Raw genomic sequence first — 229,283 nt, forward strand, 5'->3', positions numbered from 1 at the left:
CGTCAGGGACAAGCGCCCCGCCGTCATAGCGGCCCTTGTGGCAGCCGAGTTGCTGCAAGCATTTTCCGCTGCCGAAACCCGTCGCACCGAAAATCAGCGCGGCCATCCTCAAGACCAAGATCACGCCTGATCCCGTCGGGCAGGCTTTCATCTACCAGATTGTCCGGTCGAAGGCTTTCAAGGAAAAACCGTTCCGCGGTCCGCAGACCCGCGCGCAGGCGGGACCACGCGCGCAAGAGTGCTGTGCGCATGTTCGTCTCCATTTAAAAAATGTCAGAAGCTCAGTTGATGAATTGAGCTAAAAATGCTCTGTTTTCCGGATAAAAACCAATGAAACCTTTGGCAGTTGGCATAAAGAGAACTTATCCATGAAAATGTCCCGCCAGTTCCCCCTGAACGCCCTGCGCGTGTTCGAAGCCGCCGCCCGGCATCTCAGCTTCACCAAGGCCGGTGAGGAACTGGGTATGACGCAGACGGCGGTCAGCTATCAGGTGAAACTGCTGGAAGAGAATGTTGGCGAGCCGCTTTTCATCAGAAAGGCGCGGCAGGTTGTGCTGACCGAGGCCGGGCAGAAACTGGCGCCGAAAGTTGCGGAAGCCTTCAACACTTTACGGGAGGCCGTCGACAATGTCCGTGACACCTCTGACTCCACCCTGACCATTCACTCCACCGCGACTTTCGCATCGCGCTGGCTTTCGCGGCATCTGGGAGCTTTCCAGCTTGAACATCCCTCGATCGCCGTACGGCTCGACACATCAAGCGCATTGATCGATTTTACGCAGTCCGATTGCGATGTCGCCATCCGCTGGAGCAGCGACGATGGCAAAGGACTGATCTATCATCAGTTGCTGCGGGGCGTTTACACGCCGATGCTGCATCCGAACCTTGCCGAAAGCATCGGCGGATTGAAAAAGCCGGAGGATCTTCTGCGCCTGCGCATCATCGATCCGGGTGACATCTGGTGGAGCCAATGGTTCCGGGAAGTCGGCATCGAAAATCCGGGCCTCGACCGTTATCCGCGCAGCCGCCTCAGCGTGCAGGCTTTCGAAGCCGCAGCGGCAATTGCCAGCCAGGGGGTAGCCATGCTCACCCCTGAACTTTATGCGGACGAGATTGCCCTCGGCCGCCTTTATCAGCCCTTCGAGCACCTCAGCAACGAAGGTAAGAACTACTGGCTCGTCTACCCTGAAAACCGCAGGAACATTCGCAAGATAAGGCTGTTTCGCGACTGGATACTGAAGCGGATCGACGAAAACCGGCCGCAAACATCTCAATACCCCATATCAGGCGCATAAAAGCAGCGCGGCGTGTCCTCGTCCGGGAACAGACAGAGATGATATTCTCCATCCTCGGATCGTCTTGCCTCACGCTGCGACCAGCTGAAGACATGGCGCCGCGTTACCAGACGATGATCGCCGGGCGCAAGCGAGACCTCGTAACCATCCTGCGTGACACGAACACTTCGCGTAGGGATCATCTGGCAATCGCCGGTTTCGGCGTCGCCATTGCAGCAGTAGCTTTCATATTTGAACCCCTTGTGGGATTCATGCGCAAGCGCCGTGGCGTTGAACGCCATCAGCAGGAAAAGAACTGTCAGAACAAGGCGCATCGGCACGGTCTCCGTTGAAAACAACGGCGGCTGCCGGAAGGTCATTGCGTCACTTCATTCAAAATCCAAGCATCAACGCATACCCGGACGCAACGGCACCGGGAACTGCAACACCTGCCCCTGATCTGCCCCCGCCCCCAGGGTTCGCAGCACCCGCTTTCGGAATGAACCGCCAGCGAAAACATGTCATTGAAGCCCTGCGCCTCTGACCGAAAACCGGAAAGAACATGCGCAACATAAATGTGTCAGAGTGCCCTTCGAAGCGTCCTTTCGGACGCAGGTCGCTCCAAGGCCCCGCAGCCCAATAGTTTTGCACATCAGCAGACTGCTCAACGGATAATAGCTGAGTCGCGTTAGCCAGCTAAGCACAAACTCAGCGGCAGGACGGCTCCTTTACGATTGGGCGGGGCCGGAAGCGGGGCGTCGCCGCGCCTGCGCCAAAGTTGTGGACACGAGCGTACGGGATTGTGAACAATCATCGTGCGGTGTTTGCTTTTCCCTTTCCTAACGGTCAAATTTCTCGCAAGGTGCGCTGCACAAGGATCAGGGGAACCGAATGTACGAATATGCCATTGCGTGGGAATGGATGGCCTTTGCCGTCCGCTGGCTCCACGTCATCACCGCCATCGCCTGGATCGGCTCGTCCTTCTATTTCATCGCGCTCGATCTTGGGCTGGTCAAACGGCCGCATCTGCCGCCGGGGGCCTATGGCGAGGAGTGGCAGGTGCATGGCGGCGGCTTTTACCACATCCAGAAATATCTGGTCGCCCCGGCCCAGATGCCCGAACACCTGACATGGTTCAAATGGGAAAGCTACGTCACCTGGCTGTCCGGCTTTGCCATGCTGTGCATCGTTTATTACGGCGGCGCCGACCTTTTCCTCATCGACCATTCGGTGCTGGCGCTCACCCAGTTCCAGGCCATCTGTCTGTCGCTGGCATCGCTTGCTGTCGGCTGGCTGTTTTACGATTTCCTCTGCAAATCGCCGCTTGGCAACAACACCTGGGGCCTGATGGTGGTGCTTTACGTCGCGCTGGTGGCGATGGCGTGGGGCTATACGCAGGTCTTCACCGGCCGCGCCGCCTTCCTGCATCTCGGCGCTTTTACCGCCACCATCATGTCGGCGAATGTGTTCTTCATCATCATTCCCAATCAGAAGATCGTCGTTGCCGACCTGATCGCCGGGCGCACGCCGGACCCGAAATATGGCCGCATCGCCAAACAGCGCTCGTTGCACAACAACTACCTGACGCTGCCCGTCATCTTCTTCATGCTGTCGAACCACTATCCGCTGGCCTTTGCGACCGAGTTCAACTGGATCATCGCAGCACTCGTCTTCCTGATGGGCGTCACCATCCGCCACTGGTTCAACACCACCCATGCCCGCAAGGGCAAGCCGACATGGACCTGGCTGCTGACCGCGCTCATCTTCATCGTCATCATGTGGCTTTCCACCGTGCCGAAGGTGCTGACCGGCGAAGAAGAACAGAAGGCGGCAACGCTTTCGCCGATGCAGCAGCAATTCGTCAGCGACGCCCATTTCGCGAGCGCCCGCGATGTCGTTCAAGGTCGCTGTTCCATGTGCCACGCCGCCGAGCCGGTGTGGGAAGGCGTGCCCTTCACACCGAAATCTGTGAAGCTCGAAACCGACGCGCAGATCGCCGCACACGCCCGCGAAATCTATTTGCAAGCCGGCCGCAGCCATGCCATGCCTCCCGGCAACATCACCGCCATCACCCCGCAGGAGCGCAAAGTGCTGACCGCATGGTACGAAAGCGCCGTTTCCTCGGGCAAAGACGCCAAGGAAAAAACCGAATGAGCATGGTTCTGCTGCGTGGCCGCCTGTTAAGCTTCCGCCGCGCGCCGCTCGCAATCGACGATACGCAAAGCTATCTCCACATCGAGGATGGCGGCCTGCTTATCGAAAACGGCAAGATCGCCGCCATTGGCGACTATGCCGATATTCGCAAGCAGGCACCTGATGACATTGAGGAGAAGGACCACCGCCCTCATCTCATCGTGCCGGGCTTGATCGACATGCACCTGCATTTCCCGCAGATGCAGGTCATCGGCTCCTATGCCGCCAACCTTCTGGAATGGCTGAATACCTATACTTTCCCGGAAGAATGCCGTTTCGTCGAAAGCGCGCATGCCCAGCGCATCGCCACACATTTTTACGATGAGCTTCTGCGCCACGGCACCACCACGGCTGTCGCCTATTGCTCCGTGCACAAGACCTCAGCCGATGCGTTTTTCACTGAGGCCCTGAAGCGCGGCATGCTGATGGTGGGCGGCAAGGTGATGATGGACCGCAACGCCCCGCAGGGCCTGCTGGACACGCCGGAAACCTCCTATGACGAGACCCGGGCCGTCATCGCCGACTGGCACGGCAAGGGCCGCAACCACGTCGCCATCACGCCCCGCTTCGCCATCACCTCTACGCCGAAACAGATGGAAGCAGCCCAGGCGCTGGCGCAGGAATTTCCCGATCTCTTCATCCAGACGCATCTTTCCGAAAATCTGGACGAGATCAAATATACCTGCGAGCTTTACCCGGAAGCGACCGATTACACCGACATCTATGTGCGTTACGGCCTGATGGGCAACAAGACCCTGCTCGGCCACGCCATCCACCTCTCGGAACGTGAGGCGGACGTGCTGTCGGAAACCGGTGCAGTCGCCGTGCATTGCCCCACATCGAACCTCTTCATCGGCTCCGGCCTCTTCCCGATGAAAAAGCTGCAACGGCGCGAAAAGCCGGTGCGCATCGCAGTCGCGACCGATATCGGCGGCGGATCGAGCTATTCCATGCTGCGCACCATGGATGAGGCCTACAAGATCCAGCAATTGCTGGGCGAACGACTGAACCCGCTGGAAAGCTGGTATCTGATGACGCGCGGCAACGCCGAAGCGCTTTCCATGGTCGACCGCATCGGCACGCTGGACGTCGGCACGGATGCCGACATCACGGTTCTCAACGCCTCTTCCACGCCCGCCATGGCGCTGAAGATGGAAGTGGTGAAAAGCCTGACCGAAGAACTGTTCCTGATGCTGACCATGGGCGACGACCGCACAGTCGTCGAGACCTACGTCGCCGGCAAGGCGATGAAAAGCGCGCTTGCATAGTTCGGTTTAGGCCGAAACATCAGGTCGTGGCCTCATCTATATCAGTACATATTGAAACGAGCGGGCGTCGCCTGTTTTTCTCTCCCCGCCGGGGAGAAGAAACAGGCCGCACTCGCCCGTTTCATATGATTGCCTGACAGCCCAAGTCAGCCGAAATGCGAATGACCTCTGGAGTGCGCCGTGCCGGATTTTGAGACAACCACAACGCTCTTGATTGTCGCCACATTCATCGTCGCGGGCGTCGTCAAGGGCGTCACCGGCATGGGCCTGCCTACCGTTGCCATGGGCGTTCTCGGCCTTTTCATGCCGCCGGTCGTTGCAGCTGGCCTGCTCATTCTGCCCTCCTTCATCACCAATATCTGGCAATTGCTGGCCGGACCCGATTTCAAGGCGATTGTCTCGCGACTATGGCCGATGATGATCGCCATTGCCGTCGGCACGCTTCTTGGCATCCGGCTGATGACATCAGGCACCGGCGTCTGGACCACCTCGGCGCTCGGATTGTGCCTCGCGGCCTACGCAGCCTACAGCCTTCTTGCAAAGCCCTTCGCCGTTCCCGCAAGGCTGGAACCGAAACTCTCCCCGGCCGTCGGGCTGGCGACCGGCCTTCTGACCGGCGGCACCGGAATTTTCGTGGTCCCCGCCGTGCCCTATATCCAGTCGCTTGGCTTCAGCCGCGACGATCTCGTGCAGGCGCTTGGCCTGTCCTTCACCGTTTCCACCGTTGCGCTTGCTGCCGGCCTTGCCTCTCAGGACGCCTTCCGCGTCGAGCACATGTCGCTTTCCGCACTCGCCGTCCTGCCAGCGCTTCTCGGCATGTGGCTTGGTCAGAATATCCGCCGCATCGTCACTCCCGCGACATTCAGGCGCTGGTTCCTAATCTGCCTGCTTATGCTAGGTGGTGAATTGTTCCTGCGGGCTTTCTGGAGTTGATTCAAGCGCAGTCGAACCGTCACCGCTTCAGAGGCGCAATCAGATTATAGGCGACAATTTCTTCGTCTTCCGTCCCCTCATTGTAAATCTTCGCCACCGTGGCGCGCAGATCCGGCGAATAAACCGCTGTCCATCGTTCTTCCTCTTTGCCGTTTTTACGAATGTCGTAGGTCACATAAAACACCTCATAATTGCAGAATTTAATCGGAAAGGCGCGCCGCTTCGTAACTGCAAGGGTCAGTGACCACTTATCCTCGATTTTGATAGTTTCGAGCGGCAGAAATTCAAAAGTGCGTCGAGCGCCAACTTTCAGAGGCCAGAATGCTTCCAGATTTGACGTAAAGTGCTGGCTGTAATTGCCGTCATCGCCCGAACGCGCCAGCTCGATTAACCCCCGAAAGAGAAAAAGCCTCTGTTTGCCTGCGCCTTGAAAATCATTCTCCACCAAGACGATCGGTCCGGATCGCCTGAATTCGCTGCGCACCTGACCGTGGGCAAGAACAAACTCATCTCCATCATTTTTACCGGAGGGGCACTCGGCGGCGAAAACAATCGCGGGCGAAATAAGAACTGCGATAAGTAATCTGAGCAAATAATTTAACATATTAAAATACGCTATTATTTGAGAAACCATCTGAATTATTATCGAAATACAGTATATTTCAAGCATAATTCCTAGCCATTTGCGAGTGCAAAAAGCACTGCTGCAAAGACGATTGCCATCGCGTAAACGCGATTACCATGTTATGTGAAGCCATCATTCAAATGTGAAGGCTTTATCCATGGGCAAAATCCTCACCATAGCGGACCTGAAGAAACAGGCTCAGCGCCGTGTGCCGAAGATGTTTTTCGACTATGCCGATAGCGGCGCCTGGACGGAAGGCACCTACCGCGCCAATGAGGAGGATTTTTCCAAGATAAAGCTACGCCAGCGTGTGCTGGTGGATATGACCGACCGGTCGCTCGCCACCGAAATGATCGGCCAGAAGGTTTCGATGCCGGTGGCGCTCTCCCCCACTGGACTAACCGGCATGCAGCATGCCGATGGCGAGATGCTGGCGGCAAAAGCGGCGGAAGAATTCGGCGTCCCTTTCACGCTTTCCACCATGAGCATCTGCTCCATCGAGGATGTCGCCTCCGTCACCTCCAAACCTTTCTGGTTCCAGCTTTACGTGATGAAGGACCGCGACTTCGTCAATAATCTCATCGATCGCGCCAAAGCCGCCGGATGCTCGGCGCTGGTGCTGACGCTCGACCTGCAAATTCTCGGCCAGCGCCACAAGGACCTGCGCAACGGCCTCTCCGCCCCGCCGAAATTCACCCCGAAACACATCTGGCAGATGGCGACACGGCCAAGATGGTGCCTCGACATGCTGCGCACGCAACGCCGCAGCTTCGGCAATATCGTCGGCCACGCCAAGAACGTCTCCGACCTCTCGTCGCTCTCCTCCTGGACGGCCGAGCAATTCGATCCGCGCCTGTCGTGGAAGGATGTCGAATGGATCAAGGAGCGTTGGGGCGGCAAGCTCATACTCAAGGGCATCCTTGACGAGGAAGATGCGCGCGCCTCGCTCGATACCGGCGCGGACGCCATCATCGTCTCCAACCACGGCGGTCGCCAGCTCGACGGCGCGCATTCCTCGATCGCCATGCTGCCGAGGATCGTCGATGCCGTTGGCGACAGGGTGGAGGTACATATGGACGGCGGCATTCGCTCCGGCCAGGACGTGCTGAAGGCGGTAGCACTTGGCGCCAAGGGCACCTACATCGGCCGCCCGTTCCTCTACGGCCTCGGCGCGGATGGCAAGCAGGGCGTGACGACGGCGCTCGAGATCATCCGCAAGGAAATGGATATCAGCATGGCGCTTTGCGGGAAGCGGCTGATTACGGACGTCGACCGCAGCATTCTGGCGTGATGGTGACGACACGGCATACAACGTAAAGATCGAAGCCGATGCTTCGGTAAGAATATCGCCTTTACGTCGCCTCCCTCAATTTCTGTGCTTGTCACAGGGATCCAGCGAGCCCAAGCCCTTGGGCTGAAAGGACTATTCTCGTCGCGCAGACGCGCGCCGGCTGGATTCCTGTGACAAGAACAGGAATGAGGTGGAGAAGTCCGCTCAATGCCCAATCGTCTTCGAAAACACATTGACGATCACCACCCCGGTCACGATGAACCCAAGACCAACCACCGCAGCAATATCGAGCGTCTGGCGGAACACGAAATAGCCAATGCCGGAAATGAGTACGATGCCAAGCCCGCTCCAGATCGCATAGGCAACGCCGACCGGCAGCGCCCGGAGCGTGAACGACAGGAGATAAAAGGCCGCACCGTAAAACAGAGCCATCAGCACCGTCGGCAACAGCTTGGTGAATTGCTGCGATTGCTGCAGAAAGGAAGTTGCGATGACCTCGCAGACGATAGCCGCGACAAGCGCCCCATAAGTCAAAACAGCCGCGTTCATCGTTCCACTTCCTTTTTCGTCTGGGCGATCATCCGGGCCCTCAGAGCCGCCCTGTCGCCACCCGCTTTACCGTCGTCGGCCAGTAGATCGGCAAACCAGATGCCGTCAGCCGCAAGCCGCACCATCTCCAGGACCACCCCATCATCCGTTTCTTTATGACGGGCAAGGCGCCCCTCAATCCAGCTGTTCCACATGCGCCGAAGCGACGGTTCACCGACCATGGAAACCGAGATCGCTGCCCATTGCCTGCCCGAATCCCTGCCCCGATCCGAGAAAACCGCGTTCACATATGCCCTTGTGAAGCTCCCAAAAGCTTCACAATCATGTGAGATGAGGTCGTCGATCTCAGTGTCCAGAGCCGCCAGAAGGTCAGTCATCACCGCTTCCAGCAGCACCTGCTTGGAGGGAAAATGATGAAACAACCCACCCTTCGTCACCCCGGCGGCATCGGCCACTGCCTGCACGGAAAGCGCCGCAACCCCCTGCTCGGCAGCGAGTTTCGCCGCGCAATCGAGAAGATTCCGGCGCACGATCTCAGGCTGCTTTTTGCGTTCATGTGCATTTGTCATGGTCTAAAACATACCGGATGGTTGGTTTCTTTGCAAGGAAATTGTGAGGGCGACGGCCGACTTGAATTTCATACTTAATTAAGCATGAAAGCGATCTCTAAAGTTTTAGCGGTTTTGTTGCCGGAAAGTGTCAGTAAAACTTCGCCCATCGCGGCGATCGAACATAAAGGGGTGGACCATGTCGGGAACGATCAAACGGGGAATGGCGGGCGCATGGGTATTCGCACTCGCCTTCTTTTGCGCGATCCTCTCATTGCAGGCATCGCCTGCGCAGGCCGGTTATGCCCATTTCATCATGGATGCCAATACCGGCAAGGTCCTCGCCGCGCAGAACGCCGATGTGCTGAACCACCCGGCATCGCTGACCAAGATGATGACGCTCTACATGACCTTCGAGGCGTTGCACGCCGGCCGAATTCGCTGGGACCAGAAGATAAGGATGTCCAGGAACGGCGCAGCCGTCATCCCCTCGAAGCTTTATGTGCGTGAGGGCCAGACGTTTACGGTGCGCGAAGCCGTCTACGGCATGATCGTCAAATCCGCCAATGACATGGCGGAAGGCATGGGTGACCATCTCGGTGGGTCCGAGGCACAATTTGCGCAGATGATGACCCGTAAGGCCCGCCAGCTTGGCATGACCAAGACGGTTTTCCGCAACGCCTCCGGCCTGCCCAGCAAATCGCAGGTGACGACGGCGCGCGACATGGCAAAACTCGGCCTTGCGCTGCAGCGCGACTTTCCGAAAGAATACGGCCTCTTTGCCATGGAATCCTTCAGCTTCCGGGGCAAGCGCATCCGTGGCCACAATAATCTGATGTATCGCTATCAGGGCATGGACGGCATCAAGACCGGTTACACCAATGCGTCGGGCTTCAACCTCGTCAGCGCCATCAATCACAATGGCCGCCGTGTCGTTGGCGTCGTGCTGGGGGGCAAGACCGCGCGCAGCCGCGATGCGCAGATGGCTGCTCTGCTGGACAAGGCGATGCCGCAGGCCTCGAGAAGCCGTAATACCGAACAGCTCGTGGCAAGCGCCAATGTCAGCCGCACCTTCGATGTGCCGCCCGCAGCCGTCCCTCCGGCAACCGTACCATTGCCGATGTTTGCCGAGCGTCGCGCCGATCCGATCGCCATGCAGATCGCCACGGCGAACAGCCAGATGGCGGATATGATCCAGGTCTCTGCCATTCCGAAACCCGCACCCGCTGCACAAATGACCGGCCAACGCAGCCGCTGGGAAGTGCAGATCGCCGCCACCGACAGCGAAGCTGCCGCCCGCTCGCTGCTCGCCAATGCGCGCTCCAACATCGCCGGCAGCTACTCCGGCATCGCGCCCTATACCGAAGCGGTGCAAAGCGGATCGGCAACGCTCTACCGCGCCCGCTTTACCGGCTTTGAAGACCAGTCCTCGGCGGTTTCCGCCTGTAAGGAGTTGAAGGCGCAGTCTTATGCCTGCGTTGTCATGAACAGCGAAGGGTGAGTTCTACCGCTTGAGCCAACCGTTTTCCAACGCATCGGCCAGATACGGAATGCCGTTGACCTTCGCCATCTCGGCCATGGCAAGATTATCGTAGCGTATCTGCCGGAAATAGACCTGCCAGCCGCGTGCGGTTTCTTCGAGCACGGCATAGCTGGCAAGCGGATGACCGACTTCGACATGATGGTCGAACGGCGTGCCATCCTTCCAGCCGGGGCAGCCGACGCTGCCAGGATTGACGATCAGGCGGCCATCGGAGAGCTGCACGGTGCGGGCGATATGTGTGTGGCCGCACAACATCAGCGGTTGGGTGATGCCATCAGCCATGGCCTCGATTTCGGAAAGCGGTCGCAATTTCAGCACCCCTTCCGTCGAAAGCGTTTCCAGCCAGTATTCCAGATCACCGCGCGGCGAGCCGTGGCAGCAATAGGCGACGTCCTTGAAAACCATGCTGAACGGCAGGGTGTGCAGCCAGTCCAGATGCGCGGCGGTCAGCTGCGCATGCGCCGGCCTCTCCCAGCTGCCCATCTCCTCCGGCGCGCGCTCGATCAATTCGCGATCATGATTGCCGAGAACGCTGGGTATCCAGTTGCCAACCAGCACATCGCCGGTAAAACCCGCTTCCAGCGGACCACTGAAGCAATCACCGAGATTGACGATGTCCTTGATGCCAAGCCTCGCGATATCCTCAAGCACGGCCTCCAGTGCGGCGCAGTTTCCATGAATATCGGCAATGGCGGCAAAGATCATGGCGGTCAGCTTCCTCGATAGGTAGAGTAACTATAGGGCGAAAGCAGAAGCGGCACATGGTAATGGCCGCTCTCGTCGGCAATGCCGAAACGGATGGGGATGATGTCGAGAAACGCGGGTTCCGCCAGGGTGACGCCCTTGCCACGCAGATAATCGCCCGCATGGAAAACCAGCTCGTATTCCCCTGCCTTGAAACTGTCGCCCACAAGTAGCGGCCCGCCATCAACGCGGCCATCGCTATTGGTCTTAACCGTCTTAATCTTCTCGCGACGATCACCCGAGAGCCGGTAAAGCTCGATCGTCAGCCCCTCGGCGGGCGTGCCATGGGCGGCATCGAGGACGTGAGTGGTCAAACCGGTCATAGGCTGGGCTCCGCGATCATGTAGGGCGCATCGAAAAAATGCTCTTCCAGATTGTTGCCCGGCCCCTCGCGATCGGCAACCAGAAAATCCGAAATCGCCTGCAACGGCATCAACGGGTAATGCCATACGTTGCGGCGGTAATTCACGCCCTGATCCCCGCGCGCCAGAAAAGCCTGCGGCCGACCAGGCTTGCCGCCCTCGTCCTCGGCAACGACGACAAGGAAAGGCCTGCCGGACAGCGGCGAGAAACTCTGGCTGCCGAACGGATGCCGCTCCATCATCTCGATTGTATGGGGAAAGGTACGCGGCTGTCCGCGGAAAATATTGAGGATGATGCGCGCACCCTCGCCCGCTGCCTCGGGTACCGCAAGCGCATGATGCCGCTCGGTCTGGCCGCCATTGATGTGGCGCATGGAAGAGGGTGTAATTTCGATCACATCACCGAAGGATGCGAACGCCTCTTTGGTGAGAGGCTTGATCTCGAGAAAATCAGTCAAATGTCATTCACCTTGGGCATGCCAGTTTCGGAGGAGTGAGAGACGCGCCTGCAAATCCGGAATGCTCTGCGTTATCGTTTTCCAGACCACCGAGAGTTCCGCCCGGAAATAATCATGCACGATCAGATTGCGCATACCCTTCATCTTTATCCAGGGGATTTCCGGGTGCTGCTGTAAAAACGCGGGGTAATACTTGTCCAGTTTTGCGACCGCCTCGCCAATCAGGGCAAGGCACATCATCACCGCCATCTGGGTTCGCGTATCGGAAGAAAAAGTGGCCTCATCCATATCCTGAATGAAATCCCGTATTCGGGAGGCGGCAACATCCATCTCCTTCAGGTAGAGCAGAAGTCGATCCGTACTCATACTGCCTTGGCTTCCATCAGAACACGCGCCCGGATATCCGAGTGCAGGCCGCCTGAGGTGACGACGTCAACCTCGACACCGAGGATAGTCTTCAGTTCCTCCAGCAATCCGCCAAGATCGAACAGAGTGGTCCCCGGCAACGCATCCACCAGAATATCCAGATCGCTGTCCGGCCTGTCTTCGCCACGGGCGACGGAACCGAACACGCGCGGGTTTGCCGCGTTGAAGCGCTTCGTCGCTTCGCGGATCGCTTCCCTGTTCTTTTCCAGCACCTCGGAGGGTCTCATGGCCTCAATCTCCAGATAGCACGAGTATAGCGGAACGACCGCCGCTCGCCAATTCAGCCCTCGGGCAGCATCGAGGAAAGGCGCAGCCAGGCGATCTTTTCCACCTGCGCCGTCGCCGTCGCAAATTCTGTCGCCGCATCATTGCCGATACGCGTCTCGAAGGCGGAGAGAATATCGTGCCTGTTCAGCCCCTTGACCGCAATGATGAACGGAAAGCCGAATTTTTGCGTATAGGCGGAGTTCAGCTCGGAAAAGCGCGCATGCTCCTCGGGCGAAAGCCGGTCAAGCCCTGCGCCCGCCTGTTCATTGCGGCTATCGGCGGTCAACTCACCTGCTATTGCGAGCTTGCCGGCAAGATCAGGATGCGCGCGCAAAACACCCAGCCGTTCCGCTTCGGAGGCGGCACGAAACTGCGCGCATAATGCGCCATGAACCGCCTTCGCCGTTAACTCCAGACCTGCGCCTCCGACATCATAGGCCCGTTCGGCGATAAAAGGCGAATGTTCGAACACACCGCCGAAACGGCTGACAAATTCATCCCGCGTCAGCATCAGAGCGTTCCCGGCTTGTGGTTTTCATGCCAGTGACGAGCGATCTCGATACGCTGCGGGATCCACACCTTTTCATGGCCCAGCACATATTCGATGAAACGGCGAAGGGCTGCGGCGCGGCCGGGACGGCCGACGAGACGGCAATGCAGGCCGACGCTCATCATCTTCGGCGCGCCTTCAAGCCCTTCCTGATAAAGAACGTCGAAAGCGTCTTTCAGATAGGCGAAGAACTGGTCGCCGGAATTGAAACCCTGCGGCGTGGCGAAACGCATATCATTGGTGTCGAGCGTGTAGGGAATGATCAGGAACGGTTCATCCTGCAATCCCTTCACCCAATAGGGCAGATCGTCGGCATAGGAATCGGACGAATAGAGAAAACCACCCTCTTCCATGACGAGACGCAACGTATTGTCGGAAGGCTTGCCCTGATACATGCCAAAGGGGCGCTCGCCCGTCAGCTCCGTATGCAGGCGCACGGCTTCGGCAATATGCTTTCGCTCTTCCTCCTCGGAAAAATCCTTGTATTCCAGCCAGCGATAACCGTGGCTGGCGATTTCCCAACCCGCTTCCTTCATTGCCGCAACGGCTTGCGGGTTGCGCGCCATGGCAGCGGTCACGCCATAAACAGTTGTGGTGACGCCGAGATCGGTGAACATGCGCCACAGCCGCCAGAAACCGGCGCGTGAGCCATATTCGTAGATCGATTCCATGTTCAGGTTGCGCTGGCCGGGCCAGGGCTGCGCGCCGACGATTTCCGACAGCAGCGATTCCGACGCCTTGTCGTTGTCGAGAATGCAGCTTTCGCCGCCCTCTTCGTAATTGATGACGAATTGCACGGCGATGCGTGCGCCGCCCGGCCATTTCGGATCGGGACTATTGCGGCCGTAGCCCACCAGATTGCGGGAGTAATTCTCGGAAATCATTCAGCCACCCAAAACACCTCTCCCGACGCGGAACCCGCTTCTGGAAGACATGAGCAAAACAACCATCCGAAGGTGTCTGCCCGACACGGGTAAACACGACACGCTTCAGACATGCGATGCACGGACGGTAGCATCCGCATTCGGAATGTCGAGAGCAATTTTGCCGACATTCCGATGCTTTTTTGTGTACGATTTCTGTGGGGCGCTTCTCAGGCGATCTTTCGGGCGGAAACACGACCCATGGGGTGCAGCGAGTGCACCCGGAAAGGCGCACCGGGTTCATCCTCGATGAAAAGCGCAAGGCTGGAAAATGACAGAGGCCGAGTGAGCAGCGGCTCGAAAACCTTGCGCACGGCACGCTCGATCCTCTGGCTGCTGGAAGGCTCGACACCGCCCGTCAGCGACATCTGAAAACGGAACTCGTCCATCACATGCGGACTGCCCCAGCGATGCAGATTGGTCAGCTGCGAAGCCGAAAGCCGGTCGGGATCCGCCCGCTCGATTTCCGCCTCGGAGAGCGGCGCGCGGTAGCGGTCGAATTCCTGCACCACACGGGCTGCGAAAAAATTCAGCACTTCGCAGGGGCGCTCGGGAACGAGGCTGAAGACATTGTCATGCCGCGCCACTATAAGTTGTGGCAGCATGAAGGGGTCCTGCCTGCCGGAAAAATACATCAGGTCGCGCAACAACGCGGCCTCGGAATGACCTTCGGCAAGACGGAACGGGGCTTTTATGGTGCCGTGGAAACCATAACGGCGCGGCAGGGCAGTATGGTAGGAAATCTCCTGCATGCCGAGATCGATCGTGCCCGGCGGCTCCACCGCATGGCCTGAATAGGCATCGCGTCCCAGCCACGCGGCAGCCGCCTGCGTCAGCGGGTCGTTGGGGGAAGGCGTGAAATGGATGGCGTATCGCATGCGCTATCACCTCGCCGCAAATGCGGCCAAACGGGGCTCTTTGCAGGCCAGCAAGTAAGCGATTTGCGTGACAGATTAACGACGTGGACCAAACTAATCAGAAGTTTCTAAAGTCCGGACGGCAATACTCACGTGTTCTTGAAGGCGAAAACCGGAAGGCACGTCCGGCGTGTGGCCACACACGGCCTGCAACGCAGCATCTGCAAGATAGTGGGCAAGGCCGAAGCTGACCTTGAAGCCGCCCGATAACGCCACGAGCCGCGGATATTCGGAAAGTGTACCCACCATCGGGTCCCGTCCAACCGCCTTCGGCCGCAACCCGGCCCAGCGTTCGATCACCGGCGCACGGCCAAGCGACGGCACCACGGCGCATGCATCCGCGAGCAATTTTTCCAGCTTTTCGTCGGTGCTGAATGGATCGGAAAAACAATCTTCGCTGGTACTGCCGATGGCGACGGTGCCATCCTCATGCGGCACGATGTAGAGGCCGTTCAGAAAAACGACCGGCATGGCCGGATCGGCCGCAGCATCCAGAAGGGCGGCCTGCCCCTTCACCGCCTGTCCAAGCACAATGCCGGGTTCCAGACCTATGGCATCGCGGATCAGCGTGAAGGAACCATGGCCGTTGGCGACGATGACATGATCGAAGGCGACCTCGTCGCCCGACGACAGCACCGCCCGCCCTTTATCCGGATCGAGCGAGACGACGCGGCACTGTTCCGCCACCCGCACATGCCGGGCGTTGCGGAGGAAAGCCGACAGAAGGGCGATCATCGCCCGGGGAGAAACCCTTGCAGCCAGCGTATCCAGCACGAAGCCCGCTTGTCCCGCCGCATCGTCCACCCATCCGGCAACGGAAGGGCTGTCACCGACATGCCAGTGGAACCGGCGCCCGTCTGAAACCCAGTTTTCCCCGGCATCCCGCTCGTGCCGTGCGGCAATGCTGCGCAAATGTGGTTTCGGCAGGGGAATGATCCGGCCGCAGCGCCGGTAACCGGCGGAAAGCCCGGTCTCGGCTTCCAACTCGGCGATCTGTTTTTCCAGCGCAACGAGAGCGTCGAACTGGAATTGCTTCTTGTCCGACCAGCGGTCCGGCATATGCGGCATCAGTGCGCCCAACAGCCCGCCGCTTGCACCATCTCCAAGACGGCCCGCTTCCAGCAGCAGGGCGTTTATGCCCATCCTCTCTGCCTTGACGGCAGCCCACAGCCCCATAATGCCGCCACCGACGATGAGGAGCGGCACCGAGCCAGGCAATCTTGGCGCTCGCAATCTTGGTGATTGACCAGATTCGAAAGCGGGACTATCGGCATTAGTCATGACACATTCCAAGGAAAACACCGCAGATATCGGTTCGGCAGCCGACAATCCGCCCGCCGCGCTCGACTGGCGTGAGGGGGATATGCCCTATTCGCTAGCCTTTGACGATCATTTTTATTGCCAGACGGATGGCAGGCTGGAATGCGGCCATGTCTTTCTGTCCGGAAACGGCCTGCCGCAGCGCTGGCTTGAGCGAGAGAGCATCTTCCGCATCGGCGAACTTGGCTTCGGCACCGGTCTCAATCTCTGCGAGACCTGGCGTCAATGGAAAGAGGTGCGCAACGGTCACTCCAAGCTGCATTTCATGTCCTTCGAACTCTACCCGATGAAGGCGGACGAGATCGACCGGGCGCTTTCCCGCTGGCCGGAAGTTGATACCGAACGCAAGGCACTGGTCGCCCGCTGGCCGGCGGACCCGAAAGGCGAGGTCGATATCGAACTGGACGACCAGACGCGCCTGACAGTGGTGTGCGGCGAAGCGCTCACCGGCATTTCCGGCAGAAGCGAAGGCTTCGACGCCTGGTTTCTGGACGGTTTCGCCCCTGCCCGCAATCCCGACATGTGGTCGCTGGAAATCATGCAGACGCTGTTCGGCAAAACGGTACCGGGGGGCACATTCGCCACCTATGCCGCCGCTGGCTTCGTCCGCCGCAACCTCATCGCCGCCGGTTTTGAACTGGAGCGCCGCAAAGGGTTTGCCGGAAAGCGTGAGATGCTGTGCGGCACCAAGCCATCCCACTGAGACGGCTCCCACAGCAGCAACCGGCCTTAACTGTCAGGCGGTCGGCACGTCGCGGCGTGGCATCGCTTCTCCCAGCCATTGCGCGATCTTGTCCTCGAGAATTTCGGGGCTGATGGGCTTCGACAGATAATCATCCATGCCTGCTGCGATGCAGAGCTCGCGGTCCGCGTCCTGTGTATGCGCGGTAACGCCGATGATCGGAACATGCCGGCCGTCGGCAGCCGCCTGTTCGGCGGCGCGGATTGCCAGTGTCGCCTGATGCCCGTTCATCACCGGCATCGACACATCCATAAGGATGACGGCGGGATTGTGCTCCTCCCACGCCTGAACGGCCTTCTTGCCATTGCCGACGATCAGGAACCGTAAACCCGCCTGCTGCAATATCTGGGTAAAGACGATCTGGTTGACGTCGTTGTCCTCGGCCACCAGCACATCCACACAAGGCAGGGTCGGCGCCGGTCTGGAACCGTCGTCGGAGGTGACACAACCCGCCGCTTCTTGTCCGTCGGGCCATTGTCCGGCCGCACCGGCGCATCGCTGCCGCCTGACCCCAGCCCCTGCGGATCCTGCCGGGCGCGTTTCTGCCGCACATCCCGCACCACATCGAACAGGGTGGAACGCAACAGACGCGCCCGCGCTGGCTTCATCAGATGCGCCTGCACGCTGAGATCGGTGAACAGGCTCTCGTCACCCACGACATCCATAGACGTCAGGAACACGATTGCGATATCGTCGAAACGACTATCCGCCCTGATCCGCTCGACCACATCCAGCCCGTTCATAACAGGCATGTGATAATCGAGAATGATGGCGTCGATGGCAAAACCGAGGGACGCAGCCTCCTGCAGCACGGCAATGCCCGATGGCCCGTCCTGCACAGCATGGCCGTCGATTCCCCAAGTCTTCAACTGCTCCGTCAATATGCGGCGATTGACGTCGTTATCGTCGATGACGAGTACGCGTATATCCTCGATCGCCATGGCAAGAAGCGGAGCGTCGCGCCGCTTTTCCGTAACGTGAAACGGAATATTGACCTCGAAGGTCGATCCCTTGCCGACTTCGCTCACCACATTGATCGTACCGTCGAAAAGACCGACAAGACCGACCGTGATCGCCAGTCCCAATCCCGTTCCCTCGTGCCGCCGTGTCGCTGAGCCGTCGACCTGGCTGAATTTGTCGAAGATGGTTTCGAGCTTGTCTGCGGGAATGCCAATGCCGCTATCTTCGACGCGCAGCGACAGAATGGTCTCCGACGCTTCCGCCGACTGCGCCGAAAGTTCGATCAGCACATGCCCCATTTCCGTGAACTTGACGGCGTTTCCAACAAGATTGGTGACGACCTGGCGGAACCGCCCGGCGTCCCCCATGACCTTGCCGAAAACCGACGGATCGATCCGGACGACCAGTTCTATGTTCTTTTCCAGCGCCGCTGAGGACAGGAGGGAAACCACATCCTCCACCGCTTCCGCCGGATCGAAAGGCACGCTGCGCAGCTTCATCTGCCCGGCCTCGATCTTGGAGAAGTCGAGAATGTCGTTGATGATCGTCAGGAGCGCATTGCCGGATTTGACGATGATATCGGTGAAGGTTTTCTGCCGCGTATCCAGATTGGATTTGGCCAGAAGTTCCGCCATGCCGAGCACGCCATTCATCGGCGTGCGGATTTCATGGCTCATATTGGCAAGGAATTCAGATTTGGCGCGATCTGCCGCTTCCGCGCGGGAAAGCAGCCGCTGCAACTCCTCCTCGCGCATCTTCATCTCGGTGACGTCGGTGACGATGATGAGCCAGTAATTGCCGGAACTGTTGGTCGCTTCCAGATTGAGCCACGTCTTTCCGGCAATATGGATCAGCCAGGAGAACGGCCTGTTGGCGGCTATGTGCTCTCTCCAGGCGGTCAGCGTCGCGGCCGCCTCCTCTTTGGTGCCAAAATCTCCGCGCCCGGCGCAATGGGCAAAGAACCCCGACCAGTTGCAGCCCTTTTCCAGCAGCTGCGGCGGCACATCGAACATTCGCGCCACAGCCTCGTTGGACATGATGATGGTTCCCTGCTCGACCAGCACCAGCCCCTGCGCCATGGCGCGCGTGGCGCCCTGCATATATTCGCCGACACGCTCAAGTTCGGCCTTTGCCTCACTGATCTCGGCGTCGCGCATGCGCACGTCGGTCACATCGGCATAGGTACTGAGGATTTTTCCGCCGTCGAGGCGGGTCTTGGAAATGACGGTGACCTTGCCGCTTTTGCTGCGCACCTCGCGCGGCGTGAAGACCTTGTCGTTGAGCAGCCGTTCTGCGCGCTGGGTGTAGAGCTCCTCGAAGGGTATATCGCCATAATCATAAAGGCCGCTTTCGAAATTCGCCTCCATGAATTCGCGATAGCTTTTACCGACAAGCGACTTCTCGCCGCCGATTTCGCCCCATAACGTGTCGAAGCACGGATTGACATATTCGATGACGAGATCCGCGTTGAGGAGTAGTACGCCAACCGGCAGGGCATGAAGAACCGTTTCGAACTGGCGATGCAGCGCTTCGGCCTGCGCCTGCGCCGCGATCAGCGCATTTTCCCGCTCCTTCAGCAGGCTGACATCGGTGACTGAACCCACCAGATAATATTCGTCATCGGGCGTCGTGACCCGGCCGAGCCGGGTTATGACCGGAACGGCGCCGCCATCCGAAAGCGGAATGGTTCCCGTCTTTTCAATCGCCTCTCCGGTTTGCAGGATATGCTCGTTTTCCCGCTGGAACTCTGCGCCCTCCTCCGGAAACATCTCGCATTCGGTCTTGCCCAAATAGTCGGCGAGGCTGCCGCCCCGGAATTTCTCAAAGGCCGCATTGGCAAAGGTCAGCCGCCTGTCCTGGTCCCGCAGGAACACGCCCACGGGCAATTGCTCAAGCGCGGCGCGCAGCAGCCAGGTCTCGCGGATTTGCTTGCTAAGCAGGGTCTCATGCGCCTTGAACTCCGTCACATCGACGCGAAGCCCCACCAGCATGCCGTTTTCCAGCCGCTTGTTGACCATACGCACCCAGCGGCCATCGGCAAACTGCTCCACCCTTTCGAGATAGGGCAGGGAAAAATCCCGCAACTGCTTCTGCAGCCATGCCTGGTAATCCGGATCGTCCGGTTTCACGCTGCGGTAGCCGCTCGAGAAATAGACCGCCTCCATCAGCGTCTCAAGCCGGGTGCCGGGCTTTAGCTGGAGGTTGAAATCACTGTAGAATTCCACGAAACGCGCATTGCAATAGACGAGCCGGTTTTCACGGTCATAAATCACGATGCCAGCATCGATGAGGTCGATAACGCCGCTGTCGAACAGCAGGTCGGCGCTGCCGCCGTCCGAAACACCCTTCACGACGACAGAGGGCGCCTCTTCGAACACCTCAAACAGGAACAGACTGCCGTCATCGCCGGTGAAACGTTCGCAACGCAGCTTGTAAGGCCCTGAAGACGCCGCACCATGGCATGAAACCACTTCGTCCGTGGCAAAGACCAGCGAGCGGCGCTCCCTGTCCTCGCGCTCGGCATCGCGAATATCCGCGGAAAGGGCAAGGCTGGTGTGGCCCGTGAACGCGGCGGGCGGACGCCCCATGACCCGGCCATAGGCTGCATTGACCATGAGGTAGCGAAGCTCGCTGTCCTTGATGCACGCGGGCAAATCCAGGGCGGCGATGGCCCCGTAAGCTTTTTCCAGCAACCCGCAGCCTTGGGTCAAGCGATACTCCACACCGTGCAGTTCCATCCTTGTCGAATCAAATATTTCCAGACGTCGTTGCAAAAACGTTATGTGAGAAAACCGCTATTTGCTATGTGCGGAATGGTCGCTTTACCCTTTTTTAACCATAATTATTCGCAAGCCTCCGCGCCTCGCCGGCAATCGCTAGCCTGCCTTCTGCATGGCAGCCATGCGCCGCGGGACGGCAGCGTTACAAAACTATTGCTTGACTTTACGCCATAAAACGCCCACATGCCGGTCAAGCTTTCACCTTCGGCAGCCGCGTGAGCTGCAGCACATGACCAAGATGACTTGGCCCGCATGAAGGAAAAGCGCAACGAATACAGAAGACGGCGTTTTGCCGCACTGATGCGCAGAAAGTTATTCCAACCCACAAGTTCCCAATTCACGCGGGGTTCTTGACGCCGAAACCGCCGGACAGCAGCAACTGCTCCGGACGATTGGTTTTTGGCGCCCCGAAAGGCATTACTATTGACCAGTTTTAGCGAACTCGGCCTCTCTGAAAAGATTGTGGCCAGCGTTACCCAGCTCGGCTACACAACCCCCACCCCCATTCAGGCAAAGGCCATTCCGCTGCTGCTTGAAGGCCGTGATCTCATCGGCCTCGCACAGACCGGCACGGGCAAGACGGCAGCATTCGGCCTGCCCATCATCGAAATGCTGATGAAGCAAGCCGACCGCCCGGCAAACCGCACCACCCGCACCCTTATCCTTGCACCGACCCGCGAACTGGTGAACCAGATCGGCGAAAACCTGCGCTCCTTCGTGAAGAAGACGCCGCTGCGCATCAACCAGGTTGTCGGCGGCGCGTCGATCAACAAGCAGCAGCTTCAGCTCGAAAAAGGCACGGACGTCCTGGTGGCGACACCCGGCCGCCTGCTGGACCTCATCGCCCGCAACGCGATCTCGCTTTCCAAGGTCACCTATCTGGTGCTTGATGAAGCCGACCAGATGCTCGATCTGGGCTTCATTCACGATCTGCGCAAGATTTCCAAGATGGTTCCGGCCAAGCGCCAGACCCTGCTGTTTTCGGCAACGATGCCGAAGGCGATTTCCGAGCTTGCCAGCAACTTCCTGACGGACCCGATCAAGGTCGAGGTAACACCTCCGGGCAAGGCCGCCGACAAGGTCGAGCAGTACGTGCATTTCGTCGCCGGCAAGAACGACAAGACCGACCTTCTGAAGAAGTCGCTCAACGAAAACCCGGATGGCCGCTCGATCGTTTTCCTGCGCACCAAGCACGGCGCGGAAAAGCTCTACAAGCACCTGGAACATATCGGCTTCAAGGTCGCTTCCATCCACGGCAACAAGAGCCAGGGCCAGCGCGAGCGGGCACTGAAGGGCTTCAAGGACGGTGAGATCAAGGTTCTGGTCGCAACCGACGTCGCTGCCCGCGGCATCGATATTCCGGCCGTGACGCACGTCTTCAACTATGACCTGCCGGAAGTGCCCGACGCCTATGTCCACCGCATCGGCCGTACCGCCCGTGCCGGCCGCGACGGCATTGCCATCGCGTTCTGCGCACCGGACGAAACACGTCTGCTGCACGATATCGAAAAGCTGATGAAGATCGATATCCCGGTTGCATCCGGTGAACGTCCGGCCGGTCTTGCCAGCCCGACGCGCCCGAACAACAACAACCGTGGTCGCAACAACAATGGCGGCCAGCCGCGTGGACCCCGCGAAGGCGGACGCCACAATGGCGAGCCCCGTCCCTCGCGTCACCACGCCCCGCGTGATGCGGACAATGATCTGGAAGTCACGTCAGACTTCAAGCGCGTGAAGACGGCGGAAGGTGACGCAGGTCGCCCGGCCGGCCCTCGCAAGCAGCGCCGCCCTGCCCGCAAGCCCGGCGGCAGCGGTGGCAACCGTCACGCTCCTGCTGGCGGCAACGGTCAGGAAAAGCGCGCTTCCGGCAACGGAAACGGCAATCGCGGTCGTAACCGCTAAGTAACTCTGCGCGAGCCGATTCCCCGGTATCGCGTGTCTACCTTCAAACCCCGCAAGCGCAGGCTTGCGGGGTTTTCTTTTTGCTCTCAACCGCCCTGCGCCAACGACCGGCGCCGCGACGGCAGGGTCATGGCCAGCACACCGGCAATCACGCAGACAAGACCCACCCACATTGCAGGCGTCGGCACTTCTCCAAGAAACACCATGCCAATGGCGACACCGATCGGAACCCGCAGATACGCCTGCGACGTGGTACCGACCGAACCGAGCGTCTGCATCAGCCGGAAATAGACCATGAAGGCGAGCGCGGTTGAAAAGACGCTGAGGCACACAAGTGCGGTGAGCGACGCCGGAGATGGCGACAATGTCCAGGGCCGGTCAACGATCACGCTCACCGGCAACAGAAGCACGGCGCCGCAGATCAGCGAGCCGGCGGCAGGCATAACGGGATCGAGACCCCTGAAGTTTTTGCTGAAGATGGCGGCACAGGCGTAGGAAAAGGCTGCAGTCAGCACGGCAATCTGGCTCCCCAGCGCCTCACCAGCCCCGTTTAACGCATCCAGACCGATGATGAGACAGACACCTGTCATGCCCGCAATGGTGCCGAACAGCTTGCGCCCGCTGACCTGTTCATGCCGGATGATCAGCGCGGTGAGAAGAAAGGTGAAGATCGGCGTCGTCGCATTGAGGATGACGGCGAGACCGGCATCGATGCTCTGCTCCGCCCACGCGATCAGCGTGAAAGGCAATACGCTGTTGATGCAGGCCTGAACGAAGAAGAGCCGCCATGTGGCGAAATCCCGCGGCAACCGCAGCCCGCGCAGGCGAATGACCGCCAGCAGCAACAGACCGGCAATAAGGGTTCTTGCGGCAATGAAGGTCAGCGGTGGTATGGTCTCCACCCCGATCTTGATGAAAGTGTAGGATGCTGCCCACAGAGTGGACAACAGGGCAAGCAGCAGCAATTCGCGGGCGATAGGGTTTTGACTGGTCACGGATCAATTTTCCAACTGCGTTCAGGATGAACCGTTCCTAACCCGAAAACAAGCATCTATGCTTCGGTGACGGCCGAAGTTTCCAACGCTTCAAAAGCATGAAGCCCCGCATGGTACCAGCCATGCGGGGCTTCAATGACAGACCGGTGATTGCAGCGGCCGATCAGGCCCGGCGTTCATCCACCGAGAAAGCGCCCGGACCGGCAAACACGAGGTAAAGGAAGATGAAGCAGAACAGGATCGCGGCGTCGCCCCCATTGAGAGCGGGGAAGAAGCTCTTAGGCCCGTGCGCAATGAAATAGGCAACAGCCATCTGGCCAGACAGGATGAAGGCAACCGGACGCGTGAAAAGGCCGACCAGCACGAGAATGCCGCCAACGGCTTCCAGAAGCGCCGCCACCAGCAGCATCGTCGGCAGGGAGCCGTCCATCTGTGATGCCGGGAAACCGAACAGCTTCTGCGTTCCATGAGAAATGAAAAGCAGCGCCGTCATGATGCGCAGCGCCCCGAGTGCCTGCGGGCGATAGCGGGAGAGATTGTCTAAAATTGCCATGTTCATGTGTCCCCGTTGAAGTGGTGCGACGCTCGATACAGCGCAATCATGCCTTTATGGATACACGTCTCGAACACCGAAAATCACATTTCCGATATAGCAGAACTCCCTTAAATACATAAAGGGAGTCATTCTACACATGGTTGATTTTCCACCATAAAACTGCGCTCATGTGGAAAAAATCAACCCAAGGATACAGGCATTTTTCGAGGGGCAAAGGCGGAAAAATCCGCCTCTACGTCAGGCCTGCAGCACCACGACCCTGGAGCCGACCGGCACGCGGCTGTAAAGATCGATGATGTCGTGGTTCAGCATCCGGATACAGCCGCTTGACATGGCGTGGCCGATGGATTGCGGCTGGTTGGTGCCGTGCAGACGGAACATGGTGTCGTTGCCGCCGCGATAGAGGTAGAGCGCCCGTGCGCCGAGCGGGTTGTTCGGCCCCCCCTCCATGCCGCCGGCGTATTTCAGATTGCGCGGATCACGGCGCATCATGTTCGCGGTCGGCGTCCAGGAAGGCCATTCCGACTTCCGGCCGATATAGGCGTCGCCCTTCAGCGCAAGCCCCTGGCGACCGACGCCGACGCCGTAACGCATTGCCCGTCCATCGCCCAGTACGTAGTAAAGACGCCGCGCGGGCGTATCCACAATCACCGTTCCGGCCGGATGCGCGGTATCGTATGCCACTTCCTGCCGGCGCAGCTCGGGCTTCACCTTGTCGAGATGCATTTCCGGAAGCGGAAACTTCTCGTCCGGCTTCGCCGCATAATTAAGCCTTTGCTGCCCGATGCCGGAACTTGCGCAGCCGGCCAGCAACAGCGGCAATCCGAACAGAACACCACGACGTGAAATAGACATGTAACCCCCGCCAAATCTCTAGATTAACGAGAGGTATAATTTTATGGTTAACAAATCTCTAATATGAGGTTGTAGGAATTAACGTGCCTCAACCGTCGCTGCGGGCCGGCGGTTGGCCAGATACACACCCGTTACCGCCAGGACCGTGCCGGCAATCATGGCCGGCGTCAGCGTTTCCCCGAAAAGCAGGGCCGCTTCCACGGCGGCAAGCGGCGGCACGAGATAGATCAGCGAGGCAGCGCGCGAGACCTGCCCGCGCCGGATAAGATAGAGCAGCAGGGCCACCGCACCGATGGAGATCGCGCCTACCGACCAGACGAGCGTGGCGGCAAGCCCGAGGCTCCAGTCCACATGACCATCCTCCAGCAACAGCGCGAAGGGAACGGTGACGATGAGGGCGCCGACATATTGCAGCGTGGCTACCGCCATGATGTTTCCGCCATGGACGTATTTCTTCTGGTAGAGGGTGCCATAGGTCACGGACGTCATGCCCAGCACATTCACCGCCACGGCATAAAGCGGCACGGAAAGGCCGAGCGCGCCCGACGCCATGACCTTCGGCAGCACGGCGATGGCAATGCCGACAAAGCCGAGAAGCAAGCCGGCACGCTGCACCGGAGAGATCTTTTCGCCGATCATGTAACGGGCGGCAACCGCCGTCATCAACGGCTGCAAACCGGCAATAATGCCGCCGATCGCCGCCGGCACGCCCTGCCCTATCGCCCACCAGATCATGCCAAGGTAAAGGCCGTGCAGGAACACGCCGGACAAGATTGCCCGGAAAACATCGATGCGCCGTTCAGGCCATTGAATGGAGGAAAACCGGCAGATCGCCCACAATATGGCACCCCGCCAACAGGTAACGCAGACAGAGGAAGGTCAGCGGACCGGTATAATAAACGGCATATTTCGCGGTGACCCAGCCGGTCGACCAGAGAAAGACGAAGATGGCCGGAGCCAGACGGTCGAGCGACATGGGAACTTCCCCTGTGCCGCGTGATGCCCCGCAACCGGACATAGGCCCGGGACATAAGGCATGCGGCGAATTGACATTTTTACGACTTGAAGCAACCGGTCAATAACCCGGCCGAATCTCGGCGCGCTCCCCTTGGCGAAACACAGCCGTCCAAGCTAGCCGGTATCCCCATCCCCGCAAAAGGTCAAAAGTGTTTTGGTGATCGCATCTTTCAGATTTTCTGATGCCACACCCAAAACCCATCAACCGAAAGCGAACGAACAAAATTTGTGCATTCGCCCACGGCGCACACAGTGCCACCACCCCGTTCCGCCCCACCTTGCCCTGCAACCAATTTGCCAATGCCGCATTTATAGGCTGAAAGCGAAAAAACGCTTCTTTTTTAAAACTCTAGGGCGGTAAAAAATCTTCACGGAGGCCTCCGCATAGTTCTTGCATTGCATTTGTCGTTGTATTCATATGGCAAAAAAGGGGACATCGAAGTTGGCATTTGACGAAATGATAAATGCGGACAACGCGCCGCGAAGCCCATATGAAAACTATAACGAGTGGTACAGCCGGCAGGACAGGGCACACCTGATCCAGAAGTCTAAAGACGCGGAAAACATCTTTCGAAAAACCGGCATTACTTTCGCAGTCTACGGCCACGCCGACAGTTCAGAAAAACTGATCCCCTTCGATATCATTCCGCGCATCATTTCCGGGCGCGAGTGGCGCAAACTGGCCCAGGGTATCGAACAGCGCGTTCTCGCTCTCAACGCTTTCCTCGACGATATCTACCACAAGCAGGAAATCATTCGCGCCGGGCGCATTCCCCGCGAAATCATTGAGAAGAACGTCGCATTCCTCCCGGAAATGATCGGTTTCACGCCACCCGGCGGCGTTTATACCCACATTGTCGGCACGGATATCGTCCGCACCGGCGAAGACCAGTTCTATGTTCTGGAAGACAACGCCCGCACGCCTTCAGGTGTCAGCTACATGCTGGAAAACCGTGAAACGATGATGCAGATGTTCCCGGAACTCTTCCATGAAAACCGGGTACAGCGGGTGGAGGACTACCCCTATCAGCTGCGCCAATCGCTCGCCTCGCTTGCACCCCCCGGCTGCACCGGCAAGCCGCGCGTCGCGGTGCTGACCCCCGGCATCTACAATTCCGCCTATTACGAACATTCCTTCCTGGCCGACATGATGGGCGTGGAGCTGGTGGAAGGGTCCGACCTGCGCGTCATGGACGGCAAGGTCAAGATGCGCACTACCCGTGGCTACGAGGCCATCGACGTGCTTTACCGCCGCGTCGACGACGACTTCCTTGATCCGCTCACCTTCCGGCCGGATTCGGCGCTCGGCGTACCCGGCATCATGGATGTCTACCGCGCCGGCAACATCACCATCGCCAATGCGCCGGGCACCGGCATTTCCGACGACAAGGCAATCTATTCCTACATGCCTGAGATCGTCGAGTTCTACACCGGCCGCAAGCCGCTTCTGGAAAACGTGCCGACATGGCGCTGTTCGGAGCCGGACAGTCTGAAATACGTTCTCGACAACCTTGCCGAACTGGTTGTCAAGGAAGTTCATGGTTCGGGCGGTTACGGCATGCTGGTCGGCCCCACCGCGTCGAAAAAGGAACGGGCGCTTTTTGCCGAAAAGCTGAAAGCCCGCCCCTCCAATTACATCGCGCAGCCCACGCTGTCGCTTTCCACCGTGCCGATCATGGTGAAAAACGGCATCGCGCCGCGCCATGTCGATCTGCGTCCTTATGTGCTGGTTTCAGACAAGGTGAAGATCATTCCCGGCGGACTGACCCGTGTTGCCCTCAAGCAGGGCTCGCTGGTGGTCAATTCCAGCCAGGGCGGCGGCACCAAGGATACATGGGTACTGGAGGACTAAGCCATGCTGGGCAGAACGGCAAACGGGCTCTACTGGATGTTCCGGTATATTGAGCGCGCTGAAAACATCGCCCGGCTTATCGATGCTGGCCTGCGCGTTTCCCTGACGCGCAGCGGCAGCGGCGATGAGGACTGGGACGGCGTGTTGCAGAGTGCCGGCGTGCACGAAGCCTTTCTCGAAACGCGCGAGAAGGTGACGGCGGCCAATGCGATCGATTATCTCCTGCGGGACAAGGCAAACCCTTCGAGCGTCATGTCCTGCATCGAGGCAGGCCGCAACAATGCCCGCATGGTGCGCACCGCGCTGACGCGCGAGACATGGGAAGCTACCAACGAATTCTGGATCGAGCTGAAGAACATCCTCGGCCGCAAGCTCAGCCATGCCGAACTGCCGCAGACCATCGATGTCATCAAGCATCGCGCCGGTCTGGTGCGCGGCGCCTTCCACGGCTCGATGCTGCGCAACGATCTCTATAATTTCTCCCGCATCGGCACCTTCATCGAGCGCGCCGACAACACCGCCCGCATTCTCGACGTAAAATATTACGTGCTGCTGCCGGCCGTGGCGCATGTCGGCTCCTCGCTGGACAATGCCCAATGGGAATCCATCCTGCGCTCGGTCTCGGCGCACCGCTCCTATGGCTGGGTCTATGATGCGGAATACAAGCCCGCCAACATTGCCGACTTCCTCATTCTCAACGGCCGCATGCCGCGCTCCCTCGCCTATTGCTACGAGAAGATAACCAGCAACCTCAATTACATAGCTGAGGATTACGGTGAAAAGCACAAGGCGCATGAAACGGCGGAAAGCATTCGCGACAGTCTGCGCAAGACGACGATCGATCGCGTCATGGATGAAGGCCTGCACGAGTTTCTGGAGAGATTTGTCAACCGGAACGGGCAGTTGGGGCAGGAAATCATGGAAGGCTACCGCTTTTATCTGTAAGCGCGTGGACGGGGACAGCTTATGCGTCTGAAAATCACCCATACGACCGAATATGTCTATGACGAGCCGATGCCTTATGCATTGCAGCGGCTGCGCCTGACGCCACAGACCGGCCCGTGCCAGACGGTGGAGGACTGGGATGTATCGGTCGACGGCGCCACCGTCGAAGTGAGCTACGACGACCATTTCAGCAACCGTGTCGCATTGGTCGAGACCGAAGGCCCGCAACGCAGGGTCAAGGTCGTGGCTGGTGGCCTCGTCATAACCGAAGACAGGGCCGGCATGGTCGGCCCCCATACCGGCAGTGCGCCGCTATGGCTGTTCCTGCGCGAGACGCCGCTGACGAAGCCCGGCAAACTCGTGCGCGAACTGGCGAAGGCCAGCACCGGCAACAGCGAGCTCGAGCGCCTGCACGACCTGATGGAGAAGATCAACAGCAAGGTGGAATATGTGCCGGGTTCGACCGACACCGAAACCACCGCCGAACTGGCACTCGAAGCCGGCAAGGGCGTCTGCCAGGACCATGCCCATATCCTCATTTCCGCCGCCCGGCTGATGGGCCTGCCCGCCCGCTATGTTTCCGGTTATCTGATGATGGAAGACGTGGCGGAGCAGACGGCAACCCATGCCTGGGCCGAGGTGCATCTGCAGGGGCTCGGCTGGGTTGGCTTTGACGCCGCCAATAATATCTGCCCTGACGATCGCTACGTGCGCATTGCCCTTGGCCTCTGCTACCGCGACTGCGCGCCGATATCGGGCATGCGGATCGGCCCAGCCGGCGAAACACTGAACGTTTCGGTGACCGTGCAGCAATCGCAGAGCCAATCGCAAAGCTGAGACAATGGCCGGCAGAGACGACGAAACGATCGGCTTTTATACGGATAATGCCGAAGTCTATACGTCGAGAGGGCAGACGGCGGACCTTCCCCATCTGGAAAAATTCATGTCGCGCCTGCCCAAAGGCGCGACCATCCTCGAACTGGGGTGCGGTGGCGGGCAGGACAGTGAATTCATGCTCGCTGCAGGCTTCGACGTGCGCCCGACGGACGGCACACCCGAAATCGCCAAGGCGGCCGAAACGCGGCTCGGCATTCCCGTCGCAACATTGCTTTTCGAAGATATCGGCGACGTGGAGACTTATGACGGCGTGTGGGCCAATGCCTGCCTGTTGCATGTCCCCCGCCCCGCTCTTTCCGGCATCATCCGCCGCATCCATACGGCGCTGAAACAGGGCGGTGTTTTTTACGCCAGCTTCAAGGCCGGGGAAGCGGAAGGCCGCGACACGTTCGGCCGCTATTACAACTATCCTTCGAAAACCTGGCTTGAGGACCTGTACGGGCATTTCGCCTGGGCAGGCGTGGAGATAGAAGCACGGCACGGCAGCGGTTACGACAAGCTGCCGACCGACTGGCTGCATGTGACGGCAACGAAACCCTGATCCGCTTTCAACAACCTGTGGGTTGCGAAAGCCCGCCGTGACCGGTTAAATCGCCGCAGCAACCGATCAGGGAGAGGGCTTTTTGTACAGTATTTCCGACTATCGCGACTGCCAGTCCCATGGACCCATCATTGCGGAACGGGTCTGGACGGCATGGTGGCAGGATAGTGGCCTCCAGGTCGGCGATGTGGCTGAACATCTGAAGGATATGGTGAACCCCCATGCCCTGCCAACCGGCTTCGTCGCCCATGACGACAAGGGTTACGTCGGCTCCGCCTTCCTTATCCACTGCGATCTGGAGGAGCGGCCACAATATCTGCCATGGGTTGCCGCACTCTGGGTGGAGGAAAACAGCAGACGCTCAGGTGTCGCCCGGGCGCTCATGCAGGCCGCAACACAACGGGCCGCCGAACTTGGTCACGACACCAGCTACCTGTGCTGCCGGCGCCGTCTCGAAACCTATTATACGAACTGCGGCTGGACCGTTCTGGAACGTGGTGTTGGCAAGCACGACCTGACGGTGCTGACCTACAGCACGAAAACATAGACTGTCCGCTATATCCGTTGCCGGACATCGGGGAGGAACCATGAAACCGCCAGCCGCCCTTATGGAAACGGCGATCTACGCCGACGATCTCGACGCCGCCGAGGCCTTTTATCGCGATGTCTTCGGGCTGGAGGTGGTGCGCAGGCTGCCGGGCCAGTTCGTGTTCTTCAAATGTGGCCGGCAGATGCTGCTGGTCTTCGATCCGCAACAATCGCGCACGGCCACCCCCGACAATCCGATCCCGCGCCACGGCGCCACCGGACAAGGCCATTTCTGTTTTTATGCGAAAGACAAGTCGGAAGTGGACGACTGGAAAGCACGCTTCGAGGAGCTTGGAATTCCCATCGAACACTATCACCGCTGGCCGAATGACAGCTATTCCGTCTACATCCGCGACCCGGCCGGCAATTCCGTGGAGGTGGGCGAAGGCAGGCTGTGGGGGTTCGAGTAAGCCCCAGCTACCCGGAAGAACACTATGAAGAACATTTTTGTCGTCACGCACACCCAGTCCGTCCATCATGTCGAGAACAAGGTTGGTGGCTGGTATGATACCGAACTGACACCCAAGGGAAGAGCCGATGCGCAGGCGACGGCCGAGAAACTTGTGGCCTTGATCGGCAACGCATCAGTCGAAATCTTCAGTTCCGATCTTCTGCGGGCCTCCCAGACTGCGGCAATCATTGCTGAACACCTCAAGTCCCCTTTTGAAACCACGGATGGCCTGCGGGAAATCAGCTACGGTTCGGCGGGTGGTATGCCGCAGGAATGGCTCGACGCCCGTCAGATACCGGCCCCCCATCACGACCGGATGGATCATCGTGGCGGAATTGCTGATGGCGAAACGAGACGAGAGTTGGCCGAAAGAGTGTACCGCGCCTTGGACACGATTATATCGCGTCCTTGCCCCACGCAGATCATCGTTACCCATGGCTTCGCTCTTACCTTCGTCATCGCGGCATGGATCAAAATGCCGATCGACAGCGTCGGTTATGTCAGCTTTCCGGCGTCTTCCGGCAGCATTACGCACCTAAGACAAGACGATTACTGGCAAAACCGCGGCGTTATCGCTTTGGCGGATGTGTCCCACCTGAAGACAAACCCGGGGATGACGTCGAGAGGGGGGACACTGAGCGACCCCCTCCCTCAACCGTTTAACGTGCAGCCCAGGTAGATCAGATCTGCCGAACCGTGATTTCTTCTTCCGCATTAACCGCAAGCGGGTTCCTCAGCGGCAGGCCGAAACCAGCGGCCTCGATCTCGAACACGTCACCCGCTTCCGGCTTGATGCCCTCCGCGAAAGAGAGCGTCGCGGTACCGAACATGTGCACATGGACGTCACCAGGTGCGCGGAACAGGCCGTATTTGAAGTGGTGATATTCGAGGTTCGCGAAGGTGTGGGACATGTTGTCCTCACCCGAAACAAACGGCTTTTCGAAAATGACCTTGTCGCCACGACGGATGCGCGAGGTGCCGCGAATATCCGACGGTGCAACGCCGACGCGGATTTCCGGGCCGAAGCTTGCCGGGCGCAACTTCGAATGGGCGAGGTAGAGATAGTTGATCCGCTCGGTGACGTGATCGGAAAATTCGTTCGACACGGCAAAGCCGATGCGCACGGGTTCGCCCTTGTCGGAGATCACGTAGATGCCGGCCATTTCCGGCTCTTCGCCGCCATCAAGCGCGAAGGACGGAGAGGTGAGAGCAGCACCGGGTGCCGCTGCGACATAGCCGTTGCCCTTGTAGAACCACTCGGGTTGAACGCCCTTTTCGCCAGCCTTCGGCTTGCCATTTTCCAGACCCATGCGGAACATCTTCATGGAATCCGTCAGGCTTTCCTCGGCGGCTTCCGTGGTCTTCTTGTGCATGCTGTCGCGGGTAGCAGCAGAGCCGAGATGGGTCAGGCCCGTGCCTGTCAGATGCAGATGCGCCGGATCGGGATGGGTGATCGGCGGCAGAAAGCGACCTTCAGCGTAAGCCTTTTCAAGATCGACGGCATCGCCGAGACCATGGGCGGACACAACATCGGCAAGGCTCTTGCCACTATTGGCAGCTTCCATGGCCAGCGCGTAAACCGATTGAGCGCCGTTGACGGCGTGCGCCTGTCCGCCTTCTTCGCGAACGGCGACGGTGATTTTGCCACTGGCATCCTTGATCTGTGAAATGAGCACGGGATTTCCTTCCTGCGGCGCAACGCGCCTTATCTTCTTCGGCGCGTTGCGCCTTCACCTTATGAAAGTGGCCGGAAACCGGCCACTTTTTTGACTTGCTATATTGGCTGGGCAATCAGCCCTTGTTCTTGTTGTAGACGTCGAAGAACACGGCAGCGAGCAGCACGAGGCCCTTGACCATTTGCTGGAAGTCGATGCCGAGGCCGACGATCGACATGCCGTTGTTCATGACGCCCATGATGAAGGCACCGATAACAGCACCGGTGATCTTGCCAACGCCGCCGGAGGCCGAAGCACCGCCAATGAAGCAGGCCGCGATCACATCAAGCTCGAAGCCAACGCCTGCCTTCGGCGTTGCCGAGTTGAGGCGTGTCGCGATGATCATGCCGGCCAGACCGGCCAGTACACCCATGTTGACGAAGGTTAGGAAGCTCAGGCGTTCGGTGTTGATACCGGAAAGCTTGGTCGCCTTCTCGTTGCCGCCCATGGCGTAAACGCGGCGGCCAATGGTCGTGCGGCGCGTCACGAAGCTGTAAAGCGCAATCAGAACCAGCATCACGATCAGGACGTTCGGCAGGCCACGATAGGTGGACAGCTGGTAGCCAAGGAACAGAATAGCGCCTGAGATGAGCAGGTTCTGCACAATGAAGAAACCGAACGGCTCCACGTCAATGCCGTGCTTCACGTTCACCACGCGACGGCGCCACGCCAGATAGAACAGCACGACCGTAATCACCAATGTCAGGATCATCGACGTCGTGTTCAGACCTTCGATGCCACCGATATCAGGCAGGAAGCCGGTGCTGATGATCTGGAAATCCGTCGGGAACGGGCCGATGTTCTTGCCGCCGAGCACAAAAAGCGTGAGGCCGCGGAACACAAGCATGCCCGCCAGCGTCACGATGAACGACGGGATGCGATGATAGGCGATCCAGTAACCCTGGGCAGCACCGATGATGCCGCCGATGACAAGACAAATCAGCGCCGCGAGAAACGGGTTCATGCCCCACTGCACGGTCAATATGGCCGCAATCGCGCCGACGAAGGCGACGATGGAACCGACCGAAAGGTCGATATGTCCGGCCACGATGACCAGCAGCATGCCAAGCGCCATGATGACGATGAACGAGTTCTGCAGGATGAGGTTGGTCAGGTTAACGGGCCGGAACAGAATGCCGCCGGTGTAGAACTGGAAGAAAACCATGATAGCGACGAGCGCGATCAGCATGCCGTATTCGCGGATATTGGAGCGAATATACGACCCGACCGAGATGACGTTGCTTTCTTCGTTTGTGGTGTTTGCCGAACTCATGAGTTCTTCTCCCCTGAGCGCATGATAGCGCGCATGATGCTTTCCTGGCTCGCCTCTCCCTTCGGCAATTCAGCGACGATGCGGCCTTCGTTCATGACGTAGATGCGGTCGCAATTGCCGAGCAATTCAGGCATTTCCGATGAGATCATCAGAACGCCTTTGCCGTCGGCAGCGAGCTGGTTGATGATGGTGTAGATTTCGTATTTCGCGCCAACGTCGATACCGCGTGTCGGCTCGTCGAGGATCAGGACATCAGGATTGGAGAAGAGCCACTTGGAGAGCACGACCTTCTGCTGGTTGCCGCCCGAAAGATTGACCGTTTCCTGAAAGATGCCCGAAGAGCGGATGCGAAGGCGTGTGCGGAAATCGCTCGCCACCTTCATTTCCTTGATGTCGTCGATGACGCTGGCCTTCGACACGCCGGCCAGATTGGCAAGCGTGGTGTTGTGCAGAATGTTGTCGTTGAGCACCAGACCGAGATGTTTGCGGTCTTCGGTCACATAGGCGAGACCGGCATCGATTGCCTTGCGCACGGTGCTGACATCCACGGGCTTGCCGTCGATCAGAACGTCGCCGGTGATCTTGTGACCGTAGGACTTGCCGAACACGCTCATGGCGAATTCCGTGCGCCCTGCCCCCATCAGCCCGGCAATGCCGACGACTTCGCCCTTGCGCACGGTGACGTTGATGTCGTGCAGGACCTTCCGGTCGCGGTGCTGCTGGTGATAGGCGTTCCAGTTCTTCACTTCGAGAATGGTCTCGCCGATCGGCACGTCGCGCGGCGGATAACGATCTTCGAGATCGCGTCCCACCATGTTGCGGATGATGACGTCCTCGCTGATTTCTTCCTGATGACAGTCGAGCGTCTTCACCGTCATGCCGTCGCGCAGCACGGTGATCTGGTCGGCCACCTTGCGCACTTCGTTGAGCTTGTGGGTGATGATGATCGACGTCATGCCCTGCTTGCGGAACTCGATCAAAAGGTTGAGCAGAGCCTCGGAATCGCTCTCGTTGAGCGAGGCGGTCGGCTCATCAAGGATGAGAAGCTTCACGCTCTTCGACAACGCCTTGGCGATTTCGACCAGCTGCTGCTTGCCGACGCCGATATCCGTAATCAGCGTCTCCGGCGATTCCTTCAGGCCCACCTTCTTCAGAAGTTCGCGGGTACGGTTGAAGGTCTGCTGCCAGTTGATGACGCCGCCCGAAGCGACCTCGTTGCCAAGGAAAATATTTTCGGCAATCGACAGGAGCGGCACAAGCGCAAGCTCCTGGTGAATGATGATGATACCAATATCTTCGCTGTCGTTGATGGCGCGAAAATTTCGCACAGCACCTTCATAGTGGATCTCGCCCTCATAGGTGCCAGCGGGATAAACACCGGAAAGGACCTTCATCAAGGTCGACTTTCCAGCGCCGTTCTCGCCAACGAGCGCGTGGATCTCACCTTCCTTTACCTTAAGGTTGACGTTCTCAAGCGCTTTTACGCCCGGAAACGTCTTGGTGATGTTCCGCATTTCGAGAATGGTATTGGCCATATCGCAATCCAGCGCCCGATTAATTCAGGCGTTTTTATTTTTATGGAAAAACGGGGACGGCGCCAAGCCATCCCCGCATGTGTTGCAGGCTTATTTCAGCTGGTCTGCGGTGTAGTAACCACCGTCGACGAGAACCTGCTTGTAGTTGTCCTTGGTCACGGCAACCGGCTTGAGCAGGTAGGACGGAACAACCTTGACGCCATTTTCATAGGTCTTGGTGTCGTTCACCTCAGGCTCTTTGCCCTGCAGAACGGCGTTGACCATGCCAACAGTAACCTTCGCGAGTTCGCGAGTGTCCTTGAAGATGGTCGAATACTGTTCGCCAGCAATGATCGACTTGACCGACGGAACTTCAGCGTCCTGACCGGAAACGACCGGCAGCGGCTGGTCCTTCGTGCCATAACCAACGCCCTTCAGCGAGGAGATGATGCCGATGGACAGACCGTCATAGGGCGACAGAACAGCGTCAACCTTCGCGTCCGTGTAATAAGCCGACAGGAGGTTATCCATGCGAGCCTGGGCCGTTGCCGGATCCCAACGCAGCGTACCGACCTTGTCCATTCCCATCTGGCCCGACTTTACGACCAGCTTGCCGCTGTCGATGTAAGGCTTCAGAACCGACATCGCGCCATCGTAGAAGAAGAAGGCGTTGTTGTCGTCAGGAGAACCGCCGAACAGCTCGATGTTAAACGGACCCTTGCCGTCCTTCAGGCCAAGCTTGTCGACGATCGAAGTTGCCTGCAGAACGCCAACCTGGAAGTTGTCGAAAGTGGCGTAGTAGCTGACGTCGCCGCTGTTGCGGATGAGACGGTCATAAGCGATGACCTTGATGCCCTGCTGACCAGCCTGCTTCAGAACGTCCGACAGGGTCGTGCCGTCGATCGAAGCAATCACGAGAACCTTAACGCCCTTGGTGACCATGTTTTCGATCTGGGAAAGCTGATTCGGAATATCGTCGTCGGCGTATTGCAGATCGGTCGTGTAACCGGCTTCCTGCAGCTGCTTGACGATATTGTTGCCGTCATCGATCCAGCGCGCGGAAGACTTTGTCGGCATGGCGATACCGACAGAACCCTTGTCCTGCGCAAAAGCCGGCGCTGCAAAGGAAGCAGCACCGATGGCACAAGCCGCCATCAGCGAAATAATGGACTTCATTAACTCTCTCCCTTGAACCCTCTTTGGTACCCGCTTGTTGCGTTGCACCATAAAATTCATGCCATCAGAGGAAGAAGCCGCATTGCGCCCGTTCCGATCTCGCAACTGCGAAATGGAACAGATGCCGCTCCTCCCCGGCATTCCGCAAATTGTTCTGAATCCATATAACTGTCAAATAGAATAAATCAGTTTACGTATATCAATTATGATATATTAAATCGATACAATAACCATTGAGGGGTATAAACCGGCGAATGAGCAACCAAAAAGTGTATGAGCAGACGCAAACAGCGGATGCGCTCTTCGTCTTCGAAGACAACCCTTTGCTGCGCGCCGGCTTGAAGATGAGCCACCTGCGCATGCTGGTCATGATCGAGGAGCACGGGCAGGTCAGCGCTGCCGCCGCCGCCATGAACATGACGCAGCCGGCGGCATCGCGCATGCTCTCGGAAATGGAAGCAATCGTCAAAAGCCCGCTCTGTCAGAGAGCGTCGCGTGGTGTGGTGCTGACCAAGTTCGGCGAGGCGCTGGCGCGGCGCGCCCGCACCATATTGCTGGAGCTGCGTGAGGCGAGCCGCGAACTCAACCAGATGAAATCCGGCAGCGGCGGATCGGTTTATATCGGCGCCGTCACCGCGCCGGCCATCAGCCTGGTCGTGCCCGCCATAAGACGGGCGATGGACACCTATCCCGGTATCGAGATCAACGTGCAGGTGGAAAGTAGCAACGTGCTGGCGCGGGAACTTCTGGCCGCACGTCACGATTTCATCATCGGCCGCATCCCCGATGATTTCGACCCCGGCCTGTTCTCCATCCATGAAATTGGCATCGAGCGCGCCTGCCTGGTGGTTCGCGAGGGCCATCCCCTGCTCCACGGCGAGCCCGTGACATTGCAGGATCTGTCCGGTTACGACTGGGTCTTCCAGCCGCCCGGCGCGCTTTTGCGCAGAACGATGGAAGACGTATTCCTTACTCACGGCGTCGCCATGCCGCGCAACGTCATCAACACGCCATCCGTGGTGCTGACGCTTGCCCTTATCTGCAACACGGATGCAATTGCGCCAATCGCGCAGGACATGGCCGAGTTCGTGGCCGGTCAGCAGGCCGATATCGGCCGCACCCGCATCCTGCCGACGGATTTCGAGCTTGTCGTCAAGCCCTACAGCATCATCACCACCAAAGGCCGCGTTTTGCCGCCCAGCGCCCGGCTGCTCTACGATCTGGTTCTGGATGAAAGCCGCAAACTGACGGGCTTTTGAGGAAGGCAAGCCAGACGCCAACTTCATTGTATATAGAGGCCGGATTTATCGGGACTTGCCCAGGGAATAGCCGCATGCTTTTCGGACAATCCGTCTTCGAGTCGGTCGTTGAAAGACTGAGACAGGAAAAAGAAGACGAGAGCGCGGAGCCGACGCCGCCCACCGGTCATCGTATTGTGGGTTTCAGCTCTGGCTTCGTCGTGGATACCTATCCGGATGCACCGCAACCGGGAAACGCCAGTCTCGACGCCTATCTGGCCTTTCTGCCGGAGCCCGTTGCGCTTGCCGAGCCCCAGCCGGAACCCCAACCCGAACCTATGCCGGCCCATCTCGAAAAGACCTCGCTCGCGGATGTTTCAGCAGAGCTGGCCATCCATGAAACCGACACCGCCGTAACGCTTGCGGAAAAGCGCCGCGCCTTCGCAAGGCTCAATCATCCCGACGGAGTGAGACCGGAATTCCGGCACAATGCGACGCTGCGCATGACAGCGGCAAATCTCCTGATTGACCAGGCGATCCGGATGCTGCGAACCCGCGAACATTTCCAATAGAGGCAGGTAGCGGTTTTACGCCCGGAAAGCTCGCCTCAGCCGGCGTCGTTTCTATCCGTGGGTGCGCTTTCCACTGGCTCGTCTGAATCGTCCCTGGCCGCGTCAGCCTTGCCTCCAGCGTTCTCCTCGCTGGCGGGCTTGAACTTCAGCAACAACTCATAGGCCGCATAGACCGCCACGCCGCCGACAACCGTTCCCCAGAAAAATTCGCGATTGACGAATTCGATGACGGACCAGGCGGCGCAAAAGCCGACGATGAGCAATCTGACCCACAAGCGGCGATAAAGCGGATGGCTCGTATCGATAATCAGCATGGCGTTCCCGTTTCGGGTCTTTCCAGAACATTGCGCAGTTGCGGCATGACGAGCGCCAAAGGCGTACGCACGTCCAAGGCGTCTTGGCCGTTTCGCAGGAAAATTGCAACGCAAATCGACCCGCTACCAATCAGACCCTCGTGAAAGGGAGAGGCAGGGGGATTGCCGACCGGCTTGGCCGATACCGCTACCGCTCAGTCCCGCAGGCGTCCAAGCAGGGCCAGCAGCTGGTCACGGGCTTTTTTGCCGCCGATCCGGTCGATCAGCTTTTCCTCGCGGTCACGCCATGCATCGGAAAGGCGCTCAAGAAGGCTGCTGCCCTCATCCGTCATGTCGAGGAAATGAACGCGCCTGTCCTCTTCCGACCTGCGGCGGACAAGCAATCCCTTGCTTTCCATGCTATCGACGATCGCGACGAAATTGGCACGCTGTATGCCAAGTGCCTCGGCCACATCGCTCTGCTTGAGGCCCGGATTGCCGCCGACTATGACGAGAACGGAAAAATCGGCCGGCCGCAATCCCATCTCCGCCAGCACGTCGGAAAAGCCGTTTGCCACGGCAAGTTGCGAGTGCCTCAAATGATAACCGATCGCGGTCGTCAACAATCCATAGTCGATAGCGTTTAAATGTTCCGCCTGCGTGCCGCCGCTTTCGGCCTTTTCCGCCCGTGGCCCGTTGCTATGTGCCAATTGCAAAGCCATCCGATCCCCCGCCTGATTCGTTCCTTAACCCTGCCGGAATGATAACCGACAACAGGACTAAACTGTATCCCAAATAAATGTAGATGATACTAATATTGTATAATAATTTGACAGTTAATACCCATTGCGACAACCCCTGTCTCGTAATCACCATCGGGCGCAAAAGAAAAGTATGATTATTTACCCGCCGATTTTTAGGGTCAAAAACCATCTCCCCCGCCTTGTTTGAAAGGCGATACGACAATCAACCCGCCTGTGTACAAAAGTGCCAGGACAGCCGCTGGATGCGGACGTAAAATACTACTTAAAAGGGAAACGCCTTATCAGGAAGAAACGCAATACCGCAAACAACATACCGCCCTGCTATCGCAAACATGCAGACAGCAGCCCTCGCAGCAACCCAGGCTCTCCCCCACACCGGAAAACAGGCCCCATTTCGTAAATCTTTGATTTTTAGACATTGATGCGGAAAGAAAGCTGGGGTATGAACCAACCGCTGCACGCGATTCAAGCGTGACCGCTGCACCCGTAGCTCAGCTGGATAGAGTGTTGGATTCCGATTCCAAAGGTCACAGGTTCGAATCCTGTCGGGTGCGCCATTTTATTTTAGAGTAGCCCATATGTCCGGATTAGTTACGCTAAGTCCGGACGCTACACAGCACAAGAGCGGACTGCGATCTGATTTAGGCAGACAAATCAGGATACCTTGGATCTCCGTCGGCCGAAATTCTACGTCGCCACATAAACGCGGGCTGGCTACCACATAACGCGAACTGTGACATGGGAAACGCGGATTTGCCCTTAGAAGAGTCCACTCTGGGTAGTTACAATCCGCCAGGTGACAACCTTCAGCAAAACTTTCCACTTCCCGCCTCGCACTCGCGGCGCACCTCCCGATGACTGTATGGGTCACTTTGATCGCCCCACCGCGCCCAGGATCGCGTCTTCTGAAGTTCTGGGAACCTCGGATGCTACGCGTTTCGACTCCACACGCCCTTCCCAATGCGGCTGCAAATGTTGACAATACGCGAAAACTGCAAAATCGGTCAAAAATCGCTTAGCGCGCGACTTCTCGACTTTATGGTTAATTTTTGGAAACCGCCTATTTTCCCTGAAAGCCGACATCGAGTGAGAAAGAAAATCACCCCGACAATACTTTTAAACCGGATTTCCAGTCCAAACCAGCATATCAAGCACAAGCTTCTTCAAACTTTATTGAAGTAATTCATAGATTATTTCGCGTTAGTAGTAACTGTACTGTCGGTATCGAGTTGGCGCTCAGGATTCACCATTGAGTTCTATAATAGTTGACAATTTTGAGCGGTGATCTACCAGAAAACGAATCCTACGCCCATAGGATACGTGACCTGCGTTGACTTGCTGGATCGCTGCTCGTCCCACATGCTGTCGTCGAGAGGCAGGGCGTGAAGGAAGAGTAGCTCGGGAGTACTTGTTGAAGTATGTGTCGGAGCGTCCATGTCTCCATTATTCGTATGACAAGCGACTTCGACAACAAAGTCCGGCATGTTCGCACCGACATCTTCTTCCTTGTCGGACTCGACGAAGATGACGCGGTCAGGATGCAGGGCGACCTGAGTCAGCGCCGGGAAGAATAGATCCGGCCTCATCAGACACCATATGATCGATACCTTAGTCCGAGCGGCGATCCCAGGCGCGAACAACGCGGCCGCCGCGCCGTCGACAGTCCCTTCCGCCACTCCGTTCCTTCCATAAGAGCAGAGTCAAGCGGGTGAAAATAGGAATACAATCTCACAATTTTAGCGCATCCAGAGATTTTCGTTGTGAATCCGATCTCTTGGGACATCGGATAAGTCACCGGCTTTATTGAAAAAAATATGGTTGGTGTTAGGAAGTGAGGCTATCAGGACCTTGAACCAGTCTATTGTCAGGATATTGTGCGCCCCAAGAACGGGCGGACGTCCGCCCCATAACCCTATCCCGGGCGGTGCAGCATGTTTCCTACCCTTCGGCGTATCGCCTCGCTCTTCAGAAAGGAGCCGACCCTTGCCGAGGCTCTCAGGAAGGCGGGTTTTCAGCCAGCCAATATTGCCGGCCGGCGTGTTGCCGAACGGCGTAATCGAGAGCAGTTGCTTCGAAGTCGGAAATGACGAGGTTTACCAGAGCCGGAAATCTTCTTCACTCGACCTGACGGCTACGCTGCGTCAGGTGCGCGATTCAGTCATCAAAGTCGGAATGCCGGGCGTGCGGCCGCGGTGGATCGCTTGACCGGGCCGCAGTTGTGAAGAAGCACGGCGCCGCTATCACGTTCGCGAGGCTGCGCCGGATCGCCGCGATGGGGTTCGATCGAATGGTCAGCGAGGACGGGGATCGATGCGGGACGCGGTTCCCTTGTCTCGACTAAGGGGCACATTGGTAAACGTCTCGCCGTATGCTCATAATCGAGGCGGGTTTCAACACGGATGGCATGGGGGTGTCAGCAATGTTCAGAATAGGATGGCTGACTCTCCCGGCCGCAATGCTTCTCTGTGGCGTTGAACCTGCGAGCGCGGCTGAAATCGAGAAGTTCGATCTACCGGGCATCGCGGTTCCATTCGTCAGCATACGAGGTCCGATAGAAGCAGGTGACGGGGAGAAGTTCGAGACAGTCGTCCGTGGGGTGAACAGGGCATCTGTCATTCTCCAAAGCCCAGGCGGCCTCGTTAAGGAGGCACTACACATTGGCGCGACGATACGGATCGAGGGTTTTGCGACGATGGTGCCTGCGGATAAGGAATGCTTCTCTGCATGCGGGCTCATCTGGGTGTCAGGTGTCCGGCGGTATATGTCAGATACCTCTCAGATCGGATTTCATGCCGCCTATCGGGAAGAGAATGGTGAGTATCGTGAGAGCGGCATCGCCAATGCGGAGATCGGCTCTTATCTGACCCACCTTGGTCTGCGGATAGAAGCCATCCGATACTTCACTGCGGCCGGACCGAACGATTTTCTACTACTCACGCCGGGTCGAGCGCGCATGCTTGGCATCGAGACATACAAGATCGACGGGGCCAACATCACTACCCCGTCGGCAGCCCCCACCGTGGACGTCTATGCGGACAGGTTTGTCTCGCTCTCCCTGCTTCAATCCAGGTGCGCACCATTTCTTCAGCCCGACACCGCAGCGGTCAAACGCTCTCAGGAGGAGATCTTTGCCGAGGGCAACAAGCTCGTCGGCTCCGACAAGTGGATCGACTTGTGGACCCGGCGCCTTGAAGACGTGAAGTCCGGTCTGAATAACAAGGGCGCGCTTCTGGTCTGCATCGAGACAGAGGCCAGCCTTCGCGGGCAAGGGCAGGAGACGGGCATTCATGGGCCGAGCTTTTCGTGCGCCTCCGCCACGACACCTACCGAAATGTCGTTGTGCCGCCAGCCGGAATTATGGGCCAAGGATCGGGCCATGAATTCCATCTACATGTGGGTTCGCAACAACGTGGAGAAATCCGTTCGTAAGCGTCTCCTTGAGGTTCAGCGCAGTTGGCTAAAGGACCGCAATGATTGCGGCGGTGACGCGAGATGCCTCAATACGGTCTACGATCAGCGGCTCATTGAACTACGTGCCATTGATCTGCCGGGCTGAGAGACGACGGCCGATAGCATTTAGGCCAGTCGTCGTCACCGCCATGAAGTTTTGATCTTTCCTCGCGGCCCTATCTTCGTCATCATTGCAAATGCATCACCACGGCTGACGACTATGGCTTCCGAAGAAGCCGCCTGTAGGGCCATCGTTTCCGATCAAGGCCATCCTGATCGCTGTCAAAGCCCCCTCTTCAGGCGAAATAAACCCGGTGTTCTTGTTGAGATCCGTCCGCACATGGCCAGGTTCGACGACGTTGACCTTTATGCCGAATGGCGCGAGTTCCTTCGCGAACGAAACCGTAACCGCGCTGAGAGCAACTTTGGAGGCGGTATAGTCGAGCAAATTGACGCTCGAATAAAGCGACGTCGGATCGGTTATCAGGGTCAGTGAACCCACACCACTTCCCATCATGACGATACGCGCCTCGTCGGCGGCCTTAAGGAGAGGCACGAAGGACTGGGTCACGCGAATGGGGCCGAAGAGATTTACTTCGAAGGTCGATTTAATAGCCTCCATCGTGATCTGGCTTGGGGGCGTGGTGACATCGACTAAGATCCCGGCATTGTTGACAAGGACGTGGAGGGCGTCGATTTCCTCGGAGAGCCGAGTGGCTGCTTGTCTCACACTTGTGTCGTCGGCGACATCGATAACGAGTAGCCTGACATCCAGACCATCGTCTCGTAACAGTGCAACCGCCTTCTCTCCACGCTCGGGATCCCGGGCACCCATCCACACAGTCATGCCCTGTTCGGCCAATCCTTTGGCGATGGCAAATCCAATGCCCTTGTTCGCGCCTGTTACGAGCGCTTGCTTCTTCCCAGTCATGTTTGCAACCTCAATTCTCAGAGCTGGCGGCAGGCTTGGCGACATGGTGGCCGAGCTCACCAATAAGTCGCGGCTGCACGGAACGTGATGCGAAGCGCCACTCGCCATCGACGAACTCGAACGTATCGAGATATCGGCCTGTGACGATCGGCTGAAGCGGCAGGCCTGGAAGCTCCTGATGGACGGTGAAATAGCTCACCGCCTTCGCGCTCGTTGCAGAGTCCACATCAATGATGACATTCGAGACTGCATGCCAGGTTTTCGGCGTTCCATCTTCGTGATGCTGGACATTGTTCTTGAAGAACAGCGCGACCTCGTCTCGGCCGTGAACAACGGTCTCGCCGACCGTGAACCGGGCGTTAGCGAGCAGCTCGGCATTCTCTGCGATCTTGCCGTCATCGACGTTGTGGACGTAGTTGGAGATGAGGCGGCTGATTTCGCTCTCGGCGTTCAGGCGGTCGATAACGTCGACCTTTGATGGGTTCTGGACCATGAGAATTTCCTTTCTTTAATGGAAGCGGGCGTGTGCGGTCACCAGGGCTGGGTGCCATCGTGTCCGAAGAAGCCGCCCGTCGGACCGTCGGGGCCGATAGTTGCTAGCCGGATCGCACTGACGGCCCCCTCTTCCGGGGTCAGGGCGCCGTTGTTGCCGTTGAGGTCGGTGGCGACGCTGCCAGGCTCGACCGCGTTGACCTTGATGCCGAACGGCGCGAGCTCCTTGGCGAAGGCAACGCTCACCGCATTCAACGCCGTCTTCGACGAATTGTAGGCGAGCAGGTTGGCCGTCGAGTAGATGGACGTGGGATCAGTCACGAGACCGAGCGACCCGAGACCGCTGCTCATCATCACAATGCGCGCGCCCTCCGCCTTCTTGAGAAGCGGCAGAAATGCCTGGGTTACTCGGACCGGCCCGAAGACGTTGACCTCGTAGACCGCCTTGAGTTCGTCCATCGACTGTTCGCTCGGTGGTTCCGAAAAACCCAAGGCAATCCCGGCATTGTTGACCAACACGTCGAGAGCATCGATCTGCCTGTTCAGAAACGACGAGGCCGCTTCCACGCTTCCGGGATCCGCTACATCGAGCAGAAGCACGCGCGCGTCAATTCCCGCTTGCTCTAGTTCAGCGACGGCAATACGGCCTCGCTCCGCATCGCGGGACCCGATCCAGACCTGATATCCAAGCTGGCCCAGGCCCTTTGCGATCGAGAGCCCGATGCCCTTGTTGGCACCGGTAATTAGCGCTCTTGGTTGATTGGTCATAGCTGCCCCGTCACGCCTTCGACTTGTCGATCGGCTGGCCGACGTGATTATGTAGATCACCAAAGTGGCGTGGCTTCAGAAGGCGGTATACGAAACGCCATTCGCCATCGTGCTTCTCAAACGTATCGACATAACGACCGGTGCAGATTGGCTGCAGCGGGAAACCTTCCAGCTCCTGATGGACGGTGAAGTAACAGACGGAGGTCGCCTTCTCGCCCGAGGTTTCGACGTCGATGATGATGTTGGAAATCTGATGCCAAGTCCGCGGCGTTCCGTCCCCATGGCGCTGGACCCCGGCTGCGAGGTACTTTTCGATGCCGTCGCGGGTGCTGGCGGTTTCGCCGAGAATATCCATGGTCGCGTGCTGAAGCAGCTCGGCGACCTTGTCGAACTTGCCGTCGTCAAGGAGATGCGTGTAGGTCGAGAGCAGCCGCGTGATTGCGCTTTCGGCGTCGAGGCGTGCGATGATGTCGGTTGTATTGGTCATGTCAGTTCCTTTGTGATTGACGGGTCCAAGGGCTCCGTTTGGTTTAGAAGTGAACGGCTTGGGGTTTTGGGATCTCAGTGCCGGTTGAAGGCCGCTTGCGGCGGACCGTCCGGATGGCGATGAGGGTGGCCAGAAGCGAGACCGCCGCGGCCACGGCGAAGGCAGTTCCGAGGCCGATCGTGAACTGACCTGGCATTGCGTTGCCGGCATAAACGGCCGCGATGATTGCAAGGCCAAGCGCACCACCGACCTGCTGGTCCATCTGGAGCAGTCCGGACGCTGCCCCGGCGTGCTCATGGGGGACGCCTTCCATGATGGCGACGGTGCCCGGCGCGAAGATCAGGGCAACGCCAACGGCATGCCCGACCAGCGGAACAAGCACATTAGGGAAGTAGGTGCTGTCAGCGTCGAGCATCGCAAAGCCAACAAAGCTTGCGGCAACCAGCACGCCGCCGATGGCGAGTAGCGGCCGCGGCCCGAACCTGACGATGAAGCGTGGCATGGCGGGAGAAATCGTGAATATGGTGACGGACAGGGGCAAGTAGGCGAGCCCAGCCGCAAGGGGCGCGAAGCCGAGGACCTTCTGCAGGTACTGCACGATCAGGAACAGCATCGAGAAGTGCATACCGACGATGATCGCCATCACGGCCAGTCCGCCGAGGCGTGGTCTGCTCTGCAGGAGCGAGAGATCGAGCAAAGGTTCGGCGGCCCATGTCTCGATCCGGAAGAACGAGACGAGAAGACCGACAGAGATGGCAAAGGACACGACAGTCGACGCCGCCGTCCAACCATGCTCGGCCGCGCTGATGAAGGCGTAGACGAGTGCGACGGATCCGAGTGTCGCCGTCAGCGCGCCCGCGATGTCGAGCCGCGCCGGCTTCGGCTCCGTTTCCTTGGCCAGTCGCCCGATGAGAACGAGGACGACCGCTCCGATCGGAACATTGATGAGCAGCGACCAGCGCCACGACAGCAGGTCGGTCAGGGCTCCTCCGAGGATAAGACCGACGGACGCTCCGACCGACGATATTGAGATGAACAGGGAGAGGCCACGGTTCCGCTCGGTTTCATCCCGCGCCATCGTCGTGATCAGCGCGAGAACGCTTGGCCCCGCGAGGGCGGCCCCTATGCCCTGAAGGACACGGGCGGCAATGAGGAGAAGTGGTGTTCCTGCCACCCCGCCGAGAAGCGATGCTGCGACGAAGATGGCGATGCCGATCTTGAAGGCCTTCACCTGCCCGTAGATGTCACCGAGACGACCACCGAGAAGGAGCAGGCCGCCGAACGCCAAGGCGAAGGCGTTCGGCACCCACGAAAGCCCGGCCGGGGTAAAACCGAGCTCTGTCTGGATCTTGGGTAGCGCGACCAGAACGATCAGAAAATCCATCGTCAGCATGAGCTGCGCTGTCAGGATCGTCGCCAGCGCCAGCGCTGGTCGACGTCGTGCGGAATTCGAGGACACGGGTCCTCCTTCGCTGGTCGCCATGTCGCGCCACCTTTTTCTTGAAGTCACGGTTTTGGAAGGTTGTGCTGAGCCAGGCTCGGCCCGTGGGCGTCAGACCTGGGACGCGCCGCCGTCGACTATCAGCTCGACGCCGTTGATGTAGCCGGCATCCTCGCTCGCAAGAAACGCAACGGCTTTCGCAATGTCTTCCGGCTGCCCCAGACGGCCAACAGTGCTCCTGGTCTCGAGGTAAGCCATAATCTCGTCCCGCTTGTCATCCGGGAAATAGTCATGAAGAGACTGGGTCTTGATCGGTCCTGGGCTCACGACGTTGATGCGGATACCAGTGCCTCTGATGTCTTCGATCCAGGATCTGGCCAGATTGCGCAGGCCTGCTTTGGTTGCGCCGTAGACGCTCATGGAGCCGCCTGGCTGGATGGAGGCCGTCGATCCGATAAGCACCACCGCGGAGCCAGATGTCATTAGCGACAAGGCTTTCTGCACGGTGAAGATGACACCCTTCAGATTGGTGTCGAAGACGCTGTCGTACTGTTCCTCGGTAATTGCACCCAATGGCGCCAGGATGCCGAAGCCCGCATTGGCGACGAGGATGTCGAGCGTCGCATACTCGGACTTGATGTCTGCATACAGCCTGTCGAGATCCTCAAGATCCGAAACGTCCGCTTTGATGCCCTTCGTGGCGCCGCCGATCTCCTTCACCGCCGCATCCAGCTTCGCATCCTGGCGGCCGGTGATGATGACTTTCGCGCCGAGCGAAGCCAGTTCCTTTGCGATCCCGAGACCGATCCCCGACGACCCGCCCGTGACCAGCGCGACTTTTCCTTCATATGACATCGATGTTTCCTTTATGGATATGGGCAACCTATTTAGTGGTCACTATATATACAGCTACATCTGATTTACGGACGGCGCAACCACTATTTAGCAGTCGCTATATATTTTCCAATCGTGCTTGTCGTCGCAGTTAGCGTTCGCTATAAAGAAAGGCTGAACAGGGTGGCCCATGGAATCAAAGGCTCGCAAAAGACGTCCAGCGTTTGACCGGGAAGAGGGAGTGGCAATCGCTCAAGGCCTCTTCCACGAACGCGGCTATGATGCCGTAGGCGTGGCGGAGCTATGCGATGCTCTCGGCATTGTTGCTCCGAGCCTCTACGCAGCGTATGGCAGCAAGGCTGAACTGTTCAATCGGGCGATGAAGCGCTACGTCGAGATAGATTTCCTGCCGTTGGACGATATCCTCACGTCCGATAGCAAGCCTGTGGAAGCCTTGACGGAACTCTTCGTCAGGGCGACGGAACACTATACCCGCCACGACAAGTGGAAGGGATGCATGGTTACCGAAGGCATGCGCGCTGACGACGAAACGGCGAGAAGCATGGCTGCCGAGCTTGCCAAGGGCGGCAGCGACATCATTGCCAACTACATCCGAGAACATCAGGCGAAGGATCCGGAGCGGGTGACCGACTACGTGCTGATGACCCTTCGCGGCCTGTCCTCCTATGCCTGTCTCGGATATTCGACGGAACGTCTGACCCATTGTGCGGAGATGGCTGGCCGCGCGCTGGAAGGCGATTTCGACACACGCGCCGCCTGATCCATTCTGTCTCGGCACTTATTCGAGATCCGCGTCGATCCGTTCGATCAGCCCGGCTGAATTTGCCGCAATTTTGAGGGTGCCGATCTCGTGGCCGAAGTCACCTGTGAAATCCAGGCGAACGACCGCACTGAAGTCGTCGAGTTTTTCCAGCGACAGAAGCTTGCTGCGGGTGTTGTAACCGACGAAAAACCGCTCGATGTAACGTTGCACACCTTCAGTTCCGACGAAGGAATCGCCGACAGACACGTCATCGATGACAGCATCTGCTGCGAACAGGGCTAGTGCACCATCGACGTCGAAATCGTTGGTGGTCCGGATAAAATTTTCGACGAGCTCCTGCATGGGTTGCTGGCTCCCTCAGAGATCGGTGATTGTGGTGTCGGCGATGGTTTCGGCAAACCCGTTGCCAAACAGTCCGGCAGGCGTCTGAAAACCCACCCTTACCTCGCCCCTTAGAACTCGGCGTCCTGCCTCAGCCGCGGCCACTGCCGTAAAGCTGTAGCCGTTGACCGTGTCGAGGAGCGAGCGGAAAACCTTCCCCTGGGCATCGCTCACTTCGACGATTGCCTGATATCGGTTGGCCAGTCGCTCGTCTTCCGTCGGCCCATCGGGCAGCAAGGATAAGTCGCCCGTAGGAAACCCGTTTCCCGTCACGTGGACGAAGGTCTCGATGTCAGGAACGCCGGTGGCCCGCCAGATGGTGATGAGATCGGGAAGTGTCACCTGGAAACTGTCGACAGCGCCCTGCCCGAAGTCGAACTTCCGGATGCTGTTGGCGACCGTCACCAGCTCTCCATCCACGCGCGCGAGCGTCTCAGCCGTGATGTTCTCGGCCGCGCTGATGGCGGATCCCCGGGACATCCCACCGGACACATGCATCGCAATCCCGATCTTGCGGGGATTCTGCACCCTTGCGACAGCATGTCCGGCGAGGCTTCCGAGCATGGCAACACTGCCACCACCGCCCGGCATCAGCATGACACCTGCGGCCTTCGCCTCGCCGTCGAGGCGTTCAGCAAGACGATAGCTGTCGAGTTCGGCCGCGGTGTCGAGATAGTGCATGCCGTTGCGGATGGAAGCCTCCATCAACGGTTTCGCGGTCCGCATGAAGGGACCGGCGCAGTTCAACAGGACTGATATATCCAAAAGGTTCTGGTCGATCGCTTCGGCATCATCGAGCGCGAAAACCCGGTACTCGACACCGTGTTCGGCCGCGAGCTTGGCCAGGGCTCCTTCGCTGCGTCCTGCCAGCACGACCTGAGTGCCGGCAGACTTGGCATATTCTGCCACCATGCGCCCCGTGTATCCGGTCGCGCCGTAAATCATCATTTTCTTCATGTCAGTGTTGCCATTCCTTGTAGACAAATTCGAGTGAGTACCCGTCGGGATCGCTGACCTGTGCCGCGTAGTAGCGAGGGTCGTAGTGAAGCTGCGGTCCGGGCGGGTGGATCGTCGAGGCCCCCGCGCCCATGGCTGCGGCATAGGCGGAATCGACCTGTAACTTGCCGTTGGCGATGAACCCGACATGCGCGGCGCGCCCTTCGACGACGCCCATGCGGAGCCAGAAGAACACCCGGCCGTTCGCCCCAAAACCTTTGAGATCGGGATGGCCGGGAGGGCCGTCCTTTCCGTCGTAGTCGATGGCGTGGGCGATCCCGAGAGGTGCGAGCGCCGCCTCATAGAAAGCGATGGAGCGGTCGATGTCGCTGACCGACAGAAAGACATGGTCGAGCATGGGGCTCTCCTTTGGATCAGATGATGTAGCCGCCGGCGACTTCGATATTCTGGGCGTTGATCCAACGGTTGTCCTCAGACAGCAGGCTGGCAATCACGCCGCCGATCTCTTCCGGCTCACCCACACGACCGAGAGCAGTCTGTCCCGCCAGCATCGCTTCGAACTCATCGTTCAGACCGCCACCCAGTTCGGTGCGGATAGCCCCAGGAGCGATGGAGTTCGCCCGGATGCGGCGCTCGCCCAGTTCCTTGGCCATATAGCGCGTCAGAACTTCCAGGCCGCCTTTGAACGATGCGTATGGGGCAACGCCCGCGGTTGCAACGCGGCTTGTGGCGCTTGTCATGTTGACGATATGACCGCCGTCCTCCATCAGCGGAAGCAGGACCTGAGTCAGGAAGAACGGCCCTTTGAGATGGACGTTGAACAGGCCGTCGAACTGGTCTTCCGACACATCGGTGATCGGAGCGTAAAGACCGTATCCGGCATTGTTGACGAGGTAGTCGAAGGTCTGACGGCCCCAGACCGACTGCAGTTGGGCTTTGACCTCATCGCGGAATTGCGGGAATGATCGGCTGTACCCCACGTCAAGTTTCAGAGCTACGGCCTTGCCACCCATACTCGTGATCTCGCTGACAACCTCATCGGCTTTGGCGCGATTGCTGTTGTAGGTGACGATAACGCCCATGCCGCGCTTTGCGCAGTGGATCGCGGTGCTGGCTCCAAGGCCTCGGCTACTGCCGGTAATGATGACGATTTTCATGTCTCTTTGCTCCGTGTCTGTGTTGACCTGAAGCTACGTCGGCGCCGCGTCGTTCGCTCACCCATTTCTCTCTGAAGCTTGCCTATTTCTGCTTTCGTCTTGCGCGCTCATCGAAGCTCTGCAAAGGTCTGAAACATGGAAAAGCAATTGACCGAACTGCGTGCACTGGCGTCGAAGGCCGAGAACAGGCGCACCGAGACTGGCATTCCGCGCGTGGCGATGGTGCAGGGTGAAATCCCGGAACACCAGCTCGCCGCCGTCTACGATCCGATGATCAACCTAATTTTGACAGGCTCAAAGACTATGACGGTGGGTGAGCGGACTTTCCACTACGATCCTGCAACCTACTTCGTGATGTCGGTCGATCTCCCGGCGGTCGGGGCCGTTCATCCGGCGGCGTATGGAGAACCGTACCTTGCCGTCAGCCTGACGTTGGATCCGGTGATCGTCGCCGGACTTATCCGCGATCTTCCGGTGCAGGTGTGCAGCACGCTGTTCGGGTCGGGGTTTTCGGTGGCCCCGGTCGGCGAGGATCTCCTCGACGCCTGGATCAGAATGCTGCGGCTCATGGATCGTCCGGACGAGATCGCGGTGCTTTCTCCAGTTTACGAGCGGGAGATCCTATTCCGTGTCCTCCAGGGGCCGCTGGGGTGGATGCTGCGGGACATCGCTTTGCCAGATACGGCGCTCTCCCGCATCAACGTTGCGATCAACTGGATCCGGCAGAACTTCGCCCAGACGATCAGGGTAGAGGAAATGGCGGAGATGGCAGCTTTGAGCGTCTCGGCCTTCCACCGTCATTTCAAGGCGGTCACGGCACTCAGCCCTCTGCAATACCAGAAGCGCGTCCGCCTTCTTCACGCACGGGCACTGCTCATTGCGGGTCAGGGAAACGCCACATCGATCTCGTTTGGCGTGGGCTATGAAAGCCCAAACCAGTTCAGCCGGGAATACGCCCGCCTGTTTGGAATGCCTCCTTCGAAGGATCTGGCCAAGGCGACGGAGGCCTCGCGAGCCGCATAGCATGCCTTGGCCAAATCAACGGGGGCAGATTATTGCGTCGCTTGAGCGTGGTTGCGGGAAATACTGACTAGCCTTGGCTCAAGAATTACCCGCTCAGTCTGTTGTGGCGATCCCGGCCTTGAGCATGCTCGCCTTCGCCAACATAATTCAGCGCGTCCAGCACCTCCTGCCCTGACAGTTCGAGTCCGGCCACAAGAGCATCCACCAGCCTCTCGCACGCCGGACGATGCCGCTCCAGGATTTCCGTCGCGCGCTCAAGCTGCTCCCGCAGGATTTTGTCTGCCCTGACGAGGACACTGCGATCCATCCGGCTGATGTCGATTAGAGGTGCTTCCGCGATGTCTCCGAGTGATGCCAACCCGTCGCCCATCCCGAACGACCTGTCCAACAGGATTGCGGTGCGGGTCGCGTCGTACAGATCCGATCCACGGCCTCCCGCCACGCCATCATCGTGACACCCCAGCAGCAACTGCTCCGCCGCCATGCCTCCGAGGCCCATGGCGATGGCATCAAGATAATGCGCCTTCGTCCGACGCGCCCAGGAACGGCGTCCGAATGTCGCCTTGCCGACGGGCTGGTTCTGCGTTGTCAGAAGGATCCGTGATGAAATCTCGACGCTGACGAGATCCATCCCGAGAACGGCACCGACCACGGCGTGACCGATCTCGTGAACGGAATTGACTCTCATCGTCTCCGGAGGGATCGGCGCCGGGATCGGAAGGTGCAGGAGGACGTCCGCCACCGTGACGGGCCTTCGAAGCCCCCTTGCCCGGCGGCGGGCGTTACGGACGATCTTCTGGATGTCGGCACCGGAGGCTCCCTCCGATAGCTCTGCAAAGGACTCGCAGCGGCCTTCTTCGAACGCGCCCCGTAGGTGCATTTTGAAGATGGCGGCGCGAGCGCGAAGATCCGGAAGCGGAATCCTCACGTGCCGATCAAGGCGGCCTGAACGAAGGATCGCCTCATCGATATTGTCCGGATGGTTGGAAGCGGCCACGACGATGACCCCTTCACGCCCTTCGAGGCCATCCAGCGACTCCAGCAGTCCACCAATCGCCTTCATATCGTAGGACGCGTTGCTGCTGTTGGTGCGCTCCCGTGATCCGAAGGCATCGATCTCGTCAAGGAACAGGATTGAGGGAGCCGAATTCTTCGCGTCGCGGAAGCTTTTGTGCATAGCTTTCAGGAAGTCGTTGAGATTACCCTTGGCCTGCCATCTGGCATAGGAGGTGGCGAAAAGTGTCGCGTTACAGGAGGCTGCCAAGGCCTTCGCGAAGATCGTTTTTCCCGTGCCGGGTGGCCCCGAAAGAAGCACTCCGCGGTCGACGTCGTCCCAGGTGATCTTTCCGGCTCGCCAGTCTTCGAGATCGCGAGCGAGCTCGAGGCCCCAGACCTTGGCATCGCCGTAGCCTTCCATATCTTCGAGCCTGATATCGGCAAGAACCTCGCCAGACCGAGTTGGTGCGGTTGGTACACTTGGTGCGCCTACCCGCACCATCTTTTCAACGATGCCAAGAACGCGCGGCATTGGTCGGCCCCACGTCATCGCAAGCTTGAGCCGCCGCCAGTCGCAGTTGATCAAGGCATCTGCTTGGTCGTCGGTGACCGTGGTCTTGTAGCCCCACCTGACCACCCCACGCACTTGGCGGATGTCGGGCGGCTCGACCTTGACCACAATGTCGAGAGCGAAGCGGAGATCCTCCGGGATGGCATCCTCGGATCGGAAGAAGATGATCGTCTGCTTGTGCTGCAGCAAGTCCATCACTGCTTCGATGTGATCGTTCGACCGTGTCTCGTCGAAGATCTTGACGTGTTCCTGGTAGCGGTAGTCCGACTTCCTGTCGATGAACATGACCGCCGCCTGCACGTAGCTGGTCTTGCGTTCCCAGTTCTCGAGAACGACGCCGATGGCGAAATGCGGGACGCGTCTGTATGGCCGCATGGCTCGACTGATGCTTGCATAGGCGAGGAATTCCGGCAGCGAGAAGCCCGCCCGGTCGCGAAGTACGTTTTTCATTGTGTGATCCCAGATTGAAGATGATGCGGTCGGCGCTCATGAGCGCGTTGCGTCATCCTCGTATGCGGCGAACCTGGCTCTCCGGGCTCAGCAGGTCGTCATCGAGATCGACCTCCAGGAATCCTTGAAGGATCAGCGACGCCAGTGTCGGCATCGGTCGTCCTTCCTGGATCGCCGACAGGCATTCCGCGATGGTGAGCGACCCCATTTCCTCCAGGCCCGCCAGCAGCCGAATCCTATCGCCGAGCGGCGGCCGATAGAACCCGTATCGGAGAAGATCCTTCGCGTTCCGTAGGCGGACGCTGTCGGCGAAGTCGATCATCGCCACAGATCGGTATCGATGGCCCATGGATTCGATCTCGGCTGACAGCCAGGTTGGCGGCATCGGCTCCTCCTGACCGACGTCGATCAGGAAGGATCCGCCCTCTGTGAGGACGACGAAATCGACTTGGTACTCGTCGTCGCCGTTCTGGAGCAGCGGCGGTGCTGTACTCCATCTAGCGACGTTGGGGTCGAGATCGAGCAGGCATGCGAAGTCTCTCGCCTGCTGGGATCGGAATTGTGCACGGCCATCGCACTTGATGGTCGCCATCGGTGTGTAAATCGGTGAAAGCGTGACCTTGTGCGGGACGGCATCGTCCCTTCGGTCATCTGAGACTACCTTCATGGCATCCCTCGAAAACGAAACGCAGAACAGGGCGGCACCGGACTAGCCGGAGTGCGTCAGCGTATTCGTAGCAAGGTGCGAGCGAAGGGGTTCATGGGCGGGAACGAATACAGAACATGCGGGATGGCGTCAACGGTGATTTTGCACGGCTAGGCCGAAATAATACGCGCTGCCAGCACCTATTCGTGGAAGAATAACCGTCAGCTCAAAATGGGGGAGTATATATGGGCAAGTCGACGAACAAGCGAACTGAGAGCAAAAAGCTCGCTGCGGCGCCCGACTTCGAGGTATCGAGCTTCGGGATCAGCGAGGAAGACCATCCAGAGTTCAAGGATGCTATGACCGCTGCAGCCAAGGCGAGCGTTGCAGAACTTCCGGAGACAATCAAGCTTCTGAAGCAGCGGTTTCGATCGCACAACCCGCTCGATATCCTTGCCACCTTCACGGCCTACGGCCTAACCACGTTTGTCACCAAAAAAGGAGTCGCGGACCGTAACGCCCTGAAAGAGATCCTTCCTCATCACGCGGAACTGCTCCAAGCGTTTCTGCTTACCATACCGGCGAATGAGTGGGGACATCATCCTCTTACTCCCGATGTCATGCAAACCGTCTTCGACGCTGTCCCTAAGGTGGGGCATGCCTTCTTCTTCCAGAGAATCCTTGAAGGTCGACAGGTAGCAGATCCTCAGAAAATGGCGGTGCTGTCGTTGCAGCAACGGATAAGGATGCACACGAACGGCATTCGCAACTGGGGTTACATGAGTGACGTGCAACAGATTACGCTCGATCTATATGGCGCCCTAGATGCTCAGTTCTCGGCCTATCACGGCTTCTCCTGCACGGAGTTAATCAGCTCGATGGCCGCAGTGCTGGGAGAACTCGAACGGCGGTACAGTGAGCACACAAATGTCCTCGCAAAGGTGCTGAAAGGAAAGAAGCCGCAGGAGGTCTTCGACCTGTACTACAAACATGTCCCAGGACTCGTGGGCTCCTCGAAAGACCTTGCGGAGGGCTTGCCTGGGATTCATCTCGAAGGTGCCAAGGCTGCCGTCATGGCTCACTTTGATCTTCGCCATCAAAACAATGCAACGTTCACTCCGCAAGAGGTATCGCTAATAAGCGGTAAACCAGCAGAGATCTGCGCATCCATGTTGAAGTCAATCGCTCTTTCTCCTGGTGCACTTACAGGAACCAAGGAGGAGTACCTCTATCTCGGAAACCCGGTATGGCACGCGCCCGTCATTGATCTCGGCGATGAGTTCTTCATCCCCATGCCTCAGGCGTTTTTCAGCCATATCCATAGAATTATGGAGAGGCTCGCCACGGAGGCGGGTTTGAAAGAAGCTCTGGAGAAAGCCCGAAACGTCTACCTCGAGGGAAAACTCGAATCCTGCCTGCGAATTGCGCTTCCCTCGTCGAAAGTTACCCCCGGCGTGAAGTGGAAGATCGGCTCTGAACAGTTTGAGACTGATGCCCTCGTGGTTCTGGACAGAACTGTCCTTATCGCCGAGGCGAAGGCGAATCGGCTGACCCCGGAGGGACTTCGTGGAGCCCCCGACCGGGTAAAAAAGCATGTGCGAGAAATGATCCTTGAACCGTCAGTTCAGTCTGAAAGACTGAACTGCCTTATCGGTGACGCCCGGTCCGGCAATGCCGTCTCCCTTGCGACAGTGCAGAAGCTGGGCATCGATCCTAGTAATGTCGACCAGGTTATAAGAATCTCCGTAACGCTGGATGACTTCTCTGTTCTGAGCTCGTCGGTCGGAGAACTCAAGGAAGTCGACTGGGTTCCAAAAGATCATCAGCTCGCTCCAACGATCTCACTGGCGGACCTGTTGTGCGTAATCGACATTCTCGACAACCCTCTCCTTCTTCTTCACTACCTCAGTGAAAGAATGCATTTCCAGGACTCGTACCAGCTCATGGGCGATGAACTGGACTTCCTTGGGCTTTACCTCGTCACAGGATTCAACATCGGAAAGCCAGACAAGGAGAACGTGTTCGCTCCGTCGGGGATGTCGGCTCCTATCGACAAATACTACAACAGCCGCGACGCCCAAATTCATATCCCAAAGCCGAGAGCATCTCTGTTTCCACATTTTCGGCAGATCGTTGCTCGTCTATGCGAACGCCAGCCGCATGGTTGGACCACTGCTGGTCTACATTTGCTGAGTTCAGCAAGCCCGTCTGAGCAGCGGGAGATCGAGCGGCACCTTGTTAAACTGCGGAAGGCTGTCCGGAAAACCTTTAAGGATCCGAAACACATCAACACCCTTTTCATCGCGCCGCCGTTGGCAAGGAAAGCGAGATTAGGCTTCTATCTCTTCCCAGAAGAACTCCGCTCCAAGCACCGCGAGATCATGGAAATTCTGGCTGACGGCGAACTGGGTCAGGAAGGAGCGGAAACAATTGTGCTTTTCGGGAGGTCGACAGAAAACTGGGGCGTTCCGTACGAAGCTGTTCTAATTTCCAAGCAGAAAGATAAACTCCAGCCGTAGCTCTGTGCAGATATCGCGAGGATCACATGAAGATCGCATGCCTAGGGTGGGGATCGCTGGTGTGGGATACTCGCGATCTACCGCTCCGCTCGCAGTGGCATCCCGACGGCCCGAGGATCCGAGTGGAATTCGTGCGACAGTCGGGCGGAGAGAACGGGCGCATTACGCTGGTCATCCTCCCATCCGCAGAACAGGTGACGTCGTTGTGGGCGGAAATGGAATGCGCCGATCCTGCCGCTGCCAAGGAGGCTCTTCGTCTTCGGGAGGGAAAACCGCATCGGCACCACATTGGGCTGTGGGAGTGCGGCCATCCTGATCCCGGCTCGCTGCCCGGACTGACTGAATGGGCGGTTTCGCGCGAGATTGATGCCGTGGTCTGGACCGATCTTCCTCCGAAGTTTCAAGGACAGGACGGACGGGTTCCAACCCACGAGGAGGTCGTGGCATATCTTCAAGCTCTGCCGGACGAGCCTAAGGCGGTGGCGATCGAGTACATACAGAGGGCACCGAAGCAGATCGATACGGTCTATCGGCGCGAAATCGCAAGAGTGATGCCCGAGACCGTTGCTGGGTGACGGTTGCGCTCGGCCACCTCCATTGGATTCGCAAGTCTTGACCGGGGCGGGGGCGACGTCCGCCTTTCGAAAGGGCATTTCCAAGCTAAGGGAGGGAGGGCGGCTGAGCAAAAAGCAGGAGCTCGCCGTGAAGTACCTCGGCAATACGTGGATTTGGCAGCCCGCGTACAATGACGTCTCCGTCTTCGACGAACTTGTGCGGCTCCTGAAGGATCGCCAATACCTTGAGCATCAGGACATCGTCGGTTTCGAAGCCGCGAGACCATTTCTGACCAAACACATCGTTGCGCTGCTTCATGGCGTAAGGATCGTGATGAAGGACGGCACCGAGGGTGAATTGGTGGCGAAGCGTTCGCGAGCCGAGCGACTCCTTGGAGTGAAGATGTTGATGCCGGTGCACGATGTTGCGAAGCCTATCTCTCAGGATGTCTTTCTCTTCCATACATCGCTGGTAGCGGACGACCACTGCGACCCGGCGCTGCTTGCCATGGAGAGCTTGAAGCAGATACATCTCGATGTCCGGCAAGATGGATTACTCAGTGCCCTCGTATGATGACACATCTTCGAAGCGGTCGCGCCCAGGAGATGGGTCTCGACCGCCGTTGGCGCCGACGTTGCGAAGCCCCCCTTGCCGCCATATCGGCCATCCCGTTTCCCTCAACCCCGGAATGCCCCTTCCAAAATTGAATCCTGATCCGCAGGTTCCGTTGCAGCAGTGCATCGAGTTCCTGCCAGAGCCGCACGTACGGGATCGCTAGACGCCTCCAGGTTCAGCCGTCGAACAAGCGACACTGCACCGATAACGCGGGTAGTGATCTGAAAGGCCTGAATCCGGTGTTCTTCGCGCCGAATCCTTGTCGGCCTGCCCCTGTGGGATGACATCCGTCTCAGACATCCATAGATTGCGCCATCAATCCTGTGAGAGAATCGATGCGCCGCCGTACCCTGTTCAACAGAGCGAACCATCTGCTGGCCGTCCTCAACGTCGAGATACAGCAATCGACGTCCGTGGGCCTTACCGACCTCAACGTTCACGCGGAGACGTTCTATCGCGACCTCCTGAACGAGGTTTACGGCCACGGGCTTGAAAACATGAACCTTTACGCGAAGAACTTTCCTGCCATCGACCTTGCGAGCGATGCAAACCGCATCTGCTTCCAAGTCACATCGCAGGAGGGCGCGAAGAAGGTAAGGGACACGATCCTGGCCTTTGAGGCACACGGCCTCGCCGCCCGCTTTGACAGGCTTGTGATCGTCGTCCTGTCTGGAAGGGCAACCGGCCGCAAAGCAAAGTATCCGCCGACTGCCCTGTCCTTTGACCCCGCGAAGGACATCTGGGATACGCGTACACTGGCGAAGGCCTTCGAAGGGTTGCAGCCCAAGGAACTGGAGTCGCTGGTCAGGCTGCTCGAGGAAAACATTCAGGAGACCTCCGAAGCTTCTCTTCCCCGGGAATTGAGGACGCTGGTCACGATGCTTGAGTTTCTTTCCTCCGCCGCGGTGACAGACGTGCAGGAATTCCTGAGCGAACCGGACCCGGAGGGCAAGGTCTACAAGCGCTTCACCGAGCATTCTGCCTATCTGCTGGGCCGCTTCACCGATCTACACCCCGACTACGGCGAGCTTCTGCAGGATGTCCGGAAGTCGCAGGGATTGTCCGGTACGGACTACCGACGCATGAGCAACTATCTCCGAGGCAAGAGCGACCGCGTCCTCACTGCAAGGGGTGGCGATCCTGTGCTTGCCTTAGAGGACATGGTGGCCGAGTTCCGCGCTTTACTTGCCGCCGCCGGTGTGGACTATGATATAGGCGCGATCGAGTTCTTCCTCATTGATGAACTGATCCGTTGCAACGTCTTCCCGAACCGCAGGCCTGCCCATGCCTAGTCTCTTCCAGACCGAGGAGCAACTCGAAGCCTCCGCCCCTGTGCTGGGCTACCGGATACTGAAGCTGCTGAGGCATCGGAAGGTGTCTCGCATCAGTCTGTTCGACATCAGCGACCAGTTCGTCGAGGAAAAATGGTTTGACGCAAGACATCTCTACTTCGCGCTCCTTTTCCTGTTTTCCGTCGGCTTGATCGACCTAGTTGGATCGTACGTGGTCTTGCATGCTCAAGATTGACCGCCTCTACTCGGAGCCGCCTGTGTTCAAGCCGATCTCCTTTGGGAGCGGGCTGAATCTCATCCTTGGCGAGCGCGACGAATCCAGTTCGAAGAACAACGGCGTCGGCAAGTCGATCTGCATAGAGTTCCTAAACTTCGCTCTGCTGAAGAAGCGCTCGGAAAGCCGCGTTGCGCGAATCCCTGGCACTGTGCTCGATCCCTCAGTTAGCATCTGCGTGGATTTCACAGTCGCGGGTAGGAAATACACGCTCAAGCGCTCCCTTTACGAATCGGAGACGCCGGAGCTTGTCAGCCCTGACGGCGTAATCAAGTTCGCAAAGCTGGATGATGCCACCGCTCACATGGGGACAATCCTGTTTGCGGATGCTCCCGAGCAACACCCGACGTTCCGGGAGATCCTTGCGCCGCTCCTCCGTGACGAGCGCTCCGAGTTCAAGTCCATAGTCGGAAGCTTCGACACATCTTTGAGCCTTCCCGAGAACTACCGTCCTCATCTCTATTTCTTCGGGATCGACTTCTCGGCCTACGATGAGATCAAGAAGATCAACGCGAAGTCGACTGAGATCACGAAGGCGCGGAAGAACGTGCAGGAAGGCATGAACCTCAGCGAACGGAAACTCTCCGACGTTCGCTCCGACATCAATGCCCTGGAGGGCGACGTGCGTCGCATTGGCAAGGAAATTGAAGACCTCGAATCCAAGGCCGGCTTCGAAATCGTTCGGGACGAAATGCTCGAACTGGAGCACAGGATCGAAGAACTGCGTCGCCGCCGGGCAATCGTGAGCGCGACCATTCGCAAGATGCAGCCGATAACCGAACGCATCGAACTGGACGAAGAGGATATCCGCGACTTCTATGACAACTTGAAGCAAGGATTGGGCGAGTTCGTCTCCCGCGAGCTCTCCCAGGTGATTGAGTTTAAGGAGAAGATCGAGCGTTTCCAGAGGCATGTGCTGGAGGATCGGGCGCAGACGTTGCGCAAGGAGCGGGATGAGTTAGGTAAAGAGCTGGACGTGATGGATCGACGATACAAGGAGCTCCTCTCCGTTCTCGATCAGCAGGGAAACCTGAAGAACCTCCGACAGAGCTACGCGGCATTCAAGCTGAAGCGGGACGAACTTGGAACGCTGCAGTCCCTGGTCGAGCGCTACGACGTGCTGACACGCCAATTGCAGGATCTGAAGCGCGACCGCGAGAAGAAGCTCTCCGAACTCCAGCAGGCCATTCTTGACCAGGCGGATGTCATCCGTTCGTTCGAGGCAACAATTCTCGACATGCACGATTACGTACAAGGCAATCTCCGGGCTTCGTTCAACATCGAGGTCACGCCGAAGAAGCCGATAATCAACATCGACATGCGTATCGCCGAAGATGGCAGCCACAGCATCGACCGCGAGAAGGTGTTCATCTACGACTTCGGGCTCCTGACGAACGGAGAGACCTCCGAACGGCATCCGGGCCTCCTCGTCCATGATGGGATCTTCGAGGTGGACCAGGACACCCTTCGGAAAAACCTCCGTCACATCGAAGGCGAGCTGCGCAATGATGCGAGTCGGCAATACATCCTGACCCTCAATTCGGACCGGCTCGACGGCGAGACCGAGTTGGCGGAGCGCCTATCCAGCTTCGTTCGTGCCCGCTTCACAAAGGCTGAACGCTTTCTACAGGCGTCCTACCAGGAGAAGCGGTAGTCCAGCGGAAGCGCCCGCCGCGGATACCCTGCCGATCCCGTCGTCGCTCAGAGCTTGATGGCGATTGGAGAGGAGGAGAAGGAGTCCATTGGCGTGTTGGTGGTCGTCGATGTCACCACGAGACTTCTGTCGCAACATGTGGCTGGCCAGCCAATGTTGCTCGGTCAGAATGATCCTGGTCTGATGTCCACCGACGACAACGACGATCCTGGTTTTAATCACTGAAAAATGAATTAGGAAGCTTCGCTTGGTACTGCAGCAGCAGTGGTTTTAGGCTGGGACCGTAACGACGCGAGCTTCGTATCTTCTATGCAAGCGCGGGGTGGCTCCGATTGACCAAGGCCGCCCTCGCCGCCTCATCGGCCATCTCGTTTCCCGCGATCCCCGAGTGCCCCTTGCATAAATGAATCCTGACCTGTGGATTCCGCTCCAGAAATCTATCGAGTTCTCGCCAGAGCTCCACATCCGGGATCTGCCGACGTCTTTCATGTGAATTCGCCCTCACCCGCTTCCAGCCGTTGCCGCGCCAGATGTGCCGCCATCTGCTGCAGCCTTCGACCACGTGCGCGGAGTCTATCCAGATCACAGCGGCCGCCGTTGGCGCCTCGCGCTCGAGCCAGGATGCCGCCTGAACGACAGACAGGACTTCGAACGTGTTGTTGGAGGGGCCGGGCATCGTGCCAGAGGCCGTGTGGATCTGGCGGTCGTATTCAATGACCACGAAGGCCCAGCCTCCCGAGTGAGTGGCGGCATCGAAGGAGCCATCGACGTAGATGTGAAAGGTGCCGGTCATCGGAGGCAGGCTATCATCCGAATGGTGCTTCGCTCCACCCTTGATGCCGGCTGGTTCTTAAAAGCAAATGGGCGAAATCGTGAAGATGGGATTCGCCCGGGAGGAAGCATGGGATCTGATATGCAGCTTCTAGCGTGGCCTCTGGTTGGGGTTCGGTCCGCCTCTTGAGAAAAGGGACCACGGCCTCGCGAGAACTGGGAGCGTGCCAGGGCTGGGCCACGCTATGAGCATCAGGAATGGTCGCGACAGATGCCATTCGAGCTAGTGGTCAATTCGAAGGATCCTTCGGCGTCAACTGAGAGGGTTGGGCTTCAGTCTCATTGCGCCGATGGTAGGTCTCGGTCACAAAGTCGATAAAGGCGGCGGCAGCTCCGACTGCTAATCGCGCATGACGTGCCTCAAGACCTCGGTGGCGGCCGTCTCTTCCGTGGCCGGAACCGTAAAGTCCACGCAGCTCCGCCAAGTTCTGCGTCATCGCAGAGAGATTCTGGAGTATCAACCGGATTGCATTGGCTCCTTTGGCCTCGTCCGAAATGCCTTCGGGCACCAGCCTCAACTCCTTGGCAACCGCCTTCGTCAGCTTCGGGAGATCATCGGCTCGGGTAACGCTCACGCCGCGCTTCCCGAGAATGGTCTTGCAGCAGGTCTCGACAAGCTCCTTTGCCGTACCGATAGCGAGCGCGGGATCACGCTCAACGGCATTCTCCAGCCTTTCAATCTCCTTTTGCATCCATCCAGCGTCCAGCGCATCGGCAGCCGATCGCGCTCTAGTCACCGAACGATGACTCGAATTGTGGACCCGCCGACCTACGAACCTCGGCCGCCCCGCGATCTTCTCGTCTTCCACGAGATGCCATCCCTCCAGCCTGAGCTGGTCGTTCAGATGCTGGACAATCTTGAGGGCCTCGTTCCGGTCAGGCCGCACGACGGGATGCACCATCTCGGCGACGAACCGCAGAAACTGTTCTGCTGGGCACCCCAGCAGGTTGAAGCGGGCGTCGCTGTAAATCCAGTCGTCATCCCAGTCGTCAGGATTATTGACCCGGTGCTGCCATATGTCCCCTGCTGCGTCGCTGAAGCGATTGTCGCCAGATGGCAGCGACTTTAGCTCGAACAGCCTCTCGAGAAACTCGACCTCATCGAGCCTGCCGCTCCAGACGACCTTGTCGATCCTGAACCCGTCGAAGATGTTCTGTCGCGTTCTGCGTGAAAGACCTTCTCCCGAAACTCTCCACTCTGGCCGAGGCTTCACTTCGGGTACGATCTTGACGCTGTGCCATTCGTCCGTGAACTGCTCCAGCACTGCCTTCAGACGGTTTCCGATCTGCTCCTCAAGGCTTTCCCGGCTTGTTCCAAGCCCTGCATACGCTGCGGCATCCAGGCTCAGAAACACGGTCCATATTCGGGTGCCACCATTCCAGTTGTCATACCCTGTTTCCTCTATTCTCGGCGTTGAGGAACGCAAAACCGCGGCGGCTTCTTCCATTCCTTCCGTGCTCAGCAGAACGGCCGTCGTCGCTAGGTATTCGTCGAAACCTTGAGATGTATCTGTCATGTCACCGGAATCACGCTGGAAGGATGATCTGACTCTAGCGGATTATGAAAGCCTGCGCATCGCCATGCGCCATCGATGCGCGAGGCGGCCGAGCGGCTCCATTGCCCCAGCAGGTTGCGCCGACCAAGTATCCGTTCGATCATGGGCATGAACGGAGTTGCACGGTGATGAGATTTGAGAAACTTAGTCAGGACCGCCAAAATAAGATCGCCATGGACCTCGCCCTTAGCGCTGTAAGAACTGGGAGCCTGCCTGGGCTACGCAACGCTATCGGAATAAGCAAAGGTCTCGACAAATCGTATTCAACCGAGTGGGCGCAAATGGTACAGACCGAACGCGATTGGACATTGATCGAGGCAGAGCATGGGACTGGCGCAATGCTGAACTTGTCCCACCCGCTCATCGGAAGGATGACCGATCAGTCACGACGCTTCCGACTACCGGCGACTTCGGTCGAGCATGCCGAGCGGTACGCCCGAAATGAAGCTGATCCTCAAGGTCCGGGTTCTGCAGCAGATGCTGCAGCAAAGATGTCATCAATCGAGGAATACTGCTCGTAAATGTCGCCCAGAGTGAATGCCGCTGAGATCTCGTCGTATTCCCGGAATTCGACGTCCACTCTTGCGAGCTGTTCTTCCTGTTCAACCTGTTCGGCGGATAGGACTCGATCCATAAAAGCTTGAAGCGCCAATTCGGCCTTTGCCTCTGCATCTTCCGCGGTGAGCTTGGCAGATTCCAGGTAGAGATCCGTGAGTTCATCAATCTCCCGAATTTTATCCTCTAGCGCCTCCTTCGATTGTCGTTCCGCGAGAGCGCTCAGCTCCACGTTAAGTTGATGACGAAGGCCGCGGAGCGCAGCAACAAGCCCCTCGTATCCCTCGCCACCGACATGCTGTCCCCACGAAAGCTGAACCTCATAGCGAGTGGTTCGTCTCCACGCGTCGCTGGGAAGCGAAGGATCAATTGTAACGAGATGAGAAATACCGAGGTTGGACATGTGTCGACCTTGTTGGAGGAGATCCCCGACGTTCTACCGTCGAATTGTAAAGGTATTACTCACGGTCGATAGCAAGTGATTGGAACCTCCTCCGTGGTGTCGTGTAATCTGATATATACATGCAGAGGTACGCGCACGGAGACCACGGATGCCGCTATTCGATGAAAAAGAACGGACACGGTTGGCACCGATGCAGCCCGGAGAGAGAAACTTCGACTTCTACGATACTTCCGCGAGGCCACCATTTGTCGCCTATCGCGGCCTGCTGAATTCATGGATACAAAAATTTCCCGATGACGAGCGGCAGGAGCTTGTCACCAGGATGAGGATCGGCACCGATGTCCAGTACGAGCAGGCGTTAGCGGAAGTCATTGTCTTTACCGCACTGAACGCCCTCGGCTACTCCATTGAAGTTCACCCTCCGTGCCCGCACCCGACACGCAGACCGGACTTCCTCGCTAGAAATGAAGCTGGCGAACACATCGCTTATGTCGAAGTCACGTCGTTCGGTCCTGACGTAAAGACCGTGGCCGCAGATCAGCGAGAAGCCGTCATTTATAACGGTCTGGAGACCGTGGCTCTTCCACCTGGCTGGCTCCTTGGTTACAGCCTCGAGCAGCGTGGGGTTACAAGTCCAAGCGTTGCAAGCTTGAAAAAGGATGTCGAGGTTTGGGCGAAGGCAGTCTGTGGTGACGATCCCACCGAAGCCCCGCAGCGCGTGTTCGACGCACTCGACTGGAAGATCGAGCTCACACTTCACGGCGGTTTCAACAAGGAGAAGGTCTACGACCGCAAGATCGGTGCGGCGATGGTCGGAACGCGGGAAGTGGCTCCGGCCGACGATCTTAGGACTGCGCTAAATAGCAAGGCCAAGAGATACGGGATACAAGATACGCCGTTCGTCATCGTCGTTACGGACTGCAAAGGGTCCATAGTTTCCGGAGAGGACACGGAGGACACGCTCCTCGATGCCATGTTCGGCACACCGCGCGTTCTTGTCAGGCGATATTCCGACGGCAGCGAGGAAACAATTTACGAGCGAGCTCCCGACGGATTCTGGGGCACCTTAGAAAAACCGATGAACACCAACCTCAGCGCCGTCGTCGTATTTCCCGACCCAGGATTGTGGCGGCTCAGGGATCAGAGGTGGCAGCCTCAGATCATCTATAACCCATTTGCTCGTAATCCGATATCTACGAGCTTCCTGCCTCTGCCAGGCATCGAATTGAATCTCGATACTGGCGACCTTCGCAGGACGGACGAGGCTCTCCTTGCGGACGTACTCGATCTACCCGCGGAATGGCCGCCCGAGGACTGAGAACCTGCCTCATCCCCCAGCGGATGTCTCCGGCTACCTGCCCCGGCCTTTCATATAGTAAAACTTGGAATCGACTTCGCGGGATCCTGTCGCGATCATTTCAGGCATCAACCTTGCCCAGCCTCGTGTATGCTGCAAGTACGTCGGAATTCTTCATCGACAGCGACCAGAGGTGGTGCTGCTGACAACAGATCCTCCCAGGTGATCCCTCTCCGGTTCCGACGGGCGGTCTTGCGGGCATCCTTCGCGAGCTGGCCGAGAGGCTTCATTCCACAGTGGCGTTGAAAAGGTTCACATATCGGTTGTCCACGCGTCTCGCGGTATCATCCGCAAATTTTCTGGAAGCGGATCTACCTGCGGCATGGCACCTACCGCTTCCCCTTGAACTCAAGCACTTTCCCGCCCTCGGACAGATAGGCATCCCTGTTCTCCGGCCGGACGACCTTCGGCGGGATCCAGCGCGTCACCATCGGCCTCCCCGCCGCACCCTCGTCATCCACGATCCATCGTCCTGGGAACAGGGTCGTATTCGACCAGTCGATGTTCCAGTCGACCTCGTCGCACCCACATTCGTAGATTTCGGTGCGTTTCGTTCCGGACGTCTCCACTCGAAAGGTAGACATCGTACCCTGAATGTCTGGTCGCGACCGCGATAGATAAAGCATCGCGTTGGTCGCCAACCGGGCCAGATGCCAGAGGCTGGCCTTCTTCGCGAGCGCCTTGTCGCCGATGATGTTGAGCGTCTTGTAGTTCAGTGTCGCGATATCGGCATCCTCGGGTATCGTGAATGCGATGAAGCGGTTGAAGTTTGCCAGCGTGTGCGAGGGCATGTGGTGTTCGCGCTGATCCCACTCGGGATAGTTCGTTACGAAGGTCAGCATCCAACCGCGAACCGGGCTGTCGGTGTGGGTGATATAGAAGCCTTCGATCAGGGATGCCGGGTTTCCCCGGTCGTATTCGAGGGTCTCGCCGACATGGACGTAGATGCCTGTTCTGAATGGGAAAACGTTCTTGAGGCTGATGCCGTCTGACCAGGTCGCCTCCAGATGTGGCCCGAGGGTCGCCATATCAAAGATGATGCCGCCGTTCTCGAGGTGATGGCGCCTTATTTGGCTGAGGTGAAATCGGGCTCTCTCACCGTCCTTGCGACGGTCCGCATATTCGAGCTTCCTATATAGCTCCTCAACGGAAGCGTCGCTCACATCCAAACCAGCCGTTACCTGCTCTGCTCGTATCCGCTGCCGGAGATTGGTCCGCTGGACCTCGCTCAAACCGAACCAGGCATCGTATCGAAGCGGGTGATACCAAACTGGAAGCCCATCTATCTCGTACCCCTTTGCACCTATGCCATCGCCGTCTGTCACGGGTTGTCGCCTCGCTGAATCACTCTAGGTGAAGCTATCCCGGAAGATGAAGGGCGCCAATGGACCGGCATCATTAATACCGGTCTCCCCTTGACAAATCGAACAAACCAGGAACATATGCATCCGCGCCCGAGAGGCGGCACCGATCCATGATGGAGGCGGATATGATGATGCGAATACGAATAGGTCGCCGCTGACGGCGTGTTGAATCCTGTCGCAGGGCGCGGTTTCCACTGCGCTGCGCCGTCCCTCGCAAGCCCCCTTTCGAATCCTTCCAGAGCACGTTTCGAGCCATCGGCGCTCGCTATCGCACGGCTGCAAGTAAAGTCGGCTTTTGCTTGGGTCGAAGGATTCGAATTTCTGGAAGATTCTTCAAGGTTACTTCCGGCAAGGATTTTCCGATGGATTCGTTCCGGAGTCCTTGGGGCTAGAAACGCGTCATCTGCGACGACCGAAATCGAATAGCCCAGCGATATCAGAAAGTTCTCAAGGATTCGGCATCTGGGAGGGGGCTTCACTATTCCTCTTTCTTGTGGTCCGCTGTGTCCGTCGAATGGCTGCGGCCACTAGACAGAGCAGGCATCCAGATCAACCCATTCAACACGCTGCCGGAAACGATACGGGGCGTGAACGGAGAAGCTTTGCCATGCGGAACAAGAAACAGAAGAGACAGCATATCCACGAAGAGATGACGATGGCCGAACTCGAAGAGTGGTTTCTCGTCGAGTTCGAGAAGGTGCGGAAGCAACAATCCCGCGGTGTAGAGGCCGCGGCCGTCCCTGAACCGAAGTCATCCTTCACCATAATACCTACCGACGACATCTAGCTCGCGGCGCCTGCGCCGCACCCAACACCCCCACAATTCCAAACTCAGAAACGCGCCAACCGATGAGCGCGAATGGAGACACTATGCCTACGACACAGATGAAATCTCGTGAAAATGCGATCGACGACATGTGGCGCACGATTTTCGGACCAAAGCATGAACCTAAGCGCGAGTTCAAGAAGAGGGCTCGGCATACGACGATCGTCGTCAACCATCCGACCCCTAAGGCCGCCAGAAAAGGCATGATCCGAGCACGCCTGCCGCTCATGGCGGATGGACTGACTCATATCGACGTAACACCCGAGATCATCCGCGTCGCCGAGTATCCACTGGAGGTGACGTACGAGTTCAGACGAAGCAACGGGCAACTGGCAACCCGCACTCATGTCCCTGATCTGGCTCTTGTCGACATCAGCGGACGGGTGATCGTGATCGACTATGAGCCTATCAACATCCAGAAACGCCGACGTAAGCCTGTTCTCAAGCGGCGCAAAGAAGCGATCGCGGCGGCACTTCTCGAGCTGGATGCCACGTATGTCTGGCACGACGAGTCCTCAATCCATCTGCAACCCCGGTGGCACAACGTCTGCGAGATCTGGAAACACATGCAGCAGAAGGGGCAGCATCCTGGCATCGTGGAGATCCGGAAGCTGATCCTTTTGGGGAACCTTCCGGCTTCGATCGGTCAGCTCATGCGCCGCTTGCCACAGAACGCAATGGCCTCCCGCTTTCCTGACGAGCCACCCCAAGCGGCGAAGATCATGCGTGACGTGAATCCCGTCTACACAGCCGTCCTTCAGCTAGCCGCTGTGGGGAAAGTCCGCCTCGACCATTCCCTCCCCCTCTCGATCAACTCGATCGTAACCAGAAAGGCTTGAGCCATGTCTAATGAAATCGAAATTCCGATGGGTCTACGTGAAATCCAGACGATCGACGAACTCGATATCCACCAGATCCCGGAAGGATCTGGATCCGCTACCGAACAGACCTTCGACATCAGGGATCGAACGCGCATCATGATCCTGGACGAGGACAAAAGAAAGTTCGGTCTTTTTCTCACGAACGGCTACGTTCCGACCACAACCTCATCGAAGAAGATGCTGCATCTTGTCCACACGGGGTCCAGTCAATCGCTCCTGCTTTCGGACTGGAAGATCGCCCACCTGCAATCCGAGCGTCGTATCAGGCCGCTGACGGAAGACCCGACGAAGAACTTGCCCGGCGCCTCTCTGAGCTATTCCGACGACGACATCGCGTTTTCCAATTGGAAGACGCGGATGATCGACGCAATTCTCGAGGAGGAGGTTCGACGAGGTCGGAGGCTCAAATGGCCACAGATGCAGGTATTGATGGAAAATATCTCGGCTGAAATTGGACGGCCGCCTCTCGGACGCTCGCAGACCTTTGAACGGTTGAAGGCTGATCGGGAAGGTAGCCAGTTCGATCGGCTGCTGAACCAGATGCCAAAGAAGAGGGTCGGCAACCGCACAAAGCGCTTTCATGCCGAACTCTACGATCTCGTCCGGGAAGCGGTGTTCACAACCATCGCCGCGCTCGGAACCTGGAAGATGGTGAGGTCCGAGATCAAACGTCTCGTAAAGACCGGAGAGAAGTACCAACACCTCAGGAAGTTCGTCGTCGATGTCGACGGTCACTTCCTGCTTAAGCAGGGCTTCCTGTCACGGACCATCAAGGGATGCAATCACTACATCAAAGACCTCCTCGTCTATGGCCCAGATTATGCCCAGAGGGTTCATGCTGACTACCTGCGGCAGATCCGGGCGACGGCCCCTTTGGAACGGGTGGATGTCGATTTTGCTCAGGCCCCGATCATCATCATCGATGACGAACTCGACATCGCTTTCGGCAAGCCATGGCTCTGCCTTCTGCGCGACCGCTTCACAGGCATCCCGCTGGGGTGGTCGGTCGGTTTCGGGAATCCTTCATTCACCCTATTCCTTGAAGCCCTGCAGCACGCGATCTTCGAGAAAACCGATCTGCCGGACGGCATGGAGTATGAATTCGGAGGTTTCCCGTTCGCGCTCGGCGTGGATAACGAGCAGCCCCTTATCCAGAAGGATGCCGAGAACGCGGCCCGTCAGATCGGTTACAAGCTTGTCGAGTACCGCCCGGGTTCGCCATGGATGAAGGGCGCGTTGGAACGATTGTTCCGGATCCTCGGAGACAACTTCGTGCATTCGCTATCGGGGGCTACGACCTCCTCGCCTGCGGAGCGGAAGAAGTACGACAAGGAAAAGGAAAAGGCGATGCCTATCTTGAAGTTCAGCGAGTTCCGCGGCTTCCTGGCTCACTACTTCTGCAACATCCACGTCTTCGAACCCAGGGTGGGACTCGGCGAAACCAACGCTGTCGAGGCCGTTCCGGCAGACCTTTGGCGTGAGGGAATTCGGAAGGCGCCGCGGCGACCACTGATCGACAGGGATATCTTCGCTCGCCTCGCCGGTCTCTCGACCATGGTGACTATCCAGTTGGACGGTGTTCGGAAGGACTTCATCCACTACTCCAGCCCCGAACTGATGCTGGTCAGAACGAACCCGAAGCATTTCAAGGGCAAGAAGTATCGGCTGGTCCGTAACCCTAATGACGTCGGCCATGTCTGGCTCGAGGATCCGTACAGGAACAAGATGATCGAGCTCGTCGCTCAGGGCGCTGGCGCTAAGTACGCGCCTGGACTGCGCTTGTTCCAACATCGGCGGATCATGGACTTCCGTCGCGAGCAGAACAAGAAGCTGAAAAGCGCTCTCGACCTCATCGAGGCCCAGGATGCTCTTGCGCAGGAAATCCTCGATCTCAAGCGTAGCCGCCGGAAGTACGAGATTGCGCGCAAGCTGGCCCAATTCTTCGAAAGCCAGGTCGGCAAGTTCGGTGCATCACGGATCATCGACATGTCCACTCTCACCAGCGGCGCTGATCTCATGGATCTTGCGAATCCGGAAACAGTCCGGCCGAAGCCTCTGAAATCCTCACGTGCAAAAGCGATCCTTCCGGCGGCTATGGGGATTCCGGCTAACGCAGCAGTTCCGGCGGATGTCGTGGTCACCGACCATGATGATGACGCCGATGGCTATGACGTGTGAGGGAGGCCGAGATGAACTTTGACATTCCTCAGTTCCATAAGACCGCGTTCGAAACCGCGGAGGCTCGCCGGGAGGCGAGCCTCCTTCCCGACATCGAACGGGAAGACATGGTTCGGCATCTTCTAGTTCCGTTTGCTCCATACGAAGAGGCTGTTGCATTCATCGGCAAGCGACATCGCCCGAACCCTAGAGGCGGCCATTCCCGCGGCCGGGTTATTGGGATGCTGGGCGAGATCAGGGCGGGCAAGAGCTACGCCTGCCAGTCCTATACATCCCTCTATCCAGTGGAGATCACAGAGACGGGCAAGCGGTTCCCGGTGGTCTACGTTCCGGTGGGTGCAAAACCGACCATTAAGTCCGTGACGAATACTCTCCAGCGTGCCGCCGGAGCAGTTTCCGTGAGTTATCACAACATGGACGATGCCAAGGATGCATCGATCGACAGGCTGGTGCGCGGTGAAACGGAGCTTGTGATCTTCGATGATGCACAGTTCATGCTTTACCACCGTCTCGCAAATGATTTCTTCGACTTCATCAAGCGTATCATTGACACCGGAAGAATGAACGTCGTCCTCAGCGGCGAGAAATCAATTCACGAATACATGCAGCAGAATGGACATCTCTTACGCCGAGGCGCGTTCCCCAAGCACCTCGTGAAGCCGATCCAGAGCAATGGCAAATCGTTCTGGAACATGATGAATTCGATTGATAAACGCCTGCCCTTCCGACGTCCGTCCGTCCTGACAGCCGAATGCGTAGTCGCGGATTTCTGGAGGATCTCCAACGGGGTCATCGGCTTAGTCATGAACATCGTGGTCGATGCGGCAATCATGGCGATCGCGGATGGGTCAGACACGATCGAGCTCAGGCACCTCAGGGCCGAGGCGGAGGACCGCTTTCAGGAGGACACCTACAGGTATTTCACCAAGCTGGCTCCTGAAGGAAAGGAGGGCGCATCATGCACGACCGCATGAGAGATCCATTCAGCTTCTATTCGGAACCCCGTGATGCAGAGCCTGCGCATGGCTATGTCCTCCGCCGCATTGGGGAGGAGTTCCATAAGTCGGCCAACGTCTACCTCGACAGGGTGATGGACGAGCGGACTGGATCCATCTACTCGAGATCGGCGAAGCTCGTCCGGAACATGCCAATGCCCGAGGAAGCGAGAACTCGAATTCTTCGCTGCACGCCTGTAAGGTCGCGCGACTTCGTGATGCTGAGTGGACAGCGTCTGATGCACCATAATCTCAGCATCACGTTTAGGAGGTTTTGCCCGGCCTGCATCGAAGAGTCTCCACATCATCGCATGTGGTGGGACCTCGCCTGTTTCCAGCACTGTCCGCTTCACCGCTCTGGTCTCGTCAGGAAGAACTCACGCGGTCGGCATCACGTATGGTCTTGGCCACTTCTCGCGGTGGATCGATATGGAGTCGAGTGCGGACAGTTCAGCAAGCGGAACGTCGACACGGAATCCTTTGAATACTACATCATGCAGCGACTGGGCTGGGCAGCCGAACTTGCCCGACCACTGCTCGATGACATTCCGCTGGACCGGGTAATCGACCACTCCGCAATCCTCGGACGTGTCGTTTCCAACAGTTACTCATTGACGGCGCCGCGCGCGCGGGACCGTGATTGGAGTTCCGGATTCGACCTACTCAAAGGGGAGATGTCTGAATTGCAGCTAGGTCTCGAGACGTGGTTGTTGAAGAATACCGATCAGGCGCTTCGAAACCAAGGCGCCGTCGCCTTCGGTTGGATCGGGCGTGGCGGCCGAAACCGTGAGATTGGCCAATTGATTGACCGCGCCATGAAAACCGTCTTGGTAGGAAACGGCCGGTTGAAGCGTTCAGCCACCCGCGGCCTCGAAGCGAAGCGCCGAGAGCAGAGCTTGGTAGAGCTCTGTGAGCGTCACGAGCTTCCAAAGCTTGCTATGAAGCACATCCTCAGGTCTATCGATATGCCGTTGGCGCGTGGTCGCATTAGCTACTTCGATATGGATCAGGTCGCTGAAATCGACAGCTTCGTGAAGGACCTGATCTCGCCGCAAGTAGTTGCAAAAATTCTTGGTTGCACCCGGCGTGTAGTCAGCGGGCTGATCGAGAACGGCCGGCTTCGAGGATATGCCCTCACCGGACACGGCCAGGGGACGAAAGGACTTGTTCCGAAGGCCGATGTCGACGCACTTCTGAGAAGTTTTGAATCCCTGCCCATGAGTGGCGAAACCCATTCGGTTTATACTGTCGGAACGTTTTCGCAGAGGGAAGGAAGCGAGACCCACGATGTCGTCGAACGAGTGCTCAGCGGTGCTCTCACGCTGGCAAACATTGTACCCGGACGGATTGGAGTTGCGGGATGGCGACTTCATATCCGGGATCTCGCGAAGCCGCAGCGCCGTCGACCGCGATGGCACAAGCCGCCGCCCGACTGCATGACTGTGACAGAAGCCGCCGTGACGACCTCCATCCATCCGACTACGCTCTCATACGTGACCAAGCTGGGCTTCATCCGCCACTCGCGACAAAATCCTCCTTGGCTCGATCGCGAGTCCGTGGAAATCTTCCACCGCAAGCACGCGAAGCTGTCGCTGTTCCACCGCGAACTCGGAACGTCCGTGCGAAATGTCAAGCCGATCGCGAGAGACCTTGGTGTACCGCTGCTTTTCGATACGCAGGGATCGCGGTATGAACCGATCGTCGCTCGCGCCGATATCGAACGCCTCGTTGGCAAGCACATTCCGGCATCTCCGGCTGCCCAGGATGTCTGGACAAGGTTCAAGCTTGCGTATGAGCAAGGCTACAGTGCCTTCCATATGCCCATGGAGATCGCTACTTGGCCCCAACAAATCTACCTTGCGAGCAGAAGGGCCTCCTTTTCCTTCGTTGCCGATGAAGATCGCGTCTTGGTGACGAAGACGTTCTCTCCAAACAGTCGGCGGGAGTGGCCGGCATTTGACGGCAATCGCGAACTTTTTGTCCATGCACTGAAAGGCTTCACATGGTCCATGGATGGGGTGACAGAAATTGCTTCGTTCAGCATGCAAACTGATGACGACATAAAGGTCGTTCGTTTCGCACTTGATGCCGTTCACTGGCATATCCGGAAGCTCATTCCGATACAGGAGGGACGCTGGTTGAAAAGAGACATCAAGCGTTGCAAATCCTAGATATCCAGTCTCGTGCAAGGGGCCGCCGTGATGATTACGGCGGCCCCTTTTTCATGCGTGAGATTCTGGCTGACGGCCGTGTGGAGAAGAATCCGGGTTCATGGTGTTTGCGCTTGATCTCGTCCGGGCTCATGGTGCAGCCGTCCGGGGATTTGGTGGCAGCGCATACCGATTATGCAGTGTTTTCAAAGAGAGAGAATCCGGACATATGTGTCGCTCTAAATTTATGTAACGCTTGGCATCAGCGTGCACTAGCTTGCCAACAGCGTACACCGGCTTCCAGAAAACTGAATGAAAGCAATGAACGCGCGGCCTAAAGGCGCGCGGCGTTCGGCGTTTTCCGCAATGACGTTATTCCAGGTGAAATTGAACTGGAGAGTAGTCGCCCGCCTGTTTGCGCCTCCTATCCTGCCCAACTTTCCCTCGCGACCTTTTGGCGTGATGAAAGGACTGAGTCCTGAAAGTAGCAGTCATCACACTTTGGACCATTGAAAATTTTCTTAAGAAAATTTTCGCGTCGCCGAGAGAAGATTCGCGGATCCGCAAGGTATCATTACTTTCTTTCCAATGAAGTATATTCAAATGTAATTTAATTCGACGGCGCTGCGACTCAGATTATCGAACGAATAATTTCGTATATCATCGGCTGTGACAAGAAGATCTTTTTGCGATGCTGGTGGCTCGTGGATTCGGCTTCAATCCCTATGGAGCCTAGGCTGTCTTGACAAGAATTCCGGGCTCGGAAAAGCACACAGCCGTCGGTCTGTTCGGTAAGTCGGGCGACGGTTAATCATGGAATTCGAAGCCGAATCCATCGAAGGCGCGGTCAGCGAATCCTGCATCATTCGCCGCCCCGCCGTTCGACGCGGTTTACTCAAAACCGCGGCTTCCGCGCCTGCTTCCGTGCCAGATTGGCTTCGAAGGCAGGCATTCCGGACCGCGACCTCGATGGCCTGCGCAGCTCGATCCTTGCCAGCCCTCGAATGGATGCCCCTGTGAGGTAGTGGTCGACAACACTTTGTCTGAGCACGGGCGTCGCCACCGCGCCCATCTTGGGAACGCACCCTAGCCACCATAGAAGGCCAGTCGCGGGAAGCCATCGCGGTGGAAACTCGACGTCTCCGAAATCGAGGAACACCGGGCATCGACTATCCGCCCATCGGTCGACGATCGCACACACCCCCAGCGGAATGATCCAAGCCCTTAATTTCGTTTCGGCGGAGCGGGCATAGGTCAGCGCATCGCAGAAGGCGGATAGGTCTCTTTTCAGCCGGGTGCCGTCCGCCACCCATGCCATCGGACGATAGAACGCTTCTCTGGACATCCTCTCCTCTCGCGAGATTGGAGAGTGCTGGAACTCCAGCACCGCGCCTGTGGCGGTCTTCACGTCCGCGATGTGGATGACGCCATCAGATGCTCGATGCCAAATCTCCTGCCACTCGAGAGGAAAGAGGTTTTTCCAGGCGCGATGCCATTCGGTCTCCGGCTCGCGCCATGGATCGCACAACACGGTGCTCCGGTGCGCCCAGTGATGGAGCCGTATCTCTCCGCATTTCGGCATCACGGGTGCTTCGCATCCAGGGCAGGTTCCGATGAGACCCGGCGCTGCTTCCCGGCGGACTCCATCTACGACGGCGAACTTCATTGTAATCTCCAATAGCCATAGCTTCACCGATCACGGCGCGTGCTCGTTTCACAAGGGAAAGTGGCGGGCGGCTTGGATACCGCTTGGAGCTTCTTCAGGCAGTTTCGGCTGCCTCATCTTCTTATCCGTCGGATCCGCCTGACGAATAATCGAACCGTAACCGGGCGATACAACGAGATCAATGCTGATGCATAGCCTCTCAACAGAATTCCAATTGCGAGAGATCCTGACGGCAGGATCCATCATTCTGGGTGACGGGCACCTTGCTGGGAGGTAGTCTTGCGCGATGATCGTTCCGGACCTGCACCCTGATCTAAAATTCCGGAGCCTCGAGCCAACCGCCGAGGAAACCGAGTTTGCATTCCAGGCGAAAAAGCAGGCGCTAGGCCCTCACATCATACACCGGTGGGGTTGGGATGATGAGTTCCAGCGCGGTGTCCACGCCCGGCGACTGCGTGAAAAGCCGTTCTGTCAGATCGAGCTGAATGGGCGGCCGATCGGCACGCTTTCGCTTCAGTTGCTTCCGGAATTCATCCGCTTCGGCGAATTCTACCTGATCGACTCATTTCGAGGCATTGGCATTGGTTCGAGGGTTCTTGCCCACTGCCTCCAACTTGCAGACGAGAAAGGCCTTCCGGTTCGATTGGAAGCTCTTTTGTGGAACCCAGTCGCCAGTCTCTACCGACGACATGGTTTCGTGGAAGTTGGACGTACTCCTACTCACTTCGTCATGGAGAGGCCCGTCCAAGGCATCTTGAAGATATCCTCGAAACCTTCTTCATGAACCTTTGCCATGGCGGCTGACGGGCCAGCGCCCGCGTAGCCACTCTGATCGCTCAAGCCTCCTCGCTGTGTTGAGGCAGGTGGCGATGCTGCTTGATTTCCCAGGTTTCGATCAGGAATAGCGCGATCGAACTCGCAGAATTGAGGCCCAGACGAGCGATGCGAGGATCAATCCGGCGGAATCCCTTCTCACGCCCGTGAGCGTCGCCGCCATGGGTGCGGAGGGCGCCGATACCCTTGGTGACAGACGTAAGGCCGCCGAGCACCTGACGAACATCTAGCTCGATCTCGGCGGGCAGATCCGTGCGGCCCGGCGAGAGGCCCAATGGCTCTTGCACGGCTTTGAGCAATCCGTCGATGTCGCGCTTTGGCGGGAGCGGCAATCCGAGTTCAATCAAGATCGAGCGACATACCGCTTCAATAAGCGAGCATGCTGCTGTGACCGCATCTTCCGGGTCGGCGCTGATACTTGGCAGCGCTCGAGCGATTTCGATCTGCACGGTGTCAAAATCCAACTTCTCGACCTTGCTGATGAAAGGCTCTACGATGAGACCAGCGGCGGTGCGCTCCACCAAATGCGCAGTCCCACTGACAATGGTAACGGCCAGACCATCGGCCTCCAGCGCGGCGTTCACATGTTGTCGGACAGCAACGGCCTTGTCGGGCGCGGAGAGATACTCCCGAGAATCGCACACACGCAGGATGACCCGCTTCATTGCGTCATCGTCGTCCCATCGGTTGGCGAGGTCACGCAGGAATTGCGTCGTGGCAGGAACCCGCGAACTATTCCCAATGCGCATGTCCAGACCGCAGTCGAGAAACAGTGCCTCTATCTTAGGGCCGCTCCGGTAGATCCCGATCGGCTCGGTGACATCGGGTCCCTGGCCAGCGCCACCCGTTATGACGTCCGTCAGCGCCTTTATCACAAAAGGAGAAAATCGCCCGCTCATGCTGCCGAAGCCACTCGTCGATCAAGATCGAGACCGCCAATCCATTCGGCCCAGGATTTCACGAAGTGCAAGAAGGCTTCCTCGGTCGTGATCACAACCCTGTAGGTTTCAGCCTGTTCGCGTTGTTCCGGGGTCTCCTCGTAACGCGAGAGGAAGGCCATATACACCATCTGATTTCCGGCGATCTCTTGGCCATCCTTGTCGAGATAGATGATGTTGCCATGCGCTAGGGCGTTGCGGAGCACACGTAACACCTCGCTGGCTTTACGTGTCTGGATTGTATTGGCCTCCTCCCAACGGGGATCGCGGCCGTCCTGATCCATCCAATTATGTACCTTCTCGACGGTGTTCACGATGCGGGACTGTCGCCATTTGCCGCCGTCCGGCGGCTTTTGCCAAAATGGCGCTTTCAAAAACTCGGCCTTCTCGAGCGCCTTTAGATTTTTCACCAGGTCTCCATCGCGCTTGTCATCGTGCAGGAAATGACCTGTGCGCATACGCTCGAATGGGATCGTCAGGACCGCAGACGCTGCCAAAAGGCCAAATGAACCCAGCAGGCTCTTCTCCCGCGCGGATGCCTCGAGCATTTCGATGAGCTCGAGCGCTCGGCGCGGATATTCGATAGCAAATCGATCTGGCACTCCCATGCCGCCCTCCAGGTGGATCATCACCGCCGGAATATTCTCGTTGGTGAGCGGTTTGGCAATGGATATCCACCCGGACGGACGAAGACATCCATTTGCTGCTGCCCGAGAGCCGGAAAAACTTGCCGGAGCCCCATTGACGATCGAACAAAAAGGGAACATAAGCGTTAGCGCGATAATCTCCATCCGGCGGTGCATGAAGTCACCGCTGCACGCCTCTGCGGATTCCATGAAGGGAACGTGGCCATGCATTCGGTGCGAATACGAATAGCAATCCTTCCGCGAGCTTGACGCCGCGCTTTCGCACGCCACGCAAAGACTCCTGAACAGCAGATCTGTCCGACTGATACCCTTGGCACGCCTCCGCAGGCCATAGGTGGTTTGGCCGTTGTACATTTGGCGCCAGTTCCAATCCTCATTTGAGCTTGGATCTACTTTCTGCAGCGCCTCTGTCGGTCAACGGCAAAGGATTCGCGTCTGGAGAAATACTTGCACGAAAACGTTCGATGGCGGGTCCTTTAGCTCAATAATTACAAGTAGTTAAGCGAATCGCTGGCTTGCGATGGGGCTCGGCTTGTGGGACCCTCCCGCCTGCGTCCGGTGGTGTCCACATCGCTTGACCGATTTCAACAGATAGTTCGTCGACGTCGCTTCCGAACAGCGGGAGCGCGAACGGAGAGGTGTTGCCGATGATCAGCCATGCCAAAAGTCTTCGCGTCCGAAACATGAAGCTGAGACCTCAGGATTTCGAATCCTGCGGGATCACTAAAAGTCTGCTGGACCGACTGCGGCCGTTGATCACTCCGTCGCCCGGCACCCGGGCGAACAGCGTCGAGCTGTCTTTCTTCCATGTAAAGAAAGGGAGCATGCGAAATGAAAGGCATTCACACTAAGCGGCCCTCGGGCAGGAAGCCCTACCGGGTCGCGAAGCCACTGCCATCGGATGACAAGAAGCGATCAACGGAGGACGACTACAAGGTACTCCTGCAGTGCCTTCCGCACGCGACCGTCTGGTATCGGGAGCACCTCCGGCGCACCTTCGATCACATCTTCTCGCAGCACCACGAGCCTCGCGTGACGTTTCCGCCCCGTGTGAGAGGTCACGGCCGATCCAAGTTCACCACAGGGAAGTATCGAACTGGGAACTCGATCGTCACCAGAAACGAATGGATGTTCCACGGTCTCGCGCTCATGGACGGGGATCCAGACGTAGTTGCGATCTCGCCATATCCGCTGACGATCCGCTACCTCGGCCGCAATCCCGAAGCCACGGTCGAATGGAAGGATCACATTCCGGATATTGCCACTCTTCGCCGGGACGGCAGCGTCTGCTTCATCGATTTCATGCACGACCTTGATCCCAGACGCGACAACGACCGCCACCGCGAGCTTATGATTTCGCTCAAGGAGGACTGTAGTGCTTCCTACGAGATGATGTGGGCGACGCAGATCCTGAAGCAGCCACGGTTCTTCAACCGCAATCTCCTCCACGCGAATCGGCCGAGCCGCGGCGAAGTCGATCTCACGATCATCGAACGGAGCATCCTCGAACAGCCGCTTCCGATCACCATCGAGGAGCTGTCGAATATGTTGCCATTGAACGTTCTCGTCGAGCGATGGGGCGACGACGCTCGTTCTTCCGCGGAACCTGTAGCTGGCGTCGACGTCGTCTTCAGCGCATGTCTGAGGCTCTGCTACCTCGGCAAAATCGACCTCGACATGTCAAAGCCGCTATCGACGTCCTCGACTGTCTCGCGGAGGATTTGATCATGTCTTTTGCGAGCAGGCACTTCGAGTTCATGCAGCCTGTGCTGACAGCACATGACCTTGGCCTTCCCCAGGTAAAGCCCGGGGAAGTTGATGGACAACTTTTCGAGTTTCGGCCCGGGAACACAGTGCTGATCTTCAACGAGGATCGGACAAGCTACACCGAAGCGCGCTTCAAAGAGTGGATCCAGCTCACTTTGGAGTCGCGCAAACTGGCCGTGTTCGTTCGGCTCGAAAGCAACGAGCAGATCACACTAAGCAATGCGGGGATGAGGTGGCTGGAAAAATACGGCCGGATCATCCCGGTTGGAACGAACGGAACGCAGATCCTACCAGGATCCTCCCATCGACTATCCGACTGCGATCGACGCGATGCTGAGAAAGCAATGTTCATCGTTGATCGGTACTACGCATGGCTTGAGTCCATCGGGTACGAGACCTACGGCCTCAAGCGGAGAACCAAGGAGTACCTAGCGGCAATCGCAGCCGAACGCGGCGAAGCTCCGATGAGCTATGAGTGGCTGCGGAAGATGGTTCGAAATGACGAAGCCGGGACTCGCTTCGACCGTCTCATGAATTTCGCGCGCGCGCCGAGGCGCGGTAACGAGGCACCGCGTTTTCCTTCTCTGATCTACGAGGCACTTGAGTTCGCCGCTCATTTCGCGTGGTCGCAGCCAAAGGGCGACTACAAGACCATGATGGACGAATTCATCCGTCTGCTAGACGAGGAAGATCGGTTCGCGCCTGTACGGCACGTCGGTCTGACAAAGGAAGGCGCAATCAAGCTCCACAAGAGCACGTTCGACTTCCATCTCGCCGCCGTCGACAACGTACACAAGATCCCTTTTGCGGCACGGCGCCGATATCGCCGAGGCGAGAAACCGCCAGTACATCCGCGTCCACCGTCCGCAGAGCCTGCTGGACATCGTCGATGTCGACCATCTGAATCCCGACATCGTCGCCTACCTCGACAAGAATCCGTTGGCCTTCGGGCGCTTGGATCTCGTGATCTTCCGGGAGCGATTGACGGGAGCCATCATTGCGTATGCGGCCGGGTTCGGGGATCCATCCTACGCCACCTTCCTGCGAGGACTTGAAGCCGCGATTTTTGGGATGGAACGGCTTGCCGAGGGGGTATCGTGGCCTTGGTTCGGCTTGTTCAACAAGCTGGCTGTGGACAACGCCCTGCACCTGATCGGCCACTCCATCGACGAAGCCGCCCGCGCGATCGGATTCGACATCGTCGAGCACCGTCCGGCTGCCCCGGGCGACAAGGGAGCGTTGGAACGCGCGCTGGGTACCCTAGCACGAGACGTGTTCCAGAACCTGCCCGGCACCACGATGGAGTCACCCGAGATCCGGAAGCTGTTCGGCGAGGATCGCGACATGGCTGTGCCAGTCCTTGCGCTGTCCGAAGTGGAGGCGGTCATCCAGCACTGGATCGCGAACGTCCATCACCAGACCCCGCGACAGGGCCTCGGGGGTGACCTTCTCACCGAGGCGGGCGTTCCCGCCGAACTTTGGAAAAAACACGAGGCCTCAATGCCGCGCCGCCCCCTACTCGACCGTTCTATCTTCTCCAGACTGGCTGGCGAGACGCGATGGGTCACTGTCCAAAGCGACGGCGTACGCTCGGACGGCATCCATTGGAATGCTCCCGGCCTGCTGGCGCTTTCTGTTCATCCGAAGACGAAGCGGGCCAAGCCTGGGCATGCGTCGACGAAGTTTCGCATGACGATCAACATCAATGACATCGGCCAAGCGTGGGTCCACGACCCATATCGTGATGAAATCATCGAGGTGCGAGCTGTCGGACCCGATGCGGAATACTGCTCTGGAATGACCATGGAAATCCACAGGATGATCCAGGATTTCCGTCGCAAGGAGGAGAAGGAGGGCCGGGTCAAACCCCATCTGCTACGGGCGCGTCGGGAGCTCCACTCGAAGCTCATGGAGCTGATCGACCAGAACCGCAAGAGATATGCTCCTCGAAAGAAGCTTGCCAAGTTCGTCCAAGGACACTTCGTGGCCGCCCGCCGCCGCAAGGTTCTCGAGATGGCGAGAATGGAAGACGACGGAACCCTCGATCTGAGCAATGGCGTCGAAGTGACAACCAAGCTCCGTACGGTCCCAGCTCCCGCAACGGAGGTCCCGCAAACCCATTTGTCTGAGCCTGCGGCTGAACAACAGCGCGAGCCCAAATCTGCCACGACACCAAAGCTGGCCTCCAAGAACACGACTCCAGCGATGGACGATGACGACGACATCGCAAGCCTGCTCGCTCGGAATCCCGATTGGAAGAAGAAACCATGATCACCGATTTCCATACCGCCACATTCGAGACACCGGGGCAGCGCGAGGCTGTGAGCCAGTTGCCCAACATCGAACGGCAGAGCCTTATCGAGCGTCTGCTGGTGACCTATCCGCAGTTCGACAAGATCGTCGAGTTCATTAGCAACTACCACTACCCAGTAGTCGGCGGTAGCCACGGCCGTGGTTCCGTAGGAGGCCTGATCGGGAAAACCCGCGCGGGGAAAACGGACGTCATCAAGTTCTACTGCAACCGATGGCCCGCGTACGATGCGGAAGACGGTACCGTGATCCCGGTCGTGTACATCCCTGTCCCACCGGACATTGTAGCTCAGCGGTTTGCCGAGATTGTCTACGGAGTGACAGGACCCGGATCCGCCCCCAAGATCAAGCTTCCGTCCCTTATGGCTCGGTCGGTCGACAGGATCGTTGGGGTGCGGGCCCAGTTGGTCGTATTCGATGACTCTCAGTTCTTGTTCCAGGCGCCGAAGAACCACTTGCGAGAGTTCTATGGGTTCCTGAAGCAGCTCGCCGACACGGAGAGCTGCAACATCCTTTTTGTCGGCGAGGAGAGCGTGATTACAAGCGTGCTTGCGCTTGGCCCTCTTGCAGAACGCGGGGGATTTCCGAAGGAAGTACTGAAGCCGTTCGACCGCGACACGGAGTTCGATCAGTTCCGTCTGATGCTGCATGAGATTGATCTGCGGCTGCCGTTCGCCGAACTTTCGGGTCTCGGGAAAAGATATTTCGCTACGGAACTCCACGATTTCACCGGTGGCGCGATGGGGAAGGTCATGAAGAACTTGGTCCGCCCGGCTGCGTTCCGCGCGCTGAACGACGGTTCTCCACGGATCCTTCGTCATCATTTCTATGAGGAAGCAGCACTCCGACAAAGGCCGGGCGATACCAGGGAATACTTCGGTAGGGACGCAGCATGATGGAGATGCTTCGCTCCCGCCTCCCCTTCACGAGCTGGCGATCGAAGCCGGGAGTCGGGGATCCGGCGCACGGCTACTTCGCGCGGCTCGTTGCGGAGGGTCAACATGTCAGCGCTCGTGTCTACGCGAACGAGCTGGACATCAACGGCCGCAACATCGTCATGCAGGAAATGCTCGATGAGTTGCTGAAGCTTCCGCTCGCAGAAGAGTACAAGCAATCCTTGATCCGATGGACTCCCGTCTGGCGCGATGGCTACCATCGACTGGCAGGCCAAACCCTCCGCAAGAGACAGATGTCTTTCTACAATCGGCGCTTCTGTCGCGCTTGCCTTGCCGAGGCCCCGCACCACCGCGTCTGGTGGGACATCGTCGACTTCCATGTCTGCCCGTTTCATTGCGAGTCCATTGAGGATAGATCAGCCGCCGGGGATCTGATCAAGTGGTGGTTTCCATCGTTCGAGATGGATCCCGACGGCGAACCTCTAGGGCGGTCGGCTTCACGTCTTTTGGAACCGGACAATTTCGAGTGGTATATCCTCAGCCGGTTCGGATGCGTCGAGTGCTCCGAACGCCCTCTCCTCGATCCCGCTCCCTTGCACGAAGTGATCGACATGTGCGGAGCCGTCGGTCGCATACTAACGAATCCATGGGTCAGGTCTGCACCCAAGGTTGGACGCGACGACTGCCGGATTGGATACTGTGCCCTCTCAGGGTCACCGGACGATCTCGAGAATGCCTTCGTGACCTGGCTTGAGACGAACGTCCCTGTGGAGGATCGTAACCGGGGCATCCAGCACGGCTACGGATGGTTCCAGCGCCGTGGCGACCGAAACTTCATGGACGCAGCGTTATGGCCCGAAGTTAATTCTGCGATGAGGCGAGCGTTTGCGAGAACGGGACGCATGGGGCGACAGAGTGCCGGCGTCAGCGAACTGCCGCACAAGGAGTTCACGATAAAGGAAGCAGCCGTAGCGATCGGCATGGACGTACGCGGCTTGCGGAACATCGCCCAGCAGGCAGGCATCGCGATCAGGAGTTCGGATCCTGCGATGAGGACATTTCTCACCGAGGAACAGGTGGCGACGCTCCACGCCACTGCGAAGGACTTGATCAACGTTAAGGAGGCAGCGCGTCGTCTAGGCTGCGCTCAAGACTGTGTTCGCGACCTTATGGCCAAAGGACTGCTGAAAGGCTTCCTTCATACCCGCATGTTCGGCCACGAGGGGCACGGACTTTCGCACCTCGGATCCGAGGTCGATGCCGTCCTCCAGCGCATCCTGGCTGTGCCAACGACGGGCGGACGAGGACAACAGCACGGCATTCTCTATCTGGCGAAGGCCGTGGGAAAGAGTGTCGCGGAAATCGTCGGCTCCGTTCTGGCTGGCGAGATGACTGTCGCCAACCTTGACCGTCGCCGGACGGGGATCGGTCGCTGGCGCTTCGAGGCAGTCGCCCACAAGAAGGCGTTTCGTCAGCGGGTGCGTGACGGGGAAGTCCGTGTAATCGAAGCGGGGGCCATCATGCGAATGGGTACAGACGTCGTCAACCTATTTGTCCGCGGGGGTGTGATCAAAAGCCGGGTGTGGGCGAGGACGGTCAGACCTATCTCGACAGGAAGTCGTTCGATGCCTTCAGCTCAAGGTATGTGAATGCTAAGGCATTTCTGGATCGTCTCGAATGCACCGAGCCCTACCTTTCTCGCAGGCTTCAGCAGCTAGGCATCCGGCGCTGCCATTCCGGGATCCGCGGCCGCCACGAAATCTATCTGGTGGAGCGGAAAGATCTGGAGAATGCTATCGGCAATTTCGAGGGAGATGCAGATCCCGCGCTGTGGATAGAGTTCCGAAGCGAGATGGCGAGGATCTGTGCGTCCTTCGTCATCCCACCAGCAATGGGAGGCCAGGTAGTGAAGGCCTATACGGCGACGAGGTCAACGTTCGTGGAGCTGCACTCCGAAGGCGGAGTGCTGAAGATCCGGAAGACTTTCCAGAACCGCACGGCCCGAAGAGAGTGGAAGGTGTTCGTAGCCAACCAGGCGCAGATCAGGCTGGAATGGAAGGCATTCCGGTGGTCGAAGCTCAACGCGCGCGGAGACGTGACGGCCGAGTTCATGATCCGAAGCGACGAGGACATTCCTGTAGCCGGTGAGGCTCTGCGCTGCCTCTATCTCCATTTCCGGAACCCGCGGAAATTGCCTCGGGGATGACCATTGCAATCTCCTCCGAGCGACTGCAAACATGCGCCCGGAGGACTTGTCATGAGATCACTGCTCGCCTGCCTGCTCAGCCTAGCCGCAACCACCGCGCTCGCCGCGGACTACCCCACGACTGGCATGCTCTATAACCAGCAGGAAGATTCCTCGCTGACGTATAACTGCAGGCTTCAGGGGAGCCAGCAACGCCTCCGGTGCGAATTCATTCAGACAGCCGTCCGCAAGAAAGCGAAGCCAGCCGACCTGGAAAAGAAACTCGCTGAAGCCCGCAAGAACTACCCGGGGGCTGTGAAGGAATTCTCCGATCCCAGGGAATGCAACATGGTGGGGGCGTGGCTTGGCATGGCCACGGGTCAGATTTCCATTGATGCCGCCCTCGCCCGCAATCCCGGAATCGCCACGGATGCTGCGAAGTTCAAGGAAGGCATGATCCGTCTGCAGGAGGAGGCCAAGGCGAACCCCAGCGTGCTCGACACGTTCCGCGCTCTCGCAGGCATGTGCGATCATCCGACCGAGGAGAATTTCCTAAAGATCACAAAGGCCGACCACGACAAGAATCTTCGAACTTGCCAGGTCAGTTCGAATCCATTCGCGCAGGAATTCGTCTGGGTCTCCGACTTCGGCAATGGCGGCGCGTGGGTGGTGTCATCGCAGCCCGAAGGTCCATGCGGCGTCGTCCAGCTTTCTCGGTTCGAGAAGGACCAGTCCGACACCTCCGGTCTGTTCTGGCGGTACATTGCGAGGAAAGCCGCCACCAATCCGTCGGGCACTGTGTTGCCGGGACTGACCTGCTCGGCAGTCGATCAGGGCGAATACGTCTACGACTGGAAGAAGACCAGATCTGACCATCTGCAGTGCGAGTTCATCGAGTTCAGTCCACTCTGACCCTGTCACCTCGAAAACAAAAAAGGCCGGGGCGAAACCGCACCGACCTTCCTCATCATCGCCTTCTTACCAGTGCCAGTACATCCGTGATCAAAGCGTTCTAGCGATGCGGCGTTGCGAGCAGCGAATTTCAGCGCTCATCAGCAATGCCGATGAAAGTGTTCTACCTGGGAAATGTATTCGCAACAAGCCGCAGCTAGAATCAGGCACCGGGCCAATCGTTGGCGGGTTCCTCGACCGCGCTCGGATCGTCTGCCGGACCCGGATCCCGGTCATGGGCCGCCTTCATTTCAGCCAGCTCTTTCTCGAGCGCGGCTATGACATCCGGAGCCTTCGCCCCTGAAGTGACGAACTCATCGACGAGCTGCTCGAGTCGAAGGCGGAGCTGGCCGGAGATGTCGGTCATCAGCCTGGCCTCAGTGTTTCGAGGTGCGATGGTCGCCTTTGTCGGTCCTTGGCCACCGTCTTCTCATCAAGCAGAAGCCCGCATACTGGTACCCGGATAAGCGATCCGATCCAGACCAGCCTTCTGAAGCTGATCGATAAAAAGAAGAAAGCACTCAAGCCGAAGAAGGCCGCTGAGGCGAAGACTACTCCGAAGAACAACGTCGTCAACAACATGGATGCCTCGAGGAAATCTGTTACTGCTGAGTTGAAGAGCAAGAATGCAGTTTGACATGCATCTTGCTGGTACGGCGTAAGCACGGGATGATCGCCGTTGTGACGACGGAGATGCCATGACTGTTCCCGGTAGTCGGCGGCTTCGATCTCCGGGGATTCGAAACAACTTGCGCGTTATTTCGATCATAGGCATATTTCAGATCGATTGGCTGGAGGTGCCTGATGGCGTTGACTCGGCGTGCGATCCTTACGGCGATTGCGGCGGCTCCGCTGGCTGCAGTTGGAACGTCCATCTCGCCGGCTCGCGCCGAGGTGGCGACTTTCACCATCCTCGTCACGGCAATCGGGATTTTCCAGAAGCTCCTTGAACTGCAGCGTGGGCCAGACGGCTCAGGTGCTCTACTAGCCGCTATTAATGGAAAGCTTGATATCGCTATCGAGCAACTGGCAAGCATCCAGTTGGCGCTGGCAAGCATGTCCGTTCAGATTCAGGAACTGAAGGAAGATGTTCTGAACGCCATCGGCCAGCAGTACGCCGTTGAACTCTTCAACAACACCAAGGCCGCCCTCCAGCGAATCACTGACGTGCAACGCGCGGCAGACAACAACGGTATCAAGCTAGACAAAAATCTGGCGCCCGACGACAAAATGATGGTCGAATTGCGCGGAGCCTACGAGGAGTTTGATCAATGTCGGCGGCGTCTCAGGGAGTACCCTCAAGGCAACGGTGTCATCTCTGCAGCATTGCTTGAGCCATGCGTTCTCGCCGATCATGCGGCTTTTGCAGCGGGCTTTATTGACGATACACTCTTCTCGATCAGGCTGGAACATCACCTTGCTTGGATTGATCGTATATCCGATCCGAAGGCAGAGTATTCCGCAGCAGCAGTCCTCGATCGAGCGGCTGAGCAAGAAAAAGCCTTACGGGACAACATCGCCGCGGCGGCTAAGGGAAACGACCCTTCGAGCGAGGTAGCGAACCGGATGCTCGCAGAAAGGAGCACGACCATCTGCGTGATCCACAAGATGGATGTCGAATACTGGACCGAATGGCCCAATAGGGATTGGCGGATGCTCAAGGGCAACGAATATATGATTGTCCCGACCTACAAAGGTCAACTCGTCGACGTTCACGGCGCGCAGATATATGTCGATACCAAGTATGATGCCGGTCAATATCCTTTGGAACTTCGGCTAGGCGACGGTGTCGTGACGACCTCTGTAAATCGCGCCAACGAGGTGGATAGATCCAAATGCAAGCGCTTCGAGAACCCGCCTGGTCGTATTGAGCCGGACACTATGTTTAAGTTGGCACTATTGAACGAGGCACCTGATTCCTCGAGGTTCCGCAAGGGAATAGGCGGAACGATCATGGGGATCTTCATTCGTTCGAGCACCTATGCAAGAACTCTAACGACCAATGCTCTGAAGACCGAGAAGGACGCTCAGGCAAAACTGGACGCAATCAACGATCAGATCCTCACGCAACGGCTCGCGAAGCTTGCATTATTGACGGCCGCAGAGGATCGGAAGTTTACGAGCGACATATATCGCGAATTGCCACAGATTCCGCACTAGGGAGTTCCCAGATGCGCTTCGGTAACACGATCCTCTACGCCATCGCCTTCTGTCTGTCCGTTGAGCCTTGCATCGCTCAAAATAAGGCGGGTACCGAGAAGATCGCCAGACACAAGGATATTGCCAAGCTAATGTCGTCACTTCACAACTGGGGTGTCGACCGAGAAGTTACGCGCCAGATTGACGCCCTTCAGCCGAAAATTATCCAGGATCTCGAGTTCGCGGGGACAGGCGGCGTCTTGGTGGTGGCTAGGTTTGAAAAAGTGCAAACAGACTCCGGCACTTACCGCCGACTAATATCCAACAAACTCGATTACGTGGGAATTGGTGCTACCGACGTCGATGCTGAAATCGCGGGAAGCGCAAACAGCGGTCGAAACAACATTCCCTACCAAATTGCCGACGGGTTCAAGTTGGATATGAAGGAGAGTAACGCCTACTGGTTCAGTAAAGACAGTAGCGGTGAACTAACGATGCGCGAAAAACCACTCGAACTGCTGCGGAACGAGGTCATTAATGAAATGGTACAGCGCAAACGCCAGAAGTTTGATTGGAATACTGCGCGTTCTGCCGAACTCACTCGACTGAGCAAAATTATGAGCGACAAAGTCGGAAGAGACAAAGTGGACAGCACGACCTCAACGCTGCTCGACTCGAGAGAAATGGCGCTTGCGAATAAGAACGCGATAGACACAGATCTGAAAACGCAACTAATGCGTGCCAGGAAAGCGGCCGACCTTGAGACGACAATAAACGCACTTGGGTTCATCGGAAATTCAATGTCGGCCGTCTACGATCTTGCTGAAGATCCCTCGCCAGCGGGTGGTGGGAACATGACCAAAGAAGAAGCTTTGTCACGCTTGAGGGAAGTCCAACAGAATGCTAACACTCGCGCAGCAACGCTCCAGAAAAAGTTGGATTCTGCAAGCAGTCAAATCCGTGCGTTAGACACTAGACTTGAGCTTTTCCTTAAGTCCATGCAGGTGCCGACCAATAACCTGCCAAGCGACACGGAGATACCACACCCCTAGGCATATTCCGGCGAATCCATAACTCGCACCCGGTCGATATTCTCGGCATTAGGTTGCAACCCACCAAAATCCGCTCAGGAATGTGCGGACGTCCTGACCTTGATGCTCGCATCCAGTTGAACGAGCAGCACGTCGGAGTCGAGGCAGTCGCAGCAGATGCCGAAGCAATCCTCGTCGAAATTGTCCGCGCTTCTTGCCCGTCGACAGCAATCGCAGACGATGGTGCTACAACAGGCGGGCTTTGGAGCCAGTATTTCAAGCAGCACTTCTTCTACGGCGTGCGCGGCAGGTCCGGGCATCGCAACCTCCCTGAGTTCGTGATCCAAAGGAGATGGGAGCGGGGTCGAGGTTTTTCCAGATTTCGATGTGGTCGGCCAACCGACCGTTTTTCGGAGCCTCGATCCCGATCTTGGATCGCTGGCGCCGGCTATCCTGACCATCGCGACAACTTCCCCTGATCTTGAGAATCCAGCGCATCCCGCACCACCTCTCCTGACAGCTCCAGTCGAGAGGCGAGCTCGTCGGCAAGCACCGTGCACGCTTCCCGGTGCCGCAAGAGGATGTTTTTCGCCCGGTCGAACTGCTCCTGCAGAATGCTGTCGGCTCGCGCCAGCAGCGCCGGGTCAACTTGAGCGAGGCCCTCGATGTGTCGACGGCGCAGGTCGCCGTAGGAGGCAAGCTTTTCGCCCATGCCGTACGATCGTTCCAAGGCAATCGCGGTCTTCGTGGCCTCAAAGAGATCGGATCCCTCGGCGCCTGCGACACCATCATCGTGACTGCCAAGGAAGACCTCCTCCGCAGCCATGCCAGCCATCGTCATGGCGATCAGGTCGAGATAGTGCTCCTTCGTTCTCCGAACCCAGGTGCCGCGTCTGAAACGCGCCTGACCTAGTGATTGCACGCTGTCATCGACCCTGATCCGGCCGACGATAGCAACTCTCACGAGATCCATTCCGAGCACTGCGCCGACGACGGCATGGCCGATCTCATGGACGGCATTCGCCCTCATGATGTTCGGCGGGATGTCCGCCATCAAAGGAAGATGAAGGACTACGTCCCCCTTTGTGATCGGTCCACGTCGACGACGTGCCGACCTACGGGCGCTGCGGACAATCTTCTCGATCTCGGCTCCGGAAAGCCCTTTGGTCGCCTCGGCGAATTCTCGATGGTCGTCGCTGGAAAGGCAGTCATTCAGGTGCATTTTGAAGATGGCCTCGCGGGTGTGCTCGTCCGGGAGGAAAATCATCACGTGCCGATCAAGCCGTCCCGCTCTGAGGATTGCGGCATCGACCATGTTGGGATGATTGCAAGCGCCGACAACGATTACGCCCTCTCTCCCTTCGATGCCGTCGAGCTCTTCCAAGAGGCCATTGATTGCCTTGATGTCGTAGGACGCATTGCTCCCGGCTGCTCCGTCGCGTGAACCGAAAGCATCCAGCTCATCGATTAACAGGATGGTTGGAGCGGCATCCTTCGCCTCCTTGAACGACTTCTGCATGGCCTTCAGGAAGTCATTCAGATACCCTTTCGCCTGCCACTTGGCATACGAGGTGGCGAGCAGCGTGACCTGGCATGAGGCGGCAAGCGCGCGGGCGAACATGGTCTTGCCCGTTCCCGGCGGGCCGGAGAGAAGCACTCCCTTGTCGACGTCCTCCCATGAAATCGTCCCGGCGCGCCAGTCGGCCAAGTCACGCACCAGTTCGAGGCCCCAATCCTTCGCCTCTCCGTATCCTGCGAGGTCTTCAAGACGGATTTCTGACACCGCCCTGGAGTCCTTCGGCCGTGGCTTCGCAGGCTCTGTCTTCGCCATCTTCTCGAGGATCGAGAAGATTCGGGTGATCGGCCGGCCACGGGTCATCGCGAGCTTCAGGCGCTTCCAGTTGCTGTTCGCGAGGGTGGCCGCTTGCTGCTGGCTGACGCTGATGCCGTACGCCCATTGGACCACGCCACGAACAAGGCGGCTGCTGGGAGGTGGAACCTGCACAACCGCGTCGAGGGCATATCTGAGGTCAGGCGGAACGGCATCCTCCGACTTGAAGAGGATGATAGTCTTCTTGTTCTGCATCATGTCCATCACGGCCTCGAGCGAAGGCTCGGACTTCTCGACATCGAATGCCCTGACCTGATCCCGGAAGCGGAAGTCTAGTTCCCGGTCGAGCACTACTAGCGCAGCCCGGATATACGTGACCCTGCGATCCCAGTCGGGAACGACGAGGCCGATGGAATAGCGGTTTGCGCGCGTGAATGGACGCATGGCCCCGCTGATGGATGCATACGCCAGGAATTCAGGCAACGAGAAGCCGTCCTGGTCGCGAGAGATGTTTTTCATTGTGTGACCCCGGATTGAAGAAGGTGACTGCCACGGCGCGATTGCGCGTCACGTCATCCTCGTATCCGGCGAACCTGCGTTTCCGGACTAATCAGGGCATCGTCGAGATCGATCTCCAGGAATCCTTGGAGAATGAGCGAAGCCAGCGTGGGCATTGGCCGCCCTTCCCTGACCGCGGACATGCATTCGGCGACCGTGAGCGATCCCATGTCGTCCAATGCCGCCAGAAGGCGAATCCTGTCGCCGAGCGGTGGTCGATAGAAGCCATATCGCAAGAGGTCCTTCGCGTTCCTCAGACGGAAGCTGCCTTCGAGTTCGGCCATGGCGACGGGCCGATACTGATGTCCCATGGATTCAGCGAGCGGTGTCACCCATCGCGGCGGTCGCGGCTCGTCGTGCCCGACATCGATCAGAAAGGATCCGCTGTCGGTGATGACAACAAAGTCGAGCTGATACTCGTCGTCGCCATCGCGAAGCAAGGGCGGGGCCGAATTCCATTGGACGACCTCAGGGTCGAGATCGAGTAGGCAAGCGAAATCTCTCGCGTGCTCGGAACGAAATAGAGCGAGGCCGATGCATTTAATCGTGGCTTCGGTCTGGGAAATGGGCGGCAATGTGACCGGGCGTGGAGCAACATCGCTCCTGCGGCCCTCATGGATACTCTTCATGGCATCCTCGGGTTCGAAAACGCAGAACTGGGCGGCACCGGACAGATCCGGAGTGCGTCAGCGTATTCGAAGCGAGGTGCGCGCGAAGGTGTTCATGGGCGGGAACAAATAAAGAACATATCGCATGGCGTCAAGCAACTTTCGCGTCCGCGGTGCAGGTTCACCTCGAAGGCGGCCGCTTGGGTATCGGCCGGCGGCAATTTCTCGCAACATCATTATGTTGAGAATTCGCGCATTTCAACTTGCGGAACGATTTCAACTCAAGGTAACCATTGTTGTATCAGGGTCTGATGCAACGGAGGGGGAAAGTTGCGTCTGAAAGAACTATCCGATCAAGATCTGCGGGCCGAGTTTAATCGAAGTCGCGACAACTTGGCGCGACTTGAGGAAATCAGCGGAGTTCTTAAGCCCAGAAGCTCTGATGAAGCTATAGAACTTCACATGGAAGTTGTTGGCCTGCTTAGGCGGCTGAGGAAGGCGCCTGGCTCCACTGCTCCACAAGCACAAAATAGACATTGGAATGTCGCGTTTCTCCTCAAACGCAACTTGAATGCTCCCGATGGAAGGCCACTCCATCAGTACCGGATGACCGATCAGGAATACGCCGACCTCCGGGAGCGTTTGCGTTTGTCGACGGCCCGGCTGTTGCAGGAGGACGGCACGGCGGCAAGCATGTTCGTCGCATTCTGCGCAGAGTGGTTCCGACGTGAGGCGACGACTCTCTTTCTCAAATGGGATTCGGTCGCTGCGGAAGTTCTTCAAGACCTGCCAGACCACACGAAAAGGAATCTTACCAGAATCGGCATTGGATACTGGAAGCGGCATCTGATCAGATCGGAAACCAGTCGCGAATTCCTCCTTACGATTGCGCTGGAGGGCGGTATCTCTGCGCATCTGCTGGCCGACAGTGGATCGATATGGCTATCCGACTACCTTCGAACCGTGATGCGGTTTGCGCTCACAGGCACCGATCGTGAGCATATCCGCGGCTTCGCGCATGACATGTCGTGGCGGATGCCGGTGTCGTACAGACAAGATGGATTCGTGGATCTCTGTTGCGAACTCATCATCGAGCTCGTGAAGTGGCGAAAGGTGCTTGACCAAGGGCCTTCGAACATAGATCCGGTTCGATACCTGGACGCTCATAGTCCGGACTGGAAAGAGAGCCTTCCGATATACATGTCCACCGAGCATGACCAGATCGCGCGCAAGCTGCTGGGCGGCCTGCTGAACGAGAAGGTGGGCTTGGTTACCAGCAGCGGGATCGGTGCCGAACGATATCTGTGTTTCGATGGAGAGAGATGGCAGCCGGCGCTGCTTTTGAATGCCGAAGGAGAAATTCCGGCAGGACGTCTCCATGGGGTTCCTCCCGCCGGAAGATGGAAGGCGAGTCCTTCCGGAACCCTGGCGAATTTCCTTCCGAGTCAGATCGCCCTATTCGAGCCTCCAGTTGAAGGGGCACACGCGTGGAGGGTTCGTCCGCTTGTATCGCTTGGGAGATTGATCCTTGGCTTCCAACTCAATGAAAGCGTGACAGCGAACCTGACATGTGGATCCGAGGCGGTATCCATGGTCTGGCCGAGTGGCACACCCGTCACCTCCCCGATCGCGACGTTTATTCCAGACGGGGGAGCGGATCCATCAAAACCTGGCAAGCTGAGACTTGCAAAGACCGGTTCCGCTAGTTTGCCACCACCCCTGCTCTACACTCTGGTGCCAAAGGACTGGGAGGCAATCGCTGCAGAAGGAACAACTCTCGGCCAAACGTGGAGCGTTGGCGATGGACATGCTCTTCATGCCGTAACCGGAACTGTCTATTTTTCAAAGCCCGGCGCATCGACGGGTGAGCGATACCGAGTTGAGGCTGGGAAGGACGAGCGCCAGGAGAGCCTCGAACTATCGTCGGCTATGTCGACTCCGCTCCACACAGACGATGAACTCGAACTCTACGAGGGATCGGTGACGGTCAGGATCGGATCGAACGGGGGACCCCGCCAACCGAAAAAAGGTGAACTCCTATATCGTCGCCCGGGGGAAGTATGGAGATCTCTCCCCGATGGGAAGGTAGTGGATCATGGTCTCTTCGAGATCTCGTGGAGAGACCCTCTTGCGGATATCCAACTGGAACGGCGGCGCATCGCGCTTCTACCCAATAGAGCCAGGATCCATGGGCGCATGACGAGCGCGACAGAAGGCATCGTCTCCTATGAATCGCTCCCAGGTTGGAGCGTTGACCTGCCCGAGGACGTAAGGGTAATCGAACGCGGGGATCAGCAGCACCGTTTCTCCTTCAATGGAAGGCCAAGCTACAAGTTGGTCGTGCGGCTGCGTACGCCGAGCGGGCAATCGTTCAACGTGACTATTACACTGAGGAGCCGCGACGCGGCGATCATCCTTGGCGGCGGCAGAGTTGCCGTGGCTGGGCAAGAGATCGACGTTACTGCGCTACGTGGCGCGATCGCTGTCTCGCCGCATAACACGACACTGACGCTCATGCCCCGAACTTCGAGATCGAATTCTCTGCAGTTCAAGTTTTCCGGCGAATTTCCGTTGTCTGCCCTGAAGAGGGTCGTCGAAGAATTCATGGCTCCGATAGCGGATCAAGATGCGGTTCTGGAACTTGACTTCGTTGGCGATACCAGGAAGCCGATCTGCCTGAAGCAGTACCGATACGCGCGGCCAAAGCGGGTTGATGGTGCGATAGTGTTCGGGTCTGAATTCACGGAGCAACCAGTCGCGCGAATGATTATGAACCCGGAGAAGGAGCATCTGCTCCGGGCAGCGGTCGGGGGGACGTACGAGATCCCGGATAGCTGCGGCGGCCCCACTCTGATTTATCTGCGAGACGGGCCGGACGTCGTGTCACGCCCGCTTCTTGTTCACCTGCCACTGAGCCAGTTTCCGAGAACACCGCTCCAGTCGGCTCTCGCGCAGCAAGACTTCTCATCCCTTCAGGAAGAACTCAGGATCGCTGTGGATCTTCTGGCGTCGGGCAAGCTTCCCACCGAAGACATCCGGTTCCTGATCACCCTCGTCAACTCATTGAATGGACTTCCGGCATCAGCGTTCGAAGTTTTGAAGGAAGTTGCGCGACAGCCTAAAGCAATACTGCGCCTCCTTCTGTCGGCGGCCACAGATGCCGAACGCCAAGCGATCTGGAACCTACAGGAGCAACTGCCATTTCTATGGCTCACTATTCCGTCGAGCATATGGGAAGCAGCGTTCGGTGCCGAACGAGATGCCCTCGAGGCAGGGCTTTCAACTCTGCCTGAAGAAATGCGGCATCAACTCGTCATCGCGCACTTCAAAGGGATGCAGGAGAGTATCCTCACCTTGGAACCAGGCCTGGATCGGATGTTCGTGAAATCTGGATTTCCGGCAACTGCGATGCCAACGCTTGACCAGGTACTGCAGAGTTTCGTGCAGGAACAACGCATGTTCGATGACGACACTCCCGCGCATGCGCTCCGCAGGGACCCAATCCTGGAGCAGCTCGTATCAGCAGGTATAAAGCTACCGACAGAATTTCAGAGATTTAGCGTCGCGGATTTCGAGGGAATGGTGGCCCCGGTTGCCTTGGCCGCCGCAGCCAGAGGAATGCTTAACATTAGTCCATCCAGCGAGATCTTGCTGCGAAAGGCTCTTCGCGAGCACAGCCGGTACGTTTCATTTGCATACGCACACATCGTGCGCCATTTCGAGGTCATACATTGAAGCCGTTCGCTACCCTCTCCGAAATACGCCGCCGATCTGCCGAAGCAATCATTTCCCAGTCTGGTATTCGAGATCGGCATCTTGTCGACCATCTCCGTAGCGTCTTCAATGCCGAAACTGCGACTTCCGGCGGCCTGCTCCAGCAACCAATCGTTGAGGGTGCGCACCCATTCGTTCCAGCCTCGGTCAACATGGCCGGAGTTCCGCCGAAGGTTCTCCATCCCCGCTTCGTCGAGGCCATCAATGCGTTGCCAGAAGGCAGTGACTACAGGTTCCCCAAATCGAGACGTCCCTTTCGGCACCAACTGGAAGCCTGGGAGCATCTTTCAAAGCCGGGTAACCCCCAGTCTGTCCTTGTCACTTCGGGAACAGGATCCGGAAAGACGGAATGCTTCCTGTTTCCCATCCTGAGTGATCTCGTCACTCAGGCGACGGGCAGCAGTGCACGGCTGGAAGGCGTGCAGGCCATCATGCTTTATCCGCTCAACGCGTTGATTGAGAGTCAGAGAGAGCGCCTGTCGGCCTGGGCGCGCCCCTTTGGCGGGGGTATTCGCTACTGCCTGTACAATGGGGACCTGCCGAATTCGCAACCAGACAGCTTGCGGCGCGTCACGCCGGAACAGCAAATCGATCGGGAGCAACTCCGGTCAAGCCCGCCGCCGGTTCTCGTAACAAACGTGACTATGCTCGAGTACATGCTGGCAAGGGCTGAAGACCAGCAGATCATCGAGAAATCGAAGGGGAAGCTCAAATGGATCGTCCTCGATGAAGCCCACTCACTTGTCGGGGCGGCCGCTGCGGAAATCGCGCTTCTTCTCAGGCGAGTCCTTCTGGCATTCGATTGCAAGCCGGAAGAGGTCCACTTCGTCGCCACGTCAGCGACCATTGGATCTGGAGACGACATCCAAAGCCAGTTGAGGCACTTCCTTGCGGATGTAGCCGGGATCTCGGATGCGAATGTCCATGTTGTTGAAGGAGCAAGGCAGCTCCCTTCAAGGCCTTCGACAAGGGGGAAGCTTCCTCCACGGAATCGGCTCGAGCAGTTGAATGGCGACGAGCTTTTCAACACACTCGCTGCCGACGATGTGGCGTGGGACTTTGTTGCAACAAAGCTGTTTGATCGCCCTCAAACGCTGTCCGAGATGGATAGAATTGCGAAGGCGATTGGACTTGATGCCGAAAGCTTCATGACCTTTTTGGCTAATGCCAAGCGAACCAATCCGGAAACGAACGAACCCGAGAATCTCGCACCAATGAGGATCCATGGATTCGAACGCGCCGTTCCGGGAATCTGGAGTTGCGTAAACCCTGGCTGCAAGAACTCTCCTGTCGGTTGGGGTTTCGGAGAGATCTTTATCGATCCCCGAGATGAGTGCCCGACATGCACCGCGCCAGTCCTTGAGATCATAAGTTGCCACGAATGCGGTGAAGTTGTCCTTGAGGCGCAGGACGACGCTACGAACGACAGGATTCGTTCGACCCGTCGAGGTGCTGACTCAGATGAGTTTGAATTCGAAGCGTTGCGCGATCAGGATGATCCGGAAGCGGACGACGATGCCGACGATGAGGAGGAGGCAATCGAGCTAGAGTTTCCTGAGCTTCGCAGAACCATACTGCTTCGGCCGGAAGGTTCGGTAGGCTTTCGACCTCTGCACCTGTCGACTGAGGACTGGCGAACGCACCCAGCAAAGGCGGCGGACACAATCACCGTCGGTTATGACGAAAAGGCCGATTTTTGTCCTTGCTGTGGTAAAACATCAAGCCGCGGCGTCGACAGCCTGCTCAGGCCAGTTCGGTTTGGCGCACCATTCATGATTGCCAACGCGGCCCCGATACTCCTGGAGGGCGTGGATCCCAGTCGAGCCGACAACTCGGCTCCGTCGCAAGGGCGCCGGCTTCTGTCATTCACTGACAGCCGACAGGGCACGGCTCGAATGTCGGCAAAAATGCAGGCGGAGGCAGAACGAAACTTCGTCCGTTCCTTCGTATACCATAGTGTCCAGCATTCGATATCAACTGCCACGCAGGTTGATACGTCCGCCCTTGAGGAAGAGATTGTGGGATTGGAAGCCGCTGTGGCTGCAACACCGATCCCAGCAGTTCAGAATATCCTTGCAAGCAAGCGGCTAGAGCTAGCCGCCGCGGGAGCAGATCGTCTCGAGGGAATACCATGGAAGGAAATGGTGGACCGACTGGGCGAAAGGGAGGAAGTCAAAAAATGGGTGAAGGAGGTTTGGGCACCCCGAGACCCGAAGCTCTTCAGCGACAGCGTCGAACTTGCGGAATTCCTGCTTCTTCGCGAACTTGCTAGGCGGCCCCGAAAGGCTCTCTCGCTCGAGACGCTTGGAATGGCGCGCCTACGCTTTCCGGCGATCGATAGCCAGCAGTCTCTGCCAGCGCCGTTTGCCCGCCGTGGAAAGACAATCGATGACTGGCGATCATTCCTCTACGCGATCACCACATTTTTCATGCGAGGCAATGCAGCGGTTGCGGTTCATTCAGACCTTATGCACTGGATAACACCTCGGGCAAAGACGAAAGGGTTGCTACGTCCAGGGGCGAAAACACTTGGTGATCGGCGTAAGCTCGCCTGGCCAGGAACACCCAGAAACCTTGCTGTTCTCTCAGCGCCACAGGCTCTGTTGTTGCACGGGCTAGGTTTGGATATCTCGATATCGGAACACGGAGCAGACATCGAGGAGTGCTTCGACCGCGCCTGGCAGAACCTGCAGCCTCTTCTAAGTTCCGATCCGGACAAACCTGCGCTTGATTTAAGAAAAGCCTATATCGCTCCCGTGGTCGAAGGGTTCCTCTGCTCGACGACACGTAGGATCCTTGACACTGCCCCATTTGGCACAAGTCCATTTGCCCAAGGAACGCAGCGATCGAAGCCCAGCCCTTCCGATAGGGTCGAGCTACCCCGGCATCCAAAGCCGTTGCTTGGCGAGGTAGACCCGGTCGTGGCCCGGGGCGCGATCGGCGGATGGCTTGAAGATGCCGAAGAGGTCAAGAACCTTCGAGCGTTGGGAGCATGGAACAACATCTCGGACCGTGTTGCTCTTTTTGCGGAATATGCCCGATCTGCTGAACATTCCGCCCAACAGGAAAGTGCGCTGCTACGCACTTACGAACAGAAGTTCAAAGACGGCGAGATCAACATCCTGAATTGCTCCACGACGATGGAGATGGGCGTCGATATCGGCTCCGTATCAACCGTCATGATGACCAACGTTCCTCCGTCGGTCGCGAGCTATAAACAACGCGTCGGTCGTGCTGGTCGACGCGGTCAGTCATTCTCCCTCGCCTTCACATTCTGCCGTGATCGACCGCTTGACCGAGAAGCATTCGTCTCGCCAATCAGTTATCTTGACCGGAAGCTGGCAGCGCCGCGCGTTGCCCTGAGTAGTCGTCCGATCGTCCAGCGACATGTCAATGCCTTCCTTCTTCGTCGGTTCATGGTTGGACGGGGTGGAGACCCGATCCGCATGACCATTGGTGCGTTCCTCGGAACGCCGGCTGGAGTCGGCGAACGGAGGCATCTCGCGGACCAGCGCCCCGTCGAGCAGTTCAAGGATTGGCTCCAAGCACCGACGACAGCCGAACTTGTTGGCGGAGACCTGGAGCGACTCGTGAGGCATTCTGTCTTAGAGGGGGAAAGGGTGATGATCGACACCTGCCTTCAGACCATCACTGATCTTGAGGACACATTCCAGAACGAATGGGACGGCCTCCAGGCTCTTGCCAGGGATGAGGGGGTGAAGGGAGCTGGCAGAAGCAGAATGGGAATGGAGCTTCAGAGGCTCTGTGATGAATTCCTCTTGAGCGCACTTGCCGATCGTGGGTTCTTGCCCGGACACGGGTTCCCCACCGGAGTTGTGACGTTCCTGCCGCATCGATCAAAGTTGGATCAGCCGATCGATGGGCGACGTACGACGAGGTTGTCTGGCCCGCAGAGATCGCTTGACCTCGCCATCAGGGATTACGCGCCAGGCTCCGAGATCGTGCTCGACGGCTTGGTGCACAAGTCAGCGGGCGTCCTGCTGAACTGGAAACGACCTGCAACGGAAGAGAACATTCGAGATGTCCAAAGCCTGAAATTTCATTGGAATTGCAAGCGCTGCGGGTCAAGCGATTCCAGCCGGACCAAGATTGTCTCATGCCCTGCATGCGCCGGGCCGCTGACGAGCACTCCGTATCTCCGTCCCGCGGGCTTCTCCGTGGACGTCAGGGACAAGGTCCATGCCGAAACCGACTTGATATCTTACGTTGCTCCCGAGGAGCCGAGCGTTTCGGTACGAGCTGCTCCGTGGGTATCGCTGCCGATTCCAGACCTCGGACGGCTGCGCAGCACGCGCGAAGGCGCCGTCTATTACAGTAATCGCGGGCCGACCAAGAATGGATATGCGCTCTGCCTTCACTGCGGAAGAGCCGCGCCAGACCATCCAGTATTGGACACCGGGGATGTCGACCAGACCACTCCATCGCCTCTTGCTGGGCACGCTCCTCTCCGCTGGAAGAAGGACGAAAACGCGCTCGTTTGCGAAGGCAACAACAACGCTTGGGCCGTCCGTCGGAACATGGAACTAGGCTACGAGATCACTACTGACGTGTTCGAACTGCAGCCTTCGAATCCTCTCAGCAAGGCCGCCGCCACCGCACTGGCGATAGCAATTCGCGAAGGTACCGCGAGGATTCTGGGGATAGAGGCGGACGAGATGGGCTTTGCCACAAAGATCTCCGACGGCTTCCTTGGCGGCAGAGCAGCTTCGATGCTGGTGTTTGACCGGGCGGCAGGTGGGGCAGGATTCGCTGCCTCGATCCCAGGAAATCTTTCGAAGGTCTTATATGAAGCAACCGAAGTTCTCGATTGCTCGAACTCTGGCTGCACGAGTGGATGCGCAGCTTGCGTGCTGGTTCGCGACGCGCCATTCGAATCCGGCTCCCTCGATAGGATCGGCGCCCTCCGATTCCTAAGAAATCACCTCTCGTTCGATCAGGCGCTCGACGACGGGGATCGGTACTCCAAGGACTCACTTGCTTCGACTTCCGTTCTCGATGAAGTCGAGCGAGCGCTCAGAGACGGGCAGAAGCCGAGTTTGCAGATATTCCTGCCTGCGGAAACCGATGCAGGAGAGATGGCGGCGTGGCCACTCATTTCCGTTCTTGATAGATGGCGAGTCCATGGCCACAAAATCGGCTTTGTGGTGCCGGACGAGCTTATTAAGAACTGCGACACCGCGGGTCGACTTGCTCTGTATGATCTTGGCAAGAGGTTCGCCACGGGCGCCAGACCCTTCCCTATCTGTATCGGCACAATGCCTATCACGGGCAATGGGAGCAAGATTGGCGTTGCTGTAAGCAGCACTGGAAGCCGAACGGTGTGGGCCTCGCAGGAGGAAAAGCCATGGCTTCCAGGAGAGACCTGGGGTGCCCCGGTGGAACGGCCGATCGTAAGAGGCTCGGTCGACTTCCAAAGCGAGACTAAACCGTTGGACGAAACGACACTCCTTCCGTCGCCGGATTCGAAGTACGAAACCATTACTAACGAACTCGACCGCCCCGCATCCTTGTTTGGAGCAGCGATGGCAAATCGTATCCGGGGGCTGCTTGCTCCACTCGGTATCGCGAAGGAACAGAAGGTGACGTCAATCAGGTACAGTGATCAATATGTCCGATCGCCACTGGTTGCGAAGCTATTCATCGATACCGTGGTCGCGCTGGTGAAGGGATCACCTCACACTGTCGAACTCCTTACTTCGCCTCCTGCCCCTCGTAATGGAGCGCAGTATCGGGTGTTCGATGACTGGCGCGACGGTCCAGAAGCGGAGCAGTCTATTCGAGCCTATGCACACGAGAAGGGAGTTAGCCTGAATGTTCAGTTCGGGCAGGTTCCGCATGCAAGGTATATGAACATCACGTTCGAGGGCGGGATCACGGTTACACTCGCCTTCGATCAGGGCTTTGGCGCATGGCGCGCGACCGGGAGCGGGACGAACGTTCGCCACGATTTCTCGGCCCCACTTTCCCGCCAAGCGAATGCACTTGCCCGCCTCTTAATTCCGGTGGCTCGCAATGGATATGGGCAGACGTACATCGTGGCATCGCGGATGAAGTGAGGTGAAGGCACGTAAACGAGGGTCCACTTCCTTCGGGTAACTCGTCGGCGCGCAGATGTGTGCGCCGACGAGTAGGCGGATCAGGGTCGAAGGCTCACGTACGGCTCCGCAGGCATTTCCAGGAACATCTGCTTGACAAGGATGCCGTTCGCTTCCGCGTGGCTCCTTGCGATGCTCGGCAACTCCTTCTTGGCCCGTCGCACGTCGTCGAGACCCATGTGTTCCTCCCGCTCATCTAGGTCGACGCGAAGGACGTTGGGCTTCCCCGCGAGGAGATATGCCTGGCCAAGCGCATTCTTGTTCTGCGCCCTTGCGGAGAGCCGGAATAGAAGCGGCACCGTCGAAGACACGCCCCATGCGAGCTTGCCGCCCTCCAGGTGACGCTTGGCAAGGGTAACTGTCTCCTCACCGGTGCCGATGGAAAGGATTCGGATGTTCTCTCGGGGAACATCGTAGCAGGCGAGCGCATCGACCAGAGCGTTCATAATCGGGTTATTCGCCCAGATGCCGCCGTCCAGCATGAGGTGGCCATGACTATCGACTGCGGACAGATACGACGGCGCGGCCGAGGTATGAAGAGCGATGTCAACCAGAGCCTTGTGCCGATCCTTCTTGTAATCTGGATGGTGCGGCGTCTTGTAGATGAACGGTTCACCGTAAGTGCCTTCGAAGCAGGGCACGACCGCCCGACACGTGGCAGAATCCAAGACCTCGTGCCCAAACACCCGGAGCAGCTCGTCACGAAGGTTGGAGCTGCGATGCTTGGGACGGAAGAAGGATCTCACACGGTGCCAGAGACCCGTTCCGAACTTCGGTTTAGGGAAGATGAATTCCCCTCGTTCGGTGTAAATCTTCGAGATCTCGGCCGCCGACTTTCCGGTGGCGAGACCAAGCGCGATGATGCCGCCCGTGGACGTGCCCGCGACCATATCGAAATACTTGGCAATGGATTCGCCACCCAGATACTTGCGTTCGATTTCTGCGAGATAGGCCGCTCCGAAGAGTCCACGGATACCGCCACCGTCGAGCGAAAGGATTCGGAACGGGCGGTCTTTAGGCCACGGTTGCTTCACCCGGGTATGCTCGGCGGTGCCATCGGAGCGCCGGGGAGGAATGTAATTCATCGGTGGTTCTCCACGTTGTGGCGGTTTCCTGTTGAGGGGGGATGCCGTCCGCCGCCTTCCCAGACACCAGTCATGAGCCAGAATTCGTAGCAGGCGAGCCAGTCGATCGTCCAAGGTATGGTCGTTTCTGATACGAGATCCCATCCGCTCCATTCATCCTGTGCAGGATCGAAGAGGCACAGAAAGGGATCTCGGTCGCGATTGTAGACATGCGGCAGCGATCCTTCGGAGTTGTCGGGGAGCCGTGTAAGAGTCGGACTGATAACCCTCACCCGCGGCCCTGAGATCACCCAATCGGTGCAATATTCGACTTTGATTTCGTAAGGCCGCATGAGCGGCTTCAGAGTGCCTCTCCAAATGACGGCGTCGTTGCCAAAGGTTCGATGGGAAAAGGCTGGCCAGGTCGCGCGCATAGCTGCGACCTGCTCCTTCATGGCGTACGGGAGAAGCGCCATTAGACGGGATCTCCGAAGAAGGTGTGACGGCTGCCGGAAACCGGGGCTGCCGCGGCCTTAGGTGCGGCGAGCGCCGGCGATGCGGCCGCGGCTGCGGGGACGAGAATGCCCCCTGCCCGTGTGTAACCCTGCGTTCCGCGCTGCACGGTTCCGCCAAGTTCCTGCGCCGCCTTCCTGATGGCTTCATTCACTACGAAGTCGCCGAAGAGTTCGCGAAGCGCGCCGGGTACATCAGTGGGATTCAGCTTCCCATCCTTGAGAAGGCTGACTGCGTTAACCAGGCGAACGAGATCGTCGGCAAACACGTTCTGCTGCTCGATGGATTCAGGCCAGCGATCGGTGAACTCGTCCTGATCCCATGTGGGGTTGAAGACGTTGAGCGTGTGCCCCAGCGACGACGCGCGGCGAATGTCGGCGATCAGAAGGCTGCAGAGAGAAATCAGTGCATCGCTCAATGTTCGACCGGGCTGCGACGACCGTGCAGCGTAATGCGCGAGCAGGATCGACGGCGCCATGCGTCCGGAGCGGCCCTTGCGGTCGTGGGTGATGTTCCGGTACCGCTTTACGAGCTGCAAGGCCAGCGTGGTCATGTTCTTCACGACAAACGGTGTCTGGTTCGGAACGTCGTCGACTTCGGCATCAGCGCGAAGCCGGTCGTGATCATTCCACCTGCGACGGAAGGCTTCGGAGACGGCAAGCTCGACCGGAGTTCGGGCCTTATAGTGCTCCGCGAAGCCATAGGCATTGGTCGGGACCTCGCAATCGTCGGATCCGCGGTTCGGCCCCTTCGCGTGCATGATGTGGCTGCGACGCTCCTGGGTGCCGTGCTGACGGAATGCGGTGCTGACGTCCAAACGCATCTTGTCGCTGTAGACGAGCGTGACACAGCGGGTCTGACGGATCACCTTTTCCACCGGATAGTCTGAAAGCGCTCCTTCAAGAGCCTTCAGAACGCCGAGCGGACCCAGACGGCGGTACTTAGCGTCGAGCTGCGCGATGATGTCAATGTCGTATTCGTCGTCCGTCCCGCGCGTGGAGATCGTGGCGTCGATCGCCATGGAGCCCTGTGGATAGAAGTGCTCGATGCCGTCGGCAAAAAAGGTTGTGGCTTCAAGATGGCGACGGACGGCTTCGTAGCGACTGACCGCCTTCGCATGAAGGGACGGAGGAAGCTGGATGTTGAATGCGATCTGCGCGAGGATCGCGTCAGCCCAATCGTGGAACGGGTCAATCCCGGTTACTGCTCTCATATTCATTCTCGGTTCCCTTCGGGGGTTTGTGTGTCTTCATTGCCGTTTTGATACGCATGTTTTGCTCCCTCCTTGGTTCGCTATAATTTGTCTAAAAATATAGCTACTCCGAACAAGATGGGGGTGTTGCCTTCCAGAGTCAAGGGCCATATTGTACTCCTACACCGAACAACAAAAACGACAGAACGGTATGACCATGGCAAAGCAAACATTTGGCACTAGAATCAAAGAGTTACGGACGCAGAAGGGCTTGACGCTCGACCAGCTTGCGACCGCCACTGGTTCGTCCAAGAGCTACATCTGGGAACTGGAGAACAAGGATCCTCCGCGTCCGTCTGCTGAAAAGTTGGCGACGATTGCCGTCGCTCTTGGCGTCACGACGGACTACCTGATCGGCCGCGAGGAAGTCACGCTCGCGGATGCCGAGGACAAGGCCTTCTTCCGGGAATACAGTCAGATGGATCCCGATACCCGCGGGAAGATCCGAGCGATGGCTAAAGTCCTTGGAGGCAAGAAAGAGTGAAACCGAAGTCGCCGAGGGCCGCCGCCAACAACATTTCGATCGTGTTGAATACAATGTTTGGTAATGACAGGTTCGAACGAGGGCCTGTGAACGTGGACGAAGTCGCTCTCGAATTCACGAAGCAGATCTCGCCGGCAAGTCACATCGAGCAGATCGTCGGAGATGATTTGCCAGGTTGCGAAGGCGCTCTTGTGCCAGGAGACACCACGCCGCGGCGTTGGGCGATCATGTACGACAAGAAGCAGAGCGCGGGTCGCCGTGCCTATACGGTCGCGCACGAGCTCGGCCATTTCATGCTCCATCGCGATCTCGTCGACAAGGATCCTGATTTTGACGGCGGCTTCTACTGCTCGAAGGAAGCCGTCGAGCATGGCGCCGGGAGAGACATCGAGAAGGAAGCGAACGAGTTTGCGGCCACCCTTCTCATGCCTCTCGACGACTACAGGCGCTTCATCCCTTCGGATCAGCCTGCTGATTTTTCGCGCTTAGGCGAAGCAGCGCAACGGTATGGCGTATCCCTGACCGCAGCAACACTTAGGTGGCTTGAATACACGACATCGCGGGCCATGGTCGTCGCGTCCGTGGATGGCTTCGCGCTCTGGGCGAAATCTAGCGATGCGGCCTTTAAGTCAGGTCGCTTTCTCCGGACTAAAAGCGACCTGTTTGAACTGCCTGCCGCTTCGCTTGCTGTCAGCAAGCTGTCGCGAGACGAATCCTTGGAGGGCATTCAGCAGAAGGCAGGCGTATGGTTTCCGGAGCCCGCTTTCGAAATGTGCATGCGGACCGATCGATATGACTTCGAGCTGACGCTTCTACATTTTGAAGGCAAGGCGCCAGCCTATCAGGCCGAGGATGACTTACAGGACTCGTATACGCAATTTTTCCGACTGGGGACGCGAGCGTAGATCACGCTCGCTACGCGGCCTCCAACTAAGCGGTTCCGCGGACAGAGATGTGTTCTTGGTCGTTGAGCGCTTCATGCCGGCTTTTTCACGATCCCCATTTTTGGGGTGACCTCGCACAATTTGTGTGCGACCCGAAGACGATCACGGCCAAGGGAGGGTTCGAGACGGTTATGGCGATTTTACCCGAGAGCTTTAAAGCCTTCCAATATCAGACGGGCATAGACCGCATCTGTGATGCATATCAGGCATCGTCCGATACGATGACTAAGGCACGTCGTGAAGCTTCCCAGGCGTATGCCCAGTACATGAACGATGGCGTCGACGACCGAGAATATGACGACGACGGCATTTTGATAGCTTCCACCGAGCATTCGCTCGCCCAGGCAGAGATGGAAGCCATGCTGGCGGTCAGCGTCGTTCGTGAGGCCTTTGTTACCAGCGCCTTTCACTATTGGGAGCGGTCCGCGAGAACATGGACGGGCCTTCATGGCCGATATGACGGGTTCAAAAGACTGCGTGATGAGTGCGCCAAACGATATTCCGTTAGTCCGCAGCTCGATAATCTGAACCTCCTCAACAATCTACTGAAGCACAATAGCGGGAGCGTAGATGCAGACGACGCTCTCCTTGCTGAACGACCCGATTACTTCTTTCAGCTTTTCCCTTCGCCCACCAAAACCTCTCCAGCAAGATTTCGGCTCCGGCTCAGCCACGAGCACGTCGAGGAAGTATTCGATATCGTGAGAGCCTCTGGACCGACATATTAGCGCCCCGACGTGGTTCTGGGGCGGCGAGCCACTCGCAATGTTAGGTTAGGCCGAGAGCAGGATCGGCCACGACGTCGGCCAGTCCGCACGATCACATGGGGCGCAGGATCCGTGTCAACGCCGTCTTCGCTGCCCTATCAGCGTGCTCGTTACCCGAAATTCCCGAATGACTCTTGCACAACTGAATCGTGACATGCCGATTGCGCTCCACAAGGCCGTCGAGTGAGGCGGCGTCGAAGGAGCCGTCGGCGTGGATGTGCAGCGGAGGTGTCGTCGGCCACAAGGTATCGTCGAAATCGTATGCTGCTCCACCCTTGATGCCGGCTGAGATCGGATCGACCCTGAATGCAGAGCAGGAGTGCAACGATGACTACGAAATACCCACGCGACCCCGATTCAACGATCCGGATCCTGAAGGCGTTCTACAAGATGGGCGATCTCGGTGCCATGTATCACTATATTGATCTGTGGGATCTTGCGGCCGCCGAAAAGACCGATGAACAAGAGGTCGAGACCCGGCAGCTTGAAGGACTCATCGCAGACATGAAAGCTTTCGAGGAGAGTCATGGGCGTGGGAGCTGCCTTCAGCTCAAGCATTCGTCGGTGATTGAGCTGGTCTCGAGAGGCCATTATCCCGACGATGTCATAAGCAATGCCAAGGAATCCGAATGGACACCCGTGGACTACCCGGGGTGGGAATATCCAGGGGTACTGACAAGAAATACAGACACGTCCTCGAAGGCATCGTAGGTCGGTGAATCTGTCGCGACATCGCGATAGGCGACTTTGAATTTGTTGCCCTCACCCGTGAGATTTACCTCGACTTCAAGGGCATCGAGTCCTGTCTTGCTGAGTTCAGTTAATGCGAAATGCAGTGCCGCTGCTTCTTCCTTATCCAGGGTGCCAAGAATGCGAAGTACCTGGTCGAGTCCGTCACGGTCGATGCCGACCAGGACTCTGCCACTAGACGTCTTTGCCCAGTAGAGGACTCCCTTTGCTCCTATGGCCGTCATCTCGATGCGAGATCCGTCCCGCTGCCATATTGTAAGTTTGACAAAGCTTTTGCTGAAATCGGTGAGGATCATATGCATCGAGTTCTCCTTGGTGAAGGCTTCTTTTCACGGTCGGGTTAAGAAACGATCTCACGCGATGCCTAAGATCGTGGCCCTTGAGAGCCGTTCGCCAGCCACGCGCAACCCCTGCCCTGCATCATCCCTCCTGAAAGCGATTCCGCCTGTCATCAGCATCAGAACGCCCGGTGCACGCTGTTGCCAAGCCCGGTGTATGTTTCCGAGAGAAGCCGATCCGGAAAGCGCAATGAATTCTATGGGCGCCGGTTTACGCTGATGCCAAGCGCCACATTTTATTGCAGAGTACGGAATAAAGAACGACCTCGAAAACACTGAGCCGAATATAACGGACGCTCAGCGTTAGAAAATGTTGAGTTCGTAAGCATGTAATTGGGAAGCTCGGCCCATCGTAACGACTTCAACCTGTTACGTGTAAAACTCTCCCGTTCGCGTCGAAATTCACCCAATGCTTCCAATAGTACTGTAGAACTTTGGCGGCCCCAAAAACGGGGCGTAACACCATGTTGAATCTCTTATATAACTAGAACATTTAAAGAACAAACGAGAGTGCACGAGATATGTCAGACGCTGAAAAGATTATTGTAGTGCAGTTCAAAAAGGGACGCGGGGGCATTGTGCCGGGCGAAATGCGGCAGGCTTCCAATGCGGCGTCCGCCGAAAAGATAGCGAGCGCCATGGCATCGCGCCACATCGGCGTTGCGGCTTATGCTGTTACCGTCGACGAGGAAAGCGGCAGCATGACAAACCCGCGCCTGCTGGTCTCACATGGGCAGATTTCCGATTTGATGCCAGACTGATTTACCGACGCGGCGGCACGCGCCTCCTTCAGCCATGCCGCGCAAGCAATCGGACCCTGCGCGGCATGTTTTTAAATCACGGCCCGGATGTCAGGCCCGCAAGCCTTGCGTCATCTCCGGGCGTGGATCGGCATGATGCCAATCGTATGGCGATCAAAACTCCTGCCAGTCGTCCTTTGACGTATCGACAGCAGCGTTACCAGAGAATGCGGATGCAATCTTGCGGCCAAGCGCGCGTACGGGGGGTGCCACGTATCTGTCGTTGCCGCCGGCATTGCGAACCGGAGCGGGCTGGCTCTTCTGCTGATAGGCGGTATCGGCGAGCTTGAACTGCGCGAGAAGCTGGTTGAGCGAAGCTACCTCCTTGGCCAGATTGTGGCTGGCGGCGTTGGTCTCTTCCACCATGGCAGCATTTTTCTGCGTGTCCTGGTCCATCTGGTTGACCGCGGTATTGATCTGCTGGAGGCCGGAGGATTGCTCCTGCGCGGATTCCACGATGGAGACGACGTGCCGGTTGATTTCCTGCACTTCCGATACGATCGTCGCCAGTGCCTTGCCGGTGTCGCCCACCAGCTGAACGCCCTGCTGCACCTGATCGTTCGAGGTGGTGATCAGCGCCTTGATTTCCTTGGCCGCATTGGCGGAGCGTTGCGCCAGTTCGCGCACTTCCTGCGCGACAACGGCAAAGCCCTTGCCCGCCTCGCCCGCACGCGCAGCTTCCACGCCGGCATTAAGCGCCAGAAGGTTGGTCTGGAAGGCGATTTCGTCGATCACGCCGATGATGTTGCTGATCTCGTTGGCGGATTTGGAGATCTGCTCCATGGCGACCACGGCGCGGCGTACCACTTCGCCGGATTGTTCGGCACCTGCCTTGGCGCGGCTGACGATCAGGCCGGCCTCCTGCGCGCGCTTGGTGGAATCCTTCACTGTCGTGGTGATCTCTTCCAGAGCGGCAGCGGTTTCTTCCACGGCTGCTGCCTGCTGTTCGGTACGCTTGGCCAGATCGTCGGCGGCCGATTTGATCTCGTTTGCGCCCGCGCCGATGCCACCGGCATTCTGCGCAACCCGGGTCAATGCCGATTGCAGCTTTTCGGCGGACATGTTGAAGTCGTTACGAACACCGTCGAGTGTCGCCGTGAACGGCTGGCCGATGCGGTAGGACACATCGCCATCCGAAAGCTTCGAAAGACCGGTTGCAAGATTGTCGACGGCAAATTTGACGTCGGCAGCTTCCTTGGCCTTCTGCTGCTCGCGCGCGATGCGTTCCTTTTCCGAAAGGCTGCGATTGGCTTCGGTTTCCTGTTCAAGGCGGATGCGCTCTATCGCACTTTCGCGGAACACCTGAACGGCAACCGCCATCTGGCCGACTTCGTCCTTGCGGTCCATGCCATCGATCTCGGCTGCCGTATCGCCGCCTGCCAGCGACACCATACGCTCCCGCAGGCGGGCAATCGGCGTTGTGATGCCACGCGAGGCTACGAAAAGTGCGAGAATGATGCCGGCTGCAAAGCTGATGCCAACCACAACAAGCGAGGTCAGGATCGTGGAATTCGTCTGATCCGTCAGATCGTCGCTGCCTGTCGCAACACCCTTGGCAAGCTTGTCCAGCAATGCCGTTATGATGGCTGACGTTCGTTGGATGGAGACGTCTGCGTGGGCGAGTTGCACGGCGGATTCCGCATTTCTGTTCGCCATTCCAAACTCGACAGCCTTGTCGGTAATTTGCGCGATGGACTGGGATTGCGCGATCAAGGTATCGACAGCAGCGCTCTCTTCCGGAAACACTGTCTTGACATTGCCCAGCCGCTCCAGAAGCTCGCGTTTGCTGTCAATATAAGCCTGCTTGGCAACGTTGATTTCCGCAGCATTCGCATCGTAAGCCATGACCTGATAGGCGCCATATGCCAGGGCGACGAGATTACGGTTTGCCCGCGCAAGCTCCACCAGCGCAGCATTATCGCTGGCGATGAATTCGGAATAAAGCGTGTCGGCTTCCTTGTAACGCGTTGCCATGAACGCGGTGGCCCCGAGACCGACGATGCAGAGTGGCAAAATGAGTGACAGGATTTTGGTGCGGATACGGGCATTTTGAAGAAAGGACACGGGAAGCTCCTGAAATGGATGCCGCTCCTTTCCCGTGCCGGAGGTGTTCGGCAAAAATGACATTGCACGTCTAAAGCCTTGATCATCAAGGCCCCATCAGCCGGATCATCGGCCCTTGTCGCAAACTGCATCATGCATCTGGCCCGCAGGGGGATGCCTGCCCTGAAATTTATGCAAGCACCTGTTCCGGGAATCCGGCGGCTACGCGACAGACGGAAAAGACTGGCCGCAACAGGAAGAAGATCAAGGGACAGTACTTTATAATATTCTTTTATTTACTTACAAATACAACAATTATACTTTAAAACTTTAAAATTCCTTTATGCCGCATGATCTGCTTCGAATTTGCACGGGACAAAAAAACGGCAGGCCTTTCAGCCTGCCGCATGCATTCCCGATAGTGGCGTTGGGAGCGCTCGCGGTAGCGTCAGGCGGCCGCGCGCCGCAATGCCGTTGCAACCGTGTGGATATGGGCCGCGCCAATGCCGCAGCAGCCGCCGATCATGGTTGCGCCGGCATCCGCCCAGGAGCAGGCGAACCGCGAATAGACATCGTCGGTCAGGTCGGTGCGCGTGCCGTGCAGACCTTCATTGGCGGCGGAATCGCCCTGTTCACCTTCGAAGGCATTGGCATAAACGCCGATCTCAAGCGAAACGCCCTTTTCCGCAAAGACAGCGGATGCCGTTTCCACGGCGGCTTTCATGATTTCCGGCTTGCTGCAATTGAACAGAAGGGCGGCAGCACCAGATTGCGCCGCCCATTCGGCCGCCGCCTTTACCGTTTCACCAGAGCGCAGCGCAGGCTCGCCACCGCCTGTCGCAGCCGCATCGTCGTTCAACGTGAAGGAAATCCAGAACGGTTTGCCGGTTGCGGCCACGGCTTCCCGCACCGCTTCGCCTTCGGCGATCAGGCTCAGCGTCTCACCCAGCCAGACATCGACGAAGGGCGCGAGATTGTCGACCAGCACCTTCAGATAGTCCTGCACCCTCGTGGCATCGAAATTCTGCGGCTCATAGGAGCCGAAGATCGGCGGCAGCGAACCGGCCACCAGCACGTCGCGGCCGGAGGCATCCGCAGCCTCACGTGCCAGCCTGCCGGAAAGGGCGATCAGCGATGCGCCATCCTTCTGGAAACGCTCCTCGCCGATATGGAACGGCACCAGCGCATAGGAATTGGTGGTGACGACATCGGCACCGGCCTCGATGAATTCCTGATGCACCTGCCGCACGATATCAGGTGAATTGATGAGCGCCAGCGCCGACCATTCCGGCTGTTTCAGCTCGGCGCCGAGCCGTTGCAATTCGCGGCTCATGCCGCCGTCGAGAATACGGATAGTGCCCATGTTCATGCTCCTTGAACGGTTTACCGCCGGACCGGCACCTGCTGTTCGATGAGACCGAAACAGCGGGCGATGATCGCGGTGAGAATGAGATAGAAGACGGTGACGACGATCAGCGGCTCATAGACGAGCAGCGTGTCCTGCCGCACCTTGTAGGCGACGGCGTAGAGGTCCATCACCGTCACGGTAAAGGCAAGCGGCGTGGCTTTGAGCTGCATCACCACCTCGCCCGCAATTGTCGGCAGCGCGATGCGGATGGCGCGCGGCAGCCAGATGCGGCGAATAAGGGTGAAACGGCCCATGCCGAAAGCCCGGCCGGCCTCCAGCTCACCCTTTGGCACAGCCAGCAACGCGCCGCGCAGAACCTCGGCCTCATAGGCCGCGTAATTCAGTGTGAAGCTGACGGCGGCGAAAAAGAAGCCCTCGCGCAGCACCGGCCACATGAAACTCTGACGTAAGCCGGGGATCATCGGCAGAAACGAGCCGACGCCATAATAGAGCAGCCAGAGCTGGATCAGAAGCGGTGTGCCGCGAAAGAAGGTGCAATAGGCGCGCGCCAGAATTTTTGTCACACGCCCGCCGCTGACCTGCGCGAAGGCAAGCCCGATAGCGAGAAGAAAACCAATGCTGACGGAGATCACGAGCAGCGCCAGCGTTTGCCAGGCACCGGACAGAAGCAGCGACCAATATTTGGCGATCCATGAAAAATCCATGCCGCTTCCCCTTTATGCCAACGCCGGCTGGCCGCGCCGCACACGGCGCTCCAGCAGCGAAAAGACGAGGTTGGAAACCAGCGTAATGGCAAGGTAAAGCAGGGCTGCGGCAAGAAAGAACAGGAAATATTGCTTGGTGCTGGCGCCCGCCAGCCGTGTCGCAAGCGCCAGCTCCTGATAACCGACAACCGCCACCAGCGCGCTATCCTTCGTTACCGCAAGCCAGAGATTGGCAAGGCCCGGCAGGGCGTTCGGCAACAGTGCAGGCAAGACCACACGGCGGAAACGCAAGGCCGGCGACATGCCGAAGGCGCGCGCCGCCTCGATCTGCCCGTTCGGAATGGCAAGGATCGCACCGCGCAGCACCTCGGTCATATAGGCACCCTGCACGAAACCCAGAACCGCAACAGCGGCAACGAAACCGTTGACTTCCAGAGGCGGCAGGCCTGCCAGTTGTAGCAGCCGGTTCAGGCCATCAGTGCCGGCGTAATAAAGCCCGACGATGAGGATCAGTTCGGGAACGGCGCGGATTGCCGTCGTGTAGAGATTGAGCAGAAGGCCAAGCGGCCTGTTGCCGGAGAGCTTGCCAAGTGCACCGGCAAGCCCGATGACGATGCCGATCAGATAGGCACCGGCGGAAATGGCAAGCGTCGACGCCGCACCCTTCAAAAGGGTGCCGCCCCATCCTGGAGGATAGGGTGACAGCAGTTGCAGCGTGGTTTCAAGGCTTGCCATTTATGTGACCGGTTAGGAGAAATTACTTACCGTAGATATCGAAGCTGAAGTATTTCTTGGTGATCTCGTCATACTTCCCGCTGGCGCGAACGGCGGCGAGAGCAGCGTTCAGCTTGTTCTTGAGTTCGGTGTTGTCCTTGCGCAGGCCGCCGGAAACGCCAAGGCCGAGGATTTCCTTGTCATCCGCAACGTTGCCCATGTCGGCGCAGCAATCCTTGCCGGCATCGCTCTTCACGAAGGCATCGAGAACGAGCGAGTCGCCGAACACGTAGTCGATACGGCCGGCTGCGAGATCCTGAAACGCCTCGTCCAGCGTCTGATAGGTCTTTTCGTCTGCGACAGCAGCGAAATATTTCTTGTAATATTCGGACTGGATGGTCGCGACCTGAATACCGATGGTCTTGCCCTTGACGTCTTCCGGCGCCGCACCCGGCTTGCCATCCTTGGCGCCGATCAGCTTGCTGGGCGTGTTGTAATATTTGTTAGTGAAATCGATGACCTTCTCGCGTTCTTCCGTGTTGGACATGGACGACCAGATAACATCGAACTTCTTCGTCTGCAGCGCCGGGATGAGGCCATCCCAGGAAAGCTCGACGATCGAGCATTTTTCCTTCATTTCCGCGCAGACGGCGTCCATGAGATCGATTTCCCAGCCCTGCCACTTGCCGCTGGCATCCTTGGCGAAGAAAGGCGGGTAGGATTCGTTCATGATGCCGAACCGGACATCGGCGCTGGCGGTGAAGGCGGAAACCGCAAATGCCGTTCCGGCAAGCAGCGTGGCGAAGAATTTCATTTAAAGTCTCTCCTGTTAAAACAAACGGCGAAGCGAAACGGCCATCACGCCAGCGCGCCGGTAAATTCCCTGCAACGGGCGCTTACCGGATTGCCGAACACCTGCGCCGGTGGCCCCGCTTCCTCCACACGGCCCTGATGCAGAAACATCACCTCGGTGGAAACATCGCGCGCAAAGCGCATCTCGTGAGTAACGAGCAACATTGTGCGGCCTTCCTCGGCCAGATCGCGGATGACCTTCAGCACCTCGCCCACAAGTTCCGGATCGAGCGCCGAGGTGGGTTCGTCGAACAGCATCACCGCCGGCTCCACGCAGAGCGCGCGCGCAATCGCGGCGCGCTGCTGCTGCCCGCCGGAGAGGAACGCCGGATAGGCATTTTTCTTGTCGTAAAGGCCAACTTTGTTCAGCAGGGCTTCGGCCTTTTCCACCGCCTCCTGCCGCTTGACGCCGAGAACGTGAACAGGCGCTTCGATGACATTTTCCAGAACGGTGCGGTGGGCCCAGAGATTGAAATTCTGGAACACCATGCCAAGCCCTGTCCGCAGCTTTTCCACTTGCCGCCAGCTTTTCGGCACAGCCTTGCCGTCCCTGCCAATCTTCATGGCGATCTCCTCGCCATTGACGATGACCCGGCCGCGATCCGGCGTTTCGAGAAAGTTGATGCAGCGCAGGAAGGTACTCTTGCCGGAACCGGACGAGCCGATGATCGATATGACATCGCCTTTGTGGGCCTTCAGCGAAACGCCCTTCAAAACTTCGTGTGCGCCGAAGCTCTTGTGGATGTCATCCGCTTCGAGCGCACAGGCGCCTGTATCTGCCATTTATTGACCTTGCCGATCCGGTTCATTGCGTGTCGAGCAAAATGCGGAGCGGTTTTGCGACAGGACATGCATAACAACAAAGACTTAAGCCACGCATGTTTAGCGAAACCCGCTGCAAACGCGCGCAATATCAGGCTCTTTTACACATTTGAAACGAAAAATCATTTCAAAATATCATCTGCGAGCAACGATCTGCGCGATTTGCCCCTGATGCGCCTCGCCACGCTGGCCGCGTTACTGCCAGTCAGGGCCAATTGCGGTTCCGCCTGCGCCTCATCCTCGACAAGGCTGGCATTCGCCTGCAAACGCAGGCCCATCACGGCAACGACGAGGAAAAACCAGACGAAACCGGTACTGAGGAAGAACATCGTTTCGAGAAAGCCGTAGAGCAGGACATAAAGCCAGACGCCGACATAGAGCTTCGTCAGCGGGCTTTTGCGCGTGGCCTCATCCATCTTGCCGAGATCGCGAAGCGGCATCAGACAAATCCACGTCAGCACCAGAATAAGACCTGGCACGCCGCCGCCAAGCACAAGGTCGAAATAGCCATTGTGGGAATCCGGCGCCGTCGTTGCCCAGGTATTGTTCTCGGTGAAGCTCGTCATCAGGGTGTCGCTGCGCCAGAAGGCCTGGTAGCCGTATCCGACGATCGGGCTTTGGCGGATATAATCTATCGAGACGGTCCAGATATCGGTTCTGCCGGTGAAACTGGCGTCGATCCCCAGTTTCGTCAGCATCTGTGAAAAGACCGGATCAACGGTCGTGCCGACGATCACCACGGCGAAGGTTCCCAGAAGCACGGTCACAACAGCGTAACGCCATCTGGGCCAGCCCACGATGAACCAGCCCGTGGCGATGATGATCGGCATCAGGCCGAGCGCGGTCTTGCCACCCGACTTGACGAGAAAGATCAACGACAGCAACAGCACCGCCAGGCCGCCGATAAGGGACCAGCGCTTGCACAGATAAATCCCGACGATCATCAGCACCGCCATGATCGAGGCTGCCTCGTTCTTGTGACGGAAGACCCCGCGCCAGTTGCCTGCGAGGAGCGGCTCCAGCGCATCGCTTGCCTGATGGATCGACCGCGACGGCAGGACAGCAACGCCGAAATAACAGAGGAACAGGATGATCAGCACGCATGTGGCAAGCAGCGTGGTGAAATGCCGCTCGGTGCGCGGCAATTGCAGGAAGCAGCTGGCGAGCACGCAGATGATGGCGCACATGGCAAGCCGCCGCAGCGAAAACACCGGCGCGCCGCCCACCACCGAGGTAAAAATATACCAGCCGAAGATCGCGAGCATCAGCAAACGCGGCGTAAAGACGATGGAAGACGACCGCTCCTTTGCCATGAACGCCACGAAACTGATGAGCAGGATGATCGCGGTGAGCTGGTTGAGGAGGTTGGACCCGGCCGCCATGGCGGACCCCAGATAGGTCGAGGAAAGCGAGATATAGGGCGAGAAGCCGACCGTGAAATAAAAGAACGTCACATAAAACAGTGCATTCCGCCAGGCGACACTCGCCTGCTCATCATGCGCTGCATCCATCAGGTAATTTTCTCTACCTTTTTCCATACGTTCTCACATCGTACCCGATGCTTCGTCTCGGTAACATGAATATCCCGTCAAAACCCTATTTTTTAGTTATCCATAATACACGGAGGAATAGTAATTCCATCATATAGGAATGAAACCCGGAAAAATGAAACGGAACCTGATTTTCGAAGTCAACATATGGATAAGGGTAGAATCTTGACCATATCAAACTTCATCTGTCAAATTTAAGTTGCTGATTTCCCTATTATTGGCTAGACATACGCCCTTGTTAAGGTTGCTTATATCTATTTTAAGACAGAGATATTTCGCTACGTTAAGAATATACTGGGGTGATGATCCGAAATTCTGTTTAACGTATATTAACAACTCTGGATATATCTTTGGCTTGTTGATTTCATAAACGCGTAAATAGCTGGAAACCGACGGTGGACGTTCCGATACACACCAATATGGACGATAGCAACAACGAAGGGGCGACACAACGCCCGGTTCAGCCAGCTGCGCCCGGCGTTCGACCCATGCGCAGGGACGATCTTCCGGCTGTCGAGGTTGTGCTCAACAGCGCGTTCAAAAAGACCGGGCTTGATAGAAACTTCGACTTCGGCGCTTACGTCGAAACATTGTTTTTCAGCAGTCCTGTGTTTGATCCCGAATACGGTAGCGTTGTCTACGATGCTGGAGAGAGCGGGGTTACAAGCGTTATCCTTGCCGTCCCCATGCGGTTTGTCGCGAATGGAAAACCCATTACCGCAAGGTTGTTATGTGCTTTCGCGTCGAAAGGAAAACTCGGCGCACTCGGCGCCGCGCGCCTCTCCCGCGGCATGCGCGCGACGAAACACGATATGCTGTTTTCGGACACGGCCTCCCCCGTCAGCGCCGATCATTGGCTTGCGATCGGCGGCAGCATGTTGCCGATGGAAAGCCTCCAATGGCACAAGGCGCTCAAGCCTTTAAGCGCGATTGCCCTGCGCATGCCGCGCCGTTCGCAAGTAGTCAAATCCAGGCCCGGACTTATGGCGCTTGGATTTGTGGACCGTATCCTGCGATCGTGGAAAAAGGGCATAAGGCCCAATGAAGTTGCCGGCACCACGGTCAGACCGGTGGATTTCGAAACGTTCCGACGCAACGCGCTGACAATGATCGAGCGTTTTTCCGTCCGCCCGGAATGGTCCCACGAGGAATTCCACTGGCTGATCGAAATGAGTAAAACCAACGGCACCCTTGGTGAATTGAGTAGCCTGGCGATCGAAAATGCCGAAGGCCGCATCATCGGCGCTGCCCTGTTTTTCGGACAGGCGGGACGGACCGCCTATGTGCTGAACCTCGTCTGCGATGCCGGTCGCGAAAACGACGTGCTCGGTGCGCTGTTCCGCCATTTCGATGATGAAAACTATGCCCATGTCACCGGCATGTCGCAACCGTTTCTCATGAACGCGCTCTACCGTCAGAACCACGTGACCTTCCATCATCGCGGTTATTTCTGCATGGCCACCCGGGATGAAGCCCTCCGGGATCGGGCGCTTGCCGGCGATATATATATTGGCGGGCTAAGCTCGGAAAGCTGGAGCAAGCTCATCACAGATTTCTAAGGCACTTGCGCCGGTTTTGAAGAAAGTGCCGAGCCTTCTATGCCCCAGTGAAGCGCTGGACATTCGCTGAAATCAGGTGACGCAGCGCCTTCGCGTAACGTTTGGAGCGCGTCTTGGCCGCAAGGGCGCTCGACCAGTCCACCATCGATCCGTTGATATCGAAATCTCCGAGCTGGCCCTCGGGAACGTCACCCTTTTCGATACGCTCGACGATGGAGCCCAGCGCCGCGTAAAACTCGGGCGAGCGATAGGGCGGATGCAGCGAATACATGCCGTTGCCAGTGCCGAGAAAATCAAGCCGGTATACGCCGATGCGCATCATATTGTCGCTCAGCACCTCTTCGGCAGGCATTGAGACCGGTTGCTGATTATAGGCATAGGAGCGGATGCGCCGTTTGACGTCGGGTCTCAGCAGTTCGAGCGAGCCGATACGCTTGGCGAAACGGTCCATGTCGATCATGAACAGGCGGGTAGAAACGGTCGCGAACCGCCATGTGGGAACGCGGCTCGGCAGCTTGCGCGGTTCGGGAATGTTCTTCACCCCCGGCATGCCGACATGGCGGGAGATATCGAGATCGCCGCGCACGGTGGGCGGCCCGGAAAACGGCGTGATGCAGAGCGCGTCCGGGTTGGCCTTCTGCAGCGCAATGGCTTCGTTGAACCAGCTCTGGCTGCCGCCGCCAAACATCATGTCGCTGTCCATATGCAGCACATAACGGGCGTTGGCACGTTTCAACCCGTGGAAATAAACATGGAAAGGCCCGCCGTCGAATGCCTTGGCGGGATAAGGAACCGGCGAGCGCGAAAAGAACGTCTCCGCCACCGCACTGCGCGCCGCATCGCTATAGTCGGCAATATCCACATGCAGATGCGGATAGTTGGCCTGCATTTCCTCCAGCATGTCAAACAGGCGTTTGCTGGCGGCCTCGAAACCGTTGCCCTTGTAGCGGCCGGCTCCAACCTGGCCGGTATCCACCGTCAGGAGAATGCGGTCCACCTGCCCGCCCCAGACCCGCAGCTGATGCGGAACGGTCAGGGCCGCATGCGGTGCGTCGAAGGGATGCAGATTGATTTGCAGCGCCTTATGTACGGGAGGAAGCGGCATTTCAGCAGTCATAATTACGCACCACGGTTCCGGAATTCATTGATGACGGCCATCATGGGTTTTTCGTTGAAGCTCCAGTCGAGCGGCAGCGGCCGGTTCGCGGTGCCATCCCGGCGGGGATAGGCCCAGCGAATCCAGGTATATTGGTCCGAAATGCCCCATGTGGTGATGGAGGAAAGCGGGCCGCCTTCGCACGCCGCTTCGAGAAAATCGCGGACCTGACCGTTTATCAGCATGTCGCGCTCGGCTTCCGGGGCGGGAAGCGTCTGGTCCATCGCATCCAGTTCCGTCACCAGAACGGCAAGACCATAACTGCGCATTTCCTTGGTAAAGGCGGCAAGCTCGTCTTTCGCAATGGGCCAGCCACCGCGCAGATGCCCCTGCAGGCCGATAGCGTTGATCGGAGCGCCTTTCTCTAGCAGCTCGAGAATGAGATTGCGGAAGGCCGCGCGCTTGGCCGGCGATTTCTCGACCGCAAATTCCACATCATATTCGTTGAGGACGAGCTGGGCCTTCGGATCGACGGAATGGGCGATGTCAAAGGCCTTTTTGATGGCGTCCGGGCCTGCGCCATAATACCAGGCGTCGCGGCGCGAGCGCACATTGCCGGGCACGTCGGGGATAGGCTCATTGACCACATCCCAGCTGTGTATCACGTCCTTGTACCGTTCCATCACCTTGACGATGTGGGTTTCCATCAACTTCTCGACCTTCGCGCCGCTGCCGATGCTGGCAAGCCAGGGCGCGTTGGAAGCGTACCAGATAAGCGGATGACCATGCATGGTGAGTTTGTTCTGGCGCGCGAAGTTCGCAAGCGCATCGGCAGCGGCAAAATCGAACACCTCTGCCGAAGGCCGCATCACCTCCCATTTCATTTCAGTAACGGGTGTGATGCGAGAGCAATATTTGACCACCGCTTCGCCGATGCGGCTATCGGCGGTAAGGTCCGGCAGATAGATGGCCGCACCGTAAGGGGCAATCTTTGTCGACGTTTTCCTGGTCGCGGCAACGCCTTGCCCGGCCATGGCATGCAACAGGCCCGCGCTTGCAGCACCACCCAGAAAATTCCGCCGCCCGATCTGCATTCGCCCGCCTCCACAACCCCGGCGCATCGGCCTGAAAATCGAAAGCGATTTTCGAAAGGGACGATGCGCATATCACAACTGTCAGAACGTCGCTGATGCGTCCCAATGGCCGCACGGCGCTCTAATTCTCAAAACATAACATCTTGATCATGCCAAAAGGATATTAAAGATTTGCAAGGTTAACTGACGCTATACCACGTCACAATTGGCGCAAGCCGGCTTAATCCGGTAGTAACTTCAGTGTGAGAATTATTGACCCGCCCCTGATGGAGTAAAAATATTGGTTTCCGTTTCGATTGTCATTCCCGTTCGCAACGGCGAGCGTTACATCGTGGAAGCGATCGAAAGCGTGTTGTCTCAGGGGAAAACCGTTTGCGAAGTGCTCGTCGTCGATGACGGCTCCACCGACACAACGGCGCAAAAGGTGCAAAGTTTCGCCGATCCCCGCGTAAAACTGCTGGCGCGGCCGCAGGGACGGCAGGGCGTTTCCGCCGTGCGCAATTTCGGCCTGTCGCAGGCGCGCGGTGAATGGACGATGTTTCTCGATGCCGACGACCGCGTGAAGCCGGGCGCGATCGCTGCGCTATGCGCCGGCATCTCCGGACCGGATGTCGTTGCCGTCTACGGCGATTATGAGCGCATTGACGAGAATGGCGCCAAGATCGGACGGCGCAACCTCATCAGACGGCGGGAAAAACCTGATGGTTTCATCCTCCAGCCGCTTTTGGGCGGAAACTTCATCGTCAATGGCGGCATCATGCTGGTTAAAACCCGCATCTTTCAGGATTTTGGCGGTTTCGACGAGACATTGCGTTATGCGGAAGACTGGTATGGCTGGTGCCGGCTGGCTGCCTCCGGCCGTTTCGCCTATCTGCCCGGCCGCCACGTGCTGGATTACCGGGTGCACCGGACAAGCGTGATGATGAACCGCCTTCTGACCTTCCGGGATTGCGAACCGGCGATCGAAGCGGTGTTTTCCGATCCCGCCATCGTCGCCGCCATTGCGCCGCAGGAATTGCGCCGGCTTCGCCGAAAATCCGAAAATCACATGAATGCCTATACCGTGGCGCAGGCCTTTCGCGCCCGGCGCTATCGCGAGGCCTTTTCGGCGCTTGCCGATACATTTGTCAATCGCCCGCGCCAAAGCCTGCGCGCCGTCGTGTTTTCCGCCGCAGCCCTTGCCGGAATTTAGGAGTGTCCATGTCCGAAATCATGCCGGAAGCGGTGGTGTGCATTCCGAGTTTCCGCAGGCCGGAAGGTTTGCAGAAAACGCTGAACTCGCTGGCAGCCCAGAAGGTCGATTTCCCCTTCGCCATCGTCGTTGTCGATAATGACGGGGTGGGCCAGGCGGGGCTGGCCGTCGCGCGTGCGTTTTTCTCCGAGAGCGGAATGATGGGCCAGACGCTGGTTGAGCCGACGCAGGGCAATTGTTACGCCATCAACACGGCATTCCGCACGGCGCGGCAGAGCTATCCATCCGCGCAGTGGTTTCTGATGATCGATGACGACGAAGCGGCCTCGCCCGTCTGGCTCGCTGAAATGGTCTCTGCCGCAAAATCCTTCGGCGTCGATATCGTCGGCGGGCCGGTCGATCGCGAATTCGATGCCCCCGCACCCAAGGCGGTTCTGGCACACCCGCTGTTCGGCTCCATCGAGGCACCCACCGGCGTAGTCGATCAAATCCATGGGTCTGGCAATTGCCTGATCTCGAGGCGGGTTTTCGAAACGCTGGAAAAGCCGGAATTCGATGTACGGTTCAACTTCCTTGGCGGCGGTGACATGGATTTCTTCACCCGTTGCCGAAAGGCGGGTTTCAAATTCGCCTGGAACGCTCAAGCCCTCATCATCGAATATGTGCCGGAAAACCGCATGGCGCCGCGCTGGATCATGGAGCGCTCGCTCCGAACCGGGATCATCAATTACAGCATCGACCGCGCCCGACGCCCCGGCCTGAAGGGCGGGCTGCTGCTTGCCGCCAAAAACGTTGTCAGCCTGTGCCTGTCGCTGGTCCGCGCCGTTTCCGCATTCCTGAAAACCGGTGCGCTGCTGCCCGCCACGCACCCACCGCTGATGTCCATCGGCCGCGTCATGGCGAGCCTCGGTATTACGCTCACGCCCTATAAGGCGCCGGCGAAAAAGGCCTGAACACGGGCTCGTTCCGGCAGTTAATCTAAGCTTTTCAGCTCAGGGTTTTTTCCCTGCGCAAAGAGATCCCATTCACATGCCGTTTCTGGGAAGCGAATGACGAAAAAACGGCTGCAAGAATGAGAAGCGGCACAAGAACCGGCCAGAAGAAACAAAGGATGATACCGGTCACCCGGTAAAAGTCCCAATCCTTGTCGCGGCGGGCGCCTTCTATATAGGTCATGGCAAGAGAAGTAACGGTGCCAATCCCATATACGAAAAGAGAAATGGACGTAATTACCATCGCTGTCCTCAATATATTTCTGATTCGAATAAATATGTAATATCCGCTCAGTGTACCGCCGTTACGCCCACTTGCAACGATTTTCCGCGGAAAGACACCTCCACCCCGATACGTTAGAGAGACCTCATATAGCGCGACTCCATATGATGATTGCATGCACCGGCAGATGCCGCTCAAATGAGCTCAGTCCTGAACCGGCCGGACGGTCAGGGGCAATTCCGTAAAAAATCAACGAGAATGCGCAGATTTCAGACCTTGCCGGCCCCGAACCCGTAGCGATGCTTCAGCAGCGAATATATGGCGATGGGATTGGTCAGCAGGTAGCGCTTGCCGAGACGCCTCGGCTCAAGCATGGCCCTGTAGAGCCATTCGAGCCCCATATCCTGCATCCATTGTGGCGCCCTGCTATTCTTGCCCGCGAGAAAATCGAACAGACCGCCGCAGGTCTTGATCACCGCAATGTCGGAAAGCCTGTCGAGATTGCGCGCGACGAAACGTTGCTCCAGCGGTATGCCGAAGCCCACCCAGAGAATATCAGTCTGCGATGCGACGATATCGGCAAGGATCGCCTCCTCGTCGCCGGGTCTGAAATAACCATTGCGCCGACCGGCAAAAACAAGCCGTGGATAGAGCTTCTGCATTTCCTCGACTGCCGCGCGGTTCACCTCTTCGGAACCGCCGAGAAAATAGAACCGCGTGCCGGTCGCCTCAGCCCTCCGGGCCACCGCATGAACGAGATCCGTCGTCGCCACACGTTCCCGCAGCGCCCTCACGCAGAACTGGCGGGAAAAGATCACCAGCGACATGCCGTCGGCATGAATCTGGTCCGCCTGCCGCAGCAGGGCTTCGAATTCCTTGTCTTGGTGACAGAGTGCGATGACCTGACCGTTCGCCGATGTCGAATAGAACGGCTTTGCGCCGGCCGCGCGTTCACGTTCCGCCCGCAGGATAAAATCCTGCGCCGTCTCTTCGATGGTCGCATCGGTGATGGGCAAAGCCGCAAGCGGAACAACCGGCCAGTGTGTGCCAGGCCCTTCCGCATGCGGGACATCTCTCCCTGTCATATTCTGTCCGGTGTCCAAGATAGGCATCGTTTCACTGTTATATTCACGCATAGGATTAAGGTATAAGGCTTCAAACACTACGAATAACTATCATTAATATTCTTATAAATCTGACGCTTGAATCAAACAATTATACGCCCGAGGGTTGAGTGACCACCCCAACCTCTCCTCCCCCTATTCCGGTTTTGCGGCTGATGGGTTAAGGGACGACGAAACCACACCACAGAAAAGGTCCCGGCCATGGAAACCATATCGATCGACAACCGCGGCGATTTCGGCCTTTGGGCCATCGAACGGGCAAAGGAAATCGTCGCCAACGAGGCGTCCGATCTTGCCGTTTCGGTCCGTGACGGCGACGAGACAGGCATTCGCGATGCGGGTAATGCGCTGGGTGCCGCCATCGCCGCCGCCCTGCTCGAGGTCTATGACGGCCTGATGTCCGAGGAGTAATCGGCGGTTGCAGCCCTCAGGCGTAGCGTTCCGCGTGGTCTGTCCGGCGCAGAAAACCCAAAAGCCCAAGTGCGATGGCAATTCCGAGACCAAGGAACAGACCGCCCACGCCACCGGCGATCAGGAAGATCAGCTTGCCGGGCGGCCAGCTTCTGGAATTGGGCGCTACCGGCTGCGAAATCACCCGCACATTGGTGGAATCGATTGTCTGCTGCTCGGCGATCTGGCGTGATCGGTTGAGATAGGTCTCGTAGATCGCGGCAGCTGAGTTGGCGTCTCGCTCCAGATCGCGCAGCCGCACCTGCGCCTCATTGTCGGTGAAGACGTTGGCGCGTTCCGCAACCGCCTTCAGCCGCAGGGCATCAAGCGAGGAGCGGGCCTCGGCGACATTGGTCTTGGCCGCCAGCAAAATCCGCTGCGCCTCATCCGCAATGCCGCGTTCCAGCATGTCGCGCTCCGCCCCCGCCGTCGCCAGACGCGGATGGCGGGCGCCATAGGTCAGCGTCATCGCCCCGATCTGCTGCTGCAAGGTGCTGTATTGCGCACGAATGGTGTTCATGGTCTGGCTGTCGAAGATCGCGTCGCTCTGGGTGCGGTTCTGGGCAATCGCCGCCTGCATCTGCTTTAGGCGCGACTCCTCCTGAATGACGCGCTGCTGCGCGGCAAGAACCTGCGCATTCAGCTCGCCGGACGCCAGATTACTGACCAGCTGGCCGTTATTCTCCTGCAGGCCGTTTTCGCGGCGGAAATCGGCGACGCGCTTTTCGGCAACCGTCACGTTCTGACGCATTTCCTCAAGCCGCTTCTTGAGATCATCGACAATACGCAGGCTGCTGTCCGAGGTCGTCTGGAACAACTCGCTTTCGAAAGCCTTCACCATCGCCTTCGAGACTGTCACGGATTTGTCCGGATCATTGGTCCAGACCGCAAGCGTCACCACGAAGGAACGCGGATCCCGTTCCGCCGCAACCCGTTCGCCCAGCGAACGAAGCGCGCCGACCTTGTTGTCACCATCTTCCGGCTTGGGTGAAAAAAATGCTTTCAGCCGCGCAAGAGGCGGTGGGGATATGAATTCCGGGTCCTCATCCAGTTTCAGCTCGTCCACCACCCGCGCCAGCACGTTGCGCGACGTGACGGTACGCAGCTTGCTCTCCACTTCGAGAATCTGGGTGTCGCGCTGCTGGTTGGGCGAAAACACCCCGTCATTGACGACATTCAGGTTGGAGGGATTGACGACGATATCCGTATAGGCGGTGTAACGCGGCGGCGTCATATAGGCATAGGTGAGCGCGGCGGCGACGCAGAGAATGATCGCAAGCACAATCCAGACGATCCCGGCACGCAGCCAGCCGAGCACCTCGTCGACACCGATCCGGTCAATATATTTCAGGCCCGGCAGCGTGGCCGCGAAACTGTTGCTTGGCGATGTCGGCCTTGTGGGCTTTTCAGCCGGAGCGGGTTCAGCAACGGCAGCCGCCGGCTTCGGCTCAAGATGCTCTTTCAGCACCGTGCGCTCGAAAACCTCATCCTCATCCACCAGATCGTCCAGCAGGGAACCGTGGGGTCTGGCGGCGGGCGCCGCTTTTTCATCCAGCGGACGTGCCTGCTTATGTCCCGCCTTTTGAAGCCTGTACATCAGCCAATCCAACTTGAACGAACCACAAAAAAGGCCTGCAACAGATGGTTTTCATCGTCGCCAGAACCACTATTAACCGGCAAGTCTAGATATAACGGGTGAATTTTAGGTTACCCGCATCATCCCCGCCATCATCACCTATTCGCCGCGTCCATGAAAGAGATGATTGACTTGAATGGATCGATACGGTTCTTTCTGGCGTTATATTTTTGTATTATCCATTTGAACCTCAAAGATTTTATCGAAACGGAGTTTGGCATGAGCCTGAAATTTGGGACGAGCGGCCTTCGCGGCCTGTCTGTCGATCTGAAAGGAAAGGCCTCGGCCGTCTACGCAACGGCATTTGCAAGGCACCTTCTCACATCGGGTCAGGCAAAGGCGGGCGACCCCATTCTCGTGGCCCGCGATTTCCGCGATTCGAGCCCGGATGTTTCCGCAACCTGTATCGCCGCGCTGAAAAAGGCCGGCCTCACGCCGCTCGATTGCGGCACGGTCCCGACACCGGCACTGGCGCTTTATGGACTTTCCCTCAAGGCCGGCGCGCTGATGATAACGGGTTCGCATATTCCGGCCGACCGCAACGGCATCAAGTTCTACCGCCCGGACGGCGAAATCGACAAACAGGACGAAACGGCGATCGCCGCACTCGCAGCCGAAGTCGAGGCTGAAGGGATTAACGACGAGGCCGCACCGGCGGACGACCATTCCGCAATTGCAGCCGAGCTCTTTTATGAGCGCAATGCCGCACTCCTGCCGGAAAAGGCGCTGTCGGGCCTGAAGATCGGCGTTTACCAGCACAGCACGGTGGCGCGCGATCTCTTCGTCGATGTTCTCGCCCACTATGGCGCCGATGTCGTGTCGCTCGGCCGTTCCGAGACCTTCATTCCGGTCGATACCGAGGCGGTCTCCCCTGAAACGCTGGAGCTTCTCAAAAAATGGACGCCGGAACACGGCCTCGATGCCATCGTTTCCGCCGATGGTGACGGCGACCGGCCCCTGCTTGCCGATGAAAACGGCGTGCCGCTGCGCGGCGACCTGATCGGATTGATTACGGCGAATTTTCTCGATGCCGGCGTGGTCGTCACCCCCGTCACCTCCAATTCCGGCATTGAGGCGAGCGGTTCGTTCAAGGTCATCCGCACCAGGGTCGGTTCGCCTTTCGTGATCGCCGGCATGGTGCAGGCCCTTGCCGAAGGAAACAACGGCGTCATGGGTTTCGAGGCCAATGGCGGCCTTCTGACGGCCTCCACCTTCACATTGAACGGCAAACCGCTATCGCCGCTGCCGACGCGGGACAGCTTCCTGCCCATCCTCGCCGTATTGCTTCTCTCCGCCGAGCAGAAAAAGCCGCTATCGCAGATTGCCGCCGCCTATAACCTGCCGGTCGCGGCTGCCGATCGTCTGGAAAACTTCGCACAGGAAAAGAGCGCTGCCCTGATGACGCATCTGCGCGCCTCGCGGGATAATCTCGAAACCTTCCTCGCCCCCGTGGGCACGGTCAAGGCGCTGAGCGACATTGACGGCCTGCGCGTGGCGCTGACAGACGGCAGCACCATCCATTTCCGCCCTTCCGGCAATGCTCCGGAAATGCGCTGCTACGTCGAGGCTGCCAATCAGGACGAAGCCGAAACGCTGCTCAACAAGGGCCTCGATCTCATCCGCAACTTTGGATGAGTGGATGGCGCTGAACGCTTGAAGCGGACGGCCACCATGAATGTCCCAGTGTCGCAAATGTCGCATCCCGTCTTTGCCTGTTGCTCTTCCCGCTCCGGAAAGCGATAAGGGCCGCAGGGTTCAAGGAGGCGGGATGTGAGCGGCGAGACCATTACCCTTTATGAAGCGATCGGCGGCGATGCCACAGTCAGAGCACTGACCCGGCGCTTCTACGAATTGATGGACACCCTGCCAGAGGCGGCGCATTGCCGCGCCATCCATCCAGCCGATCTTTCCGGCAGCGAAAGCAAGTTCTACGATTATCTGACCGGATATCTTGGCGGACCGCCGGTCTATGTCGAAAAACACGGCCACCCGATGTTGCGCAGGCGTCATTTCGTGGCCCCTATCGGACCCGCCGAGCGGGACGAATGGCTGCTCTGCTTTCGCCGCGCGATGGACGAGACCATCGAGAACGCAAAGCTCCGGGACATCATCTGGGGACCGGTGGAGCGGCTGGCCTTCCACATGCAAAATCAGGAAGCGAATAACCCATGACGACGGAAAGATTGCGCGCCTTGATTTTGCTGCTGGGCAGCCTTTTGGGTGCTGCCGGCGTCATGCTTGCCGCCGCCGCCACCCATACCGGCGAAACCTATATGCTTGGCAACGCCTCGACCATGGCGCTCGCCCATGCGCCTGTGCTTGTGGCACTGCATATCGGCGCGGACCGCATCAGAACCGCCATTCCGGCAGGGCTGATTCTTGGCTTCGGCACGGCGGTTTTTGTTGGTGATCTCGTCACCAGACATTTTTCCGGTCACAGCCTGTTTCCCTACGCGGCCCCCTTGGGTGGCCTCGGCATGATCGCGGGATGGCTGGTGCTTTGCGCCGGTGCATTTTTGAAGCCGAGGGGCTAAATCGGCATCAACGCCGTTTCCAGCGAAACGACAGGATGTTGCCGCCACGTTGAGCCGCGTCACCGATCTCGAAGAACGGCTTTTCGCCCGGCTGGCGGGTGCGCAGATAGGGAAAAGCCAGCACATTGCCGCCGTCAGCTGCGGCGCGGTTGCGCCGCTCGCGTTCGCCGACGACTTCATACATCTCCCTCAGGGCCGGATCGGCGCCCTGATCGGCCATCTTGTGCAGCTCCACGTGGCAGGCCTCAGCCACCGCCTGCTCTGCATCCTTGAAATTATTGCGCTCGTCGCTCATCGTTTAAGGTCCGTTCATTCATCGTCTGCAGCGCCCGCTCCAGACTGGATTTGCTGCCATTGCGCAGCGGAATGAACGTCTTGCCGAATTTCTTGCAACCGGACTTCACCCGCAGACACGCATCGTGGCTGATACAGTCGATCGGGCAGAAAACGCAGTCGACGGAGGGAAGAACAGTGTCGATACGCGAGACCGCCTCACGCAATCCGCCATCGTGATGGATAAGCTCGGCGCCGAAATTGCTGGCGATCTGGCGAAGATGGGCAACCTGACAGTCACGGCCGCCAACATAAAGAAAGCTCTTCGGACCGGAAAGCTGCTGTTCGGCCACATCCTTTTCAGGTTGAGGCGCGCCCTTGCCCTGCTTGCCGCCGCGTTCGGCTTTCTTCTTTTCCTTGCGTGCCATTCCCTCACCTGCCGGTTGATTTTTTCATGCCCCGACGTTCGGGATGCCGGCACCATAATAAAGATGAGTTTTGGAGTAAAGTATAAAGGTGATAATTTTCCTCATGTTTTGACATAAAGAATCGATCACATATTCGCGATAACCTCACCAGATCAGTTGTTGATCTTCAATCCGCCCATGAAAAGCTGCTCCAGGTGCCGGGCTGCATCCTCAAACCGGCCTTCGCCACCGTTCTTGTCGCCCAGCACGGCCCGCACCTGCACGTCGAAATCCGCATAGTGCTGCGTGGTCGACCAGATCGAGAAAATCAGGTGATAGGGATCGCATTTCGCCATCCTTCCGGCCTTGATCCAGACGCGGATTACCTCCGCCTTTTCATCCACCAGTTGCTTCAGCGGACCCTTCAGCTCATCCTCGATATGGGGCGCGCCCTGCAGAATTTCATTGGCAAACAGGCGGCTCTCGCGCGGAAAATCGCGCGACATTTCCAGTTTGCGGCGAATATAGGAGCGGATTTCGCTTTCAGGATTGCCCTCGGCATCGAAAGCCCTGAGCGGATCCAGCCAGGTATCCAGCACCCGCTCGATCAACGCGCGATGCATCGCCTCCTTGGTGCGGAAATAATAAAGTACGTTCGGTTTCGACATGCCGGCCGCCTCGGCAATCTGGTCGATGGTTGAACCGCGAAAGCCGTTGGTGGAAAACACACTCAGCGCGGCCTCAAGAATCGCTTCCTGCTTTTCTTCCTGAATGCGGGTCCGCTTCTGTGTTTTCGCTGCGCGCGGTATGGCCATACTCTGCTCTCTGTGTTTCTTTTCGATGCAATTGCCGCTACAGTATGCTTAAAAAATAATCGCCGCGTACAGTTTAGGCAAAATTAGTGCGATTCGTCACGAAAATCCCTTGCTGACGTCATGGCGAATTTGCAATGTTTACCAGCCGGTCAATTTATCCACCATCGCCATCACAAGGCAATGGCTGTTATCTTAACCGGCAAAAACGGGAACGGCACAAGCTTTGCTTCGATAAAAACAAAACAGGTGAGGACGACACTTCATGGCAGCGGGTAAGAACTTGACGGTCAATGGCGACCGTCTGTGGGACAGTCTGATGGACATGGCGAAAATCGGCCCCGGCATTGCCGGCGGCAATAATCGCCGCACGCTGACGGATGAAGATGCTGAAGGCCGCAGCCTGTTCAAGCGCTGGTGCGAAGCGGCCGGCCTCACGATGGGCGTCGACAAGATGGGCACGATGTTCGCCACACGCCCCGGCGAGGACCCGGATGCACTGCCGGTCTATATCGGCAGCCATCTCGACACCCAGCCAACCGGCGGCAAGTTCGATGGCGTTCTCGGTGTGCTGGCTGGACTGGAAGTCGTGCGAAGCCTGAACGATCTCAACATAAAGACGAAACACCCCGTTGTTGTCACCAACTGGTCCAATGAGGAAGGCGCGCGCTTTGCCCCGGCCATGCTGGCTTCCGGCGTCTTCGCCGGCATTCACGATCTCGATTACGCCTATAGCCGCACCGATACCGACGGCAAGACCTATGGCGACGAGCTGAAGCGCATCGGCTGGCTGGGTGAGGAAGAGGTGGGCGCCCGCAAGATGCACGCCTATTTCGAATATCATATCGAACAGGGGCCTATCCTCGAGGCGGAAGGCAAGCAGATCGGCGTCGTTACCCATGGTCAGGGCCTGTGGTGGCTGGAAGTGACGCTGACAGGCAAGGAGGCGCATACCGGCTCGACGCCGATGGCCATGCGCGTCAATGCTGGCCTCGCCGCCGCCCGCATCCTCGAAAAGGTGCAGGAAGTGGCGATGGCCCACCAGCCGGGCGCCGTCGCCGGCGTCGGCCAGATGATCTTCACGCCCAATTCCCGCAATGTGCTGCCCGGCAAGGTGGTTTTCACCATCGACCTCAGAACCCCCTCGCAGGCGAAACTCGACAACATGCGCGCCATTTTCGAACGCGAGGTGCCCGTTATCGCCGAAGAACTCGGCGTCGGCTGCTCAATCGAGGCCATCGGCCATTTCGATCCCGTCACCTTCGATCCGGTGCTGGTGGGCCGCGTGCGCGCTGCTGCCGAAAAGCTGGGCTACAGCCATATGGACATCATTTCCGGCGCTGGCCATGATGCTTGCTGGACGGCAAGGGTTGCCCCCTCCACCATGATCTTCTGCCCCTGCGTGGACGGTCTTTCCCACAATGAAGCCGAAGACATCTCCTCCGAATGGGCCGCCGCGGGCTGCGACGTGCTGCTGCATGCGGTGCTGGAAACTGCGGAGATCGTGCAATGACCGCCACCATTATCAAGAACGGCACCATCGTCACCGCCGACCTGACCTACAAGGCCGATGTTAAAATCGAAGGCGGCAAGATCACAGAGATCGGACCCGATCTGACCGGCGGCACAGTGCTCGATGCCACGGGATGTTACGTCATGCCCGGCGGCATCGATCCGCATGTGCATCTGGAAATGCCCTTCATGGGCACATATTCCGCCGATGATTTCGAGAGTGGCACGCGTGCCGCCCTTGCCGGCGGCACGACCATGGTGGTGGATTTTTGTCTGCCCGATCCCGGCCAGTCGCTGCTCGATGCCCTGCAAAGATGGGACAACAAGGCAACGCGAGCCAACTGCGATTATTCCTTCCACATGGCCGTTACCTGGTGGGGCGAGCAGGTCTTCAACGAGATGAAGACTGTGGTTCAGGAAAAGGGCATCAATTCGTTCAAGCACTTCATGGCCTACAAGGGCGCGTTGATGGTGAATGACGACGAGATGTTCGCCTCCTTCTCGCGTTGCGCCGAGCTTGGCGCCATTCCCTTCGTTCATGCGGAAAACGGCGATATCGTCGCGCAGATGCAGGAAAAGCTGATGGCGGAAGGCAATGTCGGTCCGGAAGCGCATGCCTATTCCCGGCCGCCCTCCGTCGAAGGCGAAGCGACCAACCGCGCCATCATCATCGCCGATATGGCCGGTGCGCCGCTTTATGTCGTTCATACATCCTGCGAGCAGGCACATGAAGCCATCCGCCGTGCGCGTCAGAACGGCATGCGCGTTTATGGCGAACCGCTGATCCAGCACCTGATCCTCGATGAAAGCGAATACGCCAATGCCGACTGGGACCATGCTGCCCGCCGGGTCATGTCGCCACCCTTCCGCAACCGCCAGCATCAGGATAGCCTCTGGGCGGGTCTCGCCTCCGGCTCGCTACAATGCGTGGCGACCGACCATTGCGCCTTCACCACCGACCAGAAGCGCTTCGGCCTCGGTGACTTCCGCAAGATCCCCAATGGCACCGGCGGGCTGGAAGATCGCCTGCCGCTGCTCTGGACCCATGGCGTGGCGACCGGCCGGCTGACGATAAACGAATTCGTCGCCGTCACCTCCACCAACATTGCGAAAATCCTCAACATCTATCCGAAAAAGGGCGCGATCCTCATCGGCAGCGATGCCGATCTCGTCGTCTGGGACCCGGCGCGGGAAAAGACCATCCGCGCGGAAAACCAGCAATCGGCCATAGATTACAACGTGTTCGAAGGACAGAAGGTCAAGGGCCTGCCGCGCTTCACCCTGTCGCGCGGCATCGTCAGCATCGAGGAAAGCACGGTCAAGACGCAGGAAGGTCACGGCACGTTCGTCGCCCGGGATCCCTATCCCGCCGTCAGCAAGGCGCTGTCCACATGGAAAGAGCTCGTCGCGCCACGCAAGGTGGAACGCAGCGGTATACCGGCATCGGGTGTATGACCTTGAGCACCGATCCGAAACGCGAAATCGTCATCGCTGCCGCCGTTCTCCTGAATGCGCGGCGGCAAATGCTTGTCGTGCGCAAGCGCGGCACCACGCAATTCATGCAGCCGGGCGGCAAGATCGATCCGGGTGAAACGCCTGAGCAGGCGCTTCACCGTGAACTTGCCGAGGAAATCGGCCTCACGCTTCCTGAAAATGCCGCGCGATATGAGGGCATCTTTCGGGAGGAGGCCGCCAATGAGACAGGGGCGGAGGTCGTGGCCCATGCCTTCGTCGCCCAACTGAATATCGAAGTTACCCCACAGGCCGAGATAGAGGAGGTGCGCTGGCTCGATCTGGATGCGGCCTCCAATCTGCCGATCGCCAAACTCACGGAAACACGTATGCTGCCGCTGGCACGCGCAGCCCTGACGGAAAGTGGAAACAAGCCACGATGAACCAAGCCTCGTCCTATTCCGTCGTTTCCGCCAGAAATCTCGGCCTCACCTTCGAAACCGGCGATGGCCCGGTGCACGCGCTTTCCAATGTCGATCTGGAAGTGGGCAAGGGCGAGTTCGTCTCCTTCATCGGCCCTTCCGGCTGCGGTAAGACCACGTTCCTGCGGGTGATTGCCGATCTCGAAAAGCACACATCCGGCGATATCACCGTCAATGGCACCACGCCGGAAAACGCCCGCAAGGACCGGTCGTACGGCTATGTCTTTCAGGCCGCCGCACTCTATCCCTGGCGGACCATCGAAAAGAACATTGCGCTGCCGCTCGAAATCATGGGCTATACGAAGGCCGAACAGAGGGAGCGCATCGACCGCACGCTCGATCTCGTCAATCTCAGCGGTTTCAGCAAGAAATACCCATGGCAGCTTTCCGGCGGCATGCAGCAGCGCGCCTCCATCGCCCGCGCGCTCGCCTTCGATGCCGACCTGCTGTTGATGGACGAACCCTTCGGCGCGCTGGACGAGATCGTCCGCGACCATCTGAACGAACAGCTGCTGAAACTGTGGGATACGACCGGCAAGACCATCTGCTTCGTCACCCACTCCATCCCGGAAGCCGTTTATCTCTCGACCAAGATCGTCGTGATGTCACCACGGCCCGGCCGGGTAACGGATATCATCGAATCCACGCTGCCAAGGGAAAGGCCGCTTGAGATCAGGGAGACGCCGGAATTTCTGGCAATTGCGCATCGCGTGCGTGAGGGGCTGAAGGCGGGGCATAGCTATGAGGGGTGACGTCATCGCCAGCATTACCCCCCATCAACCGAGGGCACCGCAATGACCCTCCTCCGCCACCGCGTCCTCCCCATCCTCACCGTCCTCCTCGCCATCCTCATCGTCTGGCACCTTTCCGTCATCTACCTCAACATGCCCTTCGTCCGCGATCAGGCAAACCGCGCCGGCCAGACGCCGAGCTTCATGGAGCTTCTGCCGCAAACCTTCGCACAGGAGCGCCCGGTTCTCCCCGCGCCGCACCAGATCATCGCGGAACTGTGGGACACCACCGTCAACAAGGCGATCACCTCCAAGCGCAGCCTCGTTTATCACGCGGGCGTCACGCTTTCGGCCACGCTCCTCGGTTTCGCCATCGGCGCGGTGCTCGGCATCCTGCTTGCCGTCGCCATCATCCACAATCGCGCCATGGACCGCTCGGTCATGCCGTGGATCATCGCCAGCCAGACCATTCCAATCCTTGCCGTCGCGCCGATGATCATCGTCGTCCTGAATTCCATCGGCATTTCCGGGCTGTTGCCCAAGGCGCTGATTTCCACCTATCTCTCGTTCTTCCCGATTGTCGTCGGCATGGTGAAGGGCCTCAGAAGCCCCGAAACCATCCAGCTGGACCTGATGCACACCTATAATGCCTCGCCCGCACAAATCTTCTGGAAGCTGCGCTGGCCGTCTGCCCTGCCCTATCTCTTCACCTCGCTGAAGATCGCCATCGCGATTGCGCTGGTCGGGGCCATCGTCGGCGAATTGCCAACGGGCGCTGTCGCCGGTCTCGGCGCGCGTCTGCTCTCCGGCTCCTATTACGGCCAGACCGTGCAGATATGGGCAGCGCTGTTCATGGCCGCCGGTGTGGCCGCCATTCTGGTCTCGATCATCGGCATCGCTCACGCAGCCGTCCTCAAGAGAATGGGAGCGCGGCCATGACAAATCCCGTCTGGTTTATTGGCGCAATCCTGTTCTGGCTTGCCACCTGGGCCTGCAACGAATGGCTGGTGCGCCACATCTTCGCATCACAGTTGGCAAAGCAAATGAGCCGCATGGCAGTACCGCTTCTCTTCGGGCTGGCTATTCTCGCGCTTTGGGAAGGTGTGGTGCGCGGCTTCTCCGTCCCCCCCATCTTGCTGCCTGCCCCGAGCGCCATCCTCGCCCGCCTTCTCGGCTCGCTACCGATCCTCTGGGCGGATTTCCGCCAGACCTTCCTCAAATCGGTGCTGACAGGTTATGTGCTCGGCTGCGGCCTCGGTTTCATCGTCGCCATCCTCATCGATCGTTCACCCTTCCTCCAGCGCGGGCTGCTGCCCATCGGCAATTTCGTCTCCGCTTTGCCAGTGGTCGGCATCGCGCCGATCATGGTCATGTGGTTCGGCTTCGACTGGCAGTCGAAAGTGGCTGTCGTCGTCATCATGACGTTTTTCCCGATGCTGGTGAACACGGTTCAAGGGCTTGCTGCCTCCAGCCACATGGAACGCGACCTGATGCGCACCTATGCCGCAGGCTGGGGGCAGACATTGCTGAAACTGCGCCTGCCCGCCGCCTGGCCCTTCATCTTCAACGCCCTGAAGATCAATTCCACACTGGCGCTGATCGGCGCCATCGTCGCGGAATTCTTCGGCACGCCCATCGTCGGCATGGGTTTTCGCATCTCGGCGGAAATGGGCCGCAGCAATGTCGATATGGTCTGGGCAGAAATTGCCGTGGCGGCGCTCGCAGGCTCAGGATTTTACGGTCTGGTGGCGCTCATCGAGCGCGCCGTCACCTTCTGGCATCCGTCCGTCCGTGGGGGACGAACGTAAATAACGAAAAAGGGAACAGCGATGAAAATGAAACTTGCCTCCATGCTTCTTGCCGGCGCGTCACTTCTGAGCGCATTTGAGGCTCAGGCCGCCGACAAGATCACCCTGCAGCTGAAATGGGTCACCCAGGCGCAGTTCGCCGGTTATTACGTCGCCAAGGACAAGGGCTTTTATGAAGCCGAAGGCCTCGATGTCGATATCAAGCCGGGCGGACCGGATATTGCGCCTGCGCAGGTTCTGGCCGGCGGTGGCGCGGATGTGATCGTCGACTGGATGCCATCGGCACTCGCCACCCGCGAAAAGGGCGTGCCGCTCGTCAACATCGCCCAGCCGTTCAAAACGTCAGGCATGATGCTGACCTGCCTCAAGGAAACCGGCATTACCAAGCCGGAAGATTTCAAGGGCAAGACGCTCGGCGTCTGGTTCTTCGGCAATGAATATCCGTTCCTCTCGTGGATGGCGCACCTGAAAATTCCGACCACCGGCGGCGCGGATGGCGTCACCGTCCTCAAGCAGGGTTTCAACGTCGATCCGCTGCTGCAAAAGCAGGCCGCATGCATTTCCACCATGACCTATAATGAATACTGGCAGGTCATTGATGCCGGCATCAAGCCGGAGGAACTCGTCACCTTCAAATATGAGGACGAAGGCGTGGCAACGCTGGAGGACGGGCTCTACGTTCTCGAAGACAAGCTGAAGGACGCCAAGTTCAAGCAAGACATGGTCAAATTCGTCCGCGCTTCCATGAAGGGCTGGAAGTGGGCGGAAGAACACCCTGACGATGCAGCAGGTATCGTTCTTGAAAATGACGCCTCCGGCGCCCAGACCGAAAAGCACCAGAAGCGCATGATGGGCGAAGTCGCCAAGCTGACCGCCGGCTCGAAGGGCGCGCTGGACAAGGCGGATTACGAGCGCACCGTCAAGACGCTGCTCGGCGGCGGTTCCGATCCCGTCATCACCAAGGAGCCGACAGGCGCCTACACCACTGAAATCACCGATGCGGCGCTGAAATAGTCACGTCGAAGCCGAAAACATGGAAACGCGCGGCCATCGCCGCGCGTTTTTTTGCGCGCTGGTGACCCGTTTGATGAATTACAACACTCGGCCATATACAAAAATGTATATCAACCCTCGAGGCTATGCGGATTGATTTGTATAGCAACAACAATTAGAGTCCCCGCCAACAAGACTGCCGAATTTGATCTTGTAAAAAAGCACGAGGCAAAGGTGCTTAAGATTCGCGTTGAGGGGCGTTTGAATCGGGAGGATCGAGAAGGAAGTATTGTGATCCCTTGTTTCACATTCGTTGCCGCATGACCTTTTAAAACACGCCTTCAGGCTGAAGGACATGCGATCGAATATTGCGCGAGCCAAGACACATGCAGCATAAAGTCACGTTTAACCGCTTTGTTTTCCTTCTTCTTTCCGCAACGGCCCTGCCATTTTCGGCCGTGGCCGAGGGAGAAGTGCAGGAACCGGTCAAACAGCAGAACCTGCCTTCCATCATCGTCGCACACGCCGCAACACGCGATCTCGTGGACCGCATCATCGCCACCGGCACCATCAGGCCCGTGGACGAAATTTATGTACAGCCGCTGGTCGACGGCCTGTCGATCGACGAACTGAACGTCGATATCGGCGACAGGGTCGAGGCGAATGCGGTTCTGGCCGTGCTTTCCTCGGACAGTCTTCTCCTGCAAAAAAGCCAGCTTGAGGCCAACAGGGCCAAGGCGCAGGCCGCCGTTGCGCAATCCAAGGCGCAGGTTCTGGAGGCTGAGGCCAACAAGGCCGATGCCCTTCGCCAGCGCGATCGCGCCGCCAAGCTCGGCCAGAGCGGTTCCGGTTCCGTCTCCGAGACGGAAAAAACCGAGGCCGCTGCCCAGGTTGCGCAGGCACGCCTTGATGCCGCCAAGCAGACCGTTTCAGCCGGAGAGGCAGACATCAAGGTCGTGGACGCGCAGATTGACGACATCAATCTGAAACTGACGCGCACGGGTGTGAAAACCCCCGTCACCGGCATTGTTTCCGCCAAGAATGCCAAGGTCGGCGCCATCGCCAGCGGCGCCGGAAACCCGCTTTTCACGATCATCAAGGACGGCGCGATCGAGCTTGTCGCCGATCTTTCCGAGACCGACATCCAGCGGGTGAAGGCCGGCCAGAAAGCTTTCTTGACGGTTGCCGGCGGAGCCAAAAAAATTGAGGGCAAGGTGCGTCTCGTTTCGCCGACCGTCGACCCGGCCACGCGCCTTGGTTCCGTGCATGTTGTGCTGCCGACGGACAGCCCGGCACGGTCGGGCATGTATGCCAGCGCGGAGATCATCGTAAAAGAGACGAACGCGCTTGCCCTGCCGCTTTCGGCCGTCACCTCCGGGCGTGAAGGCTCGACCACCCGCAAGGTGGAAGGCGACATCGTCAAGCAGGTGAAGATCGAGACCGGCATTGAAGACAGCGGTTTCATCGAGATTGTCAGAGGACTTGCCGCTGGTGACAAGGTTGTCGAGAAAGCTGGAGCATTCGTGCGTGATGGTGACCGGATAAGACCGGTGGAAGCCCAGACGGCTGCGTCCAACTGACTGAGGGAATGAAATGAACTTCTCCGCATGGTCAATCCGTAACCCGATTGCGCCGCTTCTCGGCTTCGCGCTTTTGATGTTCCTCGGCATCCAGGCCTTCAACGCCCTGCCGATAACCCGTTTTCCGAATATCGACGTTCCCGTCGTTGCCGTCACCGTGACCCAGAGCGGCGCTTCGCCGTCCGAGCTGGAAATGCAGGTGACGAAGGAGATCGAAGACGCTGTCGCCGCCATTAGCGGCGTCGACGAAATCCAGTCGACCGTCACCGACGGACAATCCCTGACAACCGTCGTCTTCCGCATCGAAAAGCCAACGGAAGAGGCGGTTCAGGACGTCAAGGACGCTATCGACAAGATCCGCAGCGATCTGCCATCCGACATCGAAGTGCCTGTTGTCAGCAAGATCGACGTGGAAGGCCAGGCAATCCAGACCTTTGCCGTCTCCTCGCCGAACATGACGCTGGAAGAACTGTCCTGGTTCGTGGATGACACCATCAAGCGTTCGCTGCAGGGCAAGTCCGGCATCGGCAAGGTCGACCGTTATGGCGGCGCCGACCGCGAAGTGCGCGTTTCGCTCAGCCCCGAAAAGCTCGACGCCTACGGCATCACCGCAAGCGAAGTGAACGGCCAGCTGCGCGGCACCAATATCGACCTCGGCTCCGGCCGCGGCCAGGTTGGCGGCAACGAACAGACGATCCGCACGCTCGGCGACACCCGCGACGTCACCCAGCTTGCCAACACCACCATCGCGCTCTCCAATGGCCGTTTCGTAAAGCTCGCCGAACTCGGCACAGTCACGGACACCTATGAGGAGCAGAAGTCCTTCTCGCGCTTCAACGGCAACCCCGCCGTTACCTTTGCGGTGTTCCGCTCCAAGGGCGCCAGCGAGGTTTCGGTCGCCAAAACCGTGGCCGAAAGCCTCGATCAGGTCCGCAAGGACCATCCCGACGTCGCGATCCAGATGGTCGATGACGCCGTCTACTTCACCTACGGCAACTATACGGCAGCGCTCGATACGCTGATCGAAGGCGCGGTCCTCGCCGTCATCGTGGTTCTGCTGTTCCTCAGGAACTGGCGCGCTACCCTGATTGCCGCCGTGGCCCTGCCGCTCTCCGCGATCCCGACATTCTGGATCATGGACATCATGGGCTTCTCGCTCAACCTCGTCAGCTTCCTCGCATTGACGCTCGCCACGGGTATTCTCGTGGACGACGCCATCGTGGAAATCGAGAACATCGCCCGCCACATCAAGATGGGCAAGACGCCGTATCGCGCCTCGCTGGAAGCCGCAGACGAAATCGGCCTTGCCGTCATCGCCACCAGCTTCACCATCATCGCCGTCTTCGTACCCGTGTCGTTCATGCCCGGCATTCCCGGCCAGTACTTCATCCAGTTCGGTCTGACGGTCGCCTTCTCGGTGTTCTTCTCGCTGGCGGTCGCCCGTCTCATCACGCCCTTGATGGCCGCCTATCTGATGCGCGCCGAAGACGCGATGGATGACCATGCCGACAATGACGGCTGGCTGATGAAAGCCTATACGCGCATGGTTTCCGCCACCACCTCCAAATGGTGGGCGCGTTACCTGACGCTGGTCGGCGCCATCGGCTTCCTCATTGCTTCCGTCATGCTTCTAAGCCAGGTGCCGGGCAGCTTCCTGCCGCCGGACGACGCCTCGCGCGTAACGCTTTCGGTGGAACTGCCGCCGAATGCGACGCTGGACGAGACAGACCGGACGACGACCGAAATCTTCCACGCCATCCGCGATATCAACGGTGTGGAAAGCGTCTTCATCCTCGGCGGCGCCTCGCCCAAGGGCGATCTGGAGCTTCGCCGCGCCACCGTCAACGTCATTCTCCAGCATATCGACCATTCGCTGCTGAAAACCCTTGTCAACAAGGGTCTCGGCTCGCTTCCGCTTGTCGGCCAATATCTTCCGAAGATCGAGGAAAAGGGCCGTGTCCGTCCGCAGTGGGATGTGGAGCGGGATATCTTCGCCAAGGTCCACAGCATTCCGGATGTACGCATCATCAAGCTGAACGACCGCGCGGAACGCGAACTGAGCTTCAACTTCCTCTCGTCCAACGAGAAGGATCTGAACGACGCCGTCGGCATTCTCGAAAGCCGCCTGCGCGCCTCGCCCATCCTTGCCAATGTCAGCTCGGAGGGAGCGCTTCCCCGTCCTGAACTGCAAATCCGCCCGCGCAAGGACGAGATCGCCCGCCTCGGAATCACGCCGCAGCAGATTTCGCAGACGGTGCGTGTCGCCACCATCGGTGACATCGACGCACAGTTGACGAAAATCTCGCTGGACGACCGGCAGATCCCGATCCGCGTGCAGGCATCCATCGATACCCGCCGTGACCTCGCCACCATCCGCGCGCTGAAGGTCAAGACCGCATCCGGTTCACTGGTGCCGCTCTATAGTGTTGCCGATATCGACTATTCGGAAGGACCGAGCTCGATCAAGCGCAACGACCGCAACCGCGTCGTCTCCATCGGCTCCGATGTACCGTTCGGCACAGCGCTCGATACATCGACGGCGGAGTTCAAGCGGATCGTTTCGGAAACCGAACTGCCGGCAAGCGTTCGCCTTGCCGAAAGCGGTGATGCCAAGGTGCAGGGCGAAATGCAGCAGGGCTTCGTCAACGCCATGCTGCTCGGCCTGCTTCTGGTGCTGGTGGTGCTTATCCTTCTGTTCAAGGATATCATCCAGCCCTTCACCATCCTGTTCTCGCTGCCACTCGCCATTGGCGGCGTGGCCGTGGCGCTCATCATCACGCAGAACGCGCTTTCCATGCCCGTTCTCATCGGCATTCTGATGCTGATGGGTATCGTGACGAAAAACGCCATCCTTCTGGTGGACTTCGCCATTGAAATGCGCCGGCACGGCATGGAACGGGTGCATGCCATGGTCGAGGCCGGCCGCAAGCGCGCCCGCCCGATCATCATGACCTCCATCGCCATGTCGGCGGGCATGTTGCCCTCGGCACTTGGCGTCGGCGAAGGCGGCTCCTTCCGCGCGCCGATGGCGATTGCGGTGATCGGTGGCATCATCGTCTCCACGGTGCTGTCCCTGATCGTGGTCCCCGCCTTCTTCCTGATCATGGATGACCTGTCGCGCCTGCTCGCCCACCTCTTCGGCCGCTTCGTCGGCAAGAAGGAAGAGGAGGAAGAGTCGCTCTCCAACGAAAAACTCTCGGAGATCGCCCGCGAAAACAGCCTGGCGCTCTCCTCGCTGGAAGCGCGCGTTGCCGGCATGGAAAAAGGCTCCGGTGAAAAATCCGGTGACAAGGGCAGCAATATATTGCGGTTGCCGCCGCTCGCTGCCGAGTGAAAGTTGAAACGCCGGGTCCAGTGCCCGGCGTTTCCTTTTGTGGTGCGTTTGCTTGGTCGCGACTGCGTTGCGGCTAGCTTCTTATCCACGCCGGGGAGAAGAGATAGGCCGCACCCACTCGCTCCACATTTCCCTGCTCCCCGCACAACAACGCCAAACCCATTTGATCGAAATCAATTCGCTTTTCAGGTGAACTGCTAATCTCCCTCGCATCGGGAATTGCCGGTCGAAGGATAATGCGATGAGCTCTTTTCAGATAGGCGTGAGGGAAAAGGAACATCCCCGGTTTCGTATCGCTTCGGACAACCCGGCAAAAGGTTTGAGCGGGAGCCGGATGGACGTGAACAAGACCGTAAAGCTGAGCAACAGGGACAGGAACATTCTGCTGCGCGTGCCCCTGATAGGGATTGCGGATGAAGCGGCGGCGTTGAAACTGATGGAGGCGGCAACCGTCACCAATCTCAATGCCCGCCATGTACTCTTCAAGGAAGGCGAGGCAGCGCAATATTTCTACTGTGTACTGTCGGGCTATGTCCGCCTTTACCGGCTGGACAGGCACGGGCGCGAGGCGGATGTGCGTGTCAGCGGTCCGGGCGATACCTTCAACGAATGCCTGATCTTCGGCAGCGACAGCTATCGTTACAGCGCGCAGGCGGCGGAAAGCTGCACCGTGGCGCGTTTCGAACTGGCAAGAATCCGCAGCCTTGTGGATCAGGAACCGGCAATCGCCAAGGCCGTGATGCGCTGCCTCTCCAACAGCCTGCTCGGCACCATGGATTGCATTGCCAACGACCGGCTGCAAACCGCGCCGCAACGCGTTGCCCATTACCTGATCAATCAGGGGCCGCGCGACGCTACGTCCTTTTCGCTGCGTCTGCCGTTCCAGAAAAGCCTGCTCGCCGGCAAGCTCGGCCTTGCGCCGGAAGCGCTGTCGCGCGCTTTCTCCGCACTGAAAAAGGCGGGCGTCACCGTTCGCGGCCGCATCGTGCAGGTCAATGATGTCGCGGCGCTGAAGCAGATTTGAAGAAGTACCGGGGAGAGGAAGAGGACGGGACGCCTACGGGTATCCCGTCCTCTAATTTTTTGTCGAGCAGGATATCAGACCGGCTGCGGCACGAAGCGGAAGCGATCGCCCTCTCGCTCGACGCGGAAAAACCCGCCAAGATGGCCGCCGGAAACCAGCCAGCCGTGATCGGCAACCTGGGTCAGCGCATCGAGACGTGTCGAGTATGCGGTTTCGGAATCGATATCATAGACGAAACCGATACCCGGATCGTCCGCCTGCAACGCGCTCACATGCAGCACATCGCCCCACAATAACAGCCGGTCATCGCCGTTACCGATGAGATAGCCGGTATGGCCAGGCGTATGGCCGGGCATGGCGATGGCTTCCATACCCTCGGCAATCCTGCCAGTTGGGATTGGCCGCAGCATGGCACCACAAATGTCGAGCAGCCGGGCGGCAATATCGAAGGCGCCCTGCCTCGCAGGCGGCAATCTCTTGCGTGCATCCTCGCTGGTGAAAAAGGCAAGATCGGCCTCGGGCACCCATATGTCCGCATTGGGAAAATAAGGCTGGTCGCCTTCGATAAGTCCCAGCGCATGGTCGCCGTGAATATGGGTGAGGATAACACGGCTGACATCATCAGGCTGGATCCCAGCGGCAATCATCCCCGCACGGGCATGGCCGTAGGTCGGCCCCCAGGCCGTGCCGCAACCGGTGTCTATCAGCGAAATACCATCAGGCCCTGACAGCACAAAACAGTTGACGTCCATATCCACCGTTTCGCCCTCATGCCCGGCAAGCGCCGCCGCCAGCGCATCCGCGCCCTGCCGGTGGATCAGGTGGCCGACAGGCGCCTTGTAGACACCATCGACAAAGCGGGAAACGTCATAGGAACCAAAACGGAGGGGCGTGGTCATGTCTCAGAGACCGCCCTGCTCTTTCAGGAAACCGACGATGCGATCGACACCCTCGCCGCGCTTCATGTCGGTAAAGACGAAAGGCATGGCATTGCGCATGCGGGTGGCGTCACTGTCCATCACCGTCAGATCAGCGCCGACGTAAGGGGCAAGGTCTTTCTTGTTGATGACCAGCAGGTCCGAGCGGGTGATGCCCGGCCCGCCCTTGCGCGGAATTTCCTCGCCCTGACAGACGGAGATCACATAGATGGTGATATCGGCAAGATCGGGCGAGAAAGTCGCCGCAAGATTGTCGCCACCGGATTCGATGAAGACAACATCGAGATCGGGAAAGCGCGCATTGAGACCGGCAATCGCCTGCAGATTGATCGTCGCATCCTCACGGATGGCGGTATGCGGACATCCGCCCGTCTCCACTCCAACGATACGCTCGGACGGCAGCGCCTGCATGCGCACCAGCGCTTCCGCATCCTCCTTGGTGTAGATATCGTTGGTAACGACGGCGACGGAGTAATCGGCGCTCATCGCCTTGCAAAGCTTTTCCGTCAGCGCGGTCTTGCCGGAACCGACCGGCCCGCCAATGCCGACGCGCAGCGGACCGTTGCCCGATTTCATGCCCGATGTCACAACCATGTTCCCTTCAATATGCTTTGATGTTGTCCCACCATAACGCTTCGCACGACCGCTTCAAGGGCGGCAATGCTGCATTGCGGCGAGATATTCAGGAGCGGAAAAGCCGCGTTCCCTGCATCTCGTGCCGCATGGTCGCGGTGTCGGCGATAACAGTTGCGCTGCCGAGATCGTCGAGCGTGGATTGCACTGCCCGTGCCGCCATTTCGCCAATCGACGCCTCGCTTGCGGCGAGAATGGCAACGCCATCCTTCTGCCCCGCGACGCCGAGGCGGATACCGGCGGAGACGATCTGCGAAACACCGGCATGCAGGAATGCGGCAACCGTTTCCCGAAGCGGCACGCCATGCCCTGCCGCCACCGCACCTATGGCAACAGGATAAGGAACCTCTTTCGGCAACAGCTCAAGAACCGCGTTCGGCCAGGCGCCGGCGGCGGAAACGAAGGCATCGCCGAGGAGCACCGTCTCGCGGTTGCGCTCCGCAGAACCGGCGAGCGCGCGAGCCAGATCCGCCGCTTCACTCAGGGCGACGGCGTCCGTTCCATTACGCCAGGCATCAGCCAGAAATACCGCATCGTTCCACAGACTGCCGGAACGCAGAAGCACCTCCACCCAGCCGTAAAGACCGGCGGCATCACTGACGCGCCGGTCCTCGACCGCCTTTTCAAGGCCGCCAGAGTAGGAAAAGCCGCCGACAGGAAAGGCCGGCGACATCCAGGCCATGAGCCGCAGCAGCGCGGCAACGCCGCGATCTTCGCTCATGCCTCAGCCATGGTCGTGATGGTGACCATGGTCATGCCCGTGCCCGTGCCCGTGCCCGTGACCGTGGGAATGGCCGCCATGGGCGTGGTAAGCACCGCGCGCCGGCTGGAAAGGTTCTTCCACATCACGCACTGTTGCGCCAAGGCCTTCCAGCATCGCGCGGATCACGTGGTCACGCAGGATGAGAATACGCTCCTCCTCGATCTGCGCCGAAAGGTGCCGGTTGCCCAGATGCCAGGCAAGCTCGATCAGGTGAAGACGGTCCTTCGCCTTGATTTCGAACAGCTTTTCGTCCGCAGCGCGAACCTCCACCAGATCACCGTTCTCCACCACCAGCAGGTCGCCATGGGCAAACAGCACGGCTTCCTTCAAATCCAACATCACCATCTCGTCATTCTGCAAATGCAGAAGTTTGCGGCGCAGATGCCGCTGGTCATGCGCGAGAGTGACATAACCTGAAGGTTCGTCGGCTGGAGTTCCGGCGGGGTGATAGGACGTGACGCGCAGCATGGGATGATCCAATTCAGAAACAGTCTTGGGGTTCCGATTGTTGACGGATAGCCCGGCCGATTTCAAGGCGTGTTTTCAGGTCGAACGCATCTCGGAAAACGAAAAAGCCCGGCATCGCTGCCGGGCCTTGTCAAAAAAAGCAAACCGCAATCAGGCCGCAGCGCGGCTCTTCAGGTTTTCCAGAATGTTCTGCGGCGAGGAAACGCCGTAAGGGTCGGTATCGCTATTGTCGCAATAGCCCTCTTCCTCAAACCACTGCTCCACCAGACCGTCGTTGATGACGGCGGCGTAACGCCAGGAGCGCATGCCGAAACCGAGATTGTCCTTGGCGACCAGCATGCCCATCTTGCGGGTGAACTCGCCCGAACCGTCAGGAATGACCTTGACGTTTTCGAGGTTCTGGCCCTTTGCCCAGGCATTCATCACGAAGGCGTCGTTGACCGACAGGCAATAGATTTCATCGACGCCGAGCGCGCGGAATTCGCCCGCGAGCTTTTCGAAATCGGGAAGCTGGTAGGTCGAGCAAGTCGGCGTGAAAGCGCCGGGCAACGAGAAGAGAACGACCTTTTTGCCCTTGAAGTAATCGTCGGAGGTCATGTCCTGCCAACGGAAAGGGTTGGGGCCACCAACGGCCTCGTCGCGAACACGCGTGCGGAAGGTAACGGCGGGCACTTTTTTGCCGAGCATGTCTTGTCTCCTGATCTGTCTTCAATTTTCTGGCGTTTTGCACGGATCGCTTGGGACCGATCCGCACGGAATTCTTTTGCCGTTTCTTTAGCGCAAGATGCGCTGCGGTGCAGCATAAAAATCGGATTACCAGACGTCAAATCAACGAAACGTCGCACCGCGGGAAGATCAATTGTGCAGCGCTACCGACCAGCGCAACAGTGGCGGCAACGGTGTCCACCAGCCGGTGCGAATGCCGGCTTGCCGCAGCATGGCGGCAGACCACGTGTTGCAGCCGGCCAGCGCATTGAACCAGCCATTCGCCTCGAAAAATCCATCCGTCAGGCTGTAGGAAGCACCGGGTATAAGCTGAACTTTGCCATTGTCGCGCAGGAAGCTCGCACGAATGCCCGCCACAAGTCGCTGATATCCCGCTTCGGAAATGCGAAGGCGCTTCACCCCGGCAAGGTCGGCGGGAAAATCCCCCGTCACATCCACATGCATCACCGACTGGTCGAGTGTCAGAGAGCGCACGACCGGCATCGGCTTCAGGTCGGCCCATGTCGGCGTCTGTATGTAAAACGACCGGCCACCCCAGCCAAACACCAGATAGGCAGCAGCCGGATGGTTGACCGCGATACCGCCCTCCTGCAATTCGGAAAATACCCGCCGCAGATCGTCATCAACAGGCAGGGCGATATCGGTATGGATCGGATTGGATAACAGCAATATCTCGCGATCCCTCACGCCGCTTGTTTCATCGGCAAAAAAGGGTCGCGGCACGACGGTGCCGAGCACAAGAAGAAGGATGATCAGCAGCAGGCCACCGCCGATCCATCTTGTGATAAATCTCACCACGAAACGCCGTTAAAAAAGGAAATAACGCTGCGCCATCGGCAGCACCGTCGCCGGTTCACAGGTCAGAAGCTCGCCATCGGCGCGCACCTCATACGTTTCCGGATCAACCTCGATATGCGGGGTCAGCGAATTGTGGATCATCGAGGCCTTGGAAATACCGCCGCGCACGTTCTTCACCGCCATCAGCTTCTTGGCAACACCAAGACGGCCTGCAAGGCCGGCATCCAGCGACGCCTGACTGACAAATGTAACCGAGGAATTGGTGCGCAGCTTGCCATAGGCGGCAAACATCGGGCGGTAATGCATCGGCTGCGGCGTGGGAATGGAGGCATTCGGATCGCCCATCGGTGCCGCGGCGATGGAACCGCCGAGCAACACCATTTCCGGCTTCACGCCGAAGAATGCCGGGTTCCACAACACCAGATCGGCACGCTTGCCGACTTCGATGGAGCCGATCTCATGGCTGACGCCCTGTGCGATGGCCGGGTTGATGGTGTATTTGGCGATGTAACGGCGGACGCGGAAATTGTCGTTTTCGCCGGTCTCTTCCTTCAGGCGGCCGCGCTGGCGCTTCATCTTGTCAGCTGTCTGCCAGGTGCGGATCGCCACTTCACCGACACGGCCCATGGCCTGGCTGTCGGAGGAAATGATCGAGAACGCGCCGATATCGTGGAGAATATCCTCCGCCGCGATGGTTTCCTTGCGGATACGGCTTTCGGCGAACGCGATATCCTCAGGGATGGACGACGACAGGTGGTGGCACACCATCAGCATATCCAGATGTTCGGCCAGCGTATTGATGGTGTAGGGCCGCGTCGGGTTGGTGGAAGACGGGATGACGTTCGGATTGCCGCAGACCTTGATGATATCAGGCGCATGGCCACCGCCTGCCCCTTCGGTGTGGAAGGCATGGATGGTACGGCCCTTGATGGCGGCAACCGTGTCTTCCACGAAACCGCTCTCGTTCAGCGTATCGGTGTGGATCATCACCTGCACGTCATATTCGTCAGCCACCGTCAGGCAATTGTCGATGGCGGCGGGCGTCGTGCCCCAGTCCTCGTGCAACTTCAGCGACGAGGCACCGGCAAGGATCATCTCTTCCAGCGGCGCGGGCAACGAAGCATTGCCCTTGCCCGCCAATGCGAGGTTCATCGGGAAAGCGTCGAAGCTCTCGATCATCCGCTCGATGTGCCACGCGCCGGTGCAGGTGGTGGCAAGCGTGCCATGCGCGGGGCCGGAACCGCCGCCCAGCATGCAGGTAACGCCGCTCATCAGCGCTTCTTCGATCTGCTGCGGGCAGATGAAATGGATATGTGCATCCATGCCACCGGCAGTCAGAATCTTGCCTTCGCCGGCAATCGCCTCTGTCGAAGGGCCGACGATGATCGTCACGCCCGGCTGCGTATCGGGATTGCCCGCCTTGCCGATGGCGTGGATGCGCCCGTTCTTCAGGCCCACATCCGCTTTGTAGATGCCGCTATGGTCGACGATGACGATGTTGGTGATGACGGTGTCGACAGCGCCCTCGGCCCGCGTCGCCTGGCTCTGGCCCATGCCGTCGCGAATGACCTTGCCACCGCCGAATTTCACTTCCTCGCCATAGGTCGTGTAGTCCTTCTCGATCTCGATGAAGAGTTCGGTATCGGCAAGACGCACCTTGTCGCCGACGGTCGGGCCGAACATGCCGGCATAGGCGGCGCGGGAAATCTTGTAAGGCATGGGTTCAGGCTCCTTCGGACGCGGAGAAAATCGATATGGGAGAAATTCGTGTCAGCCGGCCCTCGTGTGTGAGGGCCTCTACAAGCTGTTTTTCGGCGGCAAACGGATGTCCGTTCCAGCCTTGATGACCAAAGCCCGCAATCGACACCTCGTCATCGCCGCCGCTCACGGTCTCCAGAACATGGGCGATGGCAAGAAGCCCGGTGCTCGGGCAGACATAAGGGGCCGGCGCATAGACCTGCAATGCGTGATCAAGCCGCTCATGCACCCCGCGCGGAATGACGATGTGGCTCTTGCCGGTCTCTTCGGCGAATGCTGCGAAACCGGCGGTATAATCGGCACAAAAATCGGTCAGTTCGGGCCAGCGAGCGCGGATATCCGGCTCCATCTGCGAAAATTTCGCGGGATCGCGCACCGACCAGATGGCGGAAGCCCGCTGCACCCCGTCATTGTCGCGCCACGCGGCCCCTTCGCTCATCTCGCGGCCGGGCCGGCCGGTGTTGCAAACGGCCACCACATCCGTGCGGCTGCCGCCAGCGCCCAGCGAACGGCAATCGTTGAAGCGGATGACAACGTCGGAAAGGTCGATGAGATCAGCCACGCCCTGCGGCATTTCTCCGTTTCCGACAATCATGATCCGCCGCCCCATACCGTTCAGAAACCTTCGGACAACTGGCGCAATTCATCAGCGCGCTTGTTGCTCATATCGGCCAGGCATGAGGAAACCAGCATCGGCTCCATCGTGCCGCCACGCGCCTGAAACCCGAAGGCATCACAATTGGCATCGCGAAACGCCACCCAGGCACGCTGGGCGGCAACCAATGCATCCACGGCACCCTTGCCGCTCTCGTCTGCCGTCTTGTCACGCTCGGCAAGCTGCTTGCGGACCTTCTGGTAGGCGGCGTTCAACTGCTTGTCGGCCTTTTCGTAATCCTTGCCGGCGCAGATGGTCATATCGGCCTGCGTTTGCGGCGAGGTGCAATCGGGCGCGTCATCGGCAAATGCGGAAGACGCCGCAAGAGACAGCAGGACGGCCGCACCGAAACAGAGTTTTTGCGAAGTCATGGCCATCACTCAGGCAGCCGCGCCATCGAAAGCCTGCGGCTTCAGCGCACGCGGATCGACACCATCAAGGCAATTGGTATTCACCGCCACCATCGGCGTCCCATCCGGCCCATCGGCATAGGCAAAACTCTCAATGCCGCAGGTGGAGCAGAACAGATGATGGATCTTGTGCTTGTTGAAGAGAAATTCCGTCAGCTTGTCGTCGCCGGAAAGCAGGGTGAATTTTTCGCGAGGCGCAAAGGCAAGCGTCGAGCCCAAGCGCTTGCAGCGCGAGCAATTGCACACGACCGTGTGGTCGAGATCGGCATCGACCTCGAAGCTCACGTCGCCGCATTGGCAACTTCCGTGATAATGTGCCGTCGCCATCTCATAACCTCCCCATGATCTGTTGACGAAACCCGTAAACCTCACGCTTGCCGGAAAGCGGCACCAGCGTCACTTCCCGCTTCTGGCCGGGTTCAAAACGAACCGCAGTACCAGCCGGAATGTCGAGACGCATGCCGCGCACCTTATCGCGGTCGAAGACAAGACCCGCATTGGTCTCGAAGAAATGGTAATGGCTGCCCACCTGAACCGGCCGGTCACCGGTATTGGCAACCTCGATCGTCACCGTCGGCTGGCCGGCATTGAGTTCGATGGTGCCCTCTGCGGCAATGATTTCGCCTGGTTTCATGGTGCTCCCCTTTGTCTCTCTCAAGCAGCGGTGGCTGCCGCGCAGCCTTCAGCCTTCAGCACCCGTGTCGTCGATGCCGGATTGTTGACGAGATTGGCCGCCGGGCGGATGGGCCTGCGAACCAGCTCGCCGCCGCAATTCGGGCAGGCGCCTTTGAGCACATCGGTCGCGCAATCGGCGCAAAAGGTGCATTCGAACGAGCAGATCATCGCAACCCGGCTGTCGGGGGCAAGATCACGGTCGCAGCATTCGCAATTGGGCCGAAGCTCCAGCGCCATATCGTCCCCCTCAGCGTATCGGTTCGTGAACGGTCACAAGCTTGGTGCCGTCGGGAAATGTTGCTTCCACCTGCACATCATGGATCATGTCGGCGATGCCTTCCATAACCTGATCGCGGGAAATGACATGCGCGCCGGCTTCCATCAGGTCGGCCACCGCGCGACCATCGCGGGCGCCCTCGACAACGAAATCGGTAATCAGCGCAATCGCTTCCGGGTAATTCAGCTTCACGCCACGCTCCAGCCGGCGGCGCGCCACCATGGCGGCCATGGAAATCAGCAGCTTGTCTTTTTCTCTCGGAGTAAGGTTCATCGTCGTCCCGCAGCTTTCGCACCTGCCCCGCAAAACACAGTGTTTCGGGAGCTGATCCGACTTGTTTGACAGACCCCGGAAGGTCGCCTGTCGCGGGCGATCCGGAGCTTTACAGATTCCAGACTTTCGGCACTGGCGCGCCGTTTCGCAAGAGCGAAATGATCGGAAAAAGTATTTTTCTAAGGGAGAAACCGTCGGCGGCGGACACGCGCACGACAAGCTTGCCCTGCCATTCGCTGGCGCCGCCGCTTTCACCGGCAATAGCCCGGATTTTAGGCAAAAGCGCCTCGGCCAGTGGCCCGATATAAAGAAGCGTGGCAAAGGCCACCTGCCCGGCAAGCACCGCCGGTTTTGCAGTCAGCTCCGCCACTTCTCCCGCAAGCAGCAGCTCTTCGGCATGTACCAGCCGGCCGCCATGGCGAATGCGCCATCGATCCCGGAACTGGCCATGCTGCATCGCTTCGCCCATGGCCTGACGCCCGAGCAGCACGGCTTCGACGGCGATGAATTCGGAGGTTGCGTCGAGATCGGCTTCCAGCCTGCGGGTCAGCGACGCCCGGTCGAAAAGAATGGTTTCCTGCGGCAGCCAGTGCAACCGGGCGCCCGGCCCTGCGGAAACGCGGGCGGTGACGGTGGCGGTTCCGGAGGATGCCTTGTAGACCTTCTCGCAGGCCTGCGTCGTCACCACCAGCGAGGTGCCGGCCCCGGCAACAGCCTGCCATTCCATTTCATCTCCGCCGGTCAATCCGCCGGAGGAGTTGATGAGGATGGCCTCAATCTCGTTGGAAAACGTATCCGGCAGGCGGATCTTGGCGCAACCTTCCTGGAACAATTGGTCCAGCCGGCTGCGACCTTCGACAGCCTTGGTTACAATGCGTCCTCTGCCACGGGCGCGCTGCTGCCGGGCAGGTTCGCCGTCTTCGAGACCGGAAGGGCGGATGGCTTGCTGTTCTGGCTGCACGCGGTCTCCGAAACGGTTGCGGAAGCGGACCCGGCCTTGGCGCCGCAATCTTTTTTGACGACGGAATCCACTACCATCTGTCCTTCCGTGTTGCGGAAGAAATCCCACATTCTTTCCGCCGCATCAACCGTGCGCGTCACTTCGCCTGTGGGCATCTTGCGCTCCACGGCGGGTTCCGCCTTCGGCGTCTGCTCGCCACCCGGCTTGCGGGTAAGGACCGCCGACGCTGCCAGCACTTCCGCCTTCATGGTGGCGCGCGGCCAGGCATGGTCCCAATTGTCAATGACATAGGACTGGATACGTGCCCCGCCCTTGCAGACGTCATAGGAATTGACGGTGAAGCTCTCGCCTGGTCTGGTTTTCGCGCCGCCCTTGCAGCCGTCCATTTCCGCCCAGCGTTTCAGCGCCGTCTCGCCGCCATATTGCCAGTAGGACTTGCCACCACCCTGATAGGGATTGGCCGGATCCTTCAGACCCGCAAAGGCGATGATCGACATTGGCCGCGCCGGCTTGCAGCTTGCCGCATCCGGTCCCCATTTGCCCTCGGTCTCCAGCGGATAACCCGCGCGCAACGATGCAACGAAGCCGGCAGCGGTGAAATCCGCGCTGCCATTGCAGATGAATTGCGACAGCATGCGCCCGCCGCCGGAATAACCGGAACCGTAAAAGCGCTCCTCATCCACGCAGAACTTGCCTTTCACCATGGCAATTGCATCGCGAATGAAGCTCACCTCATCCAGCCCGCCGGGACGGGTGGTAACACCAGGAACGTTCCAGGCATGGGTGCCGGGCAATTCGCCATTGAGGCTGCCGGCCAGCGCCACCACCATCAGGCCGTCGCGCTCGGCAAGCTTGTCCCAGCCGCTGCGGTTCAGCTGTCCGTGCGGATTGCTGTTGGAGCCGTGGAAATCGAACACCACAGGCACCGGTTTTTTTCCGTCATAGGCGGATGGAACGAAATAAACGCCTTCGCGTTTCTGACCACTGGAAAGAATGGAAAAATCATGCCTGCCCGGTTCCACGCCGGGTTGAGCAAGCTGACCGCAGGTCGAGGCCGACGCTGCGACACTCGCGCTCGCGCAGATCGCAAGACCCAGAAACAGGGTGCGGGCGGAGCGGAACAGCCGGGCAGCCCGGCCAAGGGCAAAGTCTTGATGCATTGACACGCCTTTATTGGGCACGGTTTCCCCGACGATACGTCGGACGCGCGTGGAATGTAAGGGATCAACTGTCGCGGCGTGCGAATAGACTTCGTCTGTGTCTCGCATGCAGCATTTCCGCTGCCAATATCACAGGCGTTTATTCAATGAAATGCTAAAATTGCGCATAAAAGCCATGCAGACACGCATAGACTTTCAAAATATTAATCGGCCGTTTGCACGCCGTGATCGGCAGGCGTGACTTCTAGTCTCGATTTATACTGTCAGATGGCGACGCGCCTCGGGCGTATCCAGCGTTTCGGCAAGCCCCTCATGCACAATTTCGCCCCGGTCCATGATGTAGACATAGTCGGCAAGCTCACGGCAGAAATCCAGATATTGCTCGACCAGCAGGATCGCCATACCGGTTGAATCCCTGAGATATTTGATTGCGCGGCCAATATCCTTGATGATCGACGGCTGAATGCCTTCGGTCGGCTCGTCGAGAACGAGGATTTTCGGCCGCGTCACCAGCGCCCGGCCGATGGCGAGCTGCTGCTGCTGGCCACCGGACAGGTCGCCGCCGCGTCTGCCCAGAATGGATTGCAGCACCGGAAACAGGCTGAAAATATCGTCGGGAATGAAACGCTCCTTGCGTGGCAGCGGCGCATAACCGCTTTCAAGGTTTTCCTGCACGCTGAGCAGCGGAAAGATTTCACGCCCCTGTGGCACGTAGCCGACACCGCGCTTGGCCCGGTGGTAAGGCGCCAGCCCATCCAGTGCCGCTCCTTCAAAGCTGATCGACCCGCCACTGATGGCATGCTGGCCGGTGACCGCGCGCAACAACGAGCTTTTGCCCACGCCGTTTCGGCCGAGAACACAGGTGATCTTGCCCATCTCCGCTTTCAGAGACACGCCCCGCAGGGCTTGGGCTGCGCCATAGTGGAGGTTGATGTTGTCGACGTTCAGCATGGTGCAACTCCATTGATGCTTTGGTGGGCGGCGCTACCCCCCTCTGCCCTGCCGGGCATCTCCCCCACAAGGAGGGAGATCAGATGCCGTTCCCGCTCGTCCCATCGCCTACTGGTCTTGGGGTAGGGTGTTAGCCGCTTGCCGATCTCCCCCCTGGTGGGGGAGATTGCCCGGTAGGGCAGAGGGGGGTAAAGCCGCAGACGCTTCCATCACCGTCCCAGATAATTCTCGATCACCTTCGGATCGCTGGACACAAAATCGATCGACCCTTCAGCCAGCACCGAGCCCTCGGCAAGACACGTCACCTTCACGCCCAGCTCGCGGATGAAGCCCATGTCGTGCTCCACCACCACGACCGAGCGGGTCTTGGCGATTTCCTTCAGAAGCACGGCGGTTTCGGCTGTCTCCGCATCCGTCATGCCGGCCACCGGCTCATCCACCAGCAGCAGCTTCGGCTCCTGCGCGAGCAGCATGCCGATTTCCAGCCACTGTTTCTGGCCGTGCGAGAGGTTGGCCGCGAGATCGCCGCGGCGGTGGCTGAGACGCACGGTGGCGAGGATTTCCTCGATACGCGCCTTGTCCTCCGCTGTCAGCCTGTAGAACAGCGTGGCGAAGACGCCGCGTTTGCGGTTCAACGCCAGTTCCAGATTGTCCCAGACGGTATGGCTTTCAAACACCGTTGGCTTCTGGAATTTACGCCCGATGCCCAGCTGGGCAATGTCCGCCTCGTCCTTTTTCGTGAGGTCGATGCTGTCTTCGAACAGCACCGTGCCGGTATCCGGCCGGGTCTTGCCGGTGATGATATCCATCATCGTCGTCTTGCCGGCGCCATTCGGACCGATGATGGCCCGCAGCTCGCCCGGCTCCACCACGAAGGACAGGGAATTGAGCGCCCTGAACCCGTCGAAGGAAACGGAAACACCGTCGAGATAAAGCAGGCTTTTGGTTCTGTTTTCGGAAACCGTGTTCATATCAGCCTCACTCCGCCGCCTGTTGCGCCGCTGTTGCAGCACTGTCATTGCCCGGTTGTCCGGCCGCACTTGCCGCCCGCGCAACACGCTTTTCGCGCCGCCCGACCAGATAATGCTGCACGGTGCCGACGATGCCCTTGGGGAAGAACAGCGTCACCGCGATGAACAGCCCACCCAGTGCAAACAGCCAGAATTCGGGGAAAGCGCCGGTGAAATAGCTCTTGCCGCCATTGACCAGCAGCGCGCCGATGATCGGCCCGATCAGCGTGCCGCGCCCGCCGACTGCGGTCCAAACCACCACCTCGATGGAGTTGGCGGGGGAGAATTCGCCAGGATTGATGATGCCCACCTGCGGCACGAACAGCGCACCGGCAATGCCCGCCATCATGGCCGAGACGACGAAGGTAAAGAGCTTGATGTTTTCCACCCGGAAACCGAGGAAGCGCACCCGGCTTTCGGCATCGCGCACGCCCACCAGCACCTTGCCGAATTTGGAATTGACGATGCCGGATGCAATCAGCAGCGAAAGCGCCAGCATCACGGCCGTCATCGCAAACAGCACGGCACGGGTGCCATCCGCCTGCACGGAAAAGCCGAGAATATCCTTGAAATCGGTGAGACCATTGTTGCCGCCAAAACCCATGTCATTGCGGAAGAAGGCAAGCAGCAGGGCGTAGGTCATGGCCTGCGTGATGATGGAGAGGTAGACGCCGTTGACGCGTGAGCGGAAGGCGAACCAGCCGAACACGAAGGCGAGCAGGCCGGGCACCACCAGCACCATCAGTGCTGCAAACCAGAACATGTCGAAGCCATGCCAGAACCACGGCAGTTCCTTCCAGTTGAGGAACACCATGAAGTCAGGCAGCACGGGATGGCCGTAAACACCGCGCGTGCCGATCTGCCGCATCAGATACATGCCCATGGCATAACCGCCGAGCGCGAAGAAGGCGGCGTGGCCGAGCGAGAGAATGCCGCAATATCCCCAGACCAGATCAAGCGCCAGCGCCAGCAGCGCATAGGCCAGATATTTGCCGAGCATCGACATGATGTAGGTCGGGATGCGGAACGCGCTGTCAGCCGGCAACAGCAGATTGGAGGCGGGCACCAGCACGGCGATAGCCAGGATGATGCCGATGGCGATGGAAATGCGCCGATCGAGCGCGCGCAGGAGGAAGCCGGTAATCATGCTTCGATCGCCCTTCCCTTGAGTGCGAAGAGACCACGCGGCCGCTTCTGGATGAACAGGATGATGAGAACGAGCACGAGGATCTTGCCGAGCACGGCGCCCACCGTCGGCTCAAGGAACTTGTTGAGCACGCCGAGCGACAGCGCACCCACGAGCGTTCCCCAGAGATTGCCGACCCCGCCGAACACCACCACCATGAAACTGTCGATGATGTAGCTCTGGCCGAGATTGGGCGAGACATTGTCGATTTGCGACAGCGCTACCCCGGCAAGGCCGGCAACGCCGGAACCGAGCGCGAAGGTGAAGGCATCCACCCAGGGCGTGCGGATGCCCATGGAAGAGGCCATGCGGCGGTTCTGGGTCACAGCGCGCATCTGCAAGCCGAAGGCGGAGCGCTTCAAAAGCACCAGCAGCGCGAAGAAGACGGAAAGCGAGAAGCAGACGATCCACACGCGGTTCCAGGTGAAGTTGAGGTAACCAACGCTGAACGAGCCGGACATCCAGCTCGGGCTGCCGACCTCACGGTTGGTCGGGCCGAAGATGGAACGCACGCCCTGTTGCAGGATCAGCGAGATACCCCAGGTGGCGAGCAGCGTTTCCAGCGGTCGCCCGTAGAGATAGCGGATGACGCCGCGCTCCATGATGAGGCCGACGCAGGCTGTGACCAGAAAGGCGGCCGGCAGGGCAATCGCCAGTGACCAGTCGAACAGGCCGGGGAAATGGCTGCGGATCAGCTCCTGCACCATGAAGGTGGAGTAAGCGCCGATCATCACCATCTCGCCATGCGCCATATTGATGATGCCCATGACGCCGAAGGTGATGGCAAGTCCGATGGCGGCGAGCAGCAGCACGGAACCGAGCGACAGGCCGTACCAGATGTTCTGCGCGTAGTCCCAGATGGCAAGGGAACTCTCGATGCTCGAAATCGCCTCGTCCACATCCGGCTTCAGGCTCGGATCAACCGTGGGCGTCGCCGCCATCAGAATGCTGATCGCATCGCGCCCGCCAAGCGCCTTGATGGTGGCGATCGCTTCTTTCTTCACCTCGAGGGGGCGGTCGGAGGAAAGCAGCGAGACAGCCCGCGCCTCCTCCATCCGCGTCCGCACCTCTTTGTCGGTTTCCTTGGATATGGCCGCTTCCAGCAATTCCAGATTTTCGGCACTGGGGGCTTTCAGAACCGCATCGGCGGCGGAAAGCCGCACCGAGCGTTCAGGACTGAGCAACGTCAGGCCGCCCATCGCGGCGCGGATGACGCGACGCAGATTGTTATTGACCCTGATCTTGGTAACCGCCGCCTTCGGGGCTTCGCCAGCGCTTTCGCCGGTCAGCGGATCGATGAGCGTGAAATTGGAACCCGACGGCTTGGTCATGAACACCAGATTGTCGGCCTTGCGCACGTAAAGATCGCCTGATGCAAAAGCCTCAAGCGCCGGCACCACCCGCGCGTCGCCGGTGGCAGCAATCTGGCCGATCAATGTTTCGGCCTGCTTGAAGTCAGCCGTGCCGAGCTGGTCGATCAGCGCCTTCGGATCGCTCTGCGCGAGGGACTGGGCGGCGATCCCCAGGGTGAGCCAGAGGAAGATGGCTCCGAGAAAAGATCGGATCGTCATGTCGGGTTCCTTGGAGCGGCGGTGTATTTTATCTGGCGATGAGTAAGTGGCTTACCCCCCTCTTCCCTGCCGGGCATCTCCCCCGCAAGGAGGGAGATCGGCAAGACGCGCCTGCGTCGCTCTGTCTCTACAGATGAGAAAGGGCGGAGCCTTGCCGCGAGTCGATCTCCCCACCTGTGGGGGAGATGCCCGGCGGGGCAGAGGGGGGCATGCTTGTTCAGTTTCGAATGATAAAACCGCCCCCAACGAGGGGGCGGAAACCACTAACCCCTATCAGCTACCCTTGCCGCCGCACTTGCCCGTGGCGACGTTGAAGTTGCCGCAGGACATCGGCTTGCGCCAATCCGAAATCAGATCCTTCGAGTCAGGGAGATAATCCGACCATTCGTCACCCACGACCTGTGGCGTCTGCTGCACGATTTCGAACTGCCCATCGGCCTGGATTTCACCGATCAGCACCGGCTTGGTGATGTGATGGTTCGGCATGACGGTGGAGTAACCGCCAGAAAGGTTCGGCACGGAAACGCCGATGATGCTGTCAAGAACTGCGTCCGTATCGGTCGTACCTGCGGTTTCGACGGCCTTAACCCAGGCGTTGAAACCGATATAGGCGGCTTCCATCGGGTCGTTCGTCACGCGCTTGTCGTTCTTGGTAAACGCATGCCAGGTTTTGATGAATTCGGCGTTGACCTCGGTATCGACAGACTGGAAGTAGTTCCAGGCGGCAAGGTGGCCGACCAGCGGCGCGGTATCGAGACCGGCAAGCTCTTCTTCACCGACCGAGAAGGCGACGACCGGAATGTCCTCGGCCTTGATGCCCTGGTTCGCCAGCTCCTTGTAGAAGGGCACGTTGGCATCGCCGTTGATGGTGGAGACAACGGCGGTCTTCTTGCCGGCCGAGCCGAACTTCTTGATGTCGGACACGATCGTCTGCCAGTCGGACTGGCCGAACGGCGTGTAGTTGATCATGATGTCCTCTTCCTTGACGCCCTTCGACATCAGGTAGGCCTTCAGGATCTTGTTTGTGGTCTGCGGGTAGACATAGTCGGTACCTGCCAGAACCCAGCGCTCGACGCCTTCGGTCTTGGCGAGATAATCGACGGCCGGAATGGCTTGCTGGTTGGGCGCTGCACCCGTGTAGACGATGTTGCGGGAGGATTCTTCACCCTCATACTGCACCGGGTAGAACAGCAGGGAATTCAGCTCTTCGAAAACCGGCAGCACGGACTTGCGCGACGAAGATGTCCAGCAACCGAAAACGGCGGCGACCTTGTCCTGCGAAATCAGCTGGCGGGCCTTTTCGGCAAACAGCGGCCAGTCGGAGGCCGGGTCGACCACGACGGCTTCGAGCTTCTTGCCGAGAACGCCGCCCTTCTTGTTCTGCTCGTCGATGAGCATCAGCATGGCGTCCTTCAGCGTCGTCTCTGAAATCGCCATGGTGCCGGAAAGAGAATGCAGCACGCCTACCTTGATCGTATCGTCGGCGGCAAATGCGCCATGGAAGGCGGTGGTGGACATGATTGCGCCGAGCAGCGCGGCGCTAAGCGTCTTGCGGAATGTCATCGGAAGAACCCCTCTCCTTGTTTAGCCCTCATGGGGCTTCAGCGGCATCGTTGACCGCTGCTGGAAGAGACTATCGATCTCGCGGGCGAGAAACCGTATACGTCAATTGACGTAGGCGGGGTGGCGAAAGCTGCAGGGGGTGTTGGGGAGAGGGAAATCCCGGCCGGGGCAACCGATGTGAAACCTGGCGTTTCAACTTGCTTCTTTTCCGGCAGGGAAGACGAGAGCAGCAGCGGGTCGAGGGTGCGAGGTCGGAGACAGACTGAGAAGTCGTCCCTTTATCCGGCGCTTCGCGCCACCTTCTCCCCGGAGGGGGAGAAGAAACGATCAGCAACGCTTCACATCAGGCGTGCGGCTTGTCGTCCCGCTCTTCGTCGCGGATCGCATCGTCATGATACCAGGAGCCGAAATCGACATGCGGCTGACGTGCCTCGCGCTCCAGATCGCTCAGCCCGATGTTACGGAACTTTGAGAGCCCCGCGCGTCCGCCGACCGGAAATTGAAAGATCGTTGCCGTTTCACGATGAAAGCCAGTTGCCATATCGAACATCTCACTTTGTTTGCATCGAAGCACTTTGATTGTGAAGCAAACCCGTTAGCTCTGGTTTAGCTCCATCTGATTAAAAAAAAATCACGTTGCGAAAAATATAGGCATTAAATGGTCATTCAGCAAGAAAAACCATTCCGGAAGCGCCGGTTTTTGGGGCAAATGCCGATCCGTCGTTCGCAATCGAAAGCATTGCACCGCAACAGGGCATTTTGAGCGATGCCACCCGCTATCTGTTAGGAATCACTGACGAAACATTAGGGTTCGATTTATCTGCCGCAGTGCAGCATGAGCGGTTAATGGCCATATCGGCCCCCTCGGCCCTGAGCATGCCTGAAAGATTTTTCGAAGAATTCGCAAAACATCGCCAATCTGGCACGCGGCATGCATCTATATGGCCAGCCCTTGAACGCGAATGTGCTTCCGGTGGCGAAAGCCACGGCAAGCCTCAAGGCTTCGCATTGTTACCTATGAGAGGTTCGTAATGACTAAGTTCAAACTCGAGTACATCTGGCTTGACGGTTATAAGCCGGTCCCCAACCTGCGCGGCAAGACACAGGTCAAGGAATTCGATGAATTCCCGACGCTCGAGCAGCTGCCGCTTTGGGGTTTTGATGGCTCGTCCACGCAGCAGGCCGAAGGTCACTCTTCGGATTGCGTGCTGAAGCCCGTCGCGATCTACCCCGATCCGGCCCGCACCAACGGCGTACTGGTCATGTGCGAAGTCATGATGCCTGACGGCGTCACCCCGCATGCATCGAACAGCCGCGCGACCATCCTCGACGACGAGGACGCATGGTTCGGCTTCGAACAGGAATATTTCTTCTACCAGGACGGCCGCCCGCTCGGCTTCCCCGAGCAGGGTTACCCGGCTCCGCAGGGTCCGTATTACACCGGCGTCGGCTTCAAGAACGTCGGCTCAGTTGCCCGCGAAATCGTTGAAGAACATCTCGACCTCTGCCTCGAAGCCGGCATCAACCACGAAGGCATCAATGCCGAAGTGGCCAAGGGCCAGTGGGAATTCCAGGTATTCGGCAAGGGCTCCAAGCGCGCCGCCGACCAGATCTGGATCGCCCGTTACCTGCTGCTGCGTCTTTGCGAACAGTACGGCATCGACGTCGAATTCCATTGCAAGCCGCTCGGCGATACCGACTGGAACGGTTCGGGCATGCATTGCAACTTCTCCACCAAGTTCATGCGTGAAGTTGGCGGCAAGGAGTATTTCGAAGCCCTCATGGCCGCTTTCGCCAAGAACTGGCAGGAGCACATCGACGTTTACGGTCCGGACAACCACCTGCGCCTGACCGGCAAGCACGAAACCGCTCCGTGGAACAAGTTCTCCTACGGCGTTGCCGACCGTGGCGCCTCGATCCGCGTTCCGCACTCCTTCGTCAACAACGGTTACCGTGGTTACCTCGAAGACCGTCGTCCGAACTCGCAGGGCTGCCCTTATCAGATCGCTTCCGTCGTTCTGAAGACGATTGCAGAAGTGCCGCTCGCAAAGTCGGCTGCTGCCTGATAACCCAAGACATGGCGTCGCCCGCAACCGGGCGACGCCATTTTTATGTCCACCGAACGGCCGGACCGGACAGGCGACCTTTCGCCCTCTGCCCTGCGTGGAATATTCTTGCCTATGCGCAAACTCGAAGACGTTGCGTGGCTTTGACCAACCGCATCGGCTTTTCCGAAACCGCGACACGGTTTTCGGTCCGATGCTCTAAAGCAAGAAGGTGAGCGATGGGCATTCTCAAAAAATTCTCTCTCGAAAACCGCATCGCCATCATCACCGGCAGCGGCCGCGGTCTCGGTTTCGAAATCGCCAGGGCCTTTGCCGAGGCTGGCGCCCATGTGTGGCTGACCGGCCGTAACGCCGAGGCGCTGGAACAGGCAGCAGGCACACTTCGGCAAGCCGGCGGAAAAGCCGATTATGCCGCTTTCGACATTGCCGATACCGCCGCCGGAACTGCCCTCGTCCACCGCATCATGGACGAATTCGGCCATCTCGATATCCTCGTCAACAATGTCGGCGCACGCGACCGCCGCCCACTTTCCGAATTCAGCGACGAGGACGTGCTGGAGCTTATCCGCACCGACCTCACCTCCTCCGTCTCGCTGTCGCGAGATGCCGCGCAAGCCATGAATACCAATGGTTATGGCCGCATCATCACCATCACCTCCATTCTCGGCCACATCGTCAGGCCGGGCGATGCGATCTATCCCGTTGCCAAGCAGGGGCTGACCGGGCTGATGCGCGCAATCGCTGTCGAATATGGCGCGCGCGGCATCACCAGCAACGCCATTGCACCCGGCATGTTCGCCACGGAAACCAATGCGGCCCTTGCCGAAAACCCTGACATGGTCGCCTTTGCCAAACTGCGCGTGCCGCTGGAACGCTGGGGCAGGCCGGATGAAATCGCCGGTGCCGCCCTGTTTCTGGCCAGCGACGCCTCCTCCTTCGTCAACGGCCATGTGCTGACGGTGGATGGCGGCATGTCGGTGCGGCTGTGAGAATGGCAAAACACCTTTTGCTGAAAGGGGCTGGATCCTAGGCATGGCCGCACGGCAACGCATCATCCCCGTCAGGCGCGAATATAACCGCTGGGTCGCCAACCAGACGCTGGAAGATTATGCGCTGCGCTTCACCGCCAAAAGCGCCCGGCAATTTTCGTCCAACCGCATCTCCCACACCGCCATCGGCGCTATTTCCTTTCTGGCACTGGAAGCCATCGGCGGCGCGATCACGCTGTCATACGGCACCACCAACGCCTTTTACGCCATCATCGTCGCGGCCATTGCCATGCTTGCCGTCGGCCTGCCGATCAGCCGTTACGCCATCCGCCACGGCGTCGATATCGATCTCCTGACACGCGGCGCGAGCTTCGGTTACATCGGCTCCACCATCACCTCGCTGATCTACGCCGCCTTCACCTTCATGCTCTTCGCCATCGAGGCGTCGATCATGTCCGGCGCGCTGGAGCTGGCGCTCGGCATTCCCCTGTGGATCGGCTACATCATCTCCGCCGTCATGGTCATTCCGCTCGTCACCCACGGCGTGCGCCTCATCAGCCGTTTCCAGATCATCACCCAGCCCTTCTGGATCGTGCTGAACGTATTGCCCTTCATCTTCATCGCTTTGATGGACTGGGAAAAATACGACCTGTGGCGGGCGTTTTCCGGCATTCATCACGCCTCCGGTCCGCCGGGCACCGTGGCCCATTTCAATCTGGTGGAATTCGGCGCGGCGTCTGCCGTCATCCTCGCGCTGATGTCGCAGATCGGCGAACAGGTGGATTTCCTGCGCTTCCTGCCCGCCGAGGGACAGAGCCGCCTGCGCCATCGCATCGCGGTCTTTCTGGCCGGTGCTGGCTGGGTCGTCGTCGGCGTGCCGAAGCTGCTGGCCGGTTCCTTCCTCGTGGTCTTGACCTTCAGTTCCGGCGTCTCGGTGGACCGCGCCGCCGATCCGGCCCAGATGTACCTGACCGCCTTCGGCTACATGATCCCCAACCATACGGCGGCCATGCTGCTGATGGTCGCCTTCGTGGTGGTCTCGCAGCTGAAGATCAACGTCATGAACGCCTATGCGGGTTCGCTCGCCTGGTCCAACTTCTTTTCCCGCCTCACCCACAGCCATCCCGGCCGCGTGGTCTGGCTGGTCTTCAACGTGGTGATCGCGCTGCTGTTGATGGAACTCGGCATCTATCGCCTGCTGGAAGAAACGCTCGGCATTTTTTCCATCGTCGCCATGGCCTGGCTCTGCACCATCTCGGCCGATCTGTTCATCAACAAGCCGCTCGGCCTTGCCCCACCGGGCATCGAGTTCAAGCGCGCCCATCTCTACGATATCAATCCCGTCGGCGTCGGCTCCATGGCGCTTTCGGCCACCATTGCGCTGATGGCGCATTTCGGCACCTTCGGCGCACTCGCTGCCTCGCTTGCGCCCTATCTCACCCTCATCGTCGCCTTCATCGCCTCGCCGCTGATCGCCTGGGGCACGAAGGGCAAATTCTATCTGGCCCGCAAGCCGCGCCAGAAATGGCGCGAGCTGAGCGCCATCACCTGCTCCATCTGCGAACACCCGTTCGAGCCGGAAGACATGGCATGGTGTCCAGCCTATGCGGCGCCGATCTGTTCGCTCTGCTGCTCGCTGGACAGCCGCTGCCATGACATGTGCAAGCCGAAGGCCAAACTCAACTATCAGGTCGCGACGGTCGCAAAATCTTTCCTGCCCCACCAACTGGTGGCAAAACTCGCCACACGGCTCGGACGTTATGGCATGGCGGCGGCCATCGCCGTCACCGCCATTGGCGGCATATTGGCGCTCATCGCCCATCAGGTCGGCACCGCCTCGCCGGCAACGGCTGACGTGGTCAACCGCACCATCCTCATCGTATTTTTCGTCTTTGCCGTCATTGCCGGCATCGTCTGCTGGTTTCTGGTTCTTGCCCATGACAGCCGGGTGGTCGCGGAAGAGGAATCCTCACGCCAGAACACGCTGCTGTTGAAGGAAATCGCCGCACACAAGAAGACTGACGCCGCCCTTCAGGACGCCAAGGAAACGGCTGAGGCCGCCAACCGCGCCAAGAGCCGCTACGTGGTCGGCCTCAGCCACGAATTGCGCACGCCGCTCAACGCTGTTTTGGGCTACGCCCAGATCCTCGAACGCGATGAGACCATTCCCGCGCCGCGGCAATCGGCCATCAAGGTCATTCGCCGTTCCGCCGACCATCTCTCCGGCCTGATCGACGGGCTTCTGGATATTTCCAAGATCGAGGCTGGCCGCCTGCAGGTCTATTCCAACGAGATCAATATTCAGGATTTCCTCGACCAGATCGTCGATATGTTTCGCCCGCAGGCGCAGGCCAAGGGTCTGGAATTCCGGCATGAACGCGCCCATTCCCTGCCGCAATATGTCCGCACGGATGAAAAGCGTCTGCGCCAGATCCTCGTCAACCTGCTCTCCAACGCCATCAAGTTCACCGACGAGGGCAGCGTCACCTTCGATGTCGCCTATCGCAGCCAGGTGGCGAGCTTCACGGTGTCGGATACCGGGCGCGGCATTGCCGAAAAAGATCTTGCCCGCATCTACGAGCCTTTTCAGCGCGGCGAGGCCGAAAGCGTGCGCCCCATGCCGGGCCTTGGCCTCGGCCTCACCATCACGAGGCTTCTGACCAACACGCTGGGCGGCGAGATTTCCGTCTCCAGCGAAAAGGACAACGGCTCCACCTTCCGCGTCCGTCTCATGCTATCGGCCGTGCACCGGCCAAGTACCGCACCTGCGCCGGAAAAAACCATTCGCTCCTATTCCGGCCCACGCCGCACCATCGTGGTGGTTGATGATAACGAGGATCACCGCGAGCTGATGCGGCAGGTGCTTTCGCCGCTCGATTTCGTGGTGCTGACCGCCCAGAGCGGACCGGAATGCCTGACACTCATCGAAGGCGTGCAGCCCGACCTCTTTCTCATCGATATCTCCATGCCCGGAATGTCCGGCTGGCAGCTTGTGACGAAGTTGCGTGAAGCAGGCCAGACGGCTCCGCTCATCATGCTCTCGGCCAATATCGGTGACGGCACCGTAGCGGGTGCCGGAGAAGACAATCACAACGACGCCATCGCCAAGCCGGTCGACATCCGCCACCTGTGCGACAGGCTTGCGGTGCATCTCGGCCTGAAATGGATTTACGATACCGACCTTCCCCCGGCACCCATCCCCCAGCCGCCGGCGCAGATCGTTCATCCCGGCGCAATTCATATCAAGGATTTGCAGAGGCTCGGCGAAATAGGCTACATACGCGGCATAGAGGCAAAACTCGCAGATCTCGCCCGCAACACGAACAACCTGCCCTTCACGCAAGAGCTTGGCACCTATGTGCAGGCCTTCGATCTGGCCGGTTACGCCCATTTTCTAAAGCGGTTTGAAGAGAGCGACAGGGGAGACGGCAAGGCATGAGCGGGCAAGGCGCAGCACTGCCGAGAGACATTGTATTGCTGGTGGATGACAGTCCCGAAGCGCTGGGGTTCCTCACCGATGCGCTGGAACAGTCAGGCTTTTCGGCGCTGATCGCCACATCCGGTCAGGCCGCGCTCAACATTGCCGAACGCATCACGCCCGATATCATCCTGCTCGATGCCGTCATGCCGGCCATGGACGGTTTCGAAACCTGCCGCCGCCTGAAGGCCAACGCCGCCGTGGCCCAGGTGCCTGTCATCTTCATGACCGGGCTGACGGAAACCGAACATGTGGTGCGGGCGCTCGAATCCGGCGGTGTCGACTATCTGACCAAGCCGATCAACATCGATGAGCTGCGCGCCCGTATCCGTGTGCATCTCTCCAATGCCCGCTCGGCGCAGAGCGCCCGCGTGGCGCTTGATGCCGCCGGACGCCACCTGCTTGCCGTGCGCGCCAACGGCGCGATCCACTGGTCCACACCACAGGCAACCCGGCTGGTCAACGCAGCCACAGGCCGTGATGATGGGCTGGAGATCGTCGTTGCCCATATTTCCGGCTGGCTGGCCGACAGGACAACGGTGGATTCCGCCCGCGATGCACCGCTGACGATCACCGAGGCCGGGCGGCCCGCTTTGCAGCTCTCCTTCCTCGGCGCAATGGGACCGGACGAATATCTCTTCCGTCTGACAGCCGCGAACGAGAAATCCGACGACCACCTGCTGAAGGACCACTTTGCCCTGACAACGCGGGAATCGGAAGTTCTGCTGTGGATTGCCAAAGGCAAATCCAACCGCGATATCGGCGATATTCTCGGCCTTTCCGCCAGAACCGTAAACAAACATCTGGAACAGATTTACGTCAAACTCGGTGTCGAAAACCGCGCCTCCGCCGCCGTCAAGGCCGCGCATATTTTGCATCAGGGGTGACGGCTGCAACTGATGTGATACGGTTGGAAAAACATATATTTTCCGCTTAAGCATAGAGCATCGACTTATTCGCCGAGCGAGTGCAGCATATTTCTTCTTCCCTCGAGGAAAAGAAACAAGCGGCAACGCCGCAATCCAAGTCCCTCCAAAAAACATCACCTTCCATCCAACCCAAACCCCGCGCAGGGAGGTTCCCATGCACCATTTCATTATTCTTTCCGGCTGCTCCGGCGGCGGCAAATCAACCCTGCTTGCCGAGCTTGCTCACCGTGGTTTCGCGACCGTCGAGGAACCGGGGCGGCGCATCGTGACTGAGGAAACGAGAAATAACGGCACCGCCCTCCCCTGGATCGACCTGGAAGCCTTTGCCCGCCGGGCGATCGCCATGGCGCTGGAGGACCGGCAAAGGGCGCCAGCGGAAGGCTTCGTCTTCTTCGACCGCGGCCTGATCGACGCCGCCTCAGCACTTCATCATATTAGCGGCGATGGATTCATCGAAACGCTGCGGCACGCGCACCGCTATAACCCGCTGGTTTTCCTCACCCCGCCCTGGCCGGAGATCTACCGAGGCGACAGCGAGCGCAAGAATGGTTTCGAGGTGGCAGTTGAGGAATATCAACGCCTGCTGCACGACTATGCCCGTCTGGATTATGAGACGATTGTGCTGCCGAAAGCCCCCGTCTCGAAACGTGCCGATATTGTGCTGGAGAGGCTGGCGGCTGAAGCTGGCTGAAGGCGCGATCGGAGCCAAGTGTTTCGAGCCTTTCCCATCACCGTCATCCCGTCTTTGAGACGGAATCCGTCTGACGTGCGGCTCGGAAAGTGTTTTAGCCCAAGGACTTGGGCTGGCTGGGTGCTGACGCCGGAAATGCCCCGCACCAGAAAGCAGAAAGCCCGGTCTTGCGACCGGGCCTCCATATTGCAGTCCAGTAAGACTTACGTCCCCTGCTGGATGTAGGTGAACTTGCCGTCCGGGCCCTTCTTCCACTCGTACATGACGTAACCGGGAAGCTTCGGGTCGCCCTTCTCGTCGAAGGAGATATCGCCGAGTGCGGTCGGGAAGGTGCCCTTCTTCAGAGCTTCGGCAACCTTTTCCGGCTCAACGGAACCGGCAGCCTTGGCAGCACCGGCAATCGCCTGCAGGGCGGCGTAGGAGTAGAGCGTGTAGGCTTCCGGGTTGAAGCCGGCGGCCTTGAACTTCTCTACCAGTTCCTTGTTTTCAGGACGCAGCGTCGGATCGGGACCGAAGGTGTTCAGCGTGCCTTCGACGGCGTCGCCGGCGATGGAGGCAAGTTCGTTCGAGACGATACCGTCGCCCGAGATGAGCTTCGCCTTCAGACCCTGGTCAGCCGACTGGCGGATGATCAGACCGGCTTCGGTGTGCAGGCCACCCCAGTAGATAACGGAAACGCCGGCTTCCTTCATCTTGGAGATCAGTGCGGAGAAGTCCTTGTCGCCGACATTGACGCCTTCATACATGGCTTCCGTCAGGCCGGCCGCATTGGCTGCCTTCTTGGTTTCGTCGGCAAGGCCCTGACCATAGGGGGTCTTGTCGTGAATGATGGCGATCTTGGCGTCCTTGTAGTGGTCGGCCAGATATTTGCCGGCAATGCCACCCTGCTGGTCGTCACGACCGCAGGTGCGGAAGGTGTTCCACAGGCCACGCTCGGTGAAAACGGGGTTGGTCGCAGCAGGCGTTACTTCGAGAATGCCGTTTTCGGCATAAACTTCGGAAGCCGGAATGGAGACGCCGGAGTTGAAGTGACCGACGACGAACTTCACGCCATCAGCAACGAATTTGTTGGCAACCGAGATACCCTGCTTCGGGTCGGAAACGTCATCGCCGAGAACGATCTTGATCTGCTCGCCGTTGATGCCGCCTGCAGCATTGATATCCTTCGCAGCCTGTTCAGCACCCTTCTGAAGCTGAGCGCCAAATGCGGCGTTCGGGCCTGTCAGCGGGCCGCCGACAGCGATCACGATATCGGCCCAGGCCGAACCGCTGAAGGCGACCATGGCGGTCAGCGCAACGGCGGAAAGAAGAGACTTCTTCATTACTATACTCCCAGTTCCTTTGGATGGGTTGACTACCAGGACCTGTTCAGTACCCACCTTAACCGAACAGGAAACGTTCCACTCACGCGAGTATCGTGCAGCCGGAGGAATCCGGCTGTCAATCTTTCTTTTTATATGAAAATGCCGACGTCCGATCGTAGAGCCAATAGTAGTTATTGACCATCTGGCTCGTCCTGCGCATGCGGAAACCGATGCTGGAAAAAGCCAGAAGAAGAACGACGTCAAACACGTAGTAGAAGCCGTTGATGAACGGCCCGTTGAAAAGCGCGAAATGCAGAAACCGCATCACGAGCCCCAAAGCCAGCGTATAGATCACCACACGCGGGAAATCGCCCCAGCCATCGGCGACGGATCTGCCCGTGCGCCACGCCGTCCAGAAACCAAGAAGAACAACCAGTGCGCGCAGAATATAACGCACGCCGCTATCGGTCTCGAATAAAAGGCCCTGCATCTTCTTTCCCCATCAGCGCCGGGATGCAAATGTCCGGCCCTGCCTTGTTTGTCGTCCCGCCGTTTTTCCGGCAGGCATTTTATTGTTTGCCACCGGCCATTTCCCCTTCGAAAACGGCCGGGCGCGGTTCGTTATCTTGCGCCGCAAAATTTCCGGCGCAAGTAAAATCTTTCAGTGCCGGCCGCCTTCGAGATAGGCCGCGCGTACCTGCGGATCAGCCAGCAATTCCCTGCCCGAACCGCTCATCGTCACCTTGCCGTTGACCATCACATAGGCGCGGTCGGAAAGCTTCAGTGCCGCAAAGGCGTTCTGCTCCACGAGGAAGACGGTCAGGCCCTCTTCCTGGTTGAGCTTCTTGATGGCCTCGAAGATGCCCTTGACGATCAGCGGGGCAAGGCCAAGCGACGGTTCGTCGAGAAGCAGCAGTTTCGGCCGTGCCATCAGCGCGCGGCCGATGGAGAGCATCTGCTGCTCGCCGCCGGAAAGCGTGCCACCACGCTGGCTCTGACGTTCTTTCAGCCGCGGGAACATGACGAAAATCTTCTCGACGTCCTCTTTGAAATATTTGAGGTTGTCGAGATTGGCGCCCATCTGCAGGTTTTCCAGCACCGTCATGCGCGGGAAAATCCGGCGGCCCTCGGGTGACTGGGCAATACGCTTGCGGGCGATGAGGTGCGTCGGCAGGCGGGTAATGTCTTCGCCGTCGAACGTCACCTGGCCAGTGCGCGCCTGCGGGCTGCCGCAGATGGTCATCATCAGTGTCGATTTGCCGGCGCCGTTGGCGCCGATAAGGCTGACAATCTCGCCCTTGTTGACCTCGACATCGACACCGGCCAAGGCCCGGATGTTACCGTAGTAGGTTTCGACACCCTGTACTTTGAGAAGCGGTTCACCGGACATCAGGCCACTCCTCCGTCGAGTTCTTCCGCAATCACGTCTTCCACTTCATCATCCTCGACACCCAGATAGGCGGCGATGACCTTCGGGTCGTTCTTCACATGGTCCGGCGAACCGTCGGAAATCTTCTGGCCGTATTCGAGAACCACAACGTGATCGGAAATCTGCATCACCACCGACATGTCGTGCTCGATCAGAAGCAGCGACGTGCCTTCGTCGCGGATACCGCGCAGCAGCGCATTGAGCGCCAGCGATTCCTTCGGGTTGAGACCGGCCGCCGGTTCATCGAGGCACAGAAGTTCCGGCCCCGTGCACATGGCACGGGCGATTTCCAGGCGGCGCTGCGCGCCATAGGGCAGATCGCCGGCCGGGTCGTCGGCGCGGTCGGTCAGATCGGCCTTGTCCAGCCAGTATTTGGCCTTATCGATCGAACTGTTGACCGCCCTCTTGTAGGCGGGCAGGCCGAAAAGACCGAGAATGGTGTAGCCCGATGCCTTCATCAGCGCATTGTGCTGCGCCACCAGCAGGTTTTCCAGAACCGTCAGACCCGAAAACAGGCGGATGTTCTGGAAGGTACGCGCCACCTTCGCCTTCTTGGTGATCTCGAAATCCGGCAGACGCTCCAGAAGATGCGCCTCGCCGTTTTGCTGACGCATGGTGATCATGCCCATCGTCGGCTTGTAGAAGCCGGTGATGCAGTTGAAAACCGTGGTCTTTCCAGCACCGTTCGGGCCGATCAGCGCCGTGATCTCGCCGCGCTTCGCCTCAAAGGAGAAGTCATTGATGGCCATCAGGCCGCCAAACCGCATCGAGAGATGTTCGACCTTGAGGATCGTATCGCCAGTTAGATTGGGTGTCATGTTTGTCGTTCCGGAAGCCATCAACCGTGACCTTCCTTGGTAAAGCTGCCCGAGACGGCCTTGCGTTCCCTGAGGAAGGCCGTCGGTTCTCGTGAGCCGACAAAGCCGCGCGGCTTGAACAGCATGACGATGACCATGGCGAGACCGAACAGCAGCATGCGGTAGAGTTCCGGCGTGAAATCAGGCCCGAAGACATGCTTCAGGAATTCCATTTCGCGCAGCAGCTCCGTGCCGCCGACCATGACGAGGGCGGCAATGGCGATGCCCGTGAGCGAACCCATGCCGCCGAGAACGACAATGGCAAGGATGACGGCCGATTCCAGGAAGACGAAGCTTTCCGGCGATACGAAACCCTGACGGGCGGCGAAGAACGAACCGGCGAAACCGCCAAACATCGCGCCTGTCGCAAAAGCGGTAAGCTTGGTGATGACAGTATCGATGCCGAGCGAGCGGCAGGCGATTTCGTCTTCACGCAAAGCTTCCCACGCCCGGCCGATCGGCATGCGGCGCAGCTTGATGGTGACGTAAGCCGTCAGCATGCACAGAAGCAGGATCACGTAGAACAGGAAGATCTTGTAATAGGCCGACGACATCGTCAGGCCGAAGGCCTTGGCGAAATTGTTCGGCGCGCCGACATCGAAGGACCAGATGCCGAAGATAGACGCCTTGGCGATGCCGGAAATGCCGAAGGTGCCCTTGGTCACATCCGTCCAGTTCAACAGCACGAGACGAATGATTTCACCGAAGGCGAGCGTGACGATGGCAAGATAGTCGCCACGAAGTCTGAGCACCGGGAAGCCGAGGATGATGCCCCAGAAGCCCGCGAGAATGCCGGCCACCGGCAGAAGCACCCAGAAGGACAGGCCGAGATGGCTTGACAGCAGCGCGTAGGAATAGGCGCCCACCGCATAGAAGGCCACATAACCGAGATCGAGCAGGCCCGCGAGGCCAACGACGATGTTGAGGCCCCACGCCAGCATCACATAGATCAGGATCTGGATGCCGAAATTGTCGACGAATTTCAGCGAGCCCTGAAAACCGAACAGCTGCACGGCGACGACGGGATAAAGCAGCAGCAGGACAAGCGCGAGCTTCAGGAAGTGCTTGTGGAAAAAGCCTTTTTCCTCGGAGATTTCCAGAATGCCGCTTTTGGCCTTGGCAAGCTTGCGGCGATCCATCGACGGCCGGATGAAGCCGACCATCAGGAAACGGCCGATGGCGGCGACGCCGACGAAGATCGACAGAAGCCCCCAGCGGGTGCCCCAGATAAGCTGGTTATTGATGTCCTGATAGGTGACGATACCGACGTAAAGAATGAACATGCCGAGCGAGACGATGCCCGCAAAGACGCCTTCCTTCACCGCCGTTGCCATCAGGCTCGGGCTGGAAGTATCGTTTTCGGAAGCGATATTGGTCATGGGATCACACCTTCTCGACTTCCGGACGACCGAGAATACCGGTCGGCTTGAAGATCAGCACGAAAGCCAGGATGCCGAATGCCGCGACGTCCTTGTAGGCAATGGAGAAATAGGCGGACCAGAGAGATTCGATGAGGCCGATCAGGAGACCGCCGAGAACGGCGCCCGGAAGCGAACCGATACCGCCGAGAACCGCTGCGGTAAACGCCTTGACGCCCGGAATGAAGCCATCGTTGAAGGATGCGACACCGTAATACATCAGATACATCGTACCGGCGACCGCCGCGAGTGCGGCACCCATGATGAAGGTGATCGAGATCGTCTTGTCGACATCCACACCCAGAAGGGCCGCCATCTTGCGGTCCTGTTCCGTGGCGCGCTGCGCCCGGCCGAGCGGAGTCTTGTTGACGATGTACCAGAAGGCGAACAGCAGCACCGACGTCACCGCCATGATGATGAACTGCTTCAGCGAGACGGTGATGGAGCCGAAATGGTAGCTGTCCGTCACCATTGACGGGATCGGCTTGTTACGCGGACCCTGTGTCACCTGGATGAAGTTGGACAGCGCGATCGACATGCCGATGGCGGTGATCAGCGGCGCAAGGCGGAACGAGCCTCTGAGCGGACGGTAGGCCACGCGCTCGATCACCCAGTTCCACAGGCCGGTCATCAGCATGGCGACGACCATCATCAAAATCAGAAGAAGCGCCACCGGAATACCGGCAAAAAACGATGTTGCGATCAGAAAAACGATCAGCGCGGCGAAACCGCCAAGCATGAAAATATCGCCATGAGCGAAGTTGATCATGCCGATGATGCCGTAGACCATCGTATAGCCAATTGCGATGAGGCCGTAGATCGATCCAAGAGTCAGCCCGTTGATGAGCTGCTGGATAAAATACTCCATGTCTTTCCCCTGGGCATGACCTCTAATGAGCCACGCCTCGTTTATGTTAATTATAGGGAGAACCTTTTCGATTAGCCCCCACCTGCAAAATGCATATCGTGTTCGCTAAAAATGTGAAGTCAAAAACGGGCGATCCTGCACAAAATTTGGAATTTCCACATTCGTTGCCGTTTTCCCGATCAGAATAGCCAGGATTTCGGCAGTAAGTGCTAAAAAATTGGCGTTCGAATGCTTATTTCAGTGTTGCCTGACGCATTGTTTGACGGGTGGCGGGCAAAAGAGTAGCGAAATAGAGGGGTAAAGGATCCCCGGCACGAAATGGCAACGGCAACAAGATGATCGACATATTGACGAAAGCGGCGCTGGACGCCGGGCAGGCAATCATGGCGGTCCATCGCGCCGGGCCACACGTATCGTACAAGGACGATTGCTCACCCGTGACCGAGGCAGACCAGCGGGCGGAGGTGATCATTCTGCAGGCACTGGCTGCGCATTTTCCCCAAATCCCGGTCATTGCCGAAGAAGCGGTCTCGAACGGCATTCTGCCGGAGACAGGCACGGAATTTTTTCTGGTCGATCCGCTGGATGGGACCAAGGAATTCATTTCCGGCAAGGATGATTTTACCGTCAATATCGCCCTGATCAGAAACGGCGTGCCGGTTGCAGGCGTGGTTTACGCCCCCTGCCGCGGCCAGGCCTGGACCGGCAAGGACAACAGCGCCGAAAAGCTCGCAATATCAGGCGAAGGAGCGATCCTCGCGCGCCACCCCATCCGGGCACGCCAGCGCGGCGCCTCCCCCGTGGCGCTGATCAGCCGCTCGCACTGTACCGCGAAAACGGAAGCCTTCGTGGCCGAACACGGCCTGAAAGACTGCATTTCCGTTGGTTCCTCACTGAAATTCTGCATGCTGGCGGAAGGTGCTGCCGATATCTATCCCCGCTTCAGCCGCACCATGATGTGGGATACGGCGGCAGGCGACGCCGTACTGCGCGCCGCCGGTGGCAGAACGCTGGATTGCGAGGGGCGGCTGCTTGCCTATGAGGTGAGAGGCGATGGTGAAGATGCACTCGCCAACCCGGATTTCATTGCCGAGGGCGCAATGGCAGCGACGGTGGAAATTGCGACATAAGCCTGCGAGGAGACCGCTAGACCTCCTTCGGTGATCAGGCGTTTTTAGGCGTTGGCTTCGGTGTCTGCGGCTTACCCCCCTCTGCCCTGCCGGGCATCTCCCCCACAGGTGGGGAGATCGACTCGTGGCAAGGTCTTGCAGATCTCAATGTTTGAGAATGAAGCGACGGTAAAGCCGCTTGCCGATCTCCACCCTTGTGGGGGAGATGCCCGGCAGGGCAGAGGGGGGTGAAGCCGCAGGCACCTGAGGCCCCTTGCCAACTCATGCCATCTCCGCAACCACGGAATGCACTCCCTACCGAAGCCGCAAAAATAATTTCATCCCCGCTCATCCCCGCCCCGCCGCGCCGCATCACAATCGCCGGCGAACAGCCACAGAGCGCGGAAGAGACATCATGACTGAACAGACGGCGAGACTTAGGCTTCCTTATATCCTGCCCTCGCAGGCACAGAAACACGTCACCCACAACGAGGCGCTGCAGCGGCTGGACGCGATCGTCCAGCTGGTCGTCAAGGACGTGGTCGCCGCCCCGCCCGACAATTCGCCGGAGGGAGACTGCTTCCTGCTCTCGCTTGACGCCGCTGGCGACTGGGCGGGCAAGGGCGGGAAGCTTGCCTTCCGGCAGGACGGTGCATGGCTGCTGATAGCACCGCAACCCGGCTGGACGGCATGGTTTGCCAGCGAGGGTAAACATCGCGTCCTACGGGAAAGCGCATGGCGGGACGTGCCGCTGCCTGCCGCGGCGACCCTCGAAAGGCTTGGCATTGGCACACAGGCCGATGCCACCAACCGTCTGGCGCTTGCCGCCCCCGCCAGCCTCTTCACCCACACAGAAGAGAACGGCGACCACCGCATGGCGATCAACAAGGCGGCAAAGGCCGATACCGCCTCGCTGCTGTTTCAGTCCGGCTGGAGCGGCCGGGCGGAAATGGGCCTTGCAGGCAATGACGGTTTTTCGATCAAGACCAGCGCCGACGGCATTTCCTGGCAAACGGCCCTTTTGTGCAGCGGCGACGGCAGGGTCACGATGCCGAACCGGCCCGTGGTTCTGGCAAGCCTGCCTTCGGGCACGACGAGGCCGGCCAACGGCTCGGCTTCGGGGTTTTCAATTCTCTTCATCGATGAGGGTGGTTTCGTTCTCGGCGACGCGGTCGGCACAGGCGGCGGAAGGGAACTCGTCGTTCCCGTGAAAGGTCTCTATCTGGCCACCCTGTCGCTTGCCGTGGTGTCCTCATCCGGGCACCGGGTTTCGCTTGCCGTCAACGGCGCGGCTGGCGGCCTCACTGTAGCGGGCAACGCCTCCAATGCCGGCACCTCGCAGTCGACGACCCTTATCCTCCCCCTCAATGCCGGCGATCGCCTGCGGCTGTTGCATGAGGGAGCCGCGGAATTCGCCCACGGCAGCGGGAAAACGTGCCTTTCGCTTGCGGCGTTGTGAGGAAAACAACCGATGGACGATAAAAAACACGATTTTTGGAAAAATTTTTTCCCGACAAAATAAGGCGACTCGAACAGATCGGGCGAAACCGTTCAAATTCTTAATAAATTGTCACGAACTGCTTAGGCAATTTTTAAAGGTACGGGGCTAAAGTTCCCGTCATATGGTCTTGAGTTTGTATAGAGTGTCCAATGACCGAAATGATACGCCCACGAGTTAAATATGTCATCGGCCCCGATGGCAGCCCTCTGACGATTGCGGATCTTCCGCCGTCAAATACCCGTCGATGGGTTATTCGCAGAAAGGCAGAGGTCGTCGCCGCCGTGCGCGGAGGACTGCTGAGCCTTGAGGAAGCCTGCGAGCGTTATACGCTCACCGTCGAAGAATTCCTGTCCTGGCAGTCGTCGATTGCCGATCACGGCCTTGCAGGCCTGCGCACCACGCGCATTCAGCAATATCGCCACTAAACCAGTGCGCCGGCGCGGCAACGCGCCCAAACCGAACTTCCAAAACGCCCCGTCGCATCGACGGGGCTTTCGGTTTGATTTTGGATTTCCCCTGAAAATTGCCAGACACAGCCGGTGACTGTCACCGGTTTGTGTCCACTGCGTTCGCTATCCCGCTGTTTCAATTCAGGCGCAGGCCGTTACAGTGGAAAAAACGAAAAGCAATGCGAAGGCAGAGATCATGGATATCAAGACAACCGAAACCGGATCGCGCGGCGAATATTCGGCAACCATCGACGGCCACAAGGCCGAGATGACCTATTCGCGCACCTCCCCTTCCCTCATCATCATCGACCATACCGGCGTGCCCGATGCACTGCGGGGCAAGGGTGTCGGCCAGGCGCTCGCCGCCCATGCCATCGATGAAGCGCGCAAGGGCGGCTGGAAAATCATTCCGCTCTGCCCTTTCTTCAAGGCTCAGACGCTACGCCACCCTGACTGGGCAGATGTTATCAAGGGGTAACTAGCCAGACGGGCTGAGGCTCGGGACAAAACCTCAAGTTTGTTTTTTAGCAAAAGCGGAGCCCACACGCTCCGTCACCCCGGCCAAGAGCCGGGGTCCAGCCAGCTCAAATCCTTGAGCTTAAGGGAATCTTCCGCCGCGCAGACGCGCGTCGGCTGGATGCCGGATTAGGCCCGGCATGTCGACGGATAATTTTCAGGCTGCCAGCAATCACGCCACCTTCAGCGGCGGTGTTCCTGCATGTATGCTCCTTCGAACTTCGGCCCGAAATTCCGGCGTATCCTCGGCGCCATGCACTGCCACGGCATGTTGAACCGCCGCTTCCATGAGCTCCTCCGGCGTATCGGCTGAGATGGCGATCGAGCATTTGCTGTCGCTCGGGAATTCGCGGCAATCGATATATTGGCGGGCCATTTGTTTCCTCCCCGCTTCTGGCCCACCCGCGTCCGCGCAGGGCGCGCGTGGGACAAGCCTCCGGCTCTTGGTCGGAACTTCACTAAATTACGCCTTTCCCCGGCCCCGGACAATCGAAAACGCAGGGATTCCCTGCATCCCTGCCGCGCAAGAAACCGACCGGGCAAGGCGCTGCGGTGCGCCAAAGCAAAAGGCCGCCAACGAGGGGCGGCCTTCCAGAAAAAAGCATGGGCATCCCGTCATTGAAAGCCGCCTCCTGATCCACCGGCAGCCGTCAATGAGGACGATCCCTATAAGATCTTGCGCCAATACCTAGGCGCGGGCGCGGATCGCTCCGTCGCGGTTTTCCAGTGCCGCCGCCTTTTCATATTCGGCCTGCACCTCTTCCAGAGAAGCCTCTGCGGCTTCCTGCTGGGTCTTCAGCTCCCGGATAGAGACCTGAAGATTGTCCGCACGCTGACGCGCGGCCTTGGCGAAGGTCGGATATGCGAAGTGGGTCGGATCGGTAATGCCGGACTTGCTCTCTTCCAGCGATATCTGATGCACCAGTTCCTTTGCCATCCGCTCAAACTCGGACATCATCTGCTGCAACTGGCTAAGTTGCCGGCGTTTTTCATTAACCTGAAATTCTTTCAGGCGAACCAGGCTGTCACGCGACTTCATACGCAATACTCCATGGATAGCGAGACCCGGATCAAAAAGGCACTATGCCCCCTCGATCGGCCCGTTTAACCCGCCCGCTCAACCGGCCCGGTTAACCCGTTGTGCCGGAATGATTCCCAAAAGTTACCCGGCGTTAATAAAAAAACGCCGCCGTTAACCTTTCGTTTACGGGCATCGTTAATGATAAACACGATCATTTAAGGGTCGGTAAATGCCAGGTCCAAAAAAACGGGCCCGACGATGTAAGAGTCGATTGAATCACTTAGCGAGATATCCTCACGTTAAGCTTCAATTTTGGCGATGGTGGATTCACGTGCAAAAACAGCGAAATGCCAACTTTGCTTAATAAATTCGATACACCTTGCCAAAGGCAATTAGAATTTGTTAACCATTTGGTGGCAGCCTGCAAATCAGGCAACGTCTGGATCCGCATCGCGCGAGGCAATGATTTACCAATCTGCGGGCGGCAAAGGGGATAATTATGCGGGTTCTACTTATTGAAGACGACAGCGCAACAGCGCAGAGCATCGAACTGATGCTCAAGTCGGAAAGTTTTAACGTCTACACGACCGACCTCGGCGAGGAAGGCGTGGACCTCGGTAAACTCTACGATTACGACATTATTCTTCTCGATCTCAACCTGCCCGACATGTCGGGTTACGAGGTCTTGAGAACCTTGCGCCTTTCCAAGGTCAAGACACCCATCCTCATCCTCTCCGGCATGGCCGGCATCGAGGACAAGGTTCGTGGTCTCGGCTTCGGCGCAGACGACTACATGACGAAGCCGTTCCACAAGGACGAGCTTGTTGCCCGTATTCACGCAATCGTCCGCCGTTCCAAGGGCCATGCGCAATCGGTCATCTCCACCGGCGAGCTGATCGTCAATCTCGATGCCAAGACGGTTGAAGTGGGCGGCCAGCGCGTTCACCTGACCGGCAAGGAATATCAGATGCTTGAGCTGCTTTCGCTGCGCAAGGGCACGACGCTGACCAAGGAAATGTTCCTGAACCACCTTTATGGCGGCATGGACGAACCGGAACTGAAGATCATCGACGTCTTCATCTGCAAGCTGCGCAAGAAGCTCGCAAATGCCGCAGGCGGCGCAAACTACATCGAAACCGTCTGGGGCCGCGGTTATGTCCTGCGCGAGCCTGATGGAGCCACGGAATTTCTCGAAACCGCCTGATCCCCTTCAGGATATGGCAGTTTTTAAAAGACCCGCTGGCGACAGCGGGTTTTTTGTTGCGATTTCATGATTGGATAGTGCCATGGACCATTCTATCCCCACCCTCAGAACGGAACGCCTGATTTTGCGCCCTCAGATCATGGCGGATTTCCCCGCCTATAGAGACTTTATGGCGTCAACCCGCTCCATCGGCGTCGGCGGACCATATGACCTGCCGTCAACCTGGGGCGTTTTTTGTCACGATCTCGCCAACTGGCATTTTTTCGGCCACGGGGCGCTGATGATCGAAATTGGCGAAACCGGGCAATGTATCGGCCAGGTCGGCATCAATCACGGCCCGCTATTTCCCGAAAAGGAACTGGGCTGGCTGCTTTATGGCGGCCAGGAAGGCCACGGTTATGCTGCGGAAGCGGCCTCTGCACTGCGCGACTGGGCATTCGAGACCCTGAAATTGCAGACGCTGGTCAGCTATGTCTCGCCGCGCAACAGCAAATCTGCAGCAGTTGCACAGCGCCTCGGCGGTGTTATCGACCCATCGGCACCACGGTCTGATCCCGAAGACCTTGCCTATCGGTATCATCCGCAAAAAGTGACCTGAAGGATCGGGACGTCGCGCAACGGTTCACCGAGACGTCCCGAACACCTGTCTTAATGCATTTCCACGTTCAGGAAGCCGACAATCGCCTCCGCGATCTGCCGGTGGATGGCCAGGCGGTCCCTGCCCCCGCCGTCACGGCAGACGAAACCTTCCCCCGGTGAAAGCTCCTCGACGATTTTTTCGCCGTTTGGCTTGCATGTCTGCATGAAGCTGAAATGGCTGGCATCCGGTATTTCGCGATAAACCGTGGTCGCTTTTGGCAGATTGCGGGCGATATATTCCGAATCAGCCTTGATGGCGGCAATCTCGGGCGTTTCCACACCGGCGGCCAGAACCAGAACCGGTACATCGACACGTTTCAGCGTTTCCGGCAGGAAACCAGCAGCCGGGCCAGCGTCCAGCGCAATCACCGCGCGGATGCGAGCATCGCGCAAATCCATCGAAAGGCGTGGATCGGCCTTGCCACCGTTAACGATTCCGACCTTGGCCAGCAACCGTGGCGCCTTGCATTGCGGCAGAACCTTCTCCGCATTGCAGTCTTTTAGCGCGAGATCGGCGCTGTAGCGGGCGCCAGTCAGCTCCATGGCGGTCCAGCCTCCGAGAGAATGGCCGATGACCGCGATGCGTGCCCTGTCGATTTTGCCAGCCAGTTGATCGTTATCGAGCAACGCCGTCAACGTTCGGCTGATGTCGCGCGGGCGTTCCCATAACGGCACGATCTCCATCGCATTCTCTTCAGTGAATGATTCGCCCGCGTGATCCGGCGCGGCCACGATATAACCCTGCTGAACAAGCTCACCGGCGATCCAGTTCAGATTGCGCCAGCTTCCGCCAAATCCGTGTGACAGCAACACCAGAGGACGGGAACCGGCCAGAAACGACGCATCAGGTTGAACCTCGAGACCATAAAAAGCAGCGTTTTCGCCCACTGTCTCAGTTTTTCCCGATGGTGCGGACGGATACCACAATGACAGGTTCAGCATTCGCGTGCCCGAATCATCGGACAATTCCAGCTGTCTGAAACCAATCGCGTTCTCCGCCATCACGGGCGCAGCGGTGGAGAGGATGGCGATGGCGACCACAAGAAAATAGCGCATGTGAAGCTCCAAAAATTGATCTTGGATCAACCCTTGGTTCAAACCGCCACCGTCCGAGACCTCGAACAGATTTCAGGTCGCCCTGAAACGCGATCGAGACGGCACGGCGGGAATGCGCAGCACTAAACCCCCACAACCCGCTCGAAAAGCCGGATGGGATTGCCCCGGAATGTCGAATCGCGAAACAGGCGGAAGCCGAAACGGGTGGCGATGACAAGCGAGGGGGTGTTGAGCGGGTCGATCATGCAGACGGTCCGCTGCGAAATTCCGCTGCGATCAAACCACCCTGTTGCCGCCGCCACCGCCTCGGTCGCGACGCCCTTGCCGTTCAGATCAGCATCGATTTTCCACATCGCTTCTGGCACGCCATCGAAATCGGTGCCGTTTCCACGGCGCATATGGGCAAAGCCCACCTCGCCGACGATACGACCGGAGCTTGCCTCCTCCACGACAAAGGGACCGAAGCCGAAGACCGACCAATGGCCGATGAAGCGCAAAAGACGGGCAAAGGCGATTTCGGGGTCCAGCGGCGTAATCGATGTGACCCCTTCGATGGGCCGGACATCCGCGCTCCAGAACGCACAATAAAGCGCTTCATCCGTGATGGCGTGCGGCCGCAGGACGAGGCGCGCGGTTGTCAGACGTGTCATGAACCTCTTCCCCAAAAGTAAAAAAGCCCGGCGCGTCGGAAAACGCTACCCGGCCCTTTCACAAAACTACCTCTGCAACTGAACGATCACGCGGCAACCGTCTTTGCGGTAAATACGATGCGATCCTCATGCACCTTGTATTCCACGGCCATATCGGCCTCCTCCGCCAGAAGCAGCGTGTAATAGGGCTGCACGGAATGGGCGTCGACCGCCTCTTCCAGCCTGCCTTCGTAGATCTCGGCGAATTTGGCCGGAATGCGCATCATCTTGCCCTTGACGGTGATTTCGAATTTCGCATCACCCTCAGGGTCTTCCAGCACCACATCCACATTACCACCGCGCGGGATCGCGCTGTAGGACACGAGAAAGAGGTTGAGCAAAAGTTTGACACGATTTTTCGCGACGATGGCGCGTGGGCCGTTCCAGGTCACTTCGGCCTTCTTTTCGGCGGCAGCGAAATCCTTGGCGGCTTTTTCAGCCTCGCCGGTATCGATCGAAGCACCGGCGGAGCCGGACGCGCCGAAAGCGAGGCGGGCGAACTTCAGCCGCACGGATGCGTTAAGAGCGGATGTGCGGATGAGATCCAGCGCATCGTCATCGGTGCCGCCCTCGTCCAGCAATTCGAGGCCGTTATTGATGGCGCCGACAGGAGAGATCACGTCATGGCACACACGACTGCACAGAAGAGCTGCCAGATCGGGACCGGACAGCGTGATATTGAGTTTGCTCGTCATAAAATTCTCTCCTGCGCAAGGGAGGCGCGGACGGTGTGGAAATTGTTAAGCCATAATGACACCATATTTGGTAAACCGATTGTTAATAGGATGGTTTCAAAATGCCAAATGCCTTAACAGGCCACCCTGGAGCGCCCTGCGTCCGTTCGGACGTATAAAGGATGCTCTGGAACTTTGAATCTTCGCATGGGCCCTGCCGAAAATCGATTCGGATTTTCGGGCTGATGCACCAACGAACAGACGGACGGACATGACGATGCGCCTTACGAAAACCCGCACCATTGCACGCCTCGGACTGGGAAAGATTTTTGCGCTCCTTGCCAGCCTTTTGATGTGGGCCGCACCGGCCTCGGCCCAGAACAGCGATCAATATTCTTTTCAGGAAGTCGTGGATGCAGGCCACGGATTCTTCGGTGAAACCACCGGCGGCCTCGCCAAGGTGGTGGAACGCGCCTTCCAGCAATACGGTCTTCCGAACGGTTATATTCTGGGGCAGGAAGGCTCCGGCGCTTTCGTCGCGGGCCTCACCTATGGCGAAGGCACGCTTTATACCAAGAATGCCGGCCAGCATCCCGTCTTCTGGCAAGGCCCGTCGCTCGGCCTCGATTACGGCGGCCAGGGCACCCGCGCCATGATGCTGGTCTACAACCTGCCTTCGGTCGATTCGCTTTATCGCCGTTACGGCGGCGTCAGCGGCTCGGCCTTCATCGTCGCCGGCGTCGGCATGACCTATCTGAAAAGCAGCGATGTCACGCTGGCACCCATTCGCACCGGCATCGGCGCGCGCCTCGGCATCAATGTCGGCTACCTGAAGCTTACCCAGGAACCGACCTGGAACCCCTTCTGACGCTGAGATGGGGAGGCACTCTTGCGGCTCCCCGCGCAATTGCCTTGGCGATACCCCTCCCAACGGTTGCAATAATAGCGTAACGTGCTCTCGCGCTCCTCTTTCCGAATGCGCGCGTATCTGAGTTTCGGAGACTGTCTCGCGTGATTGAATATGCCATTCTTTTCGGATTGGGTTTTCTCACCGCAACCCTGCTGGCCTTGCTGATCGCGCCCGCGATCCATCGCCGCATCGTTGCCTATACGGAAAACCGGCTGCGCGCGACAATGCCCATCAGCCCCCAGGAAGTTCGCGCCCAGAAGGATATGGCACGCGCGCTCTATGCCGCCGAAAACGCCAAGGTTCGTCAGGAACTGGACACCGAACGGGAAAAGAACACCTCGCTCCGCCTCGCCAACGAGGCAGCATCCAGCGACGCCTATCGCCTCGGCGAGCAGAACCGCGGCCTTTTGCTGAAAATCGAGGAATTGACGCTGGAAATCGGCGAATTGCGAGGCGCCCTCGACGCCAGCGAGGAACGCGCGAGCGCAATACAGGCAAACCTTCTGGAGCAGGAACAGGCCGCAAATGCGCGTGCCGGCCAGATGTCTGAGATCACCGCTCGCCTCACCAATCTGACCCGCGAGCTGGATGATTCGAAAATCCTCGCCGCCACCCGCGATCTGGAGGCCGAGCAGGCAAAACAGACCGCCTCGCGTTTCCGCAAGGAGGGCGAAACGGCGACCCGCGAATTGCAGGATGTCGCTGCCCGCAACAAGGAGGCCATGACGGCGGTTGCGCGCGAAAGCCGCAAGGTCACCCGGCTGGAAGAACAGATCGCCAGTGTCATGGCAAAAAATGCCGATCTCGACACCATGCTGACTCTGCGCAATCAGGAGGTTGCCCGCCTGAAGGAACAGCTTGCCGCAACCGGCGGCCGCGCCGACGACATGATCATTCGTCTACCCAACCCCGCCGTACTGAACGGTGAAACCGCAAGCCAGCCGCAGAAGGCGCCCGTCCTGCCCGAAATCGCGCCCGTGGTTGCGGCAGACACTGCACCGGCCTCAACCGCCCTCGAACCGGCAGTGCCGCCGCCGGAAGGTCTGGAGCAGGAGATCGAGGATATCCGCAATCAGGGAACGGCACTCACCGAACGCCTGCTGAATGTGCGCGGCACCGGCAACGACGAACCGATCCGTCGCGAAATCGCCCGCATCGCCGCCCAGATGATCGCGCTCACCGCAGCGCAGGAGGGCGAGAAATCGCCGATCCCGGGGCTGCTTGCGAAAGCCACCGCCTCGACCGGCCGTGAGAGCCTTGCGAAGCGGGCGAGTGTGTTGATGGAGAAGCGGAAGGGTTGATACCTCTACGCCTTTGCGTATGCGGCTTCACCCCCTCTGCCCTGCGGGCATCTCCCCCACAAGGAGGGAGATTAGCAAGAAGCGCTACCGCCACTTTATTCTTAAATGTTGAGATGGCCGAGACCTCGCCTCAGGTCGATCTCCCTCCTTGTGGGGGAGATGCCCGGCAGGGCAGAGGGGGGTAAGCCCCACGCGCAAAGGGGAAACCTAAACCCGCCCTATCGCCCCCGCCATCTGATAAAGCGCCAGCCCCGAAGCCGTCCCCGCATTCAAACTATCCAATTGCGGCGACTGCGCAATCCGGGCGGTATGGAACCGAGACAATACCGATTGCGGCAACCCCTCACCTTCCGTGCCGATGACCAGCGCCATGCGCTCCGAACGTGGAATGTCGCGAATCTCGGTCTCGCCATTCGGCGAAAGGCTCCAGATCGCAAAACCGGCCTGCGAAAGCCGCTCCAGCATCTGCACCGCACCACCGCCGCGATGATAGGGAACCGAGAGAACGGAACCGACGGACACCCGGAGCGCCTTGCGATAGAGCGGATCGCATGAAGTCTCGTCCAGAAACACCGCATCGGCATAAAAGGCCGCGGCGTTGCGGAACATCGCACCCAGATTGTCGTGGTTGGAAATGCCGCAGCCCACCAGCACCAGCGACGAGGCGGGAAGCGCGTCCGTCAACCCGTCCAGCGTAATGTCACGCACCCGGCGGCCGAGCGCCAGAATGCCGCGATGCAGGTGAAAACCGACAATGCCATCCAGCACCGGCGCTTCCGCCACATAGACCGGCACATCGGGCGGAAAATCGGCTAGGATATCCGCGACGCCGGAAAGCCGGTTCTTGAGGATGAGAATGCTTTCCGCCGCAAAGGCACCACCCGCCTTATGGGCGGCGGCCAGCATGCGCAACACAACCGTGCCTTCCGCGATGAAACGGCCCTGGCGACCGGTGAGATCACGCTCGCGAATATCGCGAAAGGCGGCAATGCGCGGATCGGCCGGGTCTTCGACCGGGATCAGAGCCCGACCGTCCAGGAGCGCATGCGCGCCCGCCGGATCAATATCCTCACTGGGCATCGACCGTCACATCGGCGAGAAACCGGCCGGCCGCGACGTTGAAGACCAGCGCCTTGCGGGTGCCGTTTGCAAGCTTGCCGTAAAACAGCATGTCACCGCCGGAATAGCTGACATTGTCGATTGTAAAGCCCTGCGGCAGGCTGGCGGTCACGGCAAGCGGTCCGTTGCCGGTGGGAACCGCCAGATTTTGCGGTACGCTCTGCGTTACAACGGTTTTCGATGGTCCTACCGCCTTGTAGACAACCGCGCCGAACACAGCCATAAGGCTGATGAACATCACGGAGCCCGACACGATCTGCAAACGGATCATCTTGCGGCGAACTTTATCCATGGCCGGATCAAGCGGCTTGTCTTCCTGTTCGTCTTGCTCGATGTGCGTCATCGGGTTCCCTAGAATGCTGATTGATCGGAAAAATAAGAATGAACGACCCCTTTAAACAAGGCGGAGACGCAAGGAAAGTCCTGATTGCCGGCGAAGACGCCGAAGGCCGCATCGATGTGTGGCTGGCGGGCGAAGTTGGCGGCGATCTGTCGCGCAGCCGCCTGAAAGCCCTGATCGAGCAGGGTGCCGTTTTATTGAACGGCACGCCGGTGACCGAGCCGAAAAAGAAGGTGCACCCGCACGACCGCGTCGAGATCGTCATGCCGGAGCCGGAAGACCCCGAACCCAAGGGCGAAGATATCCCGCTCGATGTGGAATATGAGGACGACGACCTGATCGTGCTCGTCAAACCCGCCGGTCTCGTCGTGCATCCCGGCGCCGGCAACTGGACCGGAACGCTGGTCAACGCCCTCATCTATCATTGCGGCGACAGCCTCTCCGGCATTGGCGGCGTGAAGCGCCCCGGCATCGTGCATCGGCTGGACAAGGAAACCTCCGGCGTCATGGTCGTGGCGAAAAACGACAATGCACACCGCCATCTCGCCGCGCAATTTGCCGATCACGGCCGCACCGGCCCGCTGGAACGCGCCTACAAGGCCGTCGTCTGGGGCCGACCGCGCACGCTGCGCGGCACCATTGACGCCGCACTCGGCCGCGGCGCCGACCGCACCAAACGCGCCGTCAAGCGCGAGGACACGGACGATGCCCGCGAGGCGATCACCCATTACGAGGTTATGGAACGTTTCCATGAAAAGGCGGACGCGTCCTGCCTCGCCTCGATGGTGGAGTGCCGCCTGGAAACCGGCCGCACCCACCAGATCCGCGTGCACATGGCCCATATCGGCCATCCGCTGATCGGCGACCCCGAATATGGCGCTGCCTTCCGCACCAAGGCGAACCTGCTTGAGGAACCGGCAAGAAGCACCGTCAACCGCTTTCCGCGACAGGCGCTGCATGCCTATCTCCTGGCCTTCGAACACCCCCGCACCGGCGAGGTGATGGAATTCGAAACAGACATGCCTGATGATATGGAAGAACTGCTCATCGCCCTGCGGAGCTGAAAATGCCGCACGGCGAGGTCAAAAAAACCACGCCGTGCATCTTGCCGGAAGCCACGGAAAATAAAAAGAGATTAGCGGATAGCGATATTCCCCACATGGTCTTTCTTGTAGACCGCCCCAATTCCGCTTCAATCGTCGCACCTCTTCGAACCCCGGAAAGCTTGAAATCGTCACCGCGAATGCCGTGGCCGGACCTCGGGCTTGCCGAAAGACAGACGTTGCAAGGGACGCCGTTTTATCCGCAGAGCTGAACGGAACCGGCATGACGACGGGATCTATCGCGCATGAACACCGATGAACGCCAGTTTATCTTTCAGGAATTACGAAGCGTCGAAGGCTATATCGACCCACCCGACGCGCTTGTCTTCAAGGCGCTGCTGCAGGCGCAGACAAGGGACGGCCTGAAGGGCGGCATGGCGGAGATCGGCGTCTATTATGGCCGCTCCTATTTTCTGCTGCGCAAATTCGCGCAGCCGCAGGAAAAGGTTCTGGGCGTCGACCTGTTCGAACTCGACCCACCCTCGGACGGAAGCCTCGACCAATATGAGCGCCTGATGGAAAACGGCAGGCGGTTGGGTTTTGCGATGGATGAGGACTTGATCATCAAGGGCGACAGCACCCGGCTCGCACCCACCGATATAACGTCGCGGACTGGTCCCGTCAGGTTCTTCAGCATCGACGGCGGGCACCACCTGCACCATGTGCTGGCGGACGCGAAACTGGCGCTGGAGGTGATCGCCCCGCACGGCGTCATCGTCTTCGACGATACCTTCAACCCCGCATGGCCGGAAGTGACCGTTGGCGTCGCCGATTTTCTGCGCACCCACGGCCACAGCCTCGCCTGCTTCGCCATGACGAAATACAAGACCTATGTCTGCCGCCGGGAATTTCACGCTGTCTACGCGGACGCGATTGCCTCTGGCCCCGACTTGCAGACACTCGATCATGTCGAAACGGAGTTTCTCGGCTCCCGCGTCGTTCGCCTGCACAACCCCACCCGCAGGCGCGTCATGTATGAGTTGATGGTGCGCTCCGGTCTCGGTGGTTTTTCGGAACGAATTTACCGTTCGAAAGTTAAACAGGTCAAAGAAGGTGTCGCCGGGACATAACGCATGTGTGAACGCTGTGTTCGCTTGAAACGCGGCGGGTGCATACATATTTGTTACGTGGGTTCGTGCGGGGTCGGTAACGACCCGCCACTAGCGGTGTGCCTTGGGCGAGTAATCGCCAATCGATGAGGGTGCCGTTCCAGACCATAGATAAGGGGGTGCTTTATGGCCCGCAATAGTTTGCCTACAATTACGGCCGGCGAAGCCGGTCTCAATAGATATCTCGACGAAATCCGTAAATTCCCGATGCTGGAGCCGCAGGAAGAGTACATGCTTGGCAAGCGTTACGCCGAGCATGGCGACCGCGACGCCGCTCACAAGCTCGTCACCAGCCACCTGCGCCTTGTTGCCAAGATTGCCATGGGTTACCGCGGTTACGGCCTGCCGATTGGCGAAGTCGTGTCCGAAGGCAATGTCGGCCTGATGCAGGCGGTGAAGAAGTTTGATCCGGAACGTGGTTTCCGTCTGGCCACCTACGCCATGTGGTGGATCAAGGCTTCGATCCAGGAATATATCCTGCGTTCGTGGTCGCTAGTGAAGATGGGTACGACTGCCAACCAGAAACGCCTGTTCTTCAACCTGCGCCGGCTGAAAGGCCGCATCCAGGCGATCGACGATGGCGATCTGAAGCCGGAACACGTCAAGGAAATCGCCACCAAGCTGCAGGTTTCCGAGGAAGAAGTGATCTCGATGAACCGCCGCCTGCATGGCGACGCATCGCTGAATGCGCCCATCAAGGCATCTGAAGGCGAATCCGGCCAATGGCAGGACTGGCTGGTGGACGACCATGAAAGCCAGGAAGCCGTGCTGATCGAGCAGGACGAGCTGGAAACCCGCCGCCGCATGCTGGCCAAGGCCATGGGCGTGCTGAACGATCGTGAACGCCGCATCTTCGAGGCTCGCCGCCTTGCCGAAGACCCGGTGACGCTGGAAGAACTCTCATCCGAGTTCGATATCAGCCGCGAACGCGTGCGCCAGATCGAGGTTCGCGCCTTCGAGAAGGTTCAGGAAGCGGTGCAGAAGGAAGCCCTCGAAGCCGCCCGCGCATTGCGCGTGGTGGATGCGTAAGGCTCGGTCTTTTTGAGAGAGTGGGGCTGAACTTATCGGCTACGTCATCTTCGGGCCTGTCCCGAGGATGACGTCGGAGTAATTGGCTCGACTGCCATCCCCTCTCACTCCCCTTGGTGTCCGTCGTGACGAAAGAGTGAGATTCGTTGCCAGGAAATTTCTTAGCCCGCAGATCGCGAGATCTGCGGGCTTTTTATTTGCAATACATAAGGAAGAAATGAGGGGACCGGCTTTAGCCGATCCCCCACACAAATCACTGACCGGTCGCGGGCTTTGCAGCCGCCCATTCGCGTAGCGCCGTGTCGAAGGCGGCGATGCCGTCATTGCCCTTTTGCAAGGTCAGAAGCGCACGGCGGCCGTTGCGGTAGGAAACCGGGATGTCGATCCAGTTGCGGCTCTTCAACAGCTCCAGATTGGTCTTCATCGCATCCGGGAAGTCGTTAAGCGCGATCATGTGGAAATCGTCGGTGATCTTTGCCGGAACCGCGATCAGGGCATTACCACGATCCTGCTCCGTGCTCTTCATCGCGATACGCTGGACGCTGTCGATCGCGCCGCCTTCGAAACCGGGCGAAACCGAGAAGACGATCTCGATCAGATGGCTTGCCGGAAGCGAAGGATCGGTGTTGCGCTTGAAGGTGATGAGCGCGCTGAGGCCACGGCCGGGAACCGTGATCTGGCCCTGCACTGTTGCGGACGGACGACCCTCATTGTCGTTTTCCTGCTGCAAGGACCAGGAAACGCTGCCCTGAATGGCGGTCGGAACCGTCTGGCCCAGCACTTCCTCGTAGAGGAACATGCGGTCGCCCGTGGCGGCAGCGGCCGCAGCAGGCGGCTGTGCCGGCGGCGTACCAGCCGGAGTACCCGCAGCCGTATTGGCCGGAGCCTCGCCTGCAGGCGGCGGCGCAACATTCTGCTCATAGACCGACTGGCCCTCCGCCGTGACGGGCTGGCCATTGGCGCCCGGCGCCGGCCCCTCGTCGCGCTCGGTCCCGTCGGCCAGAAGCCGCTGGGTGAACTTCGTGCCGGTGACGGACCCGTCATCGGCATGCGGCTGCGCCTGATGATTGGTGGGGCTTGTCGTCGGCTGCTGCCCGCTGGCGGGCGGCTGCTGGGCAGCTGGCGGTGTGGATGTCGGCGTTTGCGCCGTATTGGCTGGAGGCGTCTGGGTGCCGCCATCCTTCTGTGCCGATTGCACCAGGCCGCCGACCATGTCGTTCAGCGCATCACGGTTCAACCAGAGCGCATAACCACCACCGGCAAGAAGCCCGGCGCCCACAAGCGCAAGTACCAGCGAGGCATAATTCCGGCGCGGCTTCTTCTTGACCATGTAAGCGGGCGTCGCGGCACCAGCACCGAGAGCGGGCATTTCGTTCGTCGTTGCCCGGCTGGAAGACGATGCGCCGTCATAACCGATCAGCTCGTCCAGATCGTCCCAGGGCGTGCGCTCCTTGTTGTCCTTGGAGGCACGGTCATCGAAGGGATCGTTATCGGCGCGCGGCAACGCAGGCGTGGCCTTCGGCGGGATCGCGAGATCCGTGTCCTCGAAATAGGACGAGAAGTCCTCGACGACAGCAGCCTTTTTCGGGGCCGTGTCTTCGGTCTGCCGGGGTTCGGAAAAATCGTCGTGCCCGCCAAAAATCGGATCGTGATCGGCAGCAGCGCGGTAACCGGCATGCTCGTTCCCGTCGCGCCGCTCCGGCTCGAAGCTGACATCCGGGGCCTGATAGTGCTGCGCGGAATAACCGGCGACGACGGAATGGTCGTCCCTCTCGTGGCGCACTTCGGCCTCGGCAGCCGGGCGAACATCCTCGTCCTGCGCTTCTTCGAGCTTGCGCCAGTCATCCTCGTCAACCGGCTGCGCCCAATGGGGCGGCACGGAATCATCGGCATGGGGGGCCGCCGCTTCAGGCGCGACATCATCAACGCGCTCGTCCTCCGGCTGATAGGCCGGCTCTTCATGCGCGCGGGTGAAATAGGTACCGGCTTCCTCGTGAGGACCGGCTTCATGAACCGGCGCGACACGGGCCGGTTCGGGTGCGTCGTAAAGCTCCTCCGGCTCACGCGCGCCGTAATGCTGCTCCTCATGCGGGATTAAAGCGGCGACGGGTTCCTCGGGGAGAGGCTCCTCTTCGCGGGCCGGTTCTTCATAAACCGGCTCTGGCTGGACAGGATAAACCGGCTCCGAATGTGCGGGCACAACCGGAGCAGTCTCTTCCTCCACCGGCTCGTACCGCTCGGCGGCATGAACGGCAGGCTCTTCGGCAACGTCCTGCGGATGATAGGCAGCATCCGCCTCTTCCGCCACGGGGGAGAAAGCATCATCCTCCTCCAGTGCCGGCAAGGCCTCGGCATATTCACTGTCCACCTCGGCTATGGCGGCGTCCAGCTTGGCGATCTGCCGGCGCAACAATTCTTCCGGCGGACGTGGCTTCATATTCTCGAGCTGGCGCACAACCGCACTGCGCGCCTTGTCGTAAACCTTCGCCCGGTTTTCGGGAGTATTGTTCGCCAAGCCATCCACGGCCTTGCGAATGACTGCTACAAAATCCGCCATAAGCACTTTCTCGTCGTGACCGGCGACGTACCGGCCCGATATGGTTTATGAATCTAGATCGCCGAGGACATTAGTCCTCAAACGGATCAGTCACAAGTATGGTGTCGTCACGCTCCGGACTTGTCGACAGAAGCGCGACAGGCGCCCCGATCAGTTCTTCCACCTGACGGACATATTTAATTGCCTGAGCAGGCAAATCCGCCCATTTTCGGGCGCCGACGGTAGATTCTTTCCAGCCTTCCAGCGTGACATAGATCGGCTCAACACGAGCCTGCGCACCCTGGCTTGCGGGAAGATGATCGATTTCCTGCCCGTCGAGCTTGTAGCCGACGCAGATTTTCAGCTCGTCCAGACCGTCGAGAACGTCAAGCTTGGTGAGCGCGATGCCGGTGATGCCGTTGGTGGCGACCGACTGGCGCACCAGCGCTGCGTCAAACCAGCCACAACGACGCTTGCGGCCGGTGACAGTGCCGAACTCATGGCCCTTTTCGCCCAGGAACTGGCCGATTTCGTCATGCAGCTCGGTCGGGAAAGGACCTTCGCCAACGCGGGTCGTATAGGCCTTGGTGATGCCGAGAATATAACCCAGCGAACCCGGACCCATGCCCGAACCGGCAGCGGCCTGACCGGCAACCGTGTTGGAAGAGGTGACATAGGGGTATGTGCCGTGGTCGATATCGAGCAGCGAGCCCTGCGCGCCTTCGAACAGGATGCGCGCACCGGCGCGGCGCTTCTTGTCGAGCAGCAGCCATACGGTTTCGCTGAACGGCAGGATGCGTTCTGCAACCGAGCTCAACTCTTCCATGATGGTTTCATGCGAAACTTCAGCAGCGCCGAAGCCGCGACGCAGCGCATTGTGATGCGTCAGGATGCGATCGACCTTGGCGGACAGCGCCTCCATGTCGGCCAGATCCATGACGCGGATGGCGCGGCGGCCGACCTTGTCTTCGTAGGCCGGGCCGATGCCGCGGCGCGTGGTGCCGATCTTGGTGCCGCTGTTGGAGGCGGCGTCTTCGCGCATGCCATCAAGTTCGCGGTGCAGGGAAAGAATGAGCGTGGCATTGTCTGCAATGCGCAGGTTTTCCGGCGTAACCTTTACGCCCTGCACTTCCAGACGGCCGATTTCAGCGATCAGCGCATGCGGATCGACCACGACGCCGTTGCCGATGACGGCGAGCTTGCCCGGACGCACGACGCCGGAAGGCAGAAGCGAAAGCTTGTAGCTGATGCCATCGATGACAAGAGTATGGCCGGCATTGTGGCCGCCCTGATACCGCACGACGACATCTGCCCGCTCGGACAGCCAGTCGACAATCTTGCCTTTGCCTTCGTCGCCCCACTGCGAGCCGACCACCACAACATTCGTCATTTCTTGCTTTCCTGCTCATGGCGCTTGCGCGCCCGATAACCCGATGGGAAACCCAAACCCGCGAATGTATACTGCGTTGTTTTACGGAAAGCGACCCTGTTTCTTATGGTGAATTTTGCTTTTTCCGTGACAAAACGTCGAATTCCGCATTATCTCGCCCCGTGGGGGACAAGCGCGGACACAAGGCCGCTATTCACCCCTTAGCCTTTTCCCGCCCCTTGAAGAAGCGAAACATCAGCGTGCCTTCGAAAGCCTATCTCGCCCTCATCATCGCCACGCTCTGCTGGGGTGGCAATACCGTTGCCGGAAAGCTCGCCGTCGGCCACATCAGCCCCATGGCGTTTACCTTCCTGCGCTGGGTTTTGGCCGTCGCCATCATCTTCGCCATTTCCTTGCCGCAGCTCATCAAGGACTGGCCGGTGGTGAAAAAACGCCTGCCTTACTTCTTCGTGCTCGGCAGTATCGGTTACACCGCCTTCAACGTCTTTCTTTATACCGCGCTTCAGCACACCTCCGCCATCAATGCCGCCGTCATCCAGGCGGGCATTCCCATGGTCATATTCGTGCTGAACTTCATCCTGTTCCGCACTCGCGTGCTGTTCGGCCAGATCGCCGGTTTCTGTCTCACCATTGCCGGCGTGGCGCTTCTCGCCTCGCATGGTGATCCGGTCTCGCTGCTGCAACTGGAGATGAATGCCGGCGACGCCATCATGCTGCTGGCGGTGCTGGTCTATGCCATCTACACCGTCATCCTGCGCTGGAAACCAATCGTGGACTGGCGCACGCTGATGGCGATCCCAGCCTTTTTCGCCCTCCTAACCTCAGTCCCGCTGGTCTTTTGGGAAATCTCACGCGACAACGTCGTCTGGCCCGATCAGAAGGGTTGGGTGCTGGTGGTCTATGCCGCCATCTTCGCGTCGCTCATCGCCCAGATCCTGTACATCAAGGGCGTGGAGCAGATCGGCGCCAACCGCGCCGGCCTTTTCATCAACCTCGTCCCCGTCTTCGGCACGCTTCTCTCCGTCATCGTCCTCAGCGAAACCCTGCATCCCTACCAGATCGCGGCGCTGGTGATGGCGCTGGCCGGCATTGCCGTGGCGGAACGAAAAAAATCGCCGGCTTCCTGATCCCGTAAGGGTCTGGAAAACCGGCGCAGTCTGGCAGGCATGAAAAGTTAGGGTTAGAGCGCGGTTTCGCGCTCAACCGGAGAGAAAGCGGCGTTGCCGAGCACGATATCGCCCTTGTCGGTGCTCACAATGAGCACCTTTTCGAGCGATCCGTCATCATCAAGCAAAAAGGCAAGGCGCAGTGCTGCGGAAGACCAGCCGGCACCGGCCAGTGCCGTGCGCTTGATCGCGGCACAATCGCCACAATCATTGGCGCTTACCGAAGGCGTTGCCGGAACATCGGCTGAAAAGCCGGAGAAATAATCATCGAGTGCGCCCATGGTGGCGTTCACATCGCGGTTGACGCGCAGCAGTTCATCGCGGCGTTCGCCGGTCAGCGGTGCGGCAATCGTCGAAACGCATTGGCCGGCGGACAGAACGCAGCCATCAAAACCGCCGGGCGCCGAAATACCGATCTGTGTTACGGCGCTCTTTTCGGCTGCGGCAAAGCTGCGTGCAAAACCGGCGGCACCAGCCGCATCGGCATGAGTGGACATGGAAGCAATGGCAATTCCGCAGATGGCGGCAGCAATAATCTTCTTCAGCATTTTCATACCCCGTTTGACGATCCGCCGGCTTGTGCCGGTCTCGATTTCTGTTTTCCGCAGCGGCCCCGTCCTTGCAGGTTGTCCGCTCCTTGTCTGTGATCCCACAATGGCACAGCACTGTTTTCAGCCGCTTTAAGCCGATTGCTACAATTTTATCGGTTTTCATTTTTGTACAGGGGGCAGGCTCTCCGGAAACATAGCCCGCGCCCGTCGCCCCGAAACCGAGGCAACGCTTAGAAGCGATAAAGGGGCCGCATCGCTGCGGGAGTATCAAATGGTGTAGTAGGGTTTTGCAGACGATGCGGCCCCGGCTTCAACATGTGACCCGCCCGCCAAACCGGTTCCTGTTTGGAGGATGAGCATATGCCGGCCGCCTCAACCGTGACATCGGGAAACTCCCCGGTTTTGGCCGCCTGCCCCGCCCACCTTGCGCCGCGCGCACGCTGGATGACCGGGATGGGATAAGCATAAGCGGCTTTGTGAGACCGGGGATGTGCGGGGATGCCGGCAATGCCATGCCCGGAAAAAAACGCCACTCACCCCATGGTTTTGCCGCATCCCGGACACAGGAATTTTCAGCGGGTTAACAAGCGCTTGATCGGCGGCATTTGAATTAACCTTGTCTTAAAACCCGACGTTAATGGTTAGCAATTTAAGAATTGCGGAACGAAAGGGTTCCGCGATGCGTGGCGTATTTGCCGTTGTTTTACTGATGACTGTTCTGGCCGGTTGCGCAACCGCACCGTCGCAGGTCACCAATGCATGTGCGATTTTCGAGCAGCGGAACGGCCTCTTCAACAACTGGCGACGTGACGCGAGGGCAGCCGAACGGGAGTTCGGCGTGCCGGTGCCGGTGATGATGGCAACGATCTACACCGAATCTGCCTTCCGCCCCTATGCCCGCCCGCCGCGCACCAAACTCTTCGGCTTCATTCCCTGGACGCGCCAGTCCACCGCTTACGGTTATGCCCAGGCGCTGGACGGTACATGGGAGGTCTACAAACGCGAAACCGGCCGCTGGTCGGCCAGCCGCACGGATTTCACCGACGCAATCCATTTCGTCGGCTGGTATCACGCCAAGAGCCGCCGCGAAAACGGCATTGCGCTGAACGATCCCTATAACCTCTACCTCGCCTATTATTCCGGCCATGCCGGTTACGCCAAGGGAAGCTGGCGCAACAATTCCGCCGTCCAGAAAGCCGCCCGCCGCTCCGCCAACATGGCGCTGCGTTACGAGGCGCAGTTGCAGCAATGCGGATATCGCTAAGGCGGGTGTAGCAGGATCGTTCTGCCTGGATGCGATGCGGAAAGGCGGATCACCTACCCTCACCGTCACCCCGGACTAGATCCGGCATGACGGTGAGGAAGGAGGCCGGGCAGAAAGCTACCCTCCATAAGGCGCCAGAAACGCCCGCACCGCCTCGATTTCGTTCGAACGAATTTCATGCCCGCCCGGATGCCACACCGTTTTCACCGTGCCGCCCTGCGCTTCAAGGCTCTTTTCCAGCGCCTTCGTCAGCGGCACCGGGCAGATGGGATCGCGTTCTCCGGCCGTGATCAACACCCGGCGCGAGGATTTGGCCGCAGCCGCCTGCGGCTCGAACGGGATGAGCGGATGCATCAGCACGGCGGCATCAAAAAGCTCCGGCTGTTCGATCAGCACATTTGCGAGAATATTCGCGCCGTTGGAAAAACCGAGACCGATAACCGGACCAGCCTGATAGTGCTCCCGGTTGGCTTTGACGAAATCCGCCAGCTTGGCTGTTGCCCGCTCTAGATCGGCCATGTCGTAAACGCCCTCACCCGTGCGCCGGAAAAACCGCGCAGCGCCATGTTCGGCGACATCGCCGAGCGGCGAGACAATCGTGGCATTCGGCAACAGGCCCGAGCCGAAATCGAAGAACTGGTTTTCATCACCGCCGGTGCCGTGCAGCACGACGAAAAGCGGTGCACCCGCAACGCCGGCACGGGATTTGTGGAAATATGTGTCTTTGGTCATTGGATAATCCTTTCTGAAAGGAGAAATTCAGCGATACCGAACTCACTCTGCCGCAAGGCATTGGGCATCACATGTCGAGCGAGAGGTTTCAGCGTGTCGTCTTCTCCCCGGACGGGGAGAAGAAAAGAGTGGCAAACGTCCTGCCAAAGGATGGCCAGGTCCGATAGGGTTAAACCGCCTTCTCGTCACCCAGCGGCTCCAGCTGCTTTTCCAGCTGGGCGCGCAGATGCGCGTGCTGGGTCGGCAGCTTCAGCGCCTCGCCGAGATGCGCCGTATCCTCATCGCGGTCGAAACCGGGCTCGTTGGTGGCCACTTCGAACAGCACGCCGCCGGGCGTGCGGAAATAGATCGCCCAGAAATAATCGCGGTCGATCACCGGGGTCACCTGATAGCCGGTATCCATCAGCGCCTTGCGGACTTCGAGCTGTTTTTCGCGGTTTTCGACCGCAAAGGCGATGTGGTGCACCGAACCCGCGCCGAGGCGCGCGCCGGAGATGTTCGGCATGGTTTCGATGTCGATGACATCAGCACCGTTGCCGCCGGGCATGCCGAGACGCAGCACGCCATCCTGGCGGTCCACTTCCTCATAACCCATGAACTTCAAAAGCTCGGCGGTCGCCCCTTCGTCACGGAGGCGCAAGGAGGCGCCCTGAAAACCGTGGATCGCCTGATCCGCACTGACCCCATTGCCGGTCCACTGCGTACGGGCATCATCCTTGACCTCGACCAGCGCGAAACCATCACCATCGGGACCTTCAAAATGCAGGCGCTTGTTGCCGAATGCCTCGTCAGCCTTCAGACCGTCCACGCCCGCCTTGGAAAGACGATCCTGCCAGTAGCCGAGCGAGCCTTCCGGGACGGAAAACAGCGTTGTGCCCACTTCGCCGGTGCCGGGACGACCACGGGCAATGTGCGGGAACGGAAAATAGGTCATGACGGAGCCGGGCGTGCCGACCTCATCGCCATAATAGAGATGGTAGACATCCGGCGCATCGAAATTGACCGTCTTCTTCACCCGGCGCAGGCCGAGCGTATCGGTGAAAAAGCCGTTGTTCTGGCGCGCACTACCGGCCATGGAGGTGACGTGGTGCAGGCCCTTGATCTGGTTCAACATGATAAACCCCTTTTCGCCCTGGCGGCCCGTTAATCGGGCCAGCCGTGTTCATGGCGTGAAGATGGGGTAAGAAGTGCTGCGGGCATAGACCGGCAACAGGAACGGATTGTTCCCGATTGGTGAACGATAAAACCGACTGTTCAGCCCAGTCGATAGAGGCATGCCTCAATGATCGTCGGCGAGGCCCATGCTCCAGTAACCGACGGCGCGCAGCGATGCCTTGGGGAAGGAAATCTCATCGGTGAGGAAGGATTTCGCCGCCCTCGCCTCGGACTTCTCGCAGGCGACGAAAACATGCAGGCCATCATGCTCGCCCGTCCAGGCATGGCCGCGCAACGCCTGTTCGATAAGGCCCGATGTGCCGGCGGGCTTGCCGCGACGATAAAGCCATGTCCATTCGACATTGGCGGCGCAGACGATCACCTGCCGTTCCGCCTCGTTGTCGATCTCGGCATAGACGCTGAGCGTCTTGCCAACAGGCATTTCCGCCGCCATGCGCAGCATCACCGGCAGCGCGGTCTCGTCGCCGGCAAAGACGTAACGCTCCGCTTCCGGGCAAGTGCCGCTCGGACCGATGATGCCGAGAACGTCGCCCGGCTTTGCCGTCGCGCCGAAATTTGCGCCCGGCATGTCATCGCCCTCATGCATGACGAAATCGATATCCACCTCACCGCGGCCGACATCGCCGGAGCGGATGGTATAGACGCGCCGCGTCAGAAGATCGTCGCCCGCCGGCCAGACGATCGCGCCGGTGGGCGCGAGGTAAGGCCAGACCGCAGCGCGCGCCTGATCGGGAATGAGCAGCAGGCGAACATGCATGCCGCCGGTGACAAGCCTTTCAATACCGCTTTCGACGGACACCACGAGACGGCGCATATGCGGCGTCAGATTATAGGCGCGGGCAACCTTGCCGACGAAGAGATTGGGTAGCTCGCGCTGATAGGCGCCGTGTCCGCTCCAACGGAAATCGAGTCCCGTCTTGCCGGAAAACTCAACGATATGCTCAGCCACCATGGCCTTGACCGACGTCAATATATGTTCGGAAACGCAGCTTACCCGGGCGGCGAACCGGCCACCTTCGGCGCTGAAGCTGCCATGGCCATATTCCGCCTTGAAACGCACCGTCGTCCCTTCCCGCTCCATCTCCATATGCTCCGAAAAATGATCCTCGAAAGCATCGACGATCGATGCGGGATCGGGCAGCGAGACAGAGGTTTCTGCAGACAGGAGAGACACGGGCACAAATCCTTCACTTTGTAGTCGAGTATTCTTAAACCGGACCCGACTGCGCTGTAAAGATGTTTGCTGCACTCCCCGTCATGCCCGTCTTGAGCCGGCATGACGGCGGAGGATGGAAGGTTGCTTAAGCAGTTTCCGGCAATTGCCAGTCGATAGGCTCGCGGCCATGGGATACCAGGAAGGCGTTTGCCTTGGAAAAATGGCCATTGCCGAAAAAGCCGTTATGGGCCGAAAGCGGCGAAGGGTGCGGCGAGCGCAGCACGAGATGTTTTTTCTGGTCCACGAAAGCCGCCTTCTTCTGGGCATACGAACCCCAGAGCAGGAACACCACATGCTCGCATTCGTCATTGACGGCGCGGATGACGGCATCGGTGAACTTTTCCCAGCCCTGCCCCTGATGCGAGGCAGCGCGCGATTCTTCCACCGTCAGCACGCTGTTGAGCAAAAGCACGCCCTGTTTCGCCCAGCTTTCCAGAAAACCGTGACTGACGGGGCGGATGCCGAGATCGCTCTGCAATTCCTTGTAGATATTGACGAGCGAGGGCGGAATGCGCACGCCGGGCTGCACCGAAAAGCAAAGCCCATGTGCCTGGCCAACCCCATGATAGGGGTCCTGCCCCAGAATGACGACCTTGACCCTGTCGAGCGGGGTCAGATCCAGCGCCCGGAAATATTCGGCACCCTTGGGAAAGATGTGCTTGCCAGCAGTTTTCTCGGCAAGCAGGAAATCTTTGAGCTTCTGCATGTAGGGGCTGGCGAATTCGGTGGAAAGAACACGTTTCCAGCTGTCTTCGAGTTTGACGCCTGCCTCTGCCATGTTGTGCCTCTTTGTTACTTGAACCGGTTGCCGCGCTGCAGCACTTCGATCTTGTAGCCATCCGGATCGCAAATGAAGAAATATTTCGCGAAAGGCTGACCTCTATGGTCGGCTTCGATGATCTTGCCCGGAGACAGGCCAAGCTCGATGAAACGCTGATGTTCGGCATCCACATCGGCAACGCTGACCGCGAGATGGCCGTAGCCGTCACCCAGCGCATAGGGCACTTCGCGACCCCGGTTGACAGTCAGCTCCAGCTCGAAATCGCCTTCGGCATTGCTGAGATAGATCAGCGTGAAATTTTCGAACTCGGCACGTTCCGCAATCGCAAGCCCGAAAGCCTGCTTGTAAAACTCCACCGAACGCTTTTCTTCCAGCACCCGGACCATCGAGTGGATCAGCTTGGCCATGGTGTTTTCCTTCTGCTTCTTATCTCGTCGTCGTCCGGTTGTGCTCCGGACATTGCGGACCAACGGGATAAAGACAGAGTGCCGTGCTTTCAACCCTAAAGACGGATTAAGGAGCAGGGGAAACCGCCCGATCACGGCAAATGTGATGGCGAAACAGTTGGCGCATGACCTGGGCACGCGGGCTTTCCGGTCAAAATGGCCCTCACATTTCGCCCCGCCGCTCTATCCTGAGTAGAGAACTCATGATACCGGCATATCCATGCGCCTTCTGTACCTCTGTCTTGGCTGGCTTATGGTCGCGACCGGCATCGTCGGCGCGTTTCTTCCCGTTTTGCCCACCACGCCATTTCTGCTGCTGGCGCTCTGGTGCTTTTCCCGCTCCTCACCGAAACTCGAGGCGTGGCTTCTGACCCACCCCCGATTCGGCCCGTCGCTTCGGCAATGGCGCGAACGCGGCGCAATTGCCCGCAAGGCGAAGATTGCGGCCCTGTCGGCCATGTGTGCGAGTTATGCCGCCTTCTGGTTCCTGAGCGACCCGCCGGCTCTGCGCGCGGCAATCGTTGCCGCCGTCATGCTCGGCTCTGCACTCTTCATCGTCACCCGGCCGGAAAGCTGAAGCGACATCACCTTTGGAGCCTTGTCGCATTTCCTGACGGAAAACCGGGTTCCACTTTTCCTGGAAATGCTCTAGCGATGCCTCGACTGCGGCAGCACATAAGGAATATGCCGCGCCGGCAGACGTCCGACGACGCCGCCAATGCCATAGACCCTTGCAATCGTCTCGTCGCTGATCGTGTCCAGCGATGGACCGCTCGCCGTTACCCGGCCGCCATGCATGACGATAAGTTGATCGGCAAATTCTGCCGCAAGGTTGAGATCGTGCAGGATGGCAAGCACGAGACCGCCGCCAATAGCGAAATCCCGCGCCGTTTCCAGCACCGCGATCTGGTGGCCGATATCGAGACTGGCCGTCGGCTCATCGAGAAAGAGAGCCCGCACCTCGCCGTTTTCCACGGGATGCGGCACCTGGGCGAGAGCGCGGGCAAATTGCACGCGCTGCTGCTCGCCGCCAGACAGCATGTTGTAGGAGCGCTGCTCGAACCCGCGAAGCCCGGCCCTGGCGAGCGCCCGGCGGGCCTGCTCTTCCGGCGCGCGCGACCCTTGCGCGACAGCGCCCATGCGCACGATTTCGAGCGCGGTGAAAGGAAAGGCAAGCTGGGTATTCTGCGGCAGCACGGCACGGATGCGCGCAAGCTGAACCGGCGTAAACAACGGCAGGGCAACATCGTTATAGGTCACTGAACCGGCCTCGGCACGCATCTCGCCGGACAGAACCTTCATCAGCGTCGATTTGCCGGCACCGTTCGGACCGATAATGACATTGACCTTGCCGGGCTTCAGATCGACGCAGACCTCGTCGAGCAGACGGCGGCCGGAGCGGATGAGGGTGAGGTTTTCGGCCTGGATCATGACATGTTCCGCATGGAAAATCCGCCGCGGCCAAGCAGCAGGAACAGGAAGACCGGCGCGCCGATCAGCGCGGTGACCACACCGATGGGCAATTCCGCCGGTGCCGCAACCGTGCGGGCAAAACTGTCGGCGAGAAGCAGAAGTGCGGCCCCGCCAAGTGCAGAGGCCGGCAGCAGGAAGCGGTGCGATGGGCCAATGGCAAGCCGCAGCAGATGCGGCACGACGATACCGACAAAACCGATGGAGCCGGCAGCCGCCACGCTTGCCCCGCAGGCAGCGGCAACGGCCAGAATGACGACTCGCTTCAGCCGCTGCACGGGAATGCCCATGTGAAAGGCCGCCGCATCGCCAAGGATCAGCGCATCCAGCCCCCTTGCGACAAAGGGAATGATGGCGAGCACGACGATGATGAAGGGCAAGGTGGCGAGAACCTTGGCAGGGGTGGCCCCACCAAGAGAACCGAGAGACCAGAAGGTTATGTCGCGGAGCGCCCGGTCATCGGCCACAAAAATCATCAGGCCGGTCAGCGCGCCGCTGATCGCCGCAACCGCAATGCCGGCCAGAATAAGCGTCGTCGTGGAGGTGGCGCCATCCCTTGTGGCAATGACGTAAAGCAGCCAGGTATTCAAAAGCCCGCCGAAAAACGCCATCAGCGGCAGAAAATGCGGGCCGAAAAATACGGCGACCGTTGCAAGCGCACCTTCCCCAAGAGAAATGGCCGCAACCGCAAAAAGTGCTGCACCCGAGGTGACACCGACAATGCCGGGATCGGCCAGCGGATTGCGGAAAAGACCCTGCATCATGGCGCCCGAGACGCCAAGCCCGGCACCGATCAACATGCCGAGCGCCGTGCGCGGCAGTCGCACCGCCTCGAGAATGACTTTATCACGCGCATCGAGTTGATCCGCGCTGCCAGTCAGATAGGCCCAGAGTTCGGAAATGCCCACACCCGTGGGCCCGCTGACGAGAGACACGCCGCAGGCAAACAGCAGGATGCCAACGAGCACGGCAAGGGTAACGACCCCCTGACGGGATCTGTCACCGGCAACCCTGCCCTCCGTGGAACTCAAGGCAGCAAGGCTCACGGCTTCACCACATCAGGGTAGAGCTTGTGCGCCAGTTCACGACCGGCGGCGGGCGTGCGCGGGCCAAAACCGATGAGGTAAAGCCCGTCCATGCTGATCAGCGCCTTCTCCGCAGCAGCCGGCGTGGACTGGAACGCGGGCAGCGCGAAAATCTCATCCGCCTTGCCGGCATGGTCGCCGCGCGCCATGGTCAGCACCACATCGGGCGCGGAGGCGATGACCGCCTCATCCGTCAACGGCTTGTACCCGCTGATTTCCTGCGCGGCATTGATGCCGCCGGCCATTTCGATGATCGCCGCCGCTTCGGTGCCCTTGCCCGCCGCCATGATGCGACCGCCGGCGCTGGAGAGCACGAAGAGCACACGCTTCCTGTTCTTTTCCGGCACGGCTGAGACGTCCTTGGCGAGCACATCAAGCCCGGCTTTGGTTTCCGCGGCCAACGCCTTTGCCTTGTCGGCAAGACCAACTGCCGCACCGACATCTTCGATCTTCCTGGGGATGGCGTCGCCGCTCGGCGGGGTATCGACGGTGACGAAAGGCACCGCACTGGCCTTGAGGATGGCAACGACATCCGCCGGGCCGGACCCGTCTTCAGACAGGATGAGATCGGGCTTCTGCGACAGAATGCCCTCCGACGAGAGCGCCCGCATATAGCCGATATCGGGCTTGGACAGCACGTCCGCCGGATAGCTGCTGGTGCTGTCACGCGCAACGATGCGGTCGCTCGCGCCAAGCGCATAAAGGATTTCCGTTACCGTACCGCCGACTGCAACGATGCGTTTCGCCTCCGGATTGCCCTTGTCCGAAGCTCTAGCTCCGGGCGCGGCAACGGCGATGACGGCGGGCACGAGGGCGGCGAAAACGAACGAGCGAAGGCTTAAATTCAACATGACGCTATCCTGAAACACAAGCTGGCACGGGCGGATACGGGATTGCCCATCTTATTTAACTTGAGTTATTTGCACATGTTTATAGAAGGCGCAATCGATAAGTGGAGTAAAATTGTTCGCTTTATCGTCAGCCTCTTTCCATCCACGCTTCGGCTGGATATCCTGACTGCAACTGTAAACTTAAAGGGAGACTTCCATGTTTATCGCAATGAACCGTTTTCGCGTCGTACCGGGCTATGAGGATACCTTTGAATCCATCTGGCGCGAGCGTAAATCGCACCTGAGCGAGCTGCCGGGCTATATCGAATTTCACATGCTGAAAGGCCCGAAGGCGGATGACCACACGCTCTATGCATCGCACACCGTCTGGGCCACCAAGGACGATTTCCTGAGCTGGACCAAATCCGAACAGTTCCGCGCCGCCCATGCCAAGGCCGGTGAGAACCGTGGCAAGGTCGAATATCTTTCCAGCCCGCATTTCGAAGGTTTTGACGTCATCATCCACGAAGACAAGAATGGCGAACGCCGTTCGATTGCCGCCTGAGGCTCGCCTATGAGCATTGCAGCACAAAAGACCGATGACCGGCAGGCCCGCGCTGTCGCAGCACTTGCCGAAAAGCCTGATGGCATCGTGGAAGCCATTGCCGCCAAGGCAGAGGTGACATCAGCCGAAGTTCTGGCGATCCTGCCGCAAGGCGCGGCCGTTTCGGCTGGTTCCGATCAGTTCGACGCGATCTGGAACGAGATGCGCGGCTGGGGCGAAGTCCTGATGATCGTCCAGACCGGCGATATCGTGCTGGAAGTGCCGGGCGACCTGCCAGAGGGCAGCGAAAGCCACGGCTGGTTCAACATCCACGGTGACAGCCCCATCGGCGGCCACATCAAGAAGGACAATTGCACTGGCATCACCTTCGTCGATCGCGGCTTTCATGGCCGACGCTCCTGTTCCGTCTGGTTCATGAATGCCGCCGGCGGCGCCATGTTCAAGATTTTCGTCCGTCGCGACGAAAACAAGGAACTGCGTGGCGATCAGCTGGCCAAGTTCGAAGCGCTGCGGGACAGTTTCCGTGGCTAAGTGAATGGGAGGCTGCTGGTGTGGCCTCCCTCCTTCCTCATCAATCCGCGATGGCTCAGCCCCACTCGTGAGGAAACATTCACCGGTTCATCGCCCGTTCAGTGCCGTTTTTTATCATCCGCTGAAATTCGATCAGCAGCACGGAGCAAGCACCATGAACGACCGCCAGCCACTTCTTTCGCGCCGGAATTTCGCAGGGCTCCTCGCGCTTGCACCGCTTTTTGCAGCGGGCGGTGCGGCTGCCGCAACCGCAAGCCTGCGCGGCAGCGTTTCCTATCGCGAGCGGATCGCCCTGCCGCCGGGGCGCGACTGTTACGGTGCGCCTCATCGATGTCTCGCTGGCGGACGCGCCTTCGCAGACGATCGCCGAAACCACCATACGCCCGCGTGGGCAGGTGCCGGTACCCTTCGTTTTGCGTTATGACGACCGCGACATCCGTGGCCGCCGCTCCTATGCGCTCAGCGCCGAAATCCGCGAGGGCGACCGGCTGCTCTTCACCACCACGCGCCGTTACTCGGTTCTGGCCGGTGGGCGTGACGACACCGATCTCGTTCTGGAACGGGTGGCGGCGGCTCCAGGCAGGCCGGAGCCGCAGGCTGGCATTGAGGGGCGCTGGCTGGTGCAGGAAATCCGTGGCGAAAGGGTTCGCGGCCGCCGCGAGGCAACGCTGGAAATTTCCCGCGAGGGCCGCGTTTCCGGCAATGCCGGCTGCAACGGCATCGGCGGCGAGGTGAAGATAAGCCGCAACCGCGTCGATTTCGGCCGGATGATTTCCACCCAGATGGCCTGCGCTCCTGACATCATGCGCCAGGAAAGGCAGTTCATCGAAGCGCTTGAAGGCGCCCGCTCCTTCCGGCTCGAACCGCGCCGCGGCTCGCTGGAGCTGATCGACGGCCGCGGCCGCCCGGCCATGCGCCTGCGCCGCGCCTGAGAGCGGTAACGGCAGGCGGCAACGCCTGCCGCCGCCGTGCTGGCCGTGGAACATTCCATGTCGCTTCCGGCACGGCGCGGCCCCTTTTCCCGTCTTATGACTTTGCTGCACTCGTCTTGGCGCTTTGCTCCGCCACAGAGCTGCGCTATGGAACGCGCCAACTGCGCCGGTTCAAAGTCTTTGAGGGAAAACGAATGACAACCTATGTTCTGACAGTAGCCTGCAAATCGACCCGCGGCATCGTCGCCGCGATTTCCGGTTATCTGGCGGAAAAGGGCTGCAACATCGTCGACAGTTCGCAGTTTGACGACCTCGAGACCGGCAAGTTCTTCATGCGCGTTTCCTTCATCTCCGAAGAGGGCGTGTCGATGCAGGCCATCACCGAGGGCTTTCAGCCGGTGGCGGAAAAATTTGGTATGGAAGCCCGCATCTATAGCGACGGCCAGCGCATGAAAACACTTCTGATGGTGTCCCGCTTCGGCCATTGCCTCAACGATCTGCTCTACCGCTGGAAGATCGGCGCGCTGCCGATCGATATCGTCGGCGTCGTCTCCAACCATTTCGAATATCAGAAAGTGGTGGTCAACCACGATATTCCCTTCCACCACATCAAGGTAACGAAGGAAAACAAGCCGCAGGCCGAAGCGCAGCTGATGGACCTGATCGAGACCAGCGGCACCGAACTGGTGGTGCTGGCGCGTTACATGCAGGTGCTGTCCGATAACATGTGCCGCAAGATGTCGGGCCGGATCATCAACATCCACCACTCCTTCCTGCCATCCTTCAAGGGCGCCAACCCCTACAAGCAGGCCTATGACCGCGGCGTAAAGCTGATCGGCGCGACAGCCCATTACGTCACCGCCGATCTGGACGAAGGCCCGATCATCGAGCAGGACACGGTGCGCGTCACCCATGCCCAATCTGCCGAAGACTATGTCTCTCTTGGCCGTGATGTGGAAAGCCAGGTACTGGCACGCGCCATCCATGCCCACATCCACCACCGCACTTTCATCAACGGCAACCGCACCGTAGTCTTCCCGCCAAGCCCGGGCAGCTACGCTTCGGAACGGATGGGCTAAGACGCCACGAAAACAACGCGGAATTATTTTTACCGACCGGCAACCGAGCATCCCATGTGACCGTTTCTTCACTGTAGCCCAACAGCGAGGTCTCTCACATGAAAAAACTCGTCATTGCCGGCGCCGCGTTTCTCATCGCGGCGGGGTCCAGCTTCGCCCAGCAGCCGCCACCACCGCCGGGACCAGCGGACGCTGGTTCAAGGGCGGATGCGCCGCCACCACCTCCTCCGCCCGGCCCTGGTGGTCCGAGGGAAGCAGGCTGGCGGGACGGCCCGCATGGCAAGAGAATGCCACCCCCGCCCTCCAAGGCAGCGCATTTCAGGATTGAAGACGGCGAGCGCAAAATCGACGTCAAATGTGCCGATGACGAGCCGATGAAGGCCTGCGCTGACATCATGATGCAGATTATCGACAAGATGAACGAATAGGACCGCGAGTCTCATCCAAGGGGACAGCGCAGCAGTGCCGCCTCAGGAAAACTCTACCCGGGCCCTTAAGCCCCGCCCTCCCGCGCCGTCCTCCAGCATCAGTCGCCCGCCGAACAGCCCGGCGATCTCCTCGATGATCGCAAGGCCGAGGCCGGCGCCGGGGGCGGCGTTGGCTTCGCCGCGGGCGAAGCGCTGGCGCACCATGGCGCGTTTTTCCGTGGGTATACCGGGGCCGTTATCTTCCACTTCCAGCCAGACGGCACCCGCTTGCCTGCCGACGCGCACGGTGACTTCCGCACCACGCCCCGCGTAGTTGATGGCATTGGAAACGAGATTGCCGATCAGTTCACCGATAAGGAGCGGCTCGGCGAGAATTGTCGCTTCGCCCTCGCCTTCGAAACCGAGATCGATGCCGGCGTCGGCCGCGCGTGGCACGAAATCTGCCGTCACGTTTTGCGCCACCGCCACGAGGTCGATCTCGGAAAAATCGTGTTTTTCGCTCGAACCGGCGGCATCGATATTGGCCATGCGCAGCAACTGGGCGAGGATGTGTTCGGCATGGGCCACCGAAGCGCCGCCCTTGCGGGCCGCCGCCTGCGCGTCTTCGAGACTTGCGGCGCGGGCGGAAAGCGCAAGCTGGGTGCTGATGATGGCAAGCGGCGTGCGCAATTGATGGCTGGCATTACCGGTGAAATGCCTGAGCGCATCGAGCGCCGATTGCAGCCGCACCATGAAGGAATTGACCGTTTCCACCAGATTTTCCACCTCCACCGGCACGGATTGCCGGATTGGATGCAGGTCGTTGGGGCTGCGCTCGGCAATCGCTTCGCTGAGCCGGTAAAGCGGCCGGAGCGAAATCGTCACGGCGATCCAGACGATGATCGCCGCGCCCACGATCATGAACAGCAGGCGCAAGGCCGAGCGCAGGATGATGGCTTGCGCAAGCTGGCTGCGAGCGATCGTCGTTTCAGCCACCGTCACGGAAAAGGGCACGGAATTGATGCCGGTGGAAGCAAACCGGCGGATCGCGGCGATGCGGATCGGCTCGTCACGAAACACGGCATCGCGATAGGCAGGCGTTTCTCCGGCCGGATTCTCCACCGTCGGCAGGTTCTGGTAACCGGTGAGAAATTGCCCGTTTGGCCCGTCGACACGATAAAACACCCGGTCCTGTGCCGCCGATGTCAGCATTTCCAGCGCAACATAGGGAATATCGACCTCCAGCGAGCCGTCTTCGGCCACCACCACCCGCTCGGCAATCGCAAGCGCGGAACCTGACAGCACCCGGTCGGAGACGACATTGGCCGTATTGACCGCCTCGCGCCAGGTATCAGTGAGCGCAACGCAGCCGATGATGGCGGTGGAGATGAGAAGCCAGCCTAAAAGACGCCGCCTGAGCGAATAGGCGGCCTGTCTCATTCAGCCATCTCCGGCAGCTTTTCCAGATAATAGCCGATGCCACGCGCCGTCTTCACCGTCAGCCCGTGGGGGGCAAGCCGCTTGCGCAGCCGGCTGACATATTGCTCGATGGCGTTGCCTGATATCTCGTCGTCGAAACCGGTCAGCGATTGCACGATCGCCTCCTTGGCAACCACCTTGCCCGCCCGCATGAACAGCACCTCGAGCAGCGCCACTTCACGCGCCGGAATATCGAGCGGGCGCCCATCGGCTGAAAAGGTGCGGGATGTGAGGTCGAACAGGACTTTGCCGAAGCCGAGCGTAGAAGAGCGCAGGCCGGCATTGCGACGCAGCAGCACCCGCACCCTCGCTTCAAATTCGGTGATGTCGAAGGGCTTGATCATGTAGTCGTCGGCGCCGAGATCGAGCCCCTTGACCTTCTCCTCCGGCGTGCCACGCGCCGTCAGGATCAGCACCGCCGCCTTGTCCTGGCGCGAGCGCATGGAGCGCAGCACCTCGATCCCGTCCATTTCCGGCAGGTTGAGGTCGAGAATGACGAGATCGAAATTTTCCGCCGCAATCGCCGCGTCGGCGGAAGCGCCGTCTGAAACGACATCTACCGCATAACCGCTGCCGCGCAGAAGCGCACACAGCCCTTCCGACAGCACCTGATTGTCCTCGACCAGCAAAATACGCAATTCTTCCTCCCGCAACATTGCCGAGCTTATCCAAGCCCTTGGCGCTTGTGAATGGCAAGCGCGTGCGGCATGATCTTTTCCATGCGTATCGCCGTTTTTCTCTGTCTCTGTCTTTGCATGGCCTCACCGGCACTTGCACAAGTCGCCGTTTTCCCTGCACCATCAGGCAAGGCGGATGCGGAAACGCTGGTGGTTTATTCCTCGCTGGACGAACCGCTGGCCACGCCGATGATCGAGGGTTTCCAGAAGGCCAACCCCGATATCGCCGTCCATTACGAGGACATGCTGACCGGCGAAATCTATGATCGCATCGTGAAAGAAACCGATGCGGGCAAAAAGACCGCCGATTTCGCCTTTTCATCCGCCATGGATTTGCAGGTGAAGTTGAGCAATGACGGTTACGCCCAGCGCTCCGACCTTGCCATGAGCGCGCGCTGGCCCACCTGGGCCAACTGGCGCAACACCGCCTATGCGCTGACCTTCGAGCCGGCGGTGTTCGTGTATCACAAGCCGAGCTTTACCACCGAAAAGCCGCCCGCGACCCGTGCCGAATTCGTCGATTATCTTGAGCGCCACGCCAAGGAAGTGCATGGCCGCATCGCTACCTACGACATTGAGCGCTCCGGCGTCGGCTTCCTGTTCATGTCGCGCGATCAGGAGCAGTTCGGCGACATATGGAGCGTCATCAAGGCCATGGGCGCGGCCGGCGTGAAGGTCTATTCCACGTCATCCGCCATTCTGGAGCGTGTCTCCGACGGGCGCTTCGTGCTGGGCTACAATATTCTCGGTTCCTACGCGGCCGACTGGGCCTCGCGCCATCCCGATGTCGGTATCGTGCTGCCCAAGGACTATACCGTGGTCATGTCGCGCATCGGGCTGGTGCCGGAAGCCGCCGCCAATCCGGCGCTCGGCCGCCGCTATCTCGAATTCTTCATGTCCAAGGAGGGCCAGACGATCATGGCCCGGCAATTGCAGATCCCCGCCGTCAGCCCTGACGTGGCGGGCGAAAATACCGCCAACACCATGCAGGCGATCCACGGCGCACAATTGCGCCCCGTGCCCGTCAGCCCGGGCCTGATGGTCTATCTGGATCAGGTCAAGCGCAGCCGCCTGATCGAGCGGTGGAACGAGGCGCTACGCTCGCAATAGTAGACGGCAAGCACAAATTAATAGAGAGTAAATGCGCAAGGACTTGCGGTGCGTCAGTTAGATGACAGCTTTTTATGATGCTCTGCAATCCTTCTTCATTCCGTGGAGGCGGAAGAAGATGCGGGAGGAAATCTTGAGGACCGTAGAGCTCCGCGCTGCCCTGGCAGCGTCAGGATAAGCACGGCCTGAAACTCCCTTCCGCATAAACGAAAAACGACGCCCAAAAAGGGCATCCTGAGGAGGGTTTTCTAAGTGAAACATTTTCTTATCGGCACATTTCTGGCAGGCGTGATCGCGCTTCCGGCGGTCGCAGCGGACTACACCATCATCGCGCCGGCCAATCCCGGCGGCGGCTGGGACCAGACCGCGCGTTCCCTGCAGACCGTGCTGCAGGAAGAAGGCATTTCCAAGAGCGTTCAGGTGCAGAACGTGCCAGGTGCCGGCGGCACCATCGGTCTTGCACAGTTCGCCAGCCAGCAGAAGGGCAACCCGAACGCCCTCATCGTCGGCGGTTACGTGATGGTCGGCGCGATCCTCACCAACAAGGCGCCCGTCACCCTCAAGGAAGTGACGCCAATCGCCCGCCTGACCGGTGAATATGAAGCAATCGTCGTTCCGGCATCTTCGCCGCTGAAAACCATCGGCGACCTCGTCGACCAGCTCAAAAAAGATCCGGGCAGCGTGTCCTGGGGCGGCGGCTCGGCCGGCGGCACCGATCATATCGCTGTTGGCCTGATCGCCAAGGCGGCCGGCGTCGATCCGACCAAGATCAACTACATCGCCTATTCCGGCGGCGGCGAAGCGCTTGCCTCGATCCTCGGCTCGCAGGTAACAGCCGGCATTTCGAGCTACGGCGAATTCGAAAGCCAGGTCAAGGCGGGCACGTTGCGCCTGCTGGCCGTTTCCAGCGAAGAGAAGCTGGAAGGCGTTGACGCGCCGACGCTCAAGGAAAGCGGCCTCGACGTCGTCGTGCAGAACTGGCGCATGGTCGCTGCTCCTCCCGGCCTGACGCCGGAACAGGAAAAGGCCGTCAGCGCCGATATCGAGAAGCTGGCGAAATCCGCAAAGTGGCAGGAAACGCTGAAGACCAAGAGCTGGATGGATACCTATCTTTCCGGTGACGAGTTCAAGGCGCAGCTTGCCAAGGACACCGACGCCACCGCCGCCATCCTCAAAGAAATCGGACTGGTAAAATGAGCCAGGGTTCCAACCCTTCACAACATCAAGAGCGCCGCCCTGACTGGGCGGCGCTGGCGATCGCCGTAGCCCTCGTCCTTATCGCGTGCGTGATCTTCTGGGACAGTGCGCGTCTCGCCAGCGTCACCGGCTACTCGCCGGTCGGTCCGGCAACGGTCCCCTACGCCATCGCCTTCTGTCTTGTCGGCCTTGCGCTCTGGACGGCCATCGAAGCCTGGCGCGGTGATTTTCCTGAACGGGACAAACAGGAAGTCGCCCCGGTCATATGGGTCGTCGCCGGCCTTGCCGCGCAGATGCTGTTGCTGAACGTCGCCGGTTTCTCCATCGCCACCGGTCTCCTGTTTGCGTTTACGGCGCGCGCCTTCGGCAAACGCAAGCTCTGGTATTCGATCCCCATCGGCATCGCTCTGAGCTTCGTCATCTGGATCATCTTTGCGCGGCTGCTGCAACTTTCTCTGCCTGCCGGGCCTCTGGAGCGGCTGTTGTTCTAACAGCCATTCCGACCAAAATTCGAGATCACAGGAAACCGCCGGCGCGCGATGACGCAAACGCCAGCCGTTCCGCCCGCCCATCTGCTCGACTTGGGGGACATCTGTCCATGAGTACGTTTGAATTCCTGCTGCACGGTCTTGAGGTTGCTGCCCAACCCATGAACCTGCTCTATGCGCTGATCGGCGTGACACTCGGCACTGCCGTCGGCGTTCTGCCCGGCATCGGGCCGGCGCTGACGGTCGCTCTGCTTCTGCCCGTTACATACCGGCTTGATCCCGCCGGTTCGCTCATCATGTTCGCCGGCATCTATTATGGCGGCATGTATGGCGGATCGACCACCTCGATCCTGCTCAACACGCCGGGCGAAAGCGCATCGATCGTGACTGCGCTCGAAGGCAACAAGATGGCCCGTGCGGGCCGCGGCGGCCCGGCACTTGCCACCGCCGCCATCGGCTCCTTCGTCGCTGGTCTCATCGCCACAGTCGCTCTCGCCTTTGTTGCACCCTATATCGTCAAGCTGGCGCTGGTTTTCGGCCCGCGCGAATATTTCGCGCTGATGGTGCTCGCTTTTGTCACCGTCTCCTCGGCTTTCGGAGACTCGGCACTGCGCGGCCTTACCTCGCTGTTCATCGGCTTCGCGCTCGCCATCGTCGGTATCGACCAGTTGACCGGCCAGACCCGCATGAGCTTCGGCATTCCCGACCTTCTCGACGGCGTGGAAGTGACGACGCTTGCGGTGGCCATGTTCGCCATCGGCGAGACGCTGTTCATCGTTGCGCAGGGCCAGAGTGGCGACGAGAAGGTCGAAGCGGTCAAGGGTTCGGTCTGGATGAGTGCGCAGGACTGGGCGCGTTCCTGGAAACCCTGGTTGCGCGGCACATTGATCGGTTTCCCCATTGGCGCCATGCCTGCCGGTGGTGCTGAAATCGGCACCTTCCTTTCCTATGCCACCGAAAAGCGGCTCAGCAAACATCCGGAAGAATTCGGCCATGGCGCCATCGAAGGGGTTGCCGGTCCGGAAGCCGCCAACAATGCCTCCGCTGCCGGTACGCTCGTGCCCCTCCTGACGCTCGGCCTGCCGACGACGGCAACCGCTGCCATCATGCTTGCCGGTTTCCAGCAGTTCGGTCTTCAGCCTGGCCCGCTGCTGTTTGCCACCAATCCGCAGCTGGTCTGGGGCCTTATCGCCAGCCTGTTCATCGCCAACCTGATGCTGCTGGTCCTCAATCTGCCGCTCATCGGCCTGTGGGTGAAGCTGCTGACCATCCCGAAACCCTGGCTCTATGCCGGCATCCTGCTGTTTGCGACGCTCGGCACCATCGGCGCCAACCCGTCCGTGTTCGAACTCGGCATGCTGCTCGCCTTCGGTATCCTTGGTTACATCATGCGCATCTTCGGTTATCCGATCGCGCCTGCCGTGGTCGGCCTCATCCTCGGGCCGCTTGCCGAACAGCAGCTTCGCCGTGCACTCGCCATCGGCCAGGGCGACCCGACCGTGCTGCTCACCTCACCGATTGCCGTCGGCCTGTTCCTTGTCGCAGCCGCCGCCTTCATCGTCCCGCTCATCATGCGCATCCGCGGCCGCGGCGAGGTGCTGACGCAGCTTGCCGCCAACGAGGACTGATAACAAACAGCCTCCCAAGGCAACTGGCCCCGTCTCCTTCCGGATGCGGGGCCCTTTTTATTCACGGCAACGGGATGTGTGGCGCAGGCACGGCCGTGATAGTATTCCTGTCCAACGCAGGAGAAAAACATGCGCAAGATCGCGATCATGCTGGTTCTGGGCCTTGCCGGCTGCGCCACCGCGGCACCCGACGTGCAACCCATTCCGGGCAGCATCACCTATGGCGGACAACCCCATACCAAATTGACCAAGTCACCCATCGGCAGCACGCTCAGCCACGAATTCGTCATGGGCGATGGCCGGCTGGCGATTGAAACCTACAGCATCCAGCCTGACCGGTCGCTGAAACTGGAAAGACGCGAGATCGTCGGCGACTGGCCGCCGAATTGAAAGAAGATACGGCCCCTGATGTGGCTCCGGGGTTTGCTTCCGGTGCCACACACATTTCCCGCTCACGGCAATTCAGAACCATTCTAAAACATATTTTTGATTTCCGCATACCTTGCCAATAAAGCTGACAGCGAACATCAAGTTACGCCTGCGGGATCCGCTTCCGCAGGGTCAAGAACCATATTGCAAGGGACATATCCGTGGCCATCAACTTCACCTTCCCCGTTCGGCTGCTGGCAGCAGCGGCCTTCAGCCTTGGCGCGATGACCGCAGGCGCTGAGGAAATGACGATCAAGCACGCGCAGGGCGAGACCGTTCTGAAAGCCGCGCCGAAAAAGGTTCTGGTTCTGGATATCCCCTCGCTCGACAATCTCGATGCGATGGGCGTCGAGCCAGCTGGTGTCCTTGGTTCCAACCTGCCGACCTATCTCCAGAAATATGCCGATGGCAAATATCTGAAGGTCGGCACGCTGTTCGAACCCGATTACGAGGCGATCAATGCGGCAGAAGCCGATCTCGTCATCGTCGGCGGCCGTTCGCGTGCGAAATATCCCGATGTTGCGAAGATCACGCCCGCCATCGACATGTCGATCGATTCCAAGGAATTCATCGCGAGCGTCAAAGCCAATATCACCAAGCTCGGCGATATCTTCGGCAAGCAGGAAGAAGCAAAGAAGCTCGACGCCTCCATCGACGAGAAGGTCGCAAAGCTGAAGGCCATCGCGCCGAATTCCGGCACGGCGATGATCCTCGTCACCAATGCCGGCAAGGTCGGTGTTTACGGCCCAAGCTCGCGCACCGGCTGGCTGCACACGGAAATCGGCTTCAAGCCGGTCGCTCCTGATATCGATGACCGCTTCGACCGGGGCGATGTCGTGTCCTTCGAATATCTGGCAGAGGTCAATCCCGAATGGCTGTTCGTGATAGACCGCGATGCCGGCATCGGCCGCGCAACGGACCCAGGCAAGGCCGCCGCCCAGGTGCTGGACAACGAACTGATCCACCAGACCAACGCCTGGAAGAAAAAGCAGATCGTCTATCTCGACCCGCAGGCGGCCTATATCGTCAGCAGCGGTTATACGGCGCTCACCACCTTGCTTGATCAGGTCTACGAGGCCGTGTCCGAGAAGAAGTCGTAAAAACTGCCTTCGCGACGTCATCCCCGGGCTTCTCCCGAGGATGACGAAGGAGAGGTTCAGTCCTCCGGGCAATCTGCGAGGTCGAAGCGAGTCATCACCATTTTCGAAAAACCACTGACGTGAAATCCCTGTCCCTCATCCTCGCCCTCCTTCTGGCGCTGACACTCGCCATCGTCAGCCTGTTCGTCGGCGTGAGCAACGTCTCGCTGGCGACGCTTTTTGCGCCGGATACGAGCGCGGATGCACTGCGGGTGCTCCTCGTCAGCCGCATTCCGCGCACGCTGGCGCTCATACTGGCCGGAAGCTCGATGGCGATTGCCGGTCTCATCATGCAGATGCTGGTGCGCAACCGCTTCGTGGAGCCTTCGACGGCTGGCACCACCGAATCCGCCGGCCTTGGCCTGCTCACCGTCACCCTGCTTGCCCCGGAAACGCCGATCTTCGGCAAGATGTTGGTGGCCGCCGCTTTCGCGCTGGCGGGAACCGCACTTTTTCTGCGTATTCTACGGCAGGTGCCGCTGCGCGATGTGCTGCTGGTGCCGCTGATTGGCATCATGCTGGGCGGCGTCATTTCTGCCGTCACCACTTTCTTCGCCTATCGTTTCGATCTGCTGCAATCGCTCGGCGCGTGGATGACCGGGGATTTTTCCGGCGTGCTGCGTGGCCGCTATGAATTGCTGTGGATTGGCTTCGTTTTCGCCATCGCCGCCTATCTCGCCGCCGACCGTTTCACGGTGGCAGGCATGGGGCGCGACTTCACCACCAATCTCGGACTGAACTATCGCCGGGTGATGGCGCTCGGCCTCACCATCGTCTCGCTGGTCAGTGCCGTCGTCGTCGTCACGGTGGGCATGATCCCCTTTCTTGGCCTGATCGTGCCGAATGTGGTCAGCCTGATTATCGGCGACAATATGCGCCGTTCCGTGCCCTGGGTGGCGACACTTGGCGCGGTCTTCGTTCTTGCCTGCGACATCATCGGCAGAACGGTGCGCGCGCCCTATGAGATACCGATCGGAACCGTGGTCGGCGTCATCGGCAGCGCGTTGTTCCTCTATCTCCTGCTCCGGAAACGCCACCATGCATGAGAGACATCCCGACCGGCGCGCGAAACTCGTGCTGCTGATGCTTCTCGCACTGGCGCTCATCTCCATGGCTGCCTTCATGACGCTCGGTGCAAAGGGCAGTTGGAGCTTCATCCTGCCGTTTCGCGGCATCAAGCTTCTGTCGCTTTTGCTGGTGGCCTATGCCATCGCCGTTTCGACGGTATTGTTCCAGACGGTCACCAACAACCGCATTCTCACCCCTTCGGTGATGGGTTTCGATTCGCTCTATGTGCTGGTGCAGACGGCGCTGATCTTCGTGTTTGGCTCGGCAACCGTGGTGATGATCGATCCGCAACTGAAGTTTCTTGCCGAAACCGCGCTGCTCGTCACGTTCTCCGCCCTGCTCTACCGCTGGCTTTTCGTCGGCGCGGAACGCAGCCTGCATCTTCTGGTGCTGGTCGGCATCGTCTTCGGCGTGTTCTTCCGCAGCCTCTCGGGCTTCATGCAGCGCGTACTGGACCCCAATGAGTATGCGGTGCTGCAGGATGTGCTGTTCGCCAGCTTCAATTCCATCGATCCCACCCTTCTTGCGGTATCAGCCATCATCGTCGGCGTGGTGACGATTATCGGGTTGCGGCTCCTGCACACGCTCGACGTTCTTTCGCTCGGCCGCGCAACGGCTATCAGCCTTGGCGTGGACTACAAGCGAACGGTGACGATCATCCTCGTGCTGGTCTCCGTTCTCGTTGCTGTTTCCACCGCACTCGTCGGCCCTGTGATGTTCTTCGGGCTGCTGGTTGCGGCGCTGGCCCATTATCTCACAGGCAACGGCAAACATGCCTATGTGCTGCCGGCTGCAATCCTCATCGCCATCATCTGCCTTGTTGGCGGTCAGGTGGTGCTGGAGCGGATCTTCGCCTTCAACACGGCGCTTTCCATCATCATCGAATTTCTGGGCGGCATCGTCTTTATCGGTCTTATTCTCAAGCGGGGTGCGCGATGATCATCGCCAGTCAGATCAGCAAATCCTATGGCGAAACGGTTGTTGTCGATGGCGTCTCCGTCGCCATTCCGGCAGGCGGCGTCACCTCCATCATCGGGCCGAACGGGGCGGGAAAATCCACGCTGCTCTCCATCGTGGCACGGCTGATGTCCATGGATGCGGGAACCGTGACTGTGGACGGGCTGGATGTGACCAAGACCCCTTCCGACACGCTGGCAAAACGGCTCTCGATCCTCAGGCAAGACAACCACATCTCGTCACGCCTGACGGTGCGCGATCTCGTCGGTTTTGGACGTTATCCCTATTCCAAGGGCCGTCCCACCATCGAGGACAAGGTCCATATCGACCGGGCGCTGGAATATCTCCATCTCGAAAACCTTTCCGGCCGCTTTCTCGACGAGCTTTCCGGCGGCCAGCGTCAGCGCGCCTTCGTGGCCATGGTTCTGTGTCAGGACACGGACTATGTGCTCCTGGACGAGCCGCTCAACAATCTCGACATGAAACACGCCTCAAGCATGATGAAGATCATGCGTCGCGCCGCCGACGAGCTGAAGAAGACCGTGGTTCTGGTACTGCACGACATCAACTTCGCCTCCTGGTACTCCGACACCATCATCGCCATGCGTGATGGCCGAATCTGCCGCCAGGGACCGGCGGAACAGATTATCCGTCCGGAGGTTCTGCGGGAAATCTACGACATGACCATCAGTGTCAACGACATAGACGGTCGACGCATCTGTCTGTTTTATGAGTGAGATACGACGATTGCAGAGGTTTTTTGCCATTGCCGTCCGAGCGACGGAACAGGGCAACCGGCCAGGGCGTTAATCGGGGGAGATTTTGCCAAACGGCATTCCGTCCGCAACGTCAGGAGACATCGATGAAGACGCACAAGACGAAGAACGACCTGCCTTCCAACGCCAAATCAACGGTGATGGGTATTCTGAACGAATCGCTCGCTTCTGTGATCGACCTTGCACTGGTGACCAAGCAGGCGCACTGGAACCTGAAAGGTCCGCAATTCATCGCCGTGCACGAACTTCTCGACACCTTCCGCGCCCAGCTCGACAATCACGGCGATACCATTGCCGAACGCGTGGTGCAGCTTGGCGGCACGGCCCTCGGTAGCCTGCAATCCGTCTCTTCGACGACCAAGCTCAAGGCCTATCCGACCGATATCTACAAGATCCACGATCATTTGGACGAACTGATCGCCCGTTATGGCGACGTGGCCAACATGATCCGCAAGGCTATCGATGATTCCGACGAGGCCGGCGACCCGACGACAGCGGATATCTTCACCGCCGCCTCGCGCGATCTCGACAAGGCGCTGTGGTTCCTCGAGGCGCACGTTCAGGAAAAGAGCTGAGCCGTAACGCGGCTACTGACACCACACACACGAAAGCGCCCGAGATGCCCGGGCGCTTTTTTAATGAAATGGCGCAATCAGTGCCGACGTAAAACCGCAAGACCGATGTCGCGCAACATCTCATGATCGAGAATGCCGCGCTGGGCGCTACGGATCAAAACCGCCGCGCACTCGTTGGCGACGTGGCTACAGCGATCTTGAAGGCACTCGAAACATACGCCGTCGAAAATATTCTGCAGATCGGTGATCTGCTGGGGCGACAATTGTGCGCCGACTCTTTCAAAAGCTGCATACGACAAGGCTCATCCTCCCGATGATGACATGCCAAGTATCGTTTCTTTTTTTGTGGACATGAAATTTGTACACCCGAACGAATCACTTGTCGAATCAGATTTTAACCAAATGTAAACAGGTTATTTTTTGGCCATCCGGCCGGTTGTGTGCTTTTACAACCCAAATAAAGGCCAGCCGAAACAATACCTTCGCCCGCCAACACACTTTTTTACGACGCATCGGCCCGGCCGTTTTGAATAAACCCACAGGCCAGACGGATTTCCACCGAAACCGCAAAAGAAACTGTTGCATTCCAAAAACGATTGAGCGATATAGCACCCGTCGCCACGCTTTGGCGGCCCGCGGTCCAGCGAACTACCCCGGACCAGCGGTTTTTGAGCGGGTGTAGCTCAGGGGTAGAGCACAACCTTGCCAAGGTTGGGGTCGAGGGTTCAAATCCCTTCGCCCGCTCCAGTTTTCCCTGGAAAACGTCGGGATTGTCAAAGCGCTTACAGGCACCGCCCTGATTTTGCCGCCGGTCCCAGATAGCTCCCCTTCAACCGAAGCCTACCCGCATGTTCTGGGCCGATCTGATGCACAACCATAGTCCCGTGCCCTAGACACCGAACTTATTCGCTTCGGGAAGGCGTTCGCGGACGCGCAAGACATGACAACCGATTTGAGATGCCCATTAGAATTATTCAGCATTAAATACTATTCTTATTTAATACAACAGTACAGTATCTTATTATAAGATACGTAATTACTAATAATAAATAATTATTTCTTAAATTTGTAAGTATAATCATCACCGGAAAAGCGCATGATGCCGAAATATGACCCATGAAGGGCTAGATTTTCTTGTGGGAGCCATAACGATGAGAAATATTCCCGTTGTCGGAAAGTTTTTGACGGTATTTGCGCTATTCGGCGTATGTGCAATCCTGATTGCGGCCTACTCCGCCATACAGATCAAATCGATCGATGGAAGTTATAGTGACCTTATTGCGCGTGACAGCGCAGCGGCCTTGAATTTGGCACTCGCGAACCAAGAACTGCTGAACGGGCGTGCGGCTTTGGCCGATATGATGATCGCCTTTACGGAACAGGGTAATGCCGCTGCCGAAGCTGAGGTGAAGGCCACACGCGACAAGTTCATGGTATCGATGGATGGAGCCATCGCCAATATCCCCGAAGACAACCGCCTGCGCGTACTCAAGGACGACGTGACGACGCTCTATAACGTGACGTGCAAGAACGCCTGGCACCTGGGCCGAACCGCATCAACCGTGGATGAGGCACTTGCGTCGCAAAAAGCGTTTGGCACCGAGTGCCAGCCAGTCTTTGCCAAGATCGGCTCGAAACTTACACAGATAGCCACTGATATTTCGAACCGTAGCGCCCAGCAGAGCGATGATCTGAGCGACATAAGCCAACGGACTGCACTAATTACCGTCGCGGCGGTCGTCCTCGGCTTCATCACCGTCGTCGTCATCGGATATTTCGCGATCAGCAGCTGGCTTGTCACGCCGATCCGGGGTCTTGTCGGCACGATGCAAACGCTTGCGGAGGGTAACCTGTCCGTCAAGGTCGAGGGAACGGACCGGCGCGACGAGGTCGGCACGATGGCAAAGGCCGTTGAGGTCTTCAAGGATAACGAATTGAAGGCCCGCCGGCTGGAAGCGGATGCGGCGCAGGTGCGTAACCAGTCCGAGGCAGAGCGTCAAAGAACCGCCGAAATTGATCGCAGGCGCGCCGCCGAAATGGCGGAAGCGACCAGCGGCCTTGCCGAAGGTCTGAAGCATATGGCCAATGGCGACCTGTCCTACCAGCTGAAAACGCCTTTCTCCGCAGAATTCGAAAGCCTGCGTGCGGACTTCAATATCGCCGTAAACCAGCTTAGCAAAACACTGCTGTCCGTTGCCGATGTAACGGCCACGATCGACAACGGCTCTCGCGAGTTGAGTTCGAGTGCGAGCGACCTGTCGCAACGCACGGAAACCCAAGCCGCATCGCTGGAAGAAACAGCCGCAGCGCTCGACCAGATAACCAGCAACGTCAGCAATTCGACCAAACGGACTGAGGAGGCCCGGATCGTGGCGGTCGAGGCCAACAGATCCGCGCAGACATCCGGTCAAGTCGTGGCAACTGCGGTCGATGCCATGAAGCGCATAGAAAGCTCTTCAAGCCAGATTTCCAACATCATAGGCGTCATCGACGAGATTGCCTTCCAGACCAATCTTCTGGCACTCAACGCCGGCGTCGAGGCGGCCCGTGCGGGCGAGGCAGGCAAGGGCTTTGCGGTTGTGGCACAGGAAGTGCGTGAACTGGCCCAGCGCTCGGCGCAAGCGGCCAAGGAAATCAAGGAGCTTATCCGCAACTCCGCCGACGAAGTGCAGAACGGCGTGAAACTCGTGACCGCAACCGGCGACGCCCTGAAGATCATTGAAAGTCACGTCATCGCCATCAATACACAACTCGACGCCATCGCGACATCCGCAAGGGAACAGTCGGTCGGGTTGGCCGAGGTCAACAGCGCGGTGAACCAGATGGACCAGGTCACGCAGCACAATGCCGCGATGGTCGAAAGGGCTACGGCCTCCAGCGCATCGCTTGCCGGTGATGCCGAAAAACTCCGCCAGATCGTCGGCCAGTTCAAGCTGGATGGCGCAATGGCCAGCACCAGCACGGCTAGAACCGCATATATGCCTTCAGCGCCGGTGCGCGTTGCGGACAACGCACAGCCGAGACCATCCCCGGCGCGTCGCATGATCGGCCAGGTGGCCGCAGCGCTCGGCGTATCCACGGCCTCGAAAGATCAGACATGGGGCGAATTCTGATCCACTTTCTCAGAAGACACCCGGATAGCTTATCCGGGTGTCTTAAGGTTATCTATATCAGTGAAAACCGCTCCCCCGTCATGCCGGGCTAGACCCGGGTGACGGCACCAGGAGGAATTCCACCCATACCCGTTGGCAACGGTCAGGCAGCCGCGTCCCATACCGGCGCAAGCCCGTCCGGCGAGACGATACGGCCATCCGGTCGAGCAAGAGCACGGATCGCATCCGTCTCAGCGACCGACAGCGTGAAATCGAAGATCGCAAGGTTTTTATCAACACGGGCTTCGCTCACGGTCTTCGAAAGCGCAATCACACCCTGCTGCTGCACGAGCCAGCGCAGCACCACCTGCGCCACCGACTTGCCCCGGCTTGCGGCGATGTCCTTTAGAACCGGATCGGCAAAAACCTTGCCGTCGGCCATACCGTAATAACCCGTCACCGACATGCCGGCAGCCTTGGCCGCCGCGATCACCATATCCTGATCGATATAGGGATGGTATTCGATCTGATTGGTGACGATCGGTGCCTTTGACAAACTGACCGCCTCATCCATCAGCGCCGTATTGAAGTTGGACACGCCGATATGGCGAACCTTGCCGGCGTCGCGAACAGCGTTCAGCGCATCGATCTGCTCGGCCAGCGTTACCGCCTCGTTCGGCCAGTGCAGAAGCAGGAGATCGACATAATCGGTCTTCAGTTTTTTCAGGCTCTCATCGACGGAGGCAAGAAAGGCATCGTGCCTGTAGTTCTCCACCCAGACCTTGGTGGTCAGGAAGATATCGCTGCGTGCCACGCCGGAACCGGCAATGGCTTCGCCGACTTCGGCCTCATTACCGTAAATCTGCGCGGTATCGATATGGCGAAAGCCGGCCTTCAGGGCATGCGGAACGATCCGAAGAACATCGGGGCCGGGAATACGGAAGGTACCGAAGCCAAGCGCCGGGATCGATGCGCCGTTGGCGGTGACATCAAACATATATTTTCTCCTTTTAGGGTACGCCCGGCCAGCCCTTAGGCAGTGGCCGGGATTTATATGAAAAACTCAGGCAGTCTTCAGCGAGAGCGAGGCGCGACGGTCGAGTGCACTGCTCCAGAGGGTGAGGATGAGGGCAATGGCGACAAGGATGGCGCCGACCCATGGGGTTGCGGCAAGGCCCATCGGCGATTCCACCACCAGACCGCCAAGCCACGCACCAATCGCGATGCCGAGATTGAAGGCGGCGATATTGAGCGCCGAGGCGACATCGACAGCGCCGGGGCGGTGTTCCTTGGCCAGCTGCACCACATAAAGCTGCAGGCCGGGAACGTTGGCGAAGGACAGGAAGCCGAGCGCCACCAGCGTGATCAGGGTCAGAACCGGCGAAACGGCGGTGAAGGAAAAGACCAGAAGCACGATGGCTTGTGCCAGAAAGAGTCCGATCAACGCCTTGACCGGATTGTGGTTGGCGATTTTGCCGCCACCGATATTACCGGCGGCAATGGCGATGCCGTAGAGCACAAGGATCAGGCCGACGCTCTTTTCGGAGAAGCCTGTGACATCCTGAAGGATCGGCGCCAGAAAGGTGAAGGCGACGAAGGTGCCGCCGTAACCAAGTGCGGTCATGGCGAAAACGATGAGCAGTCGGCCGGAACCCAGCACCCGCACCTGATCGAGAAGGCTGGCGGGCGGCGCTTTCTTCAGCGTTCCCGGCAACAGGGCCGCGATACCGGCAAAGGCGATGACACCAAGACCTGCAACCGCCCAGAAGGTGGCGCGCCAGCCAAAAATCTGCCCGATATAGGTACCGATCGGCACGCCGGTGACGATGGCGACGGTCAAACCCATGAACATCATGGCAATCGCCGAGCCACGGCGGTTTTCCGGCACGAGATCGGCGGCGATGGTGGCGCCAACGGAGAAGAACACGCCATGGGCGAAGGCGGAAAGCACCCGCGCGACCAGAAGCGTCTCATAGCTTGGCGACACGGCGGCTGCGACATTACCGACAACGAACAGCGTCATCAGACCCAGCAGCAGCGGCTTTCTTTCGATCTTGCCGGTCAGCGCAGTCAGGATCGGCGCACCGAAAGTGACACCCAGCGCGTAAACGCTGACGATAAGGCCGGCAAGCGGCAGGGTAATGTGGAGATCTGCGGCGACCGTCGGCAAAAGACCGACGATGACAAACTCCGTGGTTCCGATCGCGTAAGCCGCGATCGTCAAGGCAAATATGGCCAATGGCATGACGAGTACCTCTTCGCCCGGAGCGGGATCGCGGGCGTTATGGACAGCGGGTACTGTCCGGTTGGATCAACTTTGTGATTGCAATATGGGCGAAGGGGACTTGCATGATAATCAGCAAGATTGGATAAAGGCCTTTGAATTAATTTCACAAGTGGTGCAGCGATGGACAACAGGGCCGGAGAAATGGAAGTCTTCGTCGCGGCAGCCGAGCTGGGGAGTTTTTCCGCAGCCGGGCGCAGGCTCAAGCTTTCACCCTCGGCGGTGAGCAAACTTGTCACCCGCATTGAAGACCGCCTCGGCACCCGCCTTCTCGCTCGCTCCACCCGCGTGGTGACGCTGACGCCGGAGGGGGAAATCTATCTTTCTCGGGCAAGGCGCATTCTGGCCGACATCGCCGATACGGAGCAGATCGTAGCAGGCGGCGGCAAGGTGGTGCCGCGGGGGCTATTGCGTGTCAACGCCACGCTGGGCTTCGGCGAAAGGTATCTTCTGCCGCTCGCACCGGAGTTTTTATCTCTTTATCCGGAAATCGAACTGGATATCTCGCTAACCGACGGCGTCATCAGCCTGATCGAGGAGCGCACCGACATAGCGATACGATCCGGCGGGATGGCGGATTCGTCCCTCAAGGCAAGAAAGCTGAAAGAGGTCCGACGGATCATCGTCGCCTCCCCTGCCTATATCGAAAAACATGGCATGCCGGAAAAGCCGCACGATCTGGCCCAACACAATTGCATCAGCTTCAATTTCAGTCGCAGCCTCAACGAATGGCCTTTCCGTGATCCCGGCACGACAGAGGTCTACCGCCTTCCCGTGACCGGCAACGCCTCGGTCAACAGCGGCATGGCAATGCGTAGGCTGTGCCTGACGGGCCTTGGGCTGGGAAGGGTCGGAGAGTTTCATGTCGAGCCGGATATCGAGGCCGGTCTGCTCGTGCCGGTGCTGGAGGATTACAATCCGGGCGACATGGAGGTGATCCACGCCGTTTATGCCGGACATGATCACCTGGCCGCCCGCGTACGCGCCTTTATCGATTTTGTCGCGGCAAAGGTCGGGCAGTGACCAGCCGCCTCAGACCAGGCTGTGAACCATCTTCGCCAGCCAGTCCACGAAGACACGGACCTTGTTGGTGACGTGCCGTGTCTGCGGATAGACCACATAGATCGGCATCGGTTCGCGCCGCCATTCCGGCAGAACCGGCACAAGCTCGCCACGCGCAAGCGCATCCTTGACCATGAAAACGGGCAGCTGCACCATGCCCATGCCCGCCAGCGCGGCGTTGAGATAAGTGCGGCTGTCATTCACCGAAACGACGTAGTTGGGCGTAATCTCGACGCTGCGAAGCCCGTTGTCGAATGAGATCGGCATGATCTGGCCAGTGGTGGCATTGAAATATCCCACGGAATGATGTCCGTTTTCGAGATCTTCCGGCTGTTGCGGCATGCCGAAACTCTCGATGTACAGGGGAGAGGCGAAGGTTTCGAATTTCAGCTCGCCGACCTTGCGCGCAATAAGTGATTGATCCCGCAACGTGCCGACCCGCAGCGCGCAATCGACATTCTCCGCGATATAATCGACCAGACGGTCGCCGACGCCGAGATCGAGCCGGATTTGCGGATAGCGCTGGTAAAATTCGCAAAGATGTGGAATAACCACGAGGTCCGCGAAGACACCGGCCATTTCCACCCGCAACCGGCCAGACGGCTGCACCTGCGCGCTGGACATGCTGCCATCAAGCTCTTCGATTTCCGACAGAATCTGCGAGGCCCGCTCATAATAGAGAGCGCCGTCCGTCGTCAGCATCACCCGCCGCGTTGTGCGGTTGAGAAGCGTGGTATGTAAATGCGCCTCCAGCGCCTGGACCATGTTGGTGACGGTGGTTTTGGGCATGTTCAGCGCGGTCGCGGCGCGGCTGAAATTGCCGGTTTCGACGACGCGAGTGAATACCCGCATGGCGGAAAGCTGATCCATGTCGCTATTATCCGTTTTTTTGGAATAGTGTTTTCATTTTGACGTACTTGATCGTTTTCTCCCGAACAATAATATGAATTTCAGATTTTGCAAATATGGTGAGCTGCTGATGGCGGCGCACGGGACCGGATCAAATGAAAGCGCACTGGGAAAATATCGAAGGCTGTGGGGGCTCGGCGTCCCAGCTTTCCGTGCGCCGATATGAAAGTGCCGGCCTGTGCACCAACCCGCCCGTGGTCCTTTATTTGCGCGGCGGCTCGTTTCTTGAAAAGGGCGGCAATTGCCCGGAGCTTCCGGTGGCACGCGCGCTCGCTGAAAGCGGCGCGATCGTCGTCGAGGCCGACTATAGCAAGTCGTCCGGCAACGAGTTTCCGATGGTGATCGATTGTGCCTTCGAAGCGCTGGATCACCTGAGCCGGGACCGCAAGCATTATGGCGGCGCAAAATCGCTGCTGTTTGTGGCCGGCGAAGAGGCTGGTGGCAATGTGGCGGCTGGGCTTGCGCTGAAGGCGCGTGACCGCATGCCGGGCAAGCTTGCCGGTCAAATACTTCTGTCGCCCATGATCGACCCGATGATGACGACGGAATCCTTCCGCGATGCGGACAGGATCGGCATGCGCCAGCGCTGGGCGGATGGCTGGAGCCATTACCTTGCCAAGGCCTGCGGGTTTTTTCACCCCTATGCCGCGCCCTGCCAGTGTACGCGGCTGAACCGGGTGGCGCCGGCGCTGATCTTTACCGCCGAGGACGACCCTCTGCGCGACGAAACGGTCGGTTATGCCGACAGGCTCATCGCCTCCGGTGTCAGCGTCCGGCAGCATGTTTTCCCCGCCGGCATTGGCTGGACGGGGCTTTATCAAGGAAAGGGCGGCGGATGGGTCCCATCCGTCTGTTCGGAGTTCAAGACCTTCGTTGACCAGATAAAACACTGAAATCGCATTTTGAGCATGTCCAGTAAAAGTGCGTAGCGGTTTTACGCCGGGACCATGCGACAAAACACACAGAT

General features: G+C 58.8%; 218 protein-coding genes, 2 tRNA genes and 6 pseudogenes (1 of these 226 only partly in view). 107 read left to right on the plus strand and 119 right to left on the minus strand.

Features of this window, described 5'->3' with window-relative positions; all coding sequences use genetic code 11:
* Both xdhC and QE432_RS10220 read left to right on the plus strand, forming a co-directional pair.
* Positions 1-130, plus strand: the end of a protein-coding gene (gene xdhC, locus QE432_RS10215) for a xanthine dehydrogenase accessory protein XdhC (protein ID WP_065702282.1). It extends 719 nt beyond the left edge of the window; 130 of the gene's 849 nt are visible here — the last part of the coding sequence; the start codon falls outside the window, past its left edge; it ends in the stop codon at positions 128-130.
* Between the two features lie 238 nt (positions 131-368).
* Positions 369-1,295 (plus strand): LysR substrate-binding domain-containing protein, encoded by a 927-nt coding sequence (locus QE432_RS10220; protein ID WP_065702281.1) that lies wholly within the window; start codon positions 369-371, stop codon positions 1,293-1,295.
* On the opposite strand, the gene QE432_RS10225 is transcribed toward QE432_RS10220, so the two are convergent.
* The gene (locus QE432_RS10225; protein WP_003513656.1) at positions 1,271-1,609 is read right to left on the minus strand and encodes a hypothetical protein; all 339 of its coding nucleotides are present in this window, start codon (positions 1,607-1,609) and stop codon (positions 1,271-1,273) included. The two genes, QE432_RS10220 and QE432_RS10225, sit on opposite strands and share 25 nt — an antisense overlap.
* 556 nt (positions 1,610-2,165) lie before the next feature.
* On the opposite strand from QE432_RS10225, the gene puuD reads away from it, so the two are divergent.
* From puuD to QE432_RS10240, 3 genes are all read left to right on the plus strand, one after another.
* Positions 2,166-3,428, plus strand: a complete 1,263-nt coding sequence (gene puuD / locus QE432_RS10230) for a urate hydroxylase PuuD (RefSeq protein ID WP_019565166.1) — start codon at positions 2,166-2,168, stop codon at positions 3,426-3,428.
* Complete coding sequence (gene guaD, locus QE432_RS10235) at positions 3,425-4,735, plus strand: guanine deaminase (protein WP_306624094.1); 1,311 nt, start codon at positions 3,425-3,427, stop codon at positions 4,733-4,735. The genes puuD and guaD overlap by 4 nt, the downstream gene beginning before the upstream one ends.
* A 180-nt stretch (positions 4,736-4,915) precedes the next feature.
* Entirely contained in the window at positions 4,916-5,668 is a 753-nt protein-coding gene (locus QE432_RS10240) for a sulfite exporter TauE/SafE family protein (protein WP_174042818.1), read from the plus strand.
* Between the two features lie 19 nt (positions 5,669-5,687).
* Here QE432_RS10240 and QE432_RS10245 read toward each other — a convergent pair whose 3' ends face one another.
* Positions 5,688-6,302, minus strand: coding sequence for a hypothetical protein (locus QE432_RS10245; protein WP_306624096.1), 615 nt, complete (start codon positions 6,300-6,302; stop codon positions 5,688-5,690).
* A 148-nt stretch (positions 6,303-6,450) separates the two neighbouring features.
* On the opposite strand from QE432_RS10245, the gene QE432_RS10250 reads away from it, so the two are divergent.
* Complete coding sequence (locus QE432_RS10250) at positions 6,451-7,584, plus strand: alpha-hydroxy acid oxidase (protein ID WP_003513664.1); 1,134 nt, start codon at positions 6,451-6,453, stop codon at positions 7,582-7,584.
* A 204-nt stretch (positions 7,585-7,788) separates the two neighbouring features.
* Here the strand turns inward: QE432_RS10250 and QE432_RS10255 are convergent, their stop codons facing one another.
* Positions 7,789-8,133, minus strand: a complete 345-nt coding sequence (locus QE432_RS10255) for a DMT family transporter (protein WP_038491907.1) — start codon at positions 8,131-8,133, stop codon at positions 7,789-7,791.
* A complete protein-coding gene (locus QE432_RS10260) occupies positions 8,130-8,702 on the minus strand; it encodes a TetR/AcrR family transcriptional regulator (RefSeq protein WP_306624099.1) in 573 nt (190 codons plus the stop codon). Before QE432_RS10260 ends, QE432_RS10255 begins: the two co-directional genes overlap by 4 nt.
* Positions 8,703-8,904: 202 nt before the next feature.
* Between QE432_RS10260 and QE432_RS10265 the strand changes: the two genes are divergently transcribed.
* On the plus strand, positions 8,905-10,182 hold the full coding sequence (locus QE432_RS10265; protein ID WP_174042842.1) for a D-alanyl-D-alanine carboxypeptidase: 1,278 nt from the start codon (positions 8,905-8,907) through the stop codon (positions 10,180-10,182).
* A gap of 3 nt (positions 10,183-10,185) precedes the next feature.
* Here QE432_RS10265 and QE432_RS10270 read toward each other — a convergent pair whose 3' ends face one another.
* The 9 genes from QE432_RS10270 to QE432_RS10310 form a co-directional block, all read right to left on the minus strand.
* Positions 10,186-10,929, minus strand: coding sequence for a metallophosphoesterase family protein (locus tag QE432_RS10270; protein ID WP_003513672.1), 744 nt, complete (start codon positions 10,927-10,929; stop codon positions 10,186-10,188).
* Between the two features lie 5 nt (positions 10,930-10,934).
* Positions 10,935-11,291, minus strand: a complete 357-nt coding sequence (gene uraH, locus QE432_RS10275) for a hydroxyisourate hydrolase (protein WP_003513673.1) — start codon at positions 11,289-11,291, stop codon at positions 10,935-10,937.
* Positions 11,288-11,788 carry an ureidoglycolate lyase gene (locus QE432_RS10280; RefSeq protein WP_013636664.1) on the minus strand — a complete coding sequence of 167 codons (501 nt, stop codon included), beginning with the start codon at positions 11,786-11,788 and terminating at the stop codon, positions 11,288-11,290. Before QE432_RS10280 ends, uraH begins: the two co-directional genes overlap by 4 nt.
* A 3-nt stretch (positions 11,789-11,791) precedes the next feature.
* Positions 11,792-12,154: a HepT-like ribonuclease domain-containing protein gene (locus QE432_RS10285; protein ID WP_019565156.1), complete on the minus strand. Its 363-nt coding sequence runs from the start codon at positions 12,152-12,154 to the stop codon at positions 11,792-11,794.
* Entirely contained in the window at positions 12,151-12,441 is a 291-nt protein-coding gene (locus QE432_RS10290) for a nucleotidyltransferase family protein (RefSeq protein WP_003513679.1), read from the minus strand. The genes QE432_RS10285 and QE432_RS10290 overlap by 4 nt, the downstream gene beginning before the upstream one ends.
* Positions 12,442-12,494: 53 nt before the next feature.
* Positions 12,495-12,992, minus strand: coding sequence for a 2-oxo-4-hydroxy-4-carboxy-5-ureidoimidazoline decarboxylase (uraD, locus tag QE432_RS10295; protein ID WP_112682163.1), 498 nt, complete (start codon positions 12,990-12,992; stop codon positions 12,495-12,497).
* Entirely contained in the window at positions 12,992-13,915 is a 924-nt protein-coding gene (gene puuE / locus QE432_RS10300; RefSeq protein WP_003513682.1) for an allantoinase PuuE, read from the minus strand. Before puuE ends, uraD begins: the two co-directional genes overlap by 1 nt.
* A gap of 209 nt (positions 13,916-14,124) precedes the next feature.
* Positions 14,125-14,832: a DUF1045 domain-containing protein gene (locus tag QE432_RS10305; protein ID WP_065702275.1), complete on the minus strand. Its 708-nt coding sequence runs from the start codon at positions 14,830-14,832 to the stop codon at positions 14,125-14,127.
* A gap of 93 nt (positions 14,833-14,925) precedes the next feature.
* Positions 14,926-16,152: an NAD(P)/FAD-dependent oxidoreductase gene (locus QE432_RS10310; RefSeq protein WP_174061015.1), complete on the minus strand. Its 1,227-nt coding sequence runs from the start codon at positions 16,150-16,152 to the stop codon at positions 14,926-14,928.
* On the opposite strand from QE432_RS10310, the gene mnmD reads away from it, so the two are divergent.
* Positions 16,151-16,894, plus strand: coding sequence for a tRNA (5-methylaminomethyl-2-thiouridine)(34)-methyltransferase MnmD (mnmD, locus tag QE432_RS10315; RefSeq protein ID WP_112752047.1), 744 nt, complete (start codon positions 16,151-16,153; stop codon positions 16,892-16,894). The genes QE432_RS10310 and mnmD overlap by 2 nt on opposite strands.
* Positions 16,895-16,927: 33 nt before the next feature.
* Here mnmD and QE432_RS10320 read toward each other — a convergent pair.
* Positions 16,928-20,631: pseudogene (locus QE432_RS10320) on the minus strand (response regulator).
* A gap of 465 nt (positions 20,632-21,096) precedes the next feature.
* Between QE432_RS10320 and QE432_RS10325 the strand changes: the two are divergent.
* On the plus strand, positions 21,097-22,575 hold the full coding sequence (locus QE432_RS10325; protein ID WP_003513690.1) for a DEAD/DEAH box helicase: 1,479 nt from the start codon (positions 21,097-21,099) through the stop codon (positions 22,573-22,575).
* 86 nt (positions 22,576-22,661) lie between these two features.
* Here the strand turns inward: QE432_RS10325 and QE432_RS10330 are convergent, their stop codons facing one another.
* From QE432_RS10330 to QE432_RS10345, 4 genes and pseudogenes are all read right to left on the minus strand, one after another.
* Positions 22,662-23,570: a DMT family transporter gene (locus QE432_RS10330; protein WP_306624104.1), complete on the minus strand. Its 909-nt coding sequence runs from the start codon at positions 23,568-23,570 to the stop codon at positions 22,662-22,664.
* Between the two features lie 163 nt (positions 23,571-23,733).
* Complete coding sequence (locus QE432_RS10335) at positions 23,734-24,129, minus strand: DoxX family protein (RefSeq protein ID WP_019565150.1); 396 nt, start codon at positions 24,127-24,129, stop codon at positions 23,734-23,736.
* A gap of 234 nt (positions 24,130-24,363) precedes the next feature.
* Positions 24,364-24,981 carry a L,D-transpeptidase gene (locus tag QE432_RS10340; protein WP_003513696.1) on the minus strand — a complete coding sequence of 206 codons (618 nt, stop codon included), beginning with the start codon at positions 24,979-24,981 and terminating at the stop codon, positions 24,364-24,366.
* 78 nt (positions 24,982-25,059) lie between these two features.
* A pseudogene (locus tag QE432_RS10345) lies at positions 25,060-25,957 on the minus strand (DMT family transporter).
* A 483-nt stretch (positions 25,958-26,440) separates the two neighbouring features.
* Here QE432_RS10345 and QE432_RS10350 point away from each other — a divergent pair.
* The 7 genes from QE432_RS10350 to QE432_RS10380 all read left to right on the plus strand — a co-directional run bounded on the left by QE432_RS10350 (position 26,441) and on the right by QE432_RS10380 (position 31,951).
* Complete coding sequence (locus QE432_RS10350; RefSeq protein WP_003513699.1) at positions 26,441-27,850, plus strand: circularly permuted type 2 ATP-grasp protein; 1,410 nt, start codon at positions 26,441-26,443, stop codon at positions 27,848-27,850.
* A gap of 3 nt (positions 27,851-27,853) precedes the next feature.
* Entirely contained in the window at positions 27,854-28,795 is a 942-nt protein-coding gene (locus QE432_RS10355) for an alpha-E domain-containing protein (protein ID WP_003513700.1), read from the plus strand.
* Between the two features lie 21 nt (positions 28,796-28,816).
* On the plus strand, positions 28,817-29,632 hold the full coding sequence (locus tag QE432_RS10360; protein WP_306624109.1) for a transglutaminase family protein: 816 nt from the start codon (positions 28,817-28,819) through the stop codon (positions 29,630-29,632).
* Between the two features lie 4 nt (positions 29,633-29,636).
* Positions 29,637-30,233, plus strand: coding sequence for a class I SAM-dependent methyltransferase (locus QE432_RS10365; protein WP_306624111.1), 597 nt, complete (start codon positions 29,637-29,639; stop codon positions 30,231-30,233).
* 82 nt (positions 30,234-30,315) lie between these two features.
* Positions 30,316-30,780: a GNAT family N-acetyltransferase gene (locus QE432_RS10370; RefSeq protein WP_025594245.1), complete on the plus strand. Its 465-nt coding sequence runs from the start codon at positions 30,316-30,318 to the stop codon at positions 30,778-30,780.
* Positions 30,781-30,820: 40 nt separating this feature from the next.
* A complete protein-coding gene (locus QE432_RS10375) occupies positions 30,821-31,231 on the plus strand; it encodes a VOC family protein (protein ID WP_097100731.1) in 411 nt (136 codons plus the stop codon).
* 24 nt (positions 31,232-31,255) lie between these two features.
* Positions 31,256-31,951 carry a histidine phosphatase family protein gene (locus tag QE432_RS10380; protein ID WP_306624114.1) on the plus strand — a complete coding sequence of 232 codons (696 nt, stop codon included), beginning with the start codon at positions 31,256-31,258 and terminating at the stop codon, positions 31,949-31,951.
* Between the two features lies 1 nt (position 31,952).
* Here QE432_RS10380 and araD1 read toward each other — a convergent pair whose 3' ends face one another.
* The 4 genes from araD1 to chvE form a co-directional block, all read right to left on the minus strand.
* On the minus strand, positions 31,953-32,948 hold the full coding sequence (gene araD1 / locus QE432_RS10385; RefSeq protein WP_111783628.1) for a 2-keto-3-deoxy-L-arabinonate dehydratase AraD1: 996 nt from the start codon (positions 32,946-32,948) through the stop codon (positions 31,953-31,955).
* Positions 32,949-33,063: 115 nt separating this feature from the next.
* Complete coding sequence (gene gguB, locus QE432_RS10390; RefSeq protein WP_003513714.1) at positions 33,064-34,260, minus strand: sugar ABC transporter permease GguB; 1,197 nt, start codon at positions 34,258-34,260, stop codon at positions 33,064-33,066.
* The gene (gene gguA, locus QE432_RS10395; protein WP_003513716.1) at positions 34,257-35,795 is read right to left on the minus strand and encodes a sugar ABC transporter ATP-binding protein GguA; all 1,539 of its coding nucleotides are present in this window, start codon (positions 35,793-35,795) and stop codon (positions 34,257-34,259) included. The genes gguB and gguA overlap by 4 nt, the downstream gene beginning before the upstream one ends.
* 90 nt (positions 35,796-35,885) lie before the next feature.
* Positions 35,886-36,950, minus strand: a complete 1,065-nt coding sequence (gene chvE / locus QE432_RS10400; RefSeq protein WP_003513717.1) for a sugar ABC transporter substrate-binding protein ChvE — start codon at positions 36,948-36,950, stop codon at positions 35,886-35,888.
* A gap of 254 nt (positions 36,951-37,204) precedes the next feature.
* On the opposite strand from chvE, the gene QE432_RS10405 reads away from it, so the two are divergent.
* The gene (locus QE432_RS10405) at positions 37,205-38,209 is read left to right on the plus strand and encodes a LysR family transcriptional regulator (RefSeq protein ID WP_003513718.1); all 1,005 of its coding nucleotides are present in this window, start codon (positions 37,205-37,207) and stop codon (positions 38,207-38,209) included.
* 74 nt (positions 38,210-38,283) lie between these two features.
* Positions 38,284-38,760, plus strand: a complete 477-nt coding sequence (locus tag QE432_RS10410; RefSeq protein WP_065702267.1) for a hypothetical protein — start codon at positions 38,284-38,286, stop codon at positions 38,758-38,760.
* Between the two features lie 35 nt (positions 38,761-38,795).
* Here QE432_RS10410 and QE432_RS10415 read toward each other — a convergent pair whose 3' ends face one another.
* On the minus strand, positions 38,796-39,074 hold the full coding sequence (locus QE432_RS10415; RefSeq protein WP_019565143.1) for a hypothetical protein: 279 nt from the start codon (positions 39,072-39,074) through the stop codon (positions 38,796-38,798).
* A 194-nt stretch (positions 39,075-39,268) separates the two neighbouring features.
* A complete protein-coding gene (locus QE432_RS10420; protein ID WP_003513721.1) occupies positions 39,269-39,775 on the minus strand; it encodes a MarR family winged helix-turn-helix transcriptional regulator in 507 nt (168 codons plus the stop codon).
* Between the two features lie 522 nt (positions 39,776-40,297).
* Here QE432_RS10420 and QE432_RS10425 point away from each other — a divergent pair.
* Positions 40,298-40,374, plus strand: a tRNA-Arg gene (locus QE432_RS10425).
* A gap of 918 nt (positions 40,375-41,292) precedes the next feature.
* On the opposite strand, the pseudogene QE432_RS10430 reads toward QE432_RS10425, so the two are convergent.
* Positions 41,293-41,496 (minus strand): annotated as a pseudogene (locus QE432_RS10430) (damage-inducible mutagenesis protein); the annotation flags it as partial.
* A gap of 689 nt (positions 41,497-42,185) precedes the next feature.
* On the opposite strand from QE432_RS10430, the gene QE432_RS10435 reads away from it, so the two are divergent.
* Positions 42,186-43,373: a lysozyme inhibitor LprI family protein gene (locus QE432_RS10435; RefSeq protein WP_306624117.1), complete on the plus strand. Its 1,188-nt coding sequence runs from the start codon at positions 42,186-42,188 to the stop codon at positions 43,371-43,373.
* Positions 43,374-43,469: 96 nt separating this feature from the next.
* Here QE432_RS10435 and QE432_RS10440 read toward each other — a convergent pair whose 3' ends face one another.
* The 6 genes from QE432_RS10440 to QE432_RS10465 form a co-directional block, all read right to left on the minus strand.
* On the minus strand, positions 43,470-44,198 hold the full coding sequence (locus QE432_RS10440; protein ID WP_306624119.1) for an SDR family oxidoreductase: 729 nt from the start codon (positions 44,196-44,198) through the stop codon (positions 43,470-43,472).
* A gap of 10 nt (positions 44,199-44,208) precedes the next feature.
* Complete coding sequence (locus tag QE432_RS10445; protein WP_306624121.1) at positions 44,209-44,691, minus strand: nuclear transport factor 2 family protein; 483 nt, start codon at positions 44,689-44,691, stop codon at positions 44,209-44,211.
* Positions 44,692-44,729: 38 nt separating this feature from the next.
* On the minus strand, positions 44,730-45,458 hold the full coding sequence (locus QE432_RS10450; protein WP_306624122.1) for an SDR family oxidoreductase: 729 nt from the start codon (positions 45,456-45,458) through the stop codon (positions 44,730-44,732).
* Positions 45,459-45,468: 10 nt separating this feature from the next.
* Complete coding sequence (locus tag QE432_RS10455) at positions 45,469-45,945, minus strand: nuclear transport factor 2 family protein (RefSeq protein WP_306624124.1); 477 nt, start codon at positions 45,943-45,945, stop codon at positions 45,469-45,471.
* 43 nt (positions 45,946-45,988) lie between these two features.
* On the minus strand, positions 45,989-47,404 hold the full coding sequence (locus QE432_RS10460; RefSeq protein ID WP_306624126.1) for an MFS transporter: 1,416 nt from the start codon (positions 47,402-47,404) through the stop codon (positions 45,989-45,991).
* A 93-nt stretch (positions 47,405-47,497) separates the two neighbouring features.
* The gene (locus QE432_RS10465; protein WP_306624128.1) at positions 47,498-48,241 is read right to left on the minus strand and encodes an SDR family NAD(P)-dependent oxidoreductase; all 744 of its coding nucleotides are present in this window, start codon (positions 48,239-48,241) and stop codon (positions 47,498-47,500) included.
* A 220-nt stretch (positions 48,242-48,461) separates the two neighbouring features.
* Here QE432_RS10465 and QE432_RS10470 point away from each other — a divergent pair, with 220 nt between their 5' ends.
* Positions 48,462-49,001, plus strand: coding sequence for a TetR/AcrR family transcriptional regulator (locus tag QE432_RS10470; RefSeq protein WP_306624130.1), 540 nt, complete (start codon positions 48,462-48,464; stop codon positions 48,999-49,001).
* 18 nt (positions 49,002-49,019) lie between these two features.
* On the opposite strand, the gene QE432_RS10475 is transcribed toward QE432_RS10470, so the two are convergent.
* From QE432_RS10475 to QE432_RS10490, 4 genes are read right to left on the minus strand one after another with little or no spacing between them, the layout of a single operon-like run.
* The gene (locus tag QE432_RS10475; RefSeq protein WP_306624132.1) at positions 49,020-49,346 is read right to left on the minus strand and encodes a nuclear transport factor 2 family protein; all 327 of its coding nucleotides are present in this window, start codon (positions 49,344-49,346) and stop codon (positions 49,020-49,022) included.
* 15 nt (positions 49,347-49,361) lie between these two features.
* The gene (locus QE432_RS10480; RefSeq protein ID WP_306624134.1) at positions 49,362-50,342 is read right to left on the minus strand and encodes a saccharopine dehydrogenase family protein; all 981 of its coding nucleotides are present in this window, start codon (positions 50,340-50,342) and stop codon (positions 49,362-49,364) included.
* 1 nt (position 50,343) lies between these two features.
* Positions 50,344-50,739: a VOC family protein gene (locus QE432_RS10485; RefSeq protein ID WP_306624136.1), complete on the minus strand. Its 396-nt coding sequence runs from the start codon at positions 50,737-50,739 to the stop codon at positions 50,344-50,346.
* 16 nt (positions 50,740-50,755) lie between these two features.
* Entirely contained in the window at positions 50,756-51,499 is a 744-nt protein-coding gene (locus QE432_RS10490; protein WP_306624138.1) for an SDR family NAD(P)-dependent oxidoreductase, read from the minus strand.
* Between the two features lie 135 nt (positions 51,500-51,634).
* Between QE432_RS10490 and QE432_RS10495 the strand changes: the two genes are divergently transcribed.
* Positions 51,635-52,522, plus strand: a complete 888-nt coding sequence (locus tag QE432_RS10495; RefSeq protein ID WP_306624140.1) for an AraC family transcriptional regulator — start codon at positions 51,635-51,637, stop codon at positions 52,520-52,522.
* A gap of 85 nt (positions 52,523-52,607) precedes the next feature.
* On the opposite strand, the gene QE432_RS10500 is transcribed toward QE432_RS10495, so the two are convergent.
* Positions 52,608-54,539: an AAA family ATPase gene (locus QE432_RS10500; RefSeq protein ID WP_306624142.1), complete on the minus strand. Its 1,932-nt coding sequence runs from the start codon at positions 54,537-54,539 to the stop codon at positions 52,608-52,610.
* A gap of 52 nt (positions 54,540-54,591) precedes the next feature.
* Positions 54,592-55,206 carry a hypothetical protein gene (locus QE432_RS10505; protein ID WP_306624144.1) on the minus strand — a complete coding sequence of 205 codons (615 nt, stop codon included), beginning with the start codon at positions 55,204-55,206 and terminating at the stop codon, positions 54,592-54,594.
* A gap of 224 nt (positions 55,207-55,430) precedes the next feature.
* Here QE432_RS10505 and QE432_RS10510 point away from each other — a divergent pair, with 224 nt between their 5' ends.
* The 3 genes from QE432_RS10510 (at position 55,431) to QE432_RS10520 (ending at position 58,832) form a co-directional block, all read left to right on the plus strand.
* Positions 55,431-57,704 (plus strand): hypothetical protein, encoded by a 2,274-nt coding sequence (locus QE432_RS10510; RefSeq protein WP_306624146.1) that lies wholly within the window; start codon positions 55,431-55,433, stop codon positions 57,702-57,704.
* Between the two features lie 122 nt (positions 57,705-57,826).
* Complete coding sequence (locus QE432_RS10515) at positions 57,827-58,279, plus strand: hypothetical protein (protein WP_306624148.1); 453 nt, start codon at positions 57,827-57,829, stop codon at positions 58,277-58,279.
* Positions 58,280-58,406: 127 nt separating this feature from the next.
* Positions 58,407-58,832 carry a hypothetical protein gene (locus QE432_RS10520; RefSeq protein ID WP_306624150.1) on the plus strand — a complete coding sequence of 142 codons (426 nt, stop codon included), beginning with the start codon at positions 58,407-58,409 and terminating at the stop codon, positions 58,830-58,832.
* Here QE432_RS10520 and QE432_RS26650 read toward each other — a convergent pair.
* Entirely contained in the window at positions 58,816-59,022 is a 207-nt protein-coding gene (locus QE432_RS26650; RefSeq protein WP_373465126.1) for an RNase H family protein, read from the minus strand. The two genes, QE432_RS10520 and QE432_RS26650, sit on opposite strands and share 17 nt — an antisense overlap.
* 187 nt (positions 59,023-59,209) lie before the next feature.
* On the opposite strand from QE432_RS26650, the gene QE432_RS10525 reads away from it, so the two are divergent.
* The 4 genes from QE432_RS10525 to QE432_RS10540 are packed head-to-tail and all read left to right on the plus strand — an operon-like array spanning position 59,210 to position 62,319.
* Positions 59,210-60,166 carry an SMEK domain-containing protein gene (locus QE432_RS10525; protein WP_306624152.1) on the plus strand — a complete coding sequence of 319 codons (957 nt, stop codon included), beginning with the start codon at positions 59,210-59,212 and terminating at the stop codon, positions 60,164-60,166.
* Positions 60,159-60,401, plus strand: coding sequence for a hypothetical protein (locus tag QE432_RS10530; protein ID WP_306624154.1), 243 nt, complete (start codon positions 60,159-60,161; stop codon positions 60,399-60,401). The genes QE432_RS10525 and QE432_RS10530 overlap by 8 nt, the downstream gene beginning before the upstream one ends.
* Positions 60,388-62,094 carry a DUF2326 domain-containing protein gene (locus QE432_RS10535; RefSeq protein ID WP_306624156.1) on the plus strand — a complete coding sequence of 569 codons (1,707 nt, stop codon included), beginning with the start codon at positions 60,388-60,390 and terminating at the stop codon, positions 62,092-62,094. The genes QE432_RS10530 and QE432_RS10535 overlap by 14 nt, the downstream gene beginning before the upstream one ends.
* Before the next feature lie 57 nt (positions 62,095-62,151).
* Complete coding sequence (locus QE432_RS10540) at positions 62,152-62,319, plus strand: hypothetical protein (protein WP_306624158.1); 168 nt, start codon at positions 62,152-62,154, stop codon at positions 62,317-62,319.
* Positions 62,320-62,401: 82 nt separating this feature from the next.
* Here the strand turns inward: QE432_RS10540 and QE432_RS10545 are convergent, their stop codons facing one another.
* From QE432_RS10545 to QE432_RS10555, 3 genes are all read right to left on the minus strand, one after another.
* The gene (locus QE432_RS10545) at positions 62,402-62,887 is read right to left on the minus strand and encodes a ribonuclease H family protein (RefSeq protein ID WP_306624160.1); all 486 of its coding nucleotides are present in this window, start codon (positions 62,885-62,887) and stop codon (positions 62,402-62,404) included.
* Positions 62,888-63,155: 268 nt separating this feature from the next.
* Positions 63,156-64,442, minus strand: coding sequence for an abortive infection family protein (locus tag QE432_RS10550; protein WP_306624162.1), 1,287 nt, complete (start codon positions 64,440-64,442; stop codon positions 63,156-63,158).
* A gap of 493 nt (positions 64,443-64,935) precedes the next feature.
* Positions 64,936-65,439 (minus strand): hypothetical protein, encoded by a 504-nt coding sequence (locus QE432_RS10555; protein ID WP_306624164.1) that lies wholly within the window; start codon positions 65,437-65,439, stop codon positions 64,936-64,938.
* 148 nt (positions 65,440-65,587) lie between these two features.
* Here QE432_RS10555 and QE432_RS10560 point away from each other — a divergent pair, with 148 nt between their 5' ends.
* On the plus strand, positions 65,588-66,757 hold the full coding sequence (locus QE432_RS10560) for a hypothetical protein (protein WP_306624166.1): 1,170 nt from the start codon (positions 65,588-65,590) through the stop codon (positions 66,755-66,757).
* Positions 66,758-67,125: 368 nt separating this feature from the next.
* Here QE432_RS10560 and QE432_RS10565 read toward each other — a convergent pair whose 3' ends face one another.
* Positions 67,126-68,121, minus strand: coding sequence for a hypothetical protein (locus QE432_RS10565; RefSeq protein ID WP_306624168.1), 996 nt, complete (start codon positions 68,119-68,121; stop codon positions 67,126-67,128).
* 646 nt (positions 68,122-68,767) lie between these two features.
* Here QE432_RS10565 and QE432_RS10570 point away from each other — a divergent pair.
* From QE432_RS10570 to QE432_RS10590, 5 genes are all read left to right on the plus strand, one after another.
* Positions 68,768-68,947, plus strand: coding sequence for a hypothetical protein (locus tag QE432_RS10570; protein WP_306624170.1), 180 nt, complete (start codon positions 68,768-68,770; stop codon positions 68,945-68,947).
* Between the two features lie 83 nt (positions 68,948-69,030).
* Positions 69,031-69,825 carry a hypothetical protein gene (locus QE432_RS10575; protein ID WP_306624172.1) on the plus strand — a complete coding sequence of 265 codons (795 nt, stop codon included), beginning with the start codon at positions 69,031-69,033 and terminating at the stop codon, positions 69,823-69,825.
* A gap of 3 nt (positions 69,826-69,828) precedes the next feature.
* Entirely contained in the window at positions 69,829-72,045 is a 2,217-nt protein-coding gene (locus tag QE432_RS10580; RefSeq protein ID WP_306624174.1) for a hypothetical protein, read from the plus strand.
* A gap of 11 nt (positions 72,046-72,056) precedes the next feature.
* The gene (locus QE432_RS10585) at positions 72,057-73,019 is read left to right on the plus strand and encodes a TniB family NTP-binding protein (RefSeq protein WP_306624176.1); all 963 of its coding nucleotides are present in this window, start codon (positions 72,057-72,059) and stop codon (positions 73,017-73,019) included.
* Positions 73,004-75,211 (plus strand): TniQ family protein, encoded by a 2,208-nt coding sequence (locus tag QE432_RS10590; protein WP_306624178.1) that lies wholly within the window; start codon positions 73,004-73,006, stop codon positions 75,209-75,211. The genes QE432_RS10585 and QE432_RS10590 overlap by 16 nt, the downstream gene beginning before the upstream one ends.
* An 874-nt stretch (positions 75,212-76,085) precedes the next feature.
* On the opposite strand, the gene QE432_RS10595 is transcribed toward QE432_RS10590, so the two are convergent.
* Positions 76,086-76,856 (minus strand): competence protein CoiA, encoded by a 771-nt coding sequence (locus QE432_RS10595; RefSeq protein WP_306624180.1) that lies wholly within the window; start codon positions 76,854-76,856, stop codon positions 76,086-76,088.
* A gap of 286 nt (positions 76,857-77,142) precedes the next feature.
* Here QE432_RS10595 and QE432_RS10600 point away from each other — a divergent pair, with 286 nt between their 5' ends.
* Entirely contained in the window at positions 77,143-77,640 is a 498-nt protein-coding gene (locus QE432_RS10600) for a GNAT family N-acetyltransferase (RefSeq protein ID WP_306624182.1), read from the plus strand.
* 52 nt (positions 77,641-77,692) lie between these two features.
* On the opposite strand, the gene QE432_RS10605 is transcribed toward QE432_RS10600, so the two are convergent.
* Positions 77,693-78,589 carry an abortive infection family protein gene (locus QE432_RS10605; protein WP_306624183.1) on the minus strand — a complete coding sequence of 299 codons (897 nt, stop codon included), beginning with the start codon at positions 78,587-78,589 and terminating at the stop codon, positions 77,693-77,695.
* Positions 78,586-79,464: a hypothetical protein gene (locus tag QE432_RS10610; protein WP_306624185.1), complete on the minus strand. Its 879-nt coding sequence runs from the start codon at positions 79,462-79,464 to the stop codon at positions 78,586-78,588. The genes QE432_RS10605 and QE432_RS10610 overlap by 4 nt, the downstream gene beginning before the upstream one ends.
* Positions 79,465-80,106: 642 nt before the next feature.
* Here QE432_RS10610 and QE432_RS10615 point away from each other — a divergent pair.
* The 6 genes from QE432_RS10615 to QE432_RS10640 all read left to right on the plus strand — a co-directional run bounded on the left by QE432_RS10615 (position 80,107) and on the right by QE432_RS10640 (position 87,345).
* Positions 80,107-81,000: a hypothetical protein gene (locus QE432_RS10615; protein WP_306624187.1), complete on the plus strand. Its 894-nt coding sequence runs from the start codon at positions 80,107-80,109 to the stop codon at positions 80,998-81,000.
* An 846-nt stretch (positions 81,001-81,846) separates the two neighbouring features.
* Complete coding sequence (locus QE432_RS10620) at positions 81,847-83,313, plus strand: hypothetical protein (RefSeq protein ID WP_306624189.1); 1,467 nt, start codon at positions 81,847-81,849, stop codon at positions 83,311-83,313.
* Entirely contained in the window at positions 83,295-84,248 is a 954-nt protein-coding gene (locus QE432_RS10625) for a TniB family NTP-binding protein (protein ID WP_306624191.1), read from the plus strand. The genes QE432_RS10620 and QE432_RS10625 overlap by 19 nt, the downstream gene beginning before the upstream one ends.
* Complete coding sequence (locus tag QE432_RS10630) at positions 84,245-85,897, plus strand: TniQ family protein (RefSeq protein WP_306624193.1); 1,653 nt, start codon at positions 84,245-84,247, stop codon at positions 85,895-85,897. Before QE432_RS10625 ends, QE432_RS10630 begins: the two co-directional genes overlap by 4 nt.
* On the plus strand, positions 85,831-86,454 hold the full coding sequence (locus QE432_RS10635; protein WP_306624195.1) for a hypothetical protein: 624 nt from the start codon (positions 85,831-85,833) through the stop codon (positions 86,452-86,454). The genes QE432_RS10630 and QE432_RS10635 overlap by 67 nt, the downstream gene beginning before the upstream one ends.
* Before the next feature lie 51 nt (positions 86,455-86,505).
* Positions 86,506-87,345 carry a hypothetical protein gene (locus QE432_RS10640; protein ID WP_306624197.1) on the plus strand — a complete coding sequence of 280 codons (840 nt, stop codon included), beginning with the start codon at positions 86,506-86,508 and terminating at the stop codon, positions 87,343-87,345.
* 202 nt (positions 87,346-87,547) lie between these two features.
* On the opposite strand, the gene QE432_RS10645 is transcribed toward QE432_RS10640, so the two are convergent.
* Entirely contained in the window at positions 87,548-87,751 is a 204-nt protein-coding gene (locus QE432_RS10645) for a hypothetical protein (RefSeq protein WP_306624199.1), read from the minus strand.
* A gap of 62 nt (positions 87,752-87,813) precedes the next feature.
* Here QE432_RS10645 and QE432_RS10650 point away from each other — a divergent pair.
* The 3 genes and pseudogenes from QE432_RS10650 to QE432_RS10660 all read left to right on the plus strand — a co-directional run.
* Positions 87,814-88,021: pseudogene (locus QE432_RS10650) on the plus strand (Ku protein); the annotation flags it as partial.
* A gap of 167 nt (positions 88,022-88,188) precedes the next feature.
* Complete coding sequence (locus QE432_RS10655; protein WP_306624201.1) at positions 88,189-89,544, plus strand: hypothetical protein; 1,356 nt, start codon at positions 88,189-88,191, stop codon at positions 89,542-89,544.
* 11 nt (positions 89,545-89,555) lie between these two features.
* Positions 89,556-90,575 (plus strand): hypothetical protein, encoded by a 1,020-nt coding sequence (locus tag QE432_RS10660; protein WP_306624203.1) that lies wholly within the window; start codon positions 89,556-89,558, stop codon positions 90,573-90,575.
* Between the two features lie 74 nt (positions 90,576-90,649).
* Here QE432_RS10660 and QE432_RS10665 read toward each other — a convergent pair whose 3' ends face one another.
* The 3 genes from QE432_RS10665 to QE432_RS10675 all read right to left on the minus strand — a co-directional run bounded on the left by QE432_RS10665 (position 90,650) and on the right by QE432_RS10675 (position 93,572).
* Positions 90,650-90,874, minus strand: a complete 225-nt coding sequence (locus QE432_RS10665) for a hypothetical protein (RefSeq protein ID WP_306624205.1) — start codon at positions 90,872-90,874, stop codon at positions 90,650-90,652.
* A gap of 128 nt (positions 90,875-91,002) precedes the next feature.
* Positions 91,003-92,904, minus strand: coding sequence for an AAA family ATPase (locus QE432_RS10670; RefSeq protein WP_306624207.1), 1,902 nt, complete (start codon positions 92,902-92,904; stop codon positions 91,003-91,005).
* Between the two features lie 53 nt (positions 92,905-92,957).
* Positions 92,958-93,572, minus strand: a complete 615-nt coding sequence (locus tag QE432_RS10675; protein WP_306624209.1) for a hypothetical protein — start codon at positions 93,570-93,572, stop codon at positions 92,958-92,960.
* Positions 93,573-93,881: 309 nt separating this feature from the next.
* On the opposite strand from QE432_RS10675, the gene QE432_RS10680 reads away from it, so the two are divergent.
* Together QE432_RS10680 and QE432_RS10685 are read left to right on the plus strand one after the other, a co-directional pair.
* Positions 93,882-97,286, plus strand: coding sequence for an STY4851/ECs_5259 family protein (locus tag QE432_RS10680; protein WP_306624211.1), 3,405 nt, complete (start codon positions 93,882-93,884; stop codon positions 97,284-97,286).
* On the plus strand, positions 97,283-103,402 hold the full coding sequence (locus QE432_RS10685; protein ID WP_306624213.1) for a DEAD/DEAH box helicase: 6,120 nt from the start codon (positions 97,283-97,285) through the stop codon (positions 103,400-103,402). The genes QE432_RS10680 and QE432_RS10685 overlap by 4 nt, the downstream gene beginning before the upstream one ends.
* Positions 103,403-103,482: 80 nt before the next feature.
* On the opposite strand, the gene QE432_RS10690 is transcribed toward QE432_RS10685, so the two are convergent.
* The 3 genes from QE432_RS10690 to QE432_RS10700 are packed head-to-tail and all read right to left on the minus strand — an operon-like array spanning position 103,483 to position 106,237.
* A complete protein-coding gene (locus QE432_RS10690; protein WP_306624215.1) occupies positions 103,483-104,526 on the minus strand; it encodes a CBASS cGAMP-activated phospholipase in 1,044 nt (347 codons plus the stop codon).
* Complete coding sequence (locus QE432_RS10695; protein ID WP_306624217.1) at positions 104,523-104,981, minus strand: hypothetical protein; 459 nt, start codon at positions 104,979-104,981, stop codon at positions 104,523-104,525. The genes QE432_RS10690 and QE432_RS10695 overlap by 4 nt, the downstream gene beginning before the upstream one ends.
* A complete protein-coding gene (locus QE432_RS10700; RefSeq protein ID WP_306624220.1) occupies positions 104,981-106,237 on the minus strand; it encodes a nucleotidyltransferase domain-containing protein in 1,257 nt (418 codons plus the stop codon). Before QE432_RS10700 ends, QE432_RS10695 begins: the two co-directional genes overlap by 1 nt.
* 190 nt (positions 106,238-106,427) lie before the next feature.
* Between QE432_RS10700 and QE432_RS10705 the strand changes: the two genes are divergently transcribed.
* From QE432_RS10705 to QE432_RS10715, 3 genes are all read left to right on the plus strand, one after another.
* The gene (locus tag QE432_RS10705; protein ID WP_306625924.1) at positions 106,428-106,754 is read left to right on the plus strand and encodes a helix-turn-helix domain-containing protein; all 327 of its coding nucleotides are present in this window, start codon (positions 106,428-106,430) and stop codon (positions 106,752-106,754) included.
* On the plus strand, positions 106,751-107,659 hold the full coding sequence (locus QE432_RS10710; protein WP_306624222.1) for an ImmA/IrrE family metallo-endopeptidase: 909 nt from the start codon (positions 106,751-106,753) through the stop codon (positions 107,657-107,659). Before QE432_RS10705 ends, QE432_RS10710 begins: the two co-directional genes overlap by 4 nt.
* Before the next feature lie 170 nt (positions 107,660-107,829).
* On the plus strand, positions 107,830-108,426 hold the full coding sequence (locus QE432_RS10715) for a hypothetical protein (RefSeq protein ID WP_306624224.1): 597 nt from the start codon (positions 107,830-107,832) through the stop codon (positions 108,424-108,426).
* Positions 108,427-108,822: 396 nt separating this feature from the next.
* Here QE432_RS10715 and QE432_RS10720 read toward each other — a convergent pair whose 3' ends face one another.
* Both QE432_RS10720 and QE432_RS10725 read right to left on the minus strand, forming a co-directional pair.
* Positions 108,823-108,993 (minus strand): hypothetical protein, encoded by a 171-nt coding sequence (locus QE432_RS10720; RefSeq protein ID WP_306624226.1) that lies wholly within the window; start codon positions 108,991-108,993, stop codon positions 108,823-108,825.
* Positions 108,994-109,109: 116 nt separating this feature from the next.
* Positions 109,110-109,517, minus strand: coding sequence for a hypothetical protein (locus tag QE432_RS10725; protein WP_306624229.1), 408 nt, complete (start codon positions 109,515-109,517; stop codon positions 109,110-109,112).
* Positions 109,518-110,074: 557 nt separating this feature from the next.
* Here QE432_RS10725 and QE432_RS10730 point away from each other — a divergent pair.
* Positions 110,075-110,314 carry a hypothetical protein gene (locus QE432_RS10730; RefSeq protein WP_025594288.1) on the plus strand — a complete coding sequence of 80 codons (240 nt, stop codon included), beginning with the start codon at positions 110,075-110,077 and terminating at the stop codon, positions 110,312-110,314.
* A 153-nt stretch (positions 110,315-110,467) separates the two neighbouring features.
* Here QE432_RS10730 and QE432_RS10735 read toward each other — a convergent pair whose 3' ends face one another.
* The 7 genes from QE432_RS10735 to uppW form a co-directional block, all read right to left on the minus strand.
* Entirely contained in the window at positions 110,468-112,417 is a 1,950-nt protein-coding gene (locus tag QE432_RS10735; RefSeq protein ID WP_306624232.1) for a methyl-accepting chemotaxis protein, read from the minus strand.
* A gap of 427 nt (positions 112,418-112,844) precedes the next feature.
* Positions 112,845-113,759: a homocysteine S-methyltransferase family protein gene (locus tag QE432_RS10740; RefSeq protein WP_065662173.1), complete on the minus strand. Its 915-nt coding sequence runs from the start codon at positions 113,757-113,759 to the stop codon at positions 112,845-112,847.
* A gap of 20 nt (positions 113,760-113,779) precedes the next feature.
* Entirely contained in the window at positions 113,780-114,469 is a 690-nt protein-coding gene (locus QE432_RS10745) for an ABC transporter permease (RefSeq protein WP_080797876.1), read from the minus strand.
* Between the two features lie 12 nt (positions 114,470-114,481).
* Positions 114,482-115,204, minus strand: coding sequence for an ABC transporter permease (locus QE432_RS10750; RefSeq protein WP_013636682.1), 723 nt, complete (start codon positions 115,202-115,204; stop codon positions 114,482-114,484).
* Between the two features lie 22 nt (positions 115,205-115,226).
* On the minus strand, positions 115,227-115,997 hold the full coding sequence (locus QE432_RS10755; RefSeq protein ID WP_080797873.1) for a transporter substrate-binding domain-containing protein: 771 nt from the start codon (positions 115,995-115,997) through the stop codon (positions 115,227-115,229).
* A 44-nt stretch (positions 115,998-116,041) separates the two neighbouring features.
* Positions 116,042-116,818 carry an ABC transporter ATP-binding protein gene (locus tag QE432_RS10760; protein WP_112751967.1) on the minus strand — a complete coding sequence of 259 codons (777 nt, stop codon included), beginning with the start codon at positions 116,816-116,818 and terminating at the stop codon, positions 116,042-116,044.
* A 161-nt stretch (positions 116,819-116,979) separates the two neighbouring features.
* On the minus strand, positions 116,980-118,395 hold the full coding sequence (gene uppW, locus QE432_RS10765) for a Wzy-type polysaccharide biosynthesis protein UppW (RefSeq protein WP_019565136.1): 1,416 nt from the start codon (positions 118,393-118,395) through the stop codon (positions 116,980-116,982).
* A 500-nt stretch (positions 118,396-118,895) separates the two neighbouring features.
* Between uppW and QE432_RS10770 the strand changes: the two genes are divergently transcribed.
* On the plus strand, positions 118,896-119,966 hold the full coding sequence (locus tag QE432_RS10770; protein ID WP_306625926.1) for a GNAT family N-acetyltransferase: 1,071 nt from the start codon (positions 118,896-118,898) through the stop codon (positions 119,964-119,966).
* Between the two features lie 37 nt (positions 119,967-120,003).
* Here QE432_RS10770 and uppG read toward each other — a convergent pair whose 3' ends face one another.
* Positions 120,004-121,083, minus strand: coding sequence for a polysaccharide biosynthesis glycosyltransferase UppG (uppG, locus tag QE432_RS10775; protein WP_111784092.1), 1,080 nt, complete (start codon positions 121,081-121,083; stop codon positions 120,004-120,006).
* A gap of 2 nt (positions 121,084-121,085) precedes the next feature.
* Positions 121,086-122,156 carry a polysaccharide biosynthesis UDP-hexose transferase UppI gene (gene uppI, locus QE432_RS10780; RefSeq protein WP_065702627.1) on the minus strand — a complete coding sequence of 357 codons (1,071 nt, stop codon included), beginning with the start codon at positions 122,154-122,156 and terminating at the stop codon, positions 121,086-121,088.
* A 280-nt stretch (positions 122,157-122,436) separates the two neighbouring features.
* Here uppI and uppH point away from each other — a divergent pair, with 280 nt between their 5' ends.
* Together uppH and uppJ are read left to right on the plus strand one after the other, a co-directional pair.
* The gene (gene uppH, locus QE432_RS10785; RefSeq protein WP_013636689.1) at positions 122,437-123,348 is read left to right on the plus strand and encodes a polysaccharide biosynthesis endo-1,4-beta-xylanase UppH; all 912 of its coding nucleotides are present in this window, start codon (positions 122,437-122,439) and stop codon (positions 123,346-123,348) included.
* Between the two features lie 8 nt (positions 123,349-123,356).
* On the plus strand, positions 123,357-124,301 hold the full coding sequence (gene uppJ, locus QE432_RS10790) for a polysaccharide biosynthesis UDP-hexose transferase UppJ (RefSeq protein WP_065702626.1): 945 nt from the start codon (positions 123,357-123,359) through the stop codon (positions 124,299-124,301).
* A 531-nt stretch (positions 124,302-124,832) separates the two neighbouring features.
* On the opposite strand, the gene uppL is transcribed toward uppJ, so the two are convergent.
* Positions 124,833-125,648: a polysaccharide biosynthesis UDP-hexose transferase UppL gene (uppL, locus tag QE432_RS10795; protein ID WP_034502051.1), complete on the minus strand. Its 816-nt coding sequence runs from the start codon at positions 125,646-125,648 to the stop codon at positions 124,833-124,835.
* Between the two features lie 240 nt (positions 125,649-125,888).
* On the opposite strand from uppL, the gene QE432_RS10800 reads away from it, so the two are divergent.
* Positions 125,889-126,098, plus strand: a complete 210-nt coding sequence (locus tag QE432_RS10800; protein WP_003513853.1) for a hypothetical protein — start codon at positions 125,889-125,891, stop codon at positions 126,096-126,098.
* A 16-nt stretch (positions 126,099-126,114) separates the two neighbouring features.
* Here the strand turns inward: QE432_RS10800 and uppM are convergent, their stop codons facing one another.
* Entirely contained in the window at positions 126,115-127,734 is a 1,620-nt protein-coding gene (uppM, locus tag QE432_RS10805) for a polysaccharide biosynthesis protein UppM (protein ID WP_306624237.1), read from the minus strand.
* A 258-nt stretch (positions 127,735-127,992) separates the two neighbouring features.
* Here uppM and uppO point away from each other — a divergent pair, with 258 nt between their 5' ends.
* From uppO to QE432_RS10820, 3 genes are all read left to right on the plus strand, one after another.
* Positions 127,993-129,408: a polysaccharide biosynthesis phosphomannomutase UppO gene (gene uppO / locus QE432_RS10810; protein ID WP_306624240.1), complete on the plus strand. Its 1,416-nt coding sequence runs from the start codon at positions 127,993-127,995 to the stop codon at positions 129,406-129,408.
* A 135-nt stretch (positions 129,409-129,543) separates the two neighbouring features.
* Positions 129,544-129,945 carry a group II truncated hemoglobin gene (locus tag QE432_RS10815; protein ID WP_013636696.1) on the plus strand — a complete coding sequence of 134 codons (402 nt, stop codon included), beginning with the start codon at positions 129,544-129,546 and terminating at the stop codon, positions 129,943-129,945.
* Complete coding sequence (locus QE432_RS10820; RefSeq protein ID WP_019565130.1) at positions 129,942-130,307, plus strand: DUF423 domain-containing protein; 366 nt, start codon at positions 129,942-129,944, stop codon at positions 130,305-130,307. Before QE432_RS10815 ends, QE432_RS10820 begins: the two co-directional genes overlap by 4 nt.
* Before the next feature lie 7 nt (positions 130,308-130,314).
* Here the strand turns inward: QE432_RS10820 and QE432_RS10825 are convergent, their stop codons facing one another.
* The 3 genes and pseudogenes from QE432_RS10825 to QE432_RS10835 form a co-directional block, all read right to left on the minus strand.
* A complete protein-coding gene (locus QE432_RS10825) occupies positions 130,315-130,602 on the minus strand; it encodes a hypothetical protein (protein ID WP_113556481.1) in 288 nt (95 codons plus the stop codon).
* Positions 130,583-130,906: pseudogene (locus QE432_RS10830) on the minus strand (DUF2325 domain-containing protein); the annotation flags it as partial. The gene QE432_RS10825 and the pseudogene QE432_RS10830, both read right to left, overlap by 20 nt.
* A gap of 254 nt (positions 130,907-131,160) precedes the next feature.
* Positions 131,161-131,802, minus strand: coding sequence for a TetR family transcriptional regulator C-terminal domain-containing protein (locus QE432_RS10835; protein WP_003513869.1), 642 nt, complete (start codon positions 131,800-131,802; stop codon positions 131,161-131,163).
* A gap of 262 nt (positions 131,803-132,064) precedes the next feature.
* Between QE432_RS10835 and QE432_RS10840 the strand changes: the two genes are divergently transcribed.
* From QE432_RS10840 to QE432_RS10885, 10 genes are all read left to right on the plus strand, one after another.
* Complete coding sequence (locus QE432_RS10840) at positions 132,065-133,312, plus strand: Zn-dependent hydrolase (RefSeq protein ID WP_111784093.1); 1,248 nt, start codon at positions 132,065-132,067, stop codon at positions 133,310-133,312.
* Positions 133,309-134,766: a dihydropyrimidinase gene (gene hydA / locus QE432_RS10845; RefSeq protein WP_306624242.1), complete on the plus strand. Its 1,458-nt coding sequence runs from the start codon at positions 133,309-133,311 to the stop codon at positions 134,764-134,766. Before QE432_RS10840 ends, hydA begins: the two co-directional genes overlap by 4 nt.
* On the plus strand, positions 134,763-135,206 hold the full coding sequence (locus tag QE432_RS10850; protein ID WP_162632995.1) for an NUDIX hydrolase: 444 nt from the start codon (positions 134,763-134,765) through the stop codon (positions 135,204-135,206). The genes hydA and QE432_RS10850 overlap by 4 nt, the downstream gene beginning before the upstream one ends.
* Positions 135,203-135,997 carry an ABC transporter ATP-binding protein gene (locus tag QE432_RS10855; RefSeq protein WP_003513873.1) on the plus strand — a complete coding sequence of 265 codons (795 nt, stop codon included), beginning with the start codon at positions 135,203-135,205 and terminating at the stop codon, positions 135,995-135,997. Before QE432_RS10850 ends, QE432_RS10855 begins: the two co-directional genes overlap by 4 nt.
* Positions 135,998-136,039: 42 nt before the next feature.
* Positions 136,040-136,915: an ABC transporter permease gene (locus QE432_RS10860; RefSeq protein WP_038491990.1), complete on the plus strand. Its 876-nt coding sequence runs from the start codon at positions 136,040-136,042 to the stop codon at positions 136,913-136,915.
* Complete coding sequence (locus QE432_RS10865; RefSeq protein WP_306624245.1) at positions 136,912-137,784, plus strand: ABC transporter permease; 873 nt, start codon at positions 136,912-136,914, stop codon at positions 137,782-137,784. The genes QE432_RS10860 and QE432_RS10865 overlap by 4 nt, the downstream gene beginning before the upstream one ends.
* A 21-nt stretch (positions 137,785-137,805) precedes the next feature.
* A complete protein-coding gene (locus QE432_RS10870) occupies positions 137,806-138,798 on the plus strand; it encodes an ABC transporter substrate-binding protein (RefSeq protein ID WP_003513879.1) in 993 nt (330 codons plus the stop codon).
* A 365-nt stretch (positions 138,799-139,163) separates the two neighbouring features.
* Positions 139,164-140,357 carry an efflux RND transporter periplasmic adaptor subunit gene (locus QE432_RS10875; protein WP_306624247.1) on the plus strand — a complete coding sequence of 398 codons (1,194 nt, stop codon included), beginning with the start codon at positions 139,164-139,166 and terminating at the stop codon, positions 140,355-140,357.
* A 13-nt stretch (positions 140,358-140,370) separates the two neighbouring features.
* Positions 140,371-143,691 (plus strand): efflux RND transporter permease subunit, encoded by a 3,321-nt coding sequence (locus QE432_RS10880; protein WP_038491998.1) that lies wholly within the window; start codon positions 140,371-140,373, stop codon positions 143,689-143,691.
* 334 nt (positions 143,692-144,025) lie between these two features.
* On the plus strand, positions 144,026-144,715 hold the full coding sequence (locus QE432_RS10885; protein ID WP_019565122.1) for a Crp/Fnr family transcriptional regulator: 690 nt from the start codon (positions 144,026-144,028) through the stop codon (positions 144,713-144,715).
* A gap of 74 nt (positions 144,716-144,789) precedes the next feature.
* Here the strand turns inward: QE432_RS10885 and aidB are convergent, their stop codons facing one another.
* The 21 genes from aidB to QE432_RS10990 form a co-directional block, all read right to left on the minus strand.
* Entirely contained in the window at positions 144,790-145,614 is an 825-nt protein-coding gene (gene aidB / locus QE432_RS10890) for an AidB family quorum-quenching N-acyl homoserine lactonase (RefSeq protein WP_174049900.1), read from the minus strand.
* 3 nt (positions 145,615-145,617) lie between these two features.
* The gene (gene ureG / locus QE432_RS10895; RefSeq protein ID WP_013636707.1) at positions 145,618-146,229 is read right to left on the minus strand and encodes an urease accessory protein UreG; all 612 of its coding nucleotides are present in this window, start codon (positions 146,227-146,229) and stop codon (positions 145,618-145,620) included.
* A gap of 106 nt (positions 146,230-146,335) precedes the next feature.
* Entirely contained in the window at positions 146,336-147,007 is a 672-nt protein-coding gene (locus QE432_RS10900; RefSeq protein ID WP_162696141.1) for an urease accessory protein UreF, read from the minus strand.
* Positions 147,008-147,010: 3 nt separating this feature from the next.
* A complete protein-coding gene (ureE, locus tag QE432_RS10905; protein ID WP_162690661.1) occupies positions 147,011-147,517 on the minus strand; it encodes an urease accessory protein UreE in 507 nt (168 codons plus the stop codon).
* A gap of 150 nt (positions 147,518-147,667) precedes the next feature.
* A complete protein-coding gene (locus QE432_RS10910; protein ID WP_013636710.1) occupies positions 147,668-148,204 on the minus strand; it encodes a peroxiredoxin in 537 nt (178 codons plus the stop codon).
* A gap of 168 nt (positions 148,205-148,372) precedes the next feature.
* The gene (locus tag QE432_RS10915) at positions 148,373-149,041 is read right to left on the minus strand and encodes a TIGR02117 family protein (RefSeq protein WP_162696504.1); all 669 of its coding nucleotides are present in this window, start codon (positions 149,039-149,041) and stop codon (positions 148,373-148,375) included.
* A 9-nt stretch (positions 149,042-149,050) separates the two neighbouring features.
* Entirely contained in the window at positions 149,051-150,760 is a 1,710-nt protein-coding gene (ureC, locus tag QE432_RS10920) for an urease subunit alpha (RefSeq protein WP_306624251.1), read from the minus strand.
* 4 nt (positions 150,761-150,764) lie between these two features.
* A complete protein-coding gene (locus tag QE432_RS10925) occupies positions 150,765-151,409 on the minus strand; it encodes a Urease operon accessory protein (protein WP_174049906.1) in 645 nt (214 codons plus the stop codon).
* Between the two features lie 5 nt (positions 151,410-151,414).
* Positions 151,415-151,825 carry a lysozyme inhibitor LprI family protein gene (locus tag QE432_RS10930; protein WP_111804650.1) on the minus strand — a complete coding sequence of 137 codons (411 nt, stop codon included), beginning with the start codon at positions 151,823-151,825 and terminating at the stop codon, positions 151,415-151,417.
* Between the two features lie 9 nt (positions 151,826-151,834).
* Positions 151,835-152,191, minus strand: a complete 357-nt coding sequence (locus QE432_RS10935) for a GFA family protein (protein WP_113556485.1) — start codon at positions 152,189-152,191, stop codon at positions 151,835-151,837.
* Between the two features lies 1 nt (position 152,192).
* Complete coding sequence (locus QE432_RS10940) at positions 152,193-152,498, minus strand: urease subunit beta (protein WP_003491734.1); 306 nt, start codon at positions 152,496-152,498, stop codon at positions 152,193-152,195.
* A 20-nt stretch (positions 152,499-152,518) separates the two neighbouring features.
* Entirely contained in the window at positions 152,519-152,776 is a 258-nt protein-coding gene (locus tag QE432_RS10945; protein ID WP_111804603.1) for a DUF1272 domain-containing protein, read from the minus strand.
* Between the two features lie 10 nt (positions 152,777-152,786).
* Entirely contained in the window at positions 152,787-153,089 is a 303-nt protein-coding gene (locus tag QE432_RS10950) for an urease subunit gamma (RefSeq protein ID WP_003513909.1), read from the minus strand.
* A gap of 109 nt (positions 153,090-153,198) precedes the next feature.
* On the minus strand, positions 153,199-154,050 hold the full coding sequence (locus tag QE432_RS10955; RefSeq protein ID WP_162693345.1) for an urease accessory protein UreD: 852 nt from the start codon (positions 154,048-154,050) through the stop codon (positions 153,199-153,201).
* A complete protein-coding gene (locus QE432_RS10960) occupies positions 153,957-155,210 on the minus strand; it encodes an alpha/beta hydrolase family esterase (protein ID WP_306625930.1) in 1,254 nt (417 codons plus the stop codon). Before QE432_RS10960 ends, QE432_RS10955 begins: the two co-directional genes overlap by 94 nt.
* Before the next feature lie 255 nt (positions 155,211-155,465).
* Entirely contained in the window at positions 155,466-156,161 is a 696-nt protein-coding gene (urtE, locus tag QE432_RS10965; protein ID WP_306624255.1) for an urea ABC transporter ATP-binding subunit UrtE, read from the minus strand.
* Positions 156,162-156,370: 209 nt separating this feature from the next.
* Positions 156,371-157,132, minus strand: coding sequence for an urea ABC transporter ATP-binding protein UrtD (gene urtD / locus QE432_RS10970; protein WP_003513917.1), 762 nt, complete (start codon positions 157,130-157,132; stop codon positions 156,371-156,373).
* 7 nt (positions 157,133-157,139) lie between these two features.
* Entirely contained in the window at positions 157,140-158,318 is a 1,179-nt protein-coding gene (gene urtC / locus QE432_RS10975; RefSeq protein WP_003513919.1) for an urea ABC transporter permease subunit UrtC, read from the minus strand.
* On the minus strand, positions 158,315-159,928 hold the full coding sequence (gene urtB, locus QE432_RS10980; RefSeq protein WP_113556499.1) for an urea ABC transporter permease subunit UrtB: 1,614 nt from the start codon (positions 159,926-159,928) through the stop codon (positions 158,315-158,317). Before urtB ends, urtC begins: the two co-directional genes overlap by 4 nt.
* A gap of 273 nt (positions 159,929-160,201) precedes the next feature.
* Positions 160,202-161,491, minus strand: coding sequence for an urea ABC transporter substrate-binding protein (gene urtA / locus QE432_RS10985; protein ID WP_003513924.1), 1,290 nt, complete (start codon positions 161,489-161,491; stop codon positions 160,202-160,204).
* 343 nt (positions 161,492-161,834) lie between these two features.
* On the minus strand, positions 161,835-162,041 hold the full coding sequence (locus tag QE432_RS10990; protein WP_003513926.1) for a DUF2735 domain-containing protein: 207 nt from the start codon (positions 162,039-162,041) through the stop codon (positions 161,835-161,837).
* A 481-nt stretch (positions 162,042-162,522) separates the two neighbouring features.
* Here QE432_RS10990 and QE432_RS10995 point away from each other — a divergent pair, with 481 nt between their 5' ends.
* From QE432_RS10995 to QE432_RS11015, 5 genes are all read left to right on the plus strand, one after another.
* On the plus strand, positions 162,523-163,557 hold the full coding sequence (locus QE432_RS10995) for a glutamine synthetase beta-grasp domain-containing protein (protein ID WP_003510168.1): 1,035 nt from the start codon (positions 162,523-162,525) through the stop codon (positions 163,555-163,557).
* 218 nt (positions 163,558-163,775) lie between these two features.
* On the plus strand, positions 163,776-164,546 hold the full coding sequence (locus QE432_RS11000) for an SDR family oxidoreductase (RefSeq protein WP_003510171.1): 771 nt from the start codon (positions 163,776-163,778) through the stop codon (positions 164,544-164,546).
* Between the two features lie 43 nt (positions 164,547-164,589).
* Entirely contained in the window at positions 164,590-167,985 is a 3,396-nt protein-coding gene (locus QE432_RS11005; RefSeq protein ID WP_065658671.1) for a hybrid sensor histidine kinase/response regulator, read from the plus strand.
* Complete coding sequence (locus QE432_RS11010) at positions 167,982-168,911, plus strand: response regulator (protein ID WP_013636721.1); 930 nt, start codon at positions 167,982-167,984, stop codon at positions 168,909-168,911. Before QE432_RS11005 ends, QE432_RS11010 begins: the two co-directional genes overlap by 4 nt.
* Before the next feature lie 196 nt (positions 168,912-169,107).
* Complete coding sequence (locus QE432_RS11015) at positions 169,108-169,644, plus strand: AAA family ATPase (protein ID WP_306624262.1); 537 nt, start codon at positions 169,108-169,110, stop codon at positions 169,642-169,644.
* A gap of 203 nt (positions 169,645-169,847) precedes the next feature.
* Here QE432_RS11015 and QE432_RS11020 read toward each other — a convergent pair whose 3' ends face one another.
* The 6 genes from QE432_RS11020 to QE432_RS11045 form a co-directional block, all read right to left on the minus strand.
* On the minus strand, positions 169,848-170,966 hold the full coding sequence (locus QE432_RS11020; protein ID WP_003513936.1) for a branched-chain amino acid ABC transporter substrate-binding protein: 1,119 nt from the start codon (positions 170,964-170,966) through the stop codon (positions 169,848-169,850).
* A 118-nt stretch (positions 170,967-171,084) separates the two neighbouring features.
* On the minus strand, positions 171,085-171,438 hold the full coding sequence (locus QE432_RS11025; protein ID WP_003513938.1) for a DUF6867 family protein: 354 nt from the start codon (positions 171,436-171,438) through the stop codon (positions 171,085-171,087).
* A gap of 171 nt (positions 171,439-171,609) precedes the next feature.
* Positions 171,610-172,338: an ABC transporter ATP-binding protein gene (locus tag QE432_RS11030; protein WP_003513939.1), complete on the minus strand. Its 729-nt coding sequence runs from the start codon at positions 172,336-172,338 to the stop codon at positions 171,610-171,612.
* On the minus strand, positions 172,338-173,216 hold the full coding sequence (locus QE432_RS11035) for an ABC transporter ATP-binding protein (protein ID WP_003513942.1): 879 nt from the start codon (positions 173,214-173,216) through the stop codon (positions 172,338-172,340). Before QE432_RS11035 ends, QE432_RS11030 begins: the two co-directional genes overlap by 1 nt.
* On the minus strand, positions 173,216-174,568 hold the full coding sequence (gene livM / locus QE432_RS11040) for a high-affinity branched-chain amino acid ABC transporter permease LivM (protein WP_373465227.1): 1,353 nt from the start codon (positions 174,566-174,568) through the stop codon (positions 173,216-173,218). Before livM ends, QE432_RS11035 begins: the two co-directional genes overlap by 1 nt.
* 49 nt (positions 174,569-174,617) lie before the next feature.
* Positions 174,618-175,520 (minus strand): branched-chain amino acid ABC transporter permease, encoded by a 903-nt coding sequence (locus tag QE432_RS11045; RefSeq protein WP_003513958.1) that lies wholly within the window; start codon positions 175,518-175,520, stop codon positions 174,618-174,620.
* Positions 175,521-175,855: 335 nt separating this feature from the next.
* Here QE432_RS11045 and cysQ point away from each other — a divergent pair, with 335 nt between their 5' ends.
* The 4 genes from cysQ (at position 175,856) to QE432_RS11065 (ending at position 179,057) form a co-directional block, all read left to right on the plus strand.
* Positions 175,856-176,650, plus strand: coding sequence for a 3'(2'),5'-bisphosphate nucleotidase CysQ (gene cysQ / locus QE432_RS11050; protein ID WP_112154312.1), 795 nt, complete (start codon positions 175,856-175,858; stop codon positions 176,648-176,650).
* A gap of 394 nt (positions 176,651-177,044) precedes the next feature.
* Positions 177,045-178,088 (plus strand): DUF2793 domain-containing protein, encoded by a 1,044-nt coding sequence (locus tag QE432_RS11055; RefSeq protein WP_111804609.1) that lies wholly within the window; start codon positions 177,045-177,047, stop codon positions 178,086-178,088.
* A gap of 191 nt (positions 178,089-178,279) precedes the next feature.
* Positions 178,280-178,555, plus strand: a complete 276-nt coding sequence (gene sciP / locus QE432_RS11060) for a CtrA inhibitor SciP (protein ID WP_003513963.1) — start codon at positions 178,280-178,282, stop codon at positions 178,553-178,555.
* A 220-nt stretch (positions 178,556-178,775) separates the two neighbouring features.
* Complete coding sequence (locus tag QE432_RS11065; protein WP_003513965.1) at positions 178,776-179,057, plus strand: GNAT family N-acetyltransferase; 282 nt, start codon at positions 178,776-178,778, stop codon at positions 179,055-179,057.
* 210 nt (positions 179,058-179,267) lie between these two features.
* Here QE432_RS11065 and QE432_RS11070 read toward each other — a convergent pair whose 3' ends face one another.
* Together QE432_RS11070 and QE432_RS11075 are read right to left on the minus strand one after the other, a co-directional pair.
* The gene (locus QE432_RS11070; protein ID WP_003513967.1) at positions 179,268-179,471 is read right to left on the minus strand and encodes a DUF1059 domain-containing protein; all 204 of its coding nucleotides are present in this window, start codon (positions 179,469-179,471) and stop codon (positions 179,268-179,270) included.
* 312 nt (positions 179,472-179,783) lie between these two features.
* Complete coding sequence (locus QE432_RS11075; protein ID WP_013636730.1) at positions 179,784-180,134, minus strand: flagellar export protein FliJ; 351 nt, start codon at positions 180,132-180,134, stop codon at positions 179,784-179,786.
* Between the two features lie 481 nt (positions 180,135-180,615).
* Between QE432_RS11075 and ctrA the strand changes: the two genes are divergently transcribed.
* Both ctrA and QE432_RS11085 read left to right on the plus strand, forming a co-directional pair.
* Positions 180,616-181,320, plus strand: a complete 705-nt coding sequence (gene ctrA, locus QE432_RS11080; protein ID WP_003491823.1) for a response regulator transcription factor CtrA — start codon at positions 180,616-180,618, stop codon at positions 181,318-181,320.
* 82 nt (positions 181,321-181,402) lie between these two features.
* On the plus strand, positions 181,403-181,918 hold the full coding sequence (locus tag QE432_RS11085) for a GNAT family N-acetyltransferase (protein ID WP_112154314.1): 516 nt from the start codon (positions 181,403-181,405) through the stop codon (positions 181,916-181,918).
* Between the two features lie 50 nt (positions 181,919-181,968).
* Here the strand turns inward: QE432_RS11085 and QE432_RS11090 are convergent, their stop codons facing one another.
* The 3 genes from QE432_RS11090 to chpT all read right to left on the minus strand — a co-directional run bounded on the left by QE432_RS11090 (position 181,969) and on the right by chpT (position 184,399).
* Entirely contained in the window at positions 181,969-183,015 is a 1,047-nt protein-coding gene (locus QE432_RS11090; RefSeq protein WP_306624271.1) for an alpha/beta hydrolase family protein, read from the minus strand.
* Between the two features lie 122 nt (positions 183,016-183,137).
* On the minus strand, positions 183,138-183,665 hold the full coding sequence (locus QE432_RS11095; RefSeq protein WP_065687515.1) for a GNAT family N-acetyltransferase: 528 nt from the start codon (positions 183,663-183,665) through the stop codon (positions 183,138-183,140).
* An 86-nt stretch (positions 183,666-183,751) separates the two neighbouring features.
* Positions 183,752-184,399, minus strand: a complete 648-nt coding sequence (chpT, locus tag QE432_RS11100) for a histidine phosphotransferase ChpT (protein ID WP_003513974.1) — start codon at positions 184,397-184,399, stop codon at positions 183,752-183,754.
* Positions 184,400-184,649: 250 nt separating this feature from the next.
* Here chpT and QE432_RS11105 point away from each other — a divergent pair, with 250 nt between their 5' ends.
* The gene (locus QE432_RS11105; RefSeq protein ID WP_003513975.1) at positions 184,650-185,246 is read left to right on the plus strand and encodes a DUF1134 domain-containing protein; all 597 of its coding nucleotides are present in this window, start codon (positions 184,650-184,652) and stop codon (positions 185,244-185,246) included.
* Positions 185,247-185,389: 143 nt separating this feature from the next.
* Positions 185,390-186,589, plus strand: a complete 1,200-nt coding sequence (locus QE432_RS11110; protein WP_111790607.1) for a hypothetical protein — start codon at positions 185,390-185,392, stop codon at positions 186,587-186,589.
* 207 nt (positions 186,590-186,796) lie between these two features.
* Here the strand turns inward: QE432_RS11110 and QE432_RS11115 are convergent, their stop codons facing one another.
* Positions 186,797-187,669: a TrmH family RNA methyltransferase gene (locus QE432_RS11115; protein ID WP_025594351.1), complete on the minus strand. Its 873-nt coding sequence runs from the start codon at positions 187,667-187,669 to the stop codon at positions 186,797-186,799.
* Positions 187,659-188,051, minus strand: a complete 393-nt coding sequence (locus QE432_RS11120; protein WP_003513978.1) for a hypothetical protein — start codon at positions 188,049-188,051, stop codon at positions 187,659-187,661. Before QE432_RS11120 ends, QE432_RS11115 begins: the two co-directional genes overlap by 11 nt.
* Positions 188,052-188,089: 38 nt before the next feature.
* Here QE432_RS11120 and QE432_RS11125 point away from each other — a divergent pair, with 38 nt between their 5' ends.
* The 4 genes from QE432_RS11125 (at position 188,090) to rpoH (ending at position 191,289) form a co-directional block, all read left to right on the plus strand.
* Positions 188,090-189,112, plus strand: a complete 1,023-nt coding sequence (locus QE432_RS11125) for an RluA family pseudouridine synthase (RefSeq protein ID WP_003513979.1) — start codon at positions 188,090-188,092, stop codon at positions 189,110-189,112.
* Between the two features lie 2 nt (positions 189,113-189,114).
* Complete coding sequence (locus QE432_RS11130) at positions 189,115-189,363, plus strand: hypothetical protein (RefSeq protein WP_019565095.1); 249 nt, start codon at positions 189,115-189,117, stop codon at positions 189,361-189,363.
* Positions 189,364-189,396: 33 nt separating this feature from the next.
* Positions 189,397-190,221, plus strand: a complete 825-nt coding sequence (locus QE432_RS11135; RefSeq protein ID WP_065702607.1) for a class I SAM-dependent methyltransferase — start codon at positions 189,397-189,399, stop codon at positions 190,219-190,221.
* 165 nt (positions 190,222-190,386) lie between these two features.
* Positions 190,387-191,289 carry an RNA polymerase sigma factor RpoH gene (gene rpoH / locus QE432_RS11140; RefSeq protein ID WP_003491840.1) on the plus strand — a complete coding sequence of 301 codons (903 nt, stop codon included), beginning with the start codon at positions 190,387-190,389 and terminating at the stop codon, positions 191,287-191,289.
* Positions 191,290-191,542: 253 nt separating this feature from the next.
* Here the strand turns inward: rpoH and QE432_RS11145 are convergent, their stop codons facing one another.
* Positions 191,543-193,846 (minus strand): hypothetical protein, encoded by a 2,304-nt coding sequence (locus tag QE432_RS11145; protein WP_306624281.1) that lies wholly within the window; start codon positions 193,844-193,846, stop codon positions 191,543-191,545.
* Positions 193,847-193,916: 70 nt separating this feature from the next.
* Positions 193,917-195,215, minus strand: coding sequence for an adenylosuccinate synthase (locus QE432_RS11150; RefSeq protein WP_003513983.1), 1,299 nt, complete (start codon positions 195,213-195,215; stop codon positions 193,917-193,919).
* A 239-nt stretch (positions 195,216-195,454) separates the two neighbouring features.
* On the opposite strand from QE432_RS11150, the gene QE432_RS11155 reads away from it, so the two are divergent.
* Positions 195,455-196,342, plus strand: coding sequence for a DMT family transporter (locus QE432_RS11155; RefSeq protein WP_162686679.1), 888 nt, complete (start codon positions 195,455-195,457; stop codon positions 196,340-196,342).
* Between the two features lie 53 nt (positions 196,343-196,395).
* Here QE432_RS11155 and QE432_RS11160 read toward each other — a convergent pair whose 3' ends face one another.
* Positions 196,396-196,929, minus strand: coding sequence for a transglutaminase-like cysteine peptidase (locus QE432_RS11160; protein WP_026330751.1), 534 nt, complete (start codon positions 196,927-196,929; stop codon positions 196,396-196,398).
* 682 nt (positions 196,930-197,611) lie between these two features.
* Between QE432_RS11160 and QE432_RS11165 the strand changes: the two genes are divergently transcribed.
* Positions 197,612-198,196, plus strand: coding sequence for a transglycosylase SLT domain-containing protein (locus QE432_RS11165; RefSeq protein ID WP_013636743.1), 585 nt, complete (start codon positions 197,612-197,614; stop codon positions 198,194-198,196).
* A 117-nt stretch (positions 198,197-198,313) separates the two neighbouring features.
* Here QE432_RS11165 and QE432_RS11170 read toward each other — a convergent pair whose 3' ends face one another.
* The 5 genes from QE432_RS11170 to QE432_RS11190 form a co-directional block, all read right to left on the minus strand.
* Positions 198,314-198,928, minus strand: coding sequence for an alpha/beta hydrolase (locus QE432_RS11170; RefSeq protein WP_065662148.1), 615 nt, complete (start codon positions 198,926-198,928; stop codon positions 198,314-198,316).
* A 169-nt stretch (positions 198,929-199,097) separates the two neighbouring features.
* Complete coding sequence (locus tag QE432_RS11175; protein WP_111784157.1) at positions 199,098-200,042, minus strand: VOC family protein; 945 nt, start codon at positions 200,040-200,042, stop codon at positions 199,098-199,100.
* A 165-nt stretch (positions 200,043-200,207) separates the two neighbouring features.
* Positions 200,208-201,284: a siderophore-interacting protein gene (locus tag QE432_RS11180; RefSeq protein WP_111784149.1), complete on the minus strand. Its 1,077-nt coding sequence runs from the start codon at positions 201,282-201,284 to the stop codon at positions 200,208-200,210.
* A gap of 121 nt (positions 201,285-201,405) precedes the next feature.
* Positions 201,406-202,098 carry a uracil-DNA glycosylase gene (gene ung / locus QE432_RS11185; RefSeq protein ID WP_025594362.1) on the minus strand — a complete coding sequence of 231 codons (693 nt, stop codon included), beginning with the start codon at positions 202,096-202,098 and terminating at the stop codon, positions 201,406-201,408.
* A gap of 14 nt (positions 202,099-202,112) precedes the next feature.
* Entirely contained in the window at positions 202,113-202,508 is a 396-nt protein-coding gene (locus tag QE432_RS11190) for a VOC family protein (RefSeq protein ID WP_111784148.1), read from the minus strand.
* 259 nt (positions 202,509-202,767) lie between these two features.
* Between QE432_RS11190 and QE432_RS11195 the strand changes: the two genes are divergently transcribed.
* A complete protein-coding gene (locus QE432_RS11195; RefSeq protein ID WP_003514002.1) occupies positions 202,768-203,124 on the plus strand; it encodes a YbaN family protein in 357 nt (118 codons plus the stop codon).
* A 71-nt stretch (positions 203,125-203,195) separates the two neighbouring features.
* Here QE432_RS11195 and QE432_RS11200 read toward each other — a convergent pair whose 3' ends face one another.
* Genes QE432_RS11200 through QE432_RS11210 form a run of 3 tightly spaced genes read right to left on the minus strand, consistent with a single transcriptional unit; the run spans position 203,196 to position 205,953 of the window.
* Complete coding sequence (locus QE432_RS11200) at positions 203,196-203,978, minus strand: heme ABC transporter ATP-binding protein (RefSeq protein ID WP_019565087.1); 783 nt, start codon at positions 203,976-203,978, stop codon at positions 203,196-203,198.
* Positions 203,975-205,063: a FecCD family ABC transporter permease gene (locus QE432_RS11205; protein WP_080797800.1), complete on the minus strand. Its 1,089-nt coding sequence runs from the start codon at positions 205,061-205,063 to the stop codon at positions 203,975-203,977. Before QE432_RS11205 ends, QE432_RS11200 begins: the two co-directional genes overlap by 4 nt.
* Positions 205,060-205,953, minus strand: a complete 894-nt coding sequence (locus QE432_RS11210; protein ID WP_003514008.1) for a heme/hemin ABC transporter substrate-binding protein — start codon at positions 205,951-205,953, stop codon at positions 205,060-205,062. Before QE432_RS11210 ends, QE432_RS11205 begins: the two co-directional genes overlap by 4 nt.
* 196 nt (positions 205,954-206,149) lie before the next feature.
* On the opposite strand from QE432_RS11210, the gene QE432_RS11215 reads away from it, so the two are divergent.
* The 5 genes and pseudogenes from QE432_RS11215 (at position 206,150) to QE432_RS11235 (ending at position 209,467) form a co-directional block, all read left to right on the plus strand.
* Positions 206,150-206,497: an antibiotic biosynthesis monooxygenase family protein gene (locus tag QE432_RS11215; RefSeq protein ID WP_111790602.1), complete on the plus strand. Its 348-nt coding sequence runs from the start codon at positions 206,150-206,152 to the stop codon at positions 206,495-206,497.
* 9 nt (positions 206,498-206,506) lie between these two features.
* The gene (gene hutX / locus QE432_RS11220; protein ID WP_111790601.1) at positions 206,507-207,028 is read left to right on the plus strand and encodes a heme utilization cystosolic carrier protein HutX; all 522 of its coding nucleotides are present in this window, start codon (positions 206,507-206,509) and stop codon (positions 207,026-207,028) included.
* Between the two features lie 154 nt (positions 207,029-207,182).
* A pseudogene (locus QE432_RS11225) lies at positions 207,183-207,960 on the plus strand (YbaY family lipoprotein).
* Between the two features lie 194 nt (positions 207,961-208,154).
* Entirely contained in the window at positions 208,155-209,039 is an 885-nt protein-coding gene (gene purU, locus QE432_RS11230) for a formyltetrahydrofolate deformylase (protein WP_045017750.1), read from the plus strand.
* Between the two features lie 98 nt (positions 209,040-209,137).
* The gene (locus QE432_RS11235) at positions 209,138-209,467 is read left to right on the plus strand and encodes a hypothetical protein (RefSeq protein ID WP_003514020.1); all 330 of its coding nucleotides are present in this window, start codon (positions 209,138-209,140) and stop codon (positions 209,465-209,467) included.
* Between the two features lie 42 nt (positions 209,468-209,509).
* Here QE432_RS11235 and QE432_RS11240 read toward each other — a convergent pair whose 3' ends face one another.
* On the minus strand, positions 209,510-210,886 hold the full coding sequence (locus QE432_RS11240) for a sensor histidine kinase (protein ID WP_065702599.1): 1,377 nt from the start codon (positions 210,884-210,886) through the stop codon (positions 209,510-209,512).
* Positions 210,883-211,563, minus strand: coding sequence for a response regulator (locus QE432_RS11245; protein WP_025594373.1), 681 nt, complete (start codon positions 211,561-211,563; stop codon positions 210,883-210,885). Before QE432_RS11245 ends, QE432_RS11240 begins: the two co-directional genes overlap by 4 nt.
* Positions 211,564-211,632: 69 nt before the next feature.
* Here QE432_RS11245 and QE432_RS11250 point away from each other — a divergent pair, with 69 nt between their 5' ends.
* The 10 genes from QE432_RS11250 (at position 211,633) to dps (ending at position 220,969) form a co-directional block, all read left to right on the plus strand.
* Entirely contained in the window at positions 211,633-212,712 is a 1,080-nt protein-coding gene (locus QE432_RS11250) for an ABC transporter substrate-binding protein (RefSeq protein WP_019565081.1), read from the plus strand.
* A gap of 252 nt (positions 212,713-212,964) precedes the next feature.
* Positions 212,965-213,909, plus strand: coding sequence for a Bug family tripartite tricarboxylate transporter substrate binding protein (locus QE432_RS11255; RefSeq protein WP_003514032.1), 945 nt, complete (start codon positions 212,965-212,967; stop codon positions 213,907-213,909).
* Positions 213,906-214,400, plus strand: a complete 495-nt coding sequence (locus QE432_RS11260) for a tripartite tricarboxylate transporter TctB family protein (protein ID WP_013636754.1) — start codon at positions 213,906-213,908, stop codon at positions 214,398-214,400. The genes QE432_RS11255 and QE432_RS11260 overlap by 4 nt, the downstream gene beginning before the upstream one ends.
* 107 nt (positions 214,401-214,507) lie before the next feature.
* Positions 214,508-216,025: a tripartite tricarboxylate transporter permease gene (locus QE432_RS11265; protein WP_003514036.1), complete on the plus strand. Its 1,518-nt coding sequence runs from the start codon at positions 214,508-214,510 to the stop codon at positions 216,023-216,025.
* 129 nt (positions 216,026-216,154) lie between these two features.
* A complete protein-coding gene (locus QE432_RS11270; protein ID WP_306624284.1) occupies positions 216,155-216,415 on the plus strand; it encodes a hypothetical protein in 261 nt (86 codons plus the stop codon).
* Positions 216,416-216,615: 200 nt separating this feature from the next.
* Entirely contained in the window at positions 216,616-217,554 is a 939-nt protein-coding gene (locus QE432_RS11275) for a siderophore ABC transporter substrate-binding protein (RefSeq protein WP_013636756.1), read from the plus strand.
* 119 nt (positions 217,555-217,673) lie between these two features.
* Positions 217,674-218,639: an ABC transporter permease gene (locus QE432_RS11280; RefSeq protein WP_038492099.1), complete on the plus strand. Its 966-nt coding sequence runs from the start codon at positions 217,674-217,676 to the stop codon at positions 218,637-218,639.
* Positions 218,632-219,600, plus strand: a complete 969-nt coding sequence (locus tag QE432_RS11285; RefSeq protein ID WP_003514044.1) for an iron chelate uptake ABC transporter family permease subunit — start codon at positions 218,632-218,634, stop codon at positions 219,598-219,600. Before QE432_RS11280 ends, QE432_RS11285 begins: the two co-directional genes overlap by 8 nt.
* Positions 219,597-220,355, plus strand: a complete 759-nt coding sequence (locus tag QE432_RS11290) for an iron ABC transporter ATP-binding protein (protein ID WP_111783478.1) — start codon at positions 219,597-219,599, stop codon at positions 220,353-220,355. The genes QE432_RS11285 and QE432_RS11290 overlap by 4 nt, the downstream gene beginning before the upstream one ends.
* 125 nt (positions 220,356-220,480) lie before the next feature.
* On the plus strand, positions 220,481-220,969 hold the full coding sequence (dps, locus tag QE432_RS11295) for a DNA starvation/stationary phase protection protein Dps (RefSeq protein ID WP_003514046.1): 489 nt from the start codon (positions 220,481-220,483) through the stop codon (positions 220,967-220,969).
* Between the two features lie 77 nt (positions 220,970-221,046).
* On the opposite strand, the gene QE432_RS11300 is transcribed toward dps, so the two are convergent.
* A complete protein-coding gene (locus QE432_RS11300) occupies positions 221,047-221,268 on the minus strand; it encodes a hypothetical protein (protein WP_013636760.1) in 222 nt (73 codons plus the stop codon).
* 373 nt (positions 221,269-221,641) lie between these two features.
* Between QE432_RS11300 and QE432_RS11305 the strand changes: the two genes are divergently transcribed.
* Together QE432_RS11305 and QE432_RS11310 are read left to right on the plus strand one after the other, a co-directional pair.
* Positions 221,642-221,716, plus strand: a tRNA-Gly gene (locus QE432_RS11305).
* A 404-nt stretch (positions 221,717-222,120) separates the two neighbouring features.
* Positions 222,121-224,082, plus strand: coding sequence for a methyl-accepting chemotaxis protein (locus QE432_RS11310; protein WP_306624287.1), 1,962 nt, complete (start codon positions 222,121-222,123; stop codon positions 224,080-224,082).
* 142 nt (positions 224,083-224,224) lie between these two features.
* On the opposite strand, the gene QE432_RS11315 is transcribed toward QE432_RS11310, so the two are convergent.
* Complete coding sequence (locus tag QE432_RS11315; protein WP_111783475.1) at positions 224,225-225,058, minus strand: aldo/keto reductase; 834 nt, start codon at positions 225,056-225,058, stop codon at positions 224,225-224,227.
* 66 nt (positions 225,059-225,124) lie between these two features.
* Positions 225,125-226,306, minus strand: a complete 1,182-nt coding sequence (locus QE432_RS11320; protein WP_111783474.1) for an MFS transporter — start codon at positions 226,304-226,306, stop codon at positions 225,125-225,127.
* Positions 226,307-226,468: 162 nt separating this feature from the next.
* Between QE432_RS11320 and QE432_RS11325 the strand changes: the two genes are divergently transcribed.
* Positions 226,469-227,368, plus strand: coding sequence for a LysR family transcriptional regulator (locus QE432_RS11325; protein ID WP_306624290.1), 900 nt, complete (start codon positions 226,469-226,471; stop codon positions 227,366-227,368).
* A gap of 9 nt (positions 227,369-227,377) precedes the next feature.
* Here QE432_RS11325 and QE432_RS11330 read toward each other — a convergent pair whose 3' ends face one another.
* Complete coding sequence (locus QE432_RS11330; protein WP_003514057.1) at positions 227,378-228,277, minus strand: LysR family transcriptional regulator; 900 nt, start codon at positions 228,275-228,277, stop codon at positions 227,378-227,380.
* A gap of 134 nt (positions 228,278-228,411) precedes the next feature.
* Between QE432_RS11330 and QE432_RS11335 the strand changes: the two genes are divergently transcribed.
* Positions 228,412-229,209, plus strand: coding sequence for an alpha/beta hydrolase fold domain-containing protein (locus QE432_RS11335; protein WP_013636765.1), 798 nt, complete (start codon positions 228,412-228,414; stop codon positions 229,207-229,209).
* The last annotated feature ends 74 nt before the right edge of the window (positions 229,210-229,283 follow it).

The organism is Agrobacterium sp. SORGH_AS_0745, from assembly GCF_030818995.1.
GTDB lineage: Bacteria > Pseudomonadota > Alphaproteobacteria > Rhizobiales > Rhizobiaceae > Agrobacterium > Agrobacterium tumefaciens.

Excerpts from the sequence above, each read along its gene's own strand:
- QE432_RS10290 (WP_003513679.1), bottom strand. The coding sequence starts at position 12,441 with ATGAGACCCTCCGAGGTGCTGGAAAAGAACAGGGAAGCGATCCGCGAA.
- QE432_RS10770 (WP_306625926.1), top strand. The coding sequence starts at position 118,896 with ATGCGCAGGGACGATCTTCCGGCTGTCGAGGTTGTGCTCAACAGCGCG.
- QE432_RS10900 (WP_162696141.1), bottom strand. The coding sequence starts at position 147,007 with ATGAGCGAAGATCGCGGCGTTGCCGCGCTGCTGCGGCTCATGGCCTGG.
- QE432_RS10490 (WP_306624138.1), bottom strand. The coding sequence starts at position 51,499 with ATGAAAATCGTCATCATTACCGGCAGTAGCCGAGGCCTTGGAGCCAGC.
- QE432_RS11120 (WP_003513978.1), bottom strand. The coding sequence starts at position 188,051 with ATGACGCACATCGAGCAAGACGAACAGGAAGACAAGCCGCTTGATCCG.
- QE432_RS10870 (WP_003513879.1), top strand. The coding sequence starts at position 137,806 with ATGAAAATGAAACTTGCCTCCATGCTTCTTGCCGGCGCGTCACTTCTG.
- QE432_RS11055 (WP_111804609.1), top strand. The coding sequence starts at position 177,045 with ATGACTGAACAGACGGCGAGACTTAGGCTTCCTTATATCCTGCCCTCG.
- QE432_RS10265 (WP_174042842.1), top strand. The coding sequence starts at position 8,905 with ATGGCGGGCGCATGGGTATTCGCACTCGCCTTCTTTTGCGCGATCCTC.
- QE432_RS10800 (WP_003513853.1), top strand. The coding sequence starts at position 125,889 with ATGGAAACCATATCGATCGACAACCGCGGCGATTTCGGCCTTTGGGCC.
- QE432_RS10855 (WP_003513873.1), top strand. The coding sequence starts at position 135,203 with ATGAACCAAGCCTCGTCCTATTCCGTCGTTTCCGCCAGAAATCTCGGC.
- QE432_RS10945 (WP_111804603.1), bottom strand. The coding sequence starts at position 152,776 with ATGGCGCTGGAGCTTCGGCCCAATTGCGAATGCTGCGACCGTGATCTT.
- QE432_RS11335 (WP_013636765.1), top strand. The coding sequence starts at position 228,412 with ATGAAAGCGCACTGGGAAAATATCGAAGGCTGTGGGGGCTCGGCGTCC.
- uppI (WP_065702627.1), bottom strand. The coding sequence starts at position 122,156 with ATGCAGATCGGGCGGCGGAATTTTCTGGGTGGTGCTGCAAGCGCGGGC.
- QE432_RS11190 (WP_111784148.1), bottom strand. The coding sequence starts at position 202,508 with ATGGCCAAGCTGATCCACTCGATGGTCCGGGTGCTGGAAGAAAAGCGT.
- QE432_RS10910 (WP_013636710.1), bottom strand. The coding sequence starts at position 148,204 with ATGCTCGGCAAAAAAGTGCCCGCCGTTACCTTCCGCACGCGTGTTCGC.
- QE432_RS11030 (WP_003513939.1), bottom strand. The coding sequence starts at position 172,338 with ATGTCCGGTGAACCGCTTCTCAAAGTACAGGGTGTCGAAACCTACTAC.
- chpT (WP_003513974.1), bottom strand. The coding sequence starts at position 184,399 with ATGACGAGCAAACTCAATATCACGCTGTCCGGTCCCGATCTGGCAGCT.
- sciP (WP_003513963.1), top strand. The coding sequence starts at position 178,280 with ATGACCGAAATGATACGCCCACGAGTTAAATATGTCATCGGCCCCGAT.
- urtB (WP_113556499.1), bottom strand. The coding sequence starts at position 159,928 with ATGACGATCCGATCTTTTCTCGGAGCCATCTTCCTCTGGCTCACCCTG.
- QE432_RS10690 (WP_306624215.1), bottom strand. The coding sequence starts at position 104,526 with ATGAATTACATTCCTCCCCGGCGCTCCGATGGCACCGCCGAGCATACC.
- puuD (WP_019565166.1), top strand. The coding sequence starts at position 2,166 with ATGTACGAATATGCCATTGCGTGGGAATGGATGGCCTTTGCCGTCCGC.
- QE432_RS10365 (WP_306624111.1), top strand. The coding sequence starts at position 29,637 with ATGGCCGGCAGAGACGACGAAACGATCGGCTTTTATACGGATAATGCC.
- QE432_RS10875 (WP_306624247.1), top strand. The coding sequence starts at position 139,164 with ATGCAGCATAAAGTCACGTTTAACCGCTTTGTTTTCCTTCTTCTTTCC.
- QE432_RS11250 (WP_019565081.1), top strand. The coding sequence starts at position 211,633 with ATGATCTTTTCCATGCGTATCGCCGTTTTTCTCTGTCTCTGTCTTTGC.
- QE432_RS11285 (WP_003514044.1), top strand. The coding sequence starts at position 218,632 with ATGCATGAGAGACATCCCGACCGGCGCGCGAAACTCGTGCTGCTGATG.
- uppL (WP_034502051.1), bottom strand. The coding sequence starts at position 125,648 with ATGACAGGGAGAGATGTCCCGCATGCGGAAGGGCCTGGCACACACTGG.
- QE432_RS10245 (WP_306624096.1), bottom strand. The coding sequence starts at position 6,302 with ATGGTTTCTCAAATAATAGCGTATTTTAATATGTTAAATTATTTGCTC.
- QE432_RS11315 (WP_111783475.1), bottom strand. The coding sequence starts at position 225,058 with ATGTTTGATGTCACCGCCAACGGCGCATCGATCCCGGCGCTTGGCTTC.
- livM (WP_373465227.1), bottom strand. The coding sequence starts at position 174,568 with ATGGCAACGGCGGTGAAGGAAGGCGTCTTTGCGGGCATCGTCTCGCTC.
- puuE (WP_003513682.1), bottom strand. The coding sequence starts at position 13,915 with ATGATTTCCGAGAATTACTCCCGCAATCTGGTGGGCTACGGCCGCAAT.
- QE432_RS10500 (WP_306624142.1), bottom strand. The coding sequence starts at position 54,539 with ATGAAAAACGTACTTCGCGACCGGGCGGGCTTCTCGCTGCCGGAATTC.
- QE432_RS10255 (WP_038491907.1), bottom strand. The coding sequence starts at position 8,133 with ATGAACGCGGCTGTTTTGACTTATGGGGCGCTTGTCGCGGCTATCGTC.
- uppW (WP_019565136.1), bottom strand. The coding sequence starts at position 118,395 with ATGGAAAAAGGTAGAGAAAATTACCTGATGGATGCAGCGCATGATGAG.
- QE432_RS11115 (WP_025594351.1), bottom strand. The coding sequence starts at position 187,669 with ATGCCCAGTGAGGATATTGATCCGGCGGGCGCGCATGCGCTCCTGGAC.
- QE432_RS10850 (WP_162632995.1), top strand. The coding sequence starts at position 134,763 with ATGACCTTGAGCACCGATCCGAAACGCGAAATCGTCATCGCTGCCGCC.
- QE432_RS11065 (WP_003513965.1), top strand. The coding sequence starts at position 178,776 with ATGGATATCAAGACAACCGAAACCGGATCGCGCGGCGAATATTCGGCA.
- QE432_RS10225 (WP_003513656.1), bottom strand. The coding sequence starts at position 1,609 with ATGCGCCTTGTTCTGACAGTTCTTTTCCTGCTGATGGCGTTCAACGCC.
- QE432_RS10640 (WP_306624197.1), top strand. The coding sequence starts at position 86,506 with ATGAGATCACTGCTCGCCTGCCTGCTCAGCCTAGCCGCAACCACCGCG.
- QE432_RS10700 (WP_306624220.1), bottom strand. The coding sequence starts at position 106,237 with ATGAATATGAGAGCAGTAACCGGGATTGACCCGTTCCACGATTGGGCT.
- QE432_RS10825 (WP_113556481.1), bottom strand. The coding sequence starts at position 130,602 with ATGAGCGACGAGCGCAATAATTTCAAGGATGCAGAGCAGGCGGTGGCT.
- QE432_RS10445 (WP_306624121.1), bottom strand. The coding sequence starts at position 44,691 with ATGGTCCAGAACCCATCAAAGGTCGACGTTATCGACCGCCTGAACGCC.
- QE432_RS10755 (WP_080797873.1), bottom strand. The coding sequence starts at position 115,997 with ATGAAATTCTTCGCCACGCTGCTTGCCGGAACGGCATTTGCGGTTTCC.
- QE432_RS11210 (WP_003514008.1), bottom strand. The coding sequence starts at position 205,953 with ATGTTGAATTTAAGCCTTCGCTCGTTCGTTTTCGCCGCCCTCGTGCCC.
- QE432_RS10960 (WP_306625930.1), bottom strand. The coding sequence starts at position 155,210 with ATGCATCAAGACTTTGCCCTTGGCCGGGCTGCCCGGCTGTTCCGCTCC.
- QE432_RS10930 (WP_111804650.1), bottom strand. The coding sequence starts at position 151,825 with ATGACTTCGCAAAAACTCTGTTTCGGTGCGGCCGTCCTGCTGTCTCTT.
- QE432_RS11310 (WP_306624287.1), top strand. The coding sequence starts at position 222,121 with ATGAGAAATATTCCCGTTGTCGGAAAGTTTTTGACGGTATTTGCGCTA.
- guaD (WP_306624094.1), top strand. The coding sequence starts at position 3,425 with ATGAGCATGGTTCTGCTGCGTGGCCGCCTGTTAAGCTTCCGCCGCGCG.
- purU (WP_045017750.1), top strand. The coding sequence starts at position 208,155 with ATGACAACCTATGTTCTGACAGTAGCCTGCAAATCGACCCGCGGCATC.
- QE432_RS11025 (WP_003513938.1), bottom strand. The coding sequence starts at position 171,438 with ATGCAGGGCCTTTTATTCGAGACCGATAGCGGCGTGCGTTATATTCTG.
- QE432_RS10270 (WP_003513672.1), bottom strand. The coding sequence starts at position 10,929 with ATGATCTTTGCCGCCATTGCCGATATTCATGGAAACTGCGCCGCACTG.
- QE432_RS10820 (WP_019565130.1), top strand. The coding sequence starts at position 129,942 with ATGACGACGGAAAGATTGCGCGCCTTGATTTTGCTGCTGGGCAGCCTT.
- QE432_RS10540 (WP_306624158.1), top strand. The coding sequence starts at position 62,152 with ATGGCGATTGGAGAGGAGGAGAAGGAGTCCATTGGCGTGTTGGTGGTC.
- QE432_RS11145 (WP_306624281.1), bottom strand. The coding sequence starts at position 193,846 with ATGGCGGATTTTGTAGCAGTCATTCGCAAGGCCGTGGATGGCTTGGCG.
- urtA (WP_003513924.1), bottom strand. The coding sequence starts at position 161,491 with ATGACATTCCGCAAGACGCTTAGCGCCGCGCTGCTCGGCGCAATCATG.
- QE432_RS11175 (WP_111784157.1), bottom strand. The coding sequence starts at position 200,042 with ATGTTGAACCAGATCAAGGGCCTGCACCACGTCACCTCCATGGCCGGT.
- urtD (WP_003513917.1), bottom strand. The coding sequence starts at position 157,132 with ATGAACACGGTTTCCGAAAACAGAACCAAAAGCCTGCTTTATCTCGAC.
- QE432_RS11270 (WP_306624284.1), top strand. The coding sequence starts at position 216,155 with ATGCGCAAGATCGCGATCATGCTGGTTCTGGGCCTTGCCGGCTGCGCC.
- QE432_RS11290 (WP_111783478.1), top strand. The coding sequence starts at position 219,597 with ATGATCATCGCCAGTCAGATCAGCAAATCCTATGGCGAAACGGTTGTT.
- QE432_RS10410 (WP_065702267.1), top strand. The coding sequence starts at position 38,284 with ATGCTTTTCGGACAATCCGTCTTCGAGTCGGTCGTTGAAAGACTGAGA.
- QE432_RS11000 (WP_003510171.1), top strand. The coding sequence starts at position 163,776 with ATGGGCATTCTCAAAAAATTCTCTCTCGAAAACCGCATCGCCATCATC.
- QE432_RS10745 (WP_080797876.1), bottom strand. The coding sequence starts at position 114,469 with ATGGATTTTTCATGGATCGCCAAATATTGGTCGCTGCTTCTGTCCGGT.
- QE432_RS10545 (WP_306624160.1), bottom strand. The coding sequence starts at position 62,887 with ATGACCGGCACCTTTCACATCTACGTCGATGGCTCCTTCGATGCCGCC.
- mnmD (WP_112752047.1), top strand. The coding sequence starts at position 16,151 with ATGACACATTCCAAGGAAAACACCGCAGATATCGGTTCGGCAGCCGAC.
- uppO (WP_306624240.1), top strand. The coding sequence starts at position 127,993 with ATGAGCCTGAAATTTGGGACGAGCGGCCTTCGCGGCCTGTCTGTCGAT.
- QE432_RS10615 (WP_306624187.1), top strand. The coding sequence starts at position 80,107 with ATGAAAGGCATTCACACTAAGCGGCCCTCGGGCAGGAAGCCCTACCGG.
- hydA (WP_306624242.1), top strand. The coding sequence starts at position 133,309 with ATGACCGCCACCATTATCAAGAACGGCACCATCGTCACCGCCGACCTG.
- QE432_RS11075 (WP_013636730.1), bottom strand. The coding sequence starts at position 180,134 with ATGAAGTCGCGTGACAGCCTGGTTCGCCTGAAAGAATTTCAGGTTAAT.
- QE432_RS11045 (WP_003513958.1), bottom strand. The coding sequence starts at position 175,520 with ATGGAGTATTTTATCCAGCAGCTCATCAACGGGCTGACTCTTGGATCG.
- uraH (WP_003513673.1), bottom strand. The coding sequence starts at position 11,291 with ATGACCGGTTTGACCACTCACGTCCTCGATGCCGCCCATGGCACGCCC.
- QE432_RS10715 (WP_306624224.1), top strand. The coding sequence starts at position 107,830 with ATGGCGATTTTACCCGAGAGCTTTAAAGCCTTCCAATATCAGACGGGC.
- uraD (WP_112682163.1), bottom strand. The coding sequence starts at position 12,992 with ATGCTGACGCGGGATGAATTTGTCAGCCGTTTCGGCGGTGTGTTCGAA.
- QE432_RS10360 (WP_306624109.1), top strand. The coding sequence starts at position 28,817 with ATGCGTCTGAAAATCACCCATACGACCGAATATGTCTATGACGAGCCG.
- QE432_RS10590 (WP_306624178.1), top strand. The coding sequence starts at position 73,004 with ATGCACGACCGCATGAGAGATCCATTCAGCTTCTATTCGGAACCCCGT.
- QE432_RS10535 (WP_306624156.1), top strand. The coding sequence starts at position 60,388 with ATGCTCAAGATTGACCGCCTCTACTCGGAGCCGCCTGTGTTCAAGCCG.
- QE432_RS10705 (WP_306625924.1), top strand. The coding sequence starts at position 106,428 with ATGGCAAAGCAAACATTTGGCACTAGAATCAAAGAGTTACGGACGCAG.
- QE432_RS10550 (WP_306624162.1), bottom strand. The coding sequence starts at position 64,442 with ATGACAGATACATCTCAAGGTTTCGACGAATACCTAGCGACGACGGCC.
- QE432_RS11085 (WP_112154314.1), top strand. The coding sequence starts at position 181,403 with ATGGACCATTCTATCCCCACCCTCAGAACGGAACGCCTGATTTTGCGC.
- QE432_RS10645 (WP_306624199.1), bottom strand. The coding sequence starts at position 87,751 with ATGACCGACATCTCCGGCCAGCTCCGCCTTCGACTCGAGCAGCTCGTC.
- QE432_RS10675 (WP_306624209.1), bottom strand. The coding sequence starts at position 93,572 with ATGAAGAGTATCCATGAGGGCCGCAGGAGCGATGTTGCTCCACGCCCG.
- ureG (WP_013636707.1), bottom strand. The coding sequence starts at position 146,229 with ATGAAATCGGGCAACGGTCCGCTGCGCGTCGGCATTGGCGGGCCGGTC.
- QE432_RS11010 (WP_013636721.1), top strand. The coding sequence starts at position 167,982 with ATGAGCGGGCAAGGCGCAGCACTGCCGAGAGACATTGTATTGCTGGTG.
- QE432_RS11090 (WP_306624271.1), bottom strand. The coding sequence starts at position 183,015 with ATGCGCTATTTTCTTGTGGTCGCCATCGCCATCCTCTCCACCGCTGCG.
- QE432_RS10440 (WP_306624119.1), bottom strand. The coding sequence starts at position 44,198 with ATGACTGGGAAGAAGCAAGCGCTCGTAACAGGCGCGAACAAGGGCATT.
- QE432_RS11150 (WP_003513983.1), bottom strand. The coding sequence starts at position 195,215 with ATGACGAATGTTGTGGTGGTCGGCTCGCAGTGGGGCGACGAAGGCAAA.
- gguA (WP_003513716.1), bottom strand. The coding sequence starts at position 35,795 with ATGGCCAATACCATTCTCGAAATGCGGAACATCACCAAGACGTTTCCG.
- QE432_RS10860 (WP_038491990.1), top strand. The coding sequence starts at position 136,040 with ATGACCCTCCTCCGCCACCGCGTCCTCCCCATCCTCACCGTCCTCCTC.
- uppG (WP_111784092.1), bottom strand. The coding sequence starts at position 121,083 with ATGACTGCTGAAATGCCGCTTCCTCCCGTACATAAGGCGCTGCAAATC.
- ureE (WP_162690661.1), bottom strand. The coding sequence starts at position 147,517 with ATGCTGCGCGTCACGTCCTATCACCCCGCCGGAACTCCAGCCGACGAA.
- QE432_RS10380 (WP_306624114.1), top strand. The coding sequence starts at position 31,256 with ATGAAGAACATTTTTGTCGTCACGCACACCCAGTCCGTCCATCATGTC.
- QE432_RS11215 (WP_111790602.1), top strand. The coding sequence starts at position 206,150 with ATGTTTATCGCAATGAACCGTTTTCGCGTCGTACCGGGCTATGAGGAT.
- uppM (WP_306624237.1), bottom strand. The coding sequence starts at position 127,734 with ATGTACAGGCTTCAAAAGGCGGGACATAAGCAGGCACGTCCGCTGGAT.
- QE432_RS10560 (WP_306624166.1), top strand. The coding sequence starts at position 65,588 with ATGCCGCTATTCGATGAAAAAGAACGGACACGGTTGGCACCGATGCAG.
- QE432_RS10995 (WP_003510168.1), top strand. The coding sequence starts at position 162,523 with ATGACTAAGTTCAAACTCGAGTACATCTGGCTTGACGGTTATAAGCCG.
- QE432_RS11325 (WP_306624290.1), top strand. The coding sequence starts at position 226,469 with ATGGACAACAGGGCCGGAGAAATGGAAGTCTTCGTCGCGGCAGCCGAG.
- QE432_RS10840 (WP_111784093.1), top strand. The coding sequence starts at position 132,065 with ATGGCAGCGGGTAAGAACTTGACGGTCAATGGCGACCGTCTGTGGGAC.
- QE432_RS10530 (WP_306624154.1), top strand. The coding sequence starts at position 60,159 with ATGCCTAGTCTCTTCCAGACCGAGGAGCAACTCGAAGCCTCCGCCCCT.
- QE432_RS10485 (WP_306624136.1), bottom strand. The coding sequence starts at position 50,739 with ATGCTCGACCATGTCTTTCTGTCGGTCAGCGACATCGACCGCTCCATC.
- urtC (WP_003513919.1), bottom strand. The coding sequence starts at position 158,318 with ATGATTACCGGCTTCCTCCTGCGCGCGCTCGATCGGCGCATTTCCATC.
- QE432_RS11265 (WP_003514036.1), top strand. The coding sequence starts at position 214,508 with ATGAGTACGTTTGAATTCCTGCTGCACGGTCTTGAGGTTGCTGCCCAA.
- uppJ (WP_065702626.1), top strand. The coding sequence starts at position 123,357 with ATGTCCGAAATCATGCCGGAAGCGGTGGTGTGCATTCCGAGTTTCCGC.
- QE432_RS11035 (WP_003513942.1), bottom strand. The coding sequence starts at position 173,216 with ATGGCTTCCGGAACGACAAACATGACACCCAATCTAACTGGCGATACG.
- QE432_RS10655 (WP_306624201.1), top strand. The coding sequence starts at position 88,189 with ATGGCGTTGACTCGGCGTGCGATCCTTACGGCGATTGCGGCGGCTCCG.
- QE432_RS10950 (WP_003513909.1), bottom strand. The coding sequence starts at position 153,089 with ATGAACCTTACTCCGAGAGAAAAAGACAAGCTGCTGATTTCCATGGCC.
- QE432_RS11200 (WP_019565087.1), bottom strand. The coding sequence starts at position 203,978 with ATGATCCAGGCCGAAAACCTCACCCTCATCCGCTCCGGCCGCCGTCTG.
- QE432_RS10990 (WP_003513926.1), bottom strand. The coding sequence starts at position 162,041 with ATGTTCGATATGGCAACTGGCTTTCATCGTGAAACGGCAACGATCTTT.
- QE432_RS11015 (WP_306624262.1), top strand. The coding sequence starts at position 169,108 with ATGCACCATTTCATTATTCTTTCCGGCTGCTCCGGCGGCGGCAAATCA.
- QE432_RS10760 (WP_112751967.1), bottom strand. The coding sequence starts at position 116,818 with ATGGCAGATACAGGCGCCTGTGCGCTCGAAGCGGATGACATCCACAAG.
- QE432_RS10355 (WP_003513700.1), top strand. The coding sequence starts at position 27,854 with ATGCTGGGCAGAACGGCAAACGGGCTCTACTGGATGTTCCGGTATATT.
- QE432_RS10405 (WP_003513718.1), top strand. The coding sequence starts at position 37,205 with ATGAGCAACCAAAAAGTGTATGAGCAGACGCAAACAGCGGATGCGCTC.
- QE432_RS10375 (WP_097100731.1), top strand. The coding sequence starts at position 30,821 with ATGAAACCGCCAGCCGCCCTTATGGAAACGGCGATCTACGCCGACGAT.
- ureC (WP_306624251.1), bottom strand. The coding sequence starts at position 150,760 with ATGCCTTACAAGATTTCCCGCGCCGCCTATGCCGGCATGTTCGGCCCG.
- QE432_RS10305 (WP_065702275.1), bottom strand. The coding sequence starts at position 14,832 with ATGCGATACGCCATCCATTTCACGCCTTCCCCCAACGACCCGCTGACG.
- QE432_RS10435 (WP_306624117.1), top strand. The coding sequence starts at position 42,186 with ATGCTCATAATCGAGGCGGGTTTCAACACGGATGGCATGGGGGTGTCA.
- QE432_RS10610 (WP_306624185.1), bottom strand. The coding sequence starts at position 79,464 with ATGGAATCCGCAGAGGCGTGCAGCGGTGACTTCATGCACCGCCGGATG.
- dps (WP_003514046.1), top strand. The coding sequence starts at position 220,481 with ATGAAGACGCACAAGACGAAGAACGACCTGCCTTCCAACGCCAAATCA.
- QE432_RS11170 (WP_065662148.1), bottom strand. The coding sequence starts at position 198,928 with ATGACCAAAGACACATATTTCCACAAATCCCGTGCCGGCGTTGCGGGT.
- QE432_RS11260 (WP_013636754.1), top strand. The coding sequence starts at position 213,906 with ATGAGCCAGGGTTCCAACCCTTCACAACATCAAGAGCGCCGCCCTGAC.
- QE432_RS10880 (WP_038491998.1), top strand. The coding sequence starts at position 140,371 with ATGAACTTCTCCGCATGGTCAATCCGTAACCCGATTGCGCCGCTTCTC.
- QE432_RS10740 (WP_065662173.1), bottom strand. The coding sequence starts at position 113,759 with ATGGGCACTATCCGTATTCTCGACGGCGGCATGAGCCGCGAATTGCAA.
- QE432_RS10595 (WP_306624180.1), bottom strand. The coding sequence starts at position 76,856 with ATGAAGTTCGCCGTCGTAGATGGAGTCCGCCGGGAAGCAGCGCCGGGT.
- aidB (WP_174049900.1), bottom strand. The coding sequence starts at position 145,614 with ATGACCACGCCCCTCCGTTTTGGTTCCTATGACGTTTCCCGCTTTGTC.
- QE432_RS10585 (WP_306624176.1), top strand. The coding sequence starts at position 72,057 with ATGAACTTTGACATTCCTCAGTTCCATAAGACCGCGTTCGAAACCGCG.
- QE432_RS10935 (WP_113556485.1), bottom strand. The coding sequence starts at position 152,191 with ATGGCGACGGCACATTATCACGGAAGTTGCCAATGCGGCGACGTGAGC.
- QE432_RS10670 (WP_306624207.1), bottom strand. The coding sequence starts at position 92,904 with ATGAAAAACATCTCTCGCGACCAGGACGGCTTCTCGTTGCCTGAATTC.
- QE432_RS11105 (WP_003513975.1), top strand. The coding sequence starts at position 184,650 with ATGACGATGCGCCTTACGAAAACCCGCACCATTGCACGCCTCGGACTG.
- QE432_RS10285 (WP_019565156.1), bottom strand. The coding sequence starts at position 12,154 with ATGAGTACGGATCGACTTCTGCTCTACCTGAAGGAGATGGATGTTGCC.
- QE432_RS10940 (WP_003491734.1), bottom strand. The coding sequence starts at position 152,498 with ATGAAACCAGGCGAAATCATTGCCGCAGAGGGCACCATCGAACTCAAT.
- QE432_RS11125 (WP_003513979.1), top strand. The coding sequence starts at position 188,090 with ATGAACGACCCCTTTAAACAAGGCGGAGACGCAAGGAAAGTCCTGATT.
- QE432_RS10570 (WP_306624170.1), top strand. The coding sequence starts at position 68,768 with ATGCGGAACAAGAAACAGAAGAGACAGCATATCCACGAAGAGATGACG.
- QE432_RS10925 (WP_174049906.1), bottom strand. The coding sequence starts at position 151,409 with ATGGGGCGGCGGATCATGATTGTCGGAAACGGAGAAATGCCGCAGGGC.
- QE432_RS11095 (WP_065687515.1), bottom strand. The coding sequence starts at position 183,665 with ATGACACGTCTGACAACCGCGCGCCTCGTCCTGCGGCCGCACGCCATC.
- QE432_RS11330 (WP_003514057.1), bottom strand. The coding sequence starts at position 228,277 with ATGGATCAGCTTTCCGCCATGCGGGTATTCACTCGCGTCGTCGAAACC.
- QE432_RS10495 (WP_306624140.1), top strand. The coding sequence starts at position 51,635 with ATGGAAAAGCAATTGACCGAACTGCGTGCACTGGCGTCGAAGGCCGAG.
- QE432_RS10660 (WP_306624203.1), top strand. The coding sequence starts at position 89,556 with ATGCGCTTCGGTAACACGATCCTCTACGCCATCGCCTTCTGTCTGTCC.
- QE432_RS11240 (WP_065702599.1), bottom strand. The coding sequence starts at position 210,886 with ATGAGACAGGCCGCCTATTCGCTCAGGCGGCGTCTTTTAGGCTGGCTT.
- QE432_RS10335 (WP_019565150.1), bottom strand. The coding sequence starts at position 24,129 with ATGAACATGGCAATTTTAGACAATCTCTCCCGCTATCGCCCGCAGGCA.
- QE432_RS10455 (WP_306624124.1), bottom strand. The coding sequence starts at position 45,945 with ATGACCAATACAACCGACATCATCGCACGCCTCGACGCCGAAAGCGCA.
- QE432_RS11135 (WP_065702607.1), top strand. The coding sequence starts at position 189,397 with ATGAACACCGATGAACGCCAGTTTATCTTTCAGGAATTACGAAGCGTC.
- hutX (WP_111790601.1), top strand. The coding sequence starts at position 206,507 with ATGAGCATTGCAGCACAAAAGACCGATGACCGGCAGGCCCGCGCTGTC.
- QE432_RS10600 (WP_306624182.1), top strand. The coding sequence starts at position 77,143 with ATGATCGTTCCGGACCTGCACCCTGATCTAAAATTCCGGAGCCTCGAG.
- QE432_RS10885 (WP_019565122.1), top strand. The coding sequence starts at position 144,026 with ATGGACGTGAACAAGACCGTAAAGCTGAGCAACAGGGACAGGAACATT.
- QE432_RS10465 (WP_306624128.1), bottom strand. The coding sequence starts at position 48,241 with ATGTCATATGAAGGAAAAGTCGCGCTGGTCACGGGCGGGTCGTCGGGG.
- QE432_RS11070 (WP_003513967.1), bottom strand. The coding sequence starts at position 179,471 with ATGGCCCGCCAATATATCGATTGCCGCGAATTCCCGAGCGACAGCAAA.
- QE432_RS10250 (WP_003513664.1), top strand. The coding sequence starts at position 6,451 with ATGGGCAAAATCCTCACCATAGCGGACCTGAAGAAACAGGCTCAGCGC.
- QE432_RS10730 (WP_025594288.1), top strand. The coding sequence starts at position 110,075 with ATGTCAGACGCTGAAAAGATTATTGTAGTGCAGTTCAAAAAGGGACGC.
- QE432_RS10420 (WP_003513721.1), bottom strand. The coding sequence starts at position 39,775 with ATGGCTTTGCAATTGGCACATAGCAACGGGCCACGGGCGGAAAAGGCC.
- QE432_RS10260 (WP_306624099.1), bottom strand. The coding sequence starts at position 8,702 with ATGACAAATGCACATGAACGCAAAAAGCAGCCTGAGATCGTGCGCCGG.
- QE432_RS10450 (WP_306624122.1), bottom strand. The coding sequence starts at position 45,458 with ATGACCAATCAACCAAGAGCGCTAATTACCGGTGCCAACAAGGGCATC.
- QE432_RS10525 (WP_306624152.1), top strand. The coding sequence starts at position 59,210 with ATGCGCCGCCGTACCCTGTTCAACAGAGCGAACCATCTGCTGGCCGTC.
- QE432_RS11235 (WP_003514020.1), top strand. The coding sequence starts at position 209,138 with ATGAAAAAACTCGTCATTGCCGGCGCCGCGTTTCTCATCGCGGCGGGG.
- ctrA (WP_003491823.1), top strand. The coding sequence starts at position 180,616 with ATGCGGGTTCTACTTATTGAAGACGACAGCGCAACAGCGCAGAGCATC.
- ung (WP_025594362.1), bottom strand. The coding sequence starts at position 202,098 with ATGGCAGAGGCAGGCGTCAAACTCGAAGACAGCTGGAAACGTGTTCTT.
- QE432_RS10415 (WP_019565143.1), bottom strand. The coding sequence starts at position 39,074 with ATGCTGATTATCGATACGAGCCATCCGCTTTATCGCCGCTTGTGGGTC.
- QE432_RS10865 (WP_306624245.1), top strand. The coding sequence starts at position 136,912 with ATGACAAATCCCGTCTGGTTTATTGGCGCAATCCTGTTCTGGCTTGCC.
- QE432_RS10630 (WP_306624193.1), top strand. The coding sequence starts at position 84,245 with ATGATGGAGATGCTTCGCTCCCGCCTCCCCTTCACGAGCTGGCGATCG.
- QE432_RS10310 (WP_174061015.1), bottom strand. The coding sequence starts at position 16,152 with ATGACTAATGCCGATAGTCCCGCTTTCGAATCTGGTCAATCACCAAGA.
- cysQ (WP_112154312.1), top strand. The coding sequence starts at position 175,856 with ATGATCGACATATTGACGAAAGCGGCGCTGGACGCCGGGCAGGCAATC.
- QE432_RS11195 (WP_003514002.1), top strand. The coding sequence starts at position 202,768 with ATGCGCCTTCTGTACCTCTGTCTTGGCTGGCTTATGGTCGCGACCGGC.
- QE432_RS10575 (WP_306624172.1), top strand. The coding sequence starts at position 69,031 with ATGCCTACGACACAGATGAAATCTCGTGAAAATGCGATCGACGACATG.
- QE432_RS11020 (WP_003513936.1), bottom strand. The coding sequence starts at position 170,966 with ATGAAGAAGTCTCTTCTTTCCGCCGTTGCGCTGACCGCCATGGTCGCC.
- QE432_RS10835 (WP_003513869.1), bottom strand. The coding sequence starts at position 131,802 with ATGGCCATACCGCGCGCAGCGAAAACACAGAAGCGGACCCGCATTCAG.
- QE432_RS11165 (WP_013636743.1), top strand. The coding sequence starts at position 197,612 with ATGCGTGGCGTATTTGCCGTTGTTTTACTGATGACTGTTCTGGCCGGT.
- QE432_RS10220 (WP_065702281.1), top strand. The coding sequence starts at position 369 with ATGAAAATGTCCCGCCAGTTCCCCCTGAACGCCCTGCGCGTGTTCGAA.
- QE432_RS10605 (WP_306624183.1), bottom strand. The coding sequence starts at position 78,589 with ATGAGCGGGCGATTTTCTCCTTTTGTGATAAAGGCGCTGACGGACGTC.
- QE432_RS10665 (WP_306624205.1), bottom strand. The coding sequence starts at position 90,874 with ATGCCCGGACCTGCCGCGCACGCCGTAGAAGAAGTGCTGCTTGAAATA.
- QE432_RS10725 (WP_306624229.1), bottom strand. The coding sequence starts at position 109,517 with ATGCATATGATCCTCACCGATTTCAGCAAAAGCTTTGTCAAACTTACA.
- QE432_RS10580 (WP_306624174.1), top strand. The coding sequence starts at position 69,829 with ATGTCTAATGAAATCGAAATTCCGATGGGTCTACGTGAAATCCAGACG.
- QE432_RS10555 (WP_306624164.1), bottom strand. The coding sequence starts at position 65,439 with ATGTCCAACCTCGGTATTTCTCATCTCGTTACAATTGATCCTTCGCTT.
- rpoH (WP_003491840.1), top strand. The coding sequence starts at position 190,387 with ATGGCCCGCAATAGTTTGCCTACAATTACGGCCGGCGAAGCCGGTCTC.
- QE432_RS10340 (WP_003513696.1), bottom strand. The coding sequence starts at position 24,981 with ATGTCTATTTCACGTCGTGGTGTTCTGTTCGGATTGCCGCTGTTGCTG.
- QE432_RS10750 (WP_013636682.1), bottom strand. The coding sequence starts at position 115,204 with ATGGCAAGCCTTGAAACCACGCTGCAACTGCTGTCACCCTATCCTCCA.
- QE432_RS10475 (WP_306624132.1), bottom strand. The coding sequence starts at position 49,346 with ATGCAGGAGCTCGTCGAAAATTTTATCCGGACCACCAACGATTTCGAC.
- QE432_RS10510 (WP_306624146.1), top strand. The coding sequence starts at position 55,431 with ATGGGCAAGTCGACGAACAAGCGAACTGAGAGCAAAAAGCTCGCTGCG.
- QE432_RS10480 (WP_306624134.1), bottom strand. The coding sequence starts at position 50,342 with ATGAAGAAAATGATGATTTACGGCGCGACCGGATACACGGGGCGCATG.
- QE432_RS10505 (WP_306624144.1), bottom strand. The coding sequence starts at position 55,206 with ATGAAGGTAGTCTCAGATGACCGAAGGGACGATGCCGTCCCGCACAAG.
- QE432_RS11005 (WP_065658671.1), top strand. The coding sequence starts at position 164,590 with ATGGCCGCACGGCAACGCATCATCCCCGTCAGGCGCGAATATAACCGC.
- QE432_RS11320 (WP_111783474.1), bottom strand. The coding sequence starts at position 226,306 with ATGCCATTGGCCATATTTGCCTTGACGATCGCGGCTTACGCGATCGGA.
- chvE (WP_003513717.1), bottom strand. The coding sequence starts at position 36,950 with ATGAAGTCCATTATTTCGCTGATGGCGGCTTGTGCCATCGGTGCTGCT.
- QE432_RS11160 (WP_026330751.1), bottom strand. The coding sequence starts at position 196,929 with ATGCTGAAGAAGATTATTGCTGCCGCCATCTGCGGAATTGCCATTGCT.
- QE432_RS10720 (WP_306624226.1), bottom strand. The coding sequence starts at position 108,993 with ATGACTCTCCTCGAAAGCTTTCATGTCTGCGATGAGTCCTTCAAGCTG.
- gguB (WP_003513714.1), bottom strand. The coding sequence starts at position 34,260 with ATGAGTTCGGCAAACACCACAAACGAAGAAAGCAACGTCATCTCGGTC.
- QE432_RS11130 (WP_019565095.1), top strand. The coding sequence starts at position 189,115 with ATGCCGCACGGCGAGGTCAAAAAAACCACGCCGTGCATCTTGCCGGAA.
- urtE (WP_306624255.1), bottom strand. The coding sequence starts at position 156,161 with ATGCTGAACGTCGACAACATCAACCTCCACTATGGCGCAGCCCAAGCC.
- QE432_RS10695 (WP_306624217.1), bottom strand. The coding sequence starts at position 104,981 with ATGGCGCTTCTCCCGTACGCCATGAAGGAGCAGGTCGCAGCTATGCGC.